This is a genomic window from Candidatus Methylospira mobilis (genome assembly GCF_009498235.1).
GTDB lineage: Bacteria > Pseudomonadota > Gammaproteobacteria > Methylococcales > Methylococcaceae > Methylospira > Methylospira mobilis.
The window spans coordinates 3507696-3738381 of the sequence record NZ_CP044205.1; the positions used below are offsets into that span (position 1 = coordinate 3507696).

At 54.8% G+C, this 230686-nt stretch carries 203 protein-coding genes, 1 tRNA gene and 7 pseudogenes (2 of these 211 only partly in view); 95 read left to right on the forward strand and 116 right to left on the reverse strand.

Annotated features, from left to right (window positions below; all coding sequences use genetic code 11):
* Nucleotides 1–328, forward strand: the 3' end of a protein-coding gene (gene tnpC / locus F6R98_RS15985; protein ID WP_153251037.1) for an IS66 family transposase. The gene continues 1265 nt to the left of window position 1, outside the view; only the last 328 of its 1593 coding nucleotides appear in the window; its start codon lies off the left edge, out of view; it ends in the stop codon at nt 326–328.
* Nucleotides 329–479: 151 nt separating this feature from the next.
* On the opposite strand, the gene F6R98_RS15990 is transcribed toward tnpC, so the two are convergent.
* Both F6R98_RS15990 and F6R98_RS15995 read right to left on the reverse strand, forming a co-directional pair.
* Entirely contained in the window at nt 480–920 is a 441-nt protein-coding gene (locus tag F6R98_RS15990; protein ID WP_228124918.1) for a putative iron-sulfur cluster-binding metallochaperone, read from the reverse strand.
* A gap of 173 nt (nt 921–1093) precedes the next feature.
* Nucleotides 1094–1360: pseudogene (locus F6R98_RS15995) on the reverse strand (IS3 family transposase); the annotation flags it as partial.
* A 164-nt stretch (nt 1361–1524) separates the two neighbouring features.
* On the opposite strand from F6R98_RS15995, the gene F6R98_RS16000 reads away from it, so the two are divergent.
* Nucleotides 1525–4092 carry a DUF2339 domain-containing protein gene (locus F6R98_RS16000; protein WP_228124919.1) on the forward strand — a complete coding sequence of 856 codons (2568 nt, stop codon included), beginning with the start codon at nt 1525–1527 and terminating at the stop codon, nt 4090–4092.
* The gene (locus tag F6R98_RS16005) at nt 4092–5459 is read left to right on the forward strand and encodes a DUF3999 family protein (protein ID WP_153249910.1); all 1368 of its coding nucleotides are present in this window, start codon (nt 4092–4094) and stop codon (nt 5457–5459) included. Before F6R98_RS16000 ends, F6R98_RS16005 begins: the two co-directional genes overlap by 1 nt.
* A gap of 298 nt (nt 5460–5757) precedes the next feature.
* On the opposite strand, the gene F6R98_RS16010 is transcribed toward F6R98_RS16005, so the two are convergent.
* Genes F6R98_RS16010 through F6R98_RS22850 form a run of 7 tightly spaced genes read right to left on the reverse strand, consistent with a single transcriptional unit; the run spans nt 5758 to nt 15085 of the window.
* Complete coding sequence (locus F6R98_RS16010; RefSeq protein ID WP_153249911.1) at nt 5758–7374, reverse strand: type I restriction-modification system subunit M; 1617 nt, start codon at nt 7372–7374, stop codon at nt 5758–5760.
* Complete coding sequence (locus tag F6R98_RS16015; RefSeq protein WP_153249912.1) at nt 7371–8372, reverse strand: virulence RhuM family protein; 1002 nt, start codon at nt 8370–8372, stop codon at nt 7371–7373. Before F6R98_RS16015 ends, F6R98_RS16010 begins: the two co-directional genes overlap by 4 nt.
* Complete coding sequence (locus F6R98_RS16020) at nt 8369–9592, reverse strand: ATP-binding protein (protein ID WP_153249913.1); 1224 nt, start codon at nt 9590–9592, stop codon at nt 8369–8371. The genes F6R98_RS16015 and F6R98_RS16020 overlap by 4 nt, the downstream gene beginning before the upstream one ends.
* Complete coding sequence (locus tag F6R98_RS16025) at nt 9589–10896, reverse strand: restriction endonuclease subunit S (protein ID WP_153249914.1); 1308 nt, start codon at nt 10894–10896, stop codon at nt 9589–9591. Before F6R98_RS16025 ends, F6R98_RS16020 begins: the two co-directional genes overlap by 4 nt.
* Nucleotides 10897–10910: 14 nt before the next feature.
* Complete coding sequence (gene dinD / locus F6R98_RS16030; protein ID WP_153249915.1) at nt 10911–11756, reverse strand: DNA damage-inducible protein D; 846 nt, start codon at nt 11754–11756, stop codon at nt 10911–10913.
* A 31-nt stretch (nt 11757–11787) separates the two neighbouring features.
* Nucleotides 11788–14829, reverse strand: coding sequence for a type I restriction endonuclease subunit R (locus tag F6R98_RS16035; RefSeq protein ID WP_194269981.1), 3042 nt, complete (start codon nt 14827–14829; stop codon nt 11788–11790).
* A gap of 4 nt (nt 14830–14833) precedes the next feature.
* Nucleotides 14834–15085 (reverse strand): AbrB/MazE/SpoVT family DNA-binding domain-containing protein, encoded by a 252-nt coding sequence (locus F6R98_RS22850; protein ID WP_407079251.1) that lies wholly within the window; start codon nt 15083–15085, stop codon nt 14834–14836.
* 125 nt (nt 15086–15210) lie between these two features.
* On the opposite strand from F6R98_RS22850, the gene F6R98_RS16045 reads away from it, so the two are divergent.
* From F6R98_RS16045 to F6R98_RS16110, 13 genes are all read left to right on the forward strand, one after another.
* Entirely contained in the window at nt 15211–16023 is an 813-nt protein-coding gene (locus tag F6R98_RS16045) for a CbbQ/NirQ/NorQ/GpvN family protein (RefSeq protein ID WP_153249917.1), read from the forward strand.
* 2 nt (nt 16024–16025) lie between these two features.
* A complete protein-coding gene (locus tag F6R98_RS16050) occupies nt 16026–18296 on the forward strand; it encodes a nitric oxide reductase activation protein NorD (RefSeq protein ID WP_228124920.1) in 2271 nt (756 codons plus the stop codon).
* A gap of 2 nt (nt 18297–18298) precedes the next feature.
* Nucleotides 18299–19636 (forward strand): M18 family aminopeptidase, encoded by a 1338-nt coding sequence (locus F6R98_RS16055; RefSeq protein WP_153249918.1) that lies wholly within the window; start codon nt 18299–18301, stop codon nt 19634–19636.
* Between the two features lie 384 nt (nt 19637–20020).
* Entirely contained in the window at nt 20021–21259 is a 1239-nt protein-coding gene (locus tag F6R98_RS16060; protein WP_153249919.1) for a CmpA/NrtA family ABC transporter substrate-binding protein, read from the forward strand.
* A gap of 37 nt (nt 21260–21296) precedes the next feature.
* A complete protein-coding gene (locus F6R98_RS16065; RefSeq protein WP_153249920.1) occupies nt 21297–22586 on the forward strand; it encodes a CmpA/NrtA family ABC transporter substrate-binding protein in 1290 nt (429 codons plus the stop codon).
* Nucleotides 22587–22632: 46 nt separating this feature from the next.
* Nucleotides 22633–23532, forward strand: coding sequence for a nitrate ABC transporter permease (gene ntrB, locus F6R98_RS16070; RefSeq protein ID WP_153249921.1), 900 nt, complete (start codon nt 22633–22635; stop codon nt 23530–23532).
* Between the two features lie 57 nt (nt 23533–23589).
* Nucleotides 23590–24387 carry an ABC transporter ATP-binding protein gene (locus F6R98_RS16075; RefSeq protein ID WP_153249922.1) on the forward strand — a complete coding sequence of 266 codons (798 nt, stop codon included), beginning with the start codon at nt 23590–23592 and terminating at the stop codon, nt 24385–24387.
* Nucleotides 24388–24414: 27 nt separating this feature from the next.
* Entirely contained in the window at nt 24415–26853 is a 2439-nt protein-coding gene (nirB, locus tag F6R98_RS16080; protein WP_228124921.1) for a nitrite reductase large subunit NirB, read from the forward strand.
* A gap of 4 nt (nt 26854–26857) precedes the next feature.
* Entirely contained in the window at nt 26858–27169 is a 312-nt protein-coding gene (gene nirD, locus F6R98_RS16085) for a nitrite reductase small subunit NirD (protein ID WP_153249923.1), read from the forward strand.
* Nucleotides 27170–27182: 13 nt separating this feature from the next.
* Nucleotides 27183–29858, forward strand: coding sequence for a nitrate reductase (locus F6R98_RS16090; RefSeq protein WP_153249924.1), 2676 nt, complete (start codon nt 27183–27185; stop codon nt 29856–29858).
* Entirely contained in the window at nt 29855–30424 is a 570-nt protein-coding gene (locus F6R98_RS16095; RefSeq protein WP_153249925.1) for an ANTAR domain-containing response regulator, read from the forward strand. Before F6R98_RS16090 ends, F6R98_RS16095 begins: the two co-directional genes overlap by 4 nt.
* A gap of 389 nt (nt 30425–30813) precedes the next feature.
* Nucleotides 30814–32544 carry an alginate export family protein gene (locus F6R98_RS16105; protein ID WP_228124922.1) on the forward strand — a complete coding sequence of 577 codons (1731 nt, stop codon included), beginning with the start codon at nt 30814–30816 and terminating at the stop codon, nt 32542–32544.
* Nucleotides 32545–32760: 216 nt separating this feature from the next.
* Nucleotides 32761–33558, forward strand: coding sequence for a glycosyltransferase family 2 protein (locus tag F6R98_RS16110; protein ID WP_153249926.1), 798 nt, complete (start codon nt 32761–32763; stop codon nt 33556–33558).
* Nucleotides 33559–33709: 151 nt separating this feature from the next.
* On the opposite strand, the gene amoB is transcribed toward F6R98_RS16110, so the two are convergent.
* The 9 genes from amoB to F6R98_RS16155 form a co-directional block, all read right to left on the reverse strand.
* Nucleotides 33710–34957: a bacterial ammonia monooxygenase, subunit AmoB gene (gene amoB, locus F6R98_RS16115; protein ID WP_153247437.1), complete on the reverse strand. Its 1248-nt coding sequence runs from the start codon at nt 34955–34957 to the stop codon at nt 33710–33712.
* Between the two features lie 151 nt (nt 34958–35108).
* Nucleotides 35109–35852: a bacterial ammonia monooxygenase, subunit AmoA gene (gene amoA, locus F6R98_RS16120; RefSeq protein ID WP_153247436.1), complete on the reverse strand. Its 744-nt coding sequence runs from the start codon at nt 35850–35852 to the stop codon at nt 35109–35111.
* A 161-nt stretch (nt 35853–36013) separates the two neighbouring features.
* The gene (gene amoC / locus F6R98_RS16125) at nt 36014–36793 is read right to left on the reverse strand and encodes a bacterial ammonia monooxygenase, subunit AmoC (RefSeq protein ID WP_153247435.1); all 780 of its coding nucleotides are present in this window, start codon (nt 36791–36793) and stop codon (nt 36014–36016) included.
* A 278-nt stretch (nt 36794–37071) separates the two neighbouring features.
* On the reverse strand, nt 37072–38061 hold the full coding sequence (gene cmoB / locus F6R98_RS16130; protein ID WP_153249927.1) for a tRNA 5-methoxyuridine(34)/uridine 5-oxyacetic acid(34) synthase CmoB: 990 nt from the start codon (nt 38059–38061) through the stop codon (nt 37072–37074).
* Nucleotides 38062–38078: 17 nt separating this feature from the next.
* Nucleotides 38079–38555: a signal peptidase II gene (gene lspA / locus F6R98_RS16135; protein WP_153249928.1), complete on the reverse strand. Its 477-nt coding sequence runs from the start codon at nt 38553–38555 to the stop codon at nt 38079–38081.
* A gap of 7 nt (nt 38556–38562) precedes the next feature.
* On the reverse strand, nt 38563–41382 hold the full coding sequence (gene ileS, locus F6R98_RS16140) for an isoleucine--tRNA ligase (RefSeq protein ID WP_153249929.1): 2820 nt from the start codon (nt 41380–41382) through the stop codon (nt 38563–38565).
* The gene (ribF, locus tag F6R98_RS16145; RefSeq protein ID WP_153249930.1) at nt 41379–42341 is read right to left on the reverse strand and encodes a bifunctional riboflavin kinase/FAD synthetase; all 963 of its coding nucleotides are present in this window, start codon (nt 42339–42341) and stop codon (nt 41379–41381) included. Before ribF ends, ileS begins: the two co-directional genes overlap by 4 nt.
* Complete coding sequence (gene murJ, locus F6R98_RS16150; RefSeq protein WP_228125257.1) at nt 42332–43921, reverse strand: murein biosynthesis integral membrane protein MurJ; 1590 nt, start codon at nt 43919–43921, stop codon at nt 42332–42334. The genes ribF and murJ overlap by 10 nt, the downstream gene beginning before the upstream one ends.
* A gap of 204 nt (nt 43922–44125) precedes the next feature.
* A complete protein-coding gene (locus tag F6R98_RS16155; RefSeq protein WP_194269982.1) occupies nt 44126–47116 on the reverse strand; it encodes a bifunctional diguanylate cyclase/phosphodiesterase in 2991 nt (996 codons plus the stop codon).
* Between the two features lie 295 nt (nt 47117–47411).
* Here F6R98_RS16155 and rpsT point away from each other — a divergent pair, with 295 nt between their 5' ends.
* Complete coding sequence (rpsT, locus tag F6R98_RS16160; RefSeq protein ID WP_153249933.1) at nt 47412–47690, forward strand: 30S ribosomal protein S20; 279 nt, start codon at nt 47412–47414, stop codon at nt 47688–47690.
* Nucleotides 47691–47796: 106 nt separating this feature from the next.
* On the opposite strand, the gene proB is transcribed toward rpsT, so the two are convergent.
* The 5 genes from proB to F6R98_RS16185 all read right to left on the reverse strand — a co-directional run bounded on the left by proB (nt 47797) and on the right by F6R98_RS16185 (nt 51649).
* Nucleotides 47797–48921, reverse strand: a complete 1125-nt coding sequence (gene proB / locus F6R98_RS16165) for a glutamate 5-kinase (protein ID WP_153249934.1) — start codon at nt 48919–48921, stop codon at nt 47797–47799.
* Nucleotides 48905–49942, reverse strand: coding sequence for an Obg family GTPase CgtA (gene cgtA, locus F6R98_RS16170; protein WP_153249935.1), 1038 nt, complete (start codon nt 49940–49942; stop codon nt 48905–48907). The genes proB and cgtA overlap by 17 nt, the downstream gene beginning before the upstream one ends.
* A 136-nt stretch (nt 49943–50078) precedes the next feature.
* Nucleotides 50079–50345, reverse strand: coding sequence for a 50S ribosomal protein L27 (rpmA, locus tag F6R98_RS16175; protein ID WP_153249936.1), 267 nt, complete (start codon nt 50343–50345; stop codon nt 50079–50081).
* A gap of 11 nt (nt 50346–50356) precedes the next feature.
* Complete coding sequence (rplU, locus tag F6R98_RS16180) at nt 50357–50668, reverse strand: 50S ribosomal protein L21 (protein WP_153249937.1); 312 nt, start codon at nt 50666–50668, stop codon at nt 50357–50359.
* A gap of 135 nt (nt 50669–50803) precedes the next feature.
* The gene (locus F6R98_RS16185; RefSeq protein WP_153249938.1) at nt 50804–51649 is read right to left on the reverse strand and encodes an SDR family oxidoreductase; all 846 of its coding nucleotides are present in this window, start codon (nt 51647–51649) and stop codon (nt 50804–50806) included.
* A gap of 210 nt (nt 51650–51859) precedes the next feature.
* On the opposite strand from F6R98_RS16185, the gene F6R98_RS16190 reads away from it, so the two are divergent.
* The 8 genes and pseudogenes from F6R98_RS16190 to F6R98_RS16225 all read left to right on the forward strand — a co-directional run bounded on the left by F6R98_RS16190 (nt 51860) and on the right by F6R98_RS16225 (nt 58003).
* A tRNA-Leu gene (locus F6R98_RS16190) sits at nt 51860–51946 on the forward strand.
* A 180-nt stretch (nt 51947–52126) separates the two neighbouring features.
* Nucleotides 52127–53350, forward strand: coding sequence for a tyrosine-type recombinase/integrase (locus F6R98_RS16195; protein WP_153249939.1), 1224 nt, complete (start codon nt 52127–52129; stop codon nt 53348–53350).
* Between the two features lie 75 nt (nt 53351–53425).
* A complete protein-coding gene (locus F6R98_RS16200) occupies nt 53426–53755 on the forward strand; it encodes a hypothetical protein (RefSeq protein WP_153249940.1) in 330 nt (109 codons plus the stop codon).
* A 415-nt stretch (nt 53756–54170) separates the two neighbouring features.
* A pseudogene (gene istA / locus F6R98_RS16205) lies at nt 54171–55696 on the forward strand (IS21 family transposase).
* The gene (istB, locus tag F6R98_RS16210; protein ID WP_153249941.1) at nt 55686–56492 is read left to right on the forward strand and encodes an IS21-like element helper ATPase IstB; all 807 of its coding nucleotides are present in this window, start codon (nt 55686–55688) and stop codon (nt 56490–56492) included. The pseudogene istA (F6R98_RS16205) and the gene istB (F6R98_RS16210) overlap by 11 nt, the downstream one beginning before the upstream one ends.
* A 165-nt stretch (nt 56493–56657) precedes the next feature.
* A complete protein-coding gene (locus tag F6R98_RS22855) occupies nt 56658–56891 on the forward strand; it encodes a toxin-antitoxin system TumE family protein (protein ID WP_407079319.1) in 234 nt (77 codons plus the stop codon).
* Nucleotides 56888–57256 (forward strand): HVO_A0114 family putative DNA-binding protein, encoded by a 369-nt coding sequence (locus F6R98_RS16220; protein ID WP_153249943.1) that lies wholly within the window; start codon nt 56888–56890, stop codon nt 57254–57256. Before F6R98_RS22855 ends, F6R98_RS16220 begins: the two co-directional genes overlap by 4 nt.
* Before the next feature lie 234 nt (nt 57257–57490).
* A complete protein-coding gene (locus F6R98_RS16225) occupies nt 57491–58003 on the forward strand; it encodes a DUF2721 domain-containing protein (protein ID WP_228124923.1) in 513 nt (170 codons plus the stop codon).
* 177 nt (nt 58004–58180) lie between these two features.
* On the opposite strand, the gene F6R98_RS16230 is transcribed toward F6R98_RS16225, so the two are convergent.
* On the reverse strand, nt 58181–59458 hold the full coding sequence (locus F6R98_RS16230; protein WP_153249944.1) for a glycosyl hydrolase family 18 protein: 1278 nt from the start codon (nt 59456–59458) through the stop codon (nt 58181–58183).
* A gap of 213 nt (nt 59459–59671) precedes the next feature.
* Nucleotides 59672–61513, reverse strand: coding sequence for an ATP-dependent nuclease (locus F6R98_RS16235; RefSeq protein ID WP_153249945.1), 1842 nt, complete (start codon nt 61511–61513; stop codon nt 59672–59674).
* 236 nt (nt 61514–61749) lie between these two features.
* Here F6R98_RS16235 and F6R98_RS16240 point away from each other — a divergent pair, with 236 nt between their 5' ends.
* From F6R98_RS16240 to F6R98_RS16260, 5 genes are all read left to right on the forward strand, one after another.
* A complete protein-coding gene (locus F6R98_RS16240) occupies nt 61750–62067 on the forward strand; it encodes a transposase (RefSeq protein ID WP_153249946.1) in 318 nt (105 codons plus the stop codon).
* A gap of 11 nt (nt 62068–62078) precedes the next feature.
* Nucleotides 62079–62933 carry an IS3 family transposase gene (locus F6R98_RS16245; RefSeq protein ID WP_265588158.1) on the forward strand — a complete coding sequence of 285 codons (855 nt, stop codon included), beginning with the start codon at nt 62079–62081 and terminating at the stop codon, nt 62931–62933.
* A gap of 259 nt (nt 62934–63192) precedes the next feature.
* Entirely contained in the window at nt 63193–63795 is a 603-nt protein-coding gene (locus tag F6R98_RS16250) for a hypothetical protein (protein ID WP_153249948.1), read from the forward strand.
* A 489-nt stretch (nt 63796–64284) separates the two neighbouring features.
* A complete protein-coding gene (locus tag F6R98_RS16255; protein WP_153249949.1) occupies nt 64285–64524 on the forward strand; it encodes a helix-turn-helix domain-containing protein in 240 nt (79 codons plus the stop codon).
* A 382-nt stretch (nt 64525–64906) separates the two neighbouring features.
* On the forward strand, nt 64907–65407 hold the full coding sequence (locus F6R98_RS16260) for a transposase (protein ID WP_153249950.1): 501 nt from the start codon (nt 64907–64909) through the stop codon (nt 65405–65407).
* A gap of 89 nt (nt 65408–65496) precedes the next feature.
* Here the strand turns inward: F6R98_RS16260 and F6R98_RS21690 are convergent, their stop codons facing one another.
* The gene (locus F6R98_RS21690; RefSeq protein ID WP_194269983.1) at nt 65497–65844 is read right to left on the reverse strand and encodes a hypothetical protein; all 348 of its coding nucleotides are present in this window, start codon (nt 65842–65844) and stop codon (nt 65497–65499) included.
* A 413-nt stretch (nt 65845–66257) separates the two neighbouring features.
* On the opposite strand from F6R98_RS21690, the gene F6R98_RS16270 reads away from it, so the two are divergent.
* The 12 genes and pseudogenes from F6R98_RS16270 to istB (F6R98_RS16320) all read left to right on the forward strand — a co-directional run bounded on the left by F6R98_RS16270 (nt 66258) and on the right by istB (F6R98_RS16320) (nt 77998).
* The gene (locus tag F6R98_RS16270) at nt 66258–66656 is read left to right on the forward strand and encodes a hypothetical protein (RefSeq protein WP_153249952.1); all 399 of its coding nucleotides are present in this window, start codon (nt 66258–66260) and stop codon (nt 66654–66656) included.
* 841 nt (nt 66657–67497) lie between these two features.
* Nucleotides 67498–68424: a site-specific tyrosine recombinase XerD gene (gene xerD / locus F6R98_RS16275; protein ID WP_153249953.1), complete on the forward strand. Its 927-nt coding sequence runs from the start codon at nt 67498–67500 to the stop codon at nt 68422–68424.
* Between the two features lie 151 nt (nt 68425–68575).
* Complete coding sequence (lpxA, locus tag F6R98_RS16280; protein WP_153249954.1) at nt 68576–69358, forward strand: acyl-ACP--UDP-N-acetylglucosamine O-acyltransferase; 783 nt, start codon at nt 68576–68578, stop codon at nt 69356–69358.
* A gap of 17 nt (nt 69359–69375) precedes the next feature.
* Nucleotides 69376–70314 carry a Gfo/Idh/MocA family protein gene (locus tag F6R98_RS16285; protein WP_153249955.1) on the forward strand — a complete coding sequence of 313 codons (939 nt, stop codon included), beginning with the start codon at nt 69376–69378 and terminating at the stop codon, nt 70312–70314.
* Between the two features lie 361 nt (nt 70315–70675).
* Nucleotides 70676–71770 (forward strand): DegT/DnrJ/EryC1/StrS family aminotransferase, encoded by a 1095-nt coding sequence (locus F6R98_RS16290; protein ID WP_153249956.1) that lies wholly within the window; start codon nt 70676–70678, stop codon nt 71768–71770.
* A 7-nt stretch (nt 71771–71777) separates the two neighbouring features.
* Nucleotides 71778–72944 (forward strand): lipid-A-disaccharide synthase, encoded by a 1167-nt coding sequence (lpxB, locus tag F6R98_RS16295; RefSeq protein WP_315699669.1) that lies wholly within the window; start codon nt 71778–71780, stop codon nt 72942–72944.
* Between the two features lie 32 nt (nt 72945–72976).
* Nucleotides 72977–73486, forward strand: coding sequence for a GreA/GreB family elongation factor (locus F6R98_RS16300; RefSeq protein WP_153249957.1), 510 nt, complete (start codon nt 72977–72979; stop codon nt 73484–73486).
* Between the two features lie 8 nt (nt 73487–73494).
* Nucleotides 73495–74214, forward strand: coding sequence for a M48 family metallopeptidase (locus F6R98_RS16305; RefSeq protein ID WP_194269984.1), 720 nt, complete (start codon nt 73495–73497; stop codon nt 74212–74214).
* Nucleotides 74215–74217: 3 nt separating this feature from the next.
* On the forward strand, nt 74218–74724 hold the full coding sequence (locus F6R98_RS16310) for a protein disulfide oxidoreductase (protein ID WP_153249959.1): 507 nt from the start codon (nt 74218–74220) through the stop codon (nt 74722–74724).
* A gap of 699 nt (nt 74725–75423) precedes the next feature.
* The gene (locus F6R98_RS21695; protein WP_194269985.1) at nt 75424–75612 is read left to right on the forward strand and encodes a hypothetical protein; all 189 of its coding nucleotides are present in this window, start codon (nt 75424–75426) and stop codon (nt 75610–75612) included.
* 67 nt (nt 75613–75679) lie between these two features.
* Nucleotides 75680–77202, forward strand: a pseudogene (gene istA, locus F6R98_RS16315) (IS21 family transposase).
* Complete coding sequence (gene istB / locus F6R98_RS16320; protein ID WP_153249960.1) at nt 77192–77998, forward strand: IS21-like element helper ATPase IstB; 807 nt, start codon at nt 77192–77194, stop codon at nt 77996–77998. The pseudogene istA (F6R98_RS16315) and the gene istB (F6R98_RS16320) overlap by 11 nt, the downstream one beginning before the upstream one ends.
* A 623-nt stretch (nt 77999–78621) precedes the next feature.
* On the opposite strand, the gene F6R98_RS16325 is transcribed toward istB (F6R98_RS16320), so the two are convergent.
* Both F6R98_RS16325 and F6R98_RS16330 read right to left on the reverse strand, forming a co-directional pair.
* Complete coding sequence (locus F6R98_RS16325) at nt 78622–78936, reverse strand: addiction module antidote protein (protein ID WP_153249961.1); 315 nt, start codon at nt 78934–78936, stop codon at nt 78622–78624.
* Between the two features lie 14 nt (nt 78937–78950).
* Nucleotides 78951–79244 (reverse strand): type II toxin-antitoxin system RelE/ParE family toxin, encoded by a 294-nt coding sequence (locus tag F6R98_RS16330; RefSeq protein ID WP_153249962.1) that lies wholly within the window; start codon nt 79242–79244, stop codon nt 78951–78953.
* A gap of 231 nt (nt 79245–79475) precedes the next feature.
* Between F6R98_RS16330 and F6R98_RS21700 the strand changes: the two genes are divergently transcribed.
* Nucleotides 79476–79682, forward strand: coding sequence for a hypothetical protein (locus tag F6R98_RS21700; RefSeq protein WP_194270264.1), 207 nt, complete (start codon nt 79476–79478; stop codon nt 79680–79682).
* Nucleotides 79594–79983, forward strand: a complete 390-nt coding sequence (locus F6R98_RS22860) for a tyrosine-type recombinase/integrase (RefSeq protein ID WP_407079252.1) — start codon at nt 79594–79596, stop codon at nt 79981–79983. The genes F6R98_RS21700 and F6R98_RS22860 overlap by 89 nt, the downstream gene beginning before the upstream one ends.
* Before the next feature lie 139 nt (nt 79984–80122).
* Here the strand turns inward: F6R98_RS22860 and F6R98_RS16340 are convergent, their stop codons facing one another.
* The 16 genes from F6R98_RS16340 to phoU form a co-directional block, all read right to left on the reverse strand.
* Nucleotides 80123–80404 carry a HigA family addiction module antitoxin gene (locus F6R98_RS16340; RefSeq protein WP_153249964.1) on the reverse strand — a complete coding sequence of 94 codons (282 nt, stop codon included), beginning with the start codon at nt 80402–80404 and terminating at the stop codon, nt 80123–80125.
* A 9-nt stretch (nt 80405–80413) separates the two neighbouring features.
* The gene (locus tag F6R98_RS16345; protein WP_153249965.1) at nt 80414–80695 is read right to left on the reverse strand and encodes a type II toxin-antitoxin system RelE/ParE family toxin; all 282 of its coding nucleotides are present in this window, start codon (nt 80693–80695) and stop codon (nt 80414–80416) included.
* Between the two features lie 415 nt (nt 80696–81110).
* Nucleotides 81111–81605: an SLOG cluster 4 domain-containing protein gene (locus tag F6R98_RS16350; protein WP_153249966.1), complete on the reverse strand. Its 495-nt coding sequence runs from the start codon at nt 81603–81605 to the stop codon at nt 81111–81113.
* Between the two features lie 160 nt (nt 81606–81765).
* Complete coding sequence (locus F6R98_RS22655; protein ID WP_315699676.1) at nt 81766–83898, reverse strand: methyl-accepting chemotaxis protein; 2133 nt, start codon at nt 83896–83898, stop codon at nt 81766–81768.
* A gap of 115 nt (nt 83899–84013) precedes the next feature.
* Nucleotides 84014–86257, reverse strand: coding sequence for a DNA topoisomerase IV subunit A (parC, locus tag F6R98_RS16360; protein ID WP_153249967.1), 2244 nt, complete (start codon nt 86255–86257; stop codon nt 84014–84016).
* Between the two features lie 441 nt (nt 86258–86698).
* Nucleotides 86699–87892, reverse strand: coding sequence for a GGDEF domain-containing protein (locus F6R98_RS16365; RefSeq protein ID WP_153249968.1), 1194 nt, complete (start codon nt 87890–87892; stop codon nt 86699–86701).
* 145 nt (nt 87893–88037) lie between these two features.
* Nucleotides 88038–90098 (reverse strand): NAD-dependent DNA ligase LigA, encoded by a 2061-nt coding sequence (ligA, locus tag F6R98_RS16370; RefSeq protein WP_228124924.1) that lies wholly within the window; start codon nt 90096–90098, stop codon nt 88038–88040.
* A complete protein-coding gene (gene zipA, locus F6R98_RS16375; protein WP_153249969.1) occupies nt 90073–90870 on the reverse strand; it encodes a cell division protein ZipA in 798 nt (265 codons plus the stop codon). The genes ligA and zipA overlap by 26 nt, the downstream gene beginning before the upstream one ends.
* Nucleotides 90871–90879: 9 nt before the next feature.
* On the reverse strand, nt 90880–94413 hold the full coding sequence (gene smc / locus F6R98_RS16380) for a chromosome segregation protein SMC (protein WP_153249970.1): 3534 nt from the start codon (nt 94411–94413) through the stop codon (nt 90880–90882).
* Nucleotides 94414–94517: 104 nt separating this feature from the next.
* Nucleotides 94518–95153, reverse strand: coding sequence for an MOSC domain-containing protein (locus F6R98_RS16385; RefSeq protein WP_153249971.1), 636 nt, complete (start codon nt 95151–95153; stop codon nt 94518–94520).
* Nucleotides 95101–95724: a ribonuclease HII gene (locus tag F6R98_RS16390; RefSeq protein WP_153249972.1), complete on the reverse strand. Its 624-nt coding sequence runs from the start codon at nt 95722–95724 to the stop codon at nt 95101–95103. The genes F6R98_RS16385 and F6R98_RS16390 overlap by 53 nt, the downstream gene beginning before the upstream one ends.
* Nucleotides 95725–95774: 50 nt before the next feature.
* Entirely contained in the window at nt 95775–96545 is a 771-nt protein-coding gene (lpxA, locus tag F6R98_RS16395) for an acyl-ACP--UDP-N-acetylglucosamine O-acyltransferase (RefSeq protein WP_153249973.1), read from the reverse strand.
* Entirely contained in the window at nt 96542–96982 is a 441-nt protein-coding gene (gene fabZ / locus F6R98_RS16400; RefSeq protein ID WP_153249974.1) for a 3-hydroxyacyl-ACP dehydratase FabZ, read from the reverse strand. The genes lpxA (F6R98_RS16395) and fabZ overlap by 4 nt, the downstream gene beginning before the upstream one ends.
* A 201-nt stretch (nt 96983–97183) precedes the next feature.
* The gene (locus F6R98_RS16405) at nt 97184–97765 is read right to left on the reverse strand and encodes an OmpH family outer membrane protein (protein ID WP_153249975.1); all 582 of its coding nucleotides are present in this window, start codon (nt 97763–97765) and stop codon (nt 97184–97186) included.
* A 224-nt stretch (nt 97766–97989) separates the two neighbouring features.
* Nucleotides 97990–100503: an outer membrane protein assembly factor BamA gene (gene bamA / locus F6R98_RS16410; protein WP_153249976.1), complete on the reverse strand. Its 2514-nt coding sequence runs from the start codon at nt 100501–100503 to the stop codon at nt 97990–97992.
* 228 nt (nt 100504–100731) lie between these two features.
* On the reverse strand, nt 100732–101451 hold the full coding sequence (gene phoU, locus F6R98_RS16415) for a phosphate signaling complex protein PhoU (protein ID WP_153249977.1): 720 nt from the start codon (nt 101449–101451) through the stop codon (nt 100732–100734).
* A 188-nt stretch (nt 101452–101639) separates the two neighbouring features.
* On the opposite strand from phoU, the gene dapC reads away from it, so the two are divergent.
* The 4 genes from dapC to F6R98_RS16435 all read left to right on the forward strand — a co-directional run bounded on the left by dapC (nt 101640) and on the right by F6R98_RS16435 (nt 106486).
* Nucleotides 101640–102836, forward strand: a complete 1197-nt coding sequence (dapC, locus tag F6R98_RS16420) for a succinyldiaminopimelate transaminase (protein WP_153249978.1) — start codon at nt 101640–101642, stop codon at nt 102834–102836.
* A 15-nt stretch (nt 102837–102851) separates the two neighbouring features.
* A complete protein-coding gene (gene dapD, locus F6R98_RS16425; protein ID WP_153249979.1) occupies nt 102852–103667 on the forward strand; it encodes a 2,3,4,5-tetrahydropyridine-2,6-dicarboxylate N-succinyltransferase in 816 nt (271 codons plus the stop codon).
* Nucleotides 103668–103763: 96 nt separating this feature from the next.
* Nucleotides 103764–104171, forward strand: coding sequence for a hypothetical protein (locus F6R98_RS16430; protein WP_228124925.1), 408 nt, complete (start codon nt 103764–103766; stop codon nt 104169–104171).
* A 395-nt stretch (nt 104172–104566) separates the two neighbouring features.
* Nucleotides 104567–106486 carry a DCC1-like thiol-disulfide oxidoreductase family protein gene (locus tag F6R98_RS16435; protein WP_153249980.1) on the forward strand — a complete coding sequence of 640 codons (1920 nt, stop codon included), beginning with the start codon at nt 104567–104569 and terminating at the stop codon, nt 106484–106486.
* 13 nt (nt 106487–106499) lie between these two features.
* Here F6R98_RS16435 and F6R98_RS16440 read toward each other — a convergent pair whose 3' ends face one another.
* Both F6R98_RS16440 and F6R98_RS16445 read right to left on the reverse strand, forming a co-directional pair.
* Nucleotides 106500–107318: an HDOD domain-containing protein gene (locus F6R98_RS16440; RefSeq protein ID WP_153249981.1), complete on the reverse strand. Its 819-nt coding sequence runs from the start codon at nt 107316–107318 to the stop codon at nt 106500–106502.
* 34 nt (nt 107319–107352) lie between these two features.
* The gene (locus F6R98_RS16445; protein ID WP_153249982.1) at nt 107353–111426 is read right to left on the reverse strand and encodes a PAS domain S-box protein; all 4074 of its coding nucleotides are present in this window, start codon (nt 111424–111426) and stop codon (nt 107353–107355) included.
* Between the two features lie 411 nt (nt 111427–111837).
* Between F6R98_RS16445 and F6R98_RS16450 the strand changes: the two genes are divergently transcribed.
* Together F6R98_RS16450 and F6R98_RS16455 are read left to right on the forward strand one after the other, a co-directional pair.
* Nucleotides 111838–112476 carry a LexA family protein gene (locus F6R98_RS16450; protein ID WP_153249983.1) on the forward strand — a complete coding sequence of 213 codons (639 nt, stop codon included), beginning with the start codon at nt 111838–111840 and terminating at the stop codon, nt 112474–112476.
* Between the two features lie 31 nt (nt 112477–112507).
* Complete coding sequence (locus F6R98_RS16455; RefSeq protein ID WP_153249984.1) at nt 112508–112645, forward strand: hypothetical protein; 138 nt, start codon at nt 112508–112510, stop codon at nt 112643–112645.
* 16 nt (nt 112646–112661) lie between these two features.
* On the opposite strand, the gene F6R98_RS16460 is transcribed toward F6R98_RS16455, so the two are convergent.
* Nucleotides 112662–113600: a LysR family transcriptional regulator gene (locus tag F6R98_RS16460; protein WP_153249985.1), complete on the reverse strand. Its 939-nt coding sequence runs from the start codon at nt 113598–113600 to the stop codon at nt 112662–112664.
* 168 nt (nt 113601–113768) lie between these two features.
* Here F6R98_RS16460 and F6R98_RS16465 point away from each other — a divergent pair, with 168 nt between their 5' ends.
* Complete coding sequence (locus F6R98_RS16465; protein WP_153249986.1) at nt 113769–114785, forward strand: zinc-dependent alcohol dehydrogenase family protein; 1017 nt, start codon at nt 113769–113771, stop codon at nt 114783–114785.
* An 84-nt stretch (nt 114786–114869) separates the two neighbouring features.
* Here F6R98_RS16465 and F6R98_RS16470 read toward each other — a convergent pair whose 3' ends face one another.
* Both F6R98_RS16470 and F6R98_RS16475 read right to left on the reverse strand, forming a co-directional pair.
* Nucleotides 114870–115775, reverse strand: a complete 906-nt coding sequence (locus tag F6R98_RS16470; RefSeq protein ID WP_153249987.1) for a 5'-nucleotidase — start codon at nt 115773–115775, stop codon at nt 114870–114872.
* A 28-nt stretch (nt 115776–115803) separates the two neighbouring features.
* On the reverse strand, nt 115804–116793 hold the full coding sequence (locus tag F6R98_RS16475; RefSeq protein WP_153249988.1) for an integron integrase: 990 nt from the start codon (nt 116791–116793) through the stop codon (nt 115804–115806).
* A gap of 138 nt (nt 116794–116931) precedes the next feature.
* On the opposite strand from F6R98_RS16475, the gene F6R98_RS16480 reads away from it, so the two are divergent.
* The 4 genes from F6R98_RS16480 to F6R98_RS16495 all read left to right on the forward strand — a co-directional run bounded on the left by F6R98_RS16480 (nt 116932) and on the right by F6R98_RS16495 (nt 119877).
* Nucleotides 116932–117513: a hypothetical protein gene (locus F6R98_RS16480; RefSeq protein ID WP_153249989.1), complete on the forward strand. Its 582-nt coding sequence runs from the start codon at nt 116932–116934 to the stop codon at nt 117511–117513.
* Between the two features lie 231 nt (nt 117514–117744).
* A complete protein-coding gene (locus F6R98_RS16485; protein ID WP_194269986.1) occupies nt 117745–118551 on the forward strand; it encodes a hypothetical protein in 807 nt (268 codons plus the stop codon).
* 142 nt (nt 118552–118693) lie between these two features.
* Nucleotides 118694–119011, forward strand: coding sequence for a transposase (locus F6R98_RS16490; RefSeq protein ID WP_153249990.1), 318 nt, complete (start codon nt 118694–118696; stop codon nt 119009–119011).
* A gap of 17 nt (nt 119012–119028) precedes the next feature.
* A complete protein-coding gene (locus F6R98_RS16495; RefSeq protein WP_265588106.1) occupies nt 119029–119877 on the forward strand; it encodes an IS3 family transposase in 849 nt (282 codons plus the stop codon).
* 25 nt (nt 119878–119902) lie between these two features.
* Here the strand turns inward: F6R98_RS16495 and istA (F6R98_RS16500) are convergent, their stop codons facing one another.
* Nucleotides 119903–120901, reverse strand: a complete 999-nt coding sequence (gene istA, locus F6R98_RS16500; protein ID WP_153249992.1) for an IS21 family transposase — start codon at nt 120899–120901, stop codon at nt 119903–119905.
* 224 nt (nt 120902–121125) lie between these two features.
* Between istA (F6R98_RS16500) and F6R98_RS16505 the strand changes: the two genes are divergently transcribed.
* The 7 genes and pseudogenes from F6R98_RS16505 to F6R98_RS16535 form a co-directional block, all read left to right on the forward strand.
* Nucleotides 121126–121716 (forward strand): hypothetical protein, encoded by a 591-nt coding sequence (locus F6R98_RS16505; RefSeq protein WP_153249993.1) that lies wholly within the window; start codon nt 121126–121128, stop codon nt 121714–121716.
* 823 nt (nt 121717–122539) lie between these two features.
* A complete protein-coding gene (gene ltrA / locus F6R98_RS16510; protein ID WP_228124926.1) occupies nt 122540–123529 on the forward strand; it encodes a group II intron reverse transcriptase/maturase in 990 nt (329 codons plus the stop codon).
* 133 nt (nt 123530–123662) lie between these two features.
* Nucleotides 123663–123974, forward strand: a complete 312-nt coding sequence (locus F6R98_RS16515; RefSeq protein WP_153249994.1) for a transcriptional regulator — start codon at nt 123663–123665, stop codon at nt 123972–123974.
* Nucleotides 123975–124020: 46 nt separating this feature from the next.
* A complete protein-coding gene (locus F6R98_RS16520) occupies nt 124021–124248 on the forward strand; it encodes a helix-turn-helix domain-containing protein (protein ID WP_228125258.1) in 228 nt (75 codons plus the stop codon).
* Between the two features lie 113 nt (nt 124249–124361).
* Nucleotides 124362–124685, forward strand: a complete 324-nt coding sequence (locus F6R98_RS22865; RefSeq protein ID WP_153249996.1) for a restriction endonuclease — start codon at nt 124362–124364, stop codon at nt 124683–124685.
* 41 nt (nt 124686–124726) lie between these two features.
* Nucleotides 124727–125491, forward strand: coding sequence for an IS5 family transposase (locus F6R98_RS16530; protein ID WP_153249997.1), 765 nt, complete (start codon nt 124727–124729; stop codon nt 125489–125491).
* Nucleotides 125492–125567: 76 nt separating this feature from the next.
* Nucleotides 125568–125979: pseudogene (locus tag F6R98_RS16535) on the forward strand (IS3 family transposase); the annotation flags it as partial.
* A gap of 317 nt (nt 125980–126296) precedes the next feature.
* Here F6R98_RS16535 and F6R98_RS16545 read toward each other — a convergent pair.
* Nucleotides 126297–128645: an ABC transporter substrate-binding protein gene (locus F6R98_RS16545; RefSeq protein ID WP_153249999.1), complete on the reverse strand. Its 2349-nt coding sequence runs from the start codon at nt 128643–128645 to the stop codon at nt 126297–126299.
* A gap of 218 nt (nt 128646–128863) precedes the next feature.
* Here F6R98_RS16545 and F6R98_RS16550 point away from each other — a divergent pair, with 218 nt between their 5' ends.
* Nucleotides 128864–130171: a histidine-type phosphatase gene (locus tag F6R98_RS16550; RefSeq protein WP_194269987.1), complete on the forward strand. Its 1308-nt coding sequence runs from the start codon at nt 128864–128866 to the stop codon at nt 130169–130171.
* A 565-nt stretch (nt 130172–130736) separates the two neighbouring features.
* Here F6R98_RS16550 and F6R98_RS22870 read toward each other — a convergent pair.
* Nucleotides 130737–130874 (reverse strand): annotated as a pseudogene (locus tag F6R98_RS22870) (group II intron maturase-specific domain-containing protein); the annotation flags it as partial.
* A 485-nt stretch (nt 130875–131359) separates the two neighbouring features.
* Here F6R98_RS22870 and F6R98_RS16560 point away from each other — a divergent pair.
* Nucleotides 131360–131590 carry a (2Fe-2S)-binding protein gene (locus F6R98_RS16560; RefSeq protein WP_153250002.1) on the forward strand — a complete coding sequence of 77 codons (231 nt, stop codon included), beginning with the start codon at nt 131360–131362 and terminating at the stop codon, nt 131588–131590.
* Here the strand turns inward: F6R98_RS16560 and F6R98_RS16565 are convergent.
* The 11 genes from F6R98_RS16565 to F6R98_RS16615 all read right to left on the reverse strand — a co-directional run bounded on the left by F6R98_RS16565 (nt 131587) and on the right by F6R98_RS16615 (nt 141341).
* Nucleotides 131587–132738, reverse strand: coding sequence for a TDT family transporter (locus F6R98_RS16565; protein WP_153250003.1), 1152 nt, complete (start codon nt 132736–132738; stop codon nt 131587–131589). The two genes, F6R98_RS16560 and F6R98_RS16565, sit on opposite strands and share 4 nt — an antisense overlap.
* Before the next feature lie 124 nt (nt 132739–132862).
* Entirely contained in the window at nt 132863–133606 is a 744-nt protein-coding gene (locus tag F6R98_RS16570) for a HesA/MoeB/ThiF family protein (protein ID WP_153250004.1), read from the reverse strand.
* A gap of 81 nt (nt 133607–133687) precedes the next feature.
* Nucleotides 133688–134731, reverse strand: a complete 1044-nt coding sequence (gene truD, locus F6R98_RS16575; protein WP_153250005.1) for a tRNA pseudouridine(13) synthase TruD — start codon at nt 134729–134731, stop codon at nt 133688–133690.
* Nucleotides 134718–135203 (reverse strand): 2-C-methyl-D-erythritol 2,4-cyclodiphosphate synthase, encoded by a 486-nt coding sequence (gene ispF / locus F6R98_RS16580; protein WP_153250006.1) that lies wholly within the window; start codon nt 135201–135203, stop codon nt 134718–134720. The genes truD and ispF overlap by 14 nt, the downstream gene beginning before the upstream one ends.
* Nucleotides 135191–135931: a 2-C-methyl-D-erythritol 4-phosphate cytidylyltransferase gene (ispD, locus tag F6R98_RS16585; RefSeq protein WP_228124928.1), complete on the reverse strand. Its 741-nt coding sequence runs from the start codon at nt 135929–135931 to the stop codon at nt 135191–135193. The genes ispF and ispD overlap by 13 nt, the downstream gene beginning before the upstream one ends.
* Nucleotides 135894–136343 (reverse strand): cell division protein FtsB, encoded by a 450-nt coding sequence (gene ftsB, locus F6R98_RS16590; RefSeq protein ID WP_153250008.1) that lies wholly within the window; start codon nt 136341–136343, stop codon nt 135894–135896. The genes ispD and ftsB overlap by 38 nt, the downstream gene beginning before the upstream one ends.
* Nucleotides 136344–136357: 14 nt before the next feature.
* On the reverse strand, nt 136358–137641 hold the full coding sequence (gene eno, locus F6R98_RS16595) for a phosphopyruvate hydratase (RefSeq protein ID WP_153250009.1): 1284 nt from the start codon (nt 137639–137641) through the stop codon (nt 136358–136360).
* A 156-nt stretch (nt 137642–137797) separates the two neighbouring features.
* Nucleotides 137798–138622 carry a 3-deoxy-8-phosphooctulonate synthase gene (gene kdsA / locus F6R98_RS16600; protein ID WP_153250010.1) on the reverse strand — a complete coding sequence of 275 codons (825 nt, stop codon included), beginning with the start codon at nt 138620–138622 and terminating at the stop codon, nt 137798–137800.
* Entirely contained in the window at nt 138619–140256 is a 1638-nt protein-coding gene (locus F6R98_RS16605) for a CTP synthase (protein WP_153250011.1), read from the reverse strand. The genes kdsA and F6R98_RS16605 overlap by 4 nt, the downstream gene beginning before the upstream one ends.
* Nucleotides 140257–140319: 63 nt before the next feature.
* Nucleotides 140320–140802 (reverse strand): peroxiredoxin, encoded by a 483-nt coding sequence (locus F6R98_RS16610; protein WP_153250012.1) that lies wholly within the window; start codon nt 140800–140802, stop codon nt 140320–140322.
* A gap of 5 nt (nt 140803–140807) precedes the next feature.
* Nucleotides 140808–141341: a glycine cleavage system protein R gene (locus tag F6R98_RS16615; RefSeq protein WP_153250013.1), complete on the reverse strand. Its 534-nt coding sequence runs from the start codon at nt 141339–141341 to the stop codon at nt 140808–140810.
* A gap of 185 nt (nt 141342–141526) precedes the next feature.
* On the opposite strand from F6R98_RS16615, the gene dapA reads away from it, so the two are divergent.
* The 3 genes from dapA to purL are packed head-to-tail and all read left to right on the forward strand — an operon-like array spanning nt 141527 to nt 147424.
* Entirely contained in the window at nt 141527–142402 is an 876-nt protein-coding gene (dapA, locus tag F6R98_RS16620; protein ID WP_153250014.1) for a 4-hydroxy-tetrahydrodipicolinate synthase, read from the forward strand.
* Nucleotide 142403: 1 nt separating this feature from the next.
* Nucleotides 142404–143546: an outer membrane protein assembly factor BamC gene (gene bamC, locus F6R98_RS16625; RefSeq protein ID WP_153250015.1), complete on the forward strand. Its 1143-nt coding sequence runs from the start codon at nt 142404–142406 to the stop codon at nt 143544–143546.
* Entirely contained in the window at nt 143543–147424 is a 3882-nt protein-coding gene (purL, locus tag F6R98_RS16630) for a phosphoribosylformylglycinamidine synthase (protein WP_153250016.1), read from the forward strand. Before bamC ends, purL begins: the two co-directional genes overlap by 4 nt.
* Nucleotides 147425–147440: 16 nt before the next feature.
* Here purL and F6R98_RS16635 read toward each other — a convergent pair whose 3' ends face one another.
* Nucleotides 147441–147944: an RNA pyrophosphohydrolase gene (locus F6R98_RS16635; RefSeq protein ID WP_153250017.1), complete on the reverse strand. Its 504-nt coding sequence runs from the start codon at nt 147942–147944 to the stop codon at nt 147441–147443.
* Between the two features lie 595 nt (nt 147945–148539).
* Nucleotides 148540–149202, reverse strand: a complete 663-nt coding sequence (locus F6R98_RS16640) for a hypothetical protein (RefSeq protein WP_153250018.1) — start codon at nt 149200–149202, stop codon at nt 148540–148542.
* Between the two features lie 196 nt (nt 149203–149398).
* Here F6R98_RS16640 and mfd point away from each other — a divergent pair, with 196 nt between their 5' ends.
* A complete protein-coding gene (gene mfd / locus F6R98_RS16645) occupies nt 149399–152878 on the forward strand; it encodes a transcription-repair coupling factor (RefSeq protein WP_153250019.1) in 3480 nt (1159 codons plus the stop codon).
* 16 nt (nt 152879–152894) lie between these two features.
* Here mfd and F6R98_RS16650 read toward each other — a convergent pair whose 3' ends face one another.
* From F6R98_RS16650 to F6R98_RS16670, 5 genes are all read right to left on the reverse strand, one after another.
* Nucleotides 152895–153695 carry an FkbM family methyltransferase gene (locus F6R98_RS16650; protein ID WP_194269988.1) on the reverse strand — a complete coding sequence of 267 codons (801 nt, stop codon included), beginning with the start codon at nt 153693–153695 and terminating at the stop codon, nt 152895–152897.
* The gene (locus F6R98_RS16655) at nt 153685–154740 is read right to left on the reverse strand and encodes an NAD(P)-dependent alcohol dehydrogenase (RefSeq protein ID WP_153250020.1); all 1056 of its coding nucleotides are present in this window, start codon (nt 154738–154740) and stop codon (nt 153685–153687) included. The genes F6R98_RS16650 and F6R98_RS16655 overlap by 11 nt, the downstream gene beginning before the upstream one ends.
* Nucleotides 154741–154760: 20 nt before the next feature.
* Nucleotides 154761–155873 carry an alkene reductase gene (locus tag F6R98_RS16660; protein WP_153250021.1) on the reverse strand — a complete coding sequence of 371 codons (1113 nt, stop codon included), beginning with the start codon at nt 155871–155873 and terminating at the stop codon, nt 154761–154763.
* A gap of 335 nt (nt 155874–156208) precedes the next feature.
* Nucleotides 156209–156430 carry a hypothetical protein gene (locus tag F6R98_RS16665; protein WP_153250022.1) on the reverse strand — a complete coding sequence of 74 codons (222 nt, stop codon included), beginning with the start codon at nt 156428–156430 and terminating at the stop codon, nt 156209–156211.
* Between the two features lie 104 nt (nt 156431–156534).
* A complete protein-coding gene (locus F6R98_RS16670; protein ID WP_153250023.1) occupies nt 156535–158211 on the reverse strand; it encodes a SulP family inorganic anion transporter in 1677 nt (558 codons plus the stop codon).
* A gap of 292 nt (nt 158212–158503) precedes the next feature.
* Here F6R98_RS16670 and F6R98_RS16675 point away from each other — a divergent pair, with 292 nt between their 5' ends.
* The 4 genes from F6R98_RS16675 (at nt 158504) to F6R98_RS16690 (ending at nt 163353) form a co-directional block, all read left to right on the forward strand.
* A complete protein-coding gene (locus tag F6R98_RS16675; RefSeq protein WP_153250024.1) occupies nt 158504–160321 on the forward strand; it encodes a hypothetical protein in 1818 nt (605 codons plus the stop codon).
* A gap of 126 nt (nt 160322–160447) precedes the next feature.
* Nucleotides 160448–161227, forward strand: coding sequence for a DUF2272 domain-containing protein (locus F6R98_RS16680; protein WP_153250025.1), 780 nt, complete (start codon nt 160448–160450; stop codon nt 161225–161227).
* A gap of 179 nt (nt 161228–161406) precedes the next feature.
* A complete protein-coding gene (locus F6R98_RS16685) occupies nt 161407–161721 on the forward strand; it encodes a FlxA-like family protein (RefSeq protein WP_153250026.1) in 315 nt (104 codons plus the stop codon).
* A gap of 63 nt (nt 161722–161784) precedes the next feature.
* Nucleotides 161785–163353 carry a tetratricopeptide repeat protein gene (locus F6R98_RS16690; RefSeq protein WP_153250027.1) on the forward strand — a complete coding sequence of 523 codons (1569 nt, stop codon included), beginning with the start codon at nt 161785–161787 and terminating at the stop codon, nt 163351–163353.
* A gap of 58 nt (nt 163354–163411) precedes the next feature.
* Here F6R98_RS16690 and F6R98_RS16695 read toward each other — a convergent pair whose 3' ends face one another.
* The 5 genes from F6R98_RS16695 to F6R98_RS16715 all read right to left on the reverse strand — a co-directional run bounded on the left by F6R98_RS16695 (nt 163412) and on the right by F6R98_RS16715 (nt 166487).
* A complete protein-coding gene (locus tag F6R98_RS16695) occupies nt 163412–163591 on the reverse strand; it encodes a type II toxin-antitoxin system HicB family antitoxin (RefSeq protein ID WP_194269989.1) in 180 nt (59 codons plus the stop codon).
* A gap of 12 nt (nt 163592–163603) precedes the next feature.
* Entirely contained in the window at nt 163604–163759 is a 156-nt protein-coding gene (locus F6R98_RS16700) for a type II toxin-antitoxin system HicA family toxin (protein ID WP_228125259.1), read from the reverse strand.
* A gap of 563 nt (nt 163760–164322) precedes the next feature.
* Nucleotides 164323–164628 (reverse strand): group II intron maturase-specific domain-containing protein, encoded by a 306-nt coding sequence (locus F6R98_RS22875; protein ID WP_407079253.1) that lies wholly within the window; start codon nt 164626–164628, stop codon nt 164323–164325.
* A gap of 307 nt (nt 164629–164935) precedes the next feature.
* Nucleotides 164936–165700, reverse strand: a complete 765-nt coding sequence (locus F6R98_RS16710) for an IS5 family transposase (RefSeq protein WP_153250028.1) — start codon at nt 165698–165700, stop codon at nt 164936–164938.
* Between the two features lie 319 nt (nt 165701–166019).
* Entirely contained in the window at nt 166020–166487 is a 468-nt protein-coding gene (locus tag F6R98_RS16715) for an Lrp/AsnC family transcriptional regulator (protein ID WP_153250029.1), read from the reverse strand.
* 165 nt (nt 166488–166652) lie between these two features.
* On the opposite strand from F6R98_RS16715, the gene leuA reads away from it, so the two are divergent.
* The 3 genes from leuA (at nt 166653) to F6R98_RS16730 (ending at nt 169131) form a co-directional block, all read left to right on the forward strand.
* Nucleotides 166653–168344, forward strand: coding sequence for a 2-isopropylmalate synthase (leuA, locus tag F6R98_RS16720; RefSeq protein ID WP_153250030.1), 1692 nt, complete (start codon nt 166653–166655; stop codon nt 168342–168344).
* A 155-nt stretch (nt 168345–168499) separates the two neighbouring features.
* A complete protein-coding gene (locus tag F6R98_RS16725; RefSeq protein ID WP_153250031.1) occupies nt 168500–168748 on the forward strand; it encodes a type II toxin-antitoxin system Phd/YefM family antitoxin in 249 nt (82 codons plus the stop codon).
* Nucleotides 168745–169131, forward strand: a complete 387-nt coding sequence (locus F6R98_RS16730; RefSeq protein ID WP_153250032.1) for a type II toxin-antitoxin system VapC family toxin — start codon at nt 168745–168747, stop codon at nt 169129–169131. The genes F6R98_RS16725 and F6R98_RS16730 overlap by 4 nt, the downstream gene beginning before the upstream one ends.
* Before the next feature lie 133 nt (nt 169132–169264).
* On the opposite strand, the gene rpoH is transcribed toward F6R98_RS16730, so the two are convergent.
* The 6 genes from rpoH to F6R98_RS16760 form a co-directional block, all read right to left on the reverse strand.
* A complete protein-coding gene (rpoH, locus tag F6R98_RS16735) occupies nt 169265–170116 on the reverse strand; it encodes an RNA polymerase sigma factor RpoH (protein WP_153250033.1) in 852 nt (283 codons plus the stop codon).
* A 66-nt stretch (nt 170117–170182) separates the two neighbouring features.
* A complete protein-coding gene (ftsX, locus tag F6R98_RS16740; protein ID WP_153250034.1) occupies nt 170183–171199 on the reverse strand; it encodes a permease-like cell division protein FtsX in 1017 nt (338 codons plus the stop codon).
* Nucleotides 171199–171861, reverse strand: a complete 663-nt coding sequence (ftsE, locus tag F6R98_RS16745; RefSeq protein ID WP_153250035.1) for a cell division ATP-binding protein FtsE — start codon at nt 171859–171861, stop codon at nt 171199–171201. The genes ftsX and ftsE overlap by 1 nt, the downstream gene beginning before the upstream one ends.
* 12 nt (nt 171862–171873) lie before the next feature.
* Nucleotides 171874–173835, reverse strand: a complete 1962-nt coding sequence (gene ftsY / locus F6R98_RS16750; RefSeq protein WP_153250036.1) for a signal recognition particle-docking protein FtsY — start codon at nt 173833–173835, stop codon at nt 171874–171876.
* A gap of 173 nt (nt 173836–174008) precedes the next feature.
* Nucleotides 174009–174626, reverse strand: coding sequence for a hypothetical protein (locus F6R98_RS16755; protein WP_153250037.1), 618 nt, complete (start codon nt 174624–174626; stop codon nt 174009–174011).
* A gap of 75 nt (nt 174627–174701) precedes the next feature.
* Complete coding sequence (locus F6R98_RS16760) at nt 174702–175427, reverse strand: SURF1 family protein (RefSeq protein ID WP_153250038.1); 726 nt, start codon at nt 175425–175427, stop codon at nt 174702–174704.
* A 26-nt stretch (nt 175428–175453) separates the two neighbouring features.
* On the opposite strand from F6R98_RS16760, the gene F6R98_RS16765 reads away from it, so the two are divergent.
* Together F6R98_RS16765 and F6R98_RS16770 are read left to right on the forward strand one after the other, a co-directional pair.
* Nucleotides 175454–175675: a DUF2909 family protein gene (locus F6R98_RS16765; protein ID WP_153250039.1), complete on the forward strand. Its 222-nt coding sequence runs from the start codon at nt 175454–175456 to the stop codon at nt 175673–175675.
* A gap of 454 nt (nt 175676–176129) precedes the next feature.
* Nucleotides 176130–176543 (forward strand): YidB family protein, encoded by a 414-nt coding sequence (locus F6R98_RS16770; protein ID WP_153250040.1) that lies wholly within the window; start codon nt 176130–176132, stop codon nt 176541–176543.
* A gap of 87 nt (nt 176544–176630) precedes the next feature.
* Here the strand turns inward: F6R98_RS16770 and F6R98_RS16775 are convergent, their stop codons facing one another.
* Nucleotides 176631–176816, reverse strand: coding sequence for a hypothetical protein (locus tag F6R98_RS16775; RefSeq protein ID WP_153250041.1), 186 nt, complete (start codon nt 176814–176816; stop codon nt 176631–176633).
* A gap of 74 nt (nt 176817–176890) precedes the next feature.
* Entirely contained in the window at nt 176891–178102 is a 1212-nt protein-coding gene (locus F6R98_RS16780) for a GGDEF domain-containing protein (RefSeq protein WP_153250042.1), read from the reverse strand.
* 416 nt (nt 178103–178518) lie between these two features.
* Between F6R98_RS16780 and F6R98_RS16785 the strand changes: the two genes are divergently transcribed.
* Nucleotides 178519–179400 (forward strand): arginase family protein, encoded by an 882-nt coding sequence (locus F6R98_RS16785; protein ID WP_153250043.1) that lies wholly within the window; start codon nt 178519–178521, stop codon nt 179398–179400.
* Between the two features lie 66 nt (nt 179401–179466).
* Here the strand turns inward: F6R98_RS16785 and F6R98_RS16790 are convergent, their stop codons facing one another.
* From F6R98_RS16790 to F6R98_RS16800, 3 genes are all read right to left on the reverse strand, one after another.
* Entirely contained in the window at nt 179467–179841 is a 375-nt protein-coding gene (locus tag F6R98_RS16790; protein ID WP_153250044.1) for a hypothetical protein, read from the reverse strand.
* A gap of 425 nt (nt 179842–180266) precedes the next feature.
* A complete protein-coding gene (locus F6R98_RS16795) occupies nt 180267–181364 on the reverse strand; it encodes a response regulator (protein ID WP_228124929.1) in 1098 nt (365 codons plus the stop codon).
* Entirely contained in the window at nt 181357–184704 is a 3348-nt protein-coding gene (locus F6R98_RS16800) for a hybrid sensor histidine kinase/response regulator (RefSeq protein ID WP_194269990.1), read from the reverse strand. Before F6R98_RS16800 ends, F6R98_RS16795 begins: the two co-directional genes overlap by 8 nt.
* Before the next feature lie 390 nt (nt 184705–185094).
* Between F6R98_RS16800 and F6R98_RS16805 the strand changes: the two genes are divergently transcribed.
* Genes F6R98_RS16805 through F6R98_RS16815 form a run of 3 tightly spaced genes read left to right on the forward strand, consistent with a single transcriptional unit; the run spans nt 185095 to nt 188289 of the window.
* Nucleotides 185095–185670, forward strand: coding sequence for a recombinase family protein (locus tag F6R98_RS16805; RefSeq protein WP_153247653.1), 576 nt, complete (start codon nt 185095–185097; stop codon nt 185668–185670).
* A gap of 4 nt (nt 185671–185674) precedes the next feature.
* On the forward strand, nt 185675–187327 hold the full coding sequence (locus F6R98_RS16810) for an IS481 family transposase (RefSeq protein WP_228125217.1): 1653 nt from the start codon (nt 185675–185677) through the stop codon (nt 187325–187327).
* Nucleotides 187312–188289: an ExeA family protein gene (locus tag F6R98_RS16815; RefSeq protein ID WP_153247651.1), complete on the forward strand. Its 978-nt coding sequence runs from the start codon at nt 187312–187314 to the stop codon at nt 188287–188289. Before F6R98_RS16810 ends, F6R98_RS16815 begins: the two co-directional genes overlap by 16 nt.
* 204 nt (nt 188290–188493) lie before the next feature.
* Here the strand turns inward: F6R98_RS16815 and F6R98_RS16820 are convergent, their stop codons facing one another.
* The 3 genes from F6R98_RS16820 to F6R98_RS16830 form a co-directional block, all read right to left on the reverse strand.
* Entirely contained in the window at nt 188494–189735 is a 1242-nt protein-coding gene (locus F6R98_RS16820) for a PAS domain S-box protein (RefSeq protein ID WP_153250046.1), read from the reverse strand.
* A 165-nt stretch (nt 189736–189900) separates the two neighbouring features.
* Nucleotides 189901–190377, reverse strand: coding sequence for a DUF4381 domain-containing protein (locus F6R98_RS16825; RefSeq protein ID WP_153250047.1), 477 nt, complete (start codon nt 190375–190377; stop codon nt 189901–189903).
* Nucleotides 190378–190389: 12 nt separating this feature from the next.
* A complete protein-coding gene (locus F6R98_RS16830; protein WP_228124930.1) occupies nt 190390–191304 on the reverse strand; it encodes a DUF58 domain-containing protein in 915 nt (304 codons plus the stop codon).
* A gap of 394 nt (nt 191305–191698) precedes the next feature.
* On the opposite strand from F6R98_RS16830, the gene F6R98_RS16835 reads away from it, so the two are divergent.
* Nucleotides 191699–192697, forward strand: coding sequence for a DUF4424 family protein (locus F6R98_RS16835; protein ID WP_194269991.1), 999 nt, complete (start codon nt 191699–191701; stop codon nt 192695–192697).
* 82 nt (nt 192698–192779) lie between these two features.
* Here F6R98_RS16835 and F6R98_RS16840 read toward each other — a convergent pair whose 3' ends face one another.
* On the reverse strand, nt 192780–194645 hold the full coding sequence (locus tag F6R98_RS16840) for a PQQ-dependent dehydrogenase, methanol/ethanol family (RefSeq protein WP_153250050.1): 1866 nt from the start codon (nt 194643–194645) through the stop codon (nt 192780–192782).
* 156 nt (nt 194646–194801) lie between these two features.
* Entirely contained in the window at nt 194802–195065 is a 264-nt protein-coding gene (locus F6R98_RS16845) for a DUF4242 domain-containing protein (protein ID WP_153250051.1), read from the reverse strand.
* Between the two features lie 605 nt (nt 195066–195670).
* Between F6R98_RS16845 and F6R98_RS16850 the strand changes: the two genes are divergently transcribed.
* Entirely contained in the window at nt 195671–196609 is a 939-nt protein-coding gene (locus tag F6R98_RS16850; protein WP_153250052.1) for a LysR family transcriptional regulator, read from the forward strand.
* Between the two features lie 171 nt (nt 196610–196780).
* Here the strand turns inward: F6R98_RS16850 and F6R98_RS22880 are convergent, their stop codons facing one another.
* A complete protein-coding gene (locus F6R98_RS22880; RefSeq protein WP_407079254.1) occupies nt 196781–196921 on the reverse strand; it encodes a hypothetical protein in 141 nt (46 codons plus the stop codon).
* Between the two features lie 77 nt (nt 196922–196998).
* Here F6R98_RS22880 and F6R98_RS16860 point away from each other — a divergent pair, with 77 nt between their 5' ends.
* From F6R98_RS16860 to F6R98_RS16875, 4 genes are all read left to right on the forward strand, one after another.
* A complete protein-coding gene (locus F6R98_RS16860) occupies nt 196999–197427 on the forward strand; it encodes a Spy/CpxP family protein refolding chaperone (RefSeq protein WP_153250053.1) in 429 nt (142 codons plus the stop codon).
* A gap of 11 nt (nt 197428–197438) precedes the next feature.
* Nucleotides 197439–197831 (forward strand): Spy/CpxP family protein refolding chaperone, encoded by a 393-nt coding sequence (locus tag F6R98_RS16865; protein WP_153250054.1) that lies wholly within the window; start codon nt 197439–197441, stop codon nt 197829–197831.
* A gap of 63 nt (nt 197832–197894) precedes the next feature.
* Complete coding sequence (locus tag F6R98_RS16870; protein ID WP_153250055.1) at nt 197895–198566, forward strand: response regulator transcription factor; 672 nt, start codon at nt 197895–197897, stop codon at nt 198564–198566.
* Entirely contained in the window at nt 198563–199930 is a 1368-nt protein-coding gene (locus tag F6R98_RS16875) for a sensor histidine kinase (protein ID WP_153250056.1), read from the forward strand. The genes F6R98_RS16870 and F6R98_RS16875 overlap by 4 nt, the downstream gene beginning before the upstream one ends.
* A gap of 369 nt (nt 199931–200299) precedes the next feature.
* On the opposite strand, the gene F6R98_RS16880 is transcribed toward F6R98_RS16875, so the two are convergent.
* From F6R98_RS16880 to F6R98_RS22545, 4 genes are read right to left on the reverse strand one after another with little or no spacing between them, the layout of a single operon-like run.
* Nucleotides 200300–200683, reverse strand: coding sequence for a VOC family protein (locus tag F6R98_RS16880; protein WP_153250057.1), 384 nt, complete (start codon nt 200681–200683; stop codon nt 200300–200302).
* 16 nt (nt 200684–200699) lie between these two features.
* Entirely contained in the window at nt 200700–201059 is a 360-nt protein-coding gene (locus tag F6R98_RS16885) for an HVO_A0114 family putative DNA-binding protein (protein WP_153250058.1), read from the reverse strand.
* The gene (locus F6R98_RS22885; RefSeq protein WP_407079320.1) at nt 201056–201232 is read right to left on the reverse strand and encodes a toxin-antitoxin system TumE family protein; all 177 of its coding nucleotides are present in this window, start codon (nt 201230–201232) and stop codon (nt 201056–201058) included. Before F6R98_RS22885 ends, F6R98_RS16885 begins: the two co-directional genes overlap by 4 nt.
* Entirely contained in the window at nt 201177–201311 is a 135-nt protein-coding gene (locus tag F6R98_RS22545; RefSeq protein WP_265588107.1) for a hypothetical protein, read from the reverse strand. Before F6R98_RS22545 ends, F6R98_RS22885 begins: the two co-directional genes overlap by 56 nt.
* A gap of 344 nt (nt 201312–201655) precedes the next feature.
* On the opposite strand from F6R98_RS22545, the gene F6R98_RS16895 reads away from it, so the two are divergent.
* Nucleotides 201656–203476, forward strand: a complete 1821-nt coding sequence (locus F6R98_RS16895) for a di-heme-cytochrome C peroxidase (RefSeq protein ID WP_153250059.1) — start codon at nt 201656–201658, stop codon at nt 203474–203476.
* An 82-nt stretch (nt 203477–203558) separates the two neighbouring features.
* Here F6R98_RS16895 and F6R98_RS16900 read toward each other — a convergent pair whose 3' ends face one another.
* From F6R98_RS16900 to F6R98_RS16910, 3 genes are read right to left on the reverse strand one after another with little or no spacing between them, the layout of a single operon-like run.
* Nucleotides 203559–204779: an efflux RND transporter periplasmic adaptor subunit gene (locus F6R98_RS16900; RefSeq protein ID WP_153250060.1), complete on the reverse strand. Its 1221-nt coding sequence runs from the start codon at nt 204777–204779 to the stop codon at nt 203559–203561.
* The gene (locus tag F6R98_RS16905) at nt 204776–206224 is read right to left on the reverse strand and encodes an efflux transporter outer membrane subunit (RefSeq protein WP_153250061.1); all 1449 of its coding nucleotides are present in this window, start codon (nt 206222–206224) and stop codon (nt 204776–204778) included. Before F6R98_RS16905 ends, F6R98_RS16900 begins: the two co-directional genes overlap by 4 nt.
* Nucleotides 206225–206226: 2 nt before the next feature.
* A complete protein-coding gene (locus tag F6R98_RS16910) occupies nt 206227–207834 on the reverse strand; it encodes a DHA2 family efflux MFS transporter permease subunit (protein WP_153250062.1) in 1608 nt (535 codons plus the stop codon).
* A gap of 277 nt (nt 207835–208111) precedes the next feature.
* On the opposite strand from F6R98_RS16910, the gene pyrF reads away from it, so the two are divergent.
* Nucleotides 208112–208939 (forward strand): orotidine-5'-phosphate decarboxylase, encoded by an 828-nt coding sequence (gene pyrF / locus F6R98_RS16915; RefSeq protein WP_153250063.1) that lies wholly within the window; start codon nt 208112–208114, stop codon nt 208937–208939.
* 74 nt (nt 208940–209013) lie between these two features.
* Nucleotides 209014–209355, forward strand: a complete 342-nt coding sequence (locus F6R98_RS16920) for a recombinase family protein (protein ID WP_455423467.1) — start codon at nt 209014–209016, stop codon at nt 209353–209355.
* Between the two features lie 125 nt (nt 209356–209480).
* Here F6R98_RS16920 and F6R98_RS16925 read toward each other — a convergent pair whose 3' ends face one another.
* Both F6R98_RS16925 and F6R98_RS16930 read right to left on the reverse strand, forming a co-directional pair.
* A complete protein-coding gene (locus F6R98_RS16925) occupies nt 209481–209894 on the reverse strand; it encodes a type II toxin-antitoxin system HicB family antitoxin (RefSeq protein WP_153251117.1) in 414 nt (137 codons plus the stop codon).
* A gap of 11 nt (nt 209895–209905) precedes the next feature.
* Nucleotides 209906–210082: a type II toxin-antitoxin system HicA family toxin gene (locus tag F6R98_RS16930; protein ID WP_153250064.1), complete on the reverse strand. Its 177-nt coding sequence runs from the start codon at nt 210080–210082 to the stop codon at nt 209906–209908.
* A gap of 260 nt (nt 210083–210342) precedes the next feature.
* Here F6R98_RS16930 and F6R98_RS16935 point away from each other — a divergent pair, with 260 nt between their 5' ends.
* Nucleotides 210343–210969, forward strand: a complete 627-nt coding sequence (locus F6R98_RS16935) for an HNH endonuclease (protein ID WP_153250065.1) — start codon at nt 210343–210345, stop codon at nt 210967–210969.
* 5 nt (nt 210970–210974) lie between these two features.
* On the opposite strand, the gene F6R98_RS16940 is transcribed toward F6R98_RS16935, so the two are convergent.
* Nucleotides 210975–211571 carry a recombinase family protein gene (locus F6R98_RS16940; RefSeq protein ID WP_153250066.1) on the reverse strand — a complete coding sequence of 199 codons (597 nt, stop codon included), beginning with the start codon at nt 211569–211571 and terminating at the stop codon, nt 210975–210977.
* 580 nt (nt 211572–212151) lie between these two features.
* A pseudogene (locus tag F6R98_RS16945) lies at nt 212152–213192 on the reverse strand (IS110 family RNA-guided transposase).
* 363 nt (nt 213193–213555) lie between these two features.
* Between F6R98_RS16945 and F6R98_RS16950 the strand changes: the two are divergent.
* The 3 genes and pseudogenes from F6R98_RS16950 (at nt 213556) to F6R98_RS16960 (ending at nt 216030) form a co-directional block, all read left to right on the forward strand.
* Nucleotides 213556–214922, forward strand: a pseudogene (locus tag F6R98_RS16950) (IS110 family RNA-guided transposase).
* A gap of 61 nt (nt 214923–214983) precedes the next feature.
* Nucleotides 214984–215421, forward strand: a complete 438-nt coding sequence (locus tag F6R98_RS16955) for a GNAT family N-acetyltransferase (RefSeq protein ID WP_153250067.1) — start codon at nt 214984–214986, stop codon at nt 215419–215421.
* Between the two features lie 90 nt (nt 215422–215511).
* Nucleotides 215512–216030 carry a GNAT family N-acetyltransferase gene (locus F6R98_RS16960; protein WP_153250068.1) on the forward strand — a complete coding sequence of 173 codons (519 nt, stop codon included), beginning with the start codon at nt 215512–215514 and terminating at the stop codon, nt 216028–216030.
* 432 nt (nt 216031–216462) lie between these two features.
* Here the strand turns inward: F6R98_RS16960 and F6R98_RS16965 are convergent, their stop codons facing one another.
* Both F6R98_RS16965 and F6R98_RS16970 read right to left on the reverse strand, forming a co-directional pair.
* Nucleotides 216463–217503: an IS110 family RNA-guided transposase gene (locus F6R98_RS16965; protein WP_153250069.1), complete on the reverse strand. Its 1041-nt coding sequence runs from the start codon at nt 217501–217503 to the stop codon at nt 216463–216465.
* A gap of 166 nt (nt 217504–217669) precedes the next feature.
* Nucleotides 217670–219508, reverse strand: coding sequence for a sigma 54-interacting transcriptional regulator (locus tag F6R98_RS16970; protein WP_153250070.1), 1839 nt, complete (start codon nt 219506–219508; stop codon nt 217670–217672).
* Between the two features lie 129 nt (nt 219509–219637).
* Here F6R98_RS16970 and F6R98_RS16975 point away from each other — a divergent pair, with 129 nt between their 5' ends.
* Entirely contained in the window at nt 219638–220681 is a 1044-nt protein-coding gene (locus F6R98_RS16975) for a potassium channel family protein (protein WP_153250071.1), read from the forward strand.
* A gap of 66 nt (nt 220682–220747) precedes the next feature.
* On the opposite strand, the gene F6R98_RS16980 is transcribed toward F6R98_RS16975, so the two are convergent.
* The 11 genes from F6R98_RS16980 to ndk all read right to left on the reverse strand — a co-directional run.
* Complete coding sequence (locus F6R98_RS16980) at nt 220748–221941, reverse strand: acyl-CoA dehydrogenase family protein (protein WP_153250072.1); 1194 nt, start codon at nt 221939–221941, stop codon at nt 220748–220750.
* 13 nt (nt 221942–221954) lie between these two features.
* Nucleotides 221955–222965, reverse strand: coding sequence for a Gfo/Idh/MocA family protein (locus tag F6R98_RS16985; RefSeq protein WP_153250073.1), 1011 nt, complete (start codon nt 222963–222965; stop codon nt 221955–221957).
* A 108-nt stretch (nt 222966–223073) separates the two neighbouring features.
* Nucleotides 223074–223349, reverse strand: coding sequence for an Lpp/OprI family alanine-zipper lipoprotein (locus F6R98_RS16990; RefSeq protein WP_153250074.1), 276 nt, complete (start codon nt 223347–223349; stop codon nt 223074–223076).
* A 127-nt stretch (nt 223350–223476) separates the two neighbouring features.
* Entirely contained in the window at nt 223477–224025 is a 549-nt protein-coding gene (locus tag F6R98_RS16995; protein ID WP_153250075.1) for a L,D-transpeptidase family protein, read from the reverse strand.
* Nucleotides 224026–224069: 44 nt separating this feature from the next.
* A complete protein-coding gene (gene der, locus F6R98_RS17000; RefSeq protein ID WP_153250076.1) occupies nt 224070–225467 on the reverse strand; it encodes a ribosome biogenesis GTPase Der in 1398 nt (465 codons plus the stop codon).
* 2 nt (nt 225468–225469) lie between these two features.
* A complete protein-coding gene (gene bamB, locus F6R98_RS17005) occupies nt 225470–226657 on the reverse strand; it encodes an outer membrane protein assembly factor BamB (protein WP_153250077.1) in 1188 nt (395 codons plus the stop codon).
* Nucleotides 226657–227307 (reverse strand): YfgM family protein, encoded by a 651-nt coding sequence (locus tag F6R98_RS17010; protein WP_194269992.1) that lies wholly within the window; start codon nt 227305–227307, stop codon nt 226657–226659. Before F6R98_RS17010 ends, bamB begins: the two co-directional genes overlap by 1 nt.
* Nucleotides 227308–227317: 10 nt before the next feature.
* Entirely contained in the window at nt 227318–228601 is a 1284-nt protein-coding gene (gene hisS / locus F6R98_RS17015; protein ID WP_153250079.1) for a histidine--tRNA ligase, read from the reverse strand.
* Between the two features lie 199 nt (nt 228602–228800).
* Nucleotides 228801–229601: a type IV pilus biogenesis/stability protein PilW gene (pilW, locus tag F6R98_RS17020; protein WP_153250080.1), complete on the reverse strand. Its 801-nt coding sequence runs from the start codon at nt 229599–229601 to the stop codon at nt 228801–228803.
* Nucleotides 229555–230658, reverse strand: a complete 1104-nt coding sequence (gene rlmN / locus F6R98_RS17025; RefSeq protein ID WP_153250081.1) for a 23S rRNA (adenine(2503)-C(2))-methyltransferase RlmN — start codon at nt 230656–230658, stop codon at nt 229555–229557. Before rlmN ends, pilW begins: the two co-directional genes overlap by 47 nt.
* A protein-coding gene (gene ndk / locus F6R98_RS17030; RefSeq protein WP_153250082.1) for a nucleoside-diphosphate kinase crosses the window boundary here: on the reverse strand, nt 230633–230686 show its final stretch. 378 nt of this gene lie beyond the right edge of the window; only the last 54 of its 432 coding nucleotides appear in the window; the start codon falls outside the window, past its right edge; it ends in the stop codon at nt 230633–230635. Before ndk ends, rlmN begins: the two co-directional genes overlap by 26 nt.

Genomic DNA, 230686 nt, shown 5'->3' on the forward strand with positions numbered 1-230686 from the left:
CTCCGCCAAAGCGCTGGATTACGCAATCAAACGCTGGCCTGCCCTGATCCGCTATGCCGACAGCGGCCATCTGCCGATCGACAACAACCCGGTGGAAAACAGCATTCGTCCTATTGCCATCGGCAAAAAGAACTGGCTGTTCGCCGGTTCCGAGCGTGGCGGTCAACGCGCCGCCGCAATACAGACCTTATTGGGCACAGCCAAACTCAATGGACTTAACCCGGCGCGCTGGTTGAAAGACACGCTGGAAAAACTGCCGGTCTGGCCCAACAGCCGTATTGATGAGTTGCTGCCCTTTGCCGTTATGGATATTAAACCGCAGGCGTAAGCGCAGGAATAGATGGTGGCGTTACGCGCTTACGCTCGACAAGGCTCTCCTGAACTTAGTCGAAGGGCTCTCCCCAGCCGCATTCGCGGCGCTACGCTCACGAACGGAAACAACCACTTGCCGTTCGTCCTGAGCCTGTCGAAGGACTTAATCAGCGCGCCCCTAATCGTTCAAGAATTTTAAATTTTGCTAAACAGCATTGACCTGATGGATTTTTAATATCACAAGCACAATCCCCAGATTTTGTTTTCTGAATAACAAAACTTTTGACAGCATCGGAATTATTAGCATGTAATGCGGATAAATACTGGTCTGCATTTATATCAAAACAATAACAAAGCTTATCGTCATTGATTTCCTGATACGTTCTTAAACGCTGCTTAGGTATAATATGCCCCGTACTTGAAAAATAGCCGACCGTACATTCTTTAGAGGGACAGAAATAATATTTTTCTGAACTAAGCTCATAATTTTCCGGAAACCTTACCTGATGGCAAAGGGTTTTATTTTCAACATCTTTACAGGATATTCCACACATCGGACAAGTTTCCGTAATGATTTTAATTGAATGATTTGAGCAGCATAAAGACATAGTTCGCCTCAAACTCAGGGGGCTTTGTTTAGAACAGCTGAAGGATAACCTGCGTTTTCCGTAGTTTTTAGAAGACGACCTGTGTCGGTTAGTTGATCATCAAAAGCAACCGTTGCTGTTTTATTTTCATAGCCAACAGCAACTGATCCTGCCCAGTTTCAGCAGACACTTTGCTAAGCGATATTTTTAAGTTCAAAGGCCTCTGGGGACAAATAGTCCAGTTTCGAATGAAGCCGTTTCCTATTGTAATACGCTTCGATGTATTCGAAGACGTGTTGTTTGGCATCGTCCCTGGCCGGGAATCGCTCTCCGTGGATCGCCTCGACTTTAAAGCTGTGATTCCAACTTTCCATGGCGGCATTATCGTAGCAATCACCTTTCTTGCTCATGCTGCAAATCAGTTGGTGTTTGGCCAGCAAAGCCTGATAGGCGTTTGAGCAATTGGCTAAAAATCAGCTTCGCGGACATAATAACTTTCAGATAGGGGCGGATGCGCTACGCCTGCCGCCCTACCCGATGAAGCAGGCCTGTCGCAGAACTTATTCTGAGTTTTCTTAGCAACAGCTTGATAATGGGATAAAGTAGCCCTTTCTGACGGCAGAGGATGCCCAGCCATGCAACCATTTTCGTTACTCTGACCATGTTCAATTTTCTCACTGTCGTAGCGGTTCTTGTCTCGCTGATGTTCATCGGACTGGCGATTTCTTCATTCGTGATGCTGATAACGGCGTTATCGCAACATGACCGGCATCGGCGGGAGCTTGCCGTAGCTTTGCGCGGCATTCAGGCGGGAGTGGAGCAAAACCGGCAGGCAATACAGGCGTTGGCCGATAAGATGCTCTCGACTGGGCAGACTGAGGCGCTCGATTTAACTCCGCCGATAAACGAAACGATAGCGTCGGTTCCGGAAGAGGACCTCGCGTGTCAACTTTCAAGCGACGATCTTGCAGAACAACCCGGCCCCGAGCCGAACGAACCTCCGGCCATGCAAGCGCAGGACAACCGGTTGTCGGATTCGGACTGGGCGCAAGCATTACCTCCCGGCCGTTTTGAATTGGCGGCGAAGCAGATTCTGCGCGAAACCTGGAACTGGATTATCGTCGGCGAGGAGAAGCGCCCGGAAGGAGTTTCCATGGAATACGCCGTAGCCAGCAACTGGCTGCTGCGTATCGGCGTGGTAATCCTGGTAACCGGCATCGCTTTTTTCCTGAAATACTCCATTGATGCCGGTTTGCTGGGCGAACGCGCGCGCGTTGCGCTGTCGCTGCTGACCGGCATCGGCATGCTGATGGGCGGTACACAGATGTTGGGCGGGAAATATCGCCTGCTCGGTCAAGGCATGCTGGGCGGCGGTCTCGCGACTTTATACTTCAGCGTCTTCGCCGCATGCAATTTTTATCATCTGATAGCCGCGACGCCGGCCTTTCTGCTGATGGTACTGGTGACGATTTGCGCCGGTGTGCTGGCGGTGCGACTGAACTCCATGCTGGTCGAAGTCTTCGGCATTATCGGCGCTTATACCACGCCGATCTTGTTGTCCACGGGCGAAGCTAATTTTGCCGGTCTGTTTTCCTATCTGCTGCTGTTAGGGCTGGGCATACTCGGCACCAACTATTATAAAAAATGGCATTTGCTCAATTTCCTTAGTTTTCTCTTCAACTATTTGCTGTTTATCGGCGCAATGCAGCGCTACGATACCGGGCATTTTTGGGAAGTAATGCCGTTCCTGATAGCGTTTTTCGTGCTGTATTCAACCATGGTGTTTTTGTTCTGCCTGGTACGCCGCAGCAAATCCAGTCTGCTTGACCTGCTGGCGCTGATAGTGAACGCCGGAATTTTCTTTGTCGCCGGTTATCGTTTGGTGGAACCGGTTTACGGGTCGATTTGGGTAGCGGCGATTACCCTGGGACTCTCGATTTTTTATGTCGCCCATGTTTACTATTGCCTGTTGCGCCGCGTACTGGATCGTGAACTGCTATTGAGTTTCATCGCATTATCGGCATTTTTTCTAAGCTTAAGCCTGCCGTTGATATTGTCCGATCAATGGATCACGTTGAGCTGGTCGTTACAGGCGTTGATGATGATATGGCTTGCCGCCAAGCTGGGCAGCGAATTTCTGCGCTTATGCGCCTGCCTGCTTTATGCCTTGGTGCTGCTGCGTTTTTGCTTTCTCGATTTGCCAGATCAATATGCCGCGAAGTTTATAGAGAACCTGCCGTTTTCTTCATTCCTGTATGGTTTATTACAGCGCGCGCTCAGTTTGGGCGTGCCGATTGCGTCGATGGGGCTGGGTTTTCGTTTACTGCGCGAACCGGAATCATCATCGGCTCCGGCATGCGCGCCGGGAAACGATATTGGACAGTGGGTACAGCGTAACCGGCTGCCAGGATTGGGATTTGTTACCACGGCAGGCATGTTGTTTATCTTCCTGCAACTGGAAATGAGCCGGACGGTCGGCTATCTGTATCCACCACTACAGATGCCGATTTTGACTTGCGTCTGGCTGGCGATGAGTTTCGTGCTGTTGCTGCGCTATCTCGCAGACCCCGCCGGGTCAGGACTATTAACGCTGCTCAAATTTTTCATTGCCGCCGTATTGATCAAGCTGTTTTTTTTCGATCTGGACGATTGGGATTTGCATGCGCGGAATTTCCCTGACGCTGGCGGGGAAACGACCTTGTTGTATCAGGGCGAATACTCTTTCCTGGATGCGTTTATGCGCTTACTGGACTTTTCAGTAGTGATCGGCTTTTTTGCATTTGCATTTTTACGCCTGTCGCAACACAGGTTGGATGCCGGAATTTTCAGAGTCTTTCTCGGAAGCTCGGCGCTGGCCTTGCTGTTTATCTATCTGACGCTGGAATTGAACACCTTGCTTTATCATTATATAAGCGGATTGCGCTCAGGCGGCGTTTCCATGCTCTGGTCGCTGTTCGGTTTGGGGCTGGTGTTTGCCGGTATCCGCTATGATCTGCGCGCTTTGCGGCTGACCGGGCTGGGGTTGTTTGCGCTGGTGGCCTGGAAGGTTTTTTTCATCGATCTTGCCCGTCTGGAACAGGTTTATCGCATAGTAGCGTTTATTTCCCTCGGTCTGTTGGCGCTTGCCGGTTCTTTTGCCTATATGAAGTACCGGCAATCATTCATTTCCGGGCAAGGAGCGGAAGAGCTGTGATGAGCAAAATCCTATTGCTGCTGTGCTGTGCGTTCCCGTCGATTTCCGCCTTTGCTGAGACGACGGCATCGTATCGTTATTCCCGGGAGATTCTGTGGAAAGAAGCCGCCCAGGAAGAAATATTGGCCGTGCCGCTGGATGCCTCAATCAGCGCCGCGACGCGTGATGGCTATCCCGATGTGCGTATATTGAACGCGCAGGGAGATGAAACGCCTTACGTGCTGGAAAGGGTTACTGAATCGCGCAGCGAAAGCCATCGCGAAAACTGCAATAGCGAGCTGCTATCGCTGCAAAAAACAGCGGCCAACAGTATCGAGCTGGTATTACGGCTGGAAAAGAATGCGCCTGCTGCGGATGGACTGACGCTGATCACGCCGCTGTCCAACTACGAACACCGGATACAGGTTTTCGGAACCGATGACGGCGCTCAATGGTCGCCGCTGGTCAAGGATGCATTGATATTCGACTATACGCGCTTCATGGATATACAGAATCGCGATGTCGCGCTGCCGCCCAATAAATATCGCCAGTTCAGGATAGTAGTGGATGAGGCAACGCAAGTGCAGGAATCCCAACGCCTGGAATTGACGCGCACGTTGAACGACGGCCAGGAAAGCGAACGCGCGGAAGCATCCGACCTGCAAAAAGTGCCGTTGCGTATCGACCGCATAGCGTTCTGGCGCAATACCTCTCAAGTGGTGCAGGGAATAGATAAAAAGTTCGATTATCCCGATGTAAGCTTCCAGCTACAGGAGGATAGTAAAAAACACATCACACAGATAGACGTGACGACCCGGCGCGAGCCGTTGACCGGCTTATCGCTGCTGACTTCGGCGCGCAACTTCGCGCGTAAGGCTGAAGTACGGATCATGGTGCGCAAGGGAATAGAGGAATCCATGCAGCCCATAGCGAGCACAACGCTGCAAGCCTTGAATTTCAGGGACGTAAGTCGGGAACAAACCACGATCCCGTTTCCCGAACAGCGCCATACGGCCTATCGCATCGTGATAAACAATCAGGACAACCCGCCCTTGCCGATCACAGGCATTCGCGCGACAGGTAATGAGTATGTGCTGAAATTTTTACCGGTCAAGGGTGCAGCGTACCGTGTGTATTATGGCTCGGACAAAGCTGCGCCACCTCATTACGAAGTGGCTCCCGTCCTCGAATTGCTGCGCCAGGGATTTCATGCGACGGATGTTGCGCTTGGGCCGCCCGCCGAATCCGCCGCAGTGACGGTCAACGCAGGATATGATTTTGCCGCGCTGCTGAACAGCAAACTCTTTTTAGGTCTCGCGATAACGCTGATGGTTCCGGCATTAGCCTGGGCTTTGTTTCGGGCAGTAAAGCGCATTGATTGGCAATGATCAAATGACGGCAAGGGAAACGCTGGCCGCGCGTAGCGCGACTACAGGCGGAATGGCAAAACCTGCATTGCACAAATGACGATGCCGAACAGGATTGGCGCCGAAGGCGGTGGTGGGAGCAGTGATGCGCAAGCTGGCACATCTCATTTACGGGGTAATCAAATCGGGGCAGCCGTTTGATGTCAATCATTCAAGTCTCAGACTTGACTTACAAGACGGTATCTGATCCTTTGTTCAGAGCGGAATTGTCGTCCGGTGCGGCGCCTTGTTATGCGAGCTCATTGGAGCGCTTTGAGATTCACGGCAAGGCTGGCAGGCCCAGCTCTTTGAGGAAGGTATTGAGTTTGTCCCGTGCATCCTTAATGTTCTGCTCCAGGGCGACCAGCTCGGTATTGATTTCCTGCAAATCGACTTCGGCCTCGCCCACCGCCGTGCTGATGTAGCGGGAAATGTTGAGGTTGAAATCGTTCTTCTCGATCTCCGCCATCTCCACGCAGCGGGCATAGCGCTCGATTCGTGCCGGGCGTTGCTGGTAAGTGTCGATGATCGTCTGGATATGCTCCTCGCTCAGTTGGTTCTGGCGTTTGCCTTTTACGAAGTGCTCGGCGGCGTTGATGAACAGCACGTCGTCGGGCTTCTTGCACTTCTTCAGCACGAGGATGCAGACGGGAATGCCGGTAGAGTAGAAGAGATTGGCGGGCAGGCCGATGACGGTGTCGATGTGGCCGTCCTTGAGCAGCTTGGTGCGGATGCGTTCCTCGGCGCCGCCACGGAAGAGCACGCCGTGCGGCAGGATGATCGCCATCACGCCTTCGTCTTTCAGGAAGTGGAAGCCGTGCAGCAGGAAGGCGAAGTCGGCGGCGGATTTGGGTGCGAGGCCGTGGCTTTTGAAGCGCACGTCATCAGCCAGCGCGTCGCTCGGCTCCCAGCGGTAGCTGAACGGTGGATTGGCGACGACGGCGTCGAAACCCGGCTTCTTCGCCGGATTCTGCTCCCGCATCATGTCCCACTCGTTGAGCAGGGTGTCGCCGTGGAAGATGTCGAACTCCGTGTCCTTCACCCCGTGCAGCAGCATGTTCATGCGCGCGAGGTTGTAGGTGGTGATGTTCTTTTCCTGCCCGAAGATTTTGCCGATGGTGCCGCCCGCCTTGTTCACCTTCTTGCGGACGTTGAGCAGCAGCGAGCCGGAGCCGCAGGCAAAGTCCATCACGCTTTCCAGCCGCTTCTTGGTCCCGGTTTTCGGTTCCTGGCTGTCCAGCGTGACGATGGCGGAGAGGATGTCGGAAATCTGCTGCGGGGTGTAGAACTCTCCCGCTTTCTTGCCAGCCCCAGCGGCAAACTGGCCGATCAGGTATTCATAGGCGTCGCCCAAGGTGTCGATGTCCGTGGAAAACTCCGACAGACCTTCGGCGATCTTCTGGATGATGGTGCAGAGCTTGGCGTTTCGATCAGCGTAGGTCTTGCCCAACTTGTCAGAACCGAGATTGATCTCGGAGAATAGGCCCTGGAAGGTGCTCGCAAAGGATTCTGTCTCGATGTATTTGAAGCCCGCTTGCAGCGTGTTCAGCAGCTCCGCGTTCTGGGTACGGGCCAGGTTGGCGATGCTGTTCCACAGATGCGCGGGCTGGATGACGTAATGCACCTTGCGGCGCATCTGTTTCTCGAACTCCGGGATGTCGTCCACGTTGTTGGCATACCAGAGCGCCAACGGCACCTTGCGGGCGTCGCCGCCCACATCGGGGTAATCCCGCCCCAGCTCCTTCCTCGCCGCTGTCTCGTAGTTGTCGGAGAGGTAACGCAGGAAGAGGAAGGACAGCATGTAGTCCTGGAAGTCGTTTGCATTCATCGCCCCGCGCAGTTGGTCGGCGATGCTCCAGAGGGTGTTGCCCAGTTGCTTTTGGTTGGTGTCGGTCATTTCTTCGGGCGTCGTTTGATTTTGGTTTCCAGCGCTTTGAGGTCGGCCTCGTCCTGCTGGTCGGCTTGAATGGCTTCCTGCCTTTTGCGGTCCTGGTCGAACTTGAGGTAAAGCTCGCCCGTGCGCGCTTCCATCTGCTCATGGCTGATGGAACCGGCGTGGGCGAGCAGCGGGAAGCCGTTGGAGGTGATGATCTGATCCACGTTCTGCTTCCAGAAGGCCATGCGCGTCTCCTGCTTGCTCTTGGCCCGCAGTTCGGCGGTTTCCAGGAAGATGACCACCAGCCGGTTCAGCGTGTCGATCTCATCCTCGGTCAGGTAGTTCTTGGCCACGACGATGTCCGCCTTGCGCACCTTGTCGCCCTTCCAGGCGAGCAGGCCGAAATGCGGATCGGCAGGATTCGCCCGGGCGGTGATGAGTTCGGCGGCGGTCTGCCGCGTCACGGCAAAGATCAACAGGTTCTGCACGGTGGCGAAGAAGACCTGCGTGGCCTTGTCCGTCTTGTCGTAGTCGCTGGAAAGGGCAAAGAGGTCGCGCACTTTCTGATAGAAACGCTTTTCGGAGGCACGGATGTCTCGGATGCGCGCCAGCATCTCGTCGAAGTAATCCGGGCGGCCATCCGGGTTCTTCAGCCGCTCGTCGTCCATCACGAAGCCCTTGAGCAGGAACTCCTTGAGCACGGTGGACGCCCAGCGGCGGAACTGCACCCCGCGCTTAGATCTCACGCGGTAGCCCACAGCCAGAATGGCGTCGAGGCTGTAGAGCTTGGTGAGGTAGTTTTTGCCGTCAGGGGCAGTTACCGAGGATTCCTCGGTAACTGACTTCTCCTCCAGCTCCCCATCCGTAAAAATATTCTTGAGATGCAGCCCCACGTTGTCGGTGGTCACATCAAAAAGCTGAGCCATCTCCCGCTGCGTCAGCCAGACGGTTTGATCCTTGGCCCGCAGCTTGATCTGGGTGCGTCCGTCTTCGGTGGTGTAGATAATCAGGTCGTTCATGGTGTGGAGACAGATACGGGGGCGGCTGCAACAGGCGCTGCCGCCAAAATATCTGGCAGGTCAAACTGGAATTTGGTGGTGAAGTCTTCCAGAATGCGCCGGAACAGCTCTTTGTTGTCCTCGCCCATTTCGGTCGGTTCGTGGATAGCGTATTTGCCGTGGCTGAGGAGATTGAGGGCGCGGTTGTAGAGCGCCCTGTCTTCCTCGTTATCCAGCACCTTGAGGCAGAACGAGATGTCCGCGTGCCCGAAGAAGGAAGCAGTCTTCTCCATGATGCTGCGCAGGGCGTTGAAATGGAAAGTGTAGAGCTTGCCGGTGCCGGGGTCGGCGGCCAGTTGGAGTTCGGATAGAGACGCGACGTGGTGGAAAAACGGCGTGTCCTCGGTGGCGCGCAGGGTATATGCCCCGTCGCCATTGGGGCGGTGCAGAAAGTAGCGCTTGTGAGTCACTTTCGGCTCCCCCTCTTTCGCCCTGCCGATTTCGTTGCACATCACGTTGAAGAACAGGGCGTGGTGGGAGGAAAAAACGATCCTCATAGGAGCCGCTGCGCCATTCTGGTCGGTCCTGCTCGCTGCACGACGAAGGAGTTTGGCGAGGTCGCAGGCGACGGCGATGGCGTTGTTGTCGTCCAGTGATGAAATCGGGTCGTCAATATAGACATGCTTCACCGCCGGATAAGCGCCGGGATATTTCAAAACCTGTTCACAGATGGCCATGAAGACGCACCAGATGAAAATGTTCTGTTCACCACGAGATATCTTGATGTGCGACTCATCGTCTTTGCGGAAGCTAACGAACACAGGTCTGGAAAATGATTCGTTGCCCAGCGGCACTTCCTGGAACGTGAAATCAAAGTCAAAGTCTGCGTAGCGCTTCAAGTATTCATCAATGGTCGGCTCCAGAGGCTCGTTCTTGAATCCATCAAAGAACCGCGACGCCTGGTTTATTTTCAGGCCGCGAGCGGTGTCGTTTTCAATGTCATTGTCCCAGGTGAAGAGGTCTTCGGTGTAGGCGTTGAAGTAGAGGGTATCCGCGATGCCACCCGGATTCTTTTTCGTCTTACGCTTACCAGCGTCCTTGAACTCCATCGAGAGCCGCGTCTTGCCGGTGCGGTTGTAGGCATAGAGGAGGATGAGTTCTACGCCGCCGAGATCATCGCGCAGCTTTCTCGCGAGCGTCCGCAGATTGGCATATGTGTTGATCTTTGGCTTGTTGCTCATGCCTCAACTTCCTCCAGGGATGGGAAAAGCTGCTGCATCAGCCCTTTCTTGTGGGTCTTGAGGGCTTCGAGTTTTTGGGTCTCCAAGGTAATCAGTGTGTCGAGGCTGCTCAGGCACGAGGCGATGCGTTGTTGTTCGCGAAGTCGCGGAACATAAGTCATGATTCCTTCGATTTGTTGCGCTGACAGATTCGGTGGGTCGTTACCTGAAATGCTCTTCTCGATGTCACTGATTAATTTCCAAGTTTGAAGCAAGAAAAAAACAAAAGCGGGGTGTTGGGAGGTTATGAGTTTGCCAACACGTTGGTTCAAAAGGGCACCATCAAAGATGTCATCAACTTCAGCTACCTTGAGTTGCCCGCTCAATATCGGACGAGTTAGAGCAATCACATAGTCGCCCTCTCTGACTAAAAACTTCGCAAAGCATTCCTTGTAGACATCGGGTAAAAAAGATGGTGCTTCGTGGTTCATCAGTTGGATTCCGACATCTGCAATTTTCAGCCATCGACATCCTCGTTCGACGCTATCATTGCTCGAAAAGGCAAAGCCTTGGAAAATCGAGAATACTTCCTTCAAGGGTTGCATCTCCCACTCCCCGGCGTTTTGAAATTCGGGGAAGCGGAGGCGGGGTTGAGTTTCGCCTTCGCGGGGGAAAAGCTGCTGCATCAGCCCTTTTTTATGGGTCTTGAGCGCATCCACTTTCCGCGCTTGCGCGACCATCAGCTCGTCCACCGAACTCAGGCACTCGGCGATTTTTTGTTGTTCGGGGATAGACGGGCGATGAATTGGAAGCGGCTCCAGTTCAGTAAAGTAGAGATTTTTGACGTTCTGTCCCTCAACAACCTTTGCGAACTGCTTATACAAGTGCCGAAAATAGTACGTGTAGAACAGCGGGTGTTGTTTGGTTTCGAGAACGCTGATCATTTCTCCAATAGCAATGCCTTTTAGAGGTAGGTAGGCACAGCACTTCCCAAAATCCTCGGGCTTCTCACCGACGCGCGGGATCAATATTTCTCCACCCTTGCTGAATCGTAGCGTTTCTGGGTCGGTATTGGTCCGGGAGTAGGTCTCAGTAATAGCCGGGCCAAACTTGGTATAAAGCTCCCCGTATCTGACGCATGGAGTGGGAGCATCCTCTGCCAAAGACCATTTTGGAGCACTCTTGCCGTAGTAGAAACGTCCCAGTGCTCCGATTGTCGTTGGCTCCCACGCGTCGCCCCCACGAAATTCAGGAAACCGCAGCTTCGGCACCAGCGCGGGTCTTGCCTCTTCCTTCGTCGCCGTGGTCTTCGTCTTACTGCTCATAGGCGCTGAGTCCTTCATTCGCCGTCCAGGGTGACGGGGTTCTTCAGTACCTTTTTCTCGTCGGAGGTCAGGCGGCGTTCGACTTTTTTGACATCCTCCGCCGGGGGCAGGCTTTCGGGGCGGATGCCACGGTTGAGGAGGGTTTCGCGGACGGCCTGGTTGTTGGTGACGTGTTCGCGGGAAATCCGGGACTCGCTGGACATGCCGTGGGTGCGGGCGTTGTGGATGGTGATCTCGGTGGCAAAATCTTTGGCTTTGAGAACAATGGTGGGAGCAAAGTCGGCGAGCGGGCGACTATCTGGCACGCGCCACTGGACTTTCATGGCTTGGGTGCTCTTCCCGAATAGCGCTTGGTCGCCCTTGCTGCGGATGAGCGCGAAGTCCTGGTTGCCGCCAGTTTGCTCGAAGATAACAGAGGAGAGTTCTTTTTCGGTGTCGGAAAGTTTTTTGCGAGCGGAAACGCGCTCGATTTCGAGCAGGCGCTGCTCGATCAGTTCCGCGCGGCGGGTTTGGATGGCGAAATAAGTCTGGGCGAAAGCGATTTCCTGCTTCCGCGGATCGCCGTTCTGGGCGATCAGGTAGCAGGCGTAGCGGGTGAGCATGATGTCGTCGATCCACCGCTCTGTCCCGGAGCCGATGATGACCATTTTCCTGACGTCAGGAAAATGGTTCTCCACCGCGTGGCCAGACACCTCGCAGGCGGTTCTGGCTTTGGCGATCACTGTCTGAAAATTCTCCCACTTGGAATAGCCGAGAAGCTGCTGGAGATCGCGGGCAAGCCAATATTCGACGCCGGTTTCGGTCTGCCGGGCATGGCCCTCAAAGGTGTCGGTCAGTGATTGTATCTGGCAGGTATCCATAATTTTCCTCGTGTCGTTTTATGCGGATTTTTCACTGCTCATAGGCCGAAAGGCCTGAAATATCGCGCCCCCCGGCGCGTTTGGTGAGGAGGGGATGAAGGTCTTCCATCAGGGCGAGTTCGGCCTGGGTGCGGGCTTTCCAGCCGAGGTCGAGCGGGGCCATGAGGTCGCTGAGCTGCTCGCCATCGAAGATCATGCGGTCGAGGATGCCGTCCACGAAGGTTTGCAGGGCGGCGGTGGCGAGGCCGTGCCGCACAGCGATGGCGGCAAGTTCCTTTGCGTTTATTTCGGCCTTGAAGCGGGTGTAGCCGTCGCGGATGGCGGCCTCGGAGAGGCCCTCGCCGGCCTTGAGCGTGCCGATGTATTCGGCTATTGTCTCGCGCTCGTTCATGAACTTGGCATCGGCGCCGATGAGGCCGATGAGTTCCTCGCGGCTCATCTTCGACTTGCCCGGCCCTTTTTCCGAGAACCTGGCGATGAGGCCCATGATGTAGTCGTAATCGATGACGGCGGAGGCGAAGAGGACGAACTCGAAGTCGAGCTGATCCACGGGGTCGTCGGAGCCGGGTTTGTCGCCGCCCCTGCCCCGCTGCTCTCTGAGCTTTTTGGCGGTTTCCAGATACTGGCCCTTAAAGCCGCGCAGGTTTTCCTCGGGCAGCACCTGCTCGATGGCGGCTTTGTTTTCCCCGGTGAGATCGGTGTATTGGTCGAGCTGGGTCTTGAGGCGCTGGACTTCCTTGAAGTGGGTGATGAAGGCGGCGCGGGCATCGTCGCCCTTCAGATTGGCCACGGCGGAGGGCGTGCAATCAAGTCCCTGGGACTTCATGAAGTCGTCGAGCTTCTGCACAGCGGTCTCCAGCTTTTTGATCACGACAGGCGCCTTGTCCACCAGCCAGATTTCCCGCGCCTGCTCGCCGGTTTTCTCGCCGGAAAAAAGGGCGATGGCGGCATCCACGGCGTCCTGCTGCTGGCGGAAGTCGAGGATGTTGCCGTAGGGCTTGGCGCCGTTAAGTACGCGGTTGGTGCGGGAGAAGGCCTGAATCAAGCCGTGATGCTTGAGGTTTTTGTCCACGTAGAGCGTGTTCAGGAATTTGGAATCGAAGCCGGTGAGCAGCATGTCCACCACGATGGTGATGTCGATCTTCTGCGCCGGAGGGTAGTCGGCATTCGGCCACTGCTGGTCTTTGATGCGCTTCTGCACGTCCTGGTAGTAGAGATCGAACTCGCCGAGGCGGTGATTGGCGCCGTAGCGGGCGTTGTAGTCGGCGAGGATGGCCTTGAGCGCGGCTTTCTTGCCCTCGGGGTCTTCTTCGTTGTCCGCCTGCTCCTGCGGCAGGTCTTCCTGAATCTGCCTCACATCGGGATCGCCCTCGGCGGGCGGGGAAAAAACGCAGGCGATGTTCAGCGGCTTGAAGTCGGGATCGGCGGCTTGTTTGTCCGCCTGCATGGTCTTGAACAGCGCGTGGTATTCGATGGCGTCGTTAATTGACGCGGTGGCGAGGATGGCATTGAAGCGGCGTCCGCCGGTGGCGGCATTGTGCTTGGCAAGAATGGCTTCGATGACGGCCTTCTTGGCGATAGCCTCACCAATTCCCCTCCCTTGGAGGGGTGCCCCGAAGGGGCGGGGTGGTTCTTCCGGCTTGAAGTAGTCGATGTGGAAGCGCAGGACGTTGCCGTCCTCAATGGCATGGGTGATGGTGTAGGCGTGGAGCTGCTTCTGAAAGAGGTCTTCCGTGGTGCGCATGGAGGCCTGGGTGTCCTCGATCTTCTGCAAGGCGGCATTGGCCTCGAAGATGGGCGTGCCGGTGAAGCCGAAGAGTTGCGCCTTGGGGAAGAAGGCTTTGATGGCCTTGTGATTTTCGCCAAACTGCGAGCGGTGGCACTCGTCGAAGATGAAGACGATGCGTTTGTCCGTCAGTGCTTCGAGCTGCTCCTTGTAGGTGGCCTGGCCGTTTTTGCTGCGCTGCTTGTTGCGCTTGCTGTTTTCGTCCAGCGCAAGGCCGAGCTTCTGGATGGTGGTGACGATGACCTTGTCCGCGTAGTCCTCTGAAAGCAGGCGGCGCACGAGGGCGGCGGTGTTGGTGTTTTCTTCGACGCAGCCTTCCTGGAACCGGTTGAATTCCTCCCGCGTCTGGCGGTCGAGGTCTTTGCGATCCACGACGAAGACGCACTTGTGGATGCGGTCGTTTTCCTTCAGCAGGGTGGCAGCCTTGAAGGAGGTAAGCGTCTTGCCGCTGCCGGTGGTGTGCCAGATGTAGCCGTTGCCGTTGTCGTCATCAATGCACTTCACCATGTGCTGCACGGCATAGACTTGGTAGGGCCGCATGATCATGAGCTTTTGCTCCCCGGCGAGCAGCACCATGTAGCGGCTGATGGTCCGGCCGAGGTCGCACTTTTTCAGGAAGCGCTCGGCGAACTCGTCGAGTTGGGTGATCTTGCGGTTGTCCTCGTCTGCGAACTCATAGATGGGCAGGAAGCGCTCGTCGGCATTGAAGGCGAAGTGACGGGCATTGTTGTTGGCGAAGTAGTAGGTGCGGTCGCGATTGCTGACGATGAAAAGCTGCATGAAGCAGAGCAGCGTCTTACTGTAGCCGTTGCCGGGGTCGTGCTTGTATTCGACGATCTGCTCCATGGCCCGGCGAGGATTGACGCCGAGCGTCTTCAACTCGATCTGCACTACCGGCACGCCGTTGATGAGAAGAATCACATCGTAGCGGTGGTGGCTGTTGTCCGTGTTGATGCGGAGCTGGTTGATGACCTCGAAGTGGTTTTTGCACCAGTCCTTGAGGTTGACGAGGGTGTAGTTCAGCGGCGTGTCATCGTCGCGGGTGAAGGCATTGATGCTGCGCAGGGTCCTGGCGGCGGCGAAGACATCCGGGGTGACGATTTCATCCAGCAGCCTGGCGAACTCGGCTTCGGTCAGCTTGACCCGGTTGAGGGCTTCGAACCTTTCCCGGAAGTTCTTCTCCAGTGCGGCGCGGTCAGTGATGTCCGAGCGGTATTCGTATTTGAGCCCCGTCAGTTTTTCGATGAAGCTTTGTTCGATTTGTTGTTCAATAGTCTTTATATTCATAATTTTAGCATATCGTATCATACCCTCTTATTACGTCAACGGTTGTCGCAAAAAACTCATTGCAGGCATTCCAGTCACCGCACCTTACTCTGGCGGACTGGCAAGCTTCGTCCGACCAGCGTAACAACACCTGGTCCCCGCTGCTTAAGCCCATTTTCCGGCATATTTCCGCGGGGATGACAATTTGCCCACCTTGAGATACCTGAAAGGCTATGGATGACACATGCCTCCTGCTGCCTTTTCTAATATCCGGCACTTTAAAGCCCCAAGCCAGCCGAAAACAATCGCTTTCCGCGCTTCCAGAACCCTGTTCACTGTGTCATTATTTTTGATAATATTACCCACAATTACATACTATTTTAATCAGGAATAGCTCAGCCCATGACCACACATTTCGATATCAACCACTATCGAATCGAGCAGGAACCCTATTATCAGGCCCAGCAAAACGAGGTTGCGCTGTATGAAGCCGCTTATGCGGCGCGCCTGCCGGTGATGCTGAAAGGCCCGACCGGTTGCGGCAAGTCGCGGTTTGTCGAATACATGGCGTGGAAGCTCGGCAAGCCGCTGATTACCGTGGCCTGCAACGAGGACATGACCGCTTCCGATCTGGTCGGGCGCTATCTGCTCGACAGCAACGGCACGCGCTGGCTCGACGGCCCGCTGACGCTGGCGGCGCGTCATGGCGCGATTTGCTACCTGGACGAGATCGTCGAAGCGCGGCAGGACACCACGGTGGTGATTCACCCCCTAACCGATCACCGCCGCTGTTTACCACTCGACAAGAAAGGCGAACTGATTGCGGCCCATGCCGACTTTCAGATGGTCATTTCGTATAATCCCGGCTATCAAAGCCTGATGAAAGACCTGAAGCAATCGACCAAACAGCGCTTTATCGCTTTCGATTTCGACTATCCGTCGCAGGAAACCGAAACCGCGATCGTCGCCAGGGAAACCGGCCTCGACGCCGAACGCGCGCATCTATTGGTGCGCGTCGGTCATGCCGCTCGCAACCTGAAAGGCCATGGGCTGGATGAAGGCGTATCCACACGCCTGCTGGTTTATGCGGCCACACTGATGGTATCCGGCGTTTCCGCCGACGATGCCTGCCAACTGGCGCTGATTCGTCCGATTACCGACGACGCGGAAATCCGTTCGACGCTGGAACACGCCATTCAGGCGATTTTCGGGTAACCGTGACCAGCGCGGACATACCCGAAGCACTGGCGGCTTACTGGACGCAGCTCGATACCGGCTTTGCCGACGCTAAAACCGGTTTTGCCGCCTGCATGTCCTCGGCGCTGGCCTGTTTGACTCCGGACGGCGTCAGCGCCTATCTTGCCGCAGCGCGCTTTCTCGGCAAAATGGGACGCGGCGCGGAGCCGATGCTGGCGTTTCTGCAGGATTGGCCCGATATTGCACGCGTAGTGGGCGAAGACGCGCTGCCGGACGTCATGGCCTGCGCCCAGACCATCAACCGCTCGCCCAACGGCAAGGCCATCGCGCCGTTCATTGCTTCGCTTGCCCCGATCGCCACATCATTGCGCGACCGTAGCGGGCTGGCTCAATACCTGGCGCTGGTCGGCGACTTCCTGCAGCGCACCACCGGTTCGATACACGGTATCCACACCACTTTTGCCAGCCCCGGCCTGCCGGAATTTTTCAGGCAGACGCCGCTGCTGTACAACGAACTGTCTCAGGAAGGCGTCAGCCGCTGGGTGGATTACGGCATACGCAACTACGGCACTCACCCGGAACGCCAGCGCGAGTATTTCAACCTGCTGACGCCGGACAGCCGCGCGGTTTTTCAGCGTGAACGCCCCGGCACGCGCTTCGCGGAACATGAACGCGCTTTTGCTGGAACGCTGCAGGCGCTTTGGCGGGATGAATGTCCGATTTATGCGTTTTCGACGCTGAACAACGGCGAACACGATGCGCTCGCGCCTTTGCAGCCCTATTACGACGGCAACGGTCTCCACCTGCCCGACTTGTACCGCGACCGCACCGGTATCGGCGGCATGGACCGCTATAGAATCGCGCTCGCGCATATGGCCGCGCACCGGCGCTGGAGCCGGGCGATCATCGCCGACAACTTCAGCCCCGCGCAACGCTACGCCATCGAAACTTTCGAAGACGCGCGCGTCGATTGCCTGACGATACAGACCTACCCCGGCCTGCGCCCGCTGTTATTGGCGCTGCATCCCAAACCGCGCGAGAATGCCTGCGATGAAAAACAGCAGTCGGCGGTACGCCATCGTCTGGCATTGCTGTCTCGTGCGCTGCTCGATCCGAACCATGGCTACCGGAATGCCGATATTCTGGATTTTGCCGCGCAATTTCGCGCGGCGCTGGCGCAGGGCGTGTCCGGCACCCGCGATATGGCCGATCTGGCTATCCGTTTCGTCGCCAAAACGCGGCGGCAATCCGATCAACTGCCCAACGTGCATTTCGACGATACCCATATCGACTACCGCGACGATAATCGACACTTATGGATATTCATAGAAGAAGGCGACGAAGAAACCGCATTCGATCATCAGCCGCAGCCGACACAAACCGCGGAAGCAGCGGGCCTGCCGCCAAGACTTTATCCCGAATGGGATTACGCCAGCCAGTCCTATCGCCCGGATTGGGTCAGCGTGTACGAATCGCTGCAACCGGCGGGCAATGCCTCTTACATTGATCACTTGCTGGAGAAACATGCAACGCTGGCCAAACGCCTGCAGCGCCTGCTGGAACAGTTGAAACCGCAGAACAAGACGCGCATCCGCTATCAGGAAGACGGCAGCGAGCTGGACCTGGACATCGCGTTGCGCGCGCTGGTCGATTACCGTAGCGGCAACACCCCCGATCCACGCATCAATATGAGCCACGAAAGCGACAGCCGCGACATCGCGGTACTGCTGCTGCTGGATTTATCGGCATCGCTGAACGAAAAAAGCGCCGGTCACGAACGTTCGCTGCTGGCGCTGAGTCAGGAAGCGGTTTCGCTGCTGGGCTGGGCCACCGATCGCCTCGGCGACGCGCTGGCGATTGCCGGATTTCAATCCAATACGCGCCATGAAGTGCATTACCGGCACATCAAGGGATACAGCGAAAACTGGGACGATAACGTTAAAAGCAGGCTCGCCGGGCTGGAAGCAGGCTACTCGACGCGCATGGGCGCGGCGATGCGGCACGCCGCGCATTACCTGGATAACCGGAAAGAGGACAAGAAGCTGATGTTGATACTGACCGACGGCGAACCGGCGGATATCGACGCGCACGACCCGAAGATGCTGATTGCCGATGCGCACAAGGCTGTGCAGGAACTGGAGCTGCGTGGTATTTATAGCTATTGTATTAACCTGGACGCACGCGCCGACAACTATGTCGGCGATATTTTCGGCTCCCATTACATGGTAATCGACAATGTCGAGCGCCTGCCGGAACGCTTGCCGTTGCTGTTCATGGCATTGACGAGGTAACTATGACATATCCATTAAAAATCGAAGAGGAACAACAGCTCAACGCAAGCAGGCTGCTCCGTTTTATCGACAACAGCCCCAGCCCCTGGCATGCGGCGGCGTCCATTGCCGCACAATTGGAACAAGCCGGTTACCGTCGCTACAGCGAACAGCAAGGCTGGCGCCTGAAATCCGGCGACAAGGGCTATGTATTGCGCGCCGACGCTTCGCTGATCTGCTTTCGTATCGGCAACGAACCTTTACGGCAAACCGGCTTTCGTGTCATCGGCGCGCATACCGATTCGCCGGGATTGCGCGTAAAACCCAGGCCGGTGATTGCTTCCGGCAACATGCTGCGCCTGGGCGTTGAAATATACGGCGGCCCGATCCTGGCCACTTTTACCGATCGCGATCTGAGTCTGGCCGGCAGGCTGATCATCAGAAACGACGGCGGCAGCCTTGAAATGCGCTTAATCCGCTTCGCCCAGCCACTGGTCAGGCTGCCCAATCTGCCGATACATCTGAATCGCAACGTCAATGAGGACGGACTCAAACTCCACAAGCAGAATGAACTGCCGCTGCTGTTCGGCAATATCGAATCGTCCGACGACAATAGCCGGGCGCTGTTGGCGCTGCTGGCGGAACAGGCCGCAATCGACGCCGACGCGATAGTCAGCACGGAACTGAGCGTATGCGACACGCAATGCGGCTCGTTTTGGGGTTCTAGCAACGAATTCATCGCCAATAGCCAGCTCGACAATCTGGCTTCCTGCCACGCCGCGCTGACCGCATTAACCGCGCAGGAAAGCAGCGCAGCCACCAGCGTATGCGGATTTTTCGACCATGAAGAAGTCGGCAGCGTCAGCTACCAGGGGGCAGGAGGCAATTTTCTTTCGGTGCTGCTGGAGCGCATTGCGCAAGCATCGGGCTTAAGCGATGAAGACCACAACCGGGCCATTGCATCGAGCTTTTTCGTCAGCGCCGACATGGCGCATGCCTGGCACCCGAACTTCCCCGCCGTTTACGACGAGCAGCATCGTATTTTCGTCAACAAGGGCCCGGTCATCAAACACAACGCCAATCAAAGCTATGCGACCAGCGCCGTATCCGAAGCCTGTTTTATCGGTTGGTGCGAAGCAGCCGGAGTCGAATACCAACGCTATGTCCATTGCAACGATCTGCGTTGCGGCGGCACCATCGGCTCTACGCTGGCGGCTTCGCTGGGTATGCGAACAGTAGATGTGGGCAATCCGCTATGGGCCATGCACAGCCTGCGCGAAAGCGCAGGCGTGCTGGATCACAGCGCCATGATCCGGGTTATGGAACAGTTTTTTCAATGCGGGCGCATTGCGTCCGGCTAGAACCGACCGCCGTTAGCTCCACCGACCGGACCGGCAACAGGCGGTTGAAGATGCCGGCTGCTCTCTGCCAGGATATACGCATACCATGAACCAATCCAGTGCACATTCATATCCTAATGGTGCATTGCCAACCGGCTAAAACGTCTGCGCCATAACGACAATAAAATATTTTTCACATACATTACAATATATTGAAGCAATGCCATCTTTTGGCATAGTAAGTGCGTCAGGTTAACCAAGTTCTCCCGCCAATGTTGGCGAGATGAACACGGGCAAAGGCGTCCTGCAGTAATTCACATCGTTTTCGATGGGGATTACGCATGGAGGCCTTTTTTTTTTGCGCCGTTTTTTTGTGATACAGAGTCTTTTTGATCGGGGCGTCGGATGAATATTGACGGATTAAAGTTAAAACTGGGCTTTGTGCCACTGAATGATTGCGCACCCCTGGTTATCGCGCTGGAAAAGGGGTTTTTCAGAAACCATGGGCTGGATGTCTCCCTGGTCAAGGAAGCCTCATGGGCCAATATCCGGGACAAGGTCAGCGTCGGCATGCTGGATGGCGCGCAAATGCTGGCGGGCATGCCCCTGGCTGCAACGTTGGGCATGGAAGCCATGGGGCAGGCCATGATTACCGGCTTCACCATGAGCCTGAACGGTAACGCCGTCACAGTATCCAACGCCCTCTACGCCCGGCTGCAACAACTGGATGCGGAAGCGCTTGCCGTCCGCCCGCTCAGCGCAACGACGCTGCATCGACTGGTCGTACAGGATAAAGCGGATGGACGGCCGCCGTTGCGCGCAGCAATCGTATATCCATCATCGACCCATAATTATCTGTTGCGTTATTGGCTGGCCTCTTCCGGAATCGATCCCGACCGCGACATGGAACTGGTGGTGGTTCCTCCACCGCATATGACAGGCCAGCTGCGCGATGGGCGTATTGACATGTGTTGCGTCGGCGAACCGTGGAACACGCGCGCAGTCGCTGAAGGTATCGGTCATGTGCTGATCGCCAGTTACGAAATCTGGAACAACCACCCGGAGAAGGTTTTTGCGGTTACCCGGCAATGGTCGCACCGGCACCCAGAAGTACACCGCACGCTGATCATGGCATTGCTCGAAGCGACTCGCTGGCTCGATGTGCCTGAAAACCGTCGCGAAGCAAGCGAAATTCTTAGCCGGCGCGCCTATCTGAACGTGGATGCCAGACTGTTGCGTAACGGTCTGGAGGGCGCATTCCGCTATTCGCTGGGGGACGAGCCGGCCGCCCTGCCCGACTTCCATGTATTTCATCGCTATGCCGCCAATCTCCCCTGGTTATCCCATGCCGAATGGATCGTTACCCAAATGATACGCTGGGGACAGCTGCCATCGACGCTGGACGTCAAGGAAGCGGCTGCGGAAGTTTTTCGTCCCGACATTTATCGCGAAGCGGCAAGCGCCATGGGGATTGCCACGCCGCCGGAAAATATCAAGCCGGAAGGCGCCCATACACAAAACTGGCTGCTGACCACGCCATCGGACACTTTTACGATGGGCGCCGACTGTTTTTTCGATCGCGGCCCGTTCGACCGCGAACGCTCAAACACCTGCCTCGCTGGTTTGGCGCAACAAAAGCAATGACATTACCACGACAACCACTGCAATCAAAAGGTTAACCATGAACAGCGACGCAAACGACACGATCCAGCCTGACGGTGCTCCGGAATCGGCTTCCCGCCGTAATTTTCTGAAAAACAGCGGGCTTCTATTGGGAACCGGGGCAGCCTTAAGCGTGACCGGGCCATTATGCCTGAGCCGGTCGGCATGGGCTGCCGGTTCCGATGCTCCGGAAAAAACCGAGGTCAAAATCGGCTTCATTCCTCTAACCGATTGCGCCTCGGTTGTCATGGCCGCCGAGCTGGGCCTGGATAAAAAATACGGTATCAAAATCGTACCCAGCAAGGAAGCTTCATGGGCTGCCGTCAGAGACAAGTTGATCAACGGCGAGCTGGATGCCGCCCATGTGCTGTACGGATTAATTTATGGCGTGCAGCTGGGCGTCGGCGGCCCCAAAAAGGATATGGCGGTATTGATGACGCTCAACAACAACGGTCAGGCCATCACCTTATCCAACAAGCTGCACAGAAAAGGCGTCACCGATGGCGAAAGTTTAAGCCGGTTGATAAAAGCGGAACCGCGCGAATACACGTTTGCCCATACGTTTCCCTCCGGCACGCATGCCATGTGGCTGTATTACTGGCTTGCAGCCAATGGCGTCAATCCGCTCAAGGATGTCAAAACCATTACCGTGCCGCCGCCGCAAATGGTCGCGAACATGCGCGTCGGCAGTATGGACGGTTTCTGTGTCGGCGAACCATGGAATGAGCGAGCCATCGCCGACAAAATCGGTTTCACCGCCATAACCAGCCAGGGCATATGGAAAAATCACCCGGAAAAAGTGCTGGGCAGCACGCTCGAGTTCGCCCGGAAAAACCCCAACACCGCGCGCGCGCTGATGATGGCGGTGCTTGAGGCTTCCCGATACATCGACGACATCAAAAATCGCGAAAAGGTTGCCCTGACCATCGCAGGCAAAGCCTATGTTAACACGGCTTCGCACGTCATTCTGGGACGCCTGCAGGGAGAGTACGACAACGGCATAGGCAAAAGCTGGAAAGATCCCGATTACATGAAATTTCATGACAATGGTCTGGTGAACTTCCCTTACCTCTCCGACGGCATGTGGTTCCTTACCCAGCACCAACGCTGGGGATTACTGAAGGATGAGCCGGATTATCCGGCCATTGCCGGACAGGTAAACCAGATCGAACTTTATAAGCAGGCCGCCAGCCAGGTGAAGGTTCCGCTGCCCGCAAACTCGATGCGTTCGTCGAAACTGATGGATGGCGTCGTCTGGGACGGCGGCAACCCGGCCGCTTATGCGGCAAGCTTTGCAATCAGGGCATGACCGTCGATCTTTTACTACAACGCTACATACGAATAGAGAGTACGCCATGAGCAGCCTGTCAATCAAAAAACCGGGAATGATCAATACCAGCAAACTCACGGCGGCCCCTTCGGAACCGCATGCCGCAACGATGGATGCGCCTGCGGAACAATCGGAAAACCCGGCCGCGAAATATACGGGTTTTGTATTTGAAACGCTATTCCCTCCCCTGCTGGGACTCGGGCTGTTTATCCTTGCATGGTCGATACTGGCACAAAACAGCGACGGCAGGCTACCCGGTCCCGTCAGTACCTGGTTATCGGCGCAGGAACTATTTTCCGACCCGTTTTATGACAACGGTCCCAACGACAAGGGCATAGGCTGGAATATTCTGAGTTCGCTGCAACGCGTCGGTATCGGCTTTGGTCTGGCTGCGCTGACCGGCATTCCTTTAGGTTTTCTGATCGGCCGATTCCGGTTTCTGGCGCGAATGAGCGCCCCCATTATCGGCCTGATGCGTCCGATCAGTCCCCTTGTATGGCTGCCGATCGGCCTGCTGGTTTTCAACGCGGCGCATCCGGCGGCAATCTGGGTCATCTTCATTTCCAGCATCTGGCCGATGATCATCAATACCGCCATGGGCGTACGCAGCATACCCGCGGATTATCTCAACGTCGCCAGGGTGTTGAACCTGTCCGAATGGAAGGTTTTCACCAAAATCCTGTTTCCCGCCGTGCTGCCCTACATGATGACCGGCGTACGGCTCTCCATCGGCGTGGCGTGGCTGGTGATCGTCGCGGCGGAAATGTTGACGGGCGGCGTCGGCATCGGCTTCTGGGTATGGGACGAATGGAACAACCTCAACGTGGAACATATCCTGATTGCCATTTTCATAGTCGGAATTATCGGATTGATACTGGAGCAAACGTTGATCTGGCTGGCCGGATACATGACGCATGGCGCTTAAAAACTCGGCGGCCATGGATCTACAAATCAACTGCGGGCAATTGAGAGAGCAACACGCATGAAAAACCGTTACGTACAACTCGAACAGATCGACGTTATTTTCAATACGAAGCAAGGCCGCTTTGTCGCGTTACAGAACGTCAATCTGAATATCGGCCAGGGAGAATTCGTCAGCGTGATCGGGCACTCGGGCTGCGGCAAATCGACCGTACTCAATGTCATCGCCGGGCTGTTGGACGCTACCCGCGGCGTCGCGCTGTGTGGCGACCGGGAAATCAAAGGCCCCGGACCGGAGCGGGCAGTGGTATTTCAGAATCACTCATTGCTGCCCTGGATGACCTGCCTGGAAAACGTCCATCTGGCAGTAGAACGTGTTTACGGCGGCAAGGAAAACAAGGCGCAGCTCAAACAACGCGCGTTGGACGCGCTGAACCTGGTTGGACTGACTCATGCCGAACAAAAATATCCCCATGAAATTTCAGGCGGGATGAAGCAGCGCGTAGGCATTGCACGGGCATTATCGATGAATCCCGGCGTACTGCTGCTGGACGAGCCCTTCGGCGCGCTCGACGCCCTGACCCGCGCCCACCTGCAGGATGAACTAATGCGCATTACCGCCGCTACCGGCAGCACGGTAGTCATGGTCACTCATGATGTCGATGAAGCCGTCCTGCTATCGGACCGCATCGTGATGATGACCAATGGTCCGGCCGCCACCGTCGGAGAAATTCTGCGCGTCGAACTATCGCGTCCGCGCAACCGGTTGAAACTGGCGGACGACCCGGTTTACAACGCCTATCGGGCCGAAGTATTAAGGTTTTTATACGAACGTCACAGAAAACAAGAGGCGGCCTGAGCGATGAAACTTGTAAACGGTATGCCAATGAAAGAAAAACTCGTCCTGGTCGGCAACGGCATGGCCGGCGTGCGAACGCTGGAAGAGCTGTTAAAGCTGGCGCCCGATAAATACGATATCAGCGTATTCGGCGAGGAGCCTCACGGTAATTACAACCGCATTCTGTTGTCGCCGGTGTTGGCCGGCGACAAGAGTTTTGCCGAAATCGTCACCCACGATGCGGACTGGTACCGTAAAAACGGCATCACGCTGTATAAAGGCGACAAGATCGTCGCCATTGATCGTAAAAAACGGCGCGTGCAATCTGAAAACGGCGTCGAACTGGAATATGACAGGCTGCTGCTGGCAACCGGCTCCAAACCCTTTATACTGCCGATCCCCGGTCATGATCTGGACGGCGTAATCGGCTTTCGCGACATCCACGATGTAAACCGGATGCTGCAGGCCGCAGCGCCCGGCAAACATGCCGTCGTTATCGGCGGCGGCCTGTTGGGCCTGGAAGCCGCCAACGGACTGAAAAAGCGCGGGATGACGGTTACCGTGGTACATCTGCTGGATACGTTGATGGAACGCCAGCTGGACAAAGCCGCCGCCGATCTGCTCAAGCATGAACTGGAGTCGACCGGGCTGCGATTCCACATGCCCGCGCAAACCGAAGCCATACTGGGCGAACCTTGCGTAACCGGAATTCGCTTCAAGGACGGCATCGAACTCACGGCCGATCTGGTGGTCATGTCGGTAGGCATCAAACCCAACATCGAACTGGCCAAATCCTGCGGTATTTATTGCGAACGCGGCATTATCGTCAGTGATACGCTGCAGACTTTCGACCCCGCCATTTATGCGGTCGGCGAATGCGTGCAACATCGCGGCAGCCTGTTCGGACTGGTCGCCCCCCTGTTCGAGCAAGCCAGGGTTTGCTCCAACCATTTGGCCGAGTACGGTATCGCCCGGTATCAAGGCTCGATCACATCGACCAAACTCAAGGTTACCGGTATCGACCTTTTTTCCGCCGGTGAATTTCAAGGCGGTGAAAACCATGAAACGTTGACTCTGCAGGACCCGGCGCGCGGTATCTATAAAAAACTGGTGCTTCAGGACAACCGCATCAAGGGCGCCGTGCTGTATGGCGATACCGTCGATGGCGCCTGGTATTTTCAGTTGATGCGCGAATCCGCCGATATTTCAGCATTTCGCGAATCGATACTGTTTGGGCAGGCCCATGTGGGGGATTCCGGGTACGGTAATGAAAACAAGGCGGTCAATCTGCCCGATAGCGCGGAAATCTGCGGTTGCAATGGCGTTTGCAAGGGCGATGTCGTCAAGGCCATAGTCGAAAAGAAGCTCTATACATTGGAAGAAGTGCGCGCCCACACCAAGGCTTCATCTTCCTGCGGCTCCTGTACCGGACTGGTCGAGCAGATACTGGCCAGCACGCTGGGCGGCGATTACTCGACCGCGCCATCGAAGCAGGCCTTATGCGCCTGTACCGCGCTCACGCACGATGAAGTCCGGGCCGCCATCAGTAGCGCCGCATACCAAACAATTCGGGACGCTATGGCGGGAATGGAATGGAAAACGCCGGACGGCTGTTCTTCCTGTCGTCCGGCGTTGAACTATTATCTGTTGTGCCGCTGGCCCGGAGAATACCGGGACGATGCGCAATCCCGGTTTATCAATGAAAGAACGCACGCCAACATCCAGAAGGATGGCACCTATTCGGTAGTTCCGCGTATCTGGGGCGGCGTCACCAATTCGCATGAGCTGCGCGCCATTGCCGATGTCGCCGATAAATATGAAGTACCTACCGTCAAGATCACCGGCGGGCAGCGCATCGATCTGCTCGGCATCAAAAAGCAGGACTTGCCGGGGATATGGCGCGATCTGAACCAAGCCGGCTTCGTATCCGGTCACGCCTACGGCAAATCGCTGCGCACGGTAAAAACCTGCGTCGGCAAGGATTGGTGCCGGTTTGGAACCCAGGACTCTACCGGACTCGGCATTCAGGTCGAAAAAATGACCTGGGGCAGCTGGACGCCGCATAAATTCAAAATCGCGGTATCCGGTTGCCCGCGCAACTGCGCAGAGGCAACGATCAAGGATCTGGGGGTAGTCTGTGTGGATTCAGGATACGAAATACACGTTGGCGGTAATGGCGGCATCAAGGTGCGCGTGACCGATTTACTGGTAAAAGTCGCGACCGAAGCGGAAGTGCTCGAATACACCGGCGCTTTCATGCAGCTTTACCGGGAGGAAGCACGGTATCTGGAACGTACCGCGCCGTGGATCGAAAGGGTGGGACTGGCCTACGTCAAACATCGCATCGTCGACGATCGACGGGGACGCGAAGCATTGTATCAAGGCTTTGTCGCGGCGCAGCAAAACGCTCAAATCGACCCATGGGCCGAACTGGCCGGAAATACCGAATACTGCCGGCAACTGGCGCCTTTAACTCTCCCGGTTTAAGCTCATGAACAACGAATGGATTTATATAGCAGCGCTCGATGAAATTCCCAGACAAGGCGCGCGGGTGATTGAAACCGGCCATGGCGACATCGCGGTGTTTCGCACACTGTCCGATCAGGTGTTTGCATTGCGGGATCACTGTCCGCATCAAGGAGGCCCTCTATCGCAAGGGATAGTGCATGGCGAAAAAGTGACCTGTCCGCTGCACAACTGGGTGATCGAATTGAACTCGGGCGTAGCGGTTGCGCCGGATGAAGGATGTGCGCAACGCTATGCGGTAAAGGTGGAGCATATGCAAGTATTCGTCGCTTTGTAGTGCGCGCCCCGCCATGACGACGACTAACGCTCTTCCGATTAAAACAACCTGCCCTTATTGCGGCGTAGGCTGCGGCGTCGTAATCGAATATGACTCCGCCAATAATATACGCGTAAAAGGCGACCCGGAGCATCCGGCCAATTTGGGGCGTCTGTGCTCTAAAGGATCGGCGCTTGCGGAGACACTGGGACTGGACGGCCGCTTGCTTGCTCCTGAAATCGCTGGAATACCGGCCAGCTGGGATCAGGCGCTGGATCATGTCGCCGCGCAATTCAGGAACACGATCGCCGAACATGGGCCGGATTCCGTCGCTTTCTATGTATCCGGACAATTGCTGACCGAAGATTACTATGTCGCCAACAAACTGATGAAAGGCTACATCGGTTCCGGCAATATCGATACCAACTCCAGATTATGCATGTCGTCTTCGGTAGCCGGACACAAGCGCGCATTCGGTGAAGACATCGTTCCCGGCTGTTACCAGGACTTCGAAATGGCCGAGCTGATCGTACTGGTCGGATCGAATCTGGCATGGTGCCATCCGGTTTTATTCCAGCGCATTGCTGCCGCGAAGCAAAACAACCCCCGCCTGAAAGTCGTCAGTATCGATCCGCGCCGTACTGCAAGCTGCGATATTGCCGACCTTCATCTGGCATTGAAACCCGGCACCGATGTCTTACTGTTCAATGGGTTGCTGCATGCTTTGCGTAAACACGGCCAGCTCGATTTCGCTTATCTGGAACAACATGTTTCGGGGTTTGCCGCCGCGCTGGACGCAGCTAAAGTCACCGGCGCCTCTCTACCGGAAACAGCCTCGGCCTGCGGCCTGAAAGAAGAAGATTTGTCCAGGTTTTATCATTGGTTCGGCCGTACCGAAAAAACGGTCACGGCCTGGTCCCAAGGCGTCAACCAATCGTCCAGCGGCAGCGACAAGGTCAACGCCATCATCAATGTGCATCTGGCCACCGGACGCATCGGCAAACCCGGCATGGGGCCGTTCTCGCTGACCGGCCAACCCAACGCGATGGGCGGACGCGAGGTTGGAGGGCTCGCCAACCAATTGGCCGCACATATGGATTTCGATAGTCCCGGTCATTGGGATATAGTCAGCACGTTCTGGAAAGCGCCCAATCTCGCCAGGCGGCCGGGATTTAAAGCGGTCGATCTATTCAACGCGGTGGCCGATGGGCGCATTAAGGCGTTATGGATCATCGCAACCAACCCGGTCGTGAGTCTGCCCGATGTGAGGCATGTGCGCCGGGCGCTCGGCGCATGCCCATTCGTTGTCGTATCCGACTGCGAAGACAACACCGACCTCAAAGCGTACGCCCATGTCCGTTTGCCTGCGCTGGGCTGGGGCGAAAAAGACGGCACCGTAACCAACTCCGAGCGCCGCATTTCGAGACAACGCTCTTTTCTGCCTGCGCCTGGCGAAGCAAGGCCGGACTGGTGGGCGCTGACCCAGGTTGCTCATCGCATGGGTTTCGAGCAAGCCTTTGCTTATCAACATCCTCAGCAGATTTTCGTCGAATTTGCCCGGTTATCAGGCTACCGCAACGACGGGATGCGCTTGTTCAATCTGTCCGGTTTACAAAACCTCGACGTACCGGCTTACAACACGTTGCAGCCGATTCAATGGCCTATAAAACAGCCAAACGGTCGTGGCTGCCGGCGTTTGTTTCACGACGGACTTTTCAGTCACGACGACAGCAAAGCGCGCATGCTCGGGCTTACTCCGCAACCGGCAGGCAATCCGACCTGCGCCGCTTTTCCCTTTGTTTTGAATACGGGCCGAATTCGCGACCAGTGGCATACCATGACCAGGACCGCGCGCAGCCCTCGTCTTAATCAACACATGAGCGAACCTTATGCAGAACTTCACCCGGATGATGCCGAGCATGCAGGCTTGAAAGACGGGGAACTTGCACATTTGAAAAGCCGTTGGGGCGATGCTCTGGCGCGCGTCAGGGTCAGCGCCGATCAGCAACGTGGATCGGTATTCATGCCCATGCACTGGAGCGACCGGTTTGCCCGCCATGGACTGGTTAATGCACTGGTCAATCCGGTTGTGGACCCGGCTTCCGGAGAGCCGGAGTTCAAACATACGCCGGTATCCATCGAAGTCTACCGTCCCGCCTGGCACGGGTTCGCGATCGCCCGCGAAGCGCTCAGCATCGACGCAGCCGAGTATTGCGCGCAACAACGCGGCGACGGCTACTTTCTGTACGAACTGGCCGGAAATACTCTAATCGCGGATACTGCCGGGTGGGCAAAACCGGCGTTTTGCCGCACCGGGCATGAATACCTGGAGTACGCCGATATGACTGCCGGCCGTTACCGCTGCGCAACACTGCATAATAATATACTGATGGCATGCTTGTTTATCAGTTGCGGACGCCAGTTACCGGACCGGGCCTGGCTCATCGGCTTGTTAACAACCGAAACCACGCTGACATCTACGGCTCGCATGGCGGTATTGGCCGGAAAATCGCCTGTGGCGCGTGAAGACCCCGGCCGGATAGTCTGCGCCTGCTATAGTATCGGCGCCAATACCTTGAGCAAAGCCATCCGTGAATTCGGTTATTCCAGCACCGAACAATTGGGGCAAGCCCTAAATGCCGGCACGGGCTGCGGCTCCTGTCTACCGGAATTGCGTACGCTGTTGGAGAACACGAGGAGGTCGCTATGAGTTTGGGCGTGATGCTGGTAGACCGCAATGCCGAACGCGGACAGCTATTGGAACAAGCGCTCGCCGATGCGGGTTACCGCATAATCCTGCGCACTAGCGACGACAGCAATCTGATTGCCGATGTCGCCAAACATCAACCCGACGTCATCGTCATCGATATGGAAGCGCCTGGCCGCGATACCCTGGAGCAAATGCGCGAAATTGGCCGCAATCATCCCAAACCCATCATACTATTTTCCGATCAGCGCGACTCGGATTACATTAGACAGGCGGTACAGGCGGGCGTCAGCGCCTATGTAGTAGACGGTTTGCAACGCGAACGGGTCATGCCCATCGTTGAAGTCGCCGTCGCCCGCTTCGCTGCATTCCAAACCCTCAAGCGCGAACTGGACGAAACCAAAATCCAGCTCGCCGACCGCAAGATCATCGAAAAGGCCAAAGGCATATTAATACAGAAAAAGCATATGAACGAAGATCAGGCGTATCAGTTTTTGCGCAATACCGCAATGAGCCACAACACTAAACTTGTAGAAGTCGCGCGCATGCTTATTTCATTGGAACGCTAGTCCGTCGTCTTTGACCATGGCTCAACAGCATTCGCTGAATAGTTGTTCCGGATATAACTATGCTGCATTAACACAATAACACCGATCCTTCTTTTATTAATCGCCGCTGACCTGTCTTGCGGCCTGCATATGGCCCGCTTACCACCACCAAATATTCTCGAATGTTTTGACGGGATAGAACAAATGATCGGCAATGCCACGCGAGATATCACCAAATCCTGTCCTTATTAGGACCCTGAAGGTTTCGCCTATTTTATCGTCAAACCGGTTATTGCATATTTGGTGCGTTCTGTCGTGTTTCGCCCTATTCTGGCGTCGGTTTTATTCATTAACCATATCTTTTAATACTTGCGGACTAATCCCATTTTATTGGTTTTTATAAAAATAATATGGAATATCGTATACGGCATGATAAGTGCTTTATGAGTTTATACCTTGCAGCGATGGCAAGGTATATTTGGACATTGGCGTCCAGCTGCCCTGAGATCAGGTGGCTAGACGCCTTTTTTTCTCGAACCCGGGCAGCTTTCGGACCGAACGCAAACTCCGACTTTCGAGAAAAAACCATGACATATCTCTCCCAGCAGTTTTTAAAGACCGCCGCCGGTAATTATTGCCGGCTCGACAATAAACAAATACCCATCCGCTACCTCAAAAAATTCGCCGCTACGGTAACCGCCTGTCTTTTTCTTGGTTACATACCAACCGCCTGCATCGCCGACGAGAACCTATTGCCATTTCCAACCGAATTCAATCTGGGTGATGAAACCAGGCTCAAACTTGAAATGAATGAGCGAATACGTGGCGAATTTGCTGATTGGTTCGGAAATCAGCAGGCCAATGGGAAGGTGACTCCAAAAGAATATTCCTATAATTTTGTCGGCAACAAATTCCAGTTGGGTGCGCGATTGACCAACAGCTTCTCAGAAAGCTTTGCTCAACTGCAGGACACCCTGGTTGCCGCATTGCCCACTAACGGTTTAGGCGTCGGGGCGGCTTATTATCAAAACAGGCCACCCGAAACCACGCAAAACTCGGTATTCTTAAGACAGGGGTGGTCAAAATTAAAATACAACGGCTTCTTCCTCTCCGGAGGGCGTCAACTCTACTCCGACGGCGCACAAGGAACTGCCAGGAACACAAGCCTCAAGTGGATACAGGATACGCGCATCGCTCAACGTTTGATCGGTCCCTTCGACTACACTCATACGGGAAGAAGTTTCGACGGCGGCGCGCTGGGGTACAGTTCGGATAGCATCGAAGTGTCTGGCTTCGGCTTTGTTCCTACCTGGGGCGGCTTCGAAACCGACGGCATGCCTGAAATCAGCGGCGTCGATGTAGCGGGCGCCTCATTAAACCTGCGCGATACCGGTTTCCTGCCGAATGTGCTGGCACGCCTTTCATACTATTATTACGGCGACAATAGAAACATAGCAGCAGTCGACAACAGTATTGCCGCTACACAAGCTAATGGTCTCCCTATCAATATTCACACCCTAGGAGGATCGATTGCACATGTCATCCGGATTGGACCCGGCAATTTAGACGGCATGCTTTATGCGTTCGGGCAAGTTGGAAAATGGCGAGCTTTGAATCAGGCCGCCTGGGCTTATGGCGCCGAATTCGGCTATCAATTCATGGATGTATGGGCCAGTCCCTGGCTGCGTGTAGGCGTCAATAGCGGATCTGGCGATTCGAATCCCCACGACAACACACATGGGACTTTTTTTCAAATGCTTCCAACGGCTTGGCTGTATGCTCAGTTCCCATTTTACAACATGATGAATAATCAGGATGTTTTTGTTCAAGCCGTTCTAAAACCGCATCCTATGATCACCACTCGCATAGATTTCCACTCTCTCAGTGTAAATGCCAGTAGCGACCTGGTCTATTCGGGTAGCGGTGCGACCAATAATACGCTATTCGGCTATTCAGGCATGAAAACCGGAGGATACCTCGACCTTGCCTATCTGGCTCACGCGTCTGTAAATTTTAAGCCTCTGGATTTTTTACAGTTTAATGCCTTTTACGCACACGCGTTCGGGCAAAGCATCCTAAGCGCAAACTACGCCGGCAATCAGGGCAACTATGCATTTTTGGAGGCCGTTGTTTCATTTTAAGGTATCTCGAATTTACATGCCCGAGTCTCGGCCTGCCCAGCGGCTGGAAGTAGATGCGAACACTGCTTTTAGCCGCTCGGCCTGTTTTTGGTGTCTCCTGCCTTTGACGCTTATCTGCCCATGATCAACTTTACCTCCGCTTTTTGACACCCTCGGACACTATTTAAGCTCGCAAAGCGTTAGAATTGTATGCCTGTTATTCATTGAGTACTGCCCATGCCTTCACTGTCTGCCATTTTAATCACTAAAAATGAAGGGCATAATCTGAACGATTGCCTTGCTTCATTAGCCGACATTGCCGATGAAATCATTATTGTTGACAGCAACAGCAACGATGATACGCTTGCCATCGCCCAGCGCTATGGCGCCATCGTCTCCCAGCCCGAGGATTGGCCGGGATTCGGCACCCAGAAAAACCGGGCATTGGATCTCGCCACCAGCGAATGGGTGTTATCGCTGGATGCCGATGAACGGCTTACGCCTGAGCTCAGAATTGAAATCCGGCACGCGTTAGCCTACGCCAACGAAAACACCTGTTTCGCGATACCCCGTTTATCCTGGTATTGCGGACGCTATATGAAGCATTCCGGCTGGTATCCCGACTATGTCGCGCGTCTGTTCAAACGCGGTACGGCGCGCTTTTCCGATCACCTCGTTCATGAGCGCCTGATCGCGCAAGGCAAGGCAGGAAAGCTACGGAACGCTTTACTGCATGAATGCTTCCACACTGTGGAAGAAGTACTTGATAAAATCAACCGTTATTCCAGCGCAGGCGCCGAGCAGCGTTACCAGCAAGGTCATCGCAGCAGTTTGACCAAAGCCGTATTCCACGGCTTATGGACTTTTTTCCGTACTTATTTTATCAAAGCCGGGTTCCTGGATGGGCGGGAAGGTTTCATCCTGGCGGTTTCGAATGCGGAGGGCGTGTATTATCGCTACCTCAAGCTGATGTATTTAGAAGACCCTCGTTATTCGGCGCGCATATCAGCCACTAAATCGCATACTGCCAACTAGTATCCCACGGGGCAAGCCCCCTCTCTACGTTCGCCTGCTTTTTCCCTATCTAATACGCATAAAAAAACCCTCTCCGATCAACTCGGAGAGGGTTCGATTCCTCTTTCAATCTCTCAGCTTCAGGCCGCCGTCACCGGCGGCCCGCTTCCGATTAAATGAACGATGGGATCAGAGGCGCGTCGATCTGTACGATCTGACGGGTGCCCGATGCATCGAAGAAGAACAGCAAGCCGGCGAAACGGCTGTCCGGATCGTAGATGATGTCGGCCAGACGATATACTTCCCATGCTGCGTCGGACGCCTGTACTTCTACAGTGCGGCTTTCGCCCGGAGCGATCGGTGAATTGTCGCTTACGGTCAGGCCGTCTTCCGCCAGCAGGTCTTCAGGATAGCCGGTGGTGTCTCTGTAGACGTCGGAATCCAGGAAGCGTACCGATGCGGTGTAGAACTCGCCCAGACGGATCGGGCTGTTGCCGCTGTTGGTGATGGTCAGCTTCATGCGCATTGCACGGCCAGGTACGCGGTAGGTTGCATCTTCAACCTTGACGGATACCGTCGGCTTCGGCAGATCGATCGGTTTGATACCGCGCATCGTACCAGCCTGCAACGGGATGGTGATCGGGTATTTGCCGTTCGCGCTGCTCATCGCTACGACGACGATCAGTATGGTCGCCGCGGCGAATGCTGCGCCTACTTTACGATCCAGCGGAGTGACGATTTCGTCTGCACGCCCTGCGTCAACCAGCAGAAGACGCGGCAGGAATACCGGACGACGTACCCAGTACAGGATCCATGCCAGGCCAAATACCGCCCAGAAGATGTGCCAGAATGCAATGTTGCTTTCCTGGTAAACTTCGAGGTCTACGGTCTGACCGGTCAGCGTGGTTACAGGATTCTTGAAGTCGGAGAAGGAACCGCCTTCGATGGAGATCCATTTACCCGGCCCGATGATCGGACCGCCGCCCTGGACGCTCATCATGGTGTGGACGTGCCAGTCGCCAGGACGACGCGCTCTCAGTACGACGCGGAATTCGTAGGTCTTGCCAATTTCAAGACGTACGGAACGCGGCACCAGCTGACCGCCGATGTACGACTCCTTGCGGATGAAGACCGGGCCGGGGATACCGATGTTCAGGAACGCGACATCGGGTTCGGCTACGGTTTCAGGCCAGCCTTCGAATACGTGGAATTTACCAGTGATTTCCACGTCTTCGTTGACCGCCACTTTTTCTTTTGACCATTTCAGGTCAAACCAGTGGATGGTGCGCATACGCATGAACGCTGCCTGGGATTTTTCTCCGTGGGCAGAGGCGCTCGGCGCGTACAGGCTGGTGGCTGCAACCGCCAGCAACAGGCCCAGCAGGGACCAGTTGGCGATCCGGGTTCTGATTTGTTTCATATGTTCCTCCTCTTTCGAGAATGTTCGTGTTTCGGCTGCTACGCGCTTGCGCGCTTCGCGCCGACGCTAATGTTTTGTCTTTCCCGACTTGAGAGCGTTCAGGTCGCCCTTGTGCTCTCGCATCTCATGTCTTCAAGTCTTCGTCAAACGACTAGGTCGACTTGATGAATCTGACGGTTGCAAACCAGCGACCTACAAAGTGCCAGATGAAGTAGATCAGGATGGACATGAACGCTGAGAAGAACGCTGATACCGGCGCTACGTCTTTACCGAAAGTACGCAGGGTGCCTTTTTCCACCATGCGGATGTACTCGGGTGTGCCGGTACGTACGTAGTTGTATCCGATCAGGTCGGCTACGGACAGCAGCATGCCGTTGTATTCAACAGGTACGTGGTACGGTGCGATGATCGGCCAGTTGCCCGGATAGAAGATCAAGCCCCAGCCCATTGCCCCTACGACTGCGGTGAACAGGTAGCTGCCGCTCAGCAACAGTACGGAGTCGAGCAGGATGGCGCCCGGTACGATCTGCGACGGGAAGCACATGGTGATCGGGAAGTAGGTCCAACCCCAGAAGTTGAAGTAGCGGTTGACCCATTCGCCGAACAGCAGCGCCAGTACGCATACGGTGGCGCCCCATGGCAGACGCAGGCGCTCCCACATCCACGATTGTACCGCCGCAGGGAAAGTGACCAGTACGATCGGTACTACGGTTACCCATAGACGGCGATCTTTCCAGTCGATCCAGAAGTCCCAGTCACCCATGGTCAACATGGCGTGAATGTGGTAGGAACCGCAAATTACAAAGAAGAATATGAACAGGCCCAGGTAGTCGACTGTACGTGAGACTGACACTGCTTCGGCATGTGACCGAACCGCAGTTTGTAGTGTGCTCATGAGTTACCTCCAATTTTACACGTTTGGTTGTGTAGTGCGGGACCGCGCCCCTCGCTCGCGCTTGTCGCGCGGTCCGCCCTACGCTCTTGGTTTTCGAGGGTTTGCCATCGGCGCTTTTCGCTGTTTTTCAGTTCAGCCATCCCCGCTTCCGGCCCGCCTTCTTATTTTGAAATCAAACCCTGATCAACTGCTTCGCACAGCTGTTTGCCGATCAGGTTGTTGAAGCTGTTGAATATCTGGGTCAGTACGCCCATTATCGACAGCGCCATCCAGCCGAAGAATACGAAGCCGTAGTGCAGCGGCGCTACGAACAACTCTTCCATGAACCAGAAGGTGTGACCCCATTCGTTCAGACCTACGTTCGGCAGGATCATGAACGGACCGACTACGGTGACCAGGTACGGCAGGGACAGGTCCGTCGCAAAGTACGGCAGACGGGTCTTGGCGTACAGGAACGATGCAAAGCCGGTGATGATGTAGATCGGGTAGCTCAGGTAGAACTCGATGATGTGCGACGGGGTGAAGTCGGTGTCGCGCACGATCGTCTGATGCCAGGTGCCGTCCTGCTCGGTGAAGTAGCTGGCGCCCCAGTAGATGGCCCATGCGTACGCAAATACCCATACCACGTGGGTCATGTTGCGGCGCAGTTCTTCGCGCGGGGTGATCGCAGCCAGGTTGCGATCGCGGGTTTTCCAGATGTAGCCCCACAGCAGCGATGCGGTGCTGATTTCAGCCACGATTTCGATGTACAGGAAGTTCATCCAGTAGGTTTCGAATTCCGGTGCAAATGAGTCCAGACCGGCTGACCAGCCATAGACGCCTTCGTACCAGCGTACCCACATGTAAAACACGGTGTAGATTGTAAATGCAAATGCCAGCCACTTGATATCAAGAATCGGCTTGTCGTTTGCAGCTACGCCATCAATTGTCGTTGCAGCCATTTCAAATACCTCTTTGTTGAGTTTATTCCCGGGATAGCTCCCGGGCCACGTTCTTGGGTTACCTGGATGCGACGGTTTTTGCGTCTTGCTGCGCTTTTCACCGACAGAGCCAAGTGCGCGACACTTTGTCACACCCCCCTCTGACTGTCAACCCTAATCTACGTTCTTTTTTTAAAATATTTCAGGTTTATTACAAAAATCACGCATACACAACTTGTTAGTTGCGGCAGCTCGCGGCCAGCCTTATCGGGCGTCAGTACGGATATCGCAATCAGAGACTATGCTTGCCCGGCCAGGAATATTGCTCGCCTGGGCGCGGGATAGCCTTCACGGGTTTTTTGAGGATTACCCGGATCGAGAAAATCCGGCAATGATTGAAAACGCATCCAGCCAGTGCTGCGCTGCTCTTCGCTTGTGGTCGGGGATACGTCCAGCAGACGCGGATTACCAAAGCCGCAGCGATTCAACCAGCCGATCAGGGTTGCGGGGGAGGGAATAAACCAGACATTGCGCATCTGGGCATAACGATTTTCCGGCAGTAGCACCTGCCCTTCCTCGCCCTCGATCACCAGCGTCTCCAGCACCAGTTCGCCGCCGGGTTTCAGCAAGCCGCGCAACTCCAGCAAATGATCGAGCGGCGAGCGACGATGATAAAGTATGCCCATGGAAAATACGCTGTCGAACGCGGCCAGGCCTGCCGGCGCCTGTTCGATGCCCAGGGGCAGCACATGCGCAGGCCATTGCCGCCCTAGAAAATGCTTGATTGCGTAAAACTGAACTACGCTGAGCAGCGTTGGATCTATGCCGACAACCAGATCCGCGCCCGCGCCCAGCATACGCCAGACGTGATAGCCGTTGCCGCAGCCGACATCAAGTACGGTTTTGCCTGCCAGGGGCTGTATCGCGCCGCTCAGGCGCCTCCACTTCATATCCGAGCGCCATTCGGTATCGACATGCACCCCGTGTATGCTGTATGGCCCTTTGCGCCAGGGGTGCAGTTGCCGTAATAAAGCTTCGATTTCGTTACGCTGTCCGCAATCGACAGGCTGCGCGGCAGAAACCGATACGATATCGGCATCGAACGCAGGCGCGGCAGATTCGACGTGCGGCAGCTGAGCCAGCAGATTTTGCCAGGTGCCGGCTTCTCCGTGGCGCTTCGCATCCAGAACGGAGGAAAGCTGCTCCGGCAGAACATCCAGCCACGGCCTCAATTCGGAAGGGTAGCGGGATGCCAGCAACCCGGAATAATCGAACGCGCCGCCAAACATACGTCGATCAGGCGCGATTACGCTACTACGGAGCCGCGGCGCGAAGTGACGAATCCGTCATATAGCAGATACATCACGCCTACGGTAATCGCTGAATCGGCCACGTTGAATGCCGGCCAATGCCAGTTTTGATAAAATACGTCGAGAAAGTCAATGACGTAACCGTAGGCGACGCGATCGATCAAATTGCCCAATGCGCCGCCCAGCACCAGCGACCAGGCTATGGCTTCACGTTGCCGCCCTGCATTGAGTTTTTTCAGCCAGACGGATATGCCTATGCTGGCAGCAACAGAAAGCGCGATGAAAAACCAGCGCTGCCAGCCGCCCGCATCACTGAGAAAACTGAATGCGGCGCCATGGTTGCGCAAATAGGTAAATTGAAAAAAAGGCAGCAGTTCTATCGTTTGATAGAGCTGCATGCTGCCGTCCACCATCCGTTTGCTGAGTTGATCCAGCACCACCACCAGCACAGCCAGCCAAAGCCATTTCAACATAGTATTCTCATGCGCAGCAACGCTGTTCACCCGGACCCGCCACATTTTCCACGCAACGCCCGCATAACTCGGGATGCTCCTCATGCGCGCCGACATCGGCACGGTGGTGCCAGCAGCGGATACATTTCGAATGCGGACTCGGTGCGACACGCAACTGCAAACCTTCGATCTCGGTCGGCAACGCATCCGCCGGAGCCTGATCGGCAGGCCATATGACGGCCTCCGATGTAATCAGCACAAATCGCAATTCATCACCCAACAGACTCAAACGGTAATGAACGTCAGGCGAGCAATACAACTCGACTTCGGCATCCAGCGACGAACCGATCTCTTCGCGCACACGCAGGACTTCCAGTTCCTTACCGATCGCTTCGCGCACGGCGCGCACGAAATCCCATTCATCGCGGGCAAGAGCATGGCTGCCGTCAAACCCGAACAGGCCCTCGTACCAGGTCGCCAGAAAAACCGAATCCGCGTGTCTGCCGGGCAAAAAACGCCATATTTCCTCGGCGGTAAAACTCAATATCGGCGCCAGCCAGCGCACCAGCGCTTCGACGATATGGTACATCGCCGTCTGCGTCGAACGGCGCGCCAGACTGCCGGGTTGGCAGGTATATTGCCTGTCCTTGGTGATATCGAGATAAAAACTGCCCAGATCCACCGAACAGAAATGATGCACCTTCTGGTATACGAGATGGAAGCTGTAATCGTTATAAGCCTGTATTACTTCCTGCTGCAACTGCGCCGCCCTATCGACCGCCCAGACATCCAGCGGCAGTAAACGATGCGAATCGAGCAGATCGATTTCCGGGTCGAATCCGTTCAGGTTGGAAAGCAGATAACGCGCGGTATTTCTGAGACGCCGGTAGACATCCGCAGTGCGCTTCAGAATTTCGTCGGAAACGCTCATCTCGGCGCGATAGTCGGTCGCCGCCACCCATAGGCGCAGAATATCGGCGCCCAGAGTCTTCATCACCTTCTGCGGCGCAACCACGTTGCCGCGCGACTTCGACATTTTTCTGCCTTGCGCATCGACGGTAAATCCGTGCGTCAGCACCGAGCGGTAAGGGGCGCAGCCTTGCATCGCCACCGAAGCCAGCAGGGAAGACTGGAACCAGCCGCGATGCTGATCGGAACCCTCCAGGTAAAGATCGGCGGGGAATTGCAGATCGTCGCGGCGCGACAATACGCAGGCATGGGTAACGCCGGAATCGAACCAGACATCCAGCGTGTCACGCGTGCGTTCATAAAACTCGACATCGTCGCCAAGCAGTTCACGAGCATCCAGGTCGAACCAGGCGTCTATGCCGCACTGTTCGACGCGCTGCGCTACCGCCTCGAACAAACTCGCCATATCGGGGTGAATTTCGCCGCTTTGCTTATGCACGAACAGCGGAATCGGCACACCCCAGTTGCGTTGACGCGAAACGCACCAGTCGGGACGGTTCATCACCATGCCTTCGATACGCGCCTGCCCCCAGTCGGGTATCCAGGCAACATCGGAGATTTCACGCAAGGCCTGCTCGCGCAGGCCTTTGTGGTCCATCCCAATAAACCACTGCGGCGTGGCCCTGAAAATAACCGGGGTTTTGTGACGCCAGCAATGCGGATAACTGTGCTCGATACTCGCTTCATGCAACAGCGCGCCGTGTTCCTGCAAACATTCCACCACCTTGGCGTTCGCGGACAGCACATGCTGGCCGGCAAAGAACGGCGTGCCGTGTACGAAGCAGCCTTCACCGTCAACCGGGTTGTCCACAGGCAGCCCATACTTCAAACCGGCGACATAGTCTTCCTGACCATGTCCCGGTGCGGTATGAACCGCGCCGGTTCCCGCATCCAGCGTGACATGATCGCCCAGGATGACCGGCACCTCCCTGCCCAGGAACGGATGCAAAAGCCGGACGCCTTCCAGGGCCTCGCCCTTGCAGTAGGCGACAACGCGATACTGATCGACGCCATAGCGTTGCATGGCGTCCTTCATCAACCCTTCGGCCAGCAACAGCCTCTCGCCTTCGAGCTGTACGACGACATATTCCAGTTCAGGATTCAATGCGACCGCCTGATTGGCAGGCAAGGTCCACGGCGTAGTCGTCCAAATCGCCACTGACATAGGCCCCTGCCCCGACTGACCGGGTACTGAATGACAAAGCTCGATCACATCGTCCTCATGTACCACGCGGAAACGCACATCGATAGCCAATGACCGTTTGTTCTCGTACTCGACCTCGGCTTCGGCCAGTGCCGAGCCGCAATCGGTACACCAGTGAACCGGTTTGGCGCCCCGGATCAAATGCCCGTTGGCGTAAATACGCGCCAACGAGCGAATGACATTCGCCTCGAAGGCATAGTCCATACTCAGATACGGTTGCTCCCAATCGCCGAAAACACCGAGACGCACAAATTCGTCACGCTGCAACACCACTTGTTGCGCGGCGTAATCGCGGCAGGCGGCGCGAAACGTGCGCTCATCGACCTTGACACCGGCCTTGCCGATCCTTTTTTCAACCATCAGCTCTATCGGCAATCCGTGGCAATCCCAGCCCGGCACATACGGAGCATCGAAACCGCTCAGGCTCTTGCTCTTGACGATAATATCCTTCAACACCTTATTGACCGCATGACCAATATGAATCTCGCCGTTGGCATAGGGAGGACCGTCGTGCAGGATAAATTTGGGACGCCCGGCGAACGCCTCCCTGATCCTGCGGTAAAGTTTTTTTTCCTTCCAGGCCTGCAGTTGCTCGGGCTCGCGCTGGGCAAGATTCCCCTTCATCGGAAAATCGGTGCTGGGAAGATTGAGTGTAGCCTTATAGTCAATAGTCATGTTGTAACAGTCAAAAGCGGGTTCGTTGCATGGTGCTCGAAATAAGCCCTGGCGGATAATACATCCTGTGTTATCTGTTTTTTGAGGGCGGATATGTCCTGAAAAAGCTGCTCGTCGCGAATTTTATGATGAAAATAAACCGAGACTCTTTTTCCGTATATACTAGCATCGAAATCAAAAAGATGAGTTTCGAGTCGAATATCATCCCTGCCACCCAGCGTCGGCCTGACGCCGATGTTGGCGACGCCTGGTATGGGTTGGGCGGCTATGCCGCCCATTGTAACGGCAAAAACCCCCGAAATTGGCGCTGTTTTACCAAAGACGCTCATATTGGCGGTGGGAAAACCGATACTGCGCCCCAGCCTGTTCCCCTCGATCACCCGCCCGCACAGGAAGAAAGGCCGCCCTAGCAAGCGCGTAGCCAGCGCCATATTGGACGCGCTCAGGGTTTCGCGTATCAGCGTACTGCTGACGCGCACCCCGTCGAATTGTATGGATCGCGTATCCGCAACATCAAAACCCGCCGCTGCGGATACGGCGCGCAGCAAGGAATAATCGCCGCTGCGCCGGTTGCCGAAGCGAAAATCGTCTCCTATCAATAAATGCCTGACGCGCAACCCTTCCACCAGAACCCGCTGAATAAAGGTTTCCGGCGGCATTGCGGCAAACGCGGAAGTAAAGCGCAGCAACAGTACCGCATCGACCGGAAGATCGCACATGCAGGCCAGTTTTTCGCGTAAGCGAGTCAAACGCGGCGGCGCATCCTCCGGCCTGAAATACTCCAGCGGCTGCGGCTCGAACAGCACGACGACAACCGGCAAGCCGCGCCGAGCGCCCTCATCGGCCAGCTCGCAAATGATGGAGCGATGTCCCAAATGCACGCCGTCGAAATTCCCGATAGTCGCCACGCATCCATCGGCAAATTGGGGCAATGCCCAGACCCCCCGGATCAATCGCATCGCTGAATTCCCGCCGCTGCTGCAACCGGGCGTAGCGGCGCATGTAAATGACGCCGGCGCACCCCGCCAAGCCAGAGCACGGAAAAATAAACGCCCGTCCCGCCCGCGACCAGCACGCACAAGCGCAGATAACTATTTTCGATAGGCATGATCAATCTCAAGCTTTGCTTGTCCCCGTACAGCAACCCAACCGCCATAATCAGCGCTGCAAATCCGGTTCTCAATAAAAACAAACCCCAGCCCGGTCGCGGACAATATATACCGGTTCGTAACAGCTTATGCAGCAAAAACCCGCCCTGCAGCAATGCCGCCAGCGCTGTCGATAAAGTCAGTGCCGCATGTCTCCAGCCTTGAGGCGCTGCCATGAACGCCAGCGCCACACCCAATCCGCCATTGACCAGTACCGCCAGCAAACCGCTCGTTAAGAGGGCTCCACTGTCATGCCGGGCCGCATAGGCCGAAGATAGCACGCGAACCGCAATCAGACCCGGCAATGCCGGCGCATAGGCCATCAAACTCCGCGCCGCCATGACTATATCGGTTTCTCTCGCGGCATCCGTTCCAAATACGCAAGCCATCAGCGGAGTCGACAACATTCCAAGGCCGAGCGCAGCAGGAAGGCTTATCAATGTAACCCAGCGCAGCCCCCAATCCAACACTTCGGAAAAATGCGCGCCGTCGCCTTGCAGATGCAAATTGGCCAAACGCGGCAGGATAGCCGTTCCCAGCGCCACGCCTACCATGGCCACAGGCAATTCGATATAACGGTCGGAGTAATACAGCCAGGATATGCTGCCCGACATTAAAAAAGAGGCAAAAAAGGTGTCGACGAGAATATTCAACTGGGGTACCGATACCCCAAGCAGAGACGGCATGACGCCACGCAAAAGCGGCCAGGACTGCCGGAAGCGCCGCAAGCTGAAATGCGGGCGCGGAACATGGCCGGTATAAGCAAGCGCGGGAATTTGCAGCGCAAACTGCAGCAGGCCGGCCAACAACACCGCCCAGGCCAGCGCCATGATCGGCCGATCAAGCAAAGGCGCGAACCAGATTGCCCCAATAATCATACATAGGTTCAACAGGACCGGCGTAAACGCAGGCACGGCGAAATGTCCACGGCTATTCAGTATGCCGCCGGCAAACGCCGTCAGCACGATAAAAAAAAGATAGGGAAAGGTTATGCGCACCATGTCCGTACATAGCGCGCTATCCAGGGGTTGCGCAAACAAACCCGGCGCAAATACGGCTATCAGCAACGGCGCGGCCAGGGTACCCGCCAGAGATATCTGCAGTAATAGGAGAATCAGCGCGCCGAACAGCGTATCGACCTCAAGCCTCCCCTGTACGCCGCCTTTCCCGTCCGTTCCTCGCAGCAAAGGTAAAAACGCCAGAGAAAAACTGCCGTCGGAAAACAGCCGGCGTAAAAAATTGGGAATACGGAATGCAACCAGAAACGCATCGGTAGCCGGACCGACGCCGAAATAGCGCGCTATAACCACATCGCGCGCAAACCCCAACAGCCGCGACAACATTGTCAAGCCACTGACAATGGACGACGACTTTACAAGATGGCCGTTCAGAGCGTTTGCCTCAAATACCGTAAAAAGCCGCTATCGTATCAGGATATCGCGAAATATCGTAGTTACAGCGCAGGTTATAAAGTCGTGACGATTTTTCTATATGACTGAATTTGGCTTTGTCTGACGGAACGAAGGTTAGATATGCGAGACCGGCCATGGCAGGGATTCCGTAGCCGGGCATCCATCGACGGATGCGTTGCACAGTTAATCGAACGACACGCTTCCGCCTGTCTCGGCAGCCTCATCTCCAAACCCGAAATCTGTAGCTGGATGCTTACGAATCGCAGCCTCCAGCTCATCAACCGGCATGGGCCTGCCGAAAAAATAGCCCTGATAGGCATCGCAACCATATTGCCTGAGAAACGCGTACTGCGCATCGGTTTCCACCCCCTCGGCTATCACATCCAGCCCCAGGCTGTGCGACATGGCAATAATAGCCTGCACGATAGCGGCGTCATTATGATCGATAATAATATCGCGCACGAAGGATTGATCTATCTTGATTTGATCCAGAGGCAGCTGTTTGAGATAGAGCAACGAAGAGTATCCCGTACCAAAATCATCCATGGAGAAGCGCACACCCAATGTCCTCAGTTGCCGCATTTTAAGTATACAGCCCTCTACATCATCCAAAACCATGCTTTCCGTCAGCTCCAGCTCAAGCTTGACCGGATCAATGGCGTATTTCCTCATGCACAGACTGATATAGTCGACAAAGCCCTTTTCACGAAATTGGCGCGCGCTGACATTAACCGCAATGCTTAGCCGGCTCAACCCCGGTTCGCTCCGCCATTTCGCCAATTGCGCACAGGCCACATCTATCACCCAGCGGCCTATCGACTGAATCAAACCGGTATCTTCCGCTACAGGAATAAATTGGGCGGGTGTAACCGGCCCCAGCGCCGGATGCACCCAACGCAACAACGCCTCAACACCCAGCGGGTGTCCGCTTATATCCTGCTGCAACTGATAAAACAGTCTGAACTCCTGACGATCCAGCGCGGAGCGGAGCGCGCTTTCAAGCTGATTGCGCGCTTCCAGCGCAGCCTGTATGGACGGATCGTAAAAACACCAGGTGTTGCGCCCGTTGGACTTGGCCTGATACATGGCGGTATCGGCATAAATCAGCAGATTTTCCAGACTGTCCTGATGCCCCCGGAACAAGACAACCCCGACGCTGGGAGTAATGTGGTATTCAACATCGCCCAGCCGGAACGGGCGGCAAAGATCCCCGCGTATCTTCTCCGCGACGGTTTCCGCCTGAACCGCAGCCTCATCCGAGTTGGAGCTTAGACTCAGCAGCACGACAAACTCGTCGCCTCCCAAACGAGCAACGCTATCCTCCGCGCGCACGCATTCTTTCAGGCGGCGCGCCACTTCGATCAGCATTTTGTCGCCTATACTATGGCCCATGCTGTCATTCAAGCGCTTGAATTGATCCAGATCGAGCAGCACCAGCGCGCCATATCGTCCGCTGCGAGCGCTGGCCGACATGGCCTGATGAACACGGTCGCCGAGCAGTCGACGGTTGGGGAGATTGGTGAGCGGATCAAAGTTGGCCTGCTCCCATATCAACGCGTCCTTACGCTTTTTCTCGGCGATATTCTGCGCGAATACGAAACTGTATTCTTCACCGGCGTAGGCGATATAACTGGACGTTACTTCGACAGGGAAAATCGCTCCGTCCTTACGGCGCTGACGAGACTCCGATTGCGAACTACCCAGACTTTTGAGTTTTTCCCACGCGGCAAACCAGATGCCGGGAGATGAATCGGGGTCGATATCCCAAATGGACAGGCCGACCAGGTCTTCGCGCGCGTACCCCAGGCTTTCGCAGGCATATTCGTTTGCATACACAACACGCCCTCTGGGACTCAACCAGAAAAAACCCGCACAACTCTTGTTGATGGCGACATGGATCAACTCCTGATTACGCCGGGTTTGATTGCGTTCGGTAATGTCCTGCACGATGGACCAGATATACTGCTCGCCGTCCTTCCCTGTCACCAGCATGCCGTTAAGCTGGACGGGAATCAGCCGTCCGCTTTTCTGCCGGCATGTTTTTTCATACGGACCATAACGGCCGGTCTGCGCCAGAAATTCCAGCTGTATCGCTTCCTGATCATGATATTCCTTCGGCGTCAGCATCCAGTAATCCAGCGCCTTCAATTCCTGCTCCGAATACCCGCATATTTTGCGGAACGCCTCATTAAATTCCATGTAGCGGCCATCCATACTGTTCAGCGCAATGCCGAGCGGCGCCAGCTCGTAAAACCCCCGCAGCTTTTCTTCGTTTCGCCGCAGCTCGGCTTCAGCCTGCCCGCGCCCGGCCAGCAATGCGGTAATCGCCAACTCGGACAAAACCAGCGTGAGAATATAAACCCAGAGCAGCAGCATCCCCTGTTCCAGGGTAAGCTGAGAAAACGGCGTAGCCTGCCCTGCTGCAAGCCAGGCGGCGACCAAAGAAAACATCGTCACGGCAAATGCGGAGCCCGTCGCCTCAAAACGTAAAGCAGCCCATACCGCCATAGGCAGGGACAACAGCGCCATTGGCAGCAATACCCCGCCGCTATCCGCATGAAGCGCCCCCCATCCCAGCAGAGCAGCCAACAGGCTCCACAACAAGAACTCCAGAGAATGCCGGCGCATGGCGGTCAGGTTCTTGCTCGTCAGCGTCAAAAGCAGCGGCCCGGCCAGCAGCACGCCAATGAAATCCCCCATCCACCATGCCAGCGCGGCATTGATAAACCTGCCGGAGGGCGCCGGACCCGCGAGCCACAGTATAATTGCGCCGCTCAACGCCGACACCAGCGTACCCGCTGCTGCCGCCAGACAAAAAAGAGGGATATCCTTTTGGCGGTCAAACTCGGCATGGAACCCGGCACGCCCCAGCACGCCGGCGATCAGCAGCGGAGCAAGCGTGCCCCCGGTTGCCAGTCCTGCCGCCGATAAAACGGGTACGCCGATAAATAGATCGCCTACGAACGCGCCGACAAAAACGCCCGGCCAGTATGTTCGCCCCCAGCGCAACAAAACCGCTACCGCGATACCGGCGGGCAGCCAGAACAGGCTGATATTGGAGCCTGCATAAGGCATTGAAAACCCTAACAAGCCAAAGACAACGTATGTCAGCGCAACAAGCAGGAGTTTACCTGCGTATCGGTACTGCTCCGGTTTTAAAATACCTTTTGACACCTGGTTATGCCCAGAAATTAATGCAGCGAAGAAATATCGATATTTAAAGTGTGCGGCTTATCGCCTTTAACTGTCTATCTAGGGACAAACAATAATACCAACAGTGCGGCAGAAAGCAGAAAAGAAAAGTTTTTATTGACAACGACACATGCATCCCGCCATAATTAAGTGCTAAATATTGCACAAGGTACACCCTTGTCATCAGGTTAGTTGTGTTCGACCTGGGAACACAGCCTGTTTCGTATCGATTCACACATGCTTGTGCCGGCTCTTTGCCGCATATTGAGAGGTTAACTTGGCAAACATCGCTTCCGCAAAAAAACGCGCCCGTCAGTCCGAAAAGAACCGCGCACACAACGCCGCAGCACGCAGCCGCCTGCGTACGTTCATCAAAAAAGTCATACTGGCCGTGGACGCCGGCGACCTTGAAAAGGCGCGCAACGCCTTTGCCGAAGCCGTGCCGGTTATCGACTCGTCCGTGAACAAAGGATTAATCCACAAAAACAAGGCCGCACGCAGCAAAAGCCGGCTAAGCGCTCACCTCAAAACACTGGCGCTGAAAAACGCAGCCTAACTGCTGCATACCGCGCAAGCAGGCACCCCACTAACCCTAATAAAAAGGGTTTTAAGGGGTGCCGAGACGCGGTAGCTACGCCCTCACTTGAAGCTCGACGAAGTATTCAAGGATTTACTACCAGATTATCACGATGAATCAGCTCCGGTTCATCGACATAGCCTAAAAGATCCACGATACGCGAGCTTGGTTTACCCATAATCCGGGCAACTTCGTCGCTACCATAATTCACCAGCCCCAAAGCGACACGCTTACCCTGGGGACCCAGACACAACACCAAATCGCCGCGACCAAACACGCCCTCGACACGCCGCACGCCAACCGGCAACAAACTCTTACCCTCATCCTGCAGCACCCGCGCCGCGCCCTCATCCAGCTCCAGTACGCCTTTCGTTTTAAGCTGCCCGGCCAGCCAGCGCTTACGGGCGACCATGGGCGACACATCCGGCACCAGGAAAGTACCAATATCTTCACCGCCAACAATGCGCGGAATCACATTGGACTCCTTGCCGCTCGCAATCACCGTCGCCGTGCCGGAACGCGCAGCAAGCCGTGCGGCGCGCAGCTTGGTAAGCATGCCTCCGCGCCCCAGCCCGCTCAAGCTTTCACCCACCATACCACCAAGCGAGGGATCGGTAATGCTCGCCGAACGAATCAGTTTCGCATCAGGAAAAACACTGGGGTTACTATCGTACAAACCCGCCTGATCTGTCAGAATAATCAGAAGATCGGCCTCCAGCGCGTTCGCCACCAGCGCAGCCAAAGTATCGTTATCGCCAAAACGGATTTCCTCGGTTGCAACCGCGTCATTTTCATTGATGACCGGCACCACCCCCAATTCCAGTAAGGTGGTCAAGGTGCTTCTGGCGTTTAAATATCTCTGCCGATTCGACAGATCGTCATGCGTCAACAAAACCTGCGCGCTATGCAAGCCATGATTCAAAAAAAGCGACTCGTAAACCCTGACCAGACCCATCTGCCCGACCGACGCAGCCGCCTGCAACTCATGCAGGGACGACGGACGCACGCTCCAGCCCAAACGACTCATACCCTCCACCACGGAACCAGAAGATACCAGCACCGCTTGCCGCTGCTGCTGCAGCTCCGAGATCTGGCGCACCCACCCGGCGATCGACTCGCGATCGAGACCGCGCCCGCCACCGGTAAGCAAGGCGCTGCCTATTTTTACGATAACACGCCCGGCACCGGCAAAATCACTCCTCTGAAACATCCCGCTCCCGCCTGCCTTGCTCCAAAAACTGCATAATCGCGAACATCAACTCGCGCACACCATCACCTTTCAATGCGGAAACAGCAAAACAAGGCCCCTGCCAATCAAGCGCATCACGAATAGCCTGACAATGCGCATCAACCTCCTCCGGCTGCAAACGATCTATCTTGTTCAACACCAGCCAGCGCGGCTTTTCATCCAGGCCCTCACCCCACTGCTCCAGCTCGCCTATCACCTTGTGCGCGGCTTCAGCCGGCGCATCTTCGCCTTCGTAAGGCTGCGCATCAATCACATGCAGCAACAGCCCGGTGCGGCTCAAATGCTTGAGAAACTGCACGCCCAGACCGGCGCCGTCGGCTGCGCCTTCAATGACGCCGGGAATATCCGCCATCACAAAACTTCGCCCCTCGCCGACACTGACGACACCCAAATTGGGATGCAACGTCGTAAACGGATAATCGGCCACCTTGGGACGCGCCGATGAAACGTTACGTATCAGACTGGATTTACCGGCATTCGGAAGTCCCAGCAAACCGACATCGGCAATCAATTTAAGCTCAAGGCGAAGCAGACGCCTTTCGCCCGGCGTACCCGGAGTCGCCTTCTGCGGCGCGCGGTTTACGCTGCTCTTGAAACGCGCATTACCTATCCCATGAAATCCGCCCTGGGCAACCAGCAAGGTCTGCCCCGGAACCGTCAGATCACCCAGCTCCTCATCGCTCTCGGCATCGTAGATCACCGTGCCGGTAGGCACCTTGACATAACAATCCGCGCCTTTCTTTCCGGTGCAGTTGTTACCTGAACCGTTTTCGCCGCGCTCGGCGCGATGCGTCGGGTGATAACGAAAATCCACCAGGGTATTCAGATTATTGGAAGCAACCAGATAGACGCTGCCGCCGTCGCCGCCGTCGCCGCCATCCGGCCCGCCCAACGGAATATATTTTTCACGCCGGAAACCGACGCAACCGTTCCCGCCGTCCCCGGCCTCCACTCTGACACTGGCTTCGTCAACAAATTTCACGACTGCAATCCGTCCGCGCGATGCTCAAAAAACAATACAAACAAAAAACCCCGCCAAAAGCGGGGCTTAAAGAACAGCCAAACGGCAAAGCGGTCAACGACCCCCGGCCCAGCCGAAAGCCTCGCTCACTCAATAATCAAGCTTCGACAGACTGAACAATACTGACGTATTTGCGCTTTTGCGGACCCTTGACATGGAAAAGCACGCGCCCCTCAGCCGTGGCAAACAAGGTATGATCCTTGCCGCAACCCACATTTTCACCGGGATGAAACTGCGTGCCGCGCTGACGCACGATAATACTGCCGGCCGGAACAAGCTGACCACCGAACCGCTTTACACCCAAACGCTTGGACTCTGAGTCGCGACCGTTTCTGGAACTGCCGCCCGCCTTTTTATGAGCCATGAATCTCTCCTTTAATCTGAAATAGCAGTGATCAGAATTTCCGTATAATTCTGCCGATGCCCTTGACGCTTCATGTAATGCTTACGGCGTCTGAACTTGATAATGTGAACCTTGTCGTGGCGACCGTGAGTTTTCACCGTCGCAGCCACCTTACCACCCTCCACAAGCGGCTTGCCAATCTGGATACCTTTATCCGATTGGATCAGCAACACCTGATCGAACTCAATTGTTTGGCCGATCTCGGCAGCCAGGGATTCAATTTTGAGCGTTTCGCCTTCTTTCACCCTGTACTGCTTGCCGCCCGTTTTGATAACCGCATACATAACGTAAAGCTCCACGAAGCATTATTCTTTTGATAATCGCCTATTGTATTTTATAAAGGACTGGGTGTCAATATTTTTGCATGGACTGGCCCTGCAATTTTTACTGCAGCGCATGCTCAATCTCGTTGCGTCACTTTACCAGGTTGAGAGCCCCGCCTGCTGCAGACTGATTTCCCACAGCGTCTCCTGCTTTGCTTCGTCAAGACTGAGAGCGGAAGACGGAGCTTGCCTGCAATTGGAGAAGTATTGTCCGCTGACCCCCTCCACATCCTTCGAGCTGGCGAGATGGATGGATGTTTTTGCGCCTTCTTCCGCGGAAATAAAAAAAGGGCGAATCAGACGGATCAATAGCTTGAGCCACCCTTTGTTATTTTGCCCGAAGTTGGTCGACACCACTCCCGGATGCAGGCTATTGACGGTTACTCCGCTGTCTTTCAGCCTGCGCGCCAAGGCATTAGTGAACATTACATTCGCCAATTTGGACAATCTGTAATTGGGCATGCCACCATAGCTTTTCTCGCCTTGCAGATTATCGAAATCCAGAACTGCGCTACGGTGCGCTATCGAAGCGACATTGACGATGCGGGCGGATTCGGAGGCCTTCAAGGACGGCAACAGCTCATGCGTCAGCAAGACATAGGCGAGATGATTGAGCGCCCAGGTGCGTTCGAACCCATCCACCGTCAACTCGCGCTCCATAAAAAGCGCGCCTGCATTGTTGAGCAGCACATCCAGCTTCGGGTATTTCCGCCTGACTTCGCCGCCCAGTCGCCGGACATCGGCAAGCGAAGAACAATCAGCAACAAAGAAATCAACCCGGTTGTTCGCGCTTTCTCTAGCCAGCCATGCGGCCGTAGCGCGCGTGCGCGCTTCATCGCGCCCGGCGATCGCCACATGCGCGCCCAATTTCGCCAGCCCCAAAGCGGTTTCCTTTCCTATGCCCGCCGTTGCTCCGGTTACCAAACAAATTTTGTCTTTCATCGGATTCGCTAATGCCTTAACTTGAAAAATCGTGCCAGCATACCCTTGATTCCAGCCCGAGCCAAGCCGGCACGCATCGGTGCTTCCCGCCCCCCCCGAAGCCATTACAGTATAAAAAATCAGTTTTTGCGGCAAAAAATAAAACTCTACAGCCAACTCTCTCCCAAATCAGCCGTTTTTTCGCTATAATTATCAATCAAACTCAAGCAAGCCTCGGTGGTGAAACTGGTAGACACAAGGGACTTAAAATCCCTCGCCCTTACCGGCGTGCCGGTTCGATTCCGGCCCGAGGCACCAAATCTCTGTTTCACCCCGTCGCATACCGTATCAGAACCCCGCACCCCGTAAGGCTTAACGGGTTTTTTATTGTCTCATGCCGTAGCACCCCGTATCATGCAATACCATCAATCTTGCTGGTATATCTGATGGTATTGGCTCATACCATTAAACCGATACCATCAACACGGGGAAATGGGTATGTTGAGCGATATTCAGGTACGCAAAGCCAAGCCGCAAGAGAAGCCTTTCAAGCTGGCTGATGAACGCGGCCTTTATCTGTTGGTGAATCCGAACGGCGCGAAGTTGTGGCGCATGAATTACCGATTCACCGGGAAACAAAAAACGCTGGCGCTGGGGGTTTACCCTGATGTTTCGCTGTCCGATGCCCGCACCAAGCGCGACGAAGCCCGCCAGCTTATGGCGCAAGGCATAGACCCTAGTGCGCAGCGAAAATCAGCGAAGGCCGCAACAGCGGAGCGCGCCGCAAACAGCTTCGAAGTCATAGCCCGCGAATGGCTGGAGAGCCAGCGCAGCAAGTGGGATACAGGCACCCATGAAAAAATACAGGCGCGCCTTGAATCAAACCTTTTTCCCTATCTGGGCGTGCGTCCCATTGCCGAAATTACAGCGCCGGAACAGCTGACCGCATTGCGCCGCGTGGCTGAACGTGGGGCGAACCATACCGCCGCGCGCCTGCGTAGCGATGTAAGCCGCATCTTTCGCTTTGCCATTGCCACCGGGCGCGCTGACCGTGACCACGCACGGGATATTACCGGGGCATTACCAGCGGCCAAAACCGCGCACATGTCAACCATCGTTGAACCGAAGGCCGTAGGCGAGTTATTGCGCGCGCTGGATGGTTACACCGGCTTGCCTGTTGTCCGTGCGGCCCTGAAACTTGCGCCGCTGGTATTTCTCAGGCCGGGAGAGTTGGCCGGGGCTGAATGGGGTGAGTTCGATCTTGACGCCGGAGAGTGGCGCATACCCGGCGAACGCATGAAGATGGACGGGCGGCACATCGTCCCCTTGTCCGCTCAGGCCGTGGCAATTCTGCGCGATCTGCACCCGCTGACCGGCCACCAGCGCTACGTATTCCCCCATGCCCGCAACAAGGGCCAGCACATGAGCCGGGAGACCGTGCGCGCGGCGCTGGTGCGTATGGGTTACGGGCCGAGCAGTGAAACGCCGATGACGGCGCACGGCTTCCGGGGTATGGCGTCCACCCTGCTGCATGAGCAGGGCTGGCCGTCCGACATGATAGAGCGCCAGCTTGCGCACTCCGAGAAAAACAAGGTCAAGGCTGCATACAACCACGCCGAACACTTGCCTGAGCGCCGCAAGATGATGCAGTCCTGGGCCGATTATCTGGACGGCTTGAAGGCTGGCGCTGTTGTGATTCCTTTTCTCCAGAAAACCGGATGACGCTCAACCTACAGGCGTTGGGATAAAAGCCGGGATCAGTTTACAACTGCTCTTTAAAGAGCGCAGGAGGGTTTCATGGCAATGATATTCAGCGATTGGCGCCCACGGATAGCCCTGCGGATGGCCGCAGGAAATGATGAAATCAAGCGCTGGCTGAATCAAGCGACCTTCGCCAAGGCATCAACCGGGCATTGGATGGCCTGGAAGGGTGACGATCCCAGCCGCATAGCGGTGCTGCCGCCAGATCACCCAGAAGGCTCGGAATGTTTTTGGCTTGATAGCTGGGATAAAGACGACACCATCGAAACGGCTATCGAATACGTTGAGTCCGGGCGCTTTGATACGGATGACGGTGTAGTGCTGAATCTGCAAATCCTGAATCCAAAAACTGGGGAGTGGGAATAATGCATGCCTGAACGCATCTTTTGACTGTTCGTCTATACACCACACCGTAACTGTTGTAGATTTTCCATCGCGCCTAGTCCGGCCAGACGAAAACGGGATTCCTTCACCCGCTGGCGCATCCAGTCTTGAAGGTGCTTCCTGAAGGTAAAGCGATGCACGATATTTTAAGGCAAACCATTTATTCACTGAATGATCGGAAAGAAAAACTCGAACGCCTCAGTTCGAAGGCCGCAGGACTCAATGACGACCCATCGTTTCTCGCAATAGAATCGCGGGAATATCTTCCAACGAAAAAACTTACCTGTTGTCGCTGACCGAAAACTGACCCATGTAGAGGTGGTTTGCTGATTCAAAAGTGACCCAGGTGTTCTACTTGCCCTGTCCAATTTTTGGGCAGGAGATAAAGGTGATCACTATGGAAATGATAGGCAAGATACGGCGGATGTATTTACGCGACAAAATGTCGCTGCATGCGATAGCAAAGCGCACGAGCTTATCGCGCAACACGATACGCAAATGGCTAAGGGCGGAAGAGAAAGCAGTACCGCCGAAATACCGCAGGATAAAGGCGGACTGCAAGCTCAGCGCGTTTCACCCCACACTGGAACAAGCCCTCAAAGCGGATTCCCATCGCCCCAAACAGAATCGGCGCACCGCCAAAAATCTGTTTGCACAAATCAGGACGGATGGTTACACGGGCGGTTACAGCCAGGTGACTGCGTTCATTCGCAACTGGCGTGCTGACTCAGGCAAGAAGCCCCACGCCTTTGTGCCGTTGAAATTTGAGTTTGGCGAAGCCTTCCAGTTTGACTGGAGCGAAGAAGGGTTGGTAATTGGAGGCATTTACCGGCGCATACAGGTATCGCACCTGAAGCTGTGCGCCAGTCGGGCATTCTGGCTGGTGGCGTATCCGGGCCAAGGGCACGAGATGCTGTTCGATGCCCATACGCGCTCCTTTGCGGCGCTGGGTGGCATTCCTCGCCGTGGCATTTACGACAACATGAAGACTGCCGTTGATCGCGTCAACAAAGGTAAGGGACGCGTGGTCAATGCGCGCTTTGCCGTGATGCGCGCGCACTACCTGTTCGATGCCGATTTCTGCAACGTGGCATCCGGCTGGGAGAAAGGCGTTGTCGAGAAGAACGTACAGGACAGTCGGCGGCGCATCTGGCTGGAAGCGCAGAACCAGCGGTTCGGTTCATTCGTCGAACTCAATGTGTGGCTGGGTGATCGCTGCCGGGCATTATGGGGCGAGTTGCACCATCCCGAGTACAAGGAGCTTAGCGTAGCCGACCTGCTGGAGCAGGAGCGCGCGCACATGATGCCCATGCCGGTTCAATTTGATGGGTATGTTGAAAATCCGGCTCGTGTATCGAGCACGTGCCTGATCAATGTACAGCGCAACCACTACTCCGTGCCATGCGAGCTGGCGGGAAAGATGGTCAGCGTCCGGCTCTATCCCAATCAAGTCATCGTTGTGTCGGACGACACACTTGTTGCCTGCCACGAGCGCCTGAGACAGAACGTGGACATGTTCGCTACGACTGGCAACACTACATCACGCTGATCGAACGCAAACCGGGAGCGCTGCGCAATGGCGCCCCGTTCGCAGACATGCCTGTACCACTCAGACAGCTCAGGCAGGGGCTGATGCGCGATCCGGGCGGAGATCGCTGCATGGCGCAGGTGCTGGCCGCCGTACCACGGGCGGGGCTTGAAGCCGTTATTGTTGCGGTGGAACTGGTCATCGAGTCCGGCGTGTTGAGTGTGGAACACGTCCTCAACGTACTGGGACGGCTGAATGCGCCGCCCCTTCCACCGAATGTGGAAACGAATTTGCAGCTCAAGGATGTGCCGCTGGCCAATACCCGCCGATATGATGAGCTGAGGCATGACGCTGAAGCTCACCTCAATGCGGAGGAGATTGATCATGCGCTGTGATGTCACTGCTGAACTCAAGGATTTGCGGCTACATGGCATGGCCGGTGCTTGGACAGACCTGATCGCACAAGGGTCTGCATCGACCGATTCGTCGAAATGGCTGATCGAACACCTGCTGCAAGCCGAAGCAACGGACCGGCACATGCGCTCAGTGAGAAACCAATTGAATGCGGCCAGGTTTCCGGTACATCGCGACCTGGCCAGATTCGACTTCGCCGCCTCCAAGGCTGATCGGCCGCTGGTAGAGCAATTGGCAACGCTATCATTCACCGAGACAGCGCAGAACGTGGTGCTTATCGGCGGGCCCGGGACAGGCAAGACGCATTTGGCGACCGCCATCGCGGTGTCGGGTATCACCACGCAGAGTAAGCGGGCGCGATTCCATTCGACGGTCGATCTGGTCAATGCACTCGAACGCGAGAAACAGGATGGCCGTGCCGGGCGAATCGCCGCATCGTTGATGCGCATGGATGTGCTCATACTCGACGAGCTTGGCTATCTGCCGTTCAGCCAAACGGGAGGAGCCTTGCTGTTTCACCTGCTCTCGAAACTGTATGAGCACACCAGTGTGATCATCACGACGAACCTGAGCTTCTCGGAATGGTCGGGTGTATTCGGTGATGCCAAGATGACGACGGCGTTGCTGGATCGGCTGACGCATCACTGCCACATTGTTGAAACCGGGAATGAGTCATACCGGTTTCAGCACAGCAGCATGGCCGCGAAGGCCCGCATCAAATCGAGAGAGCAAACACGAAGAGGAGGCAAAAACGCAGCAGTAGAAGAGCCGTTCTAACCAGGCACGCGCGGGGAGTTCACTACGGTCTCCAAACTTCGTGAACTTCCCGCGCATCTAAAAACTTCAAATCAACAATCTGGTAGACTTATCCACAGTTGCTGCAACACAAAACAGCAACAGGTCCTGGGTCAAAATTCAATCAGCACTCTGGGGCATTATTCAATCAGCGTTAACAAGCAGGCCGTTTGGCAACTCTCTGAGCCGGTTCCGGGCAGTGGGCATCTTTTCAAGTACCGGTTGTATTGCGGACGGGGCAATGAATGCCTGGTACGTTACGATAACGAGCGCGGCAAGGGCGATCACCGCCACATGGATGGGCGGGAAGAAGTCTATATTTTTACCGGTCTGGCGGCGTTGCTTGAAGATTTTTGGAACGATATTGAGAGGCTGACATGAAAGCAATCATTGAAGTAAGCCGACCCGGCGATTACCGGGCGCGCGCATTGGAAATAGCGAAGCGCGCCGATGCGGGCGCGCCTGCGACGGAATCCGACTACCACTTGGGGTTCGAAGATGCCGGACAGCTTTTCTCGGAATTTACCGCAGAACGTTGCCGTATGCTTGATGTGCTGGCGGCTACCGGTGCGCAGTCGATTTATGCACTGGCTAAACGACTGAGGCGCAATTACAGCAATGTGCACCGTGATGTGCAGGCCATGATCGAACGCGACATAATTGCAAAAGATGACGACGGCCGGGTGTATGTACCGTGGGACAGCGTGGATATTCGCGTTACCCTGGGCAGTTCAAGAGCGGCATAACCTAGTCCTGCCGTCTGGCTGGGCTTTCTCATATCTGAGGTACGCCCGACTACATTCAAGATGTCGGGCAAGATGACACTCACTCAAGAAATAAGGGGTCAGATACCGTCTTTTGCGCGCTTTCGGGGATAGACTGAGTACGACAGGATTGGCGCCGAAGGCGGTGGTGGGAGCAGTGATGCGCAAACTGGCACATCTTAATTTACGGGGTAATCAAATCGGGGCAGCCGTTTGATGTCAATCATTCAAGTCTCAGGCTTGACTTACAAGACGGTATCTCGTATCCGTAAACCAATTATTAAATTTAAAATCATCAGTATGACTGATATTCCAACAGTTTCACTTGCCATTCGCGAAGCAGTGGCGCCGGTATTCCTGTTAACCGGCATAGGTTCATTTCTAGCGGTTCTTACCAATCGTTTGGTTCGGTCGGTGGATCGTTACCAGCGCTTTAATGAACTTTCCGCCGAGCGCGTGACAGAAGCTTGCCGCTATGAAATCGACATTATTTATCATCGGATACGCTGGATTCGGCGTGCGATAAGTTTGTGTACCTTTTCAGCACTGTGCGTTTGTCTGTCGATCGCTTCACTTTTTCTCTCCGTTGAATTAGGAGTGGATTTATCCAAGGCGGTGTCGATTCTTTTTGTCGCCGCCATGCTGGCATTAATTTCCGGTTTACTGTGCTTCCTCCGCGAAATCAGTTTGGCCACCAAGGAAGTCATCAATGTTTCACACCGATCCTGATAGTGTCTCGATTAAAATGGGTAACGGCTATCCATGCTGACGCAAAACAAAAGGGGCAGGTCTTGAGTTTTGCTATTCGCGAGCCCACCGTATCGTAAAGAAACAGCGACTAGCAAAAGACGGTATCTGACCCTAAATTTCTTACTATTAGCGTACCTTATGGTCTTGACTGGTGTGTTATTCAAAAACAGGGTTAATCTGCGCCAGCACCCAAGTGAAGCCGCCGCCCGCGAGGTTCACATATTGGGTTTGCCCACTGAAGGCAATAATGGTTTTCCCGGTGGGCGCTGTAACCTGATGCATTTGCGGGTTGGATACTGAAGGGTTTACCGCAGCCGGATAGCTGGTGCCGTTAATGGTGATCTGCGCAATAAACTGCTGCCCGTACCAGTTGCCGGTAACGTAACTGAAAGCCGTGAGGCCATTTGTGAGGCTGATCGGATCGTTCCCATTGCCACCATCACCGCCGTGTTGCAATAGTTGTACCGCATACGAGCCATCGCTGCTGGCATTGGTACATTGGATGGCATCCACGACATCGCCGCTGCGGATAACGATACTTTGGATAAGCGTTGGCGTGGTTTGCACATTCAAGATGGCTCCATCGTTAAACGGAACAACATTCGGTTGGCCAGTCATGTATTGTCGCAGCAATAGTTGCTGACTTTGCTCGAAAGGCCAGTTGGAAGAATCAAGCCGCCAACTGATCATAGATTGGTAGGGGTATTGCTGGCCATTGTATTGAATCCCCGCCGCGTATTGCTGATAGGCTTCAAGCGCAGTGACCCCACTTTCGAAATAGGCGCCGAATCCCAACAGATCGGCATTGATGCCGTGTGCGATAAATACGCTCGGATCGCTAACCCAGTAACTTTGCAAATTGAACACATCCACATTGGCATTCACAGCATCCGCATTCAGGTTTTCGACATTACCGTACTGATTCGAACTCGCCGAAACGGCCAGATAATACGTATCCCCGAAAGCCGCACCCAGTGCGTTGAGCCAAGCGCCACATTGCTCCTGAGTGAGTGTGCTGGTAGGCTGTTCCCAGTCAATGTCGAAACCATTGAGGCCGTTGTTACCCAGAAAGTTGGCCACATTGTTCGCAAAGGTGGTCAGCAGGGTGGGATCGGCGATGATCGTTTGCAGATCGGTGGTGATTTCATCGGTATAGGCCAGCAAAGCAAATATGATGATGTCCGGGTTTTGTGCACGGGCATCTGCCACCTGTTGGGCGAGATACGTGTTACTCGTGCTCAGGGTAGGACTGGTCGGGTTGCTCATATCCACACCAAACCAGCCGATGCTGAGATAATCGAGGGTGCCGTAAATCCCGTTGAGCTTAATGGAACTGAAATTGCTGTTGGGTGAGCTGTAGGTAGCTCCTGTAGGATGCAATTCACTAGTCAGCCAGGCACCAATGGCACCGGTAAAGTTTGCTCTTTTTTTCATTGGAGTGTCCTTTAGGATTTTAAATCAAGAATTGAACGAAGTCGCTACTCGCCAGGAACGCGATCCGGGCTGAGGAACAAAAACTTATTAACTCATTTTAGTTCTCCTCAATAGTTATATTGGTCATACAACGTCTAACGCCACAGGTAAGCCGCCGCCTGCCTGGTCGCGTAGCGGACGGGTAGGCGGTCGGCTTGACCTGTTTGTTAGCTGCTAACTGGAAAGATATGCAAATACATTTTCCATAAATAACCAGGGCTTCTTTTCTTTATCGGGGTCGAGACTAGGAACAGTTTCCAACGCTCTAACAATCCATTTTGATTTGTTGGAAGAGTGTGGCAGTCCGTGCTCTACCAGCCAGCCCTCTAGCTCACCTACAGGAACTATAAATAGTCCGTTTTCCTCACAGATTTCGCTTAACCTGTGGAACAGAGGTCTGGTTTCTTCGTTTAGAGCCGCAGCGCCACTTTTCTTATACTCCTTCCATGGGCTCCCGCTCTCCCTAACGCGCTTCAAATTTCCGGCAAGCTCTGAAAGTAATGTCCCTGCGCCAACTTCATGCTCATTGGTTCTTATTCTAGATATTTCGCTTTCTAGCTCTACAAGCTGGGCAGACAACATTTGGCCTTGATCTACGTTTTCAATATACCCAACGATAGTCGCTTGCAGTTCTAAAGCTTTTCCGATGCTTTCTCCAGGAAAGTCTAATTCTTCAAGAAGCGATTTGAATTCGTTTCTAACACGTATTACGTCAAAATCTACAATCGCTGAGAATGGAATGCTGAGAGTTCGATATGGATGCAGGACTTTAGCTACGGTTTGTTTATTGTGAGCATGCGCTATATGGAAGCTATCTGCTCTCTCTAGTTGCCTTGCAATTCTCTGATAAAATACAGCATCTGCATCTGCCTCTACAATAATCGCCCCTTTGTAGAAAAGCCCTTCCATAATTCTAGTGGAAGAAAGAAGGGGGTCGTTAGCTATCCTAGCGACTTGGGCGCTATCCAGCGATCTTATCCTATTGGTATTTTCTGCTCGATCCACACGTATTATTGTTATATCTTGCCGCTTGCTCAAAATTCCTCTCAGAAATTCTGAGCTATGTGTTGACACTACAACTTGCCTTTCGCCGACTGCTTGGTCCGCAATAACTTCTCCCAGTCGAAACGCTTGTGGAGGATGGAGAAAGGACTCAGGCTCATCTAAAAGCAATACAGGCCTCTTCCCCACTAGGACTGCCAGCAGTGTAGCAACAAAACTCCTTAAGCCGTCGCCCTGGGTGTCTAGCCTTTCAAAATCGTCAAAATACGATAACGCCTTTCGAGGGTCTTCCGGACAATCATCAAAATTTTCACCAATTCGAAATAGAATTTTTCGCAGCGATGAATAATCGAGCTTTATGTCGATGGAGAAAGCTTCTTTGACGATATTTCTGAGCTTTCGTTCAACCTCTGCTCCTTCTTGATAGAATGCTTGGAGCAAGTTCGTCATTATCCCTTTTTCCGAACTTTCGGATTCTTTCGCTAGCTTTAGGCGCTCTTCGGTTTCAAAGAATGACACAAAGAAACTTCCAAACCAATGACTAAAAAGCCTTTTAGTGTTCGAGTTATTTTGGTTCAGTAAGTTTTGGAAACTAGTTTCCCAGCCTAGACCGACAGGCACGTTATGCTGGCTAACTAGATTAGAGGAAAGAGTTCTGAGAAAGACGTTATTATTTTCATCCGTAAATGTTGTAATCTCACATGAATCAACTAATTCAGTAACGGACGAAGGAAGATTAAAGTCAAGTTCAGTTACTACTACAGACTTGCTTGTTTGATCTGATGTTAGTGATTTTATATCTTTTAGAATCCTGCTTTTGCCGCAATTGTTTGGGCCAACAACCACGGTTAAGTGTCCAGGTACTATTTCTGTTCCATCATTGAACCTTAATCGTTCTATCTTGTACTCGTACATTTCATTTCTCAATATTGCAGCTAACGTGAAGTAGCAGGCCAATATGACGTAATCCGCCACGTCAATATATTGTCTATCGCGCCCGAAATCATTAAACATACCTTTCTTCAACGGTTTGACAGAATTTGGCACACTCTAAGTAGAAATACAAAATGCGTCGATGCCGCTCGGATTTTAATGCCGATACCTACGCATGTCACCCTGTCAACTTTGACAGGGTAGGACTAATCAGTGGTCCTCTTGGTTTGCATGGCGTTACCCTGATCGCAGGTGTAATGGTTTAATGAACCCGGACACTTCCAAAGGCAGAATTTATACTGTCAGCAGAGGTGAGCATGAAGACAAACGAGAAAAAACACAAGCGCCCCAAATACAGTCTGGAATTTAAGCAGGATGCCGCCAAGCTGGTTCTTGAAAAAGGCTACAGCCTGAACCAGGCTGCCGATCATTTGGGCATATCATTAAGTGCCCTGGGACGCTGGGTGCGGGCGGAACGCAAGCCTTCCGGCAATGAGTCTGCGACGAAAAAGCCAAGCTTGAATCTGGGTGGTCACGATGAATTGATTCGCTTGCGCAAGGAAAATGAACAGTTGCGAATGGAGCGCGAGATATTAAAAAAGGCCGCAGTCTTCTTTGCGAAAGAAGCCGAATAAAGTACGGATTTATTCAGGCGCAACAGAAGACGTATCCAGTGACCGTGCTCTGTCGAGTGATGCAGGTGAGTAGCAGTGCATATTATGAGTGGTTAAAAGCCCCGCAGGACAGTGATAAGGATCAACAAGATCAAAAGCTTGCCGAGAAGGCGAGGCAGATTTTCATCGACAATAAACAGTGCTTTGGTTCGCGTCGTTTAGCGGATCGACTGCAAAAACAAGGTTTTGTCGTTGGGCGTTTTAAAACGCGGCGCATCATGCGAGATTTAAACTTGAAGGTGCGCTATCCCAGGCGAATTAAAGTCACTACCGATAGCAACCATAACGAGGCCATTTCGCCCAACCGCTTGGACCGGCAATTCCAGGTTGGCAAGCCCAATCAAGTATGGACGACAGATATCACCTACGTGTGGACCCTAGAAGGCTGGCTTTATGTCGCGGTGGTCATCGATCTGTTTTCCCGGCAAGTCGTGGGCTGGGCGATTGATGATCACATGCGGGCCTCGCTGTGCGTCAAGGCCTTGCAAATGGCCTTCTGGCGCCGTAAACCGCCACCCGGTCTGTTGCATCACTCGGATCGTGGCAGCCAGTATGCGGGCAGGGAATATCGCCAGCATTTAGACGTGATGAAGATGGAACAGAGTATGAGCCGCAAAGGGAACTGCTGGGACAACTCGCCGACCGAACGTTTTTTTCGCAGCTTGAAGCATGAGCAGCTCAACTACGAAAAATTCAAGACCCAAGCGGCGGCAAAACTGAGTGTGATCGATTATTTGGCTTTTTATAATGGCCTCCGACCACACTCAACATTGGGCTACCAGTCCCCACTCGAATTCGAGCGGGAATTTTATAGAAACGCTGCCTGAACAGGTGTCCGGTTTTTGTTGACCATTACATTAATCGTTTGCGAACTCTCGGAAAGCAGCGCCGGTCCTCACATTTCGCAGACTTTGCAGATTTCGCGCTGCTGTTTTGATTTAGCCGAATGGAAGCGCTACCCTATCGCCCACAGTAACAGCCCGCACTCTTGCGGGCTTTTTGTTTCCATGCCGGAAAGTAACGCCTTATTGTACACTGGCGACAGTGCATAATAATATTAATGTACATTGGCGAGAGTGAACAATAATGGCGATACAGCGCAACACCAAACAACGCGCGGCAGTGTTGCAGGCAATTGAGGAAGGGCATCCAGATTGCGGGCATCCGCCCTACGATATTGGCGCTATCGCCTATATGCTGGGAACTGAAGACAGCATAGGCACTGCCGGCGCTCTTGGATATTACCAACTGAGTAAGCCGATACCCTTGTGCTCACTGCATCGCATCCTGAACGACCTGCACCGGGAAGGACTCATTACCTTTGAAATGAAGATGGTCGACGCCAGCGCCGCCGGACGGCTTCCGCGCAGGCAACGGCACTGGCAGATAGCAGGCCTGGAAGTTTACAACGGGCTTTTTAATGAACTTGCCGGATTGATGCGGCGGGCGCGTGTTGTGCACGGTTGCACAAACAGCTTTTTCGGTAAGACCTGGGATGAACCGGCCAAGTCGGAAGCGGAACGCCGGTTATTGACCGATGCCCTGAAGTCGTTCCTGCAGCGGACGCACCCTGATAAGGTTGATGGATGCGCCGATCTGTTCTCGTCGGCCAAGACGGCGCTGGATTATGTTCGTACAAGAAAGAAGGTTGAGGGAGTTGTTCTGGAGTTACCGGCAAGGGCTGGATAACTGGCTTATCGCGGGACGGCGTCTCATCGAGTAGCACCCTGTATCACCTAAGCGCGGTCAAAATGATGGCATTATTGATGGTATCGACAAAACGCGGAAACAGAAAACCCATAAACAGCGCGGTCTGTAGAGGTTAATTCGAAGACGGCCAGAGCATAAGAAACCCATTACCGAATAACCAATAATAGCGGCAAGCGTTGTATCTGAAAGGTAGGGCTTGTCTATCCAGGCCAGAAAAACAGTTGCCGAAAAACCGACAACAATAATCAAAAACGCCACCCAGTCACGGCGGCGGTTATCTGATGCTTGGTGCTTTAATGTGTTCTCTCGAATGAGGCGTTCCGATTCAGCGTTTTTTCAAATACGCCCAGAATACGCCGGGGCGCGTCTGGCATTAAGCGGCTGTAATGCTCGATAACATCAGGATCAAAGATAGTTTTATGTTCAACTGACTGCTGAACCATATCGACATGCTGCTGATTTTAAAGAATGACTCCACCGACAGCGCCGATTTTCGATGGCGAAGCGGAAGCGAAACTCATCGCGCTGCGTTGTTCGGAGCCACCCGCCGGCTATGCGCGCTGGACACTACGCCTATTGGAAAAAAAGGTGGTCGAATTGAACATCATCGAGTCGGCCAGTCATAGTACGATAGGACGGCTTTTAAAAAAACATTCTCCAGCCCCACCGCCAGGGCAATCGCGCTATATTGCAGCGCTAACGTATTGATTTTTAGAAACTGGTAGCAATCATTGCGCTTGTAATATTTCGCTATTTATGATGAGTAAACCGAATTTTTAGATTTAATCTCAAAAATTACGACGTTTTAAGCCCAATTAGAATGCAAAGTCATTCCGTAGCAAGCAAATTAAAAATTTCATTATCGTAAGTTATTGATTTTTTGATCGACATAGCGCGATTGCCCTGGCCCCACCGCAACCGGCAATGGGTCATTCCGCCGGAGGCGAACACGGCGTTCGTCGCCGCGAAAGAGGATGTGCTGGCCGTTTATTGCCGACCATGTGATCTGGATCAACCCTATGGTGTGTCTGGATGAAGGCATGAAACAACTCGTCAGGGAAACGCGTGTTCCAACTCCTCTGAAACCGGGTTGCCCTGTGCACGCCACGACCATGAATACGAACGTAACGTAACGGCCAATCTGTTTATGATGTTTGCGCCGCTGGAAGACTGGCGTCACGTCAAAGTGACTGAACGCCATACAGCCGTCGACTACGCGCATATTTTAAAATATCTGGCCAACACGCACTTTCCACACGCAAAGAAAATTGTGCTGGTACAAGACAATCTCAATACACATAAGACAGCTTCAGTCTACGAAGCCTTTCCAGCCGTCGAAGCGCGACGACTCGTTGAACGTTTTGAGGTGCATCACACGCCTAGGCACGGCAGCTGGCTTGATATGGCCGAATCCGAACTCAGCGTTCTTTCATCCCAATGTCTTGATCGTCGCATCCCCGACAGGCAAACGCTCACGGATGAAATCGCTACCTGGGAGGCTGATCGCAATAAAAACAACGCCAAAGCTGACTGGCAGTTCACCATTGACGATGCTCGCATTAAACTCAAGCATCTATACCCTGTAATTTAGATGAGACATGGCACTAGGTTTAAGTTTGTTTTTAACAAATCGCATAATGCGCTTGCTGCTAAACCGGAAATGCTAAAGTCGAGGCGGCATCAGGGCGGCATTTTTCTGGTGCGTCTGAAGAGTCCGCTGCTGCGGGCGCTGGCATGACGCGATTGTTTTACAGGCGCGCTCCGTCTGTATTTTCTGCTGACAGGATGCACGCGACCTGCATGGCCGCACTCACCATCGCCGCTCTTTCCTGCGGCATCATTGTGCTGGCAGGAACGTTGCGGACGAATAAGCGGCATACCGAATCCTGGCCGCACATCGAAATGCCGGGCAGTGATATTGATTTCTGCCTTGTAACGGAAAGCGCGCGCCCTGATAAAAGACAATAGAGATAGATTCGTATTTTGCAAATCACGCAACACTCTATTTACACGCGAAATCGTATTCACGACACAAATAGGACTACGCTCACAGCGAAGCATCACTGTCCGAAGAAAGTACGAGGGTTACTTGCAATCGCTCAATATCATTACACGAACATCGACAACTTAAACCCTGCCAATTGCCAAAGGCAACAATTAAATCAGCCCCTCACAAAACATGAAGTCAACACAGGGTGGTCCGGGTTCAGACGCCACGGAAAGCTTCCATGTAAACGGAATGGACGCGAAGAAAGAGTTGGAGGTATCATAATCGTTACGGAGAATAAAGCGCGTCAGAAAAAACTCACGCTGAATGGATGCAGAAAGCGGGGCAGCGTCGTTCTGCTGCATATTAATGGTTACCCTCTTAAACTTCGATACATTTTCATATCGACCAAGAAGGGTCACCAACTAGTGATAAATATTTAGGATAAATGAACATGTTTAGGATTTCGTTAGTATTTCTTCTTCTTTTAAGCAGCGGCTGCGCCTCACAGGGAAAAGTCGAAGCTTTGCAGACCAGCGTGCAAGCACTGGAAGAAAGAATGGTTACCGTTGAAAGCAGTATTGCCAATGTCAGCTCCGATGTAAAAAGACTCGAGATCGACGTAGACAAAAATCTGGCCGTTGTTAAAAATGATGTCTTGAGTATACACGCAAAAGCACAAAACAACTTCAGGGAAATAAACAATGCGTTAGACTCTATTAACAAAAAAGTTGACGCCATCAAAGTGAAACTGTACCCCCAGGCTCATCACAAGACAGACAAGACCCATAAAACGGACAAAACAAACAAAACCAGCAAAACCAGCAAAACCAGCAAAACCAGCAAGAAATAGCCCCCTTGGCGCAACCCCGTATCCGGTTGCGCCAACGTCTATCCTTCAGGGCATTGTCGCTGGGAAAGCTACAGCACCTGCCCCACCTCAAACTGTAGCGCGGTTTGAATGGTATCGAGATCGGGAAATATTCCTAAACTTGCCGATTTCGAAAGCAGATTACCTGGAGAATATGATCGTGGAAATAACATGATCTGTTTACTGCAGTTTTGGACGTGAAGGAGCCTTGGGAAGTAGAGGCTATCTGCTCCGATCCGGAAACAGGAGCCATCCATTTCGATCTATTCTGTAAAATCAGACGTTCGAATTGCGTTGTTGCGACCATGAAAATCAGCCCGTTGATGGTCCTCAGTCGCGTAGCTGTCAGCATCTGCATTTTTCCAGTATCAAGCCTTTCTCCATGCTGCCGCCCCGAAGCAAGATGCGGAAACTGTGGCAAGGTCACGCAAGTACCCATACCGTGCTCGCGGCTGCGGCCGGGCAGTGACTTTACCTTACTGATGGTTATGCTGGCAGGAAATCACGTAACCGTTCGCGGCTTTTCCAAACCTGTGTTTTCTACTCAGTTGAAAGACGGGAAATAGCATGTGAGTGTTTATTGGGAGATGAGGCTACTCAACACCTCCGACGTTTTCGAATATCGGTACGCTATCTGTTGCGGTTCATGTCGCTTTACAAAAACAAAATGCAAAAATTGTGAACGCTATCGGAACCATCAAGCAAGCACAAGACTACAGCCGGTAATCATTTAGTGTATGGGCAGCGCTGTCGACAGGTTTGAGTTGCATTCACCCGGCGCCTTGCGTAGTATTCGCCCCGAAGTTTGGCGTTATAATGGCTCATGCAGAGGTTTTGCGTTATCTCGGAACTTGTATCAAAGAACGATCAGCTGATTCAGTCGTTTCAGGATGGCTTATGGCTGGAAGAAGGCCTGAGCGTAAACACGCAGAAGGCTTATGTCAGCGATCTCACCCTTTTCGCACTATGGTTGAAGCAGCAGGCCGAAAAATGGCTGCCGGAAGCCAATGGCGCGGATATCGAAGCCTATCTCTCCAAGCGCGTCAAGGAAAATGCCAGCCTGCGCAGCAGTGCGCGCCTGGTATCATCGTTACGCAAGTTTTATGCGTCCCTGGTGCGTCAGGGAAAACTGGAGTTCAATCCCTGTTTGCAGATTCAAGCGCCGCATATCGGCAAGCCGTTGCCGCAAGCGTTGAGCGAAAATGATGTCGAAATGCTGCTGCTCGCCCCCGATGAAAGCGATGCGCGCGAACAGCGCGACCGGGCCATGCTGGAGTTGCTTTATGCTACCGGTTTGCGTGTAACCGAGCTGGTAACCTTGCGTATCGATCAAGTCAGCTTGCGTCAAGGGGTGGTCAGGGTAACCGGTAAAGGCAGCAAGGATCGATTGGTACCCTTGGGGGAAGAAGCCGTTTCATGGATAGAGCGCCATCTGATTGATGGGCGTCCTGCGCTGCTGGGAAGACGGCAAAGCGATGATCTGTTCGTTACCGAGCGCGGAAGCGCAATGACGAGACAGGCCTTCTGGCATCTTGTCAAGCGGTATGCGTTCAGGGCGGGGATACACAAGCACCTTTCTCCGCATACCCTGCGTCACGCCTTTGCCACGCATTTGTTGAATCACGGCGCGGATTTGCGCGTGGTGCAAATGCTGCTCGGCCATAGCGATTTATCCAGTACGCAGATTTATACGCATATTGCCCAACAGCGCTTGAAGGAGTTGCATACCCGCTGTCATCCCCGCGGCTGAGCGCTTTGCAGGAGCTGGCTTCAGCCCGCGAAACCTCGGCGCGGATTGACCTGTAAATCGTGGGAAAAAGCCAAATCGCGGGCTGAAGCCCGCTCCTACAGTATTTATGAGCTGCGGGAAAGGAACTCGAACAGTTGAATTTGGAGCTTACATGTCTGTGAATATACATCCAAGCGCCGTGGTTTCCCCTGAGGCCAAACTGGGCGCGGGCGTAACGATAGGGCCTTTCGCGGTAATTGAAGACCGAGTGGAAATCGGCGACGATTGCGTTATCGGCGCACATGCCGTCATCCAACCCTGGGTGCGCATGGGGGCAAGGAATACGATTCATCCGACGGCGGTAATCGGCGGCTTGCCGCAGGATCTAGCCTTTGATCCGGAACAGGAAACATGGGTCGAAATCGGCGAAAACAACGTGTTTCGCGAAGGCGTTACCATCAGCCGCGCAACCCAACCGGGACAGGCAACGCGCATCGGCTCCCATTGCTACCTGATGAACAACAGCCATGTCGGCCATGACTGCACGGTGGGCGACTACACGATTTTCGCCGGCGGCGCAACGCTGGGCGGACATGTCCATGTAGGGGACAGGGTGTTTCTCGGCGGCGGCGTGATGACGCACCAGTTTTGCCGCATCGGCAGTTATGCGATGCTGCAGGGACTGGCCGGCATCAATAAAGATGTATTGCCGTTCATGATGGTGGGCGGACGGCCCGGCAAACATTACCGGCTCAATCTGGTCGGCATGCGCCGCGCCGGCATCGACGGCGACCGGCTGAAAGCCGTATCCGCCGCGATACGCCGCATACGCAGCGGCGCGGGGCTGGAAGGACTGCCGGATACCCCCGAGCTGGCTTATTTGGCCGCATGGCTGGCGGAACCGGGCAAGCGCGGCGTTCTGCCGTTTATAGACATACGTCGCGATACAGATTGATAAGGCATGGAACTGATATGAGTAGATTGAAATGTGCGGTTATCGGCGCGGGCTATCTGGGTAAATTCCATGCCGAAAAATATGCCGGATTGCCGGACTGCGAACTGGTCGCCGTGGTAGATAACAACGCCGAAACCGCGCAGGCCATAGCATGGAAACACGGCGTTCGAGCACTGACCGATTATCAGGAACTGCTGGGGAAGGTGGATGCGGTCAGCATCGTGGTGCCGACCAGCCTGCATTATCAGGTTGCCCGCGATTTTCTGCTGCACGGCGCGCATGTGCTGGTAGAAAAACCGATTACCGTGACCGTGGAAGAGGCGGATGAACTGATAAAAATCGCTGATGAAAAACGGCTCAAGCTGATGGTCGGCCATCTGGAGCGCTTCAACGCCGCGCTGCTCGGCATGAACCTGACCGAGCAGAAACCGCTGTTCATCGAATCGCACCGTCTGGCGCCGTTCAATCCGCGCGCCAACGACGTCAGCGTAGTGCTGGATTTGATGATCCACGATATCGACATCATTCTGGACATCGTCGATTCCGAAGTGGAGCGCATCGACGCCAAGGGCGTTACCGTGCTGACCTCGGATACCGATATCGCCAACGCTCGCATCGTGTTTAAAAGCGGCTGCGTCGCGAATGTCACCGCCAGCCGCGCCAGCCTCAAGGTCGAGCGTAAAATGCGTTTGTTCATGCCGAATTGCTATGTCTCGGTCGATTTTCAGAACCGCATACTGGCGCAGTATCGCAAGGGCGAAAAGGAAATGTATCCCGGCGTACCGGAGATTGTCAGCGAAGAAGCCGCTTATGAAAACGGCGACGCGTTGCTTGCGGAAATTCAGCACTTTGTCGATTGTATCCGCGAAGATCGCGAACCACTGGTTTCCGGCCACGCCGGACGGCGCGCGCTGGCTACCGCGATTGCGATTACCGAGTTATTGAAGCAGGATTGAGTAAACCACCAAACGCCACAGGAAAAAAATAATTGTCCACGAAAAACACGAAAGGCACGAAAGGCACGAAAAGTGGAGAAAGCTTAAGGAAATACTGAATAAAGCGTTTCTTTTCATGGCTCGACAAGGCTCTCCTGAGCGTAGTCGAAGGGCTCTCCAGTCGCATTCGCGGCGCTACGCCCACGAACAGAAATAACCACCTGCCGTTCGTCCTGAGCCTGTCGAAGGGCCGTTCACGGTTCGGCTAGCTCACCGGAGACCGGGTTTATCCCTCTGCCGTCAGCTTTATTTTCGTGCTTTTCGTGTCTTTCGTGGACAAAAAATATCTATCAAGTATCTAAAAATTTTGGAGTCGCTGTTTATGATCCCCATGGTTGATTTGAAAATCCAGTACGCGCTTTTGAAGGATGAAATCGATGCCGGTTTGCACAGCGCACTGGACAGCTGCGCCTTTATACTGGGCCCGAATGTGCAGGCTTTCGAGCAGGAATCCGCGCAATACCTGGGCGTCAAACATGCGATAGGCGTCGCATCAGGCACCGATGCGCTGCATTTTGCGCTGCTCGCCGCCGGCGTCAAGGCCGGAGATGAAGTCATTACCACCGCCTTCACCTTCATTGCCACGGCAGAAGCGATACGCTATATCGGCGCGAAACCGGTTTTCGTCGATATCGACCCGCGCACCTTCAATATCGATCCGGCAGCGATAGAAGCAGCCATCACCGAACGCACCACGGCGGTTATGCCGGTGCACCTGTTCGGACAGCCATGCGACATGGCTGCTATTCAAGCTCTTTGCGAACGCCACGGTTTGAAGCTGGTTGAGGATTGCGCGCAGTCCTTCGGCGCGACGGAGGCAGGCAGGCAAACCGGCAGCATCGGGCTTGCGGCCGGTTTCAGCTTTTTCCCGAGCAAAAACCTCGGCGGCTACGGCGACGGTGGACTGGTCACTACCGACTCCGACGATATGGCCCTGCATATTAAAAGCCTGCGCAACCATGGCTCGCAAGTACGTTATTATCATGACGAAATCGGCTACAACAGCCGCCTGGACGAACTGCAGGCCGTCATCCTGCGCGTCAAGCTGAAACGCATCGACGCCTTCAATGAAGGCAGACGCCGCGCTGCGCATCTGTACTCCGAACTGATGGCCGATCTGCCGCTGGAAACGCCTCATGAAGACGGTATCGGCGCCCATGTCTATCATCAATATACGCTGCTGAGCGATCGCCGCGACGCCATCATGCAGGCATTGCAGCAGCAAAAGATTGGCTGCGCGGTGTATTACCCGGTACCGCTGCACCAGCAAAAAGTGTTCGCCGAGAACTGTAAAGGACAGGTATTACCGGTTACCGAAGCGGTGGCGGCGCGCTGTTTGTCGCTGCCGATTTATCCGGAACTTACGGAAGCGCAAATCCGCGAGATAGTCGCGGTCATCCGCTCGGTGCCGGCCTGACGCTGTTGTGAACGACACATTGAGCGAACGGTCGCGCAGCCCGCTGGTGATGCTGGTTGCCGGGGAAGCCTCCGGCGATCAGCATGCCGCCAGCCTGTTCCTGGAGCTGAAAAGGCGCATACCCGGAGTCAGGGCCATCGGCATGGGCAGCTCGAAAATGCGGGCGGCGGGCGTCGATATCCGTTTCGACTCGTCGTCGATCGGCGTTATCGGCGTTACAGAAGTGATCAGGCATTACGGCAAGATCCGCGCTGTCCTGCAGCAAATGAAGCGGCTTGCAGCATCAGAGCGCCCCGACCTGCTGATCTGCGTCGATTACCAGGCATTTAACTTCCAGCTCGCCAAATATGCCAGGTCGATCGGCATCAAGGTGTTATTCTATGTGAGTCCGCAGGTTTGGGCTTCGCGTCCGTGGCGGGTGAAAAAATACGGCAAGGCCATCGACCACATGGCGGTGATATTTCCGTTCGAGCAGCCGTTTTACGAATCCTACCGGATACCGGTAACCTATGTCGGGCATCCGCTGGCGGGAAAAGTAAGGCCCAGCGCGGATAAATCCGTACTGATCAACGAATTCGGGTTGGACCCGCTGCGTCCGGTGATCGGTTTGCTGCCGGGCAGCCGCGCCAACGAAATCAGGCGTCTGCTGCCGGTGATACGCGACGCCGTAGTGTTGCTGGCGGCGCGCTATCCGCAGGCGCAATTCATGCTCAGTCAGGCGCCGACAGTGGATGACGGCGCGCTCGATGAGGTGCTGGCGTCATGTCCGGCGGCAATACGACGCATCAAGGCGCGCAACCATGACGTACTGGCCTGTTGCGACGTGGCAGTTACCGTGTCCGGGACCGCCACACTGGAAGTCGCGCTGTCGCGCGTGCCGATGCTGATTATCTACAAAGTCGCGCCGCTTACCTACTGGCTGGGACGCTGGCTGATCAATATCCCGTTCATCGGCATGCCGAATATACTGGCCGGACGCGCCATCGTGCGCGAATTGATACAGCACGAAGCGAGCGGACCGGCCATAGCCGGCGAGGTGGGGCAACTACTGGACGATACGGAATACGCCGCTCAAATGCGGCGAGATCTCGATGATGTCAGCCGCATGCTCGGCGAGGGCGGCGGTTCCGCCAATCTGGCCGGTCTGGCCTGTCGGATGCTGGAATATGGCTAAAACAGGGATACGGCAAACTTCGGGAGAGAACCATGAGCCGCGCTTTTGTAAAAGAATCGGATAACAACAGCTCTGTATCGGATTTGCCGGAAAGGCCGCAAAGCCCTTACACCAACTATGTGACGCGTAGCGGTCTGGAGCAGATCCGGCAGCGCATCAAGGATCTGCTCGCGCAAAAAGCCGCGTTGAACAAAGAGGACGGCGACCTGTCAGCACAAACGCAACGCGCAGCGATAGAACGCGATCTGCGTTATTATGAAGCGCGCGAGGAAAGCGCCGAGCTGGTCGACCCGGCGCTTCAGGATGCCGCGCATGTGCATTTCGGCGCAACTGTCGTGGTGGTTGCCGATACCGAAGACAGGCAGCAGACATTCAGCATCGTCGGCGAGGACGAAGCCGATGCCGAAATCGGCAAGATCAGCTGGATTTCACCATTGGCAAAAGCTTTGCTTAACGCCCGGGTAGGAGAACATGTGACATGGCCGCGCCCGCTCGGCGACCTGGACTTGCGGTTGCTGTCCATCCATAAAGCGGACGCATGACTGTCGCCATGCCGCAAACGTTTGCAGACGCCTTTAGAATACGCCACAGTGCGCGCGCCAAACGCCTGCGTCTGGTGGTCAAACCCGGCTTGGTGGAACTGGTCGCTCCATTGGCGGCCAACGAACGTCAGGCGCAGGATTTTCTGGCGCGCCATCGTAGCTGGGCTGAAAAGAAACTGCATGAAATGGCTGCGCATCAAACCGGCGCCGCTCACATATCGCTGTCCGCCGCCACCAGTCTGCCCTGGCGCGGCAAGGAAATACCGCTCACCATATTGGATGAACCTCGGCGTAATGCGCGCGTGGAGTTATCCGACGAGGCCTGCGTCATCCGTTTGCCGGCCACTACCCTGGGCGCGGCGCGGGAACAGTTGCTCGATCGTGCGTTGATGACGGCGGCGCAAAAGCGGCTTGGCGTACGCATAGACTACTGGATACAGCGGCATGCGGCGCGCTACGGCTTATACCCGCGCGCAACCCGCATCAAGCGCATGAAGTCGCGCTGGGGCAGCTGCGGCCCGCGTAACGATCTGAATATCAACCTGCTGCTGGCGTTTGTACCGGACGGCGTGCTGGAATACGTGGTCGTGCATGAATTATGTCATATCCGCGAGCGCAATCACGGTCCGGCGTTCTGGCAGCTGGTCGCGCTGCATCTGCCCGAGTATATGCAGCAGCGGCGCTGGCTGAAGACCCACGGTTCGGCTTTACTGCAGAGATTTTGCTGATCCATGCCTATAAAGAAATCGAAAAACAAGCACGAACTCCTGCTCAATATAGTGTTGATCGTGGCGCTGCTTGCCGGAACGCAATGGTACGCCGCGCACGGACTGGCGTCCGGCGCGCCTCCACCGCTCAACGGACAGATGCTGGACGGCAAAACATTCAATCTCACCGATTTCGACGGGCGCTCCGCCGTCATTTATTTCTGGGCAAGCTGGTGCGGCATTTGCGGGCAGATGCAAAGCGGCATGAAACAGATTGCGCAAACCACCCCGCTTATCAGCGTGGCGATGCAGTCGGGCGATGCCGCCGAAGTGGTGCAATATATGGCGGAACATGACTTTCACCCGGACACTTTGCTGGACGAAAGCGGCAGTTTGTCGAAGACTTACGGAATTAAAGGCGTACCCGCGATCTTTATCCTCGACCCGCAAGGCAGGCTGCGTTTCGCTACTTCCGGTTTTACCACGACCTGGGGCATCCGCTTACGCTTGTGGCTGGCGGAAAATTTTTAGGGCTAAGGATATGGTCATAAATAACTTCCCGTTCGTGGGCGTAGCGCCGCGAATGCGGCTGGAGAGCTTGTCGAAAACCATGAACGGCCCTTCGACAAGCTCAGGGCGAACGGGGGATGTTGTAAATTCGGGAAGTTATTTTCTGCCATGTCCTAACGTACAAAAGGTTGCAACTACTCTGCTGCCGTTGCCCGCCCCTGCAAGGGGGGCCAAGCCCAAACCGCCGAAAATTCTGTCGGCTACACGAGCGTTACCGTGCAAATCGCGAAGCGCCCCCCCTCCTCTGCCGGGTGATGGAAATCGGGCGTGGCGCACGCGTTTGCATGATAAGGGCGACGCTTGCGCCACGACCGGTTAGGTCTTAACCTGATCTTAGCTTGAAAGACATACAGTTTGTCCATGGTTTGACGTAACTGTTCAGCTACTGGCTCTGGGTCTACGGGTAAGGCTGTCGAGACACGCCGTGAATCCATCCATGGAGGCTCGACTGCGGCATCCTTGCCGCAGACGGTCTCGCCAACCTTACCCGTAGCTCCTTTTCCATCGTTACGCTAGGTGGTGCTGAATAGTTACGGTTTGACAAGTATTTGTCATAACCAGGATGTTTGCCAGTTAATGATCGTTTTGACGATACATTCTATTTTTCTATTACTTACGATAACTGCGGAATTTTCGGCGGTTTGGGCTTAGACCCCCACCATGCGGGAACAGGCGGCGACCTTAAGCGCCGAGGTGGCAACATTGCAGGCGCAGGCCGAAGATTGGGAGAAACGCGGTGGATGGGCGAAGCTCATTACCTGCGGCGAAAAAAGGCGCTTATGTGTCCAGATAGACACCAAGCATGTTGTCGCTGACCGAAAACTGACCCATGTAGAGGTGGTTTGCTGATTCAAAAGTGACCCAGGTGTTCTACTTGCCCTGTCCAATTTTTGGGCAGGAGATAAAGGTGATCACTATGGAAATGATAGGCAAGATACGGCGGATGTATTTACGCGACAAAATGTCGCTGCATGCGATAGCAAAGCGCACGAGCTTATCGCGCAACACGATACGCAAATGGCTAAGGGCGGAAGAGAAAGCAGTACCGCCGAAATACCGCAGGATAAAGGCGGACTGCAAGCTCAGCGCGTTTCACCCCACACTGGAACAAGCCCTCAAAGCGGATTCCCATCGCCCAAACAGAATCGGCGCACCGCCAAAAATCTGTTTGCACAAATCAGGACGGATGGTTACACGGGCGGTTACAGCCAGGTGACTGCGTTCATTCGCAACTGGCGTGCTGACTCAGGCAAGAAGCCCCACGCCTTTGTGCCGTTGAAATTTGAGTTTGGCGAAGCCTTCCAGTTTGACTGGAGCGAAGAAGGGTTGGTAATTGGAGGCATTTACCGGCGCATACAGGTATCGCACCTGAAGCTGTGCGCCAGTCGGGCATTCTGGCTGGTGGCGTATCCGGGCCAAGGGCACGAGATGCTATTCGATGCCCATACGCGCTCCTTTGCGGCGCTGGGTGGCATTCCTCGCCGTGGCATTTACGACAACATGAAGACTGCCGTTGATCGCGTCAACAAAGGTAAGGGACGCGTGGTCAATGCGCGCTTTGCCGTGATGTGCGCGCACTACCTGTTCGATGCCGATTTCTGCAACGTGACATCCGGCTGGGAGAAAGGCGTTGTCGAGAAGAACGTACAGGACAGTCGGCGGCGCATCTGGCTGGAAGCGCAGAACCAGCGGTTCGGTTCATTCGTCGAACTCAATGTGTGGCTGGGTGATCGCTGCCGGGCATTATGGGGCGAGCTGCACCATCCCGAGTACAAGGAGCTTAGCGTAGCCGACATGCTGGAGCAGGAGCGCGCGCACATGATGCCCATGCCGGTTCAATTTGATGGGTATGTTGAAAATCCGGCTCGTGTATCGAGCACGTGCCTGATCAATGTACAGCGCAACCACTACTCCGTGCCATGCGAGCTGGCGGGCAAGATGGTCAGCGTCCGGCTCTATCCCAATCAAGTCATCGTTGTGTCGGGTGACGCGTTTGTCGCCTGCCACGAGCGCCTGACAGAACGCGGACATGTTCGCTACGACTGGCAACACTACATCACGCTGATCGAACGCAAACCGGGAGCGCTGCGCAATGGCGCCCCGTTCGCAGACATGCCTGTACCACTCAGACAGCTCAGGCAGGGGCTGATGCGCGATCCGGGCGGAGATCGCTGCATGGCGCAGGTGCTGGCCGCCGTACCACGGGCGGGGCTTGAAGCCGTTATTGTTGCGGTGGAACTGGTCATCGAGTCCGGCGTGTTGAGTGTGGAACACGTCCTCAACGTACTGGGACGGCTGAATGCGCCGCCCCTTCCACCGAATGTGGAAACGAATTTGCAGCTCAAGGATGTGCCGCTGGCCAATACCCGCCGATATGATGAGCTGAGGCATGACGCTGAAGCTCACCTCAATGCGGAGGAGATTGATCATGCGCTGTGATGTCACTGCTGAACTCAAGGATTTGCGGCTACATGGCATGGCCGGTGCTTGGACAGACCTGATCGCACAAGGGTCTGCATCGACCGATTCGTCGAAATGGCTGATCGAACACCTGCTGCAAGCCGAAGCAACGGACCGGCACATGCGCTCAGTGAGAAACCAATTGAATGCGGCCAGGTTTCCGGTACATCGCGACCTGGCCAGATTCGACTTCGCCGCCTCCAAGGCTGATCGGCCGCTGGTAGAGCAATTGGCAACGCTATCATTCACCGAGACAGCGCAGAACGTGGTGCTTATCGGCGGGCCCGGGACAGGCAAGACGCATTTGGCGACCGCCATCGCGGTGTCGGGTATCACCACGCAGAGTAAGCGGGCGCGATTCTATTCGACGGTCGATCTGGTCAATGCACTCGAACGCGAGAAACAGGATGGCCGTGCCGGGCGAATCGCCGCATCGTTGATGCGCATGGATGTGCTCATACTCGACGAGCTTGGCTATCTGCCGTTCAGCCAAACGGGAGGAGCCTTGCTGTTTCACCTGCTCTCGAAACTGTATGAGCACACCAGTGTGATCATCACGACGAACCTGAGCTTCTCGGAATGGTCGGGTGTATTCGGTGATGCCAAGATGACGACGGCGTTGCTGGATCGGCTGATGCATCACTGCCACATTGTTGAAACCGGGAATGAGTCATACCGGTTTCAGCACAGCAGCATGGCCGCGAAGGCCCGCATCAAATCGAGAGAGCAAACACGAAGAGGAGGCAAAAACGCAGCAGTAGAAGAGCCGTTCTAACCAGGCACGCGCGGGGAGTTCACTACGGTCTCCAAACTTCGTGAACTTCCCGCGCATCTAAAAACTTCAAATCAACAATCTGGTAGACTTATCCACAGTTGCTGCAACACAAAACAGCAACAGGTCCTGGGTCAAAATTCAATCAGCACTCTGGGGCATTATTCAATCAGCGTTAACATTCCCCACCCCTTCACGACAAAATCCACCTTCGCTTCCGGTTTCGGAATTGCTGTTCCGGGGTGAACTGATTGCCGAATTCGCTCTTCGATCATGAACTCATCCTCTTCTTTAGAAGAGCAACGTGGCGCAAATCTGGAGCATCCATTGTGATGCCATCAAGGTAGGACAGCCAGTTACCCAACTGCCCCCTCACAAATCCCGGCGTGCGGAATTACCGCACCGGGCTTTTCAATGTTGTTCACTTCGCATATATCTTTTGTTATTCCCCACAGTGAGGTTTGCATCGTATTATCCAGCTCTACATGTCCGGTACGTGTTTCCTTTGAGGGCTACACAACATTGTCCACTCTGGATTTTTACGTAAAAACCGTTGACATGTAACTGTAACCGCTCTTGATATGCGATTGGACATTTTGAGCCCTTTTCTCTAGTTTGCCCTGACCCTAGTTAGGGTGTAGGTGTGTTGGTTGAACGACAAGGCGAACGCCCAAGGCTGAGCAAACACGGTTAATTGTATCAATGCGCGGTTCACTGTCTGGGCGTAGTGCTTTGTAAAGGGCTTCGCGGGTAATGCCCGCTAATTTTGAAATTTCGGTCATGCCACGAGCGCGGGCAATATCGCCAAGGGCGGCGGCTAAAAGCCCCGCGTCGTTGGCTTCTAAAATGTCAGTAAGATAAGCCGCTACAGCCTCTTCACTGCTCAGGTAGGGGGCGGCGTCAAATTCTGGTAAATCGTCAATTTTAATACGTTTTGTCATGGTTTCTATTCCTCTCAATCCAATAGGGTGGCAAGTTGTTTGGCTCGTTTGAAGTCATTTTTCTGGGTGCTTTTAGAACCGCCAACAAGCAAAATAATCAGTCGTGCGCCGCGTTTTGTAAAATATACCCGCAAGCCTGAGCCAACATGAATCCGTAATTCTGAAACGCCTTCCCCTACGGGTTCAACGTCTCCCATCAACCCACGTTCTAAGCGTTTGATGCGGGCGGAAATGATTCCGCGTGTTTTTTCGTCAGCCAGACCGTCAAGCCATTCGGTAAAATTGGGAAGAGGTTTGATGATATACATAGATAAAAAGTAATCGCTCGATTACGTATTGTCAAGTTAAATCAAAAAGCAAAACCAGACAAAATGAACGACGAGCGAAAACACCTGACCGGGCGCGAGCTCAAAAGCTGCTGGCGGCGGGGGTCTAGGGCGCGCGTAACGAAGCGCGCGACCGCTGCCTGTTGGTGATGCTGTTCCGGCATGGATTGCGCGTCTCGGAAGCGCCGGCGCTGAAACTGAACACGGCCGATCTTGGACGGGCGCACCCTGCATGTGACGCGCCTGAACAAAGGCTTATCGACCACACACCCGCTGCGCGGCGACGAGCTGCGATTGTTGCGCGTCTGGCTGGCTGGCGGTGCGTGTGAAGATGCAGCCGGAAACGGCGGCGCTGTTCATCAGCGAACGGCGCGGGGTGTTGTCGCGGAAAACGGTATGGGCGCTGATGCGGCGCTATAGCGACGCTGCCGGGCTTGGGATATTGCTGCAACATGCTGCGCCACGCCTGCGCCTTTGCGCTGGCCGACCAGGGCGCGCGGATACGCGACTGATTCGGGATTACCTGGGACACCGGAACATACAGCATACGGTACGCTATACGGCGACCAATCCGGCAAGGTTTAGAAGCTGTGGCGGTAGCCTCGTCTTTTCTATTGTAGTGTCTGAACGGAAAAGCCACATGCCGCACAGCGTATGGCCTGCAACGTTTTTCCAAGCGCGAAGATTTTCGAAAAAACAAGATTATACCCCTCTAATATAATCGCATATCTATATCCCATGATCATGAAATATCGTGAATTATATGCATACTCACACTTTACTGAAAAAATCCTCGTTTGAAATAAGTAGTTTATCGAATTGATTTTAAATAACAATATGCATTTCCGTTCAGACACTAATTAAGCCGCAAATCGTTTAACGGTAAGGTTTGCCTTTTTGCGTACTTGAGCAAGCTCATACAGAGCTTGCTGCTGTATCCAGCTTTCAGCCGTGCCACCAAAGCCAAGAGACAAGCGCAAGGCCATTTCTGGAGAAATTCCAGAATGACCGTTTAACAGTTCTGAAAACGCCTTGCGCGTCACGCCCAAACCTTCGGCTGCTGCGGTCACGCTAAGCCCTAGCGGTTCCAGGCATAGTTCCCTGATAACTGCGCCCGGATGTGGTGGATTCAACATAGCCATAAACACCTCCTAATGGTAATCAACTAAATCAACATCAGCGGCATTGCCGCTGTCATCAAAGCGGAAAATCAACCGCCAGTTACCCGACACGTCAACGGAAAAAAAACCGGCCATGTCACCTTTCAGTGGATGCAGACGCAAGCCGGGAAAATCCATATCATCTGGACACCGGCTTACTTCCAGACGCGCCAGCAAAACACGAAGACGCTTCACCTGATCCTGCCGGATGCCGCGCGTGCTGTCTTCCTCGTAGCAGGCTTTTAAGCCCTTGTGTCTGAAGCTATTAATCATGGCTTATTGTAACGTATTACGTTTCTGGTTTCAATCCATTCATATGATTGGACAAAATGAGCCGTTTTTTTCTCATTTTAAAATCGGCGCTTCAGGCGCGGCGCGGGTTGTAGCGCCTTTTTTTTCAAACATGAGTCAAAATGAACGACGAGCGAAAACACCTGACAGGGCGCGAGATAGAAAACCTGCTGGCGGCGGTCAAGGGCGCGTAACGAAGCGCGCGACCGCTGCCATCACTGAACGTGATCATCAGCCCATCAAATTACTTGATCACACTCGCTCAGGACGAACGGAGTTGATGGCTGATTCGGGATGTTATTTTTTACCATATCCAAAGCGTTTCAAATGCACTTCATCTGAAGCTTTGTACTCAGTCCGATATAAGCGCGTATTTTCCGCAAACAGTGCTGATGCGCTAAATTGTTACCAAAGTTTTGATGACGGCAATGGTTTCTACAGGCGTATCGCTGATGTAAACCCGGCCCTGCCCCAGCTTCAGGAACAAAGCCTTAGCCTCGGCATCGGGCGACAACAGAATAACCGGTTTCTCCGCCTTCAACGCCAACGCGATTTCCGAAGCCGTGCCGGCGCCTGCGGGGCCGCAGGCTACCACGACATCGCTGCTCAGCACGTTGATATTGTTGCGGGCGTTGTGCATATCGGTGACGACGACGATATCAATATCAGGACTCGGCGCAACCACGGACGAAGGCAGAATACCCAGGGTCAGACTGCCAGGTATCTGTTTGGCGCCCTGATTAACCGCTCTCATCACGCCGCTGTCGCGCCCGCCGCTGAGCACTATCCAGCCTTCCCCGGCGATCAGCGCGCCGAGTTCGCGCGCCTGAGCGAGCGCCGGCTCATCGGCGCCTTCGCCCTGCCCCATGACCCCAACAATAAAGCGACGCATCCGTTTAACCCACCAACCTGTCTAAAAATCCGGATTCTTTCAACATTATTCTTCTCTCCCAGCGGGAAAGAGGAGTATTCGCTGTGATGCTGTCAGATACCACCCCTGAGAAAAGAGCTAAAAACGCATTCGCTTACGCGGTTTGCAGATAATGACCGCATCAAGGTAAACGAAACACGGCAGTCATCGCCTGTAGTTGGCGCGCCTGATCCTCCAGCGACTCCGCGGATGCCGCCGCCTGCTCCACCAGCGCCGCATTCTGCTGCGTGGACGCATCCATTTCCGAAACCGCCTTGTTGACCAGATCGATGCCCGCACTCTGCTCCGTGGAGGCCGTCGAAATTTCCGACACCAGTTCCGTTACGCGCTGAACCGAAAATACGATTTCCTGCATCGTCCGTCCGGCAAATTCGACCTGACGGCTGCCATCTTCAACTTTTTCAACCGAATCGGAAATCAATTGCTTTATTTCCCTGGCCGCCGCCGCCGAACGCTGCGCCAGGGTACGGACTTCGCTCGCCACCACGGCAAAACCGCGACCCTGCTCACCGGCCCGCGCCGCTTCAACTGCGGCGTTCAGTGCGAGAATATTGGTTTGAAATGCAATGCCGTCAATAACACCGATAATATCGACGATTCTTTGCGAGCTTTCATTGATGGCATTCATCGTGTTGACTACGTCACGCACTACACTGCCGCCCTTGATGGCGACAACTGAGGTTTCGCTCGCCAGCTCGCTGGCCTGACGCGCGCTGTCCGCATTCAATTTCACAGTGGACGCCAGCTGTTCCATGCTTGATGCGGTTTCCGCCAAACCGGCCGCCTGCTGCTCGGTGCGATGTGAAAGATCGGCATTGCCCGCGGCTATTTCTCTGGCCGCTGCGCCGGTCGCATCAACCGCGTCCTTGATCAACAAGACATGACGCGCCAGATTGTCGACGGTCGTATTGGCGTCGTTGCGCAAGGTGGCGAATGTACCCTGGTACTGCTGGTTGATTTTTTCGGTCAAATCGGCTTTTGCCAGCGCCGAAAGCACGCGTACCGTCTGTTCTATCGGTTCGATAATCGCATCCAGCGTCTGGTTGACGCCTTGCACGATGCGCCGGTAATCGCCTTGATGGCGCGAAGCATCGGCGCGCGTTGACAATTTCCCCGCCATCGCTGCCTGGGATAACTGCGCGGAATCCGCTATCAGTGCATTGATATTGTTGATTGCCAGATTGAGGTTGTTCCTGAGCGCGTTAAAATCACCGGGGAAACCATTGGTTATCGGCGCCGGTATATCGCCCTGCGCAATCCGCTCCACGGTCTGTGCTGCCGCGTTCATCGGCACAATCACCGCATCAAGGGTTTCGTTGAGACCTTGCACGATGCGCCGGTAATCGCCCTGATGCCGCGATACATCCACGCGCGCCGACAAATCGCCCTGCGTAGCGGCGCTGGAAAGCCGGCCTATGTCGGCCAACAATTCGCCGATCGCTACCACCATGTTTTTCAACGCCACAATCAGACTGCCGGGATCGCGTCCGTCGCTTTCGATCCGAAAGCTGTAATCGCCGGTAGCAATCTTGCGCGCGTATAAAGCCGCTTCGGCGGGTTCACAGCCCAATTGCCGGTTTATGGTCCTGCCAATCAGAAACGTGGTGACTCCGGAAAGTATCAGTCCGCAAACGATAGCAATCGCAAATGAAACCAGACCGCGTTCCACTGCCAGTTTCTCGGCTGCGCTGAGCTCGAAATCGGTAATGATCAACCCCCAGGCCGGATTGTTCGCGCCATGGCAGCTGTTGCATTCCGGTTTTGCTGAAACAGGACTGATCACGCGCAGCCAATCTTTTCCGTTTTTATCGGTAATGGTTTTTATCGAAGGGAAATCGGCCGTGTTGGTACTGCCGCACGCCGGACAATCGGGATTACCCGCCAATTTGATGCTCTTGCCCTGCATGGCGCTGTCGGTCGCAACCCTGATCCGGCCTTGCCGGTTAAGCAGGGTAACGCGGGAAACATTGCCGGCATCGACCAGCAGCCCGGCGGTATCGAGAACCTTTTGCCAGACTTCTGCGCCGTTCCCCTGCAGCATCAGTTCACTCACCTCGCGCTCCAGCGCATTGACGATGGTGATGCTGTTATGCAGGCGCTGCTCCTGCTCCTGGCTTTGCGTATATTTATTAAGCAGCCAGCCGACTATTACCAGCGCCAGCAATGTAGTTGCCAGCACCGAAAGAGCGACCCTGAATGAAAAACGCTGCCACAAGGGTGTTTGTGAGCCCGGCCTGGACATAGTACTTTTCATAAGTGTTTTCGCATTATGCGACCATAAAAATCAACTTGACTTCAAAACGGTTACAATTCCTTGTAAATGCCATGCTCCGGATGGTCACCGCCAACTGTTGCGATACGGCTTCGATCTAACGCATCACCGCCTCCAAACCGTCCACACGTTGAAATCCGCGCGGCAACGGATTGCCCCGGCGTCCGCGCGCGCCGCGATAGTGCTCCAGATCGTTGCCCTGCAACGAAACATGACGCTTGCCTGCGGTAATTTTAAGTATTTGACCGGGAGCAAGGCTCGACATCGCAATCACATAATCCTCGCGCTTTTCCAGCTCTTCGCTCTTGATGGCAACCAGCTTGTTTCCCTTGCCTTTGCTCAACACGGGTATATCGCTCACGTTAACGATCAGCAACCGTCCCTGGGCGGTAACCAACGCCAGCGCATCGGTTTCCGGGTTGGCCAGATGCACCGGCAACAGCAGCCGGCTTTGCCCGGCTAGCGATAACACCGCTTTGCCGGCACGATTGCGCGTCAACAAATCGCCCAGAGCCGTTACAAAACCGTAACCGGCGTCAGACGCCATCAAATAATGATCCTGTTCGCTGCCGGTCAGCAGCGCTGTGAAAACCGCACCGGCCGGCGGGTTGAGCCTGCCGGTCAACGGTTCGCCCTGGGTGCGCGCCGAAGGCAGATCGTGCGCCGATACCGCGTAGCTGCGCCCGCTGGAATCGAGCACGCACACCAGCTGATTGCTGCGCGTTTGCACCGCCGAAAGAAAAGCATCGCCGCTGCGGTAAGCGAGAGACTGCGGATCGATATCATGGCCCTTAGCCGCGCGTATCCAGCCCTTTTCCGACAGAATGACGGTGACCGGCTCGTTGCCGGCCAATGCGGTTTCATCTATTGCCTGCGCGCTTTGACGCACCACTATCGGCGAACGCCGGGCATCGCCATGTTTTTCGGCATCCTGGATCAGCTCCTGCTTGATCAATGCGTTCAATCTGGACTTGGAGCCCAACGTTTCCTGCAATTGTTCGCGCTCCAGCTCCAGCGCTTCCTGTTCGCCGCGAATTTTTACTTCTTCCAGTTTGGCCAAATGACGCAATTTCAACTCGAGCACAGCCTCGGCCTGCTCGCCGGTCAAACCGAAACGCGCCATCAATACCGGTTTCGGCTCGTCTTCGGAGCGAATAATCGCGATCACTTCGTCGATATTCAGGAAAGCAATCAGCAAACCGGCCAGGATATGCAAACGCGCCAGCACCTTGTCCAAACGGTGCTGCAAACGGCGCGTCACCGTACGCACGCGGTAATCCAGCCATTCCGACAGAATGGTGCGCAGATTCTTGACACGCGGTTTGCCGTCCAGACCTATCAGGTTCATGTTCACCCGATAGGTGCGCTCCAGATCGGTCGTTGCGAACAAATGCGACATCAACTGACCGGCGTCGATGCGACGCGAACGAGGAATGATCAGCAGCCGCGTCGGATTTTCATGGTCGGACTCGTCACGCAAATCCTCCACCATCGGCAATTTTTTGGCCTGCATCTGCGCGGCGATCTGCTCCATGATCCTGGCTCCGGATACCTGATAAGGCAACGCGGTGATGATAATGCCGTCATCGTCCTCTTCGTAACGCGCGCGCAGGCGGATCGAGCCATTGCCGCTTTGATACATGCGCAGGATGTCGGCGCGCGGAGTCACGATTTCCGCTTCGGTCGGAAAGTCCGGCCCTTTGACCAGCTCGCAGAGCTGTTCGACTTCGGTAGCGGGTTCGTCCAGCAACAGGATGCAGGCCGCTACCACTTCGCGCAGATTATGCGGGGGTATGTCGGTCGCCATGCCGACCGCAATCCCGGTAGAGCCGTTCAGCAATAAATTCGGCAAACGCGCCGGCAGCAGCGCCGGTTCCTCCAGCGTGCCGTCAAAATTTGGCAGCCAATCGACCGTACCCTGCTCCAGTTCAGCAAGCAGGGTTTGCGCATAAGGCGTCAACCTCGCCTCGGTGTAACGCATTGCGGCAAAGGATTTCGGATCGTCCGGCGACCCCCAGTTGCCCTGACCGTCGATCAGCGGATAACGATAGGAAAACGGTTGCGCCATCAGCACCATGGCTTCATAACAGGCCGAATCGCCATGGGGGTGATATTTACCCAGCACGTCGCCGACGGTGCGCGCCGACTTTTTGTGTTTGGAAAGCGCCGATAACCCCAACTCGGACATCGCGTAAACAATACGACGCTGTACCGGTTTAAGTCCGTCGGCGACATGCGGCAAGGCTCTGTCGAGTATGACGTACATGGAATAATCCAGGTAGGCCTTCTCGGTAAACTCATGTAGCGCTATGCGTTCGTAGTTGACTGTTGTGTCATTCATGCTGTTTTTAGCTATTCAGTACCACTTAATGTGACGCTGCGAAAAAGGGATGGAGAGGGGCAGCAAGACCGTCTGCAGTCAGGAGAGCAAAATCCAGGCACTCAAGGACGTATTCACGGCGTAGTAACTATCCCCCTGCCCCAGCTCCGGTAGCTGAATAGTTATGCTGTTTTTTGCAACATCACCAGGTTCTGTTGATATTACACAACAGATGAATCAATGAGTTGGCGTCATGCCGTCAGAGCCTGTCCGGACTCGATCCGGCGGAGTGCCGGCTCCAGTCGGCAGGGATGTTACCCTGAACATCTCCCTGGCGTCCGGATTCCGGCAATCCATGCCGGGATGACGATTTTTCTATTTTGATCAATCATATTTGATTGATATAGTCTTTTCACTTTTCACGGTAACGTCAACAGAACCTGGTAGAAACTATTCGGTAACTCAGACCTGTACAGAGGCCACACGATTTCGCCCATCGCGTTTGGCCTGATACAGGCCGTCATCGGCCATATTCAATAATGCATTAAAACTTTCCATATTATTACGGAATTCTGCGACGCCAACGCTGATACTTCCCAACCAGGTTCCCAGCCCCGCTTTGACGCGCATGGCCGCAACCGCCAGCCTTACCTGCGCCGCCACCTGCATGCCGCCTTCCAATGCGGTCCGTGGACAGATAATCAGAAACTCGTCTCCTCCGATACGGCAAACGATGTCATCGTTGCGAACGGCGCTCTTAAGTTCTTCCGCCAGCGCCGTCAGTACGACATCGCCGGCGTCGTGTCCGTAAAGGTCGTTGATGTCCTTAAATCCGTCGGCGTCTATCATAATACAAACCAGGGGAATATTTTCCCAAACAGCCGACGCCCACTCCTGCTCCAGACAGGCCGCTGCATGGCGCCGATTTGGCAGACCGGTCAAAATATCCGTCATCGCCATGGCTTCGAGTTGCCGGTTGGCCACGGAAAGCTCGCGGCTTAATCGTTGCGACTCTTCTTTTTCCGCTTCAAGATTACTGATCACGCTGACCAGACGCTGATTGGCCTCGAAAAGCGCCTGGGTGCGCTCCTGAACCTTGGCTTCCAATGTCAGATTCAGTTCGGCCAGATTGCGATTGCGCTCGGTAACCTGATGGAACAGCCCGTCCATCGCGACCAGTATCGGCTCCATCGCTCCCGTCGAGAACCGTTCCTCCGCATCATAGGCTTCGGCGGGCGGCATGCCGCCTTGTATCGCGGCGACCTGCCGCGCCATGGCCTGATCGGTTCCAAGGATATGATAAGCCAGCCAGTGGGTTAAGAATTTGAGCAGATTTTCGGCCGCCTTGATATCATGCGTAACCCCTCCGCGCATTGCGCTGATCTCGTCCAGAAAAGCCGCGTGCGCCTTGCTTTGAGCTGTGACATGGCGTTCGTCGACCCCGACTTCGGCCATCATCGTTTCTTCTTCCGTAAAATGATATTCGGTATACGCCGCCAGTTCATCCAGCACGCCATCTATGGATTCCGACAATACGGAACCCGACTCGTTCAGTATATCGCCGAAGCGGTTGATCAAATCAACCAGACGATGATGTTGGTCGTCTACATCGCTCAATCCGGTTTCAAAATGCTTATCCCAACGAAACGACTCCATGAGTTCTCTCTAAAAGGTGAAAGTTCGCTGGTATTCGATACCGTCGTTTCAGATCCGGCACGCGGCATGGAACCTCCAGGCTGCCCCCATGATCTCAAGCTTAAACGGAATGCTATATGCCACAAATGTATTAATTTGATAATAATCACAAATCCTGGTCAACATCGCCTTTCAGAAGTCCCAAAAACGCAGTTTCATCCAGCGTAGGAACGCCCAACGCCAAAGCTTTATCCAGTTTGGAACCGGCATCGGTTCCGGCTATGACATAATTGGTTTTAGCGGAAACGCTGCCGGTTACCTTGGCGCCCAAACGCTGTAACCTTTGCCTGGCTTCATCGCGCGTCATGCTTTCCAGCGTGCCGGTCAAAACAAAGGTTTTACCCGCCAGGAGGGACGCCGTGCCGGCAGGCGCTTCGACCTCAGGCCAACTTATGCCTGCGTCCAGCAAAGCCTGAATAACCTCACGATTATGCGGCTGCCGGAAAAATGTGGCAATATGGCCGGCCATGGTCGGGCCTATATCCGGGAAATCCTGCAGAGCATCGGATTCGGCCTGCATGATATTTTCCAGGGTCTGCAGATGGCGCGCCAGATTAGCCGCCGTCACCTCGCCCACCTCCCTGATTCCCAGTGCATAAAGAAAACGCGCCAGCGTGGTTTCGCGGCTTTTACCTATGGCGTTGATCAGATTGACGGCGGATTTTTGCCCCATGCGCTCCATGCCGGCAACGTCGTCCGCCTGCAGTCGGTAAATATCCGCCACTGTGGCGATACGCCCGCTCTCCAGTAATTGATCGACCAGTTTTTCGCCCAGGCCGTCGATATCCATCGCGCGCCGTGAAGCGAAATGCAGGATTGCCTCGCGGCGTTGCGCAGGGCAGGACAGCTCGGCGCTGCAGCGCGCTATGGCTTCGTCGCCGGAAATTTCGACTACGGAAGCGCAGACCGGACAGCGATCAGGCATGATAAATTCCCGCGCCGCCGCCGGACGTTTTTCCAATATCGGTTTTACTACTTCAGGGATGACGTCGCCGGCACGGCGAACAACGACGGTATCGCCGATACGAATGTCCTTACGGCGTATTTCATCGGCATTATGCAGGGTGGCATTCGTCACGGTCGCGCCGCCGACAAATACCGGACGCAGACGCGCTACCGGGGTCAAAGCCCCGGTACGCCCCACCTGCACGTCTATCGCCAGTACCGTGGTGGTCGCTTCTTCCGCCGGAAATTTATGTGCGATCGCCCAGCGCGGCGCCCGCGATACGAAGCCCATTTCCGCCTGCGCATCGAAACGGCTGACCTTGTACACAACGCCGTCGATGTCGTAAGGCAGTTCGTGGCGGCCGGCAAGCAAGCGGCGGTAGTAGCTTAAACAACCTTCCGCGCCGAGCACGGCCTGCAGGTGCTCGGAAACCGGCAATCCCCACTGCCTGAAACAGGCCATCAGCTGCTGAAGCGTATCAGGCAACGTGCGTTCGGGAAAGCTGCCGTATCCGTAACATAAAAAACGCAAAGGTCTTGTAGCTGTTACCGCCGGATCGAGCTGACGCAGACTGCCCGCCGCGGCGTTACGCGGATTCACGAATAATTTTTCGCCGTTGGCCAGAGCGCGTTCATTCAACGCGGCAAAACCGGCATGGGGCATGAATACTTCGCCGCGGACCTCGAAGCGTTCGGGAAAACCGGAACCGGCCAATCGCCGGGGAATGTCGGCTATGGTCAGCACATTATGCGTCACATCCTCGCCGCTTCGCCCGTCGCCTCGCGTAGCCCCGCGCACCAGCAGGCCGTTTTCGTACAGCAGGCTGACCGCGAGGCCGTCCAGTTTCGGCTCGACAACGTACTCGATTTGATCCCGCTCCAGTTTTTCACGTATGCGCAGATCGAATGCGTTCACCGCCTCATCGGTGAACGCATTTTCCAGGGATAGCATCGGAACTTCATGAAGGACTTCGGCGAAAGCCTGACTCGGGGGCGCTCCTATCCGTTGCGTCGGCGAATTGGGATAAGCGAATTCGCGGTATCGGCGCTCCAGCGTCTGCAGTTCCACCAGCAGCCTATCATATTCGCTATCGGAAATAATCGGTTCGTCGTGTTGATAATATCGCCGGTTATGCGCTTCTATTTCCTCGCGCAATGCCTGCATTCTTTGTCTGACCCGATCAGGAGCCTCGCCATCAATAGGCGGATTCAAGGCGTTCACGCATTTGCTCTATTTTTTTCAGCGTCAGCACTTCACGGCGCTCATCCCATTCTTCGCCGCCCAACTGTTGCGCCAAGCGGTGGCAGGTATCGAGCAGATCCTCGAAAATCGCCAGAGGGTCTTTCACGCGCGGCGGCTGAAAGAACAGAACCACGCCCGGACACTCGAATGTTTCCATATGCTCGACAGGGAAAGTGCCCGGCTCCACCAGACTGGCCACGCTGAACAAAACCTCACGATATTCGCGGTCGTAGCGATGGTATATGCCCATATCTCCATATATCAGCCCCTGATCCACCAGCGCATCCCTTAATGCTTCGCCGTTGAAATAGGCATCGTCGCCCGCCACGACGCTGAGCTGGATCAGAAACGGTGATCCGAGCGGCGCGTGGCTTCTGGACGGTTCGTCCACCGCCTCGCGTGCAAAAGCTTCTTCCTGGCGCTCATGAAGGGATTGCGGCCGCCCGTACGCGATGCTTTCGTCAATAAGGGGATCTTCCTGATGGGCAGAGAACGATGGCGTATTCAACGGGCCGGTGCGCCGCGATGCGATCATCGCTTCGGACTCGCGAGAAGAAAAATTCAGACCGTCATTTACGCTTTCGCGCTCTTCCTCGATTGGCGCATCGTCGCCATAATCGAGTTCGTCGTAATCGCCGCGGCGATTGATAAAGTCCATCAAACGGCTCTTGTAACGGCCCCAGACATAAACGGAAACGATTACGATAAAACCCAGTATCAGCAAAACAATCCGAACAGTATCTCTATCCATTGCTCAACCTTATGACGAAAGTGCTGCCAACTCTACCGCTTCGGCTATATCCACGGCAACAATACGCGATACCCCCGGCTCTTTCATGGTCACGCCGGCAAGATGCCGGGCTATTTCCATGGTAACCTTGTTATGGGATATAAACAGGAATTGTACCTGTTCCGACATCTCTCTGACCAATTGACTGAAACGCCCGACGTTGGCGTCGTCCAGCGGCGCATCGACCTCATCCAGCAGACAAAATGGAGCGGGATTCAGCTCGAAGATCGCAAATACCAGCGCAACGGCGGTCAGCGCCTTTTCCCCTCCTGACAGCAGGTGGATGGAACTGTTGCGCTTTCCCGGCGGACGCGCCATCACGCTGACACCGGTTTCCAGTAAATCCCGTTCGTTCAACTCGAGATAGGCCTGCCCGCCGCCGAACAGCTTGGGGAACATGCGCTGCAAGCCGATATTGATTCGCTCGAAGGTTTCCCTGAACCTCGCGCGGCACTCGCGATCAATTTTTTCCATCGCCTGCTGCAGAGTCGCTTGCGATTCCGCCAGATCCTGATACTGGGCGTCCAATATCCGCATACGCTCCAACTGCTCTTCGTATTCCTCTTTCGCCATCAGGTTAACGGCGCCCAGCGCATTGATTTCCGTGGTCAAATCATTGGCGCGCCGCTGCCACTCGCCTTCGTCCGCGTCTTCCGGCAGCGTCCGCAATATTGCGGGGCCATCGGCTTCCAGCTCGGCAAGCTGCTCATCTACCGTCTGCCGCCTGATTTCGTTGGCCTGCAACTCCAGCTTGGCGGCCTCCAGACGCGCTTTCAATGTTTCCAGCTCGCGACCGCCGCTCATGCGCGCTTCGCTCAGCGCACGGTTGCCGGTCTCGGCTTCCTGCGTTTTCTTGCGAATGTCTCCGAGCTCCAGCTCTATTTCCGCGCGCTGTTCCAGCAACAGATGCAATGCTTGCCGCTCTTCGTCCATAGGGGCATCCATGTCATCCACGCGCCGGATCAATTCCTCCAAACGTGAAGACGCCTGCATATGCTGCGCTTCAACGCGTTCCAGATGTTTGGCGATCAGCACTTCGGACGCCTGTATGCTTTCCCGGCGGCTGGTCAGTTTATGCGCCTGATCCTGCAGCGTTTTCCATCTTGCCGTAGCGGCGCGGGATCTTTCCTCCAACGCACTTACCTTTGCCTGCGCTGTATCGAGCTGCAGCTGGTTATCTTCCCAGGCCTGCTCGAATTGCTCCATAACCAACCCGGACTCTACCCAGGCTTCTTCGGATTGCTGCCGTTCGTGTGCCAGCTCATCCAGCTCGGACTGCACTTGACGCATGCGTTTACGCGCCTCTTCACGGCGCGCGCCGGCGGCGCTAAAACGACTGTTGATTTGCGAAAGTTCGACCATCAAATTGTTGATCTCCGATTGCCGCTGCTCGCGCTCGAATTCCGTCGCGAGCAACGATTCTTCGAGCAGACATGCCTGATCGTTGTCATTTTCAAGTCGAAACGCGCAACCTTCGCGCCGCAGCTTCAACTCACGCAAATCGCGCTCACGCGCCAGAACGCCGGCATGGGCGTCATCAGCCCGCTTCACCAGCAGCCAATTTGGCCCTATCCAATTGCCATCGCGCGTTATTATCGACTCGTGCGACGCCAGCCCCGCGCGCGAAGCCCACGCATCATCCAGGCTGAGCGCGCAATAAACCGTGCCGAGCACCGAATGGAGACGCCAGGGCGAGCGCACAAAATCCACCAGACGAGGCAACGACAAATCAGAAGCGGGCGCTTCACGCGCACTGTCCGATTTATCCGCTTCCAGGAAAGCCACGGATTCCGGACATGTATCCATGGCAACTCCCTGGAAAAGCAGTTGAATATTTTCCACACATAAAGATTCGAGCTGAATGCCCAAAACCGTTTCTATCGCGGACTCCCACCCCGATTCCACCTCCAGCCCTTCGGCCAGACGCACAGGTTCGCCCTCCCACGCCAGACTATCCAGCCAGACATTCAACTTTTCCTTGTCTTTGCCCATGGCATGCTGTTGCAATAATTCCAGCGAACTGATTTTTCCCTGAACTTCATGTAATTCCGCGCGCAATTCATGCAGCGCAGTCTGTTTTTTCTGTAGCGTAGCACGCTCATGCTGCATGCGCTGAGTCAATTCATCATGGCGCAGACTGATTTCTCTTTTTTTTTCTTCTCCTGCGTCCAGCATTTCCTGTAAAGCTTCCATGGCTGCGTCGTTCAGCATCGCCTCCACCTGGTCTTGCTCCTGAAGCAATCGCTCGCTGCGCGCCTGAATATGTTGCTTGCGCTCATGCAACTGCTGCATTCGGGCTCGCTGTAATTCCTTTTGATTTTTCAGCGTCAGCATATTGCCGCGAACCATATCTCTTGCTTCCAGATTCGACAGTAAGGTCTTGTCCAAAGCCAATGCATTTTCCTGCGCGCCGGCTTCATCATCCTGAGTCTGTTCCAGCCTCATCAGTATCAGCCGGTTTTCTTCACGTATTGTTTCGAGTTGCTCGCGATCCTGCGCCAGGTCAACCTGCGCCTGAAGCTGCTCGTCCCGCAAGCGCGCGCACTCGCGCTGCCTTTCATCCTGCGCCTGCCGGGCATGTTTTATCGCTTGCTCCATGCGTCCGCTCTCGGCATTAACTTCGTAAAATGCCGCCTGCCGATCCTGCAGTTTTTTTTGCAGTTGTTCATAAACCGCCTGGGCTATCTGCTGCTCCTCGGCAAGCCGGGTTTCTTCAGCAACCAGTTGCCTGAATTGCTGCTCGCACTGCGCCAATGCCAGCCGGTTTTCTTCGCCCGCCTGCTCATATTTACGCCAGCGCAAGCCCAGCAATTGTTCGCGGTAGCGGCGCTCTTCTTCCTTTAGCGCGATATATTTTTCCGCTTTTTTGGCCTGCCGTTGCAGGCTGCCCAATTGCTTGGCGATTTCTTCGCGCACGTCGTGGAGACGCTCCATGTTTTCCACCGTATGACGCATTCTGATTTCGGTTTCATGCCGACGCTCCTTGTAGCGGGAAATGCCTGCGGCCTCCTCTATCACTGCGCGCATTTCGTCCGGCTTGGCTTCGATCAAGCGTGAAATGGTGCCTTGCTCGATAATGGCATAGCTGCGCGCGCCCAGGCCGGTGCCAAGAAAAATATCGGTAATATCCTTGCGGCGGCAGCGCGTTCCGTTTAAAAAATAGCCGGATTGCCCGTCGCGAGTCACCAGACGCTTAACCGAAATTTCACGATAAGCCGAATACTCGCCCGGCGCGTCGCCTTCCGAGTTGTCGAATACCAGCTCCACTGAAGCCTGGCTGACCGGCTTGCGCGATGTCGACCCGTTGAAAATGACATCGGCCATCGACTCACCGCGCAAGTGCTTCGCCGAACTTTCGCCCATCACCCAGCGCACCGCATCAATGATATTTGACTTCCCGCAGCCGTTCGGCCCGACGATGCCGATCAGGTTTGCCGCCAGCGGTATCGTCGTCGGATCGACGAAGGATTTAAATCCCGCCAGCCTGATTTTATCCAGCCGCATCGAATAACCCGCCTTGCAACGCGCCGGAGTGCTTATGAAAAGCTAACTGCTGCGTTAAAAGCAGCAACAGCAATACCGGAAGCGCTTGCTCGAAATACACGGCGTCAAGACTGCAAACGTTTGCGTAAATCCGTTTGCCACGCGAGAGACAAGGCCGGTATTTTCAATGCGCGTTTGATAATTTCCTGCTGGCGATCGCCCTTGATCAGCGCCAGCATCGCCTCCTTGACGGACAGGCCATGAGGATCGATTACCCGCAGTGCTATGCTGTCACCTGCGGCCGCTACGCCCGGCTCGAGTATGCGTGCGTAAAAACCGGCGCGACCGGAATGCAGAAAACGCGTTACAAACTGCATATCCTGCATTTTAATCCCCAGCTTAAAGCATGGAACGCGCGGCTGCGTCACTTGAACGGTAATACCGCCCACCCTGAAAATATCGCCGATATGCACCGCTTCGTCCGGCATGCCGCTGACGGTAAAGTTTTCGCCAAAAGCGCCGGACGGCAGCGTTCTGCCCAGCTCCTGCTCCCAGACGCGGAAATTTTCCATCGTGTAGAAATAAAGGGCTTTATCAACCCCTCCGTGATTTTCAGGATCGGCCTGACGGTCTCCTTCCAGTCCCAGCAAACCAATGCTGTGAACGCCATCGACCGGATTCTTGAATATCCCGGTCTCGACGTCGCGTTTACCGTACCGTATCGTTTGCAGATGTCCCAGGTTGATTGACAGCAGTTTCAAGGCGCGCCTTTGCTATAGGGGAAAAGGTATAACGGTGTATGGGGGACGGGCCTAATTCCAGCAGTCTGGATTGATGCAGTTCCGTCAAGTATGCCTTATGCCGGGAGAAGACATAACCGGGGTATAATACATCGAGAATAGCCATTTCACTGTCTCTCGCCACTTTTGCCAGTATCGAGGCCGCAGAAATTGCCGCCACAGTCCGGTCGCCGCCAATAACAGATTCGCAAGCGCAGGAAAGGTCCGGGCAATATTTCCCATCAACCAGCACTTTTCCAGGCTTTATCGGCAAGGCTTCATAAGCTCGGCGCATTGCCAGCAGCGATGCATGGAAAATATTGATCCGGTCGATTTCGCTCGCTTCCGCGCGGCCAATAGACCAAGCGCTGGCCTTCAATTTGATTTGCAACGCCAGTTGCTCGCGCCGCGCCGGGGAGAGCGTCTTGGAATCAGCGAGTCCGGGGATGGCTTTTTCAGGATCCAAAATCACCATAGCGGCTACTACCGGCCCAGCCAGACAGCCACGCCCGACCTCATCCGTCCCGGCTACGTCAGTGATCTGCTCTGTCATCCAAGGCCATCGTTCGGGCTGCCACAGGCTGCGTTGATCCGGAAAATCAATCAGCGGATGATGCTGCGCTCGGTATTCTTCAGGAAATCCGCCATTACCGACACGGCCGGCGTTTCCGGGGCCATGTCGTCCAGGCTTTTAATGGCGTCGTCCAAAGTGAGTCCCGACTTGTAAATCAGCTTGTACGCCTTGCGAATAGCGCGCAGCGCATCGGCATCGTAGCCTTTACGCTCCAGCCCGACGCTGTTGATGCCGTGCGGCCGCGTCGGCCGGCCGCCAACCATGACATAAGGCGGTATATCGCGCGAGATTACGCTGCCCATGGCGGAAAAGCTATGTACACCTAACTTGCAGAATTGATGCACCAGAGAAAAACCGCCCAGAATAACATGGTCGGCCATATGCACATGACCCGCCAGCGACGCCGCGTTTGCCATGATGACATGGTTGCCGATGACACAGTCATGCGCGATATGGGTATAGGCCATGAACAGATTGTCGCTGCCGATATGTGTCACGCCCTGATCCTGAACCGTTCCGCGATGTATCGTGCAATATTCGCGTATCACATTGCGTTCGCCGATTTCCAGGCGCGTAACCTCGCCGTGATATTTTTTATCCTGGGGATCCTCGCCCACTGAGGAAAACTGGAAAATCTGATTGTCCTTCCCTATGCGGGTAGGACCTTTCAGAACCACATGCGGCCCTATCCTGGTACCTGCCCCTATTTCAACTCCGGCGCCGACAATGCTGAAAGGACCTATATCGACCCCTTCGTCCACCAACGCCGCCGGATCAATAATCGCACTCGGATGTATCAAGCACTTTGCTCCGCAGCCGCACACATGATTTCAGCGCTTGCAACCAACTCGCCGTCGACGTCGGCCTGACAGGCAAACGCCCAGATATTGCGTTTATGGCGCAAATAACCGACTTCGAGGCGCAATTGATCGCCCGGCACCACAGGACGTTTGAAACGCACCTTGTCCAAGCCGACCAGATAATAGGTTTTTCCTTTCCCCAGCACCTCGGGTGCCGAGTTGCCCGCCAGCAGACCCGTCGCCTGGGCCAAAGCCTCAATGATCAATACACCCGGCATGATCGGCAAACCCGGAAAATGGCCCTGAAAAAAAGGCTCGTTAAAAGTAACGTTTTTGATGGCGAGCAGGCGCTTTCCCGGTTCACACTCAACAACGCGATCGACCAGCAGAAAGGGATACCTGTGCGGAAGATACTCCTTGATTTGTTGAATATCCAAACGTGCTCCTTGATATTTTTAAATGATCTGCAATTCGGCTTCATGGCCTTGCAGATTCAGATGGGGCTCAGGCGCCAATCGTATGAGCCGTGCCCGCGCTCTACCCTTCGTGCACGCAGCTTTCGTAGCACTCTCCCTGAGCCCGCAGTGCCGGTTGCGTATAAAACCGGCACGAAAACCGCTGTACCTTATCAATCCCCGCTATTCTTCTTTGGCCGTTGCTGCTGAACCACCGCTTCTCTTGCTGGATGACCTGGCTGGCGCTCCACCGCCGCTCACCCCGCCGAGGCGGCTTTCGACCTTGCTGGTAAGATCTATGGCCGATGTAGCGTAGAGCACACCATCGCCTACGATAAGATCATAGCCTTCGTCCTTGGCCAGCGACTGCACGGCTTCCATGATCTCTTTCTGCAAACGCCCCAACACTTCATTCTTGCGCAGATTGGCATCCTGCTGGGCTTCATCGAAAGCCCGCCTTAATTCACGATTTTTACTGATGATGTCCTTTTCCAGCTTATCGCGTTCGGATTCGCTCATCACGGAACCGTCTTTCTGCAAACGCTCCTGTAAAGTGATGATTTCCTTTTGTTCGGCTTCGAGTTTTTTACCCCGCTTGCCGAACTCGCCTTCCATATCCTTCATTTCCTTTTTTGCTCTTTCGCCTTGAGGAGACTGCTGCATCAACGCCATGACATTAACGGCGCCTATCTTGAGGTCGGCCGCGAATACGCTGCCGCTCGCCAACAAGCCAATCACAAACAAGGTAAGACTTTTATTAAACATGTTTAATCTCGCTCCAGAAAAAGATCGTTATTCCATAAGAACCGCATTAATACAGCTCCAATTTCACATTATACAAGAACTGCCGCAAAAACTGCCCAACCGTCAGATAAGCGCTGACTTGCCGGAAACCAGCCTATCCCCGCACGGACTTATAGTTTCGAATAGCTACACAACACAAACCTGAGATAAACCCCATACCGGCGGCGATCCTTTCCCCCTCCGAATCAGAATCCCTGACCAAAAGTAAACTGGAAGCGCTGAGTAGTTGAACTCATCACGCAATTCCCGGTCGGGACAACGATGCCTTCTGCATTCGCCTGACAAACCGGGTCGGCGTTCAACGGCTGCGCGATACTGAACGACAGCGCGCCGAATGGAGACAGCCATTTTGCGCCCAAACCTACCGAATATTTCAACTGTTTAAGCGAATAATTCAGCCCATAACTGGTAGGATCGAACACATTACCCGCATCGAAGAACGGACCGAGCCGGATACTCTTGTTGTCCGACATGAACGGCAACGGAAACAACAGCTCGGCATTGAATACCAGTTTTGCGGTGCCGCCGAATGCTCTATCCGTGTAACTTATCGTAGAACCGGAAGGACACTGATCGCCTACCACATTGGTGGCTGTAACCGTGCCGGCGCTATTCGTACAAGTCGTTGTCACCGTTCTGGGGCCGAGAGAACTCGGATAAAAGCCGCGCACGGACTGCGGCCCGCCTGCGTAGAAATTCTGGAAAAACGGCAGTTCCTTGCCATTGTAGCCGTTGGCATAACCGAGATCGGCATTCAGCATCAGCGTCACATCGCTGGCTATCGGAAAATAATGCTGCACTCTGGCGGAAACCTTATAGAAGGGCAAACTGCTGCCCGGTATCGCCGCCTGCAGCGATAGGCGCTGCATGCCTCCGCTAGTGGCGAATACCGAGCGGTTAAGAGTGTCGTGCGCAAAAGAACCGGCCACCAGATAGTTACTGAATGCGTTACAGCTTCCCGCCTGTTGCGTCAGGCTGCCAAGATTGCCGTTATTCAGCCCATTACCATAACTTTTACCGCAGCTATTCAGGTAATTCATGATATTTTCCGAAGTATACTGGTTGGTGGAAAGCGACCAGTACTGAAAATCCGCGTTGCCGCCCGCGCTCATGAATTCGCCCAGCGGTATCCCCATATTGGCGCCCACCGTCAGGTTGGTGCTGCTATAGCTGGCCAATTGCTGATAAGAGATGTTCTGCGTGTTGGTGCTGGTGTACTGCGCATCCCAGCCGGTACTCAAACCGTCCAGCGTCGTGTACGGGTTAAGGTAGCCGATCTTGTAGATGCGATTGTACTGACTGTTGTTGAAATTGAAGCTGACGCGCTTGCCCGAACCGAATATGTTGTCCTGGGTAATACTGGCATTGAAAATGATGCCCTGGTACTGCGAGTAACCCACGCCGGCCATCATGTTGCCGGACGATTTCTCCGTGATCGCGTAATTGACGTCAATTTGATCCGCAGTACCCGGTACGGACGGCGTTTCAACGTTGACATCCTGAAAATAACCCAGACGCGACAGGCGCATCTTGGAACGCTCGATTTTCGTGGTCGAAGCCCAGGCGCCTTCCATCTGGCGCATCTCGCGCCTCAATACTTCGTCACGCGTTTTGGTATTGCCGGTCACATTGATGCGGCGAACGTACACCTGCTTTCCTGGGTCGACAAAAAATGTGATATTGACCGTCCTGGCCGCGTCATCAATATCGGGAACCATATTGACGTTGGCGAAGATATAACCCTCATCGCCCAGGCGATCCGAAACGGCCTTGGATGTCTCTGTCGACAATTTGCGCGAAAAGGTATCTGTCGGGCCGATCTGCACCAGCGGCACCAGTTCTTCGGGAGGCACGATGGTCTTTCCGGTCAGTTTGACTTCCTTGACGGTATAAACTTCGCCTTCCTTGAGGTTGATGTTCAGATAGATTTCCTTCTTGTCCGGTGTAATCGACACCTGGGTCGATTCGATATCGAACTTGATGTAACCGCGATCCAGATAAAAGGAGCGCAAGCGTTCCAGATCGGCGGACAATTTTTGCTTCGAATATTGGTTATCCTTGGTATAAAAGGAAAGCAGATTCCCGGTGCTCAGTTCAAACGTCTTCAGCAATTCGTCGTCGGTAAACGCATTATTGCCGACGAGATTGATTTGACGTATCTTGGCGATCTTTCCTTCCGAAATGCTGATCGTTACCGATACCCTGTTCCGCGACTGTTCCGTCACCTCGGAGTCGATTTTAAGCCCGTATTTGCCGCGGCTGTAATATTGCCTGCGCAGTTCCTGCTCAACCTTGTCCAGGACCTGGCGATCGAAAACGCGCCCCTCGCTGAGCCCTATCCCCTTGAGCCCCTTCATCAGATCTTCGGTGGAAATATCCTTGTTTCCTTCGATCTTTACGCTGGATATCGAAGGCCTTTCCTCGACATGCACCACCAGCACGTCGCCGTCCTGATCAAGACGCACATCCTTGAAAAAACCGGTTTTAAACAAGGCTTTGATCGATTCTGTGGCCTGCCTCTGGGTAAAGGTGTCGCCGACCTTGACAGGCAAATAGTTAAACACCGTACCCGCCGAGATGCGCTCCAGCCCCTCGATACGAATATCTTCAATTACGAAACCGCTTTCTCCACGAACGGAGACGCCTCCAAAAGAGCACAGCAGAAACATCAACAAAACGAAATACGAGCGTAACTTCATTATGAATGAACGACAGAAATCAGAAAGACATTGACGGCCTTCGCGCCGCCAACACTGAATACGGAAAAGCGCACCACGATGCACTGCGACTACTAAACAGCAGGGAAAACACTGTTTTATCGAACAACCGCAGACTCTTCATCCTTATAGCCAACAATACGATGAAGACATACGAATTCACGATTAAACCGGCGCTTTCCGGACGGCATCCCTTATCGAACCCGGCCATCAACTTTCCTGCAGTTCCTGAGCGATCTGTTCGATACTGACATGACGTATGTTTTTCCCGGTCGTGTAGTAGATCACATACTCGCACAAATTGCAGGAACGGTCGCCGATACGCTCCAATGAGCGCGCCGACCACATAATATCCAGACTGGTAGGGATAGACCGCGCATCTTCCATCATATAGGTGATCTGCTGACGCATGATACCTTCATATTGACGATCGATCTGCCGATCATCCTTCACCACCTGTATGGACGCATCCACATCCATGCGGGCGAACGCATCCAGCGCCTTGCGCAGCATGGCGCGCACCGATTCCGCCAGCCTTTCCAGCTCGCTCAACTGATTGCGTTTAGGGAAATGCCCGGCCAAATCAATCGCCTGATAAGCGATGCGCTTGGCTTCATCGCCAATACGCTCAAGATCGGCTATTGCCTTGATAATTCCAACGATCAGTCGCAAATCGCGCGCAGTGGGCTGGCGCAACGCCAATATCTGGGTGCACTCCTCGTCTATCGCCACTTCCAAAGAGTTCACTTTGTAGTCGTCTTCAATGACTTTACGCGCCAGCTCGACGTCGCCGCTGGAAAGCGCCGCCACCGCGGACTCGACCTGCGCTTCCACCAAGCCCCCCAAAGTCATGATGCGCCCGCGGACATCCAGCAACTCATGGTCATATTGCCTGGATATATGCTGCTGAAAAACGTCAGTTTCGCTCATAATTATCAACTTCCTGAGATGCGGCTATCCAAAGTATATGGATCGATTCTACCAACTCATTGCCCCGGTTGAAAGCAAAGCAATCGAAATAACAGCCCCGTCCTGTTAAAATATATCGACTATACTACCCGATGTATGGTTCGCGCGCCTAAAAATTACGCCTGTCAGCCTTAAAATATCGTCTCCGAATGAATCCTTTGCTGGAAAACCTGCAGTCCTATCCGTTTGAAAAACTGGCGGCTCTCAAAGAAGGGTTGCATCCGCCCGCGCACAAACGCCATATCGCGCTATCGATCGGAGAGCCTCAGCACCCGACGCCGCAACTGATACGCGATGCGTTGACCGCGCACATGGACCAACTCAACAGCTATCCGACCACCAGGGGAACGCAGGATCTGCGCCGGCGCGTCGCGCAATGGCTGCAGACGCGTTACCGCCTGCCGCAACAGGCCCTGGACCCGGAGTCGCACATTTTGCCGGTAGCCGGCACGCGCGAAGCGCTGTTTTCGTTCGCACAATGCCTGATCGACGCGACGCGCCCGGCCCTGGTGTTAATGCCCAATCCGTTCTATCAGATTTACGAAGGCGCGGCGCTACTGGCCGGCGCAACGCCTGTTTATCTGAACACCACGGCGGGCAATCAATTTATCCCGAGCTTCGACGAGATAGACGATGCAACCTGGGCGAACTGCCGGTTGCTGTATGTATGTTCGCCAGGCAATCCGACCGGCGCGGTCATGAATGCGGCTACGCATGAAAAACTGATCAATCTGGCCGACCGTTACAACTTCGTGATCGCTTCCGACGAATGCTATTCGGAACTTTATCGCGATGAAAACAACCCTCCGCCCGGCCTGCTGCAATCGGCCTGGGACATGGGAAACAGCACTTTCAAAAATTGCGTGGTTTTTCACAGCCTCTCCAAGCGCTCAAATGCGCCGGGATTGAGATCGGGCTTTGTCGCCGGCGATGCGGCGATATTAAAAAAATACCTGCTCTACCGCACCTATCACGGCTGCGCGCTGTCGCTGCCGGTCCAGGCCGCCAGTGTGGCGGCCTGGTCGGACGAAGCGCACGTCAAGGACAACCGCGCACTGTACAATTTAAAATTCGATCAGGTGCTCGCGGTTCTCGGCAGCGAGCTGGCGCTCGACACCCCCGACGCCGGATTTTACCTTTGGGCAAAAACGCCTGTGCCTGGCGTTGCATTTGCCCGCGGCCTGTTCGAAAAGGAAAATATTACCGTACTTCCCGGCAGCTATCTGTCCCGGCAGCAATCGGGCATGGACCCCGGCCGCGACTACGTGCGCATCGCGCTGGTCGCGCAGCCGGAAAGCTGTCTCGAAGCCGCGCACCGCATTAAATCGTTTATTCACACTCTCTAACCAGGAATTTTGCCCATGTCGCTCGAAGCCACCATCAATCAGGCATTTGAAAACCGCAACGAAATCTCTCCCGCCACGGTCAGCTCCGAAGTGCGCGCCGCGATACATGAAGCTCTGCATCTGCTCGACAGCGGAGAGCGCCGGGTAGCTGAAAAAACATCAGGCGCATGGCTAGTCAACCAGTGGCTGAAAAAAGCGGTATTACTGTCGTTCCGCATCGCCGACAACCGCATCATGGAAGGCGGCGAAACCAAGTACTTCGACAAGGTGGAACCCAAGTTCGGCAGTTACGGCCCGGAAGATTTCCGGCAAACCGGCGCGCGCATCGTACCGCCGGCCGCAGTGCGCAAAGGCGCGTTTATCGGCGCCAATGTGGTGCTGATGCCGTCGTTCGTCAATATCGGAGCTTATGTCGACAGCGGCACCATGGTCGATACCTGGGCAACGGTCGGCTCCTGCGCGCAAATCGGTAAAAATGTGCACCTCTCCGGCGGCGTCGGCATCGGCGGCGTATTGGAACCATTGCAGGCGGGGCCCACCATCATCGAAGACAACTGCTTCATCGGCGCGCGCTCCGAAGTCGTCGAAGGCGTGATCGTAGAAGAAGGATCGGTGATTTCCATGGGTGTTTACATCGGCCAAAGCACCAAAATCTACAATCGCATGACCGGCGAGATCAGCTACGGACGCATCCCGGCCGGCTCTGTCGTCGTTTCCGGCAACCTGCCGGCAAAAGATGGCAGCCACAGCCTGTACTGTGCTGTTATCATTAAACAGGTCGATGAAAAAACCCGTGGAAAGGTAGGCATTAACGAACTACTGCGCGATTGATATTCTTAACCGAAGGCTACGCGCCGGCAAAACGGCGCAGCGGACGCGGGTTAACGCCGCCTCATAATTCATAACTCATAATTCGAGGAATACATCATGATGAAAAAAACTGCATTGTTTATTCTTGGCGCGCTGCTTTCCGGCACCGCGCTCGCCGGCGCCGACCACTATGTGCGCAAGGACGGCAACCACGTCCAGCATCTGAAAATCAGTCAGCAAAAGGGCGAAACCAATGTGCTGGTCGACGTGGACTTCGAACCCGGCGCGAACGAAACCAATGCAAAATCCTGTTCAGCAGAGATTTCCGGTGAGGCGACCGTCGTCAGCGCCACCGAGCTGACGCTGAAAAAACAGGCGCGCGGCGAAGCACATTATTGCGAACTGAAAATCCATCTCAGCCAGGAGAAGGCTGTCATCGAAGAAACCGAAGACTGCATCAAATATTTTGCCGGCGGTATCTGCCGCTTCGACAGCGAAGGCAAGGCGCTGAATAAAATTCAGTAGCGCAGGCCACAACAGGGGCGAGGGTTCAGAACGCGACTGTCCGCGATCAGGCCGTCAATCAATCAAACACATTTAACCCTCACTCTAATCCTCCCCCTCAAGAGCATGGGTATCTACACAAGTCAATAGGTCATTGTTTTTAAGCCTACCTCCCTATGGAAGAAGGGCAGGGGTGAGGATGTAAAGCGCTTGTTGCCTGCGTCAAGGCTTGTGATAGCTCAAACGCTTTTACCCTCACCCTGGCCCAGTGTTTCCGGGCTATCCTGCCCGGAACCCTGCGGGCGAGCCGCGCTCGACCAAATGCGTTCCTGACGTATTTGTCCCACAGGAGAGGGAGCTTGTGTAGATACCTATGCCCAAGGGGAGAGGGTCGGAGCGAAAACAGCAGAATATCCATGCGCACCACACTGACTGGCCTGGCCCGCGCCTACATACGCGCCGGCCTTGAAAAACAGGTTCCCGCAACCGGTCTCGGTATATTTCGCATACTGTTCGGCCTGGTGGTACTGCAGGAAATTTTTTTCCTGATCTATTTCCGTCATTTCATATACGACCCGATCCCTTTCCTGGATCAGGCGTCGCCGGTGGTGCATTTATACCTGGGGTTCTGGGCAATGGCGGCAGGCTGCATCACGTTCGGCTACCATACGCGTATCGCCGCCGTCGCCAACTATCTGTTCTGGGTTACTTTCGTCGGTTTTACCGCAATGTGGCAGGACTTCGACGGCGGTTTCGACCAGTTCATGATCGGCTCCAGCCTGTTTCTGATATTTTTACCGGTAAATCGCGCGCTGTCATTAGACGCGCTCAGGGACAAACTGAAGTTTTCGCGCCCGGGACATGGCTATACGCCGCCGACAGAGGTATCGGTGCTGGCCTACTATCTGCCGCTGGCCGTATTGATGGGCTTCCTGTACTTCGACGCCGCGATACACAAGCTTTCCGCGCCGTTCTGGCTGAACGGCATGGGTTCCTGGCTTCCGCCCACCATGCCGTATTACATGTCGCCGCTCGATATGAGCTGGCTGCTCAACCAGCATAGTGCGGAGAGCATTATCGGCTATACGCTGATCGTGTTCCAATTCGCGTTTCTGCCGCTGTTCTGGTTTAAACGCGCACGAGCGCCATTGCTATTAATCGGCTTGAGCTTTCATACCGGCATCGTGCTGTCGCTGAACATCTATCCGTTCGGGTTTGGCATGCTGGTGCATTACGCGCTGCTGGTCCCGTTCGCCTGGTGGCGCAGCATCCACGCTTTTTTGGCCTTTAAAAACCCGGTTCTGACTGTGTTCTACGACCAGGAGTGTCCGCTTTGTCAACGCACCGTCATAATAATCAATCACTTCGATATACTGGATGCTGTGGACTTCAAGGGGTTACAGGAACATGCGCGCCATTACCCGGCGCTCGACGCCATCCCGGAACAAACGCTGCTCACCGATATCTATGCACTCGACCGGAATAACCGCCTTTATGCCGGAGTAGACACCTATATCGGGATTCTGCTGGCGATGCGCAGCACGGCGCCGTTCGGCGCGGTACTGGGATTGCCGGGCATCCTGCAACTGGCTCGCCTCTTTTATCGGCGTGTTGCCGACAACCGTAGCCGCACCGGCTGCACTGACCTCTGCCTGCCTGCGCTATCCGGCGCAAACGACCCGCCGCCCGTCTCCCAGACCCAGGCGCGCATAGCCGGACGCCTGAGCCGCCTGATGATCGTCGCCTGCCTGTTGCAAATCAACAGCACCCTGCACTTCGGCCTGTTTTACCGTCTCAACGACGGCCATGCGAGCAGCGAAGCGGGGCAAATCGTCGAAGCGGCCAGCAATGCGATTCTGTTGCTGTCGCACAGTTTCACCGGCATCACGCCGCACGCCCTGTATATGCACGACCACTTCCAGGGCTACAACCATATCCTCGGCATCACCTACATCGACGAACAGGGCGCAGAGCGCTGGCTGCCGTTCGTCAACGAAGAAGGACGCATCGTCACGCCGAACTGGGGGCGTATACAATCGATGTGGGCGAACGTGGCGGTCACGCGCCATATCGACCTGAAACGGCTGGAAAAAGGCCTGATGCGCGTAACCGCGTTCTGGGGTACGGAAACCGGCCTGAACCTGGAAAAAACCCGTTTCAAACTCAAGGTCAAGGAAATCCGCGTGCCGATGGACTGGGAATACGATCTGCGCCATTACAATCTGCAGCAACCCTGGACCGATCTCGGCGCCGTTACCTGGAAAAACGGCAGCATGCGGCTCGATATTCCCGATTCGGCTCTGGCGCAACAACTTGGAATTGCCGCGCCGAAATAGCAGCAAACCCGATTTACATGATGACCGGCAAGCCTTTTTTCCTTAACTCGCCGACAATGACAACAACCTGGGCAATGTCGATATCCAGCAAGCGCGCCACATCCGCATCGGAGATAGCCTGCGCATGCCTCTCGTAGCCAAAGTCAGAAAACCGCAACAGCGCCTCGGCGACTACGACGAGCGCAGACAACTTGCCGCGTTTTGAATGCACATCGTGATGGTGACGCACCGCTTCCACTATGTTTTCAGGGATGCCCCATAACTTCAGCACCTCGGCGCCCACTTCTTCATGGGTAATCTCGAATATCTGCAACGACAGCGCTTTTAGATCACCGGTTTCCTTGCTTAATTCCTTAAAGAAATCGGTGCTGGCCGTCGGCTCCAGCGCGTCATAGATAATAAAACCCATGTCGTGCAGCAAGCCTGTCAGCGCAATATCCGCTTCCGTTGGCCGCGCGACAGCAGGCAGGCAGAGCGCTATTTCGCGCATCACCCGGGTTACCTCGGTGTTATGAGCCCATAGCCGGTCACGGTTCAAGCGGTTTTTACCGGTCTGTTTCCCCATGGAAAACAATGCGCTTGCCAATGCAGAGTTGTAAGCCTTGCGCAGACCGATACGCTGAACGGCCTCCTTGACCGAAGTCACCGTATGTCCCGGCACGCCGTAACCAGCGGAATTGGCCATCGCAACTATGCGCGCGGTAGTGACCGGACATTGGCAAATGGCGGGAACCAGCGCATCCTGATCGCGGTCGTTGTCCATATTCAGCGCTAAAATTTTCTGCGCCACCATAGGCAGGGACGGCAGCCTGCCGCTTTTGTAATTCAGCATTTTCCACACTCCTCAGTGGCAGTTTCAGGAAAAATCAGATCCTTGAGACTCGCTCGTTCAGCCATAACAACAACTCTTCCACCGGCATGGGATAAGCTATACCATAACCCTGCGCATGGGTACACCCGATATTAATCAATATTGGAATCAATTCCGGCACCTCGACGCCTTCCGCCACCGTGCTGCGATTAAAGGCTTTCGCCAATGCAATCACGCCCTGCACGATGGCCTGATCGCCGCTATCCTCCAGCAGATTGCGGATAAACGACGCGTCTATTTTCAGCGTATCCGCTGGAAGCCTGCGCAGATAAGCCAGCGAAGAGTAGCCGGTGCCGAAATCGTCCAGCGCAAAATCGACTCCGAGCTTGCGGCACGCCTGTATCGTCTCCGTCGACAGATCGAAATCCTCGAGCGCGGCCGTTTCCAATATCTCGATTTGCAATTTGTCCCTGGGTACGGACGGATACCGGCTCAGCGTCAGCTCCAGACCGGAAACAAAATCTTCGGACTGGAGATGGCGCGCGGAAATATTGATACTGACGCCCAAATCAATACCCGTTTCCTGCCAAACGGCAAGCTGGGCGAGAGCGGCATCGATAACCCATGCCCCCAGGCGAATTTCCAGTTCCGAGTTTTCTATTACCGGTAAAAAATCGGCGGGAAGCAGCAGTCCACGTTCGGGATGCCGCCAGCGGATCAAAGCCTCCACGGCAAGAATGCGACCGGAAGCCAGTTCCATTTTGGGCTGATAGTAAAGTTCGAACTCTCCTTCATTCAAGCCCCGCTCGATCTCGAGTTTAAACTCATAAACACGCCGCAAGCGTTGATCGTGCCCGGCGTCGTAAACCTGGTAGCGGCGCTTTCCGGTTTGTTTTGCGGCGTACATGGCCTGATCGGCATGGCGCAGCAGGGTATCGCCATCCTCGTTATCATGCGGATAGAATGTCACACCGATACTGGCCGACACCGTCATTTCTCGGCCGTCGCGGATCACCGGAGCCGCGACGATCGCCAGCATGCGATCCAGTACCGGAAAATAATCGTGCTCATCGGCCAGATCGCCAAGCAAAATCACGAACTCGTCCCCTCCCAGCCGGGCCAGCGTATCTTCGGCCCGCAGCGCCGCCTGCAACCGGTAGGTCATATCCACCAGCAATTGATCGCCGGCTTCATGACCAAAACGGTCGTTGACCTGCTTGAAGCCGTCAAGGTCGAGATAACATACCGCCAACACCTTGCTGCTGCGCTGCGCGCGCGCGATCGCCTGCTGCAGTCGATCCGTCAGCAGACGCCTGTTCGGTAATGCGGTCAGCGCGTCGTAATTGGCTATCTGGTTCAACTCGGCTTCGTGAGATTTAAGAGCGGTAATATCCGAAAAAACCCCGACATGACGCAACGCCCTGCCCCGCTCATCGCTGATGACCGCGATCGAGAGCAATTCGGCATAAACTTCGCCTGATTTACGACGATTCCATACTTCGCCGCGCCATTCCATTTTCGTTTTAATGGCCTGCCACATGTGTGCATAAAAAACTTTGTCCTGGCGCCCCGAACTTAGAATTTTCGGATTTTTTCCCAGCACCTCATCACGCCGGTAACCGGTAATCCGGCTAAACGCCGGGTTGACCACGACAATGATATTATCTGCGTTGGTAACCAGAATCGCTTCCTGGCAGGTCTCGAATATGCTGGCCAGCAAACGCATGTTTTCCTCCGCGCGCTTGAGATCGGTGATATCGCGCCCGACAGCCAACACGTTACGCTTATTACCGCTTCCCGGCTCGGCTACCGCCTTGATCAGATGCACGCGGGAAGGCAAACCTTGCTCATCAGGGTGAACCAGCTCGAAACTGGCGCTCTCTCCGGTTGCGGCAACCTGCAGGATGGTTTGTTGATAATTGGCATAGATATCGCCAGGCGCCACTTCCTGCGGTATTTTCCCCAGCAACTCATCACGCCGGCGCCCCAAGGTGCGCTCCAGCGCCGGATTGATATAGAGCAGACGCGCATTGCTATCGTGACGGGCGATATTATCCGGCGTATTTTCCGCCAGCGTGCGAAACTCGCGTTCACGCGCCACCATTGCGGCCTCGTTGCGCTTGCGTTCGGTAATATCGTGCCAGATACCGACCAGCAATCGCTGCTCGCCCATATCAAGCATGCGCGCATGGATTTCGATATCAAGCACATCGCCATTCCTGCAACGATGGCGGTTCTCGAACCTGGCACCCCCTTTCGTTTCGTCCAGCCTGTTAACCACCTGCCGCAGCTCCTGCTCGCTCAACTCGGCTTGCGTATCGGCAAGGCGCAGCTTTAAATATTCATCGCGGGTATAACCCAGCTTGGTACACGCCGCGTCGTTGACATCAAGGAAACGCAAAGTCGCCGGATCGATCAGTTCGATACCGCTACCGGCCTGTTCGAAAATAGTGCGGAACAGCTTTTCGCTGCGATACAGTTCGGCGTTTTTTTGTTCGACAAGGGACTCCAGTTCGGCTCGGGTGCGATAGGCATCGCTGACATCCACCACAGTGCCGATAATCGCCGGCCGTCCCTGGTAATCGATCACGCTGCCGTGCACCTCCACCATGATGCGCGCGCCGTCGCGCTTGAGCGCGGAAAAACTGTAGCGTATTGATGTCGATACACCGGCAAGCTGACGCCGGATATTGCCGGCAACCCGGCCTCTATCCTGATCGGCAACCAGATCGAGATAAGGAATGCGATCGATTATCTCTTCCGGCGCATCGTATCCGAACAGCGCGGCAAACCCGCTGTTGACGTAATGAAAAACCTCGTCCTGGATTATGTAATGCCCTACCAGCGACTGTTCGATCAAAGCGCTGAACTTGGTGGACTCCTCCGCCACCTGCCCTTCCAGGCGTTTACGGTAATCGTCCAGCTGCCGCTGCATACGCGCGCGTTCGGTAATGTCGCGCGCAACGCCCAAAACGCCGATCAGGCGTCCGTCGCCGTCGTGCATCGGCGTTTTGACGGTTTCGAACCGGCCATGGTAGCCGTCGCTTGCAAACGTCAAGCTTACTTCCTTGACGGCAGGCGTACCGGAGGCTATTACCCTGACATCGTGCTCGCGGAACGCATCTGCCTGGGATTTATCCAGAAAATCGTAATCGGTCTTGCCGACAATTTCCGCTTCCGGTGCGCCAAGGAAATTTTCGAAACGTTGATTGCAGGCAAGATACGCCCCTGCCTCATTCTTCAGCCAAACCAGATCGGGAATGGTTTTAATCAATGTGCGCAGAAAGGCGGCGTCGGCAATCGACTCGTCCTCCATCAAACCGAGTATCATGGTGCGGGTCAGATCGTGTTCGTCGAGAAACCCGGCCAATTGACCGGCCTGATCGAGTACCACCAGATGGCGCACCCCCGCCTTCAGCATAAGATCGGCGGCTTCATTGATGGTGCTGTCGACAGTGACCGTCAATACCGGCGCGCTCATGACATCCCGCAATACCGCCGTGCCGTTTTCGTGATCATTACAATAAAAACGCACGATATTGCGCTCGGTGACGATACCGACCGGACGATAGCCTTCAACCACCACCACACTGGTATCGTGATGCGACTGCATCATCTCAACGGCGTCGCGCAGACCGGCCTCGGGCGGCAGGCTGCATACCGAACGGCACATGATGGAAGCCACCTGGCGACGCCCGGCCAGCGCCGTGAGATTCATATGCAAACGGAAATCGGTTTCGGTGATAACGCCAAGCAGCGCGCCATCGCCGTCCACGATAACCAGATGCCGTATGCTTTCGCGTAAACAAAGCTGATAGGCGTCCAGACAAGCCATGGCCGGCGGCGCGCAAATTACCGGCGAAGACATGATATTCCGCAACTCCGTTTCACGGGGAGTAGCAGAGTGCATTGCCAGCAGGACATTGCGTTCGGTAACAATACCTTCGGGATATCCTGCGGCATCCAGCACCACGATGGACGATATCTGGCGTTCCGCCATGATACTCGCGGCTTTACCAAGCTGCGCAGTGACCGGGAGACCGGCGACATCGCGCGTAGCGATATCGATTAAACGAACGAACGGCTCGTTAAACCCGTAACGTCCGGCGGGAACAAACTTTTCATGCATACTGAAAAAACGCTGATTATGAAGATGCGTTCCATACCCGCCAACAGGCAAGCAGCAACTGAAAAAAACGCGTGGAAATTTACGAAACGCCAAGGCTGAGCCGTAATTTTCCGGTAGAAAAGGAGTGAAGAAAAAGGCGGGAACAGAGATAACCGTTGCTTTACCAACATCCGCCAAGAGCACCAATACTCAGAATGTCAAATATAAATAATATTTGATATTCATGGGTCATTCAAGCATTAACTGATAAAGATAGAAGGAGTTTCCGACACGGCGACGCACGGCATCTCCATGAACCGGCCTCCACCATGAACATTCATGACGAAACAGAATACCGGCGCCCGAAAAATCTTGACATGAAACGCAAAACGACTACCATAGTAGTCATAAATCAAAACCAAACCCGATTTTATGTCAATAGCTAGCCGTATAAAAAACGCCAGAATGCAGGCAGGCATGAGCCAGCGGGCCTTGGCCAAACGCTCAGGACTGAGCCAGCAACTCATTTCGAAACTGGAAAACGGGCTGGTCGAGTCAACCACAGAAGTATTCAAACTGGCGGAAACCTTGCATGTGGATGCGGTGTGGCTGGCGACAGGCAAAGAAACATCAGCCGGCCCGGATACGCAAAATGCGGCAGCGACCGCGTTTGTTCCCCTCGTTTCCTGGGTAGCCGCAGGCCTGTGGCGAGAAATGGAAAACCACTTGCAACCCGGCAGCCACGAGGAATTGGTGCCGGTCAGTTGCCGCGTCAGCCGCAACGCCTTTGCGCTGCGCGTACAAGGCGACAGCATGGAGCCGGTTTTCCCCAACGGCAGCTACATCATCGTCGATCCGGCGCTGGAAGCGCATCATGGCAGCTATGTCGTGATGCGGATGGACGATGCGGAGCAAGCCACCTTTAAACAGCTTGTTATAGACGGCAGCGAACGCTACCTGAAACCGCTCAATCCCAGATATCCGCTGATGCCGATACGGCAAAGCGTAACCGTATGCGGCGTCGTACGGCAAATGCTGATGAATTTCGACTACAACCAACCACAAAATTAGTCAGAACGCACAACCAACAGGAGATGGCATCATGCTTGAAAAAATCATCATACGACTTGAACAACTGCAAGCTCACCTGAACCGACAAAAAGAACTGCGCCGCCGCGAACAGGCGCGTAAAAACGCAAAAGTGGAAATCAACCGGCTGGCGCGCATGCGGGCGCTCTGAGAAACCGAAACCGGTCTTAATTCTGGCTTGCGCCTCCTAAGACTTGTTCAAAATGCCCGATCCTTCCAGGGATTTCAGCCACCAGCGCATCGATTGCCGCTCGCGTTTTAGTTGGCAAATAATGCGAGCGGGGCCACACAGCGTAGATGTCCGCCGCCTGCATAGTGTCGCAGTCCATCACTATTGCCAGCTCGCCTGCCCGCGCACTGTTCGCCATCAACCAGCACGGCAGCCAGGCCAGCCCCATACCCGCCACGGCGGCATCGGCGATTGCCTGCAAATCGTCGAACACGTAACGGATATCGACCTGGGGCTTGAGCGCCTGACCGCCTGCATCACTTACGCGCCACGGCTGTATACGGCCCGAGCGCCCATAAGCTATGCCGATATGGCCGGACAGCTCATCTAAGCCGGCCGGTTTACCGCATGCGTCCAGGTAACGGGGAGCCGCGCAGATCACCATTCGTTGAGCTGCCAGCCTTCGTGCGGCCAGGGAGCTGCTATCGGGCAGGTTGCCAATGCGCACAGCAAGGTCATACCCCTCCTCAACCAGATCAACCACACGGTCGTTGAACGACATTTCCATCACCAGCCTGGGATAACGGCGTCCCAGCGCGAGCAATACGGGCGCGACGCAATGGCGGCCGAACAGCACCGGCACGCTGATCCGCAAACGCCCCACTGGTTCGCCTTTTCCGCTATCAAGCGCCAATGCGCCTGCATCCAGCTCAGCCAACGCCCGCACGCAACGTTCGTAATACGCCTGTCCTTCATCGGTCAAACTCTGGCTGCGCGTCGTTCTTTGAAACAAACGGACGCCCAGGCGCTGCTCCAGCCGCGAAATACTCTTCCCCACCGCGGAACGGGTTAGCCGCATGCGCTCCGCTGCCAGAGCAAAGCTGCCGGCCTCCGCCGCTTCGACGAAAGCGCTGATACCGTTTAGTCGATTAGTCATTGATTGGTTCCATACACGCTACATACCTGGTAAATAATTCCGCCACCGCCGACCATAAAGCTCCGATATGATAACAGCCAATGTCTATGCAGGACCTGCGACAGCGAAGACCGATGCGTCGCACTCATTGCAGGTACAGATATTTTACTAATCGAACGGGAGATTTAAATGCACGCTTATCAAATCAAGGCAGGACAGCAAATAGCCGGGCTGGAGTTGGCCGAACGTAATGCCGCTGCGCCCGCAGCACGCGAAGTACGCGTACGCATACATGCCGTATCGCTCAATTATCGGGACTTGATGGTCGCGGACGGCAAATACCTCAGCACAGCCGACAAGGCAGTGATTCCTTGCTCCGACGGCGCCGGAGAGGTCATCGCCGTCGGCGAGCAGGTAACGCGCTTCCGCGTCGGCGACCGCGTTGCGGCATCATTTTTCCCGGACTGGATCGAGGGTCCGCCAACCCGGCAAAACACGGCTGGCTCGCTCGGCGCCGCGATAGACGGCATGCTGGCGGAAGAAACCGTACTGCATGAAGATGCGCTGGTTGCGATTCCGGAGTATCTCAGCTATGTTGAAGCCGCCGCCATACCTTGCGCCGGGGTCACTGCGTGGAACGCGCTGTTCGCCGCCGGCGATATCAAACCGGGGGATAGCGTGTTGCTGCTCGGAACCGGCGGCGTATCGATCTGGGCGCTGCAGCTAGCCAGAGCAGCGGGCCTGCAGACCATCATTACGTCCTCCAGCGACGAGAAACTGGACCGAGCCTGCGCCTTGGGCGCTTTCGCAGCAATCAACTACAAGAAAACGCCCGAATGGCATAAGGAGGTTTTACAGCTAACCGCAGGACGCGGTGTCGATCTTGTACTGGAGGTCGGAGGCCAGGACACGCTGAACCGTTCAATTGCGAGCGCCAGAACCGGCGGTACGGTTGCCATTATCGGCGGCGTCAGCGGCTTCGGCGGCGAATTCAATCCTTTCGCGCTAATAGGCGGCGCAAAACACTTGTCCGGCATTTTTGTCGGCAGCCGCAGCATGTTCGAAGATCTCAACAGGTTTCTGGGTATAACGGAAATACACCCGGCCGTGGATCGTATTTTTCCTTTCTCCCAGGCGCGCGAAGCCTACACGCACCTGAAAAATGCGGGCCATTTCGGCAAGGTTGTAATTGAAGTCACCCCATAGACGGAACTGAGCAAATAAACCTTGACCGCAGGAAAAGCAAACCGGCCCGAAGCTGAAGCGCTGATCGCCTTTTCAGCGCTGCAGCTATTCCGAAGCTTGATTGGCAATACCGTGCGGCACATGACCGGTCGCGACATGGCGGCTGGCCGACTCGCAATGCCGGGTCTGGTCGTCGAAGAAAATATCGGCGCCGAAGGCTTGCAGGAACTCTCCCTTGTCCATCCCGCCCAAAAACATCGCTTCGTCGATACGTATATTCCAGGCGCGCAGGGTACGCACCACCCGTTCGTGCGACGGCGCGCCTCTGGCCGTCACCAACGCCGTGCGTATCGGCGCGTTATCCTCCCCGAAACATTGCTGAATATGATGCAGCGCCGCCAGAAAACCCATGAACGGTCCTCCACTGAGCGGACGATGCGCTTCGGCTTTTTCATTGGCGGTAAATGCCTCCAATCCCTGGAATTGAAAAATACGCTCGGCTTCATCTGAAAAAAGCACGGCGTCGCCATCGAACGCAATGCGTAACTGCGGAGAGTTTCCTCTATGACTGCCTGCGGCCGATGTCAGCAAAGTCGCTGCGGCGTAACCGGCGTTAAGGGTTTTTGCAACATCTTCGGCATTCGCGGAAAGAAACAGATGCGCGCCAAACGCGGGGATATAGGAAAAAGGCGGTTCCCCGCTGGTAAACGCCGCGCGCGTAATTCCGAGCTGATGCTGTTGTATGGAATTGAAAACGCGCAGTCCGGTATCGGCGCTGTTCCTGGACAGCAGGATCACTTCGACCAGCGGCTCCAGCGAGGCCTGATTGATGGCCAACAGCTTTTGCACCAGCGGGAAAGCCACACCCGGCTCCAGCGGTTCGTTTTCGTGCTCAACCTGATAGCGGCAAAATGCCTCCTTACCCTCCGTCTCGAATAAACGGTGAGAGTCATCGAGATCGAACAGCGTCCGCGATGAAATCGCAACCACCAGTTTTCGAGAAAAAGTCATGACGCTACCTTTATGGGTGTGAATCCGGCTACAAACTATCGAGCGGACTGCTTACGCCCCTGCCGCCCTTGTTCAATACGTGGGTGTATATCATGGTTGTCGATACATCGCTATGCCCCAATAATTCCTGCACGGTGCGTATATCATAGCCGCTTTCCAGCAGATGCGTGGCAAACGAATGACGGAAGGTATGCGGCGTAGCCGGTTTGGACAGACCGGCGTCGCGTACCGCCTGCTTGACTGCGCGTTGCACGGCCTGCTCCTGCACATGATGGCGGCGAGTTTCCCCACTGCGCGGATCGGTCGAAAAATGACGCGCCGGAAACGCATATTGCCACCCCCATTCCCGGTTTGCGCCGGTGTATTTGCGCGCCAGTGCAAACGGCAGATACACCGTGCCGTATCCCTGCCGGATATCGTCATCGTGCAACCGGTGCACTTTTGCCAGATGCGTCTTCAATGCATCGCATAAAGTCGCCGGCAGCATGGTCACGCGATCTTTCCCGCCCTTGCCGTCACGGATCAAAATTTCGCGCCGTTGAAAATCGATATCCTTCACTCGTAGACGCAGACATTCCATAATGCGCATGCCAGTACCATAAAGCATGCTGGCAATCAGCCAGTAGGTTCCATCCAAACGCGACAGCACAGCCTGAACCTCTTCGCGATTTAATACTACCGGCAAACGCCGGGGCGTTTTGGCGCGCTCCACTTTGTTCAGCCACGGCAGTTCCAGCGCCAAAACCTCCTTGTACAGAAACAGAATCGCGCTTTTTGCCTGATTCTGCGTTGAAGCCGCCACCTTTCCGGCGACCGCCAGATGCGTTAAAAACTGTTCTACATCAACCGCGCCCATCTCGGCGGGATGCCTTTTACCGTGGAACAGGATAAAACGCCTGACCCAGTCGGTATATGCCTGCTCGGTACGTATGCTGTAGTGCTTCAGACGGATTTTATTCCGCACTTGATCCAGCAGTTTTGGCTCTGCAGGCATGGGCGGAATTGACGCATTTTGCATTTCTATTTAGGGTGTGCTAAATTCGGTTAAACCATTGAAGACAGGCATACTTTACATGATAACAGGCGTGATAGACAGTATATTTACGCGTCGGATTGCGTCATATCGGCCTGCTACTTTACGTTGGGCGCTAAAACCATGATCTCCGTTGGTCGCCGTATTCAGGAAGCAATCGACCATATGGGTAAAGGCGAAACGATGCTCGCTCTCACCCCTGCATGCATTGCTCTGGACGTCACGTCCCAGCGCCATGCTGGCCTGAAACGATCAAGCCGCTCAAGCTTCAAACGGTTCGTTCAAGACAATTTGTGGTTGATCACCTATGTTGGATTCCCAGGCCTCATGGCTTCAACGGTGCGAGTTCCCTTTGTTCACCCTGACGTTAAGCCAGATGCGGCTGGCTGTGTAGGCATTGAAGACATTATTTACCACGTCATACGATGCTCCCTCATTCACTCCGATGAGAAGGATTCGAAAATCAGATGGAACGACGCCATTGCTCTCGGGCTAGATCAAGAAGGCAATCTTGTTCTGAATAACGGGTTGATTTGGGGGCTTGTGAGCGCCGTTGTCTTCTCACCGACCAACAAAACAGAAACCGTTCCAGACCAGTATTGGCTTCAAGTCGGCATGTTCAGAATGTTCATTTCTGAGTTATGGGGGCGCATTGATCTTGCGAAAAGATTCGTCAAGTTTCACACAGGCGTCGATGTTCCATAACGCGCCCAACCCGGCAGTCAACCGGACCTGCGCAAAAAGCCGCGCAGGCCGGTTACTTCTACGTTAGGCAACGGCTAGTCGCGTGAAATCAATCATTGAATAGGGTAAACTTCTTTTGGGCGATGGAGTAATGGAAACTCACCTTACCGTGAGGTAAGGGTCTAGTAAGGTTCGATTCCTTACCGCCAAAAGGCATTCGCAAAAAGTGCCTTTTGGCGGTGCGGGGTAATTATGGCTACGAGTAATCATAAACTATATCGGTTTCATGTAAAAAATATCCATTCAATTGAAATTGCGCTTAATAACTCAGCATTAGCGGCAAGAAAGGCAATTGCAGAGCAGAATAAGCCCGCGATTGAATCATTCGTTAGCCTTAACTCGTTTCTGCTCGGCGCATGGACTGAAAACCGTCTGCGTAAGTTGCTCCATGAAGAACCGGGCCTTTCTGACGCAGAAAGAGCATTAGTCAAAGCGGAATCATCTCAGCTTGAAAAGTGGAAAAAACTTATTGAGGTAGCATTTCGCAAACACTACACGATCCCTCACGCAGAGCTTAATGAATCAAACCTTCCGTTTACTGCCGCTGCACGCTACAAAGTATTGAATGAAATATTAGGCAATGACTTGAGAAGCGTAATAGAGCTAAGAAATAAACTTGCGCACGGACAATGGTTTTATCCCCTAAATAGTGAAGAAACAGGGGTTGAGGCAGATAAATTTAATCTATTAAGAAAAGAAAACTTACCCTCATTACAGTATAAAAAGTCATTAATAACCAGCTTAACCGATATTATTCATGACTTGGTTGTATCGCCTGCAACCTTTGAACGAGACTTTGACAAGAACTATAAGCGTATTAGCAATACTCGTAACAATTTGAACACGCGCAACTATGAAAATTATTGCGACAAACTAGTCGAAAAGCGGATTAAAGGCGTAGAACTTAGAAAAAGCAGCACAAGCACAAGAAAAATGGCAATAAAAACTCCTTGTTTATTTCTCCTCAAGGAGTTTTTGTTTCGGTTGTTTGGGCGTTAGAAATTATGCTGGCTTTCAAAGTTGCTGGACATTTCGGCCTAACGGAGCGTTCGAGGCGGACGCGCTTGACAACTGGCCTGTAATGGTTTAATGAAGCCGGACACTTCGAAAGGCAGATTTTATACTGTCAGCAGAGGTGAGCATGAAGACAAACGAGAAAAAACACAAGCGCCCCAAATACAGTCTGGAATTTAAGCAAGATGCCGCCCAGCTGGTTCTTGAAAAAGGCTACAGCCTGAACCAGGCTGCGGACCATTTGGGCATATCATTAAGTGCCCTCGGGCGCTGGGTTCGTGCGGAACGCAAGCCTTCCGGCAATGACTCCGCGACGAAAAAGCCAGGCTTGAATCTGGGGGATCACGATGAATTGATTCGCTTGCGCAAGGAAAATGAACAGTTGCGAATGGAGCGCGAGATATTAAAAAAGGCCGCAGTCTTCTTTGCGAAAGAAGCCGAATAAAGTACGGGTTTATTCAGGTGCAACAGAAGACGTATCCAGTGACCGTGCTCTGTCGAGTGATGCAGGTGAGTACCAGTGCGTATTATGAGTGGTTAAAAGCCCGACAGGACAGCGATAAGGATCAACAAGATCAAAAGCTTGCCGAGAAGGCGAGGCAGATTTTCATCGACAATAAACAGTGCTTTGGTTCGCGTCGTTTAGCGGATCGACTGCAAAAACAAGGTTTTGTCGTTGGGCGTTTTAAAACGCGGCGCATCATGCGAGATTTAAACTTGAAGGTGCGCTATCCCAGGCGAGTTAAGGTCACCACCGATAGTAACCATAACGAGGCCATTTCGCCCAACCGCTTGGACCGGCAATTCCAGGTTGGCAAGCCCAATCAAGTATGGACGACAGATATCACCTACGTGTGGACCCTAGAAGGCTGGCTTTATGTCGCGGTGGTCATCGATCTGTTTTCCCGGCAAGTCGTGGGCTGGGCGATTGATGATCACATGCGGGCCTCGCTGTGCGTCAAGGCCTTGCAAATGGCCTTCTGGCGCCGCAAACCGCCACCCGGTCTGTTGCATCACTCGGATCGTGGCAGCCAGTATGCGAGCAGGGAATATCGCCGGCATTTAGACGTGATGAAGATGGAACAGAGTATGAGCCGCAAAGGGAACTGCTGGGACAACTCGCCGACCGAACGTTTTTTTCGCAGCTTGAAGCATGAGCAGCTCAACTACGAAAAATTCAAGACCCAAGCGGCGGCAAAACTGAGTGTGATCGATTATTTGGCTTTTTATAATGGCCTTCGACCACACTCAACATTGGGCTACCAGTCCCCACTCGAATTCGAGCGGGAATTTTATAGAAACGCTGCCTGAACAGGTGTCCGGTTTTTGTTGACCATTACACCATCCGTTCGATAACAACGACCGGACGATCTGCCGCCGTTACCACCGCCTCAGATTGCGGGCGCGCCGCGCGGATATCTCCGCGCCAGGGAGCGGGCAGTTCTTGCAGGCGTTCCTCTCCCAGGCGCTCCGAGGGACGCACTTGCGTGGTGCCATGTATGCGTTCATTGGCTACGTCTTTTAGCCAGCGTCGCACTTCAGCATTGGCAGTGACCACGTCCAGCGTCAGCCCGGACTGCTTGAGCTGTGCCACCAGCGGAACATAAAAAGAGCGGCGCAGATAGCCGTTGAAACGCTCGACTTTACCCTTGGTCCTGGCGCGATAAGGGCGACACAGTTTTATAACGAAACCGCAATGCCGCGCATAATCGAGAAATCCAGCGTGGAAACGATGCTCACCTTCACCCGATGCGTCGCGCTCCAACACCACCGTCTTCATGTTGTCGTAAAGAGCCCGTTGCGGAATACCGCCAAAAGAGTCGAACGCATGGTTATGGCACGCGATCAGCGTCTCCACTTTCATGTCCGTGACGAACTCGACAAAGCTGGCTCGACTGTAGCCCAGCGTTGCGCAGAAGGCGTAGAGCGGGTTACTGCCTTTACGAAATTCGACCCAATCGACCTGCATCTGCTCGCCCGGCACCGTCTCAAAGCGCACCACCGGCTCTGCCGCGCATGTGGGCTTGAGGCTATGCAGGTAGGCACGTAGCTGACTTTGTCCGCCGCTATAACCCAATGCGGCTATCTCTCGATACAACACCGTCGCCGGTATCCAGGCCGGTTGCGCCGCAGCCTGCCGTTCCTGTAAATACGCTTCAAATGGCGAAAGCTTGGTAGGGCGCTGCTTTTTGCGTTCGTATCGGGGCAGGCTATCGCTTGCAAGATGACGGCGTACCGTGTTGACCGCGCATCCGGTCTCTTCGGCAATCTTGCGTAAACTCAAGCCGTGTTTTCTCAATAATTCAATTTCCACATACACCTCGTCAGTGATCACGGCTGCGTTCCAAATGCAGCCGATCTTCTCAATTCGGTGTATCAGTTTTCAATCGGCACGCTGTATCAATTTACATCCGGCAGTGACAAGAAAATCGAAAGCTATCGAAAAAGCGTCCAGATTTTGAGGGGTTCAATAGCAACGAAGAGCGATTTCTGTATGAAGCAAAAGGTACGTGCCGACTCGAAACAGTAATTCCTACCATTGAGAAAGCAATCGGCCAGGTGAAGAACTACCCTGAGCCAGCATTACGAAAAATCGCAATTGCCTCATATTTCTGTAACAATCCGAGGGCGTTTCCCAGCTTCTCATTCTTCGTTGATCCTGAACTCCCAGACATCGTCCCGCCAGATAGAGATCACGCGCAACAGCTGCACCTTGAGAAAGTCCTTGAGTTCGCTGGCTGCAAAAGCTCAGCAAGTTCTTACCTGAAGTATTTGGCAGCTAAGTTCACGCTTGAGAGAAAGATTGCATCTGAGTACCCCGACATGATTGCTCGTTACGCTCCTCCAACTCGTGGGGATAGCAAGATTGAGGCGGCCTTCGATGAATTTAGAGGGAGTTTTGAACGCGAAACAAGTTCGCTAGAGACGGTTTCCGAGGGGAATCGCCGCTACCAAGTACAACGCCGCATCGTCACTATTGAGGACGCGAAGTACGAGTGCGTTGCGGGAATAGATTCCCAAGTCATTGCCGCCATTTCAGAGGACGTCGAGTTTGAAAAGATTGAGTCAGTCAGCTACAGCGAGCCAGATAATGCCTTTAGCCAATTTTCCGACGGCACGATCTTTCGGCTCCGCAGACTTCGCGGCTAACCCATCATTCCACCGGACGCTGCGCGATAAAGCCGCGCAGCGCCGGTGAATTCAAACGTGTGTGCCGTGCATGGCACGAAACTAGTCGGGTGAAAGTCCCGATACCAGGTTTACGCAGAGCCGAAGGTTAGCCAAAGGGCAAGGGCGTCGTCGCGAGGCGGGGTCTGGAGGAAGTCCAAGGCGAAATCGCGGGACGATGAACAAAAACCGGAGATGACGCGTGATACATTCGGGGCAAATGGGCACGTGACCATAAAGCCCTCCATCTGCGATAGGGATGTATTTTGTAAATCCGGCGTCTACGCGAGGAAAGTTTCGTGTCTTACCGCGGGAGGCCTGCCCGGTGTGCGGCAAAGCTGCACTGAGAAACGCGCAAGCGATTCTGACCGCCGGGCAGGAGTCAGCCGAGGGCATAGTAGGCTGGTTGGCCCCAGTCGAAGGCCCGAACGATGAACGACGAGGGTATCGAGATGAAGAACAACGGGATAGCATCTGACAACCGGCCTGAGCCGGGCGCGGCCCAGCCGTGCGATGAACCCGGTGTTGGAGAGTCTGGAATATCCGAGTCCGCAAACCCTGTCGGATTGCTGGAACGCGTGCTTGCACGCGACAACCTGCAGCACGCCCTCAAGCGAGTCCGCCAGAACAAAGGCGCGCCGGGAATCGACGGCATGACCGTCGAAGAACTCCCGGTCTACCTCAAACAGCACTGGCTGGAAATCCGCGCGCAACTGGTAGCAGGCGTGTATCGCCCCAAGCCGGTATTGCGCGTGGAGATACCCAAAGCCGATGGAAAAACCCGACCGCTGGGTATACAACGGCAGTGGACCGCTTTATCCAGCAAGCCATTGCGCAAGTTGTCAGCGCGCAATGGGAACCGCACTTTCACCGTCACAGTTACGGCTTTCGTCCCGAACGCTCGGCCCATCAGGCCGTGCGCGAAATACAGAAGCAAGTCCGCGACAGCTACCGCTGGGTGGTGGACATGGACCTGGAGGCCTTCTTCGACCGCGTCAACCATGACCGGCTGATGAACCGTCTTCAACGTCACGTACCGGATCGAGCGCTGTTGCGCCTGATCAACACCTACCTGAAAGCGGGCGTGCGCATCGACACCCTTACCGTACCGACAACGCAGGGCGTGCCGCAAGGCGGGCCCCTATCGCCGGTACTGGCCAACGTGGTGCTCGATGAACTGGACTGGGAACTGGAGCGCCGCGGCCACCGTTTCGCCCGCTATGCCGATGATTGTAATATCGTCGTCAAAAGTCGGCGAGCCGGTGAACGCCTCATGCTCAGCCTGACGCACTGGATCGACAAAACACTGCGGCTCACAGTGAATGAACGAAAAAGTGCGGTGGACAGGCCATGGAACCGGAAATTTTTAGGGTTTACGCTAAGCCGGGGAGATGCCCGGCTCAAAGTGTCGGAACCGTCACTGGCGAAACTCAAAAACCGGATTCGCGACCTGACGCGTCGAACCCGAGGCCGCCGCTTGATCGACATCATCGCCGAGCTAAGAATCGCCCTGCTTGGTTGGAAAGCGTATTTCGGCATCGCCGAAGTACTGAGCCCTCTGCGGGAGATCGACAAGTGGATACGACGCCGACTGAGATGCTACCAGTGGAAACAATGGGGGAGCGCCGGATATCGGGAGTTGCGCAAACGCGGCGTAACGGTGCGGGAAGCCTGGAATACCAGCAAATCCGCGCACGGACCATGGCGGCCATCGAAAACACCGGCGTTGAATCTTGCGCTGCCGGCGAAAACGTTCAGCAACATGGGGCTGCCATCTTTATGCGTTACGCGCTAAAGCATGGCAGAATTGTCGATCATCGAAACGCCGGATACGTGACCCGTATGTCCGGTGTTGTGGGAGGGAGGGGCCGCGAGGCTTCTTCCTATCCCGATTAGACTTTTGTCCGGCAGTGACGTATAATACTCTCATGCATACAGTTGCCGAAACCGAAATTTTCCGACATTACGCAGCCTCAATCTGGAGGGATGACGAACGCATCAAGTTCATCAACTGGATTGCCGCCAATCATCTATCGGGTGATGTCATTCCCGGCTCCGGCGGTTGCCGCAAAGTGCGCTGGACGCGCTCCGGTATGGGTAAACGTGGCGGGGCGCGAGTGATTTATTTCAACGATAAAGATGGCTGCATCTGGTTGTTAATTGCTTATGCCAAGGCAAAGTTCGACAACTTGCCAACTGAATTTCTTGCCAAACTTAAAATCGAGGTGGAACATGGATAAGGAGCTGGAGCAGTTTCAAAACGATTTGCTGGCGTCTGTCAGACAGATGAAGGCGGGTGAAGCCGCGCGCATAACAAAAATAGATATATCTCCTATCGTTACGGCCCGAAACGCCTTGGGGTTGTCACAATCCAGGTTCGCTGAACTTTTAGGGGTCTCCAAGCGCACCTTGCAAGAGTGGGAACAGGGGAGGCGCACACCAACCGGGGCGGCCAAAACGCTTTTGCGTGTCGTGGAACGGCACCCAGACGTACTTAGGGAGCTTGTAGCGTAGTTTTTTGTATTTTGACTCGTTGCAAAATTCAGCGTTGCTGACTATTGCTGGCCTAACCCCTCATTCCAGCGAACTTCGCTGACGCTCGCTGCTGAATTCAAACGTTATGCCTCATGATTACCTCAGTTGTTCCTGACACTTGGCAGGCACTCCAAACGGAAGTTGGAAAATTGCTTACTGAGCGTGGCTTTGCTGTTGAGGTTGAGAAGACGATGGCTTCCGCTCGCGGCGAAATTGAGATAGACGTCTACGCCGTTGAGAATGTGCGAAGACGCAGATACTCGATTGCATGCGAATGCAAACATTGGCAGCGCCCGATTCCCCAAACCGTGGTGCATGCCTTCCGCACGGTCGTATCCGAGATCGGTGCCAACGTTGGCTACATTATTTCGATGGCAGGCTTCCAGTCCGGTTCTTTCCGCGCTAGGTTCTGTTGACATTAGCACGCGCCACCAGTGAAGCTGGAACCATTTCGAAAATGGCTGACCGACTCGAAATTAGCGCCGAAGACTGGAACGTTATCTATCCCATACTGGTGAAACATCGGCATGTCCGATCGACGTCCGAGGAACAGTGCCGGGCCTTTCTGGTTGCCGTTCTGCAAATTCTTCGATCGGGATCGCAATGGCGTTTGCTGCCGGAAGCGCATGGCAAGTGGAACTCCGTGTTCAAGCGTTTTTCCCGCTGGAGCAAGCATGGGGTTTGGCAGTCGCTGTTCGCCGGATGCATCCATCATCCTGATTTGCAAAGCGTGTTTATCGATTCCACCATCAACCGGGCTCATCCCTGCGCTGGTGGCGCGGCGGGCAGCAATGCCGAGGATGAAGCCTTGGGACGATCGAAGGGCGGCTTTACTACCAGGATTCACGCCATCACCGATGCCTTGGGGAATCCCCTCGAATTCTTACTGACCGGAGGGCAGGCCAGCGACATTGGACAGGCTGAAACCTTGCCGGCGCTGACGCCGGCGGGTGCGCGTGCGTTTGTCGGTGACAAAGGCTATGACAGCGATGCGCTCGTCCAGGCCATCGTAGCGAGAGATATGAAAGCCGTCATTCCTCCGCGCTGCAATCGAAACAAGGTACGCGAGTGCGATTGGTTTATTTACAAAGAACGCCATCTGATTGAATGCTTCTTCAACAAAATCAGACATTACCGACGAATATTTTCGCGTTTTGAAAAAACAGCTCGCAACTACATGGCCTTCCTTCACTTCGTCTCAGCTCTCATTTGGTTGCGGTGATACGTCAACAGAACCTAAGCGTTAACTGGAAACTTTTCCACGCCCATTAGTGGAAACTTTTCGAAGCCGGTTGACAATCAACTTATATTCTCGCCAAGTCGTAGGCTGGTCTATGGCTGAACATATGCGCACTGCGTTGGTCAACGGTGCCTTTTTGATGGCGGCTTGGAAGCGTAAGCCGGAAAAAGGCCTGATCTGGCATACCGACCGCGGCAGTCAATACGCATCGGAAAGTCATCGGATGTTATTGAAGCAATACGGTGTTCGGCAAAGTATGAGCCGTAAGGGGAATTGCCGGGACAATGCCGTTGCGGAAAGTTTTTTTCATACGCTCAAAACAGAGCTGATTTATCAGGAAAACTACAAAACTCGGGAGCAAGCCAAGCATATTTGAATATATTGAAGTCTTTTATAACCGGGAGCGGCTTCATTCGGCCAACGAGTATATGTCGCCAGTGGACTACGAATTGCAGTTTAAAACTGCTTAACTTTGTGTCCGGAAAAGTGTTGACACATCACTCCAGTCTTCGGCGCTAATGTCAAGTCGGTTAGCCATTTTCGAAATGGTTCCAGCTTCACTGATGGCGCGTGCTAATGTCAACAGAATCTACAGCCCGGAACTTAATTTGATCGAAATACTTTGGAAGCATGCCAAATACCATTGGCGTGACTTCACTTCCTGGACGCGAGATACGTTGATTCAGAATGTTCAGGGACTTCTGAATGACTTCGGCACAAAATTCCATATATGTTATACATGATCAATTATCAGCCGCAAATGGACAGGGTTGCCGCCGTCCGATCGTCATGCAGAGTAAAACCGTATCATATTGCGCCCTGCCGCTTTTGCCTGATACATCGCCCGGTCGGCGCGATTGATAATGCTGTCCAGGTCGATGTCCTGATCGTTAAACATCGCTACGCCGATACTGGCGCTGCAATAATGCTCGAGTGCGCTCGTGATACGGTCTTCCCACTCGACATTCAGTACAAATGGCTCGGCCAGCATGGCGCGAATTTTTTCCGCAACCATGCCGGCTTGCGTTGAAGAATCCTCTCGGTATTCTAGCAGCTCCGTAAGTATGACCACGAACTCATCGCCGCCATAGCGCGCCACCGTGTCTATGGCGCGCACGCAACTACTCAAACGATGCGCCGCTTCCACCAATAGTCTATCGCCTGCCGCATGCCCGCATCGATCGTTGAGCGTTTTGAAGTTATCCAGATCCAGAAACAACAGCGCACCGTATCGGCCGCTGCGTTTACTTAAGGAAAGCGCATGGGACAGCCGATCGTATAACAAACGGCGATTGGGTAATTGGGTCAATGCATCGTAGAAAGCCAGTTTGCGTATGATTTCCTCGGACTGCTTGCGCTCGGCGATATCACGCACAACCGCCTGAACAACGGCTTTCCCGTCCAGCTCCATCGCATTCAGCAACACCTCGGCGGGAAATGTTTTATCGCTATCGACCCGCTTATGCATCCATTCGAAACGGACGCTGCCGTTTTTCATCGCCGCGGCGATATGCTGGTTTGCCAGTATCCCGGAATCGGTTCCGCACGGCTGTTCCGGCGAAGACAGATCGGCAAGCTGTTTTGAGTAGAAGTATTCCAGTTCAGTGCCGCCAAACATAGTCAGCGTCGCTTTGTTGCACTTGAAAAAGCCGTTTTCATCCAGCAGCATGACTGCGTCGCTGGTCGAGTCGTAAAGGGTACGGAGCAGGATTTCCGAGCGGCGTAACTCTTCTGCAACCCGCTTGCGCTCGGTAATGTCGCGCGTGATCCCGAGCAGTCCGATCGGGCGCCGTTTTGCATCGCGCATCACGCTGACCGTTGCATCCACCCAGATAATAGAGCCGTCCTTGCATGGCTGCTCCAGCTCCATGGAATGCTGCATGACTTCGCCATAGCGCCAGAGATAGGCGAGCGCCAGATCGACCTGTTTGGCCGATTTCGCGGTAAAGGAAGCCGCTATGGTTTGCCGCAGCGCCTCCTCGACGCCGTAACCGCGCAACCGGGTAATAGATGGGCTGACATAAGTGAAATGCAGAGCCTTGATGTCGAGAATCCAGATTACGTCGTGAGTGTTTTCCGCCAGCAGGCGATAGTGTTCCTCGCTGATATGCAGATGGCGGTTAAGACGAAAAATATAGAACGCCACGCCACCCGCCATCAACGCAAACACCAGCACTCCGCCCAGAGTCGCATAAAGCCAGGTAAAATCGGGCGGCTGGTTCGGGTCGTACAAGAAACCTTTAAAATCAAAATCCGGCCGCATCATCCCCTGTTCCGCGCAGACCTCGGCGATACGGCGCCAGCGTCCGGGGTTCATGTGCCCGATTTCCACCAGCTCCGGCAGCAGCGGAATCATTTTTTCCGCTTCGAAGCGCAGGTGATCGATGCTGTGTTTTTGACCGTAACCGCTGTAAATCAGTTGCACGATCTCTTCGGGGTGCTGCATGGCGTATTCCCAACCTTTCAGGCTGGCGGCCCGAAACGCTTTCACGCGCTCGGGGTGATTCTGTATCTGCGCTTCGGTGGTGAACAAATTATCGCCATAAAAATCGATACCCGCGGCGCGTGGCGAGAATAAATTATAGGCGACGCCCGCTTTTTTCAGGGAGAACGGTTCATCCGTTACATAGACCGACATGGCGTCTGCTTTGCCATGGAGCAGATCGTCGATGTCGAAGCTATGGGGCGCCACAAGATATTTGCCAAAACCCAGTCCTTCGCTTTGCAGATAGGCAATCAGCTCGGCGGAATGAGATTCTATCATCAGTTTTCGCCCGCTCAATTCGTGCAGATTATCGATCCCCGAGTCCTTGCGCGTGAGCAACGCCAAGGGCGAATGCTGAAAAATGACCGCCAGCGCTACAACCGGCTTGCCTTGTCCGCGCAGTAGCAGTAAATCGGTGGTGCCAACGCCAAAATCGGCTTTACCGCTCAATACGTTCTGTATGGGCTCATCGCTGCTCTGCGCTTCCCGGATTTCAACATCCAGCCCGGCTTCGCGGTAAAAGCCTTTTTCCGCTGCCGCGTAATAGCCTGCAAACTGGAACTGGTGCGACCACTTGAGCTGCAAACTTACTTTATCAAGCGCCGTTTCGGCAAGCGCTAATGAGTGGGCGGCGAGTAACACTACTATCACGGCAGCACGGCGTAGCGCTGAGCAACTATTTTGCGTATAAAGAACCTTAAATTTCACCGATATCCTCGTTCCATAGCTCAGGGTAATCACGGAAAACTGCCGAATAGGTCATGGTCAAATCAACTTTCCCATTCGTGATGAGCGACACATCGCTCAAGGCTGTTAGCTCGCTGAAAGAAACTCCGCTTTAGCTAAACATTATCATGTATGGAAATCATATGACTACGCACAAAAATATTAATAAAAGAGTTTTTTTGTGGCTGCTGGCTGTTGCAACAGCATTTCCCGTACCGGGGTTAACGGATGTCCGGGCTCAAGATTTCACGCTTGAGCGTGTGGCGCTGGTTCAGCGCCACGGAGTCCGGACGCCGACCCAGGGCCAGGACAAGCTGGACCAATGGTCTGATCTCCCATGGCCGGACTGGCCGGGAACCGACTGGCCGGCACAGACAGGTATGTTAACTGAGCATGGCCGTTTGACGGTAAATTACATAGCCAAGGCTATGCGGCAGCATTTTATCGCGCACGGACTATTGTCCGAAGAAAAGTGCCCTTCCAGTAAGGATTTGGTAGTCTGGGCCGACGGCAAGGATAAGCGTACGCATGAAAGCGGTCAGGAACTTGCCGACAGCCTGGCTCCCGGTTGCGGCATCCAGGCTGGCTATCTAATCCGCGCCGAAAATGACAAAAGCCCCCCAGACCCGATTTTTAATTCACTGAATAGGCCTTGTTTACTGGATATTTCTGAAGTGCAGGCTGCTTTAAATCAGGCTGCCGGACCTGAGGGCATTACTGATGCCGATAGCAGGCGTGCGCTGACCGCCATTCAAAAAATCTTAGCCCCGAACGCATGCAGCAGAGGGGGTTCGAGCGCTTGTCTGGAAGGAGAATCCACTGTCGAGACGTCAACGACGGACATTAAACTTCAAGGCCCGATGCAGATCGGCAGCGCAGCGTCTGAAATTTTTTTGCTCGAATATGCCGAAGGCATGGCTAGGAAAAAAGTGGCTTGGGGAAAGATACCTGACCTGAATACCCTGAGCAAGCTTATGCCCGTTCAAACACGAGCAAACAAATTGACCCGGCAACTGCCTTATGTAGCTGTGCGGCGTGGTTCCCTGATGGCGCGCTTATTTCTGGATACATTGGATGGAGATGCGAGACCATACGGCCCCGAGATATCGGCGGAGACCAAAATTTTGGCGCTGGCCGGTCACGACACCAACCTGTCCAATATGGCGGGTGTCTTTGGTTTGGACTGGACATTGGAAGAACAGCCGGACGCAACCGCACCGGCAAGCGCATTAACCCTCGAACTCTGGCGCGATAAGGAAACCCGGAAGCGTTATCTTAAAGCAGTCGTCTGGTACGCCACGTTGGAAGAATTACGAAATTTGTCCCCGACTGGCGGACACTCGATATCCATTCCTTTTGCCGATTGCGGAGTCGGCATAAACAACTTATGCCCGTTTGACATATTGAAGGAACAGGTTATGAATAAAACCCCTGCTTCCTGTAAACGCTGACGCGGCGGCAGGACCAGCAATCCGGCTGGAAAAGGCTCTCCTGAGCGTAACCTATGGGTCCAAGGCCGAACGAAAATAATTACTTGCCTATCGCCCTGAGCCTGCCGCAATATTCAGCACGTCATTATTGGTACATTTTTAGTTAATTGGAATGAACGACGCCTCGTCAGATGTGAAAAAGAATATGGTGATTAGCACTAATGTTCACAAGCCATTGATTACTGGTGCAGGGTGGAAATCGGCTTGTCCTTATAATTCCAACGCTTCCATTGGTATCCATACTTAGAGATGCGGCGCGGTGATAGTAGGTCAAGCCTATCTGTTGCCGCCTCTTTCGTCTGGCGCTGCCTCAATAGCTGAACCTTAACCCCGTTTCCCCACCCCCTCATCGAACCCATCGGGCCTATCTCAGGCTATGGGCTCTCGGACAAAACATTACGCTTTCGCCCACGGAAAGCTATGAGTTCCTGTCGGCAGATTAACCAGTCCCAACTGCTCATATAGGTATTGGTCGGGGTAGCGCCTTCCTCCATTGCCATGAACCATGAACCTTGTGCTTCTTGCATTACCACCGGCGGAGCCGTCGTGTGACATGGGTATTTATGGCTCTGTACGCGGGACTAACCGGTCCGAGGCAGAAATAGTTTGCCCAGCCCGTCAGCTTCCGGTTCAGCCTTCCCACAACATACTCGGCATCCATATAGGTTCGGCCATTTGTATTGGTTTTGAACTGAGGCCCTTCCCTCCATCGGCATTACTCGACTTCAAAGGGAGTACGGGCATCCCCGCCACCCCATCACGCCCGGTCTGGCCATCGCGGGCTTCCGGTTAGTCTTGCGCTCAACCGCTTCCCGTGTTGCGTCTGCCTTCCTCTTGTATGCATGCTGTCGCCACTACCCCGGCGGAACTGTTCGGTGCGTATTTCGCTCGCTTCCCTCCCAGTAACAGCCTTCCCCGTCATTCAGGCGAGTCGGCTTCCGCATCGCACTTTTCAAGGCCCGCTCAGCGTTTACTCATGTTACGGCCTACATACTCGCCGAGTTGCTTTATAGAACCCTCTACACCAGAGGCTTCAGCCGCTTCGTTACCTCCACGACTGCTCCAGTTGCTACCGGCCGGAGCCAAAGTTGCCGGGCGGGATTCGCACCTGCTGGAAAACAGCGCCTTTGCACGGCGCGCTGAATTTCGGTGCTAATCACCAGGAATATTGTTTGCCGCTGTAGCGGAACGACCGAAGAACAAATCAGTAAACTGGTCGATCATGGGATCGACGACCTGGAAAGCCTGTCGAGAGCTACCGGCGGTTGTTCGGGATGCGGCGCTTGCGACGCCGACATTATGGCATTGCTGGCCCGCCTATCTCCCTGCAATGCCGGGGGAAACCTGCGGGGGAAAACGGTAAGTTCCGCTTCGTTCTAATTATCCTTCAGGCAAGGCGATACGAATAGGCTGCCTTGCCACGCACCGCGGATTGTCCGCGAACCGACTATCAACCAGAGAGTTGCCAATGCCGCCACCAGTGCCACGCCCATAACCGCTAACGCGGGGATCGGCAACAGGGTGGAAAGCTTTAAGGTCGCAACGGCATAGACGCCCAGCGGGAATGTGTATCCCCACCAGCCAAGGTTAAACGGCAAACCTTCGCGCAGGTAGCGAAGCGTGATGAGTACAGCCAGCGCCGCCCACCACAGACCGTAGCCCCAAAGCAGGATACCTCCGACCAGGCTGCCTCCGCGCATTCCGGGCGCGTAGATTTCAAGACCGTTGGCGCTGAATATCTCAGGCGATGCCGCACCCAGCACCAGCAGACCAAGCGCGCCGGTGCCGATAGGTCCCAGCGCGAGCCAACTGGAAGCAGCCATGCTGGCGGGCGGCAGCTTGTGTATCGCCATGCGCAGCAACAAAATCACCAGTATGCTCATGGCCAAAGGCACAGAGCAAGCCCATAGGGCGTAACTGGCGATCAAAACGGTAAGTTGATGTGTCGTATCAGCCAGATGCGGCGCAAGCAGTCCTCCGCTGACGGCTGCAACTTCGGCAGCTACCACCGGAAGCAGCCAGACTGCTGTCATCTGATCTATGGAATGGCTCTGACGGGTAAACATCATGAAGGGAATCGTAACGCCGCAAATCAGAGCGAGAACCGCATCCAGATACCACAGGCTTTGAGCAATCTCAACAGCGGCATGCCCCCAATGCGGCGGACCGAATACCAGAAATCCGTTGATGATGGTGGCCAGCCCCATGGGTATACAGCCGAAAAACATCGAAACCACGGAATGACCGAATATCCGGCGCGCGCCATCGAAAAAAAAGATCCAGCGCGCGGCGTAAAGCGCCAAAAAAAGACTGAATAGTCCGATATTAAACACCCACAGCCCTTCGGCCAAGCTCATCAGGCCTGGAATACGGATCGGCACGAGCGCCAGAGCAAGCGCCAGGATGCCCGTACCCATCGTTGCCGCAAACCAGTTCGGCGTGAATTGGCGTATGACTTCCCGCGGATGGGAAAGCTGCGAAAACGGCCTGAAGCCGGATGGAATTTGAATGAGATTCCGGTTTACCACTGTAGTGTATCTCCAATGTTTTCTTCAACGAGTCCGCGAGTTTTCTGCTGTCAGGGCATACGCATACCCAATCGGGCATGACGGCATACCAATCCGAGGTCTGGCGAGGGGAAATCCGAAAAAATCAGGGTCCGCAGCTCGGACAAGCCGGGTCGCGCCGTAGCGTCAGGCGATGCCATTCGCTGTTCAGCGCATCGAATATCTGTAGCTTCCCCACCGGGGAGCGCCCTATGTTCAGCAGCCATTTAATTGCTTCCAGCGCCTGCATGCTGCCGACGATGCCGGGCAGCGGTGCGACTATGCCGTTGCGGGCGCAGCTTTCTTCCTGCTCGCCGTTCTTGCTGTAAAGGCAGTTGTAACAAGGGCTATCGTTTAATCCCGGCGTGAATACCGCCAACTGGCCTTCGAAGCGGATTACCGCGCCCGATACCAGCGCCGTGGAGGTCTGGACACAGGCGGCGTTGACGGCAAAGCGCGTGGTAAAGTTATCGGAGCAATCGAGCACGATGTCGGCCAGTTCGACCTGTTCCAGCAGTTCGTCCGGTTCAAAGCGGCGATTCAGGGCGATAATTTGCGTTTCCGGGTTCAACTCATGAAGCTGTTTTTGCGCCGATTCCACTTTGGGCAGACCGATAGCCGCGCTGTTGTGCAAGACTTGCCGTTGCAGGTTGCTTAAATCGACGTTATCGAAATCGTTCAGCGCCAGTTGTCCTACGCCTGCCGCACACAAATACAGTGCTGCCGGAGAGCCGAGACCGCCCAGACCGATAATCAATACGCGGGAATCCAGCAGTTTTTGCTGGCCTGCGATGTCGATTTGCGGCAGCATGATTTGGCGGCTGTAGCGGAGTAGCTGGTTGTCTTCCATAGATGCTGTGTGTTTTCGGCGCTGTAGGAGCGGGCTTCAGCCCGCGATTGGTTTATTAACAGAGTTTATTGGTGGGTGGAACTAATCAAATGCCGCGTCAAACACCAATGCTTCTCTTAATGCGGTCGTGGCATAAGCGCCTGCCGGCAGCGTAAAGCTGACCAGCAACTGTTCGCCGTCCTCGCCGTTGCCACCCAGCTCCCAGCCAAATTCGCCCGGATTAATGCGCAAGGCGCGGCGCGCCATTTCCACGTTGTTACGCTCCAGTCCGCGACAGAGTTCTGCTTCCTGCTCCGCAACCGCAGCTTCCAGTTCACGCGCTTCGGAGCGGGTGGGCAGTTCGCCTGTGCCCCAGAGCGGCCCGCTCGGGTGGATTTGGAAAGCGGCTACGCGCTCCAATATTTCCGGCGTCAGCGCGCCGCAAAAAAAACTGTGCGAATCGGGAAAGGTAAACGCGTCGCCTTCCAGCGCCCGGTTCCAGTTTTGCCGGCGCACGCGCTCGGCCAGAATCAGGTTGAAAATATGGCTGCGCGCGGCGGAGAGATAAATGCCGCGCAGATGGCGGTTGCGCGTGGCCAGGCTGCCGTCGAACAGCGCTTTCGCCTTGTCGATGTTTTGTCCGCCGTGTCCGAAGCGCTGAGGGCCGAAATAGTTCGGTGCGCCGTCGCGCGCTATCTGCCGCAAACGCTGTTCCAGCAGCGCCCGGTCAGCTTCCAGCCGTCGGATGCGCAGGTGAAAGCGGTTGCCTTTGAGCGTTCCCTTTTTCAGTTTGCGATTATGACGGCATGCTTCCAGCACGCGCAGCTCCGGGCTGTTCAGTGCCTGCCAGTCCGGGTCCAGTTTGCCGGGCAGATGCACGCTGAACCATTGGCGGGTGCGCGCATGGCGGTCCTTGAGCCCCGCATAACTGACCGACATCCGTGTAACGCCTGCGAATTCGGCGATGCGCACGGCTACATCATCGGTATTTGCGCCGGTTTTTTCCACATCCAGGAAAACATGCTCGCCCTCGCCCGAGGGAGCAAAGCCGAGTATTTCTTCGACCGCAAAGTCTTCCGGCGTTTGTTTCAATATGCCGCTGCCCGTAGCGCCGCCATAGGCGTAAGGCAGATCAATGCCGGTCACTGCGTTGCAACAGTGTAACCGCCATCGCCGAAATACCCTCTCCGCGTCCCTCGAAGCCCATGCCTTCGGTTGTGGTCGCCTTGACGTTGACGCGATCCACGGCGATGCCGAGGTCGTCGGCGATAAAGACGCGCATTTGTGGTATATGAGCGGCCATGCGCGGAGCCTGAGCGATGATGGTGAGGTCGACATTGGCGACGATATAGCCTTGCTCCGCAATCTTTTTAGCCACTTCACGCAGCAATATGCGGCTGTCGATGCCCTTGTAACGATTGTCGGTATCGGGGAAGTGTTTGCCGATGTCGCCCAGCGCCACCGCACCGAGCAGCGCGTCGCACAGCGCGTGCAATGCGACATCGCCGTCGGAATGCGCGGCCATGCCCAGCGTGAACGGTATGCCGACACCGCCGAGTACGATGTGATCGCCTTCCTTGAATTTGTGGGCGTCGTAGCCCTGGCCTATTCTGAACATTGTTGCTCCAGGTAAAAAGCGGCCAGAGCAAGATCTTCCGGCCGGGTGATTTTGATATTGTCGGCGCGTCCTTCGACAATGGCGGGCTGCAGACCTTGCAATTCCAGCGCGCTGGCTTCGTCGGTGACGGCCATACCGGAGCAGGCGGCCTGCTCCAGCGCATTTTTCAGCGCGTGCAGACGAAACATTTGCGGCGTTTGCGCGCGCCAGATCCGGCTGCGATCCGCCGTGGCGAGGATGTCGCTGCCGCTGACTTCCTTGAGGGTATCGCTGCTGGGCGCGGCGAGTATGCCACCCACCGGGTGGTGGCGCATTTGCTCGATCAAGCGCCGGACATCGGATACGGTGATGCACAAACGCGCCGCGTCGTGCACCAGCACCCAGTCGTCCGCCGTGGCGAAACCGGAAAGATATTGCAGCGCCGAGAGCACGGAGTCCGCTCTTTCCTTTCCACCGTTTACTCTCCGGATACGTGGATGAGCGGTCAGCGCAAGCGTTTCCCAATACTCATCTTCAGGACTCAGCGCCACGATCAGCTGTTCGATTTCGATTACCGCCAGCAGCCGTTCCAGCGTATGCGCCAACACCGGTTTTCCGCGTATGGAAAGATATTGCTTGGGTATCGATGCGCCCATGCGTTTTCCCGCCCCGGCTGCGGGCACTATGCCCCAGAATTTCGGGGTAACGCTGTTATTCATCGCTGATTGTGTAGTTTTCGGAAGCAGCATGGTCTGCCGTTGTTGCGGGCGTTGCCGCTTCGGCACGTTGAGCTGTGTGCCTGGGTTTTGCTTTTGGCGCTACGGGGCGGGCAGCTTTTTTGATTTCAGGCGCACTGTTTTGCGGGACAGCGGTTTCAGGCTCCTGCTGCGGATTTTCCAGCACCTGAATGAAGTGCTCGCCCTCGCGTATCATGCCGAGATCGAAGCGGGCGCGTTCTTCTATGGCATCGGTGCCGCGCTTCAGATCCATGATTTCAGCTTCCAGGGCTGCATTGCGCTCCTTGCGCTCGTGGACGCGCTGGGTGAGCTCATCCGCTCGTTGTTTGAGCTCCTCCAGTTCAAGCAGGTTGCTGTCGCCAAACCAGAGCCGGAACTGGAGTAAAATCAGAACAATAATCAGGAATAGAAGCAGTTTACGCATCGCCGCCCAGGCAGTCAGCCCGCAGTTCTGAGCACGGTTTTCCCCGCATAAACCGCGCGCTCGCCCAATGCTTCTTCAATACGCAACAAGCGGTTGTATTTGGCGACGCGATCGGAACGGCTCAATGAACCGGTCTTGATCTGGCCCACGCCGCTGGCGACCGCCAGATCGGCAATGGTGGTGTCCTCGGTTTCGCCGGAGCGATGCGAAATTATCGCGCCATAACCGGCCGCCCGCGCCATCGCAATTGCCTGCAAGGTTTCGGTCAAGGTGCCGATCTGGTTGACCTTGATCAGGATGGCATTGGCGATGCCCTTGTCTATGCCTTGCTTGAAGATCGCAGTGTTGGTGACGAACAAATCGTCGCCGACCAGCTGGATTTTGCCGCCCAGCTTTTCGGTGTGCGATTTCCAGCCGTCCCAGTCGCCCTCGGCCAGCCCGTCTTCGATGCTGATCAACGGGTATTTATCGACCCAGGCGGAAAGGTAGTCGGTCAGTTCCGCGCTATTAAGCTTGCGATTCTCCGCCGATAACTCGTAGACGCCATCCTTGTAGAATTCGGAGCTGGCGACGTCAAGCGCCAGGAAGATATCCTTGCCCGCAGTGTAGCCTGCGTTGTTTATCGCTTCCAGTATGATGCCGACCGCGGCCTCGTTATTGGGCAGGTTGGGCGCAAAACCGCCTTCATCGCCTACGCCGGTACTGAATCCGCGCTCATGCAGCACTTTTTTCAGATGATGGAAAACTTCGGCGCCGTAACGCAGCGCTTCACGGAAGCTCGGAGCGCCTGCCGGCACGATCATGAACTCCTGGACATCCAGGCTGTTGTCGGCATGCGCGCCGCCATTGATGATGTTCATCATCGGCACCGGCAGCACGAACCGGCCTGAGTCGTTCAGCAATTCATACAGGGGTTTTTTGAGATTATTGGCGGCGGCATGCGCGTTGGCGAGGGAAACCGCCAACAAGGCGTTCGCGCCGAGCTTGCTCTTGTTGTCGGTGCCGTCCAGCTCGATCATACGTTCATCCAGACCCTGCTGATCATGACTGTCGTGGCCGATAAGCCGGGGACGCAGGATATTATGGATATTTTCCACCGCCTTGAGTACGCCTTTACCCAGGAAACGGGTTTTGTCGCCGTCGCGCAGTTCCAAGGCTTCGCGCGTGCCTGTGGATGCGCCTGACGGTACAATCGCACTGCCGATACTGCCGGAATCGAGAACGACGTCTGCTTCTACGGTTGGATTGCCTCTGGAATCGAGCACTTCACGCGCTCTGATGTCTACTATTTTGCTCATTTCTGCACCATGATTTGTGTGTTTGACGAAACGGGAGCGGTTTTCCTACCTTGGTGCGGGAGTGCATTCCGTGCCTCCTCCGTTGATGTTGTTTCGTATTGCAAAACAAAACTATCACACATTACATAAATATAACGTTACATTGTGATTACGACGCTATCGAGCCGGCGGCTTGTTTTTAACAATACGGTCGATGCCAACCAGTAGTTCCAGCAACGCCCGCATCTGACCGAGCGGCCACGAATTGGGTCCGTCGCTCAAGGCTTCTTCCGGCTTCGGATGAGTTTCCATGAACAGCCCGGAAATGCCTACCGCCACCGCAGCTTTCGCCAGCGCGGGGATAAACTCGCGCTGGCCGCCGGATGCCGTGCCTTGCCCGCCGGGGAGCTGCACCGAATGCGTGGCGTCAAAAACGACCGGGCACCCTGTTTCGCGCATAATAACCAGCGAACGCATATCCGAAACCAGGTTGTTATACCCGAAGGAAACGCCGCGTTCGCACACCATGATGTTCGGGTTACCGGTCGCCTGAGCCTTGGCGGCAACATGCTTCATGTCCTGCGGCGCCATGAACTGGCCCTTTTTGATATTGACCGGCTTGCCGGCAGCGGCGACACGCTGTATGAAATCGGTTTGCCGGCACAAAAAAGCCGGCGTTTGCAATACGTCGACCACGGCGGCGACTTCATCCAGCGGCGTATCCTCGTGCACATCGGTCAGTACCGGGACGCCGATTTGCACGCGCACCTTTTCGAGTACTTTCAGTCCCTGCTCCAGACCCGGCCCGCGGTAGCTTAGGTGAGAGGAACGGTTGGCCTTATCGAAAGAAGATTTGTAAATAAAAGGCATGCCGAGCGCGCCGGTTATTTCTTTCAGTTTGCCCGCGGTATCCAGCGCCAGCGCTTCGCTTTCGATCACGCAGGTGCCTGCAATCAGAAACAGGGGTTGATCAGGACCGATTTCGTAACCGCAAAGCTTCATGATGCTGCATGTCCTTTCTTGTAATGATGCGCCGCCTGCACGAAACCGGTAAACAACGGATGTCCGTCGCGCGGACGCGAAGTGAACTCCGGATGGAACTGACAGGCCAGAAACCAGGGATGATCGGCGAGTTCTATCATTTCAACCAGGCTGCCGTCCATGGATTTTCCGGATATGCGCAGTCCCGCCGCTTCCAGCTGTTCCAGGTAACGATTATTGAACTCGTAACGGTGGCGATGGCGTTCGGTAATGTCGGCGGCGTCATAAAGCCGGTGCGCAAGCGTACCCGGAATCAGCGCGCACTGCTGCGCGCCCAGACGCATGGTGCCGCCCAGATCTCCGCCCTCTTCGCGCTGTTCGACCTGGCCGGACGAATCGATCCATTCTGTGATCAACGCGATAACCGGATAAGGCGTATCGGCTACGAACTCGGTGCTGTCCGCTTTTTCGAGACCGGCGACATGGCGGGCAAATTCGATAACCGCTATCTGCATACCCAGGCAGATGCCCAGATAAGGGACGCGGCGTTCGCGCGCAAACTGCGCGGCCGCGATCATGCCTGCGATGCCTCGCTCGCCAAAACCGCCGGGAACCAGGATTGCGTCCACGGTTTCGAGGTTGGCTGTGCCGTGGGCTTCGATTTCTTCCGCTTCGATGTAACGGATATCGACTTGTATGCCGGTGTGTATGCCCGCATGGATCAGCGCTTCGGTCAGCGACTTGTAGGCGTCCGGATGGTCGACATACTTGCCGACCATGGCGATGGTGACAGCGGTGCGCGGCGACGCCAGTTTGTCGATAACCTTGTTCCATTCGCTCAGGTTGGCCGCCGGCGCGTCGAGATGCAATTTTCTGATCACGACTTCATCCAGCCCCTGCTCATGCAGCATTGAGGGTATGCGGTAAATGGAGTCGGCGTCGACGGCGGAAAAAACCGCACTCTCGTGTACGTTGGTGAACAAGGCAATTTTTTTGCGCTCGCCTTGCGGGATGGCACGGTCCGAACGGCAGATCAAAATATCGGGTTGGATGCCGATGGTGCGCAATTCCTTTACCGAGTGCTGCGTAGGCTTGGTTTTCAACTCTCCGGCGCTGGCGATGTACGGTACCAGAGTCAGGTGTATGAACAAGGTATGGTCTTCGCCCAGGTCGACGCGCATTTGCCGGATCGCTTCCAGGAACGGCAGCGATTCTATATCGCCCACGGTACCGCCGATTTCGATCAGCGCGATGTCGTAGCCGTCCCCGCTCAAGCCGATGACGCGCTTGATTTCATCGGTAATATGCGGAATGACTTGCACGGTAGCGCCGAGATACTCGCCTCTGCGTTCCTTGCGGATGACGTTTTCGTAAATCTGCCCGGTGGTGAAGTTGTTGACCTTGCGCATGGTGGTGCGCAGGAAGCGTTCGTAATGCCCCAGATCCAGATCGGTTTCGGCGCCGTCTTCGGTTACGAAGACTTCGCCGTGCTGGTAGGGGCTCATGGTGCCGGGGTCTACATTGATGTAGGGGTCCAGCTTGGTCATGGTTACGCGCAGGCCGCGCGCTTCCAGTATTGCGGCGAGAGACGACGCTGCGATGCCTTTACCGAGCGAGGAAACAACGCCACCGGTGATAAATATGTATTTGGTCATGCGAAAGCTAATAGTTAAGGAATCACCGGATTATTTGGTTCTCATTGGGTAAAACAGCAGTCTTCACGGACGGTTTACAGCATGTTCCCTCAGCGTATCCAGCACAATTTGCGCATGGCCGTTGACGCTGAGTTTGCGCCATTCGGCGATCAGCACGCCATTGGCGTCGATCAGGAAGGTACTGCGCTCTATACCCCGCACCTGTTTACCATACATGTTCTTCATGCGGATAACATCGAACAAGGCGCAAAGCGTTTCCTCCGGATCGGACAGCAGATGGAATGCGAAGTTCTGTTTGCAGCGAAAATTCTGGTGGGATTTCAGGCTATCACGCGAAACGCCCACAATCTCGCAGTTCAACGCCTGAAACTGCGGCAGCAGGGCATTGAAGTCCTGTCCTTCCTGTGTGCAGCCGGGCGTGCTGTCTTTGGGATAAAAGTAGATCACCACTGGATGTCCGCGCAATGATGAAAAGACGAAGGGCGTTTCGTCCGTGGTTGGCGCGGTAAAATCGGCTACGGTTTGTCCTACGACGGGCGTGTTCATAATCGTTAACGTTTGATGGGTTCCAATATTGCGTCGAGGTTTTGTTGATCACAAAACTCGAGAAAATCGTCGCGCAAACTCACAATTTTCAACTGGCTCGGGATGATCACGATCAGATGAGCCAGAAACAGCGGACTGGCGCTGAAAGGGGCGGGATAGCGGCTGGTGCTGACATCGATAACGCGGATATCCCGGTTGAAAAAGAATTCGGCAAGTTCATGTATGTTTTCGAGCTGGTCGCCGGCGACGATATCGACGGCGTAGGGAAGCGCAGCCTGCTCTTCTTCGTTTTTAGGCGTTTCCCTGCCACGCAAATGCTGAATTTTGAGCGGGTAGCGGTTGCCGAAAGCTTCCAGACTGTCTTCCAGCCTGACAATATGGTTCCAGTTGGCCTCGACCATCATATGCGCGGCAAAGTCGTCTTCCAGCTCGGTCATGCGGCTTTCCAGGATCGTGCATTTGCACTCCTTGACCAGACGCGTCAATTCCATGATAAGTTCCGGCCGATTTTCACCGGCTAGCGTAATAACAAGTCGCATCGTACAGAGGTTCTCGCTTTCTTAACGGCCCAAGTCTAGCACAAAAGCCGCTTATGATCTGCCCCATGACAGTTTACGAGCCATTTCCGTCCCATAATTCAAAGCAACCTTATTCTTTCCGGTTGTCAGAAATACAGCTTGCACGGTAACATGGGACTTTATTGTTGGGTGCTGGGGAAAGGCGCATGATACAAGGTAGCATCGTGGCATTGGTTACGCCGATGGACGAAGCGGGCGGGCTGGATTTATCCGCGCTTGACCGGCTGGTCGAGTTTCACATAGAACAGGGTACCGACGCCATCGTTGCCGTGGGAACGACGGGGGAATCAGCAACGCTGGATGAAGACGAACATTGCGCGGTTATCGCTCGAGTAGTGAAACAGGTTGCCGGACGCATTCCGGTGATAGCCGGAACCGGGTCAAATTCGACGCGCGAGGCGGTGAACCTGACCCGGCGCGCCTGGAGCGAAGGAGCCGATGCCTGTTTACTGGTGACACCTTATTACAACAAGCCGACCCAGGAGGGTCTATACCTCCATCACAAGACGATTGCCGAGGCAGTCGACATCCCCCAGATTCTCTACAACGTACCCGGACGAACAGTCTGCGACATGCTGCCGGAAACGGCGGCGCGCCTGTCCTTTGTGCCGAATATTATCGGGATCAAGGAAGCGACCGGAAATCTTGACCGCCTGCATGAAATTCTACGTTTGTCGAAACCCGGCTTTTTACTGTATTCAGGAGACGATGCCAGCGCTTGCGAATTCTGCCTGCAGGGCGGGAAAGGGGTAATTTCGGTGACGGCCAACGTAGCGCCCGGGCTCATGCACAGCATGTGCGCCGCCGCGATATCCGGCGACCGGGAAATCGCGCTTGCTATCGACGGCAAGCTTTCGGGTTTGCATAAGGCTCTGTTTATCGAATCCAATCCGATTCCGGTCAAATGGGCGGCATCTGCAATGGGATACGGAAAAGGGATTCGTTTGCCGCTGACGCGGCTCACCAACGCAAGCGAGCCGGTAATACGCGCGGCGATGCATCAGGCGAACGTGCCGATTTAAGATGGATAATATGAAAGAAGCGGATCAGAAAAGCATGTTTAGAACGATAGTTGCATTGGGCTTCATGGTTGCGTTGACGGGATGTAGTTACATTACCGATCTTTTTCCGGACAAACAGAAAGCATATCGCTACAGCGAGGATATCCCGCCGCTGGAAATTCCGCCGGACCTGACTTCATCCACCATCAAGGGGCTGCCTGGAAACGGTGGAGGCGCACGCGATGCTCTGGCTTCGCAATCGAACGAGCAGATTGCCGACACATCGAATGTCAAATCGTCCGAACTGGCGATGCCCGCCAAGCGAACCAAGGCGATAGTTGCCGTCCTGGCTCAAGGTGATGACGATGTGCCGTTCGTGGATGTCGCCGCGCCGTTTGCCGAAACCTGGAATTTAGTCGGTCGCGCCATGGGACGCCTGGAACTCGAGGTTACCGAACAGAGCCGTAGCGACCGGCAGTATTTCGTCTATTTCGGAGGCGAGAAAAGCGGCAAAACCAATGATGAACAGGGATGGTGGCAATCCTTGCTCGGAGGCGACGATAGCGCGGCGCCCGATGAAAAAGCCGAACAATTCCATGTGAAGCTGGAGCCGAAAGACAGCCACACCCATATCTACGTGCTGGACAACGCAGGCAAACCGGTATTGCAGGGCGCGGGACTCAGACTACTCAAAAAACTGAGCGATACTCTGGACGGTTTCGAAAAACAGGAGTTTATCAAGAGCGCCTTACCGGGTGAGCCGCAATCCGGAGCGACGGTGGTCTCCAGCCTGAAACAAGACGATCGGGGCGCGCCCGTCGTCGACATACAGGCGCCGGCGGCGGAAAGCTGGAATTATGTCGGTCGCGCCTTGAGCCAGATGGAAGTCAAGGTAACCGACAAGAACCGCTCGGGTCAATTGTACTTCGTTGATTACAACGGCAAGGAACAAGAGGGCGGGGCGTGGTCTTCTTTCACGACCGCGCTGGGCGGCTCCAATGAGGCAACGGAATCATTTCATCTGAAGCTGGAGCCGTACGGCGGTCTTACACGCGTTCATGTGCTGGATGCATCCAACAAACCGGTTTCCGATGGTTTGGGGCTTAAATTGATTACACAGCTGCAGCACGGCCTGGACGAGCTCGCGAAACCGGCTTCGAAATGATACTGACAGTCCCCGGAGCCCAGGCCCTTTCCGGCTTTCGTCTCAACAGACTGCTTGACTCGGTTAGCGCTATCGACGGCGGTATTAGCGCCGTTTCCGCGCATTTCGTGCACCTGATCGAATTATCCGGCCAATTAACGGCGCATGAACGCGCCGTGCTGGAGCGAATACTCGATTACGGACGGAATGACAATGAAGCAGCGCCTTTGAACGAGGATAATGCGCCCGGGTATCTGGTTGCGCCGCGCCTGGGTACGCTTTCGCCATGGTCCAGCAAAGCGAGCGAAATCGCGAGACGCTGCGAATTGTTTGCCGTGCAGCGTATCGAGCGCGGTATCGAGTACCGCTTCCGATACTCCGGCAGCGTTGAAGAATTTGACGCGAAAGGCAAAATAGCCGCACTGTTGCATGACCGGATGACCCAGGCCGCCCTGAAGCATGGACAAAGCGATCTCGTCTTCAGCCGTAGGCCCGATGCTCCGCTGTCTACAGTGCCGCTGCTGACCGAGGGACGCGGTGCGCTGGCCAACGCCAACGATACGCTCGGTCTGGCGCTGTCGGACGACGAGCTCGATTATCTCTACGTTAGCTTCAGCGCGCTGGGGCGTGACGCGTCCGATGTTGAATTGATGATGTTCGCACAGGCCAACTCCGAGCACTGCCGGCACAAAATTTTTAACGCGCGCTGGCAGATCGACGATACACCGCAACCGGATACGCTGTTCGGTATGATACGGCATACCAGCGCCTGCAGCCCGCAAGGCATCGTGACGGCCTATAGCGACAACGCCTCGGTTATCGAGGGAGCGGAGACTGAGCTTTTGGTGCGTGAAGCAGAGACGCGCGCGTATGCCTATCAGCGCATGAGCCTGCCTATATTGATGAAGGTGGAAACGCACAACCACCCTACCGCGATATCGCCCTACCCCGGCGCAGCAACGGGCTCCGGCGGGGAGATACGCGATGAAGGCGCCACCGGGCGCGGCTCCTGGAGCAAAGCCGGTTTAACCGGCTTTTCCGTTTCCAGCCTGCGCATACCGGGTTTTATTCAGCCTTGGGAACTGGACTCCGGCAAGCCGGAGCGCATGGTATCCGCGCTGAGCATCATGCTGGAAGGACCATTGGGCGGCGCGGCGTTCAATAATGAATTCGGTCGGCCCAATATTGCCGGTTATTTCCGCAGCTTCGAACAGGAAAGCGGCAGCAGGAACAACCTGCGCGGTTATCATAAACCAATCATGCTGGCCGGCGGCATGGGACATATCCGGCCCGAGCATGTCCGCAAGCGGGTTATTACGCCGGGAACGCCTATCGTCGTGCTGGGTGGTCCGGCCATGCTGATCGGCCTGGGCGGCGGCGCGGCGTCGTCCCAGGCGTCGGGTGCGTGCAGCGAAGACCTCGATTTCGCTTCGGTGCAGCGCGACAACCCGGAAATGGAACGACGCTGCCAGGAAGTCATCAATCAATGCGTAGCGCTGGGCGAAGCCAACCCGATTCTGGCCATACACGATGTCGGCGCGGGCGGATTATCCAATGCCGTTCCGGAAATCATTCACGATGCCGGCCGTGGCGGTCGTTTCGAATTACGCGATGTGCCAACGGCGGAACCGGGTCTGTCGCCGCTGCAGATATGGTGCAATGAGGCTCAGGAACGCTATGTTCTGGCGATAGAACATGCCCGTATCGATTTGTTCAGGCAGTTTTGCGATCGCGAACGTTGCCCTTATGCGGTAATAGGCGAAGCGACCGAAGACGAAAACCTGGTCTTGTCCGACCGGCATTTTGACAATCAGCCGATTGCAATTCCGATGAGCCTGCTGTTCGGCAAACCGCCGAAAATGGAGCGCAAGGCCGAGCATATTGCCCCCGACCTTAAGCCGTTGATCCTGTCCCAGATCGAAATTTCCAAGGCTGCGCACCGTGTCTTGCGCTTTCCGGCGGTTGCCGACAAGAGCTTTCTGATCCACATCGGCGATCGCTCGGTTGGCGGACTGGTCGCGCGCGACCAGCTGGTGGGTCCATGGCAGGTACCGGTTGCCAACGTCGGCGTAACCGCTTCAGGATTTCATGCGCTCACCGGCGAAGCCATGGCCATAGGCGAGCGTACTCCGCTCGCGCTGATCAACGCGCCGGCATCGGGCCGAATGGCCGTAGGCGAGGCCTTGACCAATATTATTTCAGCGTCCATCGATTCATTGAGCGATGTCAAGCTGTCCGCGAACTGGATGGCGGCTGCCGGCAGTCCCGGTGAAGACGCGTTGCTCTACGATACCGTGCGCGCCGTCGGGCTGGAGTTGTGTCCGGCACTGGGGATTGCAATACCGGTCGGCAAGGACTCCTTGTCCATGAAAGCGGTATGGCGGCAGGGAAGCGTGGAAAAAACCATGACATCGCCTTTGTCGCTGATCGTTTCGGCGTTCGCGCCGGTTCTCGATATCACCAGGACGCTGACGCCCGAATTGCGTCTGGACAAGGGCCCCACCCGATTATTGCTGGTCGATCTCGGCCAAGGAAAAAACCGCTTGGGCGGATCGGTGTTGGCGCAGGTATATGGTCAACTGGGCAATGATTGCCCGGATCTGGACGACCCCGCCTTGTTTCGGCAGTTTTTCGCCGCGATGCAGTCGCTCAACGCCCGGAGCTTGCTGCTGGCTTGTCACGACCGCTCGGACGGCGGTTTATGGGCCGCAATATGTGAAATGGCGTTCGCCTCGCATAGCGGTGTAGCGCTGCATCTCGATACTCTGGGAACAAACCCGTTCGCGGCCTTGTTCAACGAGGAGCTGGGGCTGGTATTGCAGGTTGAGCAGGATAACCTGGACAGCGTGCGCGAGTGTTTCGTGCAGCATGGACTGGTCGGCCATGTCCATGATATAGGCGCCCCCATTGAGGACGCGCGCATCGTCGTCTATCGCCAGAATGTGATCTGGTATGCCGAAATTTTAACTTCCCTGCGCCATTCCTGGTCGGAAACCAGTTATCGTATGCGCACGCTCCGAGACAATCCAGAAAGCGCCCGCGTCGAATTCAACGCCGCGCTCGATATGGGCGATCCCGGCCTGCACGCATCTTTGACATTCGACCTGAATGAAGATGTGGCCGCACCGTTTATCGGTCGCGCCCGCCCGGCTGTCGCCATTTTGCGCGAACAGGGTGTGAACGGACACGCTGAAATGGCGGCGGCGTTCGAACGCGCGGGTTTTTTGGCGATCGATGTCCATATGAGCGATCTGGCGGAACGCCGCGTCGACCTGACCGACTTTACCGGTCTGGCCGCTTGCGGCGGTTTTTCCTACGGCGACGTATTGGGCGCAGGTGGAGGCTGGGCCAAATCGATTTTGTTCAATACCTATTTGCGCGAACAGTTTCAGGCATTTTTCGAGCGCTCCGATTCATTCGCGCTCGGCGTTTGCAACGGCTGCCAGATGCTGTCGCAACTGCGCGAGTTGATCCCCGGCGCCGGCGCATGGCCGCTCTTTGCGCGTAATGGCTCGGAACAGTTCGAAGCGCGCGTCAGCCTGGTCGAGGTACAGCCGTCGCCCTCCATTTTCTTTACCGGGATGGAAGGATCGCGCATGCCGGTTGTCGTTTCGCACGGCGAAGGACGCGCAATATTCGATTCCGCGCAAACGGAGGATTACGTTGCGATACGCTATGTCGATCACCTCGGCGCGATTACGGAGCGTTACCCCTACAACCCGAACGGATCGCTGCATGGCGTTACCGCGCTGACGGTGCCGGATGGCCGCTTTACCATCATGATGCCGCACCCCGAGCGTTGTTTCAGAACGGTGCAGAATTCATGGCACCCGCAGGACTGGAAGGAGTACAGTCCATGGATGAGAATATTCAGGAACGCCAGAGTCTGGGTAGGATGATCGGCTAAACGGAGTCTCAGGCGGCGCTGATAATCGATGGCGCCACGGTTCGCTCCATATGGCAGGATAGCTCGTGCAGCGCCTGCCGGTATACCTCGCGCTTGAAATAGACTACATCATTCACGGGCTGCCAGTAGTCTATCCAGCGCCAGGCATCGAATTCCGGTTTTGGCGTGTAATTTAGACAAATATCGGACTCATTGCCCTCCAGAGCAAGGATGAACCAGAGCTGTTTTTGACCGATGCACAGCGGCTGGGAGTTTTTGCGGATAAAACGATCCGGCAGCTCGTAACGCAGCCACTCCTGTGTGCGGCCGATAAGCCTGACATGGTGGCTTTTCAACCCGACCTCTTCGTACAACTCCCTGTACATTGCAGTTTCAGGGTCTTCATCGCACTTGATGCCGCCTTGTGGGAATTGCCATGAGCGCATCCCTGCCCGCCGAGCCCAGAAAACGCGCCCGTCACGATTGCATAGGACAATGCCTACATTGAGGCGATATCCTTCAAGGTCGATCATAGTGATGTTACCAGTCCGAAGGGTGTCCTCGACAACAAAGATTCCGCTCCCCGGCTTCGGTTGCGTCAGCCCGCCCGGTAGCGCCCTCGATTTATAAATTTAGTCTGCCACGCTGCTACGCGCAGTTTTCCCACGATCGATAACCGTCGGCGCATAACCGGATAGACAAACCCGATAGGCCATTGTTCCACAAAACGCGTTTTTGCACCAGAGATTACAGGGCTCCGGATACGCATTAAATGCGGCTGGCTACCCAGTTAAGGTGCGGCTCAGTAAAGAAATTCCGGTAACGCTTCCAAAAGCTACAGGCTTTGGTGCCGGAGTAAGGCTGTCGGCACTGTTTGTGGCCCAGAATGGGCTCAACTCGAAAAGGAAAGAACGGATACGGCGTGGTTTATTGTACAGGACACGCCGGCGTGTCTATGTATATCGACAGGCTCGCTTTTCTTGCGGCCGCTGGTAAGGATATGGTAAAAAATAACATCCCGAATCAGCCATCAAACTCCGTTCGCCCTGCGCCTGTCGAAGGGCATTGCCCTGAATCTATCGGAGGGCCGCTCATGGTTCGACAAGCTCTCCAGCCGCAAGAGCGCTTTCAAATATCATTCCGCCGAGGCAAAGCCACGCGCCGGAGCGTATCCGCCTCCAAACGCAACCGGCGCACAAAGATCACGTTTCTCCACCAGTATCCGCCCACCAGCACCAGGGCCATTCCGCAAGAGGCAAAACTGAAATAGAGCAGATGTTTCACCTGAGCCAGCTCGCGCGCGATATCGTTCCTCGCATCTGGGCTGGTATCGGACAGAACAGCGGTTTGCGGACGAAAACGCGGATGCATCAGGCGCTCCGCATCCATCACATGGCCGCTCCCGCCTGAAGTATAGTTTTCCAGCACATGCAGATCGCGGCTGAGGTCTTCCAGCGCCTGTATTTCCTGACTGCCTACCGTGCCGGCGGCGACAATTTGCTCCAAACGCCGCATTCGTGTTTCCACACTGCCGGATACGGCGGCAGCCATATTCTCCTTGAGGGTATTCAACTGTTTCTGATAACGGCGCAACTTGGCGTTATCGGGCGATTCGTAGGCGGGGGAAACATCCAGCGTCCCGAACAGATGCCGGGCAGTCGCCAGCAATATCAGGCTGGCAAGCAGCAATACGGCAACAGCCAGCAAAGCGCGAAACTCCAATGGGAAAACACGTTGCCGTTCAGTTTCAATGCGAACAAGCTGCCAGTTATTATTATCATGGTGGTGCATATACTCCCCTATCGAAGCCCGGCCGGACTGGTACTGGGTCTTGCAGAAATGCAACTATGACAGATCATGCCTTTGGGGTCAATTAGGACGAATGACTCCGCTCGCACACAAAACGGCATTTAAATAGTATCATGCACACGCAACAGCGCCTTCTCACCAAAACACACAAAACCGGCTACCTCTACAACACCCAGCAATGACCGCCTCACGCTCCTCGCACCCTATTATCAATCCTACCTTACCCGGACAAAGAGGCGATTGCATTGCCTGGAGCGGTCTGCACGGCTGCGGCGACTCTCTCGCCATCGCCAGAGCGGCGCAAAAAAACCGGCAACTCAATATTGTCGTGACTTTCGACATGCCGAACCTGCTGCGTCTGGAGCACGAACTCAAGTTTTTTCTCGACGGCGACTTTCAGGTGCTGCAGTTTCCCGACTGGGAAATTCTGCCTTACGATATTTTTTCGCCGCTCCCGGAAATCGTCTCGCATCGTTTAAAAACACTGGCCTTGCTGCCGGATACGCGACAGGGCGTGCTGGTGGTGACCGCATCGACGCTGATGCAGCGGCTTGCGCCGCGCACGCATATTCTGGCCAACACCTTCACCTTGAAGCGCGGCAGCCGTTTCAGTATCGAAGCGACGCGCCAGACACTGGAAAGCGTCGGTTACCAATGCGTTTCTCAAGTCCTGGAGCACGGCGAATTTGCAGTGCGCGGCGCCATTGTCGATCTGTTTCCGATGGGCAGCACCCTGCCCTACCGCATCGAATTATTCGATGAGGAAGTCGATTCGATACGCAGCTTCGACCCCGAAAATCAACGTTCGCTGGACAAGGTCGAAGCCATCAATCTCTACCCGGCGCGCGAATTTCCCTTCGATGCAACCGCTATCAAATTATTCCGGCAGAACTGGCGCGAGCAGGTTTCCGACAACACCCGCGCTAATACGCTGTACCAGGATGTCAGCAAAAGCATCCTGCCGGGGGGCATAGAATGCTATCTTCCGTTGTTTGTAAGCCATACCGAAACCCTGTTCGATTATCTGCCTGCGCAAACCACTTTTATAATGCATGGCCCGGTGCTGGAAGCGGCCGGCGCTTTTCATGAAGAGGCCCTGCACCGATACCAGCTCCGCAAAACCAATCTCGACCGCCCCGCGCTGCCGGTCGAAAAGCTTTATCTCGATCCCATGCTGCTGGAACAAAAGCTCAGTGAGTTTCAGAAAATTCTGATAGGCGCGGCGCCCCCGGACTCCAATATCCGGCAACAGGTGTTCAACTGCCCGCAGTTGCCCAATGTGACCCTGGATACGCGCCAGAAACTTCCGCTTCACGCGCTGAATGCCTTCCGGGAAAATCAGGCCGACCTGCGCCTGCTGTTTATTGCAGAAACGGCGGGGCATCGCGAAGCATTGCTGGACACCCTGCACAAATACGATCTGCGCCCCGTCGTAATGGAAGGCTGGCGCGCTTTTCTGGAAAGCGACAACAAACTCGCTCTGGTAGTCGCGCCGCTGAGCAACGGTTTGTGGCTGCCCGATGCCGGAATGGCGCTGGTTACCGAGACGCAACTTTCCGGTGAAAAGGCCCAGCAGCGGCGACGGCGTAAAAAAACCCATGAACGCGATCTTGACGCGCTGATGCGCAACCTGGAAGAATTGGAAATAGGTTCTCCGGTGGTGCATCAGGATCATGGAGTGGGACGCTACCTGGGGTTGCAACGGCTTACGGTCGGAGGCATGGAAGGAGAATTCCTCGCGCTCGAATACGCCAATCACGACAAGCTTTACGTGCCGGTTTCGTCGCTGCATTTGATCAACCGCTACAGCGGCGCCGGCGAAGATACCGCGCCGCTGCACCGTCTGGGCAGCGAAACCTGGCAAAAAGCCAAGCGCAAGGCATTCGAGCGCGCGCGCGACGTCGCGGCGGAACTGCTGGATATTTATGCGCGCCGCGCGGCGATGCCAGGTCATGCCTGTAACTGTCTCAGCGACGAGTATCAGGCGTTCGCCGCCAGTTTCCCGTTCGAGGAAACGCCGGACCAGGAAAATGCGATTCTGAGCGTTATCGAAGATATGAGCGCGGCGCGCCCGATGGATCGCGTCATTTGCGGCGATGTCGGCTTCGGCAAAACCGAAGTGGCGATGCGGGCCGCCTTTATCGCCGCCCAGAACAGCCGTCAGGTCGCGGTACTGGTGCCAACCACGCTCCTCGCCCAGCAGCATTACCAGAATTTCCGCGACCGCTTCGCCGATTGGCCGATACGTATCGCCGTGCTGTCGCGCTTTGTCGGAGGCAAGCAGCAGACGCAGCTGCTCGAAGAGCTGGCGGAAGGGCGCATCGATATCATGATCGGCACCCACAAACTACTGCAGAAAGACATTCGCTTCAAAAATCTGGGACTCGCCATCATCGACGAAGAGCACCGCTTCGGCGTCGCACAGAAAGAGCATCTTAAAAAATTGCGCAGCGAACTGGACTTCCTGACCCTCACCGCGACACCGATTCCCCGCACGCTGAATATGGCTTTGGGCGGCTTGCGCGACATTTCCCTGATCGCAACGCCACCCGCCAACCGCCATGCGATCCAAACTTTCGTGCATGAATGGAGCGACAGCCTGATACAGGAAGCGATTACGCGCGAAATCAAGCGCGGTGGTCAGGCTTATTTTCTGCACAATAAAATCGAGACCATGGAAAAAATGGCGCGCGAACTGGGCGCGCTGGTGCCGGAAGCGCGCATTCGCACCGCCCACGGGCAGATGCCGGAACGCGAGCTGGAACAAATCATGCTGGATTTTTATCATCAGCGCTTCAATCTACTGATTTCAACCACGATCATCGAAAGCGGCATCGACGTGCCGAGCGCCAACACCATGCTGATCAACCGCGCCGATCAGCTCGGCCTGGCGCAACTGCATCAGCTGCGCGGGCGCGTCGGCCGCTCGCATCACCGCGCCTACGCCTACCTGATCGTGCCGCCCAAAGCCTTGATTTCTACCGATGCCGCAAAACGGCTGCAGGCGATAGAAAGCTCAGGCGAACTGGGCGCGGGCTTCATGATTTCGACGCACGACATGGAAATACGCGGCTGCGGCGAGTTGCTGGGCGACGAGCAAAGCGGACAAATTCAGGAAATCGGCTTCACGCTGTATTCGGAGCTGCTGGAGCGCGCGGTCAAGGCGCTCAAGTCCGGCAAGCAGCCCGAGCTGGACGCGCCGATGGACGCAGGCCCGGAAATCGATCTGCAATCGCCCGCTTTAATCCCGGACGATTACCTGCCGGACGTGCATACGCGCCTGGTATTGTATAAGCGCATCGCCAGTGCCCGCGACGCCGGCGACCTGCGCGCGCTGCAAATCGAAATGATAGATCGTTTCGGCCTGCTGCCGCCGGCGACCAAAACGCTGTTTGCGGTAACGGAGTTAAAACTGACGGCTGAAAAACTGGGCGTGCGTAAAATAGAAGCCGGAGCGAGCGGCGGACGCATGCTGTTCGGAAGCCAGGCCAACATCGACCCGGTACAAGTTATTTTTCTGATCCAGAATCAATCCAGAATCTACCGCATGGACGGCCCGGATAAAATCCGTTTCCTGCAGGCGTTCGATACGGTCGACGAAAAAATCGCATTTCTGAAAGCCTTGTGTGAAATGCTGTCGCCAAAAGGCAATGGCTGACTGAAGATGCGAACAGTCAAAGCTTCCTTACCAGCTCGCGCGTCGGATCGGAACTGTGAACGGCAAGTATATTGATTCCCGCTTCAAAGAACTCATAACCATTGCTTTCCAGAAAAGCGATAATTTCATCCCTGTTCGACTTGATCGACTCGATCAGCATTTGCGGTCTGTGCTGCGCAATCGCCAGACTGGCCCCTTCCAGCACGTCCTGTTCCATGCCTTCGACGTCTATTTTGATTAAATCGAGCCTGGGAAGATGAAATGAGTCTATGGAAACCACAGGAACTTGATGGCAATGCTCCGGATCATAGCTGACAGGCTGCCCGATAAATTCGTTGTTTTCACGCTGTTTCAGCTCGAGAGAACCGAAACTCGACGGTTTTAAATAATCCGGTTTGGGAATATGCATGGCGCCGACGGCGCTGCCCACGGCGGCATTGATCGCCGTAGCGTTGAAACAGTTATTGATCGCGATATTCCCTGCCAGCGCATAATAAATCCGCTCCTGCGCCTCAATCGCCACGGCCGCGCCCCAGCCATGCATGAACTTGGCCCATTCTATGGTATGCACGCCGATGTTGGCGCCGCAGTCGAATGCAACGACGCCGTCGCCGAAAAACTGCCGCCGGTAATTCAGCAGCGTAAGCGCATCGTTTACCTCCTCCGGATCGAAAAAAGAGGTGCGCATAATCTGGAAACCGACGCCATAGCCGCCGCTATCGTCAATCATCCAGTCATTCCGGTTCACTATCAATGTTCCGTGTCCGGAAGCCGCAAGCACAAAAGCCAAAGGCCGTCTGATCGGATTAATGATCATCCTGCAACGAAGCCAGATCTATGACAAAACGGTATTTTACATCGCCTTTCAACATACGCTGGTAAGCGGTATTGATTTGCTGCATCGGAATCTGCTCGATATCCGAAACTATGCCATGCTCCGCGCAAAAATCCAGCATTTCCTGGGTTTCGCGCAGCCCGCCTATCAGCGAACCCGCCAGGTTGCGGCGCTTGAATATCAGATTGGCGGCATTCGGCGCGGGATGAGGATGATCCGGAACGCCCAGTAGACAAAGCGTACCGTCGCGTTTGAGCAGCGTGAGATAAGGGTCCAGATCATGCGCGGCGGCAACCGTATCGAGTATGAAATCGAAACTGCCGGAATGCCGCGTCATTTCTTCTGCATTTTTTGAAACAACCACCGCATCCGCGCCCAGTCGGCGCGCATCTTCCGATTTGCCGGGCGAAGTCGTGAACAAAACCACCTCGGCGCCAAACGCATGCGCGAACTTGACGCCCATATGCCCCAGACCGCCCAACCCGACCACGCCGACTTTCTGGCTCGGACCGACGCGCCAATGACGCAACGGCGACCAGGTGGTAATGCCCGCGCACAACAACGGCGCCGCCGCCGCAGGATCGAGCCGCTCGGAAATTTTCAGCACGAAACGCTGATCGACGACAACCCGGTTGGAGTAACCGCCATAGGTCATGCCGCCGCTATGGCGGTCATGGCTGTTGTAGGTAAGTACAAGTTGATCGCAATACTGTTCCTGATCATCCACGCATTCTGGACAGGTTCTGCAGGAATCGACCAGACAGCCGACCCCAACCAGATCACCCGGCTTGAATTGTGTTACCGCTCCCCCGATGCCCGCAACCCGCCCGACGATCTCGTGTCCGGGTACCAAGGGAAAATGCGATCCGCCCCATTCGTTACGCACCTGATGCAAATCCGAATGACAGACGCCGCAGTAAAGAATTTCGATATGCACATCTTCGGCAAGCGGCTCGCGGCGCTCGAAGCCGAAAGGACGCAAAGGGGTCGCCGCATCGTAAGCGGCATAGCCGTGGCTTTTTAACATACGAATACTCCAGGAAAAGTTCAGTCGGCCGCGAATGTCGGCCAATCGGTATAACCATGTTCGTCGCCGCCGTACCATAGTGTCTGGGGCGCTTCCGCCAGCAACACATTCCGCTTGAGGCGTTCGACCAGATCCGGATTGGCAATGAACGGGCGTCCGAAGGCAATCAGATCCGCCTGATGTTCACGCCGCGCCGCCAGCGCCAACTCGCGCGTATACAGGTTGTTGGCTATATACGGACCGACAAAATGCGCGCGCAGCGCCTGCAAGTCCACACCTTCCGGAATTTCGCGCGACATGCCTGTGGCCCCTTCCACCATATGCAGATAAGCCAGTCCGAACCAGTTCAGCTTTTCGATCAGGTAGCCATAGGTCGCCATCACATCGCTGTCCAACGGCGTATTGCCGGCATTCGGAGTAACCGGCGACAAACGGATACCGACATGCTGGCCGCCCTCCCATTCATCAACCACGGCTTTCACCACATCGAGCACCAGTCTGGTTCTGTTTTCGTTGCTGCCGCCGTAAGCATCGGTTCGACGGTTGGTCGAATCGCGAATGAACTGCTCCAGCAGATAGCAGTTCGCGGCATGCACTTCCACGCCATCGAATCCGGCCCTGCGCGCACATGCGGCGGCATGACGGTATTGCTCGACGATTTCGGGGATTTCCCCGGTTTCCAGCGCGCGCGGCGTCGGCACCGGCTGCATGCCGATCAGGGTAAAGGTTTCGCCTTCCGCCGCTATGGCAGAGGGCGCAACCGGCAGCGCATTACTCGGCTGCAGGGACGGGTGGGAAAAACGGCCGACGTGCCAGAGCTGGCAGACGATCTTGCCGCCGGCATCATGCACCGCCTCAGTAACCTGACGCCAGCCTTCCACCTGCTGCTCGTTGAAAATACCGGGCGTATAGGCATAACCGCGCGCCTGCCGGGAAATATTGACGGCTTCACTGATAATCAACCCGGTGCTGGAGCGCTGAGCATAATATCGCGCCTGCAGCGCACCCGGCACCCCGTTTTCGCCCACGCGCGCGCGCGTCAGCGGAGCCATGACGATGCGATTCTGTAAAACCCACGCGCCTACCGCGACAGGATCGAACAGGTCGGTTTCTTTATTTTCGGCTTGCGTCATATGGATGTTCTCTTAAAAAATTTATGGAGAGTTCATTGCCGATGCTCGGTGAACGTAGCCTGCTTGATGGATTACTCCCTATGTACAGTAGGATTCAAGTATAGATGTTCGTTTTAATTTATACCAGCAACGCTCCCATGCAGGCCACACTTCAGCATCCCCCTGATCAACCCCGGCGGACGACGCTCAGCGCATAATGATAGCAGCCGGATTTTCCGGCCCCGGATAACCCTGCGGGCGTTCCCGGCTACATGTTCCGCGCATCGCGCAGATGAATCGCTTCATCGACGAAATCGAAGCGCTGGAAGCGAAGAAGACCGAGCTGGAAAGCCGGATCAAGGCCACATCGACATTGCGGCCGTTGAGCGCACGGAGATGCGCGCGGATAACACAGCAGGAGATTCTATTGGAGTATCGGATTCCACCATTATATCGACACCGCCGCCTTTTGCCCCGTCATCCAGGCGCGATCCGAAGACGCGTATGCGCGCACCCGATCCGGCAACCGAATGGACTACATCGTTTAGGGCGGCTATATCACGGGGTGAGGGTCGCATGTTTTGTGTTTTCAGCGTAATGGTTCAGGGAAGAGGCAGCGATTACGCCGGTCAGTTATCGGTTATTCTGCCTGGTCGGGGATTGTAAAATATAGACACTTTACTTACTCGACTACTCTGGGTCTCCCACCTACAGCGTCTAGCGCCTCGTGTAAAGTCGAAAAAATAGAGTCCTTACCGATTACCCCGGTAATACGATGCCTGTTCATGTCCTCGCGCAGGTATGCGCTGACCCGCCCGAACACCAGTTTGATGTTGCTACGCTGCAAATCGCAACACAGTTCGCGCAAGGATCGCGCTGCTGAATAATCCATATCGGTCATCGCCCCGGCATCGATCAGCAACCAGCGTACCGGCGTCGGCGCATGGTCTATCAGCAAGCGCACCTCGTCGCAAAAGCAGCCTTCGTTGGCGTAAAACAAATCCGCTCCGAACCGGTAGACGACCAGCCCCGGTTTGGTCTCGACCCCGGCGGCGACAGGCGCAGGCAACCACCGCCCGGTCTCATCGGGCGTCAATACTGAAGTATGCGGACGATAACTGTGACGCACATGCCGCAACAACGATAAGGTAACCGCCAGCAGGATGCCTTGTTCCAACCCCACCAGCGCCACGGTCGCCGCCGTGACGATAGCGAGCATGAACTCGCCCCGACTCTCGCGCCGTATGTCCGCCAGGCTTTTAAAATCGATAAGTCCTATGGCGATAACGAAGACGATGCCGGCGAGCACGCTGCGTGGCAGATACTCCAGCGGTTTGGTAAATAACAACAGCACCAGCAATACCACGCCTGCGAACACCAGCTGCGAAAACTGACTGCGGCTGCCCACCGAGTCGGCCATCGCGGTCTGGGTGGGACTGCCATTCACCACGAAAGCGCCGGACAACGCGGCGGCGGCATTCGCTGCCGACAAACCGAGTATGTCGGCATTCTCATCCAGGCGTTCGTGATGCCGTACAGCAAAGACGCGGGAGGTAGCCGCACTTTGAGCGATAATAATCACAAAGCAGGATAATGCGACCGGAATTAATTTAAGCGTATCGTCCCAGCTCACCGCCGGAAAACCGAGTGTCGGCAAACCACCGGGTATGGGGCCGATGACGGCAATACCATGACCGGCAAAATCGTATGCATAACTGGCGGCGATGCCGGTCAACACCGCAAACAATGGGATAGGCAGCTTGGGCAGAAAGTGCCGGAAGACCAATATGAAGCTCACCACCAGCAGCGATACCGCCAGCGTGGGCAGATTTACCGCAGCCAGCGCGCCGGCAAGCTGTTGTAGTTGATCGACGGTTTTATGCGCGCTGACCTGAATGCCGGACATTTCCCCCAGCATGGCGATGCCGATCTGCAATCCGACGCCGGTCAAAAACCCTACCAGCACCGTACGCGAAAGAAAATCGGCGAAGAAGCCGAGTTTGAAAATCCGCGCCAGCAACAGCAACGCGGCGGTAAGCAGCGCGACCATGCCCACCAAAGCCATGTATTTTCCGTCCGCCTGCGCCGCCATGCCGGACAATCCGCTGGAGAAAATGGCCGCAGTAGCCGAGTCCGCCGCTACCACCAGATGACGCGATGAACCGAAAACTGCAAACATCAGCAGCGGCAGCAACGCAGTGTATAGCCCGGTTACCGCCGGCGTGCCGGCAATGCGGGTATAACCGAGCAACTGCGGAATATTCATCGAAGCCAAAGCCAATCCGGCAATGGCGTCGCGCATCGCTCCGTCACGGCTTAAAGGTCTCAGGCCTGCGAAGACATTCGATTTTATCGACATTATTAAGGAGCGCGGGAATATCATCTGAGCTTGCACGCTAAAAACAAAACGGCCATGTTGCTTTTCTCCTGGTGTTGAGTGCTGGAAGTTGCTGCTGCGTTTAAGACAGTCAAGTATAGTGAAAATTCCGTGCCTGGGGGACAGGCCGCAAGCCCCTCTGGCCAATTGCTCGGTAACACTCTCACGGTCTATGCCCAAACCGATGCGGATTCTCGCGCTCTTCTACGTTAATATAATGGGATGCGCCTGATGCGCTATTTCAATCCGCCCTTTATAACCGTACCGGGAAGCCATGCGTATATCAGCCGGAATTTTCTGCATCATCACGTCGACCGCACTCGTACTTGGACTATCGGCTGCTCGTGTCCAAGCCGCCGATAACCCACCCGCATGCCGGGAAAATGGCGCTGTGCATATCTGGACGTCGCCGCTGCAGCCGGAAGCGGGAAAACCGCTACGCGTCATGGCTGTCTCCTCCGAGGAAACAATAGCCGCTCTTGTTTCGGCCGAAGCAGACGGACAGCGGCAGACTCTCGATCCGATTACCCGCGGCGGGCCGCCCTGGAGTTTATCGGCAACCATAGCCCGGCTTCCCTCCGGCGGGCTGCAACTGGAGGTGCTGAGGCAAAACGGCTCGGTAGCCGCCTGCCGGACAGTGCAGCCTCAACGGGAAGCGACGGTAGCCGAGGTATTGGACAACCATGGAATAGGGCAGGACTGGAATGCCGATACCGAAGCCTTTTATTCGGCCTGGATCGAACAACTGTTCGATGCGCCCGCAGACGAAAACATTAACTACCCTTCGCTGGAACCTGTGCTGCGTAATGCCGATAAAAACTTTCTTTACAACTACTTTGGCGTTGCGGAAGATCGCAGTCTACCGGCAACGCCGGATTGCGCCGACCTGCCCTATTATTTACGCGCCTATTTTGCATGGAAAACGGGCCTACCGGTCAACTATCGCGTGTGCAGCCGCGGCAGCTCGAATTCGCCGCCGCGCTGCGGAAGCGCGGTCACGCGACAGGAATTCAGCCACGGCAATGTCTCGCAATCGACGTTCAGAGGGTTGATAAACACATTGCAGAACGCCGTCCATTCCGGTAGCGCGCGCACCGGTCTGAACGACAACGCCACCGACTTCTATCCGGTCGGGTTGACACGCGCCGCGCTCAAACCCGGCACGGTTTACGCCGACCCATACGGCCATGTGCTGATGCTGGTCAAATGGGTGCCGCAGACGGCGACAGCCCCGGGCCTGCTGTTGGCGGTCGACGCGCAGCCCGATAACTCGGTCAGCCGCAAGCGCTTCTGGGAAGGCACTTTTTTGTTTGCGGACGATGTCGCCAGCGCCGGGCCAGGATTCAAGGCCTTCCGCCCATTGCGCCTGAGTCCGTCCGGACGCCTGGGTCTGGCGAACAACGAGGAATTGGCCGATGCGCAGACCGGCCTTCCGGCATTTTCAACGGAACAGGGCGAGTTGAGCCCCGAAGCCTTCTACGCCAGCCTGGGCAAACTCATCAATCCGCAAGGACTCGAGCCGAAGCATGCTTATGAAGCCACGCTGGATTCCTTGCTGGAGCAACTGGAAACGCGCGTCGCCTCGGTGGAAAACGGCGTGGACTACTTTCGTAAACACGCAGGAGTTATTCCCATGCCCGACGGCGCGGCGCTGTTCGAAACGCTGGGCGGCTGGGAAGATTATTCGACGCCGTCGCGCGATATGCGCCTGATCATCGCGATGAATGCGCTGCTCGACATGCCCGACCGCATCGTGCGCCACCCGGAACTATTCCTGCTGCACGGCGTTGTTTCACCGCAACAGGCCAAAATGGAACTTGAACAGTATCACCGCCAGCGTATCAACGAGCGCCAGTTTAACTACCTGAGAGAAGACGGCAGCCGCTGGACCTTGACGGTTGCCGATGTATTGGCGCGCAAACCGTCGTTCGAAATGGCGTACAATCCGAACGATTGCGCCGAAGCGCGCTGGGGCGCGACGCCCGGATCGCCCGAGTACGCCGGTTGCCACCGGCATGCGCCGCAGGATCAACGCGCGCGCATGGAACGTTATCGCATATGGTTCCACGAAGCGCGGCGGCCTTCGCGATAAACGTATTGTCATATTGTCAATATTTTTGTAATGATTCAGCTTCCTTTGAGCCATGTTAAGCCTCACTGAATAGCCCAGTTCCATAGCAGACGCCCAGGAATGCATACATCTAACAGGAAAGCGCGCATGCATTTGAAACTTACATTCATTACCGCTTGTTTATTACTGAGCGCATGCGCGCCCGCGCACAGGAAGCCGAGCGTGGTACAGCCTGCTGCTGTAACAGTTCAGCCCAAGCCGCCCGAACGCGAGTTGTCCATCCGCGACTTCCCTGTAACGTCTACAAAGTATCGGATACTGTCGATACTGCTGGAAGAATGGAATTATTTCGGCGAACAGGAAATTATTATCAAGAGCGATATGGAAAGTATCCCACGCGTAGGCGTTTGGGAAGACGACGATGCATCGCACAGCGATCGCATCAGAAATTATTGGCGGACGGCGGGCAAGTACGGGTTGTCGGGCTACGATTGCCAACAACCGTGGTCGGCGGCTTTTATCAGCTGGGTTATGTCAGTCGCGGGCATCGGCGAGGATGAGTTCCCTTATGCTTCGGCGCATTGGGTTTATCTGGCGCGCTTTCTCGACAATGCCGGATCGCAAACGGCAAACTTTGTTCCGCGCAGCGTCGCCGATTACCCGCCCAAACCCGGCGATTTGATTTGCGCAAGCCGCGACGTCCGCGTCGATGTCAACCCCAACTTCCTGCCTGCATCCAGCCAGATCGAAAATGCCAAGCTGCACTGCGACATAGTCACCGCAGTGAAAGGCAAAACGCTGGAAGCCATCGGCGGCAATGTCAGGAATTCCGTTTCCAAAAGCGTTCTTCAACTGAGTCCGCAAGGCTATCTGCAGCCTACCGCCAGACGCTCCTGGTTTATGGTGGTCGAAAACCGGATGGACTGAACTGCGATCTGGAAAAATTCTTGCAAACAGCTCGCCTGCTAATTGCAAAACCAGGTAACGAGGTGTAAATATAAGTAAATAATATTTATACGCAACGAAAGAAAAGCTACTTTAAGAAAGGTCAGTGCGCCCCCATCCTTGAAAAAGGTTCTTATCATTTTAGACAGGAGCATATACCCATGAGCATTTCATCCGTTTCATCCGGCAGCGCCTCGTACTCGCCGGCCACCAGCAGCAGTTCATCGCAACTGGACAAACAAATAGCTAAAATTCAACAGGAAATTATCAAGGAACAGGCAAACAAGGCTGACGATGCCAAAACCAAGGCACAAAAAATTCAATTACTTCAGCAACAGCTTCAGCAGCTCGAGCTGCAAGCCAGGCAGCAGTCCACAAGCAACGCTGCCGTTTCAAACAATACCGCCAGCGGTGGCAACACCACCAGCTCCAGCAGCGCCACCGGTACTGCCGGCTCAATTGACACCACCGCTTGAGATTGCGCGTTCCTGGATAATTGGCTACCCTTGCTAAAAAGCAGGGGTAGCACAGGCAGGGCCATGACTTACACGGCATATTCGGAAGTGGGAAAAGTTGTCGATCTGATGATCCGCAGCATTTCTTTCAAGAACGACCATCGCTACGAAGAAGCCTTGGCATGCCTTGGTGAAGCCGTAGCGCTAAATCCGATTTTTTTTCCTGCCTTGTTCGATAAAGGGATCCTGCTGGACTCCCTGTCCCGTTACGAGGAAGCTTCCGAGTGCTTCGAACGCGTGCTGAACTTCACACCCGGCGACACGAATACGCTGGAATTGCTCAATAAAAGCCTCGAAGACGCACTGCAAAAGTATGAACAACACCTGTCCGGCAATACGTGTGATGCGGAAGCGTTTTACAAACGAGCCAACATACTCAGACGATTGCATCGTTACGAAGAAGCGATCGGCAGCTATGATCGCGCCCTGGAATTAAAACCGGACTATCCGGATGCGCTAAATGAGCGCGGCAATGCGTTAATCCTGCTGAATCGATACGAAGACGCCGTCGCCTGTTACAACCACATGCTCGAACTATCCGAAAACAGTGCCATCGCCTTATTCAATCGCGGCAATGCGCTCAGAGGGATTGATCGCATAGCCGAGGCTTTAGCGAGTTATCGCGCAGCCTCGACCATCGCCCCAGGAATGGCCGAGGCGTTTATCGAACAAAGCCACTGCCACCTGCTGCTGGGAGAGTATGGTCAAGGCTGGCCGCAGTACGAATATCGATGGCTCACCGAGCAACTCAGGGTTTATCTGCCGCTATCCCCACAGCCGCTATGGCTCGGCAAGGAACAGCTAGCCGATAAAACAATACTGCTCTTATGCGAACAAGGCTTCGGCGACACGATACAGTTTTTACGTTTTATCCCTTTGGTAGCGCAGCAGGCCAAACAAACCATACTACGCATACCGGCTCCCTTGAAAACCCTGATTGAAGACACGCTAACCGGGGTACGGATTATCGGCACGGAAGAACCATTTCCGCCTCACGATGTCCATTGTCCGTTAATGAGCCTGCCGCTCGCATTCGGAACCGAGCTGGAAACTGTACCCAATGATATACCATACATCAGCGCACCGTCAGCGCAAACGGAGAAATGGCGAGCGTTGCTCGGTCCGGGAAACAGGCCTCGGGTGGGCATCGCCTGGGCAGGCCGTCAGTATCCGCCTCTCAATCATAGACGCGATATGCGGCTGTCTGCCATAGCGCCCTTAATGGATATGGATATCGAATTGATCAGCCTGCAAAAGGAAGTGCCGGCTCACGACAGGGAAACCATAGCAGCCATGCCGTACCTGAACCGTCTGATCGAATCTTCGGGCGATTTTGCCGATACCGCCGCGTTGATAGCGAACCTTGACATGGTAATCTGCGTCGATACCGTAATCGCTCATCTTGCGGGAGGGCTGGGCAAACCGGTATGGATCATGGTCAGTTATATAAACGATTGGCGCTGGCTGCATAAGCGCAGCGATTCTCCCTGGTATCCCACCGCGCGTATTTTCCGGCAGAAAACGCACGACGACTGGGATGAGGTGATTCGTGAAATTGCCCAACACCTGGAAGACAGAATCATTCCCGCCTAATGATCCAGCAATATTCCGCTTGAAACTTAGGCTGCGATTTCCATATATTCAACAATGCTTACCGGCGGGGAACAGGTAAGCCATCTTCAATAAGGCCTTCGATGTGAAATTGGATTGCTTCCCGTATTTCTCGTTCAATTTCTTCGACGGTGAAACCAGTAGCGACGCAGCCAGGTAAATCTGGAACGTAGGCTGAATAATTATTTTCTGTTTTTTCGACAACAATTGCGTAACGCATACGTTAGCCCTTTCACTGTGCTTGTTTAAGAATGCTATTCAAAGTGCCGGGAGCTAAATCATCGTTTGGTTTTCCGGGTACAGTGACGCGACCACTTTTTATGGGGTGCTTGAACTGACGGTGGCTGCCTCGTGTTGTGGCAAGGTACCAGCCATCCATATTTAGCATAGCTGCCAAAGTTTCGTTTACTTTGATGTGGTGAAAATAGCATATTGCTATGGTTTTGCCAAAAACACTAACGACCAAGCTCAGGCGGCGCGGCCCCCGGAGCCGAAAAAGGAACGGAGGCCGAAAACCACCGCGAAAGCCCAAAGAAGCGAAGGGCCGCGCTCGCCTGGAGCGCCTTGCTTGCGTAACAATCAGCTCGTGCCGCAAATCGCGCCTAAGAAACAGTGTTGCAGTTCGATCCGTTGTGACAAACTGGAAGGTGATTAGCACTAATGTTCACAAGCCATCGATTACTGGTGCAGGGCGGAAATCAGCTTGTCCTTATAATTCCAACGCTTCCATTGGTCGAATCCGTACTTTCGGTAGAGTAGAGATGTGGCGCGGTGATAGTAGGTCAAGCCTATCTGTTGCCGCCTCTTTCGTCTGGCGCTGCCTCAATAGCTGAACCTTAACTCCGTTTCCCCACCCCCTCATCGAACCCATCGGGCCTATCTCAGGCTATGGGCTCTCGGACAAAACATTACGCTTTCGCCCACGGAAAGCTATGAGTTCCTGTCGGCAGATTAACCAGTCCCAACTGCTCGTATAGGTATTGGTCGGGGTAGCGCCTTCCTCCATTGCCATGAACCTTGTGCTTCTTGCATTACCACCGGCGGAGCCGTCGTGTGACATGGGTATTTGGCTCTGTACGCGGGACTAACCGGTCCGAGGCAGAAATAGTTTGCCCAGCCCGTCAGCTTCCGGTTCAGCCTTCCCACAACATACTCGGCATCCATATAGGTTCGGCCATTTGTATTGGTTTTGAACTGAGGCCCCTTCCATCCATCGGCATTACTCGACTTCAAAGGGAGTACGGGCCTCTCCGCCACCCCATCACGCCCGGTCTGGCCATCGCGGGCTTCCGGTTAGTCTTGCGTTCAACCACATCATGGGGCTTCCCGTGTTGCGTCTGCCTTCCTCTTGAAAGTTGCCGGGCGGGATTCGCACCCATTGAATATTTACACCAGCAAGATACTACGCTATGCTTTTTTCTCTCCTCGCCGTTTAAAAGCGGAGCCCACGCCATGACCAATCCCCAACATACTTTGGTTTCCCTGGAAAACACACCGGCGCGGCTGGATACGCGAGCGAATGTTGCAACTGGCCGATATTAAAGGATTAGGTTCTGTTGACGTATCACCGCAACCAAATGAGAGCTGAGACGAAGTGAAGGAAGGCCATGTAGTTGCGAGCTGTTTTTTCAAAACGCGAAAATATTCGTCGGTAATGTTTGATTTTGTTGAAGAAGCATTCAATCAGATGGCGTTCCTTGTAAATAAACCAATCGCACTCGCGTACCTTGTTTCGATTGCAGCGCGGAGGAATGACGGCTTTCATATCTCTCGCTACGATGGCCTGGACGAGCGCATCGCTGTCATAGCCTTTGTCACCGACAAACGCACGCGCACCCGCCGGCGTCAGCGCCGGCAAGGTTTCAGCCTGTCCAATGTCGCTGGCCTGCCCTCCGGTCAGTAAGAATTCGAGGGGATTCCCCAAGGCATCGGTGATGGCGTGAATCCTGGTAGTAAAGCCGCCCTTCGATCGTCCCAAGGCTTCATCCTCGGCATTGCTGCCCGCCGCGCCACCAGCGCAGGGATGAGCCCGGTTGATGGTGGAATCGATAAACACGCTTTGCAAATCAGGATGATGGATGCATCCGGCGAACAGCGACTGCCAAACCCCATGCTTGCTCCAGCGGGAAAAACGCTTGAACACGGAGTTCCACTTGCCATGCGCTTCCGGCAGCAAACGCCATTGCGATCCCGATCGAAGAATTTGCAGAACGGCAACCAGAAAGGCCCGGCACTGTTCCTCGGACGTCGATCGGACATGCCGATGTTTCACCAGTATGGGATAGATAACGTTCCAGTCTTCGGCGCTAATTTCGAGTCGGTCAGCCATTTTCGAAATGGTTCCAGCTTCACTGGTGGCGCGTGCTAATGTCAACAGAACCTAGGACGCCTACTGAGTATTTAATAGGAACGACCAACCAATGGAGCCGGATCGCGGTTGCCCTGCGTTTCGCACCCCCGATTCCACGGTAAACAATGGGTAACATCATGACCGAAGCAGAGCATGACGCGCAATCGCACATAGAATTGGCAATAAAGGTGAAAATATTTGAATCTATGGGGTGGAACCAACTAGCCGATCGTCTTTAGGCGCGTTTCCAATCGTTTTAGGACTGAATTATTGTAAACAAGCTGGTACACAAAAACGGCTACCCTGTAACACAAAATGCCGTTTTATCGACAACCCGGCGCAGCACAAAACTTGAATGCACACCGCTCACGCCTTTGATTCCTGTGATGCGTTTGAGCAGCAGTTCCTGATAAGCATCCAAATCCTTTACCACCACCTTAAGTTGATAGTCGGCCGCCTGACCGGTGATCAACAGACATTCCAATACTTCAGGAATTTTAGCGACGGCCGTTTCAAAATCATTGAAACGCTCCGGTGTGTGCCGGTCCATCGAAATGTGGATCAAGGCCATCAGCGTTAGACCCAATGCCTTTGCGTCCAACAGGGCTCGATAATCGGTAATAAGACCAGATTCTTCCAGCACCCGCACCCGGCGCAGACATGGGGACGGCGACAAGCCAATGCGGTCCGCCAGTTCCTGATTACTAATGCGTGCATCGGTTTGAAGTATCTGCAATATTTGCCGGTCGAAGCGATCGAGTTCCATTATTTGCCGACAAGATTAAAGAAATTGAAACATAAATTAACATTTACCATGGATAGCGCAATTATATGCCAGGAACAAGGCATTGTTAAAGCATAATAGCAATCGAATATCTCAAGGGTTGGCATAAACTATGGGCTTCCCGAAAACTTTCAGAAGCCCGCCCATATGTTACAAAATCCGTCCACAAAATACCGATCGTTCCGGCCTGTCAGGCTTACCGACCGGCAATGGCCCAACCAAACGCTAACAGCGCCACCGATCTGGATGAGCACCGATTTGCGCGATGGCAATCAAGCGCTGTTTGAGCCGATGAACGCCGAGCGTAAATTGCGTTTATTCCAAACCCTTTGCGACATTGGCTTCAAGGAGATCGAAGTCGCTTTTCCGTCGGCATCGCAAACCGATTTCGATTTCGTACGCCAATTGATTGATGAGCAGCACATACCGGACGATGTGACTATTGAAGTGCTTACCCATGCCCGCGAACATTTGATCCGGCGTACTGTCGCATCGCTGAAAGGAGCACGTCGCGTAATCGTGCATATTGTTAACGCTACGTCGAAACCGTTTCGTGAACTGGTATTGGGAATGAGCAAGAACGAAATCATCGCAATGGCGGTATCCTCCGTGAAGTTGACGAAACAGTTGATCGCCGATTGCCCGGAAACCGAGTGGGTGCTGGAATATAGCCTGGAAACCTTCACTGCAACCGAGCTGGATTTCGCTATTGCAGTCTGCGATGAGGTAAGCAAAGCATGGGGGGCGACGCCGGATCACAAAATCATTCTCAATTTGCCGTCGTCGGTGGAAGTGACGACACCGAATATCTATGCCGATCAAATCGAATGGATGCATCGTCACATCGCTCGCCGCGACAGCGTCATCCTCAGTGTGCATCCACATAATGATCGCGGCACGGCGGTCGCTGCCGCCGAATTGGCGGTGATGGCAGGGGCCGACCGGGTCGAAGGCTGTCTGTTCGGTAATGGTGAACGCACGGGCAATGTCGATCTGGTCACGCTGGCGTTAAATCTATATACCCAAGGCATTTCGCCTGGCCTGGATTTTTCGGACATCAATGCAGTGGCGCGTACCTTTGAGGACTGTACCCAACTGCCTATTCATCCGCGCCACCCTTATGTCGGCGACCTTGTGTTCACTGCCTTTTCCGGTTCGCATCAGGATGCGATCAAAAAGGGTTTTGCCGCACAAAACCCGGTTGATTTTTGGAATGTACCCTACTTGCCGTTTGACCCGGCCGACCTTGGCCGCAGCTATGACTCAATGATCAGAATCAATAGCCAGTCCGGCAAGGGCGGCATTGCACATTTGCTGGAATCGCAGTATGCAGTGGCTTTACCGCGCCGTTTGCAGGTCGAGTTCTCCGGGGTGGTGCAAAAACAGACCGACATCCATGGAGGGGAAATGAGTGCCGCCGATTTGTGGCAACTGTTTTCGCAAACTTATCTCGATACCGTCGATCCGATGCGCTATGTCGAACACCATCTTTACGAACATGACATCGGTCAGGGTGTACGCCTTGTTGTGGCAATGAATGGAACGGTGCATGTGCTGGCCGGTCAAGGCAATGGCCCAATTGATGCCGCCGTACATGCCTTGAGCGGCATCGGCATGTACATAAACGTTCGTAGCTTTGAAGAACGTTCCATGGGTTGCAGCGCCGATGGCGGAGAAGCCCGCGCCTGCGCTTTTATCGAGATCATACCGTCAAACAGTCGCGGCCATTATTATGGAGTTGGCATGGATAGCAATATTGTCACCGCGTCAATCAAAGCATTGATAAGCGGCATTAATCGGTTGGTGAATGGCGGTGTTGACTCAACACTGCCCCGTTAGAATGCGGATAGCGACAGGCTTTCCGCTTTCCCGAAGTTAGCCCCGAAGTTTTGGCGGCGATACATGCTCAAACGGGCAGGCCTATTTAGGAACTGCTACCTTGACTTACTTGATTAGCCAGACTAGACTAAGCTATATGTTTTACGGAGAAAGCAATGCACACGGTCAATATGTTGCAAGCCAAGTCCTCGCTGTCGCGCCTGGTAGAAGCCGTTGAGCAAGGACTGGAGCGCGAAATCGTGATTGCCAGAAATGGCCGTCCCGCAGCAAAGCTGGTGCCGATAGATGCGCCTCCTTCCGGGAAGCGGATTGGCGTGGCGAAAGGTTTATTTGAAGCGCCTGATACGATTGACTCCCATAACGACGAGGTGGCTCGGCTATTCATGGGCGGGATGCAGCCTTGAACCTGCTGCTGGACACTCACGTCGCTCTGTGGGCCATCACCGACAGTCCGAAATTGCCCCAGAAAGCGCGCGAGCTGATCCGGTCGCCCAAAACAACCGTCTGGGTTAGCGCCGCGAACATCTGGGAAATTGCGATCAAACATGCGCTGGGGCGCGGCGATATGCCCGTATCGAGCGAGGATGCCGTACGCTATTTCCAGGAATCCGGGTATCGCTTCCTCTCTGTAGAAGCGGAGCATGCCGTTGCCGTTGAAACCTTGTCTTCGCACCATCAAGACCCTTTCGACCGCATTCTCGTCGCCCAGGCGCTCGTGGAACCTATGCGCTTAATGACGAATGACCCGCTGGTATCCCTTTATAGCGACACGATTATCAGGCTGTGAAAACCGGATGTTACGCCATTCGTCCCAAGCCTTTCGATACCTGAAACTGAAAAGCCCGGGTCGAATCGGCGCTTTTACTCTCGCCCTCTTCGACAATGCAAAAGGTCGAAACAGAACGAAAAACGGCTCAGCCTTAAGCCTCCAGCAAAGCCAGACGCAGCTTCTTCATCGCATTATTTTCCAACTGACGTATACGCTCGGCCGAAACGCTGTAACGATCGGCAAGGTCGTGCAAGGTCAGCTTTTTCTCGTTCAACCAGCGGCAAGCCACGATGTCGCGGCTGCGCTCGTCCAGCGTATCCATCGCATCCAGCAGGCGCGCCTGAGCGTGTTCGCCGGCCTGATCGTCAGCCAGAAATTCTGCCGGATCGGCATTGCTCTGCTGTAGATAATAAGCAGGCGCGCTGCTCTCGTGCTCGTCATCATCGTCGTGCGCATCGAACGATGTGTCCTGACCGCTCAACCGGCCTTCCATTTCGTATACCGCCGATACATCGACGCCCAGCTCTTCCGCAACCCGGCTGGCTTCGTCATGGGTAAACCAGCCAAGCCGGTTCTTGAATTTGCGCAAATTGAAGAACAGCTTGCGTTGCGCCTTGGTGGTCGCCACTTTGACGATACGCCAGTTCTGGATAATGTATTCGTGTATTTCGGCCCTGATCCAATGCACGCCGAACGACACCAGCCGCACCCCCACTTCCGGGTCGTAATGCTTCACGGCCTTCATCAAGCCGATGTTGCCTTCCTGAATCAGATCCTGCAACGGCAATCCGTAGCCCATGTAACCGCGCGCGATATGAACCACAAAACGCAGGTTGGACAAGACGAGCTGACGCGCCGCATCAAGATCGTTTTCATCGCGAAAACGGCGCGCCAGCGCCCGCTCCTCCTCGGCTTCCAAGCGTGGAACCTTGTTAACGGCGGTGACGTAATCGTCTATCGAACCGACGGGAAAATTACCAGGCAGCGTTAATGCATAGGCCATAAAATACCTCAATAGTCACAAGCTGGATTTAATTCTAGCACTCTTATGTTAAGAGTGCTAACCTCTTTATGAAGTTCCCAATGCGCGCAAACGGCGTAAATGACTTTCCACCACGATCCACGCGCCCAGTATGCCGATCAGCGCCGACAGCGACAGCAACAGCATGGCCTCGGAAAAACTGACGAACTCGAGCGTCAGCTCATGCCCGAACAAAGTCGCCAACTGATGTACCGGAACCTGTATGATTACCGCCAGTATGCCGACCAGCACCAGCGCCGTCAAACCGCCAAGCAGGCCAAACCACAGTCCGGTATATAGAAACGGGCGTCTGACGAAAGCGTTGCTGGCGCCCATCAGCTTGGTTACCAGTATCTCATGGTCGCGGTGATGCAACTCCAGACGAACGGTGTTTCCAACCACGAACAGCACGGACAGGGACAGCAACACCCCCAGCGTAATCAAGGTACGCTGCATGATGCCCAGCAAGGTTTGCAATTTAAGCAGCCATTCCATGTCGGCCTGTACGAAATCGACTTCGGGCAGCGCACTGAGTTCGGCAATCAACTTTTGCACCTCGGCGCGGGACGATAACGCATCGCGCGGCTGTATGGTAATAACCACCGGCAGCGGATTGAAATCGAGCGACTTCAATGCCTCGCCCAAGCCGCTGTAATGTTCGAACTCGAGCAGCCCGGCCTCGCGGGTAATCAGGCGCGCCTCCAGGATTTGCGGCATTTGCGCCAGTTTTCCGGTCAGCTTCTGTCCGTTTTCATTGCTTATATCCGGTTTAAGGAAGACGGACATGCGACTGGTCGCTTCCAGCCCGCCTATCGCCTGCTGTGCGTTTTTCAACACCAGAGAGAAACTGAGCGGAAACGACAGCACGATGGCGATCACACCTATGGTCATCAGACTGGCGGGAGAGCGGTACAGCCGTCCCAGGCTGGCGATCAGGTTATGGGCGTGCTGGAAAGCGTAGCTGTCCAGCCGGGCAAGCAGATTGGCGCTGTTAAAGCGTTCGGCAACGCCCAAAGGTTGTCTGCCGCGGGTTCTGCCGCTCTTACGCCGCTGAGCGCCGTGCATCAGCGCGCCTCCTCGATCAGCCGGCCTTCGCTCAAATGCAGCAAACGGCCGCCCATGCTCGACACCAGCCCCAGGTCGTGACTGGCGATCAGCACGGCGACACCGACCTGGGTAAACTCGTGAAACAGGCTCATGATTTCAACCGAAAGTTCCGGGTCCAGATTGCCGGTCGGCTCATCCGCGAGTATCAATTGCGGCTTATGAACGATGGCGCGCGCAATGCCGACGCGCTGCTGCTCGCCGCCGGAAAGGCTTACCGGGTAGCGCTTCTCGCGATTCAGCATATGCACCTTATCAAGCGCCGCGCGCACGCGCCGGGCTATTTCCGCATGGCCGAACCCGGCGATCACCAGCGGCAGCGCCACGTTGTCAAAGACGGTACGATCATGCAGCAGCTTGAAGTCCTGAAAAATAAGCCCCAGCCTTCTGCGTATGCCCGGGATATCGTGTTCCGGAAGTTTGGACAGATTCACGCCATCCAGCATGATCTGGCCGCGCGTGGGGCGGTCTATCACCGGAATCAATCTGAGCAGGGTGCTTTTCCCGGCGCCTGAGGCGCCGGTCAGAAAGGCGAGATCGCCTGCATGCAACTCAAAGCCTACCCCGGAGAGGACTTCGCCCCCTTCAGAATAGCGCTTGGTAACGCCGCTAAAAGTCAGCACTGCGCGCTCATATCAAGCGGAGCATGCCGCCTGGCGATCGAACAAGGCATCGATAAAGCTGCGCGCATCGAAGTCCTGCAAGTCTTCTATGCCTTCCCCAACCCCGATAAAGCGTATCGGAATGCCGAACTGCCGCGCCAGCGCAAACACCACGCCGCCTTTGGCGGTGCCGTCCAGCTTGGTTATCACCAGCCCGGTCAAGCCCACGGCCTCGTTGAACAAGCGCGCCTGCGAGATGGCGTTCTGCCCGGTTCCGGCATCCAGAACCAGCAACACCTCGTGCGGCGCTTCCGGATCGAGCCGCGCCATGATGCGCTTGATCTTGCTCAGTTCCTCCATCAAGTTGGATTTGGTATGCAGGCGCCCCGCCGTATCCGCAATCAGCACGTCCGCGCCGCGCGCCTGCGCCGCCTGCACGCCGTCGAAAATTACCGAAGCGGAATCGGCGCCGGAACCCTGGGATATGACCGGTATCTGATTGCGCTCGCCCCAGCTCTGCAACTGCTCGACCGCGGCGGCGCGAAAGGTATCGCCAGCCGCCAGCATCACCTGTAAACCACGCGTTTTGAGATGGTTGGCCAGCTTGCCTATGGTGGTCGTCTTGCCGACGCCGTTGACGCCGACCACCAGGATTACGAAAGGCTTGCCGGTTTTCGCGATTTCCAGCGGGATGCTGCATGGCGAAAGCATCCGGTAAAGCTGTTCTCGCAAACGGGTGGCAAGCGCCTCGGCATCGCCCAATTGACTGCGCTCCAGGCTTTGCGTCAACTCGGCGACCACTTCGTTGGTAACGGTCACCCCCATGTCCGACATCAGCAACTGCGCTTCGATATCGTCAAGCAGGTCGCGGTCTATCTTTTTTTGCCCTAACGCACCCAGGAAACCGCTCAGACCGTTGCGCGTCTTGCCCAGACCGCCGCGCAAACGCGCAAAAAGATTGTCGCCGGTTACCGGCGCGGGAATCGGAGTTATTTCTTCCGGCAACGCCGGCTGCGGAATTACAGCCTCGGGCGCTCGCAGACGCAGATAAAAAACGATATGCAGTACATTCAGCCACAGCAGCAAAGCGACTGCGCTATGCGCCACCACTATCGCTACCGGCAGACGCAGCACCACGCCCGCAATGCCGAGACAGACCTGCAACAGCAGCAAAAAGTTAAGCAGCACGCCCGCTTTGCTCAAACGCCCTACCGCCTGGTTGGAGCTGATCGCCAGCGCCAGCAGACTGAGCAGCACAAATACCAGCACGGCGCCGATACGATGCGCCCAATGTATCGCCGCTCGCGCAACTTGCGGAAGCACGCCGCCCTGCGCGCCGGGATCGGGCAATGAAAAGGCCGCTGCAAAATCCAAAGGCGGAGTGTATGACCCCATACAGGTTGGGAAATCCGGACACGCCAGACCGGCATGCCGAATAGACATCCATCCGCCCAGCGCAATTTCAACCAGTAGCGCCAACAAACCGGCCCGCGCCAGCCAATGCAATGCCGAGACACGGGTGGGCCCGCTTTCCAGCGTAGCCGGACGCTGCAACGAATGCAGCCCATACAGCACCGAGAGCGCCAGCAAGCCCAGCAAACCGTGCAGGCTCAGCACCAACGGCGCGGACAACCAGCGAGCCGCCCAAAACCCCAGGGAAAACTGCAAACCGACCAGCAGCAAGGCGATCAACGAAAGCACAAGCGCCTCGCTCCGCCGCCGCGCCCATGCGGAAGCGAGTACCAGCAACGATACGGAAACGCCCAGCGCAGCCGCCAGCGAACGCAGCGCAACGGATTTCCAGCGCGCATGTTCCTCGGCGGCTGCGCTGCTTTCCAACCCATGCGCGGCCGGCAAGGAATCGCTAATGCTACTCCCGTAACACCCCGGCCATTCGGGACACCCCAGTCCGGCATCCGACGCCCGCATGTACGCACTCAGCAGCAACACGCCCAGCACCAGCAAAACAGAAAACAGGCTTAATTTTTTGTACATGCTTTTTACTCAAAGAATCAAAGTTGGCGGCGCGTCATCAAAATAGTTACCGTTCGCAGTGAACCGGCAGATCCTTTGATTTTCCGTTAAGGAGAAGCTGAATGAACCCCTGCCAGTCCCGAACAAACGGTTAATCCGCGGGTTTTAACGCAACGATTTCCTACTCGGGCCTCTTACCCTATCTGCGACGCTTTCAATAACTTCTGCAAATCCCTGAGCACGCCGTAAGGATCGAACCCCGCATCGTAACGCATCATCACGTTGGCAAACGGATCGAGCAGCAACAGCGTTCCATCGGCCAGCGCCGCCCCGGCAGCGCCATTCAGCTTTTGCAACAATGCTTCCGGCATCCTTGCAATAACCAGGGTTGGGTCCTCGGCGGTCAGCGTTTTCAAAGCGCCTTCGTCAACAGAAGCGGAAACCAGCAATAAACGCCGGACGCGCGAAATTTCCTTGTTCAGCATCAATCGCAATTGCGCCGTCTTATGATTGGTTTCCAGACACGCGCTATCGCAAACGGAAGAAGTCGCCAACTGCACCAACACCCAGCGCCCCTTGATTTCGGTAAGCGTCTCCACCGCGCTGACCGGGCTCCGAAACAGTTCGGCATAATCCAACGGCAACGGAGGAACCACAAAATGGCCGTAATTGCTCTTTTGACGATCCTGAACCAGCTCCGTATGCCGGGCCAAATACCAGGCTGCACCGAAAGGAACCAAACAGATCAATATAATGGAAAATATAATCAGCCGGTTGCGATGCGCGACCGATCCGCGGGAAACATTAGACACATTGATATCCAAAAAGTCGAACGTGTGCGGGAACCAGCTGATGATAACGGCTTGTCAAGACACGTGTGTTCATTATTATTTGTGAATCGAATTACGCTTGAACCCGTACCGGATATACAGAAACAGCAGTACCACCGCGAAGGAAAACCACTGGAACGCATAACCCAGACTTTTTTCAGGGTGCAAATCCGCCTGCCGCCAGTCGCGCTCGAAACCCTGTTTATCCTGATCGGACAATAATACCTGATAAGGCAGCAGGCGATAACCTAGCCGCGCCGCTATCAGTTCCGGCGTCACCCATTGCACCATCGCCGGCCAGCCCTCGGACGGCTTATCGCCTCCATGCAGTTTCAAACCTACCCCGGCAAACCGATCGAGAACGCCGCTGATTTTGATAAGATCAACAGGCGCGGACGGATGCGGAAAATCCTGGCGATCGCGACCCTGGGCCACCCAGCCGCGATTGACCAGCACGGCATAATCCGTACCGGCAACATGCAACGGCGTCAACACCTGGTAACCGGCTTGCCCATGCGCCACCTGATTATCCAGCAGCACGCTATGCGCGCCATCGTATTCGCCCGTCACCTGCACCGGACGGTAACGATCCTCTTCGGCCAAAGCGCCGGCAACCGGCAATGCCCCCGGCTGCTCGAGGCTGTTGCGAGAACGCAGATCCATCAGGCTCTGTTTTTGCGCCGCACGGTCCAACTGCCACATGCCGAGCGACACAAACAACGGTATCATTACCGACACGGCAAACGACGCCGGCCAGGAAGGCTTGAAGCTATATTTTCTCACATCAACCCTCTACCGGGGTATTAAACATGTTCACCAAGATTTTTGTAATCCTGATATTGCTTGTCATCATTGTCAGCCTCGGCGGGGCGCTGGTCTACCTGTTGAAAGACCGTAACCGCTCGCATCGAGCCGCGCGCGCGCTGACGATCCGCATCGGCCTGTCATTGGCGTTGTTATTCTTTCTGGTACTGGCCTATAGCGCCGGCTGGCTGCATCCGCACGGTCTCGCCAGGTTGCCCCAGCAGTAATACGCGAACACAATGCCCTTGGCCTCAAGCACGCTTACAATTCTAGCATGCGAGGCGCTGTTAACCGGATAGGCTTAAGAAAACCGTCACAACGATAGCACGCCTGCCAGAACACCAGAGTATCTCTGACTCGCTCGGGCATTTAACTACACAGTACATTGTCAAACGCTGGTACGAACGATGCGCGAAAAAATCCGCAAATAACGTCCCCGTTGCGATTTCAGGCAGCGAGATAAAAAACATCTCTGTTATTTACCGCAACGAAAGCGTATCTTCAAGCTTTTTTATTTACACGATAAATACAAATTATTTAATTATAATTTAATATTTGAAATTCCCCAACTGATGTATAACACTACGCCATGTTCACAAGGATTACTAATCAATTTATCCATGAACAAGTATAGCGTTGAACGATATTCAACAATTTTCCATATCTCACCAGGAGAAGCACATGGGGATTTCAGATGCAATTACCGGACAATCCAGCGGAGCGGAAACAGGTACCGACATCTCGCAACAAAGCGGCATTTTGGATGCCGTCGTAAGCTTGATCAACAATTCGCAAAGCGGAGGAATTCAGGGGCTGATCACTACCTTTGAAGAAAAAGGCGCAGGCGCCGTTATTGCTTCGTGGATAGGCGCCGGCGAGAACCTGGCAATTACCGGAGAACAATTGGAAGCGGTTTTTGGAAGCGACAGAATGCAGACTTTATCGCAGACTTCAGGCCTTACCTCTCATGATATTTCCGGCCATTTGAGCAAAATATTACCGCAGGTTATCGACCACCTGACGCCATCCGGATGCGTAGCCGAAGGTGATATGATCGATAAAGCCAAAGGCATATTCAACAGCCTTTTCAAATAACACCGACATTATCCGAAAATAACGGGTTGCCGGCCCTGAACGAAGCAACCGCCTTGTTCAGGGCGTCCCAAATTCCTGCAACGACCATCACGGCAATACGTCAATGCTTGTGCGCTCTTTTTTACACCATAGCCTGTTGGCAAAAGAGAGTATGAATTTTGCGTTTCCAATAATATCCTGAAGCGAAACAAAGACGACCACGATACCGAACACGGCAATTGCAAAGCTAATCAATCTACGCCAATTTTCAACTTCGGATTCCAGCCAGATCATTTCCCTCTGATCAGCCACATTACTCCACACCAAACGAGGAAACCGGCGATGTTTGAGTTATTTTGTTTATACCTTTATCCCGTATGCATACGTAAATCGCTCCGTTGGTTTCCGCCAACTTCTTTTAATTCCGTCACAGTTACGGTCTTGTTTCGGCCACTTTGTTTTGCGTAATAGAGCGCTTTGTCCGCCTGTTTCAGCATGGCTCCGTAGTCAAACCCCAAGTCGCGCGAATCGCAGACACCCAAGCTAATGGTGCAAGTCACAAAATCGTTCTCGTCAATCGGTAACGGCGTGCAGGCAATACCGGTGCGCATCCGTTCGGCAATTTGAAACGCATCATTTTCAGTTGCGTTGGGCAACAGCACGCAAAACTCTTCGCCGCCATAGCGCCCCAGATGATCGATATCGCGTATCGATGCGCGCGCAAGCTCGGCCACGCTTTGCAGAACCAGATCACCTTGCGGGTGGCCATAGCGATCATTAATGGACTTGAAATGATCGACATCCAGCATTATCAACGCCAATGGCTGTTGGCGTTTTATCAGTTGACCGCATAACCGGTCGGCGATGGCATCAAAACTGCGCCGGTTGAGCGCTCCGGTGAGGCTGTCGCTGGACGCAGCCTGCTCCAAATCGGCAGCCAAACGATAGTTCAGCATCAGCATGAAGCCAAAAGCTGCGCAGAACTGTGCGACGGTCATCAGCATCGGTGTTGGAGCATTTGAAATGAAAATATTTTCTACCGGCCCGGGGGTTCTCAGCGCTACTACCAAGCGTAACAGCATAGTCAAAGCCAGGATTGCGTATGATCCGGCCGTGAGCCGATACGCCAGCCGTAGCCGCGATTCGGTACGCGCCCACAACGCGCGTATACACAGCAGAAAAACCAGACAAAAAATAAACGAGTTAATTACCATCCTCATGCGGATATCCGTATCAACCACCACCCACCAATACGTATTGATTCCGCCCGCAATCGCAATAAGGGCTGGTAATACCAGCATGGGCGGTTTGCCGGTGAAGAGGCGTATGCCGTTAAGGCATAGCGATTGCCCAAGGATCAGGCACACCACCTCCACTACCAGGCGCCCATCGGCGGGCGCCATCGGAGTCAAATAATAAGTGCCGAGCACGAAAACCAGACCGAGACACAAATCACCCAGGGCATATTCCCTGACGCCACGAATCGACTTGAATTGCCAGCCTATCAGTAACAGCATACCTCCCATCAGTGAGCTGAGCAGGCCAAACATAAATGCTGCGGTACGAAGATCGAAATACATGGTTTAGAAACCTGATACGAGAGTCATCCGGACAACAGGCAAGGAGTGCAACGAGTAGAAAAAGGATATAATCATGCCGAAATATATTTCAGTCGTTGTATGTTACCAAAGTACACGCCGTTCAGCGGCGTATTTACCGCGTATAGCGACAGGCTTGACTTATTTCCGGCTGCCTCGGTCATGCCTCGAAAGTTCACGCTGAACAGTTACTTTTTTTGTAACTGATTCAGACCACAGAATTTAACGCTGCATGGCGGGCCGGGGTAAATTTGGCGAGTCAATTCGACAGAAAACCGAAATCGTGCACCCGCACATGGATACCCGGCGTAGTTGATAGATCGAGACGCTTCGCGAGTAGCAACAGCCTTATATCCAGCGCCGCTGCATAGTTATAGTTTTATTTACACTTATCCCGAATGCCGGCAAAAACCGCTCAGTCAGTTTCTTCCCCGCCGGGTTTTGGCGGCGCGCCGCTGGTCGGCTGGCATTTTTTAACCGAAGCCGCTCGGACCGGCGATTTGGTATTCTTCGGATGCGACATCGAAATCAACCGCCGCTACGGCATTGCCAACCCCGGGGCGGCAAACTTTGTCCGGACCGGCACAGCGTTGACTGGGATGTTTCTACCGGACAGCTACGATCTCGGGATAATGACGTTGACCGACCCGAGAAACGCAGTAGGGGAGATCGCAGCTACGGCTGCCCGGATCATTGTCGGCTTCGGCGGCTTGCCGGTGCTGATTGCCTGCGACCATACGGCCAGCCTGGGCGCGATATTGGGCAGTTCGCTCGGCAGCGGAACCGCGCCGATCTATGTGTATTTCGATGCGCATTTCGATCTCGGCCGCAATTGTGCTCCCGGCGATTTGCTTCATAACGGCGGTTTCGTTGGCGAGATATTAAGGCAGGGCTGGGCAAGCCAGGCCGTTAATATCGGAGGACGGAGCAAGGAAACCTGTATCGAATATCCCGATACGCCAAAAAATTTCTACAGCATTCCCGGCAACGGCGAAGCAGCGGCAATTATTGCCCGGCTGGCGCCGTTGGCGGGACAGAAAGTGCATGTCAGCATCGACGCTGATGTACTGGACCCGAACGTCGCGCCGAACGTTTCGTGTCCGGAGGCGGATGGAATGACAGCACAAGCGCTGCTCGACTGCTGCCGCTGGATCGGACGTTCCTGCCGTGTGGTCGGAGCAGACCTCAGCGAAGTTCTACCCTCAACAGCAAGCCGGCAATCGGAACAGTTTTTGATTCGCTGTCTGCACGCCCTTAAAAGGGATTATCCGCGTTGTTGAAGTTTCGTCTGTAAGAATTAAATCACGGCATCCCTGCCATGGGTGAGCACGCGAAGCAGCAATACGCTAATTATCGCTAAAAACCAGGGTTACGCTCCATTCCGTTTGTGCGGTCGTAACATAATTGACCTTGGGAGAGCCATAAATATAAGGCTCAGGATCCGTTACCGTCATTTTTTGCGTGCCTGGATCCTGGCCGATCGTTAACTGGAAAGAACCTCCCGCACCATCTTCAATAATAATTCCCATCATGGTGTCGGTAGGAAGCGAATCACCCCAAACTACGCCAGCGGTCGCAGACAGGCCCGGCTCGGTCAAAAACGATCCTCCGTGTAACAGCTTCCCATCAACCAATAAAATCTGTCCATCCCAATTGGGATCACTTGAAAGATAAAGACCAAAACTGGAACTCTTTTGTATTACCGCATTAGCTACGTTCATATGCACTCCTTGAGTGGAATTGGTCAGCTATTTTATTTAGCCATGAAATATAATTTATTTAACTAAAAAAACTGCAACGCATTCAGCATTGCCACGACCATCATACAAACCGGATTTTCGCTTGTAACCTGTCAATAATGACAGTTATCAATATAGATCGCACAAGCAAACCTGCCGTTAAAATAAATAGCAAAAAAAACAACAACACAGCCAAACAATAAAAATTAAAAATACAAACAATTTACCTTACAAATAAAGCCAGCCAAACCGAATAATAGTTTAACCGCCATTCAGCTACCGGCATGGGAAAACACAGGATAACGCGGTTAAGAAACAAACAACAGGATGCCCAGCGCGTCGCATTGGCTGATATGATTAGCGCGCGTCGCGCGCCCATTAACTCATGGAAAACTTTTCAGGCGGCGCTAATCTTTATAGCGTAAAGCGATGGCATCGAACTCTTCCTGCAGCGCCATGAACGCATCAACTACATCGGGGTCGAAATGCTTTCCGCGTCCGTCAACCATCACACTGACGGCGAAGCCGTGCGACATACCCACCTTGTAGACGCGCTTGCTGATCAGCGCATCGTACACATCCGCCAAAGCCATCAGACGCGCCGACACGGGAATAGCGTCCGCGACCAAGCCTTGCGGATAACCCGTTCCATCCCATTTCTCATGATGACTGAGGGCGATTTCCTTGGCGAACTGCAAGAAAGGCACTACAATTCCGATCTGTTGTTCCGCGTGAGCCAACGCATCGTACCCCAATTGGGCATGCGTTTTCATAACGGCAAACTCGCCATCGGTCAGCAGACCGGCTTTAAGCAAAATATGATCGGGAATACCCACTTTGCCTATGTCGTGCAGCGGCGCCGATTTGAACAACAATTCGATATTGTTATCGGTAAGCTCGACTGAAAAACGCGGATGCCGTTGAAGACGGCTCGCCAGCAACTTCACGTAATGCTGGGTACGAAGGATATGATTGCCAGTATCGTTATCACGCGTTTCCGCCAGGGAAGCCAGCGCTGCTACTGTGACGGATTGAATCGCCTGGACTTCGAATGTACGTTTGGCAACTTCGCTTTCCAGAAAATGATTCTGGTTTTTCAGCAGATTTTCTGCGGCCTTAAGCGTTATATAGTTGTTGATTCTCGCCATGACTATCGGCGGATTGATCGGTTTGGTAATGTAATCGACCGCCCCCAGCAACAGACCTTTTTCCTCGTCTTTCTCTTCGCTTTTTGCCGTTAAAAACACTATCGGGATATCTGCCGTCCGCGCATCGGCCTTCAGTCGCCGGCAAACCTCGTAACCATCCACGTTCGCCATCATGACATCCAGCAGTATCAGGTCGGGCGTATCGGATTGCGCTATTTTCAAACCGCGTTCCCCGTTATTGGCGACTTTCACCCGATAGCGATCCTTGAGTAAACCGCTGATCAACGCCAGATTGTCAGGCGTATCGTCCACCACCAAGATCAACGGTTTTTTATCTTCGAGAGACATTTCATTCATCACTTTCTCCATCCAAACCGGATTGCTGCATGGCCTGCCGCAAAGTTGTCAAGGCAAGCTCCAAGTCAAAAGCGGCTATGCCGGCTGCTATTTCCCCGGCCATGTCGCCGAATGCCGTATTTAACCAACCGGCATAATCGGCGAACAGGTCGGCGGCTTCCGCATCGTCTTCTGCCAGCAAGGCATGCAGACGTTGACATACCTCGCGCAGCTGAACCCTGTCGACTATCGGTTCGGCATTAACGGGCGGTGCGTTTTCCGGAAGCTGCGCTGTTAATGCGGACAGTAAATCGCTCATGGATGCCGCGACTGCGGCGAATGGCGCCGCCACGTCTCCCGCCGTCAGGGATGACCCGGCATTACGGCTTTTATGTACGGCGCGTTCCAGTTCAGCCGCCAACAATTGCACGCCTGTTGCGCCAATATTTCCCGCCACGCCTTTCAGCGTATGCGCAAGACGTTCCGCCGTTTCGGCGTCTGCGTTCGCGGCAGCTTGTTCGAACTGTGCGGTGAAATCGCCCTGCCCCTTGATAAATTTGCGCAACATCGAGAGGTAAGAGGCTTTCTTGCCCAGCACTCGGCGCAAACCCAGCTCGACATCCAGCCCGTCGATATTCCGGGGCAGGCGCTCGTCTGTTGCCTGAGTATCCGTACCCGGACCGTGCGCCGAACCGGCGTCAGCCGTTTTATGCGGCTGCGCCGCCATCCCCAAGCCTTCGCGCGGCCTGATCCACTTCAACAATGCGGCCCATAGCTCATCAGGCTCGATCGGCTTGGCCAAATGCGCGCTCATACCGGCCTCTACGCATCTCTCGCGATCGCTCTGCATGACGTTGGCGGTCATCGCCAAAATAGGCAATTCCGCGAATTCGGGTTGGGCGCGCAATAATCGCGTTGCCGTTACGCCATCCATAACCGGCATCTGCACATCCATCAGCACCAGATCGTACTGCGGCGTCCGGCTTTGCGCTTTATCAACGGCTTCCCGGCCGTTTTCGGCGATTTCCACGCTGAACCCGGCATCGGTCAATAATTCCGATGCGACTTGCTGGTTAAGTTCGTTATCTTCCACCAGCAGGATGCGTGCACCGGCAATCCGCGCCAGTTGCGTTTCCAGCGCCGAATCCGTTCCAGCGCCTTCTTTGCTTCTCTCACAACCTTCTTCGCCCAGAATATCCATGACCGTATCGTAGACGATACTGCCGTTGAGCGGTTTGATCAGTATGTTCTCGATTCCTGCATCTTTCGCCCCTTTGAGCACCTCTTCGCGCCCGTAAGCGGTCACGATCACCAAATTCGGCATCGGATCGAGATGCAGCGTCTGCAAAGCCCGGGCGACTTCCAAACCGTCCATCTCCGGCATTTGCCAATCGAGAAAAGCGATTTCGAACGGATAACGCAACACGATGGCTTTCCGTATGGAGGTTATGGCGGCTTCGCCGGAAGACACCGCTTCTACATAGAACCCCATATTTTCCAGTATTCCGCTCAGCACGGTTCGCGCGGCATCGTTATCATCGACGACCAGCATGCGCCGATGGCGTAAATCCGGTTGAGGTAGATAGAGGCATGCGGGCGTTGCATCCTTGCCCAGGCGCGCAGTGAACCAAAAGGTCGAACCACGACCTGGAATACTGTCTAGCCCGACGGCTCCACCCATCAGTTCCGCCAGATTTTTACTGATTACCAGCCCCAAACCGGTGCCGCCGAATTTTCGGCTGGTGGAGGTATCGGCCTGCTGGAAACTTTGGAACAATCGCTCTATTTGCTCCGGCGTTACGCCTATGCCGGTATCTTTAACCTCGAAACGCAAAAACACCTGGCTCTCGTCGTCTTCCAGTTTGACGACAGTAATGCGAATCTCACCTTTTTGTGTGAATTTCACCGCGTTATTGGCGTAATTGATCAGAATCTGGCCGATCCGTAACGGATCACCGACCAAATGCACCGGCACGTCCGGCGCTACGTCGAATATCAGCTCCAAGCCTTTCTCACCGGCTTTTTCGGCTATCAGATTGGCGACGTTGTCCAATATATGATGCATATCCAACGGAACAGCCTCGACCTCCAGCTTGCCGGCCTCGATTTTGGACAGATCGAGTATATCATTGATAATACCGAGCAAATGCTGGCCGGATTGCTGTATTTTTTTCAAATAATCAAGCTGGCGCGGCGTCAACTCCGTCTTCAAAGCCAGATGGGACAGACCGATGATGGCGTTCATCGGCGTACGGATTTCATGACTCATGTTGGCCAGAAAATCACTCTTGACGCGATTGGCCTTCTCGGCCTCATGCATGGCCGCGCGCACCAGGGCTTCCTGCTCAACCAGATTACGGTTGGCTGACGCCAGGGATTCGGTCCGTTCGGCGACCTTCCGCTCCAGAGACTGATAAAGCACCGCGTTCTCGATGGAGATTGCCAACTGCCTTCCCAGCATGGTCACTGTTTCAAGACGGTCGACGGTAAAGGCCGCCCGCAACAACCGGTTTTCCAGGATGATAAAGGCCCCAATCCGCTCGCGCACCAGAATCGGCAACGCCAGCACGGAACAACACGGGACCGAAGCAAAGTAAGGGTCGTGAGTAAAGCGGGCGTCAATCACCGCATCCTCCGACACAAAGGCTTCTCCGGTATTCAAGCCGAAGCGCAACACGCTCGAAGCTACGTCTCCCTTCGCTACGGCTTCCTCAAGCCCGCTCCTTCCCAGCGGCGCACCGCGTTGCATTCCCCCCTCCAGAAACCAATGGCCCGCTTCGTCCAGCAACAGCAGCAAGGCGCCGGTGGCGCCGGTCAACTGTCCCAGCAGTTCGACTACGCGCGCAATCAATCGAGGTTGAGAGGTTTCTGAAGCCAGCGCTTGCGAAGCGCGCAGCACCGCTTCGAAATCGCTGCTGTCGTATCCCCTGTGGGCGGACCCTACGCCCGGTTTCGAAGCACCGCGCAGAAATGGATGTTCCGTTTCCATCCGCCGCGCTTTACCTTCGGCGCCCCATTTCTGATACAAGCCGCGCGCTGCGGCAAGTAGCGGGCGGCCGGCGTTTTCGAGTCCATGACGCATGTAAAACAGACCGGCGCGCTCGGTGGCCAGGGCATGATGCCAGGGACGATGGTGGGCCTGAGCGCGGCGGACCGCTTGTTCAAAAGCCTGTTGGGCAGTCCACAAGTCGTTCCTTAAAACCCATCGTTCCGCTTCGACCAGATCATGGAGATGACGAAAATTCATCGGCGCATCCTGCGCGCGCGCGTTGAGCCAGGCTTGATTCGCTGTCAGTTGCGCCTGCCAAAGCGCCTGATCGGTTTCACCGGCGCGCCCATCCTTAAGTGTAACGACCCGCAATCGAAAACACATGAACCCGCAATCAGCGCATCGGCAAACCCAGATTAAGTGAGAATGAAAATAGCGCTCGACCCACATTATTTGAGAATGAGCCCGCAATCAACCGCACCGACCTGCAATCAACCGCGACCAACCCACATTATTTGAGAATGACCGCTGCACCCAAAAACGGCAGGCGGCGCTCAAATTCCTCCCTGACGCCAGTCAAGAAAACGAGGGTTTTCCTTACTGTTTCCGGCAACCATACAGATCATCGTAAAACAGCCCAAAACCAGTAAATAAATTCGGTAAGGAATACAACTTTAATTTATACTTCCTTCACACGAGTTTATTTACAACTCAGCCATGCCGCCCCGCCCTTTTTTCCATCACCGACGCATGAGTAGTGTAATGCTTATTGGTTATGCCAGGATTTCTACTGATGATCAGAACCTTGACCTGCAGCACGACGCGCTCACGCAGGCCGGCTGTTCCAAACAGTATGAAGACAAGGAAAGTGGGGCCAAGGCGGAGCGCCCCGGTCTGCTGACCGCTCTGGATGTGCTGCGTGACGGCGACACGCTGGTGGTCTGGCGGTTGGATCGGCTGGGGCGCTCCCTCAAAGACCTGATTGCCTTGGTCGAGAAGCTTGAGAAGCGCGGGGTTGCACTCAAAAGCCTGCAGGAAAATATCGACACCGGCAGTAGCGGCGGTAAACTGGTGTTTCATCTGTTTGGCGCGCTGGCTGAATTCGAGCGCAACCTGATCCGCGAACGCACCCAGGCAGGACTGTCAGCCGCCAGGGCGAGAGGACGAACCGGCGGACGTCCTAAGGCGCTGGATTCCAATAAGCGGCAACTCGCCATTCGCCTTTACCATGAACGCCAGCACAGTATTGATGAGCTCTGCCGGATGATGGGCATCTCAAAACCAACGCTGTATAGCTATTTGGCGGAAGCCGATGCCGACGCCATTCACGCGGCATAAGCAAATACCCATTGATTCCCTGCTGCAATTGCGGCAGCGGCTTGATCGTTTACCCCGCAAGAGTTCCGAGCGCGCGAATCAAATCGCTGCTGTCGCCACACTGTACGGTGTTTCGATTGCGACGGTCTACCGGGCATTAACCGAATTCAACAGACCACACGCAGCGCACCGTGCCGACCACGGTAAGCCGCGCATACTGCAAGCGTCTGAACTGGAGCGCTACTGCGAGTTGGTTGCCGCACTTAAATTGCGCACGACGAATAAGAACGGTCGGCATCTGTCCACCCGGCGTGCTATTGGGCTGTTAGAGGACTACGGCGTTGAGACCGCATTGGGTTTGGTGCGAGCACCCAAAGGACTACTGACACGCACGACTGTAAACCGGTACCTGTCCTTGTGGCATCTGGATCAGCCACGCCTGACGCGCGAGCCTGCCGCCGTGCGTTTCCAGGCCGAATGCAGCAACGATTGTTGGCAGTTCGATATGTCGCCTTCCGATCTCAAGCATATCGACAAGCCTGAATGGGTTGATCCTTCGAAGGGCCAGCCGACGCTCATGCTGTTTAGCGTGGTGGATGACCGTAGCGGCGTGAACTATCAGGAATACCGCTGCGTCTATGGTGAGGATGCAGAATCCGCTTTGCGCTTCCTGTTCAACGCAATGGCGCCGAAAGCCGATGCGGCGTTTCCCTTTCAAGGGATGCCAAAAATGATTTATTTAGACAATGGCCCGGTCGCCAAGAGCCGGGTATTCCAGAACGTCATGCTGGCACTGGGCATTGAGTGGCAAACGCATATGCCGGCAGGGAAAGACGGCAGGCGTACCACGGCTCGATCAAAAGGCAAAGTTGAGCGCGCCTTTCGCACCCTCAAGGAAGCCTATGAGACGCTGTATCACTTCCACAAGCCGGAAACCGAGCGGCAGGCCAACGAGTGGCTGTTGCGTCATCTGATCCATATCCATAATGCGCGCCGGCATCGCTCCGAACCCCACACGCTGATGGACGACTGGCTGAAGAATCTGCCGTCGGAAGGCGTGCGCGAGATGTGCGCCTGGGAACAGTTCTGCCGTTTCGCCCGCGAGCCGGAACGGCGCAAGGTCGGCATCGACGCCCGCCTCAGCGTTGGCGGCACCGAGTATGAAGTAGAGCCAGACATGGCGGGCGAGCGTGTGGTGTTACTGTGGGGCTTGTTCGACGACGAGCTGTATGTCGAGTTCAAAGGTGAACGCTTCGGCCCTTATCATCCCGTGTCCGGCCCGATCCCGCTACACCGGTACCGCAGCTTCAAACGGGGCAAAGCAGATGAACGCGCCGATCATATCCGCGCCCTGGCCGATCAGCTGGGTCTGCCTATCGCCGCACTGTCTGGCAACGATGTGAGACTTTCACCGCCGACGGCAGCTGCGGCAGCGCCGATACCGAAACAGCCTTTTAATGCCGAAGCACATGAGTATCACTTTCCCAGCGTCATTGCGGCCAAACTCGCCATCGCTGACGATCTCGCGCAACCGTTGGCGAAGCTACCACCAGAAGATCGGTCATTTATCGACCAGGTGCTGAGCGAAACGCTCGTGCGCCGTATCGTGCTGGAGCGCGTGCGCGATTACTTTCGACGCAACAAGAAAAAGGGAGACAAACCATGCGGGTTGACGTGATGAAACATTACGGCCTGACGGTGCCATTGAATCAGGCAGGCTACTACGAAACCAGTCATAACCAGCAGTTAATGAGCGATATTCGCGGCGCTATCCTCGATGGTCGGCTGGTGGCTTTGTCCGGCGTGATCGGCATCGGCAAGACCGTCATGCTGGAGCGTATTCGGCAGGCGCTGGAAGAGGAAAAGCACGTCATCGTGTCGCAGTCCTTTGCCATCGACAAGCGCGCCATCAAACTATCGACCCTGGTTACGGCGCTGTTCTACGACCTGTCTGGCGATAAACAAATGCGTGTGCCGACCGACATCGAGACCCGTGACAGGCAGTTGCACGAACTGATAAAAAAACGAAAACGCCCCGTCGCCCTGTTCATTGATGAAGCACACGACCTGAACACCTACACTTTGACCAGCTTGAAACGCCTGATTGAGCTTGCGCGGAGTGGCGGTGGCGGCGGTCGACTGTCGGTGGTACTCGCCGGCCACCCCAAACTGAGGAACGATCTACGTCGGCCCACGATGGAGGAAATTGGTCACCGCACCACACTCTTCTCCCTGGACGGCATCACCGGCAGCCAGCGCGAATATATCTATTGGCTGCTTGAAACGTGCACTGAAGGCCAGGTAGAAGCGGAGTCCATCCTATCTGAAGACGCGATCTACCTACTGTCCAGCAAGTTGCGCACGCCGTTACAGATAGAGGACTACCTGACTCAAGCCTTGACTGCAGGTTACCAAACCGGCGAAAGGCCTGTCTCCGTTGAGATCGTCAATACCGTATTGACGCGTCATTCAGACGATATTGAAGCGACACTGACGCGCAACGGCTACCGTATCAAGGATCTGGCGGAGCAGTTCGACGTCAAGCCGGCAGAAATCAGGGCGCTGTTCACCCAGACACTCGATCCAGTACGCACGAGTGAGTTGCGTGAAAAGATGTTGAAGGCAGGGCTGCCAATATGATGGATAATCGCACGCCGAATGATGTTAAAAAAACCCTCGTTTTCTTGACTGGCGTCAGGGAGGAATTTGAGCGCCGCCTGCCGTTTTTGGGTGCAGCGGTCATTCTCAAATAATGTGGGTTGGTCGCGGTTGATTGCAGGTCGGTGCGGTTGATTGCGGGCTCATTCTCAAATAATGTGGGTCGAGCGCTATTTTCATTCTCACTTAATCTGGGTTTGCCGATGCGCTGATTGCGGGTTCATGTGTTTTCGATTGCGGGTCGTTACAGTTAACCTCCTTGAATTTATCGAGCGCAATAAACAACAGCGCGATTCCGGCGTTATCGCGTTGCGCTTTTTTGATCTCCTGCTCCAGGCGATCAATGAACAAGCGGCGGTTGGGCAAACCGGTAAGAAGATCGTAATTGGCTTGAGTCCAGATCAGCGTATCGGCTTCTTTCCTTTTGGTAATGTCGGAAAATAACGCGACCCTGCGGTGTACCGAGCCATCTTCTGCATAAATGGTGTTGATAGTCAGCCATTCGACGTACTTTTCACCGTTCTTGCGCCGGTTCCATATTTCACCCTGCCATTTTCCTGTGGCGTTAAGACTGCGCCACATCGCCCGAAAAAACTCGCTATCCTGTCCCCCCGAGCTCAATATTTTGGGGGTCCGGCCTATGACCTCTTCTGCGGAATACCCGGTCATTTCTGAAAAAGCGGGATTAATTGCAATAATGCGATTATCGGTATCGGTAACGGTCATCGCTTCATTGCTGTTTTGATAGACCAGAGCAGCCAGACGCAGTTCTTCTTCGGCCAGTTTACGCGCGGTGATGTCCCAAAGCGTGCCGATCACCCGTAGCGGTTTTCCGGTAGCCTCGTCAAGCTGGAATTCCCCGCGATCCTCGATCCAGCAAGTACGTCCGTCAGGCAAACAAACCCGGTATTCGGCAACATAAGGCGTCTGTTCCGCCAGCGCCTTGTCTAAAGCCGTAAACACCAGTCCGGCATCCTGATCATGGATCAGCCGTTTGAAATCGGCCAAATCAGTCGAGATGCAGGCAATACCCAGAATTCGATAGATATCGGGCGACAAATACGCTCTGCGCGAGTTGAGATCCAACTCCCAAACACCCATTTTTGCGACCCCAAGCGCAAAATTGAGCCGCTGCTCGCTTTTCTTCATCTCAGCGCTGAAACGGTGTGTTTTTTTCTCCAACTGCAGCACCCCGGCCACAATCAGGGTCGCCACGATAATCGACGCGACGCCCCCGGTAATCAGGTAATCAGGGGTAATCCGGCCGATAAGCAACAGCCCCATGGCCGAAACGATGGTTTCGGCCATGGCGAAGGACAGGACGACTGCGGCGAATACGCGCTGTCCGAAAGACATATGATGTTGGACGTCAGCCAGATAAACGGCAACTTTACGCCTGAAGGTGTCGTAGCAATTAACTGTCCGCATCCGGGTACGAAAGAAGGAGGGGAATAATATACAGAATGGCGAATTTGTATTTTAGCATACCCCGGGCTACGACTCCCAAATCGCGCCGGACTGAATCTGATGTGTACAACTGTATCCAGGCGAAAACGCATCGCACAAGCTTCTTCCATGTGCGGGCCCAACACGCTACACCCGTTTTTTTACCGGCGCTGGCATCTTCTGCAGCCAGACCCGGCACAATGCGAAAAGCGCATCCAGTTCGCCCGGCTCGTCGGGACGGTAAGCGGCTTCCACCAGCAAACGCCCGATTGCTGTGTTGAAATGTGTACTGCCGTATTGTTTATCCATGAAATCCAGCCAGGCCACGCCGGTCAGACCGGCAACCGTCGCGCGCGGATAAGCGGTCAGGCACGCCCGGCGCATCAGTATCGCCAGTTCCTGCAACTGCTGTTTTTGCGTAAGGTCGCTGCCTTGCAATACATCCAGGGACTTCAATGCCGCCTTCCGGGGTACTAACCTGCGTCGCCGCCGCCATAGCCAAAACGACAACAACGCCATAACCAGAATCAATGCCAGCACTATCCACCACCCCGGCGCAGGCGGCCAGAAACCGGGAGGTGGCGGCAAATGAATATCGCGTAGAGGCAGGTCGTCTTGCGGCATGGAGAAAACCTGCTAACGAAAGGATTGAGACGACACGCCGGCAATCTGCATCAACACCGGCAACGGGTCCTGCTGGGTACTGCAGGTGCCGAAGCGCATATGCCGGCTGCGCGAAAGTGCGGAAAGCATTTCCACGTTTTCCTGAAAACGCCTCGTATAGGCGTCTGCCGCGCGTTGCGTCGCATGCAGGGAAAAACGCCTCCGCCCGAAACTGAAATCATAACGCCCTTGATCGGGTAAGGTAGACTCCAGTGGGTCGTAAAGTTTAAGCAACACAACATCGCTATGACGGCGCAAGCGTAGCAAAGCGGTTTCGCAAGCCCGGGAATAGCCGCGAAAATCGCTCAGCAAAAAAACCAGGCTGCCGGGACGCACATGGCGATGCAGACGGGTCAACGCTTCCGGCAAGCCACGCTCCTCCGACGAGTCATCGGCGGCAGGCTGAAGCTCGGTCAGTTTGCGCAGAAAATGCAGTACCGCGCGCCTGCCGTGCTCGGGCTTCAACTCCAGGCTCGACCTTTCTGAAAAAATCTGTCCGCCGATACGATCACCATGCTGCATCACGCTCCAGGCGATCAAAGCCGCCATCTGTGACGCCAGCACCGATTTAAAACAGCCGCGGGTAGCGAAGAACATGGAGCGGCGCGCATCGACCGCGATGAAAACCGGCCGCTCGCGCTCCTCCTGGAACAGCTTGGTATGGGTTTTCCCGGTGCGCGCGGTCACCCGCCAGTCGAGATTGCGGATATCGTCCCCGGCAGTATAAGGGCGCGTTTCGGCGAACTCCATGCCGCGCCCCTTGAATGCGGACAGATAAGCGCCGCCCTGAACGGCATGCCGTCCGTGATGAGAAAAGCGCAGGCGCGCCACATTGCGACTCAATCCGATCAAGGTAGGCAGGGAAACAGCGGCAACTTCATTTTCCATGGTTACGAACTCAAAGATCATAGCGTATTAACCGGATCGAGCCGTAAAGTCATCGATGCCGAAAGCAGTATTTATCCCGCCCGCAATATTGACTTCGCTCAGCCTTATTGACTTCGCTCAACCTTAAAAACGGCGCTCTACCGTCGCTTTGAAAACATCGGAAAGCCGGACACGCTTCGCCGATAAATTATCGGCGCGCTCCAATGGCCGATCATGACAATTATGGTAGCATAATTGCCATGATCGGCGACACGCTACGGACACCGATCAGGCTCCGCCCGCATTGAATCAGGATAGGATCGCGGATTTTCGCATGCCGCGCACCAGGGAGACTTACCGCAAAAACCCGGTTTTCCACCGCTACGCTGGAGGTCAAATGCATCGCCGATTTTTCATGTTACTCATTACCATCCCATTGCTTGCAACCGGATTTGCCGCACGGGCGAACGACTCCACGGCCAGAGTGGGCGCAGGCGGCATTACCCTGCTGAAGAACGACAATATCCGCATGCTTCAGGAAACGCTGATGATCTCGACCAAAGCGGTGCGCGTTCGTTATCGCTTCATTAATGAGGTAAACCGGGAAATCCAGACCACGGTCGCGTTTCCTATGCCGGCTTATGTTTGGAACCCCGGCATAAGCGCCCTCGAAGCCAATGTTGGGCCGCTGAAGTCATTTCAGCTTCGCGTCGACGGACGTACTGTGTCGACGCAACTGAATCGAAAAGCATTGATAGGCGAGCAGGATGTTACCAATCGGCTACGGGAATTGGGGCTTTCGGATGCACAGATATTCGAAACATTCGGCGACTGCACCATCGACGGATGCAGCCTTACCCGGAAACAGCTGGATCTAATCGCCGAACTTGCCGGCGCCAATACCCCGCCCCCGCCATGGTCGGTGGCTGCCACCGCCTTTTGGGAGCAAGCGTTTCCTGCTCAGAAGGAAATCGAGATCGAACACGAATACCAGCCATTCGCAGGCGTGGTCTTCAATGCGCCTTATCAGGTTTTTAACGGGAAAGTCACGGAAGACCCCCGCAAAATAATCACCCCGTGGGGAAAAGACCCGAATGAGGCCTGCCTGGACGAAGGAACGCGCAAAGCCTTGACAAAACGCATCAAGTCGTTGGTGAAAAAAGGTGCGGTCTCGGTCTGGGTGACGCTTAACGATATCGAGTATGTGCTGGGAACGGGCCGCAACTGGAAGGGGCCGATTAACGATTTCACGCTGCAAATCGAGAAAGAATCGCCCGATCAACTGGTTTCGCTGTGTTTTCCGGGGAAACCAAAAAAAATCAACCCTACGCTGGTCGAGTTTTCTCATTCCAGCTTTATGCCTCAGGATAAGCTGGTGATTTATTTCTACACGGTGACCGCGCAGAACCAGTGAAACAGGAAGCTTGCTGCGTTTGACGGAACAAAGTCCCGATCGCTGGCCTGACCGGAACTTTGCTGATATACGCGAAGGTTATTTAATTGTCGGGCAGTGAAAATACGGTCAAAACACCGCCCAGCCTGGTAAAGTTGCTGATGCTCCTGTAAGCGCCTACCGCTCCCAGACCTTCGCTTTCGCCTTCCAGACCGGCAGCCATGCCGATACCGGCCCAGCCGCCAAGACCTGACAGAACCCCAACATACTGCTTGCCTTTATAAGTCCATGTATTGACATTGCCGATAATGCCTGACGGCGTTTTAAACCGGTAAAGCTCGTTGCCGGAGCGTGCGTCCACTGCCTTGAGGTAGCCCTCCAGAGTGCCGTAGAACACGATATCGCCCGCGGTCGCCAAAGCGCCGGCCCATATGGAGAACGGTTCATCCTTGGACCAGACGATTTTACCTGTGGTTGGATCCCAAGCGGTAAATACGCCAAGGTTGGTTGAGTTGTTCTTGATGCCGGTTACAGCATCTACGCCCGCCGGGAACATGGTCACGGTAGAACCTACATAGGGCTGACCGGAGCTGTATTCCACTTCGAACGGCTCGAAGTTCATACACACATGGTTGCCTGGAATGTAAACCAGTTTGGTTTTCGGAGAGAACGCGATCGGCTGCTGATTCTTTGCGCCCAGCACCGTAGGACAGATACCCTTGGTGTTGAACTCTTCGCCGTGCGCCTCGGGCGAAAACTCTTTGGCTACCTGCGGCCGGCCGGTGTAATAATCGATATGGGTGGCCCAGTTGGTAGCCTTGTCGAATTTCTCGGCAACCAGCAGTTCGCCTGTTGCGCGGTCGAGAGTATAGCCAAAGCCGTTTCGATCGAAGTGAACCAGCAACCTGTCATGATCCTTGCCGTTCCTGTCCTTCATCGGCAGGTCGAGCAACGCCATTTCGTTGACGCCGTCGTAATCCCATTCGTCGTGCGGCGTCATCTGGTAAACCCACTTGGCCTCACCGCTATCGGCGTCGCGCGCCCAGATCGCCATCGACCATTTATTGTCGCCGGGGCGTTGTACCGGATTCCATGTCGATGGATTGCCTGAGCCGTAATAAATCAGGTTAAGCGCCGGATCGTAGCTATACCAGCCCCAGGTTGCGCCGCCGCCGATTTTCCATTGATCGCCTTTCCAGGATTTCAGGCTGGAATCCTTGCCGACCGGCGCCATCTTGCCGTCGGTCCAGGTCAGTGTCTTTTCCGGATTCAAACCGACATCCTGGTCAGGGCCCATGCTGTATTTTTTCCAGGCCAGACTGCCGTCCTTGATGTTGTAGGCCGCAAGAAAGCCGCGCACCCCGAATTCGCCGCCCGACATGCCGGTAATAACTTTATCCTTCACCACCAGCGGCGCATTGGTGCTGGTGGCCCCGGTTTTGGGATCGGCAACTTTGGCCTTCCAGACGACTTTGCCGCTTTTGGCGTCGAGCGCGACCAGCGTGGCGTCGCCCTGCGCCAGGAAAATTTTCCCCTCTCCATATGCAAGACCGCGGTTAACCACGTCGCAGCAGTAAACGGAAATGACCTGGGTCGGATCTACATCCTTGTCGGGTGTATAAACGTACTCCCAGATTACGCTCTGCGTGGCTTGATCCAGCGCGTAAACCTTGTGCGGGTAGGGAGTATGGACATAAATAATACCGTTAAGCACCAACGGACCGCCTTCGTGACCGCGTAATGCGCCGGTGGAAAAAGTCCAGTCCGCCTTGAGATTTTTGACGTTATGGCTATTGATTTGCTCCAGCGCGCTGTAACGGGTGCCTGCATAGTTGCCGCCCCATGTCACCCAGTTCGCTGAGTCCTTGCTCAGGCCATCTACTTCGGCATTCGCCTGGGAGACCCCCGGCGCTGCCGATAAAATTGCAATCGAAATTGCAAGTTGCCAACCTTTGAAAATGTGTTTCATGATATGCTCCATAGTCCCATAGTTATGGAATATGTTCGGTTTTAAGCCTGAAGATTATTGAGAACGCACGGCGTTATCCCTCGAAGCGAACCGCTTCATAACCGATCCGCCTTCCGATTGTTGCTGCGCCGATACGGCCTCCGGCCGGCATGAACATCACGGATTAAGATCGAAAACCTCCTCGATTTTCTCGAAAGGCAATAATGCCTCTTCGTTGACGCGCCTGACCGATTCCGCATCCGGCGATTCGAACAGGCAGGTGCAGCGGGCATCGGACGGATAATAATTGCTGCGTATATATTTAACCGGGAAACCTTCTCGCGTTAGATGCGCGCTCGTGTCGATCGCGGCTTTCTGCGCTCCGGCCAATTCTGTCATGGTAATTCCAGGTAGTTGACGCTGTACGGCATAAATAGGCATAACTGCTCTCCTGACTACTATCTGCAAGTTGTTTTCTGTTAAAATATGGAAAATAAAATTGGACAACTATTTCATCAACCCGTGATCTACTTCAATTTTTAATTTATTAATCATATTGTTATGCGAACCTTGATTATCATATTGAATGAAGAGGAAAAGACTGCATCTATAATGCTATATTTAAAAAATAAATAGCGACCATGGGTTCATACATTTAAACTCCTATACATCCTCCACACCGATAGTCTGACATAAGTTACCGGACAAAATGCGGTGTTTTCTGATTAAATTAATTTATGGCGGTATTAGAAAAAATAATAACTGTAACTGGAAAATGATGATATTTTCTAATACGCCCAAAAAAGGAAACGCTGATTAAATCGTTTTTAGGCGCGAACTACCATAGTAAGCCATTGATTTTAATAACCGGTTCTCGACCAGCTTTAAATTATTCAGCGTTTGCCACAGAAGGGTTGACCTACCCGCGTTCTGCAAGCCTGGAACGAACGGCAAGAAATTTCCGTTCGAGGCGGGCATGTCGAAACATGATAAGGAAATGCTTTGTTCGGGGTTTCATTAAAATCCGATAACCGCAGGATACGACCATGCTGAACTTAAGACATCTCGACTTCACCATGCTCATGGCTTTCGACCTGCTTATGAGCGAGCTCAATGTGTCGCGCGCGGCGGAAAAGATGTTTGTGACGCAATCGGCGATGAGCCAAATTTTGCAGCGTCTTCGTCAACAACTCGAAGATCCGCTTCTTATCAGAACGCCCGGAGGAATGAAACCGACTGAGCGGGCGCTGACGTTGATAGGCCCGATTCGTGCGCTGCTGCGCAACGTCGAGCAGGTATTCAGCGCATCCGCCCGTTTCGATCCCGCCATCAGTCATGAGCGTTTCATCCTCGCCGGGTCGGATTACGTCGAGTTCATGGTGTTGCCGCGCCTCATTGAGCGCGTGCGGCGGTTAGCTCCGCGCGTGCAAATCCAGGTCATTCGCTGCGATATGGACAGCCTGGAGGCGCGATTGCAAAACCAGGAAATCGATTTGATTCTGGGTTTTCAGGTGTTGTTGAAGCTGCCCGCTCATTTGAAATGGGCCAGGCTGTTCGACGATACCGTGGTTTGCTTGGCAAGACGCGATGAATCCGCCATCGCGGATGAGATCACGCTGGAAGATTACCTGGAAACCAGCCAGTTACTGATTACCTCGTGCGATGTGAATGCCCATATCATGGGGCGATGGCTGAGCAAGAAAGGGCTGGAACGGCACACTCCGGTCGTCATACCCAACTTTCTTTCAGCGCCGTACACCGTGGCGGCAACGGATTTGCTGTTATCCTTGCCGCGCCGCATTGCCGAGGCCTGCGTCAAATCCTCGCCGCTTAAGCTGGTAGAGGTGCCGTTTGGCCTGCCTCCGTTCGACCTGATCATGGCCTGGCACCCGCTCCGAGACGTTGACGCGGCGCATGTCTGGCTGCGAGAGCAAATTCTGGCCGTCAGCCGCGACATCGACGAGGGCGTTTGCAAGACGGCGTAACAGGTTAGACGCATCCTGCGGCAATACGTTGTCATCGTATTGATCGCGTTTGATGTCTATACTTTCATTATCCGGCGCTCCGTGGTGTTGCCGGGGCGCTGCCCCGGATTCCTGGTTGAGGGGTTGCCGGAACCGTAATACACCAGGTTCAAAACAGGGTACACAACTGTATCAACCCCAGGTAACGCCACCGCCGATTTCCCAGCGCCCACCTTTCCAGCTCTTTAAACTGGAGTCGTTGCCGCCAGGCGCCATTTTGCCATCGGTCCAGGCTCGATGCTTTTCACTCTTCACTGTTACATTCAGAAACATTTTGTTACCGGCTTGAGAAGAAACGCAGCGCCCCAGGTCATAGACTGACTCCGCCTTAACTACTGAAGGAGACAGGCATGATAAAAAAACGCGCATTTCTAAAAGTTGGAGCCATTGCACTTGCGGCCGCTTTGACGGCGTGCGGAACACACTATCCGAGCGCGGAGCAAGTCGTTGATCGTATCGGGCACAATCTCGATCTGAACGATGCTCAGAAGACGAAACTTGAGACGCTGAAGGAAAAACTGATTGCCTTGCGCGAAAGCGCGAAGCCTCAGCGTGAAGCCGCTAAACTGGAAATAGCCGAACTGCTGACGCATCCCACCCTGGACCGGGGACGTGCGGAACAGTTGGTGCTGGCGCATCTGCACTCGACCGAATCCAATGTTTCTCAAGTGATCGCCCTCTTCGGCGATTTCTACGACCAGCTTACCCCTGCACAGCAAAAAAGCTTGCGCGAGCGCATAGTGGCGCATATGGACCATAATCATTTAACGGCTAACTGAGGACTATCATCATGGGAATTCGATCTTTTTTCACCCGCCATTTTGTTCATCAAGGCTGCTGCGACGGCTGGATCGTGCGGCGCTTATCCAGTAAACTGAAACTCGACGATAGCCAGAAAGGTCGATTGCGCACTGTGTTTGAAGGCTTGAAACAGTTGCGCGAAAGCACCCGCCAAAGCTGGGCCGGTCAGCGTCAGGATTTATTCAAGGTTGTGGGAGGGGAACGCTTCGACCGCAACGAAGCGCTTCGCATCGCTCATATCCAGACGGCGCTGATCAACGAAAGCTTACCGCAATTGCTGGATACATTCGGAGACTTTTACGATCACCTGAACGCCGAGCAGCGCGGCCGGTTACGCAATGTGATCGCGAAGCGCATGGATCATGGTTGTTGCGGTCGCTGAGCGTAAATAACCCGCCCGTGGGGTTGATAACCCACTCTTAACTCTAACGGAGCCGAGCAATCCATGCCATCCATTCTCCTCATCGACGATGACGAGCGTCTGGCGGAGCTGCTCGGCCGCTATTTCACCAAGCACGGTTTGATGCTCGATTTCGCGCTACGGCCCAGCGTAGGGTTGGCGAGACTGAGTTCCGGCGGGTACGACCTGGTCATTCTCGATGTCATGCTCCCGGAAAAAGACGGCTTTGAGGTTTGCCGGGATATCCGCGTAAACAGCGACGTTCCGATCATCATGCTGACGGCCCGCGGCGAAGTGATGGACCGGGTTGTTGGTCTGGAGCTGGGAGCCGACGACTATCTGCCCAAACCTTTCGAGCCGCGCGAGCTGGTGGCTCGCATACAGCGCATACTAAAGCGCAGCGCTCGAAACGGCGGCGGCAATGTATTGAAATTCGGCGCATTGACCATCGATACCGAACTGCAAAGCGCCGCGCTTTCCGGCGAAAACCTGTCTCTTACCTCCATGGAATACCGCCTGTTGACACTATTGGCAACCCGGCCCGGCAAGACTTTCAGCCGCGACGAGATACTCAACCAGCTCAAAGGCATAGAGACGGAGATTTTTTCCCGTTCCGTGGATATACTGGTCAGCCGTTTGCGGCAAAAACTACGCCCTGGCGATTTTATCAGGACGGTGCGCAGCAACGGTTATTGCTTTCTGGGTAAGTCCGAGTGAACTTTAACTGCCGAACGCATCGTCCTTGCGGTCAACGCCGCTTCATCTATTCGCTCTCCGGCCGGCTGATCCTGATTTTTGCCGCCATGGGACTCTTGTTCCTGCTATTGGTGGGCTGGACGATAGGCCGGGGATTAAAAAATCATTTCGAATCCAATATTCGTCCGCACCTGTTGCAATATCTTGAATACGTACAGGCCGATATCGGCACGCCTCAGAATTACTCGCGTATCGTCGAATTAAGCCGCCGCCTGCTGATTACTATCCAGATCGACGGCCCTGACGGCAGCTGGTCTTCCGACGGGCAAGCGGTCGATCTTGCCGGCACTGAGGTCTTCCGCCGGGTAGAACAGGGCGGGAGGGCGTTTGCATTCGGCAAGCTGAAAGACCGCGAATTTCTGCTAAGCCGCAATGGTAATTATACGTACGCCTACTCTATTCCGCGTCAACGCAGCGAGTGGGATGTGTTTGCTCCGCTACTGGTATTGCTCGCGATTCTTTTGCTGCTGTATCACGCCACGCGTCGTCTGTTTGCGCCGATACAAACCATCAAAAGCGGCGTGGAGCGGATAGGACGCGGCGAATTCGATCATCGTATTACGGTCTCCCGTTGCGACGAACTGGGCGATCTGGCAGCCAGCATTAACGGCATGGCGGCGGATGTGCAACAGATGCTCGATTCAAAACGGCAGCTTCTGCTTGCCATCAGTCACGAGCTGCGTTCGCCGTTGACCCGCGCCAAGGTCGCAACCGGCCTGCTGGACGACGAGGCCCAGCGCAGCGAAATCGAACGGGAGCTCAACGACCTGGAAACACTGGTCGAGGAACTGCTGGAAACCGAACGCCTGGCTTCACGTCATCAGGCGTTGCATAAGCAGAACACCGATTTGGGCGAGCTGGCCAGGGAGGTGATGGAAAAGCTGCGGGGGAATCGTGCGCCTAAGCTCTACCTGCCTGCCGAGCCGATCATCGCCGAAGTGGACGCCATGCGCATCAGGCTGCTGCTGAAAAATCTGCTGGAAAACGCGTTACGGCACACGCCATCGGATGCGGCGGCGCCGGAATTGCGAATCGGTTTGCAAGCGGCGGAAACAGAAAGGAACAACCGGACAAAACAAACAGGGCCGGGGATCATCGAGTTCACGGTTCGCGATTACGGTCCGGGCATCCCCGCTGAGCATCTGCCTCATGTCGCCGAACCGTTCTACCGCGTCGATCCGGCCCGGCGCCGGGAAACCGGCGGCTACGGATTGGGATTATTTCTATGCCGGCGCATTGCCGAAGTGCATGGCGGATCGCTGGATATCAGCAGCGAAACTCACAGCGGCACTCGGGTACGGGTACGCTTGCCTATGAGTTCCTGACAAACAAGTGGCAATACGTTGTCATCGTAGTAGCTATTCGGTGTCCCTATTTTTCGTTCGCCCTGAGCCCTGCCATTATGGCGCGCTGTGCCGCCGGTCGGTCATTGAATCCGGCGAGCAGCAGGTTCAGACCAGCGTCAACCGCGCCATAGAGATATAAATCAAGGAAAAGTCGTAACTATTCAGTACCCTAGTTAGAAGCTCCAATGCGCTTCAGTTTATCCGTTGGTGGGCGTAGCGCCGCGAATGCGGCTGGAGAGCGCGTCGAACCATGAACGGATAAACTATCAATACCAAAGGATTTTCCGTTCATCCTCCGACAGGCTCAGGACGAACGGAAAATCTGGAGGCTGAATAGTTACGAAAAGTCTAAACCGCTATGCTCTGGTCTATCAGCTCAATGGCATTACCATCAGGATCACGGCAAAACAGCGCCTTGCGACCCGAATGGCTGCGCGTAAAAGATACGCCGTTCTCAGTCAATCGCGCGGCCATGCCGTCAAGGTCGTCGACCAGCAACGCGACATGACGGTCGCGCCCGCCGTGTTCGGGACGCTCCAGTCCGGTTTCGGGGGACGGCAACACCAGCAGGTGTATCTGCTGCTCGCCCAGATCGTACCATATGCCGTCGTACTTTAGCTGCGGACGATGCGGACAGACGATCAAGCCGAGCAGTTCTTCATAGAAAAAACGCGAACGCGCCAGATCGTCGACCAGTACGGATGAGTGATGCATGCGGGTTACTTTAGCCATCGTATTAATCCCGATCTCAAGCAGCCGATTTCATTACAAAATCGGCGTGAACTTCGTTGAACGGCACATGGAGCTTTCCGTTGTCGACTTTCTCTACCAAGCCATATTGCACCACCACTTTCACATCGTCATGAACGCGCCTGATATCGCGCCCTAAAGCGCGCGCCAAGGCGCGCCCGCTCAACGGACCGGATTTTTGCAGGCACTCGATCAAATCCCAGCGCCTGGGCGTGAGGACACGGAACAGCGCCGCAGGGGATGCGAAGCCGAAATGTTCCTCCGTGTACTCTCCGGTATTCCACGCAGAAAGAAAACCACTACGCGCCGCCTCCAGGACATCATTCGCCTTGCGGATATGTATTGTTGCAATTCTCATCGTTTTGTCCTTCTTGATTCAACTTCCCGGAGAAAATCGTCGATCAACTTTTCAGGGCTTTCGAAAAGGCAAAGCTCCTCGATATTATCGCTATGCCGGTGATCGCCCTTGGGCCGCTCATTGTCGTAGCAGATTATCCTCGATTCGGGGTATCCATAGAAAAGCCGATACAAAATGGTGGGTACATCCGGCAACCGGCATGGGCAACAGCCAGGCAACGATTTCCAGTATCGCTCCATCATCAAAATCCATACGGTGCCGATAAATCAAATTCGCCTTCATGCCGACGACAATGCCGCTATTTTATAGTGTTGTCAATAAGGGCATCACTTCATTGCTGCCGGATAACATTCAGCGGCCTCAGTCCAATTGGAGCCGATAAATTTCGGTAACATAGCCATGGACCCCGAACTATAGTTCCAACCACCCGCTCTCTGTCAAGTTTGACAGTATCCGGTATAAAGCTTTAAACGATATACTGCGAACGGCAGGCCGTTCCCGGAAAAGTTACCGTCGTTTACGACATGGCCTAATCCCTGATTCAGGCCGAATGCCGGACGGCTTCCATTCCGGCGCAAATCGAGATGAGGAAACAGATGTTAAATGACAAAAAGCGCAGGCTGATTGCAACACTGGCTGTTACCGGCTTACTCTCCGCCTGCGCGCCCGAGGTTCCACCGCTGCAGCTGACCGAAAAATCAGTGTGGCTGGAACAAAACTGGACGCCGGAACAAAGCCAATGGTTCCATTACACCAGCCAGGGGACAGCGACCCTGCCGCTGCCCTACGAATGGTTGATAGCGCTGGAACAGCCCGAGATCAAGGTCTTCGGTAATCCGGGGATGTTTACCGCCAACGATTATCTGCTGCGTTTCGGCTTTATTGCGGGCAAGGCCGAGCCCGGCTCGAATCCGGACGGCCTGCCGGTCGGTTTTGCACAGGACAAGGACTACCAGGATCCGGTCAGCGGTCAGCGCTTTCACGCGATCGGCTTTACCTGCGCGGCCTGCCATACCGGCCATATGAACTACAAAGGCACCGAAATCCGCGTCGACGGCGCGCCGGCAATCAACGACATTACCACGATGGTCGAAGCGCTGGGCGTGTCGATGCTGTATACCAAATATGTTCCGTTCCGCTTCGACCGTTTCGCCAGGCGCGTGCTGGGAGCGGACTATAACGACGCCAACAAGGAAAAGCTCAAAACCAGCTTCAATGCGGCATGGGACAAGCTGCAGAAGGTGGTCAACCTGCAAAAAGGCGTCGAAAAGCAAAGCGTCAAGGAGGGCTTCGCCCGTCTGGACGCCTTGAGCCGCATCGGCAACCAGGTCTTTTCCATCGGCATGAACTTCAACGCCAAAAATTATCATCCGACCAATGCCCCGGTGAATTTTCCGCACATCTGGCATTCTTCGTGGTACGACTGGGTGCAATACGACGGTTCCATCATGCAGCCGATGATACGTAACGCCGGAGAATCGCTGGGCGTGGCGGCAGCCGTGAACCTGATCGGCCCGAAAGAAACCCGTTTTGCGTCGACGACAAAAATTCAGGAAATTGCCGACATGGAACAGTTGCTGGCGGGAGCGCCCGAACCGTCAACAAATCATAAATTTAACGGCCTGCAATCGCCAAGCTGGCCCGAACAGATACTCGGCCGTATCGATGTCGCCAAAGCCGCTCAAGGCAGAGAGCTGTACGATAGCCATTGCAAGGGTTGCCATTTACCGGCGCCGGACAGCGATGAGTTCTGGAACGACAAACACTGGAAGAAGATTGACCAGTCGGTGGATCAGCGCTATCTGGTGCTGCATAACTCCCCCGCCGATAAAATCGGCACCGATCCGATGCAGGCGAAAGCGCTGGCCGAGAGAAAGATCGATACCACAGGGATCGGTTTGAACACCACCGTGTATGCCGGCGATACCTGCGAGGAAGTAAAGGTTAAGGATGGAGCTGCCGTGGCGTATGGTCTGGCGCTGGGCGCAGTGGTGCAGGAAACCGTCGATTACTGGTACGACAAGAACAGCACTCCACCGGAAAAGCGGGAGGAGATGAACGGCAACCGTCCCAACTGCCTGCTGCCGGCGATGCAGTATTCCGCCCGCCCGCTCACCGGCATCTGGGCGACCGCGCCGTACTTGCATAACGGTTCCGTGCCGGATCTGTATGCGCTGCTGTCGCCTGTCGCCGAACGTCCGAAAACGATTTATCTCGGCAATCAGGAGTTCGATCCGGTGCGCGTCGGCTATCGTTCCGACAAATTCCCCGGCGCGTTCGAACTCGACACCCGTCTGCCGGGCAACGCCAATGGCGGTCACGAGTACAGCGACGAAAAAGGCAAGACCGGCGTTATCGGTCCACGCTTAACACCGGAACAGCGTTCCGCATTGATCGAGTACTTGAAAACCTTGTAATCGTCAGCTTCAAAGGGAAAGACCCCATGCGGCGCGGGATTGCGTCGCATGGGTTGCTGGTTGAGGGAAATCAAGCCGGGAACTAAGACCGGGACCAGCGGTTTTGCCGTATGATCTGTTCTATCATTGCATCGGCCCCGTCCAGTTGACGCCGGTAAATTTCGGTAACATAGCCGTTGATCGGGACTTTCGCCAAAGTTTGCAATACCGGGGCTTCCGCATGACGCGTATCGATGCGCGCCACCACCGACAAACCGGGACGCAGCGGATGCGCCTTCAATTCTTCCGCCGGTAAAGCGATGCGCACCGGCACCCTTTCGCGGATATGGATATAGTTGCCGGTTGCATTATTGGGCGGCAACAGGCCGAATACGCTGCCCGTTCCCGCGGTCAAGCCTTCCACCCGGCCGTGATAAGTCACTTCGTTTCCGTACAAATCGACACGGATATTGACCGGCTGACCGGGCCGTACCCGCGGCAGCTCGTTCTCCAGAAAGTTCGCTTCCACCCATAGATAATCCAGCGGAATAATCGCCATCAGCGGCACATCGGGATGCACCTGATCGCCCGGCTGCAGCGTGCGCCTGGCGACGAAGCCCGAAATCGGCGCTTTGATCGTTTGCCGCACCTGATCCAGATAAGCCTGCTTCAACCGGCCGGCGGCCTGCAGCACCGCGGGATGATCCTGAACGCGCGTTCCCTGCACCAGGGCGATCGCGCCATTCAATTCCGCCGTTAGTTTCAGCGTTCCGGCTTCCATCTCCCTGAGCTGAAATTCGGTGTCTTCAATCTGCTGATGCGACACCGCGCCTTCCCCTGCCGCGCCGCGATAACGCTTCAGATCTCTGGCGACGCGCTCCTGCACCGCTCTCTGCGCTGCCAGCATTTGTCGCAAACGCTCGACCTGTGAGAACAAGGTTTCGACCTGGCGCACGGTCTCCGCCAGCTTCGCCTTGCTCTGTTCAAGCGCCACCTGGGTCTGCAGATCGTCCAGACGCACCAGCACGTCGCCCTGTTGCACGTATTGAGTATTTTCCACCGTCACTTCGGCCACGGTTCCGTTGGTCTGGGCCTTCAACGGCGCAATATTGCCGACCACGTAAGCATCGTTGGTCATCACCAAATGACTGACCGACAAATACCAGTATGCCGCATAAGTGGAAAATGACGACAGCGCAAACAACAGCACCCACCACAACCGGCGCTTGCGCCTGGCCTGCAAATGCCGATGTCTGCGCTCCGACGCGCTATGTTTTTGCCGGATCGAGGTTTGCCCCGCTTCCAGAGGCGGCTCGCTGTTCATTGTCTTTCTCCCAACGCAACCGCCGGTGGCAGCGGCTGTTCATAGCCGCCGCCCAGCGCGGTAATCAGTTCTACAGCCGTTTCGAGACGGCGGTTTTTAAGCTTGCTGAGTTTGATATATTGCTCGATCACGTTGAACTGCGCTTCGACTTCGCCGTCGCGCGCATTGAGGCCCGTTTGCGAACGCAACCGATGTATGCGCGCTTGCGCCTCGTTGGCCTGAATGGCGGCATCCTGACTGACGACCAGCGCCTGTGTTTCATGGCTATGCGCTACCGCATCGGCCACTTGTTGCACCGCGTCCAGCAAGGTATTGTTGTAAGCGGCTACGGCCATATCGTAGGCGGCTTGCTGATTGCTCAACTCGGCTTCCAGTCTGCCGCCTTCGAACAGCGGCAGACTGACGGTCGGTCCGATCGAATACGCCACGCTGGCGCCATGCGACAACGACAGGTCTTTCAGGTTCAAACTGCGCAAGCCGGCCAGTCCGACCAGATCGACATCGGGGTAAAACCGGGTTTTGGCGATTTTGACATTTTGCGCCTCCGCCTCTATCAGCCAGAGCGCCGCCGCCAGATCGGGACGATGGCTCAGCAATCCCAACGACAAATGTTCGGGCAACGCCAGGGAGGCGATATCCGCGATTTCGGAGACGGCGATATGCCGCCCCCACTCAGGTCCTTCCCCGGCCAACGCCGACAGCGTATCGCGCAATAGCGTTGCCTCGGCTTCCAGGGCGATGCGTTGCTGATGCACGCCCTCCAGCAGAAACCGGCTCTTATCGACGGCGTCTTTGGTATCCAGCCCCAGATCGAAACGCACTTGCGTCAAATGCAGCTTGTCTTTTCTGTGATCGGCCAATTCATCGGTCAAAGCCAGCTCTTCCGCTACCGAGCATAATCTGAAATAGGTCTTGGTCACGGCGCCGGACAGTAGCAGTCGCGCCATGCTCAGTTCAGCTTCGGCTGCGTGTTTTTTACCGACGGCAGCCTCCAGCACCGCTCTGTCCTTGCCCCACAGATCGAGGTGATAGCTAAACACCGCCGGGTCGATATAAGCGCCGGTAAAGGTCTTGCCGCCATTGATCGGGCCATAAAAATCGTTGGCGGAAAAGCGCTCGTGAAACATTTGTACATGGGAGCTCAACGTCGGCAGCATATCCGCGGCACGGGTATCGACCATGGCGTCCGATTGGCTCACGCGCGCCAGCGCAATCTGCAAGCCGGGATTCTTGCCCAGTGCGGCGTCAACCAGACGATTGAGCTCGGGACTGCGAAATTGCCGCCACCAGCGCTGATCCGGCCAGGTTTTTATTCGGGCCTCGGCATCCGTCATCGATTGCAGGTCGGGCACATCCATGCGCGTGGCCGCGACATGGTCGTCGGTCAACGGCGCGCAGCCCGTCAACACGGCCAGACATAGACAAAACAGGGTTTGCTTTAACATGATCACGGCTCCTCGATCAGATCTTCCAGCACGGTTTCGCGCACGCCCGCTTTTTCGCTGCGCGGCTCGTGCGGACGCAGCGGGCGCGCCAGCCAAACCAGTGCCGCTAGCCCCAGATAAAGCCAGGCCGCCAGACGAAAGGTATCGTCCAGACCGATAATCGCGGCATGACGGTTGGCCTGCTGCGCCAGCTTGATCAAGGCCACGGCAGGCTCGATACCCGCGCTCTGCAAGCCCGCCATCAGTTCCGGGTGCAGCGCGTCGTAGACGGAAAAGGTTTCTATCAAATGATTTTGCTGAAACGCCGCGCGCCGGTCCCAGATCACCGACAATAACGGCGAACCGATGCTGCCGCCCAGCACGCGCAGCATGCCGGCCAGTTGCACCGCATCCAGCTGGCGGCGCGGCGTTAAACCGGCCGTCAGCAGCGTCGTCAGCGGCACAAAGAATCCGCCGAGACAGAATCCTTCCAGAATCTGCGACAGCAGCATTTCGCTGAACCAGCCGCCGCGTTGAAAAAAGTCGTAGGTGCTGGTCCAGTAGCTATACAGGAAAAATGCGAACAGGTTCACGCTGGCCAATAGCCGCGCATCGAAGCGGTGAACCAGTCGATGGTAAAAATTCGCCATCGGTTTAGTCAGAAAAAGCAGGGGCAGCAGGCTGGCTCCGGCAAGAAAGGAGGTGTAACCGGCAACCGTTTGCAGGCGCACCAGCAATACCGACAGCAGCCCGTACATCAACATGAAGCCGACGCTCAGGCACAGCGTTCCGATCACGAAATTCCGCCGCCGGAACAGGCGTAAATCGAGCAGCGGATAGCGTTCGCCCAGCTCCCATACGCCAAAAAGCAACAGCGCCACTACGCCGGTCAAGGTCAGCAACACCATGGGTTGCGAGTTATACCAGTCTTCGTCCTCGCCCTGGTTGAGCACGGATTGCAGACAGGCCAGGGCCAGCGCCAGCAGCGCAAAACCGACAAAATCCAACCGTCTGCGCAATGGCGACGATGGCATCTTCGGCAACAGCGCCCAAGCCAAGGCCGCGGCCAGCAGCGTCAACGGCACGTTGAGGCTGAACAGGCTGCGCCACCCCCAGTGATCGGCCATCCAGCCGCCGACCGCCGGTCCGAGCGTGAACGGACTTAAAGCCGCCATGCTCCAGATACCGACGGCAATCGATTGCCGCGATGCGGGATAAAGGCACAGGAATAATAATTGAGACAACGGAAGGGTAAGCCCGCCGAAAAAACCCTGCGCGATGCGCCCGGCTATAAACCAGCCAAAGTCATCAGTCAGCGCGCATAACAATGAGCCGAACGCCATCAGCAGCAATGCCGACAGATATAGCCTCGCTACACCCGCTCGCGCCGATAGCCACGGTTGCAGCGGCAACGAAAGCGCCAGACTGACGAAGTAATAGCTCTGTATCCAGACCGCATGGCTCGGGCTTACGCCCAAAGCGCCGGTGGCATGCAGACTGATGGACGCGAATGCGCCGGTGTTGAACAACACCAGCAGATTTCCGAGCAGCAAAGCGCAGTTAAGCAGCAGAAAACGCAAGCGTTCGGTGCGGGGGAATGATGCCGGTTCGGAGCAGGCAGCGGTAGTCATCGTCGGAGTCCATCGTGGTTCAAAAACATCGTTGCAATGAACCAATCAACTTCGGTGCCAAGCTGAGACTCTATAGTTATTACATTTTAAATCAGTTATATAAAACCAGGCTTCACCATTTACCGCTGTCGCAACACAATACAGAAATACGGTATATCGTCAATATACGAAATATCGTATTTTAAAGCAGGACAGACTGATGCCTTAATCTCTCCGACTGAGGATGGATCATGCGCTAAAATAGCCGGACTTTTTCGCCATACCTTACAAGTCTGCCATGAGTTTTATGCAAAAACTGGAAGCCGCCTGGCAAACCGGCAACTCGCTGGTTTGCGTCGGCCTTGACCCGGATTTATCGCGCTTTCCCGAAGCGTTCGCGCGGACGCCCGATGCGATCTTCGCGTTCAATAAGGCGATCATCGACGCCACTCACGATCTGGTCTGCGCGTATAAGCCGCAAATCGCCTATTTTGCGGCGGTTTCCGCCGAAGAACAGCTGGAAAAAACCATCGATTACATCAAAACGAATTATCCGCGCGTTCCCGTCATTCTCGACGCAAAACGAGGGGATATCGGCAGCACGGCGGAAATGTACGCGGCGGAAGCGTTTTCCCGCTATAACGCGGATGCGGTCACCGTTAATCCCTACATGGGCTACGACTCGGCGGAGCCTTTTTTAAAACACAGGGATCGCGGCGTAATTTTTCTGTGCCGGACGTCCAACAGCGGGGCCGCCGACTTTCAGGATCTGGATGCCGGCGGCGCGCCGCTATACGAACGGGTTGCCGCGCTCATCGCCGGCCAATGGAACGCCAACAACAATTGTTTACTGGTGGTCGGCGCAACCTGGCCGTCGCAAATGGCGAAAATCCGAAGCATCGCAGGCGACATGCCGTTTCTGGTGCCGGGCGTCGGCGCGCAGGGAGGAGATGTGGAACAATTGGTAAAAGCCGGTCAAACCGCCGCAGGAACCGGACTAGTCATCAGCTCGTCGCGCGCGATTTTATATGCAAGCGGGGGTTCGGATTTTGCCGACGCGGCGCGAAAGGCTACTGTGCAATTGCGAGATGCTATTAACCATATTAGAAAGGGATCTGGTCGTTAAAGTCTTTGGTTAAGAAAGCGCTGATTAAGTCCTTCGACTGGCTCAGGACGAACGGCAAGCGGTTGTTTCCGTTCGTGAGCACAGCGAATGCCCTTCGACTACGCTGGGAAAGCCTTAAGGCAAGCGCCGTCCTTACTCCCACTCTTGCAGGGTACGCTGAGACCGTACATGACCTGACCGCGCGCGATGTCGAATTGAAGGTACTCACCGGCCACTGTGCAGCGATTGATACCACGACCGCCGCCGGAAAACTGGTCTTCGGTATTTTCGCGGCGCTGGCGGAGTTCGAACGTGAACTCATTTCTGAGCGTGCCGTGGTTGGATTGGCTTCGACCCGCGCGCGAGGACGGAAAGGTGGGTGGCCATTCAAAATGACTGCGGCAAAACTGCGTCTTGCAATGTCGTCGATAGGGTAGCCGGAAGCCGTGGTTGGAACTCTTTGCAAAGAGCTTGGCATTACCCGGCAAACCTTGCATAGACATGTTTCCCCGAAGGGAGAACTGCGACTGGATAGCGTGATTTTGGCAAGCGGTTTGCCATTTCAGTGAACGAAAAGTTCAAGTGACTTTCCCATGGCGTTAAGTGCGCTTGAAATTGTGTCTATTTTTGTTGGATGCCTAAGCCGCATAAGCCTGGTTACTTCTTGAGGACGAATGGATAATTTTCGAGCAAGATCGACCGGGCGCACATGCTGCGCAACCATTTCATTCAGCAAAAGGACTTTAGCCCAAAGCGAAGGGCTTAAATCAACCACGGACTGACCGGGTTCCGGTTTTGAGGGCAGAGGCACGGCCCTTTCATCCTCAAAATAAAACTCTAATGCTGTTTCTAAGGCGTCCTTACCCATCGCCAGAGCTTCGGCAAAAGTCTCTCCCTGTGTCAGCGCTTCAGGAATATCAGGGAAACTCACAAAAAAACCTGACTCGGCTGGCTCAATATTCACAGGATAACGCATAGTCAAAACCTCTATTCTTTAAGACCCAATTGTTTAATGATTGCCTTGCGCAACGGCTCTTTAATTTCCACAACATGCCTGGGCAATGTGCTTTGCATGCCATTGAAAAACAATTTCGTATGCTTCTTGCCTTCCTTGAAGGAAACGCCCTGAGATTTTAGCCACCTTGCAAACTCGCTCAGCTTCATATTTCGTCTTCAAATCGACACAGCAGAATTGTAAGCAAAAATGTTTATTTTGTCAATCCTTGTCTAAAACCGAAGGTTTTTTAGACAAAAAGACAGCTCCACAAAATCAAAGACTTGCAAGTCTAACAATTTTGCCTGGAACCTCCTCAAACTGCCATTACGCGTCACAGGATTTCTGTGTAAAAATAAATACTTCCGCGCTATTATGACCGGTGTTTGTTCGCACGAACCATCTCTCACGCTAGGTAACTGAGGCAGTTATGATCCCCAAAGGACTCACAAGCAAACACTTTAAGCAGGCGGCTGCCGAAATTAATCGCCTCGGTGTACCCGCTGAACGCAACTCGGTCCACTACGACTTGGTAATAGAGGGGAAACGATACCCGCCAAAATACATCGTGTCGCTCGCAGCAAAATCGGCAACGGGCAAAGAATATCCAGCAGCCGATTTCAATGCTGTGGAGGCGAAGAACTATTTTTTGAACAATGGGTACGAAGTTATTGATCGTAGGGTAGAAGCAGAAGGATCGGTTGTTGATGAAGATGACGAGTCTGCTTTTCCAGAAGGTCGAGAGTCATACAAAATCCATCATCATTTTGAGCGTGATGGGGAAATACCACGCCAAGCTAAAGCTAAGCGGTTAGATGAAGTCGGAAAACTTGAGTGTGACGTTTGCGGAATGGATTTCCATCGTGTCTATGGTAAGCTGGGGCATGGCTTCATTGAAGCTCATCACACAGTACCCGTGTCGGAACTCGCTGGTATAGGAAAAAAAACAAAGGTCAGCGACTTAGCGCTCGTATGCTCCAATTGTCATCGAATGTTACATCGAGGTTCATCGCTTTTAACCATAGAAGAGCTTACGCAGCTAGTTCATGACAAATAAGTCACTTAACTACGTTCCAGGGGAGCAATGGAACAGTGAACCGACTTAGGATTTCCAGAAGCAGGAATCCAGCGGTAGAGCGTCGGCACGGACACGCCGAGATTCTTGGCCACGTCGCGCGGCGGTACTCCGTTGGCCAGCAATTTGTTCGCCGACTCAATCTTGCTGTCGGTCATTTCCCGCTTGCGCCCGCCTTTGCGCCCAAGTTGACGGGCCACTTCCAAGCCGGCGCGGGTGCGCTCGATTGTCAGTTCCCGCTCCATTTCCGCCAAGCTCGCCATAACATGAAAAAAGAAGCAGCCTGACGGCGTGCCGGTGTCGATGGCGTCGGTCAGGCTTTTGAACTGGACGCCGCGTTTGCGCAACTCGCCGACCAGATCGATCAAGTGTTTGACGCTACGACCAAGTCGATCCAGTTTCCAAACGACAAGGGTATCACCCTCGCGTAGCGTTTCCAGCGCTTTGGACAAACCGGGCCGCTCGGCGCGGCTGCCGCTGATTTTATCATCGAATAATTTTTCGCAGCCCGCCTTGGTCAATGCTTCGAGTTGCAGGTCGAGGTTTTGGTCTTGCGTAGAAACGCGCGCATAGCCGATCAGCATATTTTTTCGAGTAGCTCTCAGGGTTAATTCTCGAAACTCGTTATCATGCTGGCGTTTCGATAAAACGGTTTCAAGAACTGTTTTCGAGAATGCTAACCCGTTGAGCTACCGTAGCGCGTGTGTGGCGCTGCACGCATTCTCAAAAACCCTCGTTTGCGAGAGCCGATACCGCAAGCGCCGTACAAAGCGTGGCCGTTCGTTTTGTCCAAAGTTTGATGATATCTTGACCGCTGAAAGCCGCGCTGCGCTTGGGGGCGTCTCTACGCCATGAGACATACATGGACGCCCACATTTTGCCAGACATTTCAGTCGATGATTTTGAGAAGGTGAAGATTGCTGTCATACATCCGGACTTTGCTTGAAGCGGATGCTTCTGTCCCTGATGGAATCCGCCGAGTGAGGCCCCTATCACGTTATCGGGCTCGAGGCCCGCAAAATTGACCGGACTTTCCCACTCACTGTCTGACCTGTCTCGCCATCATTTTCTGATTGCCTGCGCAATCTGCGACGTTGCTCGTTGCTCCTTTTACTTGTTCCTGTTTCCAGTTATTGGTTCGTCCTGTTATTTCGTCCGGGCCGATTACACGTCGGCGGCTTTTGCCGCAGGCGCGTAATCAGACTGGAACAGTCTGTCTTTGGCCAACAGCGCCCAGATTATCCGCGCATTTTTGTTGGCCAGCGCTACTGCGGCTACATTTTTGTGCCGCCTGCCGATCAAGCCCAGCAGCCAGTTATCGGGCTGCGCCTGGTTTGCGGCTAATCGGACTACCGAGCGGGCGCCATGAATCAGCAAGGTGCGCAGATAGCTGTCGCCGCGTTTGCTGATGCCGAGCAGCGTGGATTTGCCGCCGCTGGAGTTCTGTTTGGGCACCAGTCCCAGCTACGCAGCCAGTTGCCGGCCATCCTTGAATTCTCGCGCCTGGCCTATCGTGGCGACTAGCGCACTGGCAGTGATCGGCCCGATGCCGGGTATCGCTTCCCGTTTGCGGCTGGCTTCATTTTCCCGGTGCCAGAGGCGAATCTGTTGCTCCAGCTCTTCTACCTGACGGTCCATCTCTTTTAAATTGAGAAACAAGCGCTCAAGCAGTTGCCGCATGACATCGGGCAAACCATTCCCGGCATCTTCAAGAATCTCCGGCATCCGCCTGAAAACCGCGCTGATGCCGTTGGGTATGACGATTCCGAATTCCGACAGCAATCCGCGCAGCTGATTGCCTTGCGCAGTACGCGCATGAACAAATCCCTGTCTGGCACGGTGTACCGACAGGATGCCCTGCTGCTCTACGGTTTTTACCGGAACAAAGCGCATGTTCGGACGGGCCACCGCTTCGCAGATGGCTTCAGCATCGGCCCGGTCGTTTTTATTGGTTTTAACATACGGCTTTACAAACTGCGGGGCCATCAGTTTGACCGTATGCCCGTAGCCGGTGAGCTTACGCGCCCAATCATGCGCGCCGCCGCAGGCTTCCATGCCGATCAGGCACGGATCGAGGTTCGCAAAAAACTTCGCCATATCCTTGCGCTTGATCTGCTTGCACAGCAGCCTCCTGCCATGCGTATCCACTCCGTAAACCTGAAAAATTTCCTTTGCCAAATCAATACCGATTGTCGTAATCTTCATGGCAGGACTCCTTTCTGTTGGTGGTTTCTGCAACCGACACTTTGGCACTTTGATGCCGGTTGGGGAAGTGGGCGTCCATTACATTACGTTAGCGAATTAATCGGCTCGGGCCGCAAATCGCGCCGAAGAAACAGTGTTGCGATACTGCGCATTGTGTCATAGTTGACTTCGGCGTTGCGGAAGACCGGTATGGCAATGGTGCTTTATGCCCGCACGTTAGCGTGGTCCTGGGTGACGTCATCGACATTGGTGAATCGGGTCAGCACTTTTCTTCTGCTGACCCGATATCCCGTTTAAGAGAGTGAGCTAGACGACGTACCCGATGCAGCGCCCACCTTTACTCAACGAATCATGGAGCAAAGCATGGCCCGAGGCAATCGCAAAATCAATCTCAAACTCAAAACCGGCCAGTCGGGTGAGCCGTTGACCATCGCTTACCCCAACGCTGCCGCTGTCGACATCGGGAGCGCTTCTCACTTTGTAGCGGTGCCGCCTGACCGGGATGATGAGCCGGTACGCGAATTTCCCAGCTTTACCTCCGACCTCAACGCCCTGGCCGATTGGCTGACGCGGTGCAGGATCGATACGGTGGCGATGGAATCGACCGGCGTTTACTGGATTCCTTTATTCGAATTACTGGAGTCGCGCGGCTTCACCGTATTTCTGGTGAATGCGCGTCATGTCAAAAATGTAACCGGCCGCAAATCGGATGTACTGGATTGCCAATGGTTACAGCAGTTGATGAGCTACGGATTGCTCAACGGCGCTTTTCGTCCGACCGATGAAGTGTGCGTGCTGCGCGCATTGACGCGACAACGGGCCATGCTGCTGCGCAATCAGGCGCGTTGCGTACAGCACATGCAAAAAGCGATGACGCAAATGAACATCCAGCTCGCCAATGTCATTTCCGATGTGGTCGGCGAGACCGGCCAAAAAATTCTACGCGCCATCGTCGACGGCGAACGCGATGGACAGGTACTGGCAGCGATGAAAAATGCGCGCATACAGGCCAGTAGTGACGAAATAGCCAAAAGTCTGCAAGGTAACTGGCGTTCGGAACATCTGTTTTCACTCAAGCAGGCACTGGCGCAATTCGATTTTATCGCCACCCTGGTGGCGGAGTGCGACGGGGAGATAGAGCAGCAGTTACAATGTCTGCAGAGACATGACGGCGAACCGGCAGCCGTTAAAAAAAAAGCCGTGCACGCAACGCACCACACTTTGATTTACGAACACAATTATTCAAAATGTGCGGCGTCGACCTCACCCGCATAGACGGTATTGAAGTCAGCACGGCGCTGGTGGTGGTCTCGGAAGTGGGTACCGATATGTCGCGATTCCGCTCCGACAAGCATTTTTCTTCATGGCTGGGGCTATGTCCCGGCACAAAAATCACTGGCGGCAAAGTGATGAGCGGAAAAACCAAACGCAGTGCAAATCGGGCAGCGCAAGCATTGCGGATGGCGGCAGCCGCCCTGCGCAAGAGTCAATCGGCGTTGGGGGCGTACTTTCGACGACTCTGCGCGCGAATGGATAAAGCCAGGGCCGTCACTGCTGCGGCGCACAAGCTGGCCCGATTGATCTACGCGATGTTGACCAAAGGTGAAGAGTACGTCGATCAAGGTCAGGAGTATTATGAAGAGCGCTATCGTGAACGCACCGTACGACAACTCGCGCAACGTGCCGAAAAGCTCGGTATGAAACTCGTCGCTGCAGAACAAGGCGCCTAAAAAGCATTTTAAAAACAAACATATTATCAATAACTTGGGATATGTTTCTTAAGAGGCATTTATGCACTTTAAAACACGTCTTGCCACAGTTTTTGACAAACCGCTGATTTACAGCCTTTACCAAGAGGCAATGAAGCATCACATTGAAATAATTTGGGGCTGGGATGAATCATGGCAACAGAATGACTTCGAAAAAAGTTTTGACTCAGCCACAAACTTTATTATTGAAACTAACGATAAATTTTCTGGTTACTTTCAATTAGAGCGTGCGGTTGGTTTTGATTATTTGCGCATGCTTATTGTCACCCCTTCATTAAGATCGCGCGGAATTGGCCGTCAGCTTCTTGTGCAAATCATCAAAGAATCCTATCAGAGCAAGAAAAAATTAAGGCTCCGCGTATTCAAGATTAATACAAAGGCATTGCGTTTTTACACCAATAACGGCTTGAGTGTTATAGAAGAAGATGAAGCGTTTTACCTCATGGAAAATATTTCATAGCCAGCATGCTGTTTTTTAAAGCTTTTCGGATCAGCGCTGAGTTTTTGGCTATTCGCGGTTTCTGGTCTAATTTAACGTTAGAATTTGATTATGGACGGCTCATTAAGCGTAAAAATAATTAAATCTTTTCAAGGCGCTTTATTAAGAGAACTGAGGTTATCTGCACTCAGCGATGCTCCTTATGCTTTTGGTGCCAAGTACGATGAAGAAATACAAAAACCAATATCTGCGTATGAAGCCGATGCCAATCGCCATGCTCAATCGGAAAACTCAACATCTTTTATCTTATTCGCTGACTCTGAGCCTGCTGGATTAATTGGCGCATTTATAAGTAAAGAACCCGAGCAAAAGGCATTTATATGCTCTCTTTGGGTGCGACCTGAAAAGCGTCAATCGGGAGGCGGCCGTTTGCCTGTCCGTACAACTTGTACTTGGTTTTTGGAGCGCAATTTTCATACAGTTTACGCTTGGGTAGCTGATTCTAACACTAAAGCGAACAGCTTTTATAAATCAATCGGCTTCGATTCTACCCAAGAACGTCAGCAATTGCTATCCAACCCGGCAGAGTGGGAAACGTTGTTATTTTTATCAACAGAAAAAAACTGCTAAAATCATAAAGATTTTCGGTTTAGTAGAAAATTCAGCTTTGTTTATTAATACCAGCGCCTAACGAAGCATTCGAGGCGGACGCGCTTGACAACCGGCTTAATTACCAGCGTTTTGCGCGCGCCGCTCAATTTCATACATGGACGCCCACATTTTGCCAGACATTTCAGTCGATGATTTTGAGCAGGTGAAGATTGCTGTCATACATCCGGACTTTGCTTGAAGCGGATGCTTCTGTCCCTGATGGAATCCGCCGAGTGAGGCCCCTATTACGTTATCGGGCTCGAGGCCCGCAAAGTTGACCGGACTTTTCCCACTCACGGTCTGACCTGTCTCGCCATCATTTTCTGATTGCCTGCGCAATCTGCGACGTTGCTCCTTTTACTCGTTCCTGTTTCCAGTTATTGGTTCGTCCTGTTATTTCGTCCGGGCCGATTACACGCCGGCGGCTTTTGCCGCAGGCGCGTAATCGGACTGGAACAGTCTGTCTTTGGCCAACAGCGCCCAGATTATCCGCGCATTTTTGTTCGCCAACGCCACTGCCGCCACATTTTTATGCCGCCTGCCGATCAATCCCAGCAGCCAGTTATCCGGTCGCGCCTGGTTTGCAGTTAATCGGACTACCGAGCGGGCGCCATGAATCAGCAAGGTGCGCAGATAGCTGTCGCCGCGTTTGCTGATGCCGAGCAGCGTGGATTTGCCGCCGCTGGAGTTCTGCCTGGGAACCAGTCCCAGCCACGCCGCCAGTTGCCGGCCATCCTTGAATTCTCGCGCCTGGCCTATCGTGGCGACTAGCGCACTGGCAGTGATCGGCCCGATGCCGGGTATCGCTTCCAGTTTGCGGCTGGCTTCATTTTCCCGGTGCCAGAGGCGAATCTGTTGCTCCAGCTCTTCTACCTGACGGTCCATCTCTTTTAAATTGAGAAACAAGCGCTCAAGCAGTTGCCGCATGACATCGGGCAAACCATTCCCGGCATCTTCAAGAATCTCCGGCATCCGCCTGAAAACGGCGCTGATGCCGTTGGGTATGACGATTCCGAATTCCGACAGCAATCCGCGCAGCTGATTGCCTTGCGCGGTACGCGCATGAACAAATCCCTGTCTGGCACGGTGTACCGACAGGATGCCCTGCTGCTCTACGGTTTTTACCGGAACAAAGCGCAGGTTCGGACGGGCCACCGCTTCGCAGATGGCTTCAGCGTCGGCCCGGTCGTTTTTATTGGTTTTAACATACGGCTTTACAAACTGCGGGGCCATCAGTTTGACCGTATGCCCGTAGCCGGTGAGCTTACGCGCCCAATCATGCGCGCCGCCGCAGGCTTCCATGCCGATCAGGCACGGATCGAGGTTCGCAAAAAACTTCGCCATATCCTTGCGCTTGATCTGCTTGCACAGCAGCCTCCTGCCATGCGTATCCACTCCGTAAACCTGAAAAACTTCCTTTGCCAAATCAATACCGATTGTCGTAATCTTCATGGCAGGACTCCTTTCTGTTGGTGGTTTCTGCAACCGACACTTTGGCACTTTGATGCCGGTTGGGGAAGTGGGCGTCCATTCCATTACTTTGGCTCAGACTGTCTCATCACTGTACTAGGTACAAATTTATCCGTTTCGCCCACCTCGAACATGGACGCGAAAATCGCTAATCCTGTTGCAGCATCAACGGCCTGCCGATACCCAGCTTCAACATTTTCGAACGCAGCGTATTCGGATTCAACCCCAGCCTGACCGCCGCGCCCGCAGGGCCGGCAATGACGCCGCCGGTTTCTTCCAGCGTGCGCAGTATATGGCTGCGCTCGACCTCGGCCAGGGTTTCCGCGCCCGGCTGGGCCGCGTCGTCATCCGACTTGTGCGAGGCCAGCAACTGCCCCACTTCCAGCAGCGGGCCGCTGCTGAGTATCACCGCGCGTTCGATCACGTTTTGCAGTTCGCGCACATTGCCGGGCCAGGAATACTCCAGCAAACGCCGCAGCGACAGCGCGGAAACATCGCGTATGCGCTTGCCGAATTTTCGCGCGTATTTATCCAGAAAAAAACGCGCCAGCAACGGGATATCGGTACTACGCTCGCGCAATGCCGGCACTTCGATGGGAAACACATTCAACCGGTAGTACAAATCGGCGCGGAACCGTCCCTGCGCGATTTCATCGGCCAGACTGCGGTTGGTCGCGGCGATGATGCGCACATCGACCTTCAGCGTTACGCTGCCGCCCACACGCTCGAATTCCTGCTCCTGCAATACCCGCAATAATTTGGCCTGGGCCGCCGCCGTCAATTCGCCGACCTCGTCCAGAAACAATGTGCCGCCGTTAGCCAGCTCGAAACGTCCCTTGCGTTGTTGCGTCGCGCCGGTAAACGCACCCTTTTCGTGTCCGAATAATTCGCTTTCTATCAATTCGCTGGGCAGCGCGGCGCAATTGACTTTGACCAGCAGCGCGGCGCGGCGGTCGCTCAACTCATGAATCGCACGCGCCAACAATTCTTTTCCGGTTCCGGTTTCTCCCAGCAACAGCACCGGAGTATCGGTGATTGCCACCATACGCACTTGCTCGAACACCGCCTGCATTTCGGCGGAGGCGCTGACTATGTCGCCCAGATTATGCTCGGTATTAATGAACTCCTGCAGATAACCCTTCTCTTGCTGCAAGCGAGTCAGAGTTTGTTCCGCCTGCTTACGCTCGTTCACATCGCGTAAAATAACCGTATAACGCTGTTCCCCGTCCACGCTTAAGGGTGATAATGTCGCCTCTATCGGAAACTCTTCGGAGTTGGCGCGGCGCGCGTATAAACCTTCCGCTACCCATATCGGTTTTTTGGCTGCAGGATCGTCCAGCGCTAAAAAACGTTCAAAAAGACTACGGCAACGCGGCGCAATGAAGCGCTCCAGGAGTTGACCGACAGCCAGATCCTGCGAACACTGGAATATGCGTTCGGCCGCGGGATTAAACAGGGTGATTTTTTTCTGATGATCGATGCCGACAATCGCATCCATCGCCGAACTGACGATGGATGCGAATCTTTGCTCGCTTTCCTCCAGGGCCTGCATCATCAAACGTTGCTCTGTACGATCGCGCTGCGTTTCCACTACGGCAATCACCTCACCGGCCTCGTTGATGATCGGTCCGGCATCGATCACCAGATACAGCTTGCGGCCATCCGGCATCACGCACCAGTTTTCCGTATGCAGAGTGGCAATGCCGGGCGTAGCGTTCGCGGAGGTTTTTTCATACAGCGCCGGAAGCCGGCATGCCAGCGCTTCATCCAGCAGAACATCGGCAAGACAAGGCCGCTCAAGCGTATAAAACCCCTGCCAATGCCGGTTACTGCCGATTATATCGGCGGCCCGGCATCCGGTTAGCGCTTCGCAGGCGCTATTCCACAAAATAACCCGGTGTCCGCTATCCAGTACAAAAGTAGGGACGGGCAAATGCTGCAACAGGTGTTCTGCGAATGTGTTGGGCTTTATCAACTGCCTGGGCATGAGTTACATATAAACGGTTATATTGAAGCAAATTGCATTTTCCGCGCATGAAAGCGATGATGCAACGAAGCAAATCCTATTTTCAGTTCGCGTACCTATGGAATACACCCGCTAGAGAGATAAGCAACCATGATGGCCAATTCCACTACCGTCATACTGACGACCGGCGCGGGTATCGTGCTGCTGGGCGTCACTGCCTGGGATGCTTTTTCAACTATCGTACTGCCGCATAGTTCGTTCCGGTTAAGCAGTTTCTATGTCAAACTGGGCTGGCAATTATGGAAGGCATTGTTCTCCGCGGTAGGGAACCTCCATCGCCGGCAAAGCATTCTTTCCGTATTCGGACCGCTTTCCATCCTGTTGCTGCTGGCCTGGTGGGCGTTGTCGCTGGTAATCGGTTTCGCTTTGCTCTATCTGGGGCTGTCCGTCGAATTTTCCAATATCGAAGCGAGGCCGGAATTCACCGCTTTTGTATACATGAGCGGCACAACCCTGTTCACCCTAGGCATTGCAAACGCGGTGGATACGCTGGGACGAGCGCTGATCGTGCTGGAAGGAGGGACAGGCCTGGTTTTTTTCGCCATGGTGATCAGCTACCTGCCGATGATAGAGCAAGCCTACGCCGAACGCGAGGCCGGCGTGCGCAGGCTGTACGCAATAATGGAACCGGCCTGTGCGTTTGGCATGCTGCAGCTGATGTATTCCGAAGAGGAAAGCCATGAATCCAGGTGGCATGAGAAAGCGCTGGAGTGGCTGTCAGGCCTGTTGCAAAGCCATGTCGCCCATCCGGTTCTGATCTACTACAACTCGCAGCGCACCGAGCAGTCATGGCTGGTGACGCTCAGCATTATTCTCGATTTCAGCGCGCTGATGATAGCCGCCAACGATCACCAGCGTTTAGTCGGCTGGGCTAGAGGTGTATTTTCCCTGGCAGTGGAGTTGACGGCCACCCTGGTGGAAACGACGAACCTGACGCCCGGAACCGCTGTCCGGCACCTGCCGGAAGAACACTTTCCGGGGTTGTACGAGCTTACCGATCAATGGGGGATCGGTTTGCGCAACGATCAGTCCATGGCCGAGCTTGCCGCGTTGCGCCAACGATACGAACCCGGCCTCCTTGCCCTTGCGCAATTTCTGGACGTCAAGTTGCCGGCTTTCGGTTTGGAAAAGTAGCGACCGTGCATTCAAATATTCCTGTTCGCCGGGCATGCCGCCGCAGATGAAAAGGCATCCCTCGCTTTATTCAGTTCCTGCCCTTGCGCGCGCCACCAACCCCAGCGCCAGATCCTGCATCACAATATCCTCCAGAGGGGGATGTATCAATCCGGCGCGCGCGTCGCGAAAAGCGCGTTCCAGATAGCCGCGCAAATAACCCGGACCTCCGGCAATGCGTAATGCCTCGTCGGTGGCATAGGCGGCAGCCTGAGTCGCTTTGAATTTAGCAAGCGCGACGTTGAGCAGCATTTCCGGTCTTTCCAAGGCGCTAGCCTGATCCCAGCGCCGCGCTATTTCCGTTAGTAATATTCTTGCCGTACGCAACTCGGAGTCTATACGCCCCATCCTGACTCTGATCAACGGCAAATCCGCTACCGCAGTTGCCGCGTTGCCCGGCTTGCGCGCTACCGCCCAATCGACCACCGCCCGCCTGGCGCCTTCTCCGATACCGAGATACACGGCAGCCACACAAAGACCAAACCAGGCCTGCGCTGAAGCGCGGCGCGGAGCCGGCTCCAAACTTGAATGCGAAACAATCAGATGCTCGCCGGGGATAATGACATCATTTAAACGCAACATGCCTGAAGCCGATGCGCACATACCCAGCGCGTCAAACGCCGGCAACCGCTCGACACCTGCTGATTCCAGATCGAGCAACAAGCTGCCGACCGGAATTTCAGAGTTTGAGACCGCGGCTTGCATCCATGCCGGATCCAAAAAACGCACGGTAATCACCGCGTAACGCAACGCGGGCAACCAGGTAGCCCAATGCTTTACGCCATTCACCATCCACATCGCTCCCTTGCGTAGCGCCGTCATATCCGGGAGCGCGCCGCGCGCAGGGCTGCCGCCCATTTCTTCAGTGGATACTATATTAACCAGAGCACCGGCTGTAACAACCTCCCTGAACAGTTTGCTCAAAAGTGCTTTAGGCCAATTACCCGACTCAATGGCTGCACCCAAGGTATGAAAGTGCATTGCCAATCCCAGGGCGCAGGCGCCATCAACCGCGCTTAATGCCGACAGTATCTCAACCGACTGGCCCAAACTCGCTCCCAATCCGCCGGCAATTATCGGGACCGGCGCACGATGCAGTCCTGCCGCAACGATGGCCGCCGGTACGGCGGGATCAAAGCGCTCTATCCCCGCCAATGGACGGAGCATTCTGATGGCTTGCGTTAAGACGCCGGACATTTCATGAGTAAGAGTTGGATTCATGGCTTTCAACCCCTCAAAACCGGATTACACGCCCCTCAGCGGCCGACTGCAATGCCGAGTTGATCACTTGACAATTTTCTCTGGCATCCTGCAGTGTAAGTAGCGGAGCCTTGTCATTCAGCACGCAATCGCTGAAATGCTCGATCTCCAGACGGAAATGATTGGCTGCCGGCAAGCGTTCCTCCACCTGCTTGCCATCCTCGGTCCACCAGGAAACGACCGGCACATCCCCCGGCAACTGCCAGACAACATGACACTTAAGACCGCCTTTGGCGCCGATAATTTCGTATTCGCTACGCCGGGCGCGTTCGAAGCTGAAATCGAATTGCGCAAACCTGCCATCGCCAAAATCCAGCACTCCGTACATAGCATTATCGGCACCGCTCTCTACATATTTAGCCATGGCCATTACCGATAACGGCAGTTGCTCGAAAAACATGCGCAAACTATGTATTGCGTAACAGCCAATATCCCACATGGCGCCGCCGCCGCGCGCTTCGCTCTCGGCAAGACGGTACATTCGAGCGGGACGCATCATGAACGAATAGCTCGCACGCACGCTACGGATATCGCCGATCAAGCCGGAAGTCAGCAGTTCCATGACGCGCAGGTGTTGGGGGTGAAATCGGTACATGAAACCTTCCATGACCGTCACCTTGTGTTCCCGTGCGGCTGCGGCTATGGCATCTATATCGGAAACGGCCAACGCCATGGGTTTTTCACACAGTACGTGTTTACCGTGCTTGATGGCGCGTATCACCCACTCGGCGTGCTCACGATTCGCCATAGGCAGGTAGATAGCCTGTACACGAGCATCTCCCAGCAAGGCTTCAGGGTCATCGTAAAGCTGCACGCCTTGACTCTCCGGCGCGTATAGCCCCAGCATTTGCGACGCAGCGCCGGGCCGACGGCTGGCCATGGCTATCAAATCGGCGTTACCGGCTTCGACTATGGCCGGCAGCAAGCGTTCGTTTATACGGGCCGCTCCCAGTATACCCCATCGCAGTTTGTCTTTTTTATTCATAAGCGCCCTCTCCTCGAGTTGTTACTGGGCGCAGTATGGCATAAAAAAACCCTGTGGCGGGCTAAGCCGCCACAGGGTTTTTCCTTCGAACGCAGGGTTGCTGCGAACTTATTTCAACTGGTGCTTCTTGAACAGGCGGTCCAGCTTGCTGTTGGTTTCTTCAGCAGCTGCGGCAGCTCTACGAGCAGAAGCGTCTGCACTAGCAGCCTTAGATTCAGCAGCCTGGGCAGCAGCCAGCGCTTCATCAGCGGTGCTCTTAATAGAAGCGGTTTCAGCTTTGAGGCCATCTACTTGAGTCTGGAGGTTAGCCAGATCACCTTTAGATGCACAACCAACGGCCAGGCTGGCAGCAGCCAGGATTACTGCGAGCTTAATTGCTTTCATACTTAACGTTTCCTTTTTTCAAAAGATTAAAGAAAGAAGCATTACCCCCAACAAAGCAGGAAATTAACGCGTTCCGGCTCGTAGTGTGCCGGGAATTCGGAAATTTTTCCAGCTTTATTTTCATTTTTCAGCGAATAACCACTGGAGTACCTTTTTTTATCCACGGAGTCAGCCGGTCGATTTGTTCGTCCGTCATCGCGATACAGCCGCTGGTCCAATCAAATTCATCATGAATCATCGGGTTAGCTTTTCCGACACCGTGTATGCCTATCTGTCCGCCCAGAGCGGTATTTTGCGGCGGCACGTCTTCCGCCACTTCCGCGCGCAATATCGCACGCAGGCTGCTTTCCCCCAGAACCCCCGCCAGGTAAGCACGCTTCGCATTATCCTTGTTCGGGTAAGTCAACCCGAAAAAACGGTGGTACCGGCTATTTTCGTTCACCCAGCCGATCCGGTATTCGCCCAGCGGCGTTTTCTTGTCGTTCCTGTGCTTTTCCCAATCGGCCCCTCTACTGCCGATGGCTATTTTGTTGAAAACCTCCAGCACGCGCTCTCCGTTCATCACCTTGAGCACGCGGTTTTCGGTTTCCACCAGCAACCACGGCTCTTCCGCATCAGCATGAGATACAGACGCCGGCAATATCGACAGCATGAAAATAAAAAAAGAAACTCTCATAAAATCGGAATAGAACACTCTTGATAATACCTCGGTCAGCTTAATCACTTCTTTTTTACATGCTTGATCAAACGCCGCCGCTTCTCGATTTGGCGCGGCGTAAGCGCATTTTTTTTGCCCTGATACGGATTGACGCTTCCTTTAAACTCCAGTCTGATCGGCGTCCCCGACAAGCCCAATGCCGCACGATAGGTATTCATCAAATAACGCTTGTAGGCGCTGGGCAGTTCGTCGGTCTGGTTGCCGTGTATCACGATAACCGGCGGTACGTAACCGCCTTGATGCGCATATTTCAACTTTATGCGCCGCCCGCGCACCAGCGGCGGCTGATGAGTGATTTGCGCTTTTTGTAAAATCTCCGTCAACCGTGAAGCCGACATGACCTGGGAGGCGCCCTTGTGGATGCGGTCGACCTGATCCAGCAATTTACCCACGCCGGTGCCGTGCAGCGCGGACAAAAAGTGTTTTTCCGCAAAATCTACAAACACCAGCTTGAATTCGATCTGCCGTTTAACCGCCTCGCGCTGAGCCGTGTCCAGACCGTCCCATTTATTCAAGCCGATCACCAAACCTCGCCCTGCTTCCAGCACCATGCCGAGCAGGTTGGCGTCCTGGTCCGTTACGCCTTCACTGGCATCTATCATATAAATGACTACATGCGCTTTGTCAATAGCCTGCAATGCCTTGATGACGCTAAATTTCTCGATCCCTTCATCGACTCGCGACCGGCGGCGTATTCCCGCCGTATCGATCAGCGTATAGCGCTTGCCGTTTTTTTCGAAAGGGATATAAATACTGTCGCGCGTAGTGCCTGGCTGATCGTAAACGACCACGCGCTCTTCGCCCAGCAAGCGGTTTACCAGCGTTGACTTTCCGACGTTGGGACGACCGACCACGGCGATCCGCACACCTGCGTCTACGCCGTCGCCTTCTTCCCGGCTTTCTTCGTCAGGCAACAGGGACGCAATGCCCTTGAGCAACTCGGGTATACCGAGCCCGTGCGCGGAAGAAATCGGATATGGCGTACCGCTTAAACCCATGCGGTGAAACTCGGAGCATACCTCCTCACCGTCCAGACCTTCGGTTTTGTTGGCCACCAGCAGCACCGGCTTGCCTGTTTTACGCAACGTAGACGCAATCGATTCGTCAGCCACATTCAGCCCGGCCCTGGCATCCACCAGAAATAGAATCGCGTCCGCTTCTTTCAGTGCAATCTGAACCTGGCGCATCGAATTATCATCGATACCTTCGGCTGATTCGATAATGCCGCCGGTATCGACAACCAGAAAATGGTGACCATCGCGCTGCACCGAGCCATACTGCCGGTCTCGCGTTAAACCGGGAAAATCGGCCACCAGCGCGTCGCGCGTGCGCGTCAAATAGTTGAATAGTGTGGATTTCCCTACATTGGGACGTCCAACCAGGGCTACTACGGGAAGCACGCTCAATCCACTGTCAACGCAGAGAGCTTGCCGCCACTGCTGTAGACGTAAATGACATCGTCATAGACGAGAGGCGCCTCGTCTATGGGCGTGTCGTCTACCTGCACTCGCGCCAGCAGCCCGCCGTCGTCCTGAGATAAAATATGCAGATAGCCCTCGAAATCTCCTACCACCAGATAATCCTTGATCATGGCGGGAATGGTCAAGCGCCGCTGATGCAATTCGTCCTGCTTCCATAAATCGCCGCCGTTGCGACTGTCCAGAGACCAGACGTCGCTGTTGATATCGGATAAAAACAGCGAACGGCGATTCGCGACCAGACCGGTGTAGGTCGATATTTTCTCTTCGCGCCACTGCACCTCGCCTTCGCGTACCGACATCGCCGCGACACCGCCCTGATACCCCGATATATATAAGGTGCCGTTTTGTATGACCGGCGCGGCATCCATATCAACAAGACGATCCACTTCGGATCGCCCGTGCGGCAAAGCTACCGTCGTTTCCCATTCGAGCTTGCCTTTGTCCAGACTCAGCGCGATGACTTTACCGCTGGCAAAACCGTCTATCACGAATTCGTTGGTCACGATGGATGCGCCGCGGCTACGTACCATCAATGCGGGTACCGGACGCTCGTAATTCCACAGCGTCGCACCGGTTTTTTCATCCAGCCCGGTCAAGTGTCCGTCGGTGCCGCGCACTACCACAACCCCGTCGGCAACGCGGGGAGGCGCCAGAATTTCGCTGGATACCACTGTTTTCCACAACAACGAGCCGTCGCTGGTGCTATACGCCACAACCTCGGCATTACTGGTACCCAAAATGAGTTTATCGTCTCCAAGCGCGGGACCAGCCGAAAACTCCAGTCCGGTTTCCTGCGTCCAGGCCGGTTCACCGGTCAAGCGCTTGAATGCATGAAGGTCGCCCTGTCTTTCCGCGGCGTAAACGCTGGTTTCATCCGCGGCGGCAACCAGGTTGACATATTGCTCGTTGGAACCGTTGCCCAACTCGACGGACCAAAGCGTTCGGGTCGGAACCAGGGACTCGAACCCCTCGGCCAATACATGCGGCGGCTCCGCGTTATCCTTGCCGCCTACATACTCGATCAGACCGGTATAGGCATCTTTCAATGCATCAAGTCCGGCACAACCGCTCAACAGCAGCGCCAACAAAAGAGTAAGAAAAATACGCATCAGTGTGCAATGCCGGAAGATGTTGTTGAACCCAAATCTGTCAATTTAAGCTGCAATAACGGCGACACGTCCCCCAAGCGGACCGCCTCCTGGTATGCCTGCACGGCATCAGACGGCCGGTTAAGCGCTGCATAGACATCTCCTTTCGCTACGGCATACTGACTGCCGAACTCGCCTTCCTGCTCCGGCTTCAACGCCTGCAACAGATTCAGCGCTTCATCGCCGTGTCCGGTCGCCAGCAATACGGAAACCAAACGCAATCTGGCAAGATGTTGCAGCCCTTCATCCTTCGTTGACTCGAGCAAAGCCTGCAACGTACGTTGAGCCGCAGGCAGATCGCCCGCATTGACCTGCTGGCGCGCGCGAAAAAGTACAGCCAGCGAGGCATAGGCGGTACCGGGATAATTGCCGGCCAGCCTTTCGCTTAATTTGAGAACACTATCCCCTTGCTTGGCTTCGGACGCCTTTATAAGCTGCTGATAAACGGAAGATGCTTCTTCAGCCTTATGCAGGCGTGTCGACTGCCAAGTGTTCCAACCCAGTATGACCGCTACGCCCAGCAGGACGCCGACCACTACGGCGCGGCGATTTTCCTTCCACCATCTTTTCAGCGCCTCTACGCGCTCCTCTTCGGAAAGATAGATTTCCACTGTCTGCTCCCTATTTCCAAATTGCCGACTTAAGATAAGACATGAGTTCGTCCTGATCGATCGCGATCTGCTCAGCTTCTTTACGCAACGACTTCACGCCTACCTGCCGGTTGCGTACCTCGTCTTCACCCATAATCAACGCAAACTCCGCTCCGCTGCGGTCCGCGCGCTTGAACTGGCTCTTGAAACTGCCGCCACCGCAATGTACCTGCAGACGCAGAGCAGCAAACTCGTCCCGCAAACGCTCGGCCAGCGTCAAACCGCTCCGTCCCGCCTGCTCCCCTACCAGTATAAGATATATATGCGGATTCGCCCGCGCGGAAATCCGTTCGGAACTCTCCAGCAAGCCGAGCAAACGCTCCATCCCCATCGCAAAACCGACAGCATGAGAGGGCTTGCCGCCCAGTTGCGAAATCAGGCCGTCGTAGCGCCCGCCTGCGCAAACAGTACCCTGTGCCCCAAGTTCTGTCGTTACCCATTCGAATACGGTCTGGCTATAGTAATCTAGGCCTCTTACCAGACGCGGATTTTCAACAAAGGATAGCCCCGAATCGCTGAGCAACTCTTTGAAAGCATTATAGTGCTGCAGGGACTCCGCGCCCAGATATTCCGGCAGCAACGGCGCGTTGGTCACCACTTCCTGCATATCCGGATTTTTGGTATCCAGAATTCTAAGCGGGTTACTGTGCAAGCGGCGCCGGCTGTCTTCATCCAGTTTTACAAAATTAACACCCTGCTGAAAATAGGCAACCAGCTTTTCACGATAGGCCTGCCGCTCTTCCACAGTACCTAACGAATTAATCTGCAACTGCAAACGCTGATCGAGCCCCAGTTTACGCCAAAAGCGCCGCGTCAGAAAAATCAGCTCGGCATCGATATCGGGTCCCGCCATACCGTATGCTTCGACGCCGAGCTGATGAAATTGGCGGTAACGCCCCTTCTGCGGGCGTTCATGCCTGAACATCGGCCCGATATACCATAAGCGCTGCGAAACCTGATGCAGCAAACCGTGCTCCAGACAGGCTCTTAAACAGCCTGCCGTACCCTCGGGACGCAAGGTCAGCGAATCGCCGTTGCGATCATCGAAAGTATACATTTCCTTTTCGACAATATCGGTTACCTCGCCGATCGAACGCTTGAACAGCTCGGTTTTTTCAACGATGGGCAGACGAATCTCTTCATAAGCGTATGCCGACAATGCCTCGCTCAAAACCGCCTCGACATTGCGCCAGCGCGGCGAATGCTCCGGCAGAATGTCGTGCATACCACGGACAACCTGTATTTTTTCTTTCATTTACAATATGTATTCAAAAGTTCTTCAGTAGAAAAGCGTTGCCCACGAAAGACAGGAGAAGCATTAAGTGACCGCACAAATATCCTTTCAAGCATTGCTTGCTGCAACTCAGCATCAGCGCATTTTTTGCGCCGCCATTCCAACCTCGTTTGCGCTTTTCCCGGAGCATCTCCCGCCCGCCCATGAGGCACAACAACCGTTACGGAAAACGGCGCTCCGCCGTCCTGGCTTCGACGCTATCAGGGAAGCGTCCGCGCAGCTCGCCCAGGCAAGCATCAAGCGACGCCTGATCCTGCAAACCCGCCGCTATGCGTATCGCTATCCACAGCGCATCTGCCGACAGGTGCCCATTTGCGGATTCATAACGCCGAAAATAGCTGCGTGCGTCAGCGAACTGCGCGCCATCCAGTTTGACGTTTGCCATTTCCAGCAGCGCCGGAGTAAACCCCGCATTCAATTGCAAGGCCTCTCTTAACGCTTCTTCCGCCTGCCCGAGCTTTCCAGAGCGGTGCGAGCATACACCCGCATTGGTGAGCACCAGCCAGGGGGTTGCATACAACCGGTTGCGTCCGGCTTGATCGAAGTATTCCTGAGCGCGCGCGTACGCTCCCTGTTCGCACAAAAAACGACCATAATTATTCAGGGTAGCGGGATCCGACGCATCCAGCACCAGCGCCTGCCGATACTGCTGCTCGGCTTCAGGCAGCCGCCCGGTGCGTTCATACAGCACGGCCAGCGCATTATGCGCAGAAATATTGGCGTCATCCAAAGCCAGCGCGTGCGTCATATCCTGCAGCGCTATATCCAGTTGGCCGTTTTCCATATACCGGACGCCTTTCTGCACATAAATTCGCGATGCCTCGGCCGCTCTATTGCCTTGATTTTCGGCTACGTCCTGCGACACACACCCGTGCAGGACCACCGCAAGCCCCAGCACCCAATACGCATGAGCGTCATGCAGCCGCCGTATGCACTCGCAAATGACGGCGGCTTTTATCATTTACTTTTCCAACCAGCTGTCCGCATGCAGCGTCAATATCGTCCCCACGAGTTTTGCGCGTGGTGGTCACTATACCCGCCTGCTGCAGAATAGCGGAAAACCCGGCAATCGCCTGCGAGCCGGAGCATTCATAACCCGCATCAGGAAAAGGGTTGAACGGAATCAGGTTCACTTTGGACGGCACGCCTGTCAACAAGCGCGCCAACGCGCGCGCCTGGGCGGGCGAGTCGTTTACGCCGGCCAGCATGACATACTCCATTGTCACCTTGCGCCGGTTATCCTGACCGACATAGCGCACGCAGGCAGCAAGCAGATCTTTCAACGGATATTTCTGATTGATCGGCACCAGACGGTTACGCAACTCGTCATCCGGCGCATGCAAAGACACGGCCAAGCTGATATCGGTTACTTCAGCCAGACGATCCAGCGCGGGAACGATACCGGAGGTGCTCAAGGTTACGCGGCGCTTGGAAATGCAGTACGCGAAGTCGTCCATCATCAGGTTGGTGGCGCTGACCACGTTATTGAAGTTCAGTAACGGTTCCCCCATGCCCATCAATACGATATTGGTGATTTTTCCCTGCTCGCCCAGCGCATTCTGCGCAGCCCAGACCTGACCGATAATTTCATCGACACCCAGGTTGCGGTTGAAACCCTGACGCGCAGTCGAACAGAACGCGCACTCCAGCGCGCAACCGACCTGAGAGGAAATGCATAAGGTTCCACGCCCTTCTTCGGGTATGAACACGGTTTCTATGCGGTTCAGCCCGTCGAGCTGGAACAGCCACTTGCGCGTACCGTCCGAGGAACGCTGATCGAAAACAATTTCCGGCGCCCGTACCTCGCAATGCTCGGCAAGATAGGCGCGCAAGAGTTTGCTGATATTGGTCATCAAGGCAAAGTCGCCGACGCCGCGCTGATGTATCCATTGCAATAGCTGTACGGCGCGGAACGGCTTCTCGCCGATTTCGACGAAATAACCCTCCATCGCCTTGCGGTCGAAGGCGAGAAGGTTGATTTTAGCTTCCGGTTTAGCGGGTTCTGGAATGCAACTCATCTGACTTAAAGAAATAGGCTATCTCCTG

Bases quoted from the DNA above. Each gene is read 5' to 3' on its own strand.
- F6R98_RS15990 (WP_228124918.1), bottom strand. From the start codon at position 920: ATGTCTTTATGCTGCTCAAATCATTCAATTAAAATCATTACGGAAACT.
- F6R98_RS16000 (WP_228124919.1), top strand. From the start codon at position 1,525: ATGCCCAGCCATGCAACCATTTTCGTTACTCTGACCATGTTCAATTTT.
- F6R98_RS16005 (WP_153249910.1), top strand. From the start codon at position 4,092: ATGAGCAAAATCCTATTGCTGCTGTGCTGTGCGTTCCCGTCGATTTCC.
- F6R98_RS16010 (WP_153249911.1), bottom strand. From the start codon at position 7,374: ATGACCGACACCAACCAAAAGCAACTGGGCAACACCCTCTGGAGCATC.
- F6R98_RS16015 (WP_153249912.1), bottom strand. From the start codon at position 8,372: ATGAACGACCTGATTATCTACACCACCGAAGACGGACGCACCCAGATC.
- F6R98_RS16020 (WP_153249913.1), bottom strand. From the start codon at position 9,592: ATGAGCAACAAGCCAAAGATCAACACATATGCCAATCTGCGGACGCTC.
- F6R98_RS16025 (WP_153249914.1), bottom strand. From the start codon at position 10,896: ATGAGCAGTAAGACGAAGACCACGGCGACGAAGGAAGAGGCAAGACCC.
- dinD (WP_153249915.1), bottom strand. From the start codon at position 11,756: ATGGATACCTGCCAGATACAATCACTGACCGACACCTTTGAGGGCCAT.
- F6R98_RS16035 (WP_194269981.1), bottom strand. From the start codon at position 14,829: ATGAATATAAAGACTATTGAACAACAAATCGAACAAAGCTTCATCGAA.
- F6R98_RS16045 (WP_153249917.1), top strand. From the start codon at position 15,211: ATGACCACACATTTCGATATCAACCACTATCGAATCGAGCAGGAACCC.
- F6R98_RS16055 (WP_153249918.1), top strand. From the start codon at position 18,299: ATGACATATCCATTAAAAATCGAAGAGGAACAACAGCTCAACGCAAGC.
- F6R98_RS16060 (WP_153249919.1), top strand. From the start codon at position 20,021: ATGAATATTGACGGATTAAAGTTAAAACTGGGCTTTGTGCCACTGAAT.
- F6R98_RS16065 (WP_153249920.1), top strand. From the start codon at position 21,297: ATGAACAGCGACGCAAACGACACGATCCAGCCTGACGGTGCTCCGGAA.
- ntrB (WP_153249921.1), top strand. From the start codon at position 22,633: ATGAGCAGCCTGTCAATCAAAAAACCGGGAATGATCAATACCAGCAAA.
- F6R98_RS16075 (WP_153249922.1), top strand. From the start codon at position 23,590: ATGAAAAACCGTTACGTACAACTCGAACAGATCGACGTTATTTTCAAT.
- nirB (WP_228124921.1), top strand. From the start codon at position 24,415: ATGAAAGAAAAACTCGTCCTGGTCGGCAACGGCATGGCCGGCGTGCGA.
- nirD (WP_153249923.1), top strand. From the start codon at position 26,858: ATGAACAACGAATGGATTTATATAGCAGCGCTCGATGAAATTCCCAGA.
- F6R98_RS16090 (WP_153249924.1), top strand. From the start codon at position 27,183: ATGACGACGACTAACGCTCTTCCGATTAAAACAACCTGCCCTTATTGC.
- F6R98_RS16095 (WP_153249925.1), top strand. From the start codon at position 29,855: ATGAGTTTGGGCGTGATGCTGGTAGACCGCAATGCCGAACGCGGACAG.
- F6R98_RS16105 (WP_228124922.1), top strand. From the start codon at position 30,814: ATGGAATATCGTATACGGCATGATAAGTGCTTTATGAGTTTATACCTT.
- F6R98_RS16110 (WP_153249926.1), top strand. From the start codon at position 32,761: ATGCCTTCACTGTCTGCCATTTTAATCACTAAAAATGAAGGGCATAAT.
- amoB (WP_153247437.1), bottom strand. From the start codon at position 34,957: ATGAAACAAATCAGAACCCGGATCGCCAACTGGTCCCTGCTGGGCCTG.
- amoA (WP_153247436.1), bottom strand. From the start codon at position 35,852: ATGAGCACACTACAAACTGCGGTTCGGTCACATGCCGAAGCAGTGTCA.
- amoC (WP_153247435.1), bottom strand. From the start codon at position 36,793: ATGGCTGCAACGACAATTGATGGCGTAGCTGCAAACGACAAGCCGATT.
- cmoB (WP_153249927.1), bottom strand. From the start codon at position 38,061: ATGTTTGGCGGCGCGTTCGATTATTCCGGGTTGCTGGCATCCCGCTAC.
- lspA (WP_153249928.1), bottom strand. From the start codon at position 38,555: ATGTTGAAATGGCTTTGGCTGGCTGTGCTGGTGGTGGTGCTGGATCAA.
- ileS (WP_153249929.1), bottom strand. From the start codon at position 41,382: ATGACTATTGACTATAAGGCTACACTCAATCTTCCCAGCACCGATTTT.
- ribF (WP_153249930.1), bottom strand. From the start codon at position 42,341: ATGCGATTGATCCGGGGGGTCTGGGCATTGCCCCAATTTGCCGATGGA.
- proB (WP_153249934.1), bottom strand. From the start codon at position 48,921: ATGTTTCAGAGGAGTGATTTTGCCGGTGCCGGGCGTGTTATCGTAAAA.
- rpmA (WP_153249936.1), bottom strand. From the start codon at position 50,345: ATGGCTCATAAAAAGGCGGGCGGCAGTTCCAGAAACGGTCGCGACTCA.
- rplU (WP_153249937.1), bottom strand. From the start codon at position 50,668: ATGTATGCGGTTATCAAAACGGGCGGCAAGCAGTACAGGGTGAAAGAA.
- F6R98_RS16185 (WP_153249938.1), bottom strand. From the start codon at position 51,649: ATGAAAGACAAAATTTGTTTGGTAACCGGAGCAACGGCGGGCATAGGA.
- F6R98_RS16195 (WP_153249939.1), top strand. From the start codon at position 52,127: ATGTTGAGCGATATTCAGGTACGCAAAGCCAAGCCGCAAGAGAAGCCT.
- F6R98_RS16200 (WP_153249940.1), top strand. From the start codon at position 53,426: ATGGCAATGATATTCAGCGATTGGCGCCCACGGATAGCCCTGCGGATG.
- istB (WP_153249941.1), top strand. From the start codon at position 55,686: ATGCGCTGTGATGTCACTGCTGAACTCAAGGATTTGCGGCTACATGGC.
- F6R98_RS16220 (WP_153249943.1), top strand. From the start codon at position 56,888: ATGAAAGCAATCATTGAAGTAAGCCGACCCGGCGATTACCGGGCGCGC.
- F6R98_RS16225 (WP_228124923.1), top strand. From the start codon at position 57,491: ATGTCAATCATTCAAGTCTCAGGCTTGACTTACAAGACGGTATCTCGT.
- F6R98_RS16230 (WP_153249944.1), bottom strand. From the start codon at position 59,458: ATGAAAAAAAGAGCAAACTTTACCGGTGCCATTGGTGCCTGGCTGACT.
- F6R98_RS16235 (WP_153249945.1), bottom strand. From the start codon at position 61,513: ATGTTTAATGATTTCGGGCGCGATAGACAATATATTGACGTGGCGGAT.
- F6R98_RS16240 (WP_153249946.1), top strand. From the start codon at position 61,750: ATGAAGACAAACGAGAAAAAACACAAGCGCCCCAAATACAGTCTGGAA.
- F6R98_RS16250 (WP_153249948.1), top strand. From the start codon at position 63,193: ATGGCGATACAGCGCAACACCAAACAACGCGCGGCAGTGTTGCAGGCA.
- F6R98_RS16255 (WP_153249949.1), top strand. From the start codon at position 64,285: ATGACTCCACCGACAGCGCCGATTTTCGATGGCGAAGCGGAAGCGAAA.
- F6R98_RS16270 (WP_153249952.1), top strand. From the start codon at position 66,258: ATGTTTAGGATTTCGTTAGTATTTCTTCTTCTTTTAAGCAGCGGCTGC.
- xerD (WP_153249953.1), top strand. From the start codon at position 67,498: ATGCAGAGGTTTTGCGTTATCTCGGAACTTGTATCAAAGAACGATCAG.
- lpxA (WP_153249954.1), top strand. From the start codon at position 68,576: ATGTCTGTGAATATACATCCAAGCGCCGTGGTTTCCCCTGAGGCCAAA.
- F6R98_RS16285 (WP_153249955.1), top strand. From the start codon at position 69,376: ATGAGTAGATTGAAATGTGCGGTTATCGGCGCGGGCTATCTGGGTAAA.
- F6R98_RS16290 (WP_153249956.1), top strand. From the start codon at position 70,676: ATGATCCCCATGGTTGATTTGAAAATCCAGTACGCGCTTTTGAAGGAT.
- F6R98_RS16300 (WP_153249957.1), top strand. From the start codon at position 72,977: ATGAGCCGCGCTTTTGTAAAAGAATCGGATAACAACAGCTCTGTATCG.
- F6R98_RS16305 (WP_194269984.1), top strand. From the start codon at position 73,495: ATGCCGCAAACGTTTGCAGACGCCTTTAGAATACGCCACAGTGCGCGC.
- F6R98_RS16310 (WP_153249959.1), top strand. From the start codon at position 74,218: ATGCCTATAAAGAAATCGAAAAACAAGCACGAACTCCTGCTCAATATA.
- F6R98_RS21695 (WP_194269985.1), top strand. From the start codon at position 75,424: ATGCGGGAACAGGCGGCGACCTTAAGCGCCGAGGTGGCAACATTGCAG.
- istB (WP_153249960.1), top strand. From the start codon at position 77,192: ATGCGCTGTGATGTCACTGCTGAACTCAAGGATTTGCGGCTACATGGC.
- F6R98_RS16325 (WP_153249961.1), bottom strand. From the start codon at position 78,936: ATGACAAAACGTATTAAAATTGACGATTTACCAGAATTTGACGCCGCC.
- F6R98_RS16330 (WP_153249962.1), bottom strand. From the start codon at position 79,244: ATGTATATCATCAAACCTCTTCCCAATTTTACCGAATGGCTTGACGGT.
- F6R98_RS22860 (WP_407079252.1), top strand. From the start codon at position 79,594: ATGCAGCCGGAAACGGCGGCGCTGTTCATCAGCGAACGGCGCGGGGTG.
- F6R98_RS16340 (WP_153249964.1), bottom strand. From the start codon at position 80,404: ATGGCTATGTTGAATCCACCACATCCGGGCGCAGTTATCAGGGAACTA.
- F6R98_RS16345 (WP_153249965.1), bottom strand. From the start codon at position 80,695: ATGATTAATAGCTTCAGACACAAGGGCTTAAAAGCCTGCTACGAGGAA.
- F6R98_RS16350 (WP_153249966.1), bottom strand. From the start codon at position 81,605: ATGCGTCGCTTTATTGTTGGGGTCATGGGGCAGGGCGAAGGCGCCGAT.
- F6R98_RS22655 (WP_315699676.1), bottom strand. From the start codon at position 83,898: ATGAAAAGTACTATGTCCAGGCCGGGCTCACAAACACCCTTGTGGCAG.
- parC (WP_153249967.1), bottom strand. From the start codon at position 86,257: ATGAATGACACAACAGTCAACTACGAACGCATAGCGCTACATGAGTTT.
- F6R98_RS16365 (WP_153249968.1), bottom strand. From the start codon at position 87,892: ATGGAGTCGTTTCGTTGGGATAAGCATTTTGAAACCGGATTGAGCGAT.
- zipA (WP_153249969.1), bottom strand. From the start codon at position 90,870: ATGGATAGAGATACTGTTCGGATTGTTTTGCTGATACTGGGTTTTATC.
- smc (WP_153249970.1), bottom strand. From the start codon at position 94,413: ATGCGGCTGGATAAAATCAGGCTGGCGGGATTTAAATCCTTCGTCGAT.
- F6R98_RS16390 (WP_153249972.1), bottom strand. From the start codon at position 95,724: ATGACAGAGCAGATCACTGACGTAGCCGGGACGGATGAGGTCGGGCGT.
- F6R98_RS16405 (WP_153249975.1), bottom strand. From the start codon at position 97,765: ATGTTTAATAAAAGTCTTACCTTGTTTGTGATTGGCTTGTTGGCGAGC.
- bamA (WP_153249976.1), bottom strand. From the start codon at position 100,503: ATGAAGTTACGCTCGTATTTCGTTTTGTTGATGTTTCTGCTGTGCTCT.
- phoU (WP_153249977.1), bottom strand. From the start codon at position 101,451: ATGAGCGAAACTGACGTTTTTCAGCAGCATATATCCAGGCAATATGAC.
- dapC (WP_153249978.1), top strand. From the start codon at position 101,640: ATGAATCCTTTGCTGGAAAACCTGCAGTCCTATCCGTTTGAAAAACTG.
- dapD (WP_153249979.1), top strand. From the start codon at position 102,852: ATGTCGCTCGAAGCCACCATCAATCAGGCATTTGAAAACCGCAACGAA.
- F6R98_RS16430 (WP_228124925.1), top strand. From the start codon at position 103,764: ATGATGAAAAAAACTGCATTGTTTATTCTTGGCGCGCTGCTTTCCGGC.
- F6R98_RS16435 (WP_153249980.1), top strand. From the start codon at position 104,567: ATGCGCACCACACTGACTGGCCTGGCCCGCGCCTACATACGCGCCGGC.
- F6R98_RS16440 (WP_153249981.1), bottom strand. From the start codon at position 107,318: ATGCTGAATTACAAAAGCGGCAGGCTGCCGTCCCTGCCTATGGTGGCG.
- F6R98_RS16445 (WP_153249982.1), bottom strand. From the start codon at position 111,426: ATGCATGAAAAGTTTGTTCCCGCCGGACGTTACGGGTTTAACGAGCCG.
- F6R98_RS16450 (WP_153249983.1), top strand. From the start codon at position 111,838: ATGTCAATAGCTAGCCGTATAAAAAACGCCAGAATGCAGGCAGGCATG.
- F6R98_RS16455 (WP_153249984.1), top strand. From the start codon at position 112,508: ATGCTTGAAAAAATCATCATACGACTTGAACAACTGCAAGCTCACCTG.
- F6R98_RS16460 (WP_153249985.1), bottom strand. From the start codon at position 113,600: ATGACTAATCGACTAAACGGTATCAGCGCTTTCGTCGAAGCGGCGGAG.
- F6R98_RS16465 (WP_153249986.1), top strand. From the start codon at position 113,769: ATGCACGCTTATCAAATCAAGGCAGGACAGCAAATAGCCGGGCTGGAG.
- F6R98_RS16470 (WP_153249987.1), bottom strand. From the start codon at position 115,775: ATGACTTTTTCTCGAAAACTGGTGGTTGCGATTTCATCGCGGACGCTG.
- F6R98_RS16475 (WP_153249988.1), bottom strand. From the start codon at position 116,793: ATGCAAAATGCGTCAATTCCGCCCATGCCTGCAGAGCCAAAACTGCTG.
- F6R98_RS16480 (WP_153249989.1), top strand. From the start codon at position 116,932: ATGATCTCCGTTGGTCGCCGTATTCAGGAAGCAATCGACCATATGGGT.
- F6R98_RS16485 (WP_194269986.1), top strand. From the start codon at position 117,745: ATGGCTACGAGTAATCATAAACTATATCGGTTTCATGTAAAAAATATC.
- F6R98_RS16490 (WP_153249990.1), top strand. From the start codon at position 118,694: ATGAAGACAAACGAGAAAAAACACAAGCGCCCCAAATACAGTCTGGAA.
- F6R98_RS16515 (WP_153249994.1), top strand. From the start codon at position 123,663: ATGCATACAGTTGCCGAAACCGAAATTTTCCGACATTACGCAGCCTCA.
- F6R98_RS16520 (WP_228125258.1), top strand. From the start codon at position 124,021: ATGAAGGCGGGTGAAGCCGCGCGCATAACAAAAATAGATATATCTCCT.
- F6R98_RS22865 (WP_153249996.1), top strand. From the start codon at position 124,362: ATGATTACCTCAGTTGTTCCTGACACTTGGCAGGCACTCCAAACGGAA.
- F6R98_RS16530 (WP_153249997.1), top strand. From the start codon at position 124,727: ATGGCTGACCGACTCGAAATTAGCGCCGAAGACTGGAACGTTATCTAT.
- F6R98_RS16550 (WP_194269987.1), top strand. From the start codon at position 128,864: ATGACTACGCACAAAAATATTAATAAAAGAGTTTTTTTGTGGCTGCTG.
- F6R98_RS16570 (WP_153250004.1), bottom strand. From the start codon at position 133,606: ATGGAAGACAACCAGCTACTCCGCTACAGCCGCCAAATCATGCTGCCG.
- ispF (WP_153250006.1), bottom strand. From the start codon at position 135,203: ATGTTCAGAATAGGCCAGGGCTACGACGCCCACAAATTCAAGGAAGGC.
- ispD (WP_228124928.1), bottom strand. From the start codon at position 135,931: ATGCTGCTTCCGAAAACTACACAATCAGCGATGAATAACAGCGTTACC.
- ftsB (WP_153250008.1), bottom strand. From the start codon at position 136,343: ATGCGTAAACTGCTTCTATTCCTGATTATTGTTCTGATTTTACTCCAG.
- eno (WP_153250009.1), bottom strand. From the start codon at position 137,641: ATGAGCAAAATAGTAGACATCAGAGCGCGTGAAGTGCTCGATTCCAGA.
- kdsA (WP_153250010.1), bottom strand. From the start codon at position 138,622: ATGAAGCTTTGCGGTTACGAAATCGGTCCTGATCAACCCCTGTTTCTG.
- F6R98_RS16605 (WP_153250011.1), bottom strand. From the start codon at position 140,256: ATGACCAAATACATATTTATCACCGGTGGCGTTGTTTCCTCGCTCGGT.
- F6R98_RS16610 (WP_153250012.1), bottom strand. From the start codon at position 140,802: ATGAACACGCCCGTCGTAGGACAAACCGTAGCCGATTTTACCGCGCCA.
- F6R98_RS16615 (WP_153250013.1), bottom strand. From the start codon at position 141,341: ATGCGACTTGTTATTACGCTAGCCGGTGAAAATCGGCCGGAACTTATC.
- dapA (WP_153250014.1), top strand. From the start codon at position 141,527: ATGATACAAGGTAGCATCGTGGCATTGGTTACGCCGATGGACGAAGCG.
- bamC (WP_153250015.1), top strand. From the start codon at position 142,404: ATGGATAATATGAAAGAAGCGGATCAGAAAAGCATGTTTAGAACGATA.
- purL (WP_153250016.1), top strand. From the start codon at position 143,543: ATGATACTGACAGTCCCCGGAGCCCAGGCCCTTTCCGGCTTTCGTCTC.
- F6R98_RS16635 (WP_153250017.1), bottom strand. From the start codon at position 147,944: ATGATCGACCTTGAAGGATATCGCCTCAATGTAGGCATTGTCCTATGC.
- F6R98_RS16640 (WP_153250018.1), bottom strand. From the start codon at position 149,202: ATGCACCACCATGATAATAATAACTGGCAGCTTGTTCGCATTGAAACT.
- mfd (WP_153250019.1), top strand. From the start codon at position 149,399: ATGACCGCCTCACGCTCCTCGCACCCTATTATCAATCCTACCTTACCC.
- F6R98_RS16650 (WP_194269988.1), bottom strand. From the start codon at position 153,695: ATGATCATTAATCCGATCAGACGGCCTTTGGCTTTTGTGCTTGCGGCT.
- F6R98_RS16655 (WP_153250020.1), bottom strand. From the start codon at position 154,740: ATGTTAAAAAGCCACGGCTATGCCGCTTACGATGCGGCGACCCCTTTG.
- F6R98_RS16660 (WP_153250021.1), bottom strand. From the start codon at position 155,873: ATGACGCAAGCCGAAAATAAAGAAACCGACCTGTTCGATCCTGTCGCG.
- F6R98_RS16665 (WP_153250022.1), bottom strand. From the start codon at position 156,430: ATGCGACCCTCACCCCGTGATATAGCCGCCCTAAACGATGTAGTCCAT.
- F6R98_RS16670 (WP_153250023.1), bottom strand. From the start codon at position 158,211: ATGTCGATAAAATCGAATGTCTTCGCAGGCCTGAGACCTTTAAGCCGT.
- F6R98_RS16675 (WP_153250024.1), top strand. From the start codon at position 158,504: ATGCGTATATCAGCCGGAATTTTCTGCATCATCACGTCGACCGCACTC.
- F6R98_RS16680 (WP_153250025.1), top strand. From the start codon at position 160,448: ATGCATTTGAAACTTACATTCATTACCGCTTGTTTATTACTGAGCGCA.
- F6R98_RS16685 (WP_153250026.1), top strand. From the start codon at position 161,407: ATGAGCATTTCATCCGTTTCATCCGGCAGCGCCTCGTACTCGCCGGCC.
- F6R98_RS16690 (WP_153250027.1), top strand. From the start codon at position 161,785: ATGACTTACACGGCATATTCGGAAGTGGGAAAAGTTGTCGATCTGATG.
- F6R98_RS16695 (WP_194269989.1), bottom strand. From the start codon at position 163,591: ATGCGTTACGCAATTGTTGTCGAAAAAACAGAAAATAATTATTCAGCC.
- F6R98_RS16700 (WP_228125259.1), bottom strand. From the start codon at position 163,759: ATGCTAAATATGGATGGCTGGTACCTTGCCACAACACGAGGCAGCCAC.
- F6R98_RS16710 (WP_153250028.1), bottom strand. From the start codon at position 165,700: ATGGCTGACCGACTCGAAATTAGCGCCGAAGACTGGAACGTTATCTAT.
- F6R98_RS16715 (WP_153250029.1), bottom strand. From the start codon at position 166,487: ATGGAACTCGATCGCTTCGACCGGCAAATATTGCAGATACTTCAAACC.
- leuA (WP_153250030.1), top strand. From the start codon at position 166,653: ATGTTACAAAATCCGTCCACAAAATACCGATCGTTCCGGCCTGTCAGG.
- F6R98_RS16725 (WP_153250031.1), top strand. From the start codon at position 168,500: ATGCACACGGTCAATATGTTGCAAGCCAAGTCCTCGCTGTCGCGCCTG.
- rpoH (WP_153250033.1), bottom strand. From the start codon at position 170,116: ATGGCCTATGCATTAACGCTGCCTGGTAATTTTCCCGTCGGTTCGATA.
- ftsX (WP_153250034.1), bottom strand. From the start codon at position 171,199: ATGCACGGCGCTCAGCGGCGTAAGAGCGGCAGAACCCGCGGCAGACAA.
- ftsY (WP_153250036.1), bottom strand. From the start codon at position 173,835: ATGTACAAAAAATTAAGCCTGTTTTCTGTTTTGCTGGTGCTGGGCGTG.
- F6R98_RS16765 (WP_153250039.1), top strand. From the start codon at position 175,454: ATGTTCACCAAGATTTTTGTAATCCTGATATTGCTTGTCATCATTGTC.
- F6R98_RS16770 (WP_153250040.1), top strand. From the start codon at position 176,130: ATGGGGATTTCAGATGCAATTACCGGACAATCCAGCGGAGCGGAAACA.
- F6R98_RS16775 (WP_153250041.1), bottom strand. From the start codon at position 176,816: ATGATCTGGCTGGAATCCGAAGTTGAAAATTGGCGTAGATTGATTAGC.
- F6R98_RS16780 (WP_153250042.1), bottom strand. From the start codon at position 178,102: ATGTATTTCGATCTTCGTACCGCAGCATTTATGTTTGGCCTGCTCAGC.
- F6R98_RS16785 (WP_153250043.1), top strand. From the start codon at position 178,519: ATGCCGGCAAAAACCGCTCAGTCAGTTTCTTCCCCGCCGGGTTTTGGC.
- F6R98_RS16790 (WP_153250044.1), bottom strand. From the start codon at position 179,841: ATGAACGTAGCTAATGCGGTAATACAAAAGAGTTCCAGTTTTGGTCTT.
- F6R98_RS16795 (WP_228124929.1), bottom strand. From the start codon at position 181,364: ATGAATGAAATGTCTCTCGAAGATAAAAAACCGTTGATCTTGGTGGTG.
- F6R98_RS16805 (WP_153247653.1), top strand. From the start codon at position 185,095: ATGCTTATTGGTTATGCCAGGATTTCTACTGATGATCAGAACCTTGAC.
- F6R98_RS16815 (WP_153247651.1), top strand. From the start codon at position 187,312: ATGCGGGTTGACGTGATGAAACATTACGGCCTGACGGTGCCATTGAAT.
- F6R98_RS16820 (WP_153250046.1), bottom strand. From the start codon at position 189,735: ATGCGGACAGTTAATTGCTACGACACCTTCAGGCGTAAAGTTGCCGTT.
- F6R98_RS16825 (WP_153250047.1), bottom strand. From the start codon at position 190,377: ATGCCGCAAGACGACCTGCCTCTACGCGATATTCATTTGCCGCCACCT.
- F6R98_RS16830 (WP_228124930.1), bottom strand. From the start codon at position 191,304: ATGGAAAATGAAGTTGCCGCTGTTTCCCTGCCTACCTTGATCGGATTG.
- F6R98_RS16835 (WP_194269991.1), top strand. From the start codon at position 191,699: ATGTTACTCATTACCATCCCATTGCTTGCAACCGGATTTGCCGCACGG.
- F6R98_RS16840 (WP_153250050.1), bottom strand. From the start codon at position 194,645: ATGAAACACATTTTCAAAGGTTGGCAACTTGCAATTTCGATTGCAATT.
- F6R98_RS16845 (WP_153250051.1), bottom strand. From the start codon at position 195,065: ATGCCTATTTATGCCGTACAGCGTCAACTACCTGGAATTACCATGACA.
- F6R98_RS16850 (WP_153250052.1), top strand. From the start codon at position 195,671: ATGCTGAACTTAAGACATCTCGACTTCACCATGCTCATGGCTTTCGAC.
- F6R98_RS22880 (WP_407079254.1), bottom strand. From the start codon at position 196,921: ATGTTTCTGAATGTAACAGTGAAGAGTGAAAAGCATCGAGCCTGGACC.
- F6R98_RS16860 (WP_153250053.1), top strand. From the start codon at position 196,999: ATGATAAAAAAACGCGCATTTCTAAAAGTTGGAGCCATTGCACTTGCG.
- F6R98_RS16865 (WP_153250054.1), top strand. From the start codon at position 197,439: ATGGGAATTCGATCTTTTTTCACCCGCCATTTTGTTCATCAAGGCTGC.
- F6R98_RS16870 (WP_153250055.1), top strand. From the start codon at position 197,895: ATGCCATCCATTCTCCTCATCGACGATGACGAGCGTCTGGCGGAGCTG.
- F6R98_RS16880 (WP_153250057.1), bottom strand. From the start codon at position 200,683: ATGGCTAAAGTAACCCGCATGCATCACTCATCCGTACTGGTCGACGAT.
- F6R98_RS16885 (WP_153250058.1), bottom strand. From the start codon at position 201,059: ATGAGAATTGCAACAATACATATCCGCAAGGCGAATGATGTCCTGGAG.
- F6R98_RS22545 (WP_265588107.1), bottom strand. From the start codon at position 201,311: ATGGATTTTGATGATGGAGCGATACTGGAAATCGTTGCCTGGCTGTTG.
- F6R98_RS16895 (WP_153250059.1), top strand. From the start codon at position 201,656: ATGTTAAATGACAAAAAGCGCAGGCTGATTGCAACACTGGCTGTTACC.
- F6R98_RS16900 (WP_153250060.1), bottom strand. From the start codon at position 204,779: ATGAACAGCGAGCCGCCTCTGGAAGCGGGGCAAACCTCGATCCGGCAA.
- F6R98_RS16905 (WP_153250061.1), bottom strand. From the start codon at position 206,224: ATGTTAAAGCAAACCCTGTTTTGTCTATGTCTGGCCGTGTTGACGGGC.
- F6R98_RS16910 (WP_153250062.1), bottom strand. From the start codon at position 207,834: ATGACTACCGCTGCCTGCTCCGAACCGGCATCATTCCCCCGCACCGAA.
- pyrF (WP_153250063.1), top strand. From the start codon at position 208,112: ATGAGTTTTATGCAAAAACTGGAAGCCGCCTGGCAAACCGGCAACTCG.
- F6R98_RS16925 (WP_153251117.1), bottom strand. From the start codon at position 209,894: ATGCGTTATCCTGTGAATATTGAGCCAGCCGAGTCAGGTTTTTTTGTG.
- F6R98_RS16930 (WP_153250064.1), bottom strand. From the start codon at position 210,082: ATGAAGCTGAGCGAGTTTGCAAGGTGGCTAAAATCTCAGGGCGTTTCC.
- F6R98_RS16935 (WP_153250065.1), top strand. From the start codon at position 210,343: ATGATCCCCAAAGGACTCACAAGCAAACACTTTAAGCAGGCGGCTGCC.
- F6R98_RS16940 (WP_153250066.1), bottom strand. From the start codon at position 211,571: ATGCTGATCGGCTATGCGCGCGTTTCTACGCAAGACCAAAACCTCGAC.
- F6R98_RS16955 (WP_153250067.1), top strand. From the start codon at position 214,984: ATGCACTTTAAAACACGTCTTGCCACAGTTTTTGACAAACCGCTGATT.
- F6R98_RS16960 (WP_153250068.1), top strand. From the start codon at position 215,512: ATGGACGGCTCATTAAGCGTAAAAATAATTAAATCTTTTCAAGGCGCT.
- F6R98_RS16965 (WP_153250069.1), bottom strand. From the start codon at position 217,503: ATGAAGATTACGACAATCGGTATTGATTTGGCAAAGGAAGTTTTTCAG.
- F6R98_RS16970 (WP_153250070.1), bottom strand. From the start codon at position 219,508: ATGCCCAGGCAGTTGATAAAGCCCAACACATTCGCAGAACACCTGTTG.
- F6R98_RS16975 (WP_153250071.1), top strand. From the start codon at position 219,638: ATGATGGCCAATTCCACTACCGTCATACTGACGACCGGCGCGGGTATC.
- F6R98_RS16980 (WP_153250072.1), bottom strand. From the start codon at position 221,941: ATGAATCCAACTCTTACTCATGAAATGTCCGGCGTCTTAACGCAAGCC.
- F6R98_RS16985 (WP_153250073.1), bottom strand. From the start codon at position 222,965: ATGAATAAAAAAGACAAACTGCGATGGGGTATACTGGGAGCGGCCCGT.
- F6R98_RS16990 (WP_153250074.1), bottom strand. From the start codon at position 223,349: ATGAAAGCAATTAAGCTCGCAGTAATCCTGGCTGCTGCCAGCCTGGCC.
- F6R98_RS16995 (WP_153250075.1), bottom strand. From the start codon at position 224,025: ATGAGAGTTTCTTTTTTTATTTTCATGCTGTCGATATTGCCGGCGTCT.
- bamB (WP_153250077.1), bottom strand. From the start codon at position 226,657: ATGCGTATTTTTCTTACTCTTTTGTTGGCGCTGCTGTTGAGCGGTTGT.
- hisS (WP_153250079.1), bottom strand. From the start codon at position 228,601: ATGAAAGAAAAAATACAGGTTGTCCGTGGTATGCACGACATTCTGCCG.
- pilW (WP_153250080.1), bottom strand. From the start codon at position 229,601: ATGATAAAAGCCGCCGTCATTTGCGAGTGCATACGGCGGCTGCATGAC.
- rlmN (WP_153250081.1), bottom strand. From the start codon at position 230,658: ATGAGTTGCATTCCAGAACCCGCTAAACCGGAAGCTAAAATCAACCTT.